General features: G+C 68.5%; 215 protein-coding genes and 2 tRNA genes (2 of these 217 running past the window's edge). 134 read left to right on the top strand and 83 right to left on the bottom strand.

The genetic code is table 11. The features are described 5' to 3' along the window. The 24 genes from pyrF to pyk form a co-directional block, all read left to right on the top strand. Positions 1–755: the 3' portion of an orotidine-5'-phosphate decarboxylase gene (pyrF, locus tag FB464_RS05325; protein WP_246092943.1), read on the top strand. The gene continues 142 nt to the left of window position 1, outside the view; the window shows 755 of its 897 coding nt (coding positions 143–897); its start codon lies off the left edge, out of view; its stop codon occupies positions 753–755. Further along, on the top strand, positions 752–1,693 hold the full coding sequence (gene gmk / locus FB464_RS05330) for a guanylate kinase (protein ID WP_116414788.1): 942 nt from the start codon (positions 752–754) through the stop codon (positions 1,691–1,693). Before pyrF ends, gmk begins: the two co-directional genes overlap by 4 nt. 58 nt (positions 1,694–1,751) lie before the next feature. Continuing rightward, positions 1,752–2,018 (top strand): DNA-directed RNA polymerase subunit omega, encoded by a 267-nt coding sequence (gene rpoZ, locus FB464_RS05335; RefSeq protein WP_104243599.1) that lies wholly within the window; start codon positions 1,752–1,754, stop codon positions 2,016–2,018. Between the two features lie 155 nt (positions 2,019–2,173). Continuing rightward, complete coding sequence (gene coaBC / locus FB464_RS05340) at positions 2,174–3,430, top strand: bifunctional phosphopantothenoylcysteine decarboxylase/phosphopantothenate--cysteine ligase CoaBC (protein WP_116414787.1); 1,257 nt, start codon at positions 2,174–2,176, stop codon at positions 3,428–3,430. After that, positions 3,423–4,634, top strand: coding sequence for a methionine adenosyltransferase (gene metK / locus FB464_RS05345; RefSeq protein WP_116414786.1), 1,212 nt, complete (start codon positions 3,423–3,425; stop codon positions 4,632–4,634). The genes coaBC and metK overlap by 8 nt, the downstream gene beginning before the upstream one ends. A gap of 131 nt (positions 4,635–4,765) precedes the next feature. Beyond that, complete coding sequence (locus tag FB464_RS05350; protein ID WP_116416575.1) at positions 4,766–6,814, top strand: primosomal protein N' family DNA-binding protein; 2,049 nt, start codon at positions 4,766–4,768, stop codon at positions 6,812–6,814. Continuing rightward, on the top strand, positions 6,811–7,746 hold the full coding sequence (fmt, locus tag FB464_RS05355) for a methionyl-tRNA formyltransferase (protein ID WP_116414785.1): 936 nt from the start codon (positions 6,811–6,813) through the stop codon (positions 7,744–7,746). Before FB464_RS05350 ends, fmt begins: the two co-directional genes overlap by 4 nt. Beyond that, a complete protein-coding gene (locus FB464_RS05360) occupies positions 7,743–9,395 on the top strand; it encodes an RsmB/NOP family class I SAM-dependent RNA methyltransferase (RefSeq protein WP_211327367.1) in 1,653 nt (550 codons plus the stop codon). The genes fmt and FB464_RS05360 overlap by 4 nt, the downstream gene beginning before the upstream one ends. Before the next feature lie 175 nt (positions 9,396–9,570). Beyond that, positions 9,571–9,849: a hypothetical protein gene (locus FB464_RS05365; protein ID WP_116414784.1), complete on the top strand. Its 279-nt coding sequence runs from the start codon at positions 9,571–9,573 to the stop codon at positions 9,847–9,849. A 10-nt stretch (positions 9,850–9,859) separates the two neighbouring features. Next, positions 9,860–10,537, top strand: a complete 678-nt coding sequence (rpe, locus tag FB464_RS05370) for a ribulose-phosphate 3-epimerase (RefSeq protein WP_116414783.1) — start codon at positions 9,860–9,862, stop codon at positions 10,535–10,537. Between the two features lie 5 nt (positions 10,538–10,542). Further along, complete coding sequence (locus FB464_RS05375) at positions 10,543–10,806, top strand: phosphoribosyl-ATP diphosphatase (RefSeq protein WP_116283157.1); 264 nt, start codon at positions 10,543–10,545, stop codon at positions 10,804–10,806. 36 nt (positions 10,807–10,842) lie between these two features. Then, complete coding sequence (gene hisG, locus FB464_RS05380; RefSeq protein ID WP_116414782.1) at positions 10,843–11,682, top strand: ATP phosphoribosyltransferase; 840 nt, start codon at positions 10,843–10,845, stop codon at positions 11,680–11,682. A gap of 61 nt (positions 11,683–11,743) precedes the next feature. Continuing rightward, positions 11,744–12,505, top strand: a complete 762-nt coding sequence (gene hisF / locus FB464_RS05385; protein WP_116414781.1) for an imidazole glycerol phosphate synthase subunit HisF — start codon at positions 11,744–11,746, stop codon at positions 12,503–12,505. Positions 12,506–12,519: 14 nt separating this feature from the next. Next, positions 12,520–12,930 (top strand): phosphoribosyl-AMP cyclohydrolase, encoded by a 411-nt coding sequence (gene hisI, locus FB464_RS05390; protein WP_116416572.1) that lies wholly within the window; start codon positions 12,520–12,522, stop codon positions 12,928–12,930. A 5-nt stretch (positions 12,931–12,935) separates the two neighbouring features. Next, the gene (locus tag FB464_RS05395) at positions 12,936–14,549 is read left to right on the top strand and encodes an anthranilate synthase component I (protein WP_116416573.1); all 1,614 of its coding nucleotides are present in this window, start codon (positions 12,936–12,938) and stop codon (positions 14,547–14,549) included. Beyond that, the gene (locus FB464_RS05400; RefSeq protein ID WP_116414780.1) at positions 14,546–15,286 is read left to right on the top strand and encodes a Trp biosynthesis-associated membrane protein; all 741 of its coding nucleotides are present in this window, start codon (positions 14,546–14,548) and stop codon (positions 15,284–15,286) included. The genes FB464_RS05395 and FB464_RS05400 overlap by 4 nt, the downstream gene beginning before the upstream one ends. 117 nt (positions 15,287–15,403) lie before the next feature. Next, entirely contained in the window at positions 15,404–15,634 is a 231-nt protein-coding gene (locus FB464_RS05405; protein ID WP_116414779.1) for a DUF6704 family protein, read from the top strand. Positions 15,635–15,640: 6 nt separating this feature from the next. Next, a complete protein-coding gene (gene trpC / locus FB464_RS05410; RefSeq protein WP_116414778.1) occupies positions 15,641–16,414 on the top strand; it encodes an indole-3-glycerol phosphate synthase TrpC in 774 nt (257 codons plus the stop codon). Further along, positions 16,411–17,748 carry a tryptophan synthase subunit beta gene (trpB, locus tag FB464_RS05415; protein WP_116414777.1) on the top strand — a complete coding sequence of 446 codons (1,338 nt, stop codon included), beginning with the start codon at positions 16,411–16,413 and terminating at the stop codon, positions 17,746–17,748. Before trpC ends, trpB begins: the two co-directional genes overlap by 4 nt. Further along, complete coding sequence (gene trpA, locus FB464_RS05420) at positions 17,745–18,551, top strand: tryptophan synthase subunit alpha (RefSeq protein ID WP_116414776.1); 807 nt, start codon at positions 17,745–17,747, stop codon at positions 18,549–18,551. Before trpB ends, trpA begins: the two co-directional genes overlap by 4 nt. Positions 18,552–18,620: 69 nt before the next feature. Continuing rightward, entirely contained in the window at positions 18,621–19,685 is a 1,065-nt protein-coding gene (gene lgt, locus FB464_RS05425) for a prolipoprotein diacylglyceryl transferase (RefSeq protein ID WP_425472400.1), read from the top strand. Positions 19,686–19,823: 138 nt separating this feature from the next. After that, positions 19,824–24,401 carry a glutamate synthase large subunit gene (gene gltB / locus FB464_RS05430; RefSeq protein ID WP_116414774.1) on the top strand — a complete coding sequence of 1,526 codons (4,578 nt, stop codon included), beginning with the start codon at positions 19,824–19,826 and terminating at the stop codon, positions 24,399–24,401. Further along, positions 24,394–25,851 (top strand): glutamate synthase subunit beta, encoded by a 1,458-nt coding sequence (locus tag FB464_RS05435; protein WP_116414773.1) that lies wholly within the window; start codon positions 24,394–24,396, stop codon positions 25,849–25,851. The genes gltB and FB464_RS05435 overlap by 8 nt, the downstream gene beginning before the upstream one ends. Before the next feature lie 66 nt (positions 25,852–25,917). Next, positions 25,918–27,369, top strand: a complete 1,452-nt coding sequence (pyk, locus tag FB464_RS05440) for a pyruvate kinase (RefSeq protein ID WP_116414772.1) — start codon at positions 25,918–25,920, stop codon at positions 27,367–27,369. Between the two features lie 79 nt (positions 27,370–27,448). Here the strand turns inward: pyk and FB464_RS05445 are convergent. Then, positions 27,449–27,529, bottom strand: a tRNA-Leu gene (locus FB464_RS05445). A gap of 39 nt (positions 27,530–27,568) precedes the next feature. Here FB464_RS05445 and FB464_RS05450 point away from each other — a divergent pair. From FB464_RS05450 to polA, 3 genes are all read left to right on the top strand, one after another. Next, positions 27,569–28,174 carry an ANTAR domain-containing response regulator gene (locus tag FB464_RS05450; protein ID WP_142206616.1) on the top strand — a complete coding sequence of 202 codons (606 nt, stop codon included), beginning with the start codon at positions 27,569–27,571 and terminating at the stop codon, positions 28,172–28,174. Between the two features lie 71 nt (positions 28,175–28,245). Next, entirely contained in the window at positions 28,246–28,590 is a 345-nt protein-coding gene (locus FB464_RS05455) for a PaaI family thioesterase (RefSeq protein WP_116416571.1), read from the top strand. 78 nt (positions 28,591–28,668) lie between these two features. Then, on the top strand, positions 28,669–31,392 hold the full coding sequence (gene polA, locus FB464_RS05460) for a DNA polymerase I (RefSeq protein ID WP_116414770.1): 2,724 nt from the start codon (positions 28,669–28,671) through the stop codon (positions 31,390–31,392). On the opposite strand, the gene FB464_RS05465 is transcribed toward polA, so the two are convergent. The 7 genes from FB464_RS05465 to FB464_RS05485 form a co-directional block, all read right to left on the bottom strand. Then, positions 31,389–31,718: an SHOCT domain-containing protein gene (locus FB464_RS05465; RefSeq protein WP_116414769.1), complete on the bottom strand. Its 330-nt coding sequence runs from the start codon at positions 31,716–31,718 to the stop codon at positions 31,389–31,391. The two genes, polA and FB464_RS05465, sit on opposite strands and share 4 nt — an antisense overlap. Continuing rightward, on the bottom strand, positions 31,715–32,269 hold the full coding sequence (locus FB464_RS05470) for an SHOCT domain-containing protein (protein ID WP_116414768.1): 555 nt from the start codon (positions 32,267–32,269) through the stop codon (positions 31,715–31,717). Before FB464_RS05470 ends, FB464_RS05465 begins: the two co-directional genes overlap by 4 nt. A 4-nt stretch (positions 32,270–32,273) precedes the next feature. Then, positions 32,274–32,624, bottom strand: coding sequence for an SHOCT domain-containing protein (locus tag FB464_RS19715; RefSeq protein WP_116414767.1), 351 nt, complete (start codon positions 32,622–32,624; stop codon positions 32,274–32,276). Between the two features lie 99 nt (positions 32,625–32,723). Further along, a complete protein-coding gene (locus tag FB464_RS05475; protein ID WP_116414766.1) occupies positions 32,724–36,269 on the bottom strand; it encodes an error-prone DNA polymerase in 3,546 nt (1,181 codons plus the stop codon). Beyond that, positions 36,269–36,412 (bottom strand): hypothetical protein, encoded by a 144-nt coding sequence (locus FB464_RS19720; RefSeq protein WP_170151908.1) that lies wholly within the window; start codon positions 36,410–36,412, stop codon positions 36,269–36,271. Before FB464_RS19720 ends, FB464_RS05475 begins: the two co-directional genes overlap by 1 nt. Then, positions 36,405–38,066 (bottom strand): DNA polymerase Y family protein, encoded by a 1,662-nt coding sequence (locus FB464_RS05480; protein ID WP_211327366.1) that lies wholly within the window; start codon positions 38,064–38,066, stop codon positions 36,405–36,407. Before FB464_RS05480 ends, FB464_RS19720 begins: the two co-directional genes overlap by 8 nt. Before the next feature lie 2 nt (positions 38,067–38,068). After that, positions 38,069–38,800, bottom strand: a complete 732-nt coding sequence (locus tag FB464_RS05485; protein WP_246092944.1) for a hypothetical protein — start codon at positions 38,798–38,800, stop codon at positions 38,069–38,071. 70 nt (positions 38,801–38,870) lie between these two features. On the opposite strand from FB464_RS05485, the gene FB464_RS05490 reads away from it, so the two are divergent. From FB464_RS05490 to coaE, 4 genes are all read left to right on the top strand, one after another. After that, complete coding sequence (locus tag FB464_RS05490; protein ID WP_116414765.1) at positions 38,871–39,200, top strand: hypothetical protein; 330 nt, start codon at positions 38,871–38,873, stop codon at positions 39,198–39,200. Positions 39,201–39,297: 97 nt separating this feature from the next. Then, entirely contained in the window at positions 39,298–41,028 is a 1,731-nt protein-coding gene (locus FB464_RS05495) for a DUF885 domain-containing protein (RefSeq protein ID WP_116414764.1), read from the top strand. A gap of 164 nt (positions 41,029–41,192) precedes the next feature. Continuing rightward, entirely contained in the window at positions 41,193–42,653 is a 1,461-nt protein-coding gene (gene rpsA, locus FB464_RS05500; protein WP_116414763.1) for a 30S ribosomal protein S1, read from the top strand. Between the two features lie 111 nt (positions 42,654–42,764). After that, the gene (coaE, locus tag FB464_RS05505) at positions 42,765–43,421 is read left to right on the top strand and encodes a dephospho-CoA kinase (protein ID WP_116414762.1); all 657 of its coding nucleotides are present in this window, start codon (positions 42,765–42,767) and stop codon (positions 43,419–43,421) included. Here coaE and FB464_RS05510 read toward each other — a convergent pair. Continuing rightward, on the bottom strand, positions 43,418–44,443 hold the full coding sequence (locus tag FB464_RS05510; RefSeq protein ID WP_116414761.1) for an ATP-dependent 6-phosphofructokinase: 1,026 nt from the start codon (positions 44,441–44,443) through the stop codon (positions 43,418–43,420). The genes coaE and FB464_RS05510 overlap by 4 nt on opposite strands. A gap of 93 nt (positions 44,444–44,536) precedes the next feature. Between FB464_RS05510 and uvrB the strand changes: the two genes are divergently transcribed. The 12 genes from uvrB (at position 44,537) to FB464_RS05570 (ending at position 58,512) form a co-directional block, all read left to right on the top strand. Next, positions 44,537–46,600 (top strand): excinuclease ABC subunit UvrB, encoded by a 2,064-nt coding sequence (gene uvrB / locus FB464_RS05515; protein WP_116414760.1) that lies wholly within the window; start codon positions 44,537–44,539, stop codon positions 46,598–46,600. 113 nt (positions 46,601–46,713) lie between these two features. Further along, on the top strand, positions 46,714–47,013 hold the full coding sequence (locus tag FB464_RS05520; RefSeq protein WP_116414759.1) for a helix-turn-helix domain-containing protein: 300 nt from the start codon (positions 46,714–46,716) through the stop codon (positions 47,011–47,013). 208 nt (positions 47,014–47,221) lie between these two features. After that, positions 47,222–50,113: an excinuclease ABC subunit UvrA gene (gene uvrA / locus FB464_RS05525; protein WP_116414758.1), complete on the top strand. Its 2,892-nt coding sequence runs from the start codon at positions 47,222–47,224 to the stop codon at positions 50,111–50,113. Then, positions 50,110–51,963 (top strand): excinuclease ABC subunit UvrC, encoded by a 1,854-nt coding sequence (gene uvrC / locus FB464_RS05530; protein WP_116414757.1) that lies wholly within the window; start codon positions 50,110–50,112, stop codon positions 51,961–51,963. Before uvrA ends, uvrC begins: the two co-directional genes overlap by 4 nt. 107 nt (positions 51,964–52,070) lie before the next feature. Beyond that, positions 52,071–52,949, top strand: coding sequence for an RNase adapter RapZ (gene rapZ / locus FB464_RS05535; protein WP_116414756.1), 879 nt, complete (start codon positions 52,071–52,073; stop codon positions 52,947–52,949). Between the two features lie 60 nt (positions 52,950–53,009). After that, entirely contained in the window at positions 53,010–53,987 is a 978-nt protein-coding gene (gene whiA / locus FB464_RS05540; protein ID WP_116414755.1) for a DNA-binding protein WhiA, read from the top strand. Positions 53,988–54,029: 42 nt separating this feature from the next. Further along, positions 54,030–54,653: a superoxide dismutase gene (locus tag FB464_RS05545; protein ID WP_116414754.1), complete on the top strand. Its 624-nt coding sequence runs from the start codon at positions 54,030–54,032 to the stop codon at positions 54,651–54,653. A gap of 109 nt (positions 54,654–54,762) precedes the next feature. After that, entirely contained in the window at positions 54,763–55,770 is a 1,008-nt protein-coding gene (gene gap, locus FB464_RS05550; protein WP_116414753.1) for a type I glyceraldehyde-3-phosphate dehydrogenase, read from the top strand. 13 nt (positions 55,771–55,783) lie between these two features. Then, positions 55,784–57,010, top strand: a complete 1,227-nt coding sequence (locus tag FB464_RS05555) for a phosphoglycerate kinase (protein ID WP_116414752.1) — start codon at positions 55,784–55,786, stop codon at positions 57,008–57,010. Beyond that, positions 57,007–57,789, top strand: coding sequence for a triose-phosphate isomerase (tpiA, locus tag FB464_RS05560; protein ID WP_116416569.1), 783 nt, complete (start codon positions 57,007–57,009; stop codon positions 57,787–57,789). Before FB464_RS05555 ends, tpiA begins: the two co-directional genes overlap by 4 nt. 88 nt (positions 57,790–57,877) lie before the next feature. Then, positions 57,878–58,129, top strand: coding sequence for a preprotein translocase subunit SecG (gene secG, locus FB464_RS05565; RefSeq protein WP_116283117.1), 252 nt, complete (start codon positions 57,878–57,880; stop codon positions 58,127–58,129). Positions 58,130–58,140: 11 nt separating this feature from the next. Then, complete coding sequence (locus FB464_RS05570; protein WP_116414751.1) at positions 58,141–58,512, top strand: RNA polymerase-binding protein RbpA; 372 nt, start codon at positions 58,141–58,143, stop codon at positions 58,510–58,512. 74 nt (positions 58,513–58,586) lie between these two features. Here FB464_RS05570 and pgl read toward each other — a convergent pair whose 3' ends face one another. From pgl to tkt, 6 genes are all read right to left on the bottom strand, one after another. Continuing rightward, entirely contained in the window at positions 58,587–59,357 is a 771-nt protein-coding gene (pgl, locus tag FB464_RS05575; RefSeq protein ID WP_116414750.1) for a 6-phosphogluconolactonase, read from the bottom strand. 22 nt (positions 59,358–59,379) lie between these two features. Next, complete coding sequence (locus FB464_RS05580; protein ID WP_116414749.1) at positions 59,380–60,354, bottom strand: glucose-6-phosphate dehydrogenase assembly protein OpcA; 975 nt, start codon at positions 60,352–60,354, stop codon at positions 59,380–59,382. Beyond that, the gene (zwf, locus tag FB464_RS05585) at positions 60,351–61,892 is read right to left on the bottom strand and encodes a glucose-6-phosphate dehydrogenase (RefSeq protein ID WP_116414748.1); all 1,542 of its coding nucleotides are present in this window, start codon (positions 61,890–61,892) and stop codon (positions 60,351–60,353) included. Before zwf ends, FB464_RS05580 begins: the two co-directional genes overlap by 4 nt. Before the next feature lie 89 nt (positions 61,893–61,981). Further along, on the bottom strand, positions 61,982–63,598 hold the full coding sequence (locus tag FB464_RS05590; protein WP_116414747.1) for a glucose-6-phosphate isomerase: 1,617 nt from the start codon (positions 63,596–63,598) through the stop codon (positions 61,982–61,984). Then, entirely contained in the window at positions 63,595–64,716 is a 1,122-nt protein-coding gene (gene tal / locus FB464_RS05595; protein ID WP_116414746.1) for a transaldolase, read from the bottom strand. The genes FB464_RS05590 and tal overlap by 4 nt, the downstream gene beginning before the upstream one ends. Before the next feature lie 45 nt (positions 64,717–64,761). Then, positions 64,762–66,858 (bottom strand): transketolase, encoded by a 2,097-nt coding sequence (gene tkt, locus FB464_RS05600; RefSeq protein ID WP_116414745.1) that lies wholly within the window; start codon positions 66,856–66,858, stop codon positions 64,762–64,764. A 182-nt stretch (positions 66,859–67,040) separates the two neighbouring features. On the opposite strand from tkt, the gene FB464_RS05605 reads away from it, so the two are divergent. Both FB464_RS05605 and FB464_RS05610 read left to right on the top strand, forming a co-directional pair. Beyond that, positions 67,041–67,976 (top strand): heme o synthase, encoded by a 936-nt coding sequence (locus tag FB464_RS05605; RefSeq protein WP_116414744.1) that lies wholly within the window; start codon positions 67,041–67,043, stop codon positions 67,974–67,976. Positions 67,977–68,008: 32 nt separating this feature from the next. Beyond that, positions 68,009–68,389 (top strand): hypothetical protein, encoded by a 381-nt coding sequence (locus FB464_RS05610; RefSeq protein WP_116414743.1) that lies wholly within the window; start codon positions 68,009–68,011, stop codon positions 68,387–68,389. A 131-nt stretch (positions 68,390–68,520) separates the two neighbouring features. On the opposite strand, the gene FB464_RS05615 is transcribed toward FB464_RS05610, so the two are convergent. Continuing rightward, a complete protein-coding gene (locus tag FB464_RS05615; RefSeq protein ID WP_116414742.1) occupies positions 68,521–68,979 on the bottom strand; it encodes a hypothetical protein in 459 nt (152 codons plus the stop codon). Between the two features lie 34 nt (positions 68,980–69,013). After that, a complete protein-coding gene (locus tag FB464_RS05620; protein WP_246092945.1) occupies positions 69,014–69,967 on the bottom strand; it encodes a COX15/CtaA family protein in 954 nt (317 codons plus the stop codon). A 203-nt stretch (positions 69,968–70,170) separates the two neighbouring features. Between FB464_RS05620 and sufB the strand changes: the two genes are divergently transcribed. The 6 genes from sufB to FB464_RS05650 all read left to right on the top strand — a co-directional run bounded on the left by sufB (position 70,171) and on the right by FB464_RS05650 (position 76,090). Continuing rightward, complete coding sequence (gene sufB, locus FB464_RS05625; protein WP_116414740.1) at positions 70,171–71,589, top strand: Fe-S cluster assembly protein SufB; 1,419 nt, start codon at positions 70,171–70,173, stop codon at positions 71,587–71,589. Continuing rightward, positions 71,589–72,848, top strand: a complete 1,260-nt coding sequence (sufD, locus tag FB464_RS05630; protein WP_425472401.1) for a Fe-S cluster assembly protein SufD — start codon at positions 71,589–71,591, stop codon at positions 72,846–72,848. The genes sufB and sufD overlap by 1 nt, the downstream gene beginning before the upstream one ends. Continuing rightward, entirely contained in the window at positions 72,848–73,177 is a 330-nt protein-coding gene (locus tag FB464_RS05635) for a non-heme iron oxygenase ferredoxin subunit (RefSeq protein WP_116414738.1), read from the top strand. The genes sufD and FB464_RS05635 overlap by 1 nt, the downstream gene beginning before the upstream one ends. A gap of 3 nt (positions 73,178–73,180) precedes the next feature. Further along, positions 73,181–74,017: a Fe-S cluster assembly ATPase SufC gene (gene sufC / locus FB464_RS05640; protein WP_116414737.1), complete on the top strand. Its 837-nt coding sequence runs from the start codon at positions 73,181–73,183 to the stop codon at positions 74,015–74,017. A 19-nt stretch (positions 74,018–74,036) separates the two neighbouring features. Further along, on the top strand, positions 74,037–74,366 hold the full coding sequence (locus FB464_RS05645) for a metal-sulfur cluster assembly factor (protein ID WP_116283002.1): 330 nt from the start codon (positions 74,037–74,039) through the stop codon (positions 74,364–74,366). Between the two features lie 125 nt (positions 74,367–74,491). After that, positions 74,492–76,090 carry an ABC-F family ATP-binding cassette domain-containing protein gene (locus FB464_RS05650; RefSeq protein ID WP_116414736.1) on the top strand — a complete coding sequence of 533 codons (1,599 nt, stop codon included), beginning with the start codon at positions 74,492–74,494 and terminating at the stop codon, positions 76,088–76,090. Here the strand turns inward: FB464_RS05650 and FB464_RS05655 are convergent. From FB464_RS05655 to FB464_RS05670, 4 genes are all read right to left on the bottom strand, one after another. Continuing rightward, a complete protein-coding gene (locus FB464_RS05655; RefSeq protein ID WP_116414735.1) occupies positions 76,087–76,914 on the bottom strand; it encodes a hypothetical protein in 828 nt (275 codons plus the stop codon). The two genes, FB464_RS05650 and FB464_RS05655, sit on opposite strands and share 4 nt — an antisense overlap. A gap of 14 nt (positions 76,915–76,928) precedes the next feature. Continuing rightward, a complete protein-coding gene (locus FB464_RS05660) occupies positions 76,929–77,498 on the bottom strand; it encodes an RNA polymerase sigma factor (RefSeq protein ID WP_116414734.1) in 570 nt (189 codons plus the stop codon). 125 nt (positions 77,499–77,623) lie between these two features. Continuing rightward, a complete protein-coding gene (locus FB464_RS05665; protein ID WP_425472402.1) occupies positions 77,624–77,896 on the bottom strand; it encodes a hypothetical protein in 273 nt (90 codons plus the stop codon). Next, on the bottom strand, positions 77,893–78,210 hold the full coding sequence (locus FB464_RS05670; protein WP_170151907.1) for a DUF3099 domain-containing protein: 318 nt from the start codon (positions 78,208–78,210) through the stop codon (positions 77,893–77,895). The genes FB464_RS05665 and FB464_RS05670 overlap by 4 nt, the downstream gene beginning before the upstream one ends. Positions 78,211–78,323: 113 nt before the next feature. Here FB464_RS05670 and fabG point away from each other — a divergent pair, with 113 nt between their 5' ends. Beyond that, positions 78,324–79,034, top strand: a complete 711-nt coding sequence (gene fabG / locus FB464_RS05675; RefSeq protein ID WP_116414732.1) for a 3-oxoacyl-ACP reductase FabG — start codon at positions 78,324–78,326, stop codon at positions 79,032–79,034. Positions 79,035–79,128: 94 nt separating this feature from the next. On the opposite strand, the gene serB is transcribed toward fabG, so the two are convergent. Together serB and FB464_RS05685 are read right to left on the bottom strand one after the other, a co-directional pair. Continuing rightward, the gene (gene serB, locus FB464_RS05680; protein WP_116414731.1) at positions 79,129–79,875 is read right to left on the bottom strand and encodes a phosphoserine phosphatase SerB; all 747 of its coding nucleotides are present in this window, start codon (positions 79,873–79,875) and stop codon (positions 79,129–79,131) included. Next, on the bottom strand, positions 79,872–81,116 hold the full coding sequence (locus tag FB464_RS05685) for a glucose-1-phosphate adenylyltransferase (RefSeq protein ID WP_116414730.1): 1,245 nt from the start codon (positions 81,114–81,116) through the stop codon (positions 79,872–79,874). Before FB464_RS05685 ends, serB begins: the two co-directional genes overlap by 4 nt. A 74-nt stretch (positions 81,117–81,190) precedes the next feature. On the opposite strand from FB464_RS05685, the gene glgA reads away from it, so the two are divergent. From glgA to FB464_RS05700, 3 genes are all read left to right on the top strand, one after another. Continuing rightward, on the top strand, positions 81,191–82,372 hold the full coding sequence (glgA, locus tag FB464_RS05690; RefSeq protein ID WP_116414729.1) for a glycogen synthase: 1,182 nt from the start codon (positions 81,191–81,193) through the stop codon (positions 82,370–82,372). Positions 82,373–82,410: 38 nt separating this feature from the next. Continuing rightward, a complete protein-coding gene (locus tag FB464_RS05695) occupies positions 82,411–83,196 on the top strand; it encodes an ABC transporter ATP-binding protein (protein WP_116414728.1) in 786 nt (261 codons plus the stop codon). Between the two features lie 106 nt (positions 83,197–83,302). Next, positions 83,303–83,554, top strand: a complete 252-nt coding sequence (locus FB464_RS05700) for a type B 50S ribosomal protein L31 (protein ID WP_116414727.1) — start codon at positions 83,303–83,305, stop codon at positions 83,552–83,554. 148 nt (positions 83,555–83,702) lie between these two features. On the opposite strand, the gene FB464_RS05705 is transcribed toward FB464_RS05700, so the two are convergent. The 3 genes from FB464_RS05705 to treS all read right to left on the bottom strand — a co-directional run bounded on the left by FB464_RS05705 (position 83,703) and on the right by treS (position 86,780). After that, entirely contained in the window at positions 83,703–83,924 is a 222-nt protein-coding gene (locus tag FB464_RS05705; RefSeq protein ID WP_116414726.1) for a hypothetical protein, read from the bottom strand. 181 nt (positions 83,925–84,105) lie between these two features. Next, entirely contained in the window at positions 84,106–84,999 is an 894-nt protein-coding gene (locus FB464_RS05710) for an exonuclease domain-containing protein (RefSeq protein ID WP_342780662.1), read from the bottom strand. A gap of 62 nt (positions 85,000–85,061) precedes the next feature. After that, complete coding sequence (gene treS, locus FB464_RS05715; RefSeq protein WP_116414725.1) at positions 85,062–86,780, bottom strand: maltose alpha-D-glucosyltransferase; 1,719 nt, start codon at positions 86,778–86,780, stop codon at positions 85,062–85,064. A gap of 130 nt (positions 86,781–86,910) precedes the next feature. On the opposite strand from treS, the gene FB464_RS05720 reads away from it, so the two are divergent. Both FB464_RS05720 and FB464_RS05725 read left to right on the top strand, forming a co-directional pair. Then, positions 86,911–87,870, top strand: coding sequence for an alpha/beta fold hydrolase (locus FB464_RS05720; protein ID WP_116414724.1), 960 nt, complete (start codon positions 86,911–86,913; stop codon positions 87,868–87,870). Beyond that, positions 87,867–89,021 (top strand): glycosyltransferase family 4 protein, encoded by a 1,155-nt coding sequence (locus FB464_RS05725; RefSeq protein ID WP_116414723.1) that lies wholly within the window; start codon positions 87,867–87,869, stop codon positions 89,019–89,021. Before FB464_RS05720 ends, FB464_RS05725 begins: the two co-directional genes overlap by 4 nt. Here FB464_RS05725 and FB464_RS05730 read toward each other — a convergent pair. Further along, positions 88,966–89,571 (bottom strand): histidine phosphatase family protein, encoded by a 606-nt coding sequence (locus FB464_RS05730; RefSeq protein ID WP_116414722.1) that lies wholly within the window; start codon positions 89,569–89,571, stop codon positions 88,966–88,968. The genes FB464_RS05725 and FB464_RS05730 overlap by 56 nt on opposite strands. A gap of 34 nt (positions 89,572–89,605) precedes the next feature. Then, positions 89,606–90,475 carry an NAD-dependent protein deacetylase gene (locus FB464_RS05735; protein WP_116414721.1) on the bottom strand — a complete coding sequence of 290 codons (870 nt, stop codon included), beginning with the start codon at positions 90,473–90,475 and terminating at the stop codon, positions 89,606–89,608. Between the two features lie 103 nt (positions 90,476–90,578). On the opposite strand from FB464_RS05735, the gene FB464_RS05740 reads away from it, so the two are divergent. Further along, on the top strand, positions 90,579–91,394 hold the full coding sequence (locus FB464_RS05740; RefSeq protein WP_116414720.1) for a TrmH family RNA methyltransferase: 816 nt from the start codon (positions 90,579–90,581) through the stop codon (positions 91,392–91,394). A gap of 26 nt (positions 91,395–91,420) precedes the next feature. After that, complete coding sequence (locus tag FB464_RS05745; protein ID WP_142206617.1) at positions 91,421–92,935, top strand: putative Ig domain-containing protein; 1,515 nt, start codon at positions 91,421–91,423, stop codon at positions 92,933–92,935. Positions 92,936–92,977: 42 nt separating this feature from the next. Here FB464_RS05745 and FB464_RS05750 read toward each other — a convergent pair whose 3' ends face one another. Next, a complete protein-coding gene (locus FB464_RS05750; RefSeq protein ID WP_116414718.1) occupies positions 92,978–93,769 on the bottom strand; it encodes an SGNH/GDSL hydrolase family protein in 792 nt (263 codons plus the stop codon). 74 nt (positions 93,770–93,843) lie between these two features. Next, positions 93,844–94,752, bottom strand: a complete 909-nt coding sequence (locus FB464_RS05755) for a DNA-3-methyladenine glycosylase family protein (protein ID WP_116414717.1) — start codon at positions 94,750–94,752, stop codon at positions 93,844–93,846. Positions 94,753–95,026: 274 nt separating this feature from the next. Between FB464_RS05755 and FB464_RS05760 the strand changes: the two genes are divergently transcribed. The 3 genes from FB464_RS05760 to FB464_RS05770 all read left to right on the top strand — a co-directional run bounded on the left by FB464_RS05760 (position 95,027) and on the right by FB464_RS05770 (position 99,073). Beyond that, positions 95,027–96,841: a DEAD/DEAH box helicase gene (locus tag FB464_RS05760; protein ID WP_425472442.1), complete on the top strand. Its 1,815-nt coding sequence runs from the start codon at positions 95,027–95,029 to the stop codon at positions 96,839–96,841. Positions 96,842–96,953: 112 nt separating this feature from the next. Beyond that, positions 96,954–97,931, top strand: coding sequence for an aldo/keto reductase (locus FB464_RS05765; protein WP_116414716.1), 978 nt, complete (start codon positions 96,954–96,956; stop codon positions 97,929–97,931). A 77-nt stretch (positions 97,932–98,008) separates the two neighbouring features. Then, positions 98,009–99,073, top strand: coding sequence for an NAD(P)-dependent alcohol dehydrogenase (locus tag FB464_RS05770; protein ID WP_116414715.1), 1,065 nt, complete (start codon positions 98,009–98,011; stop codon positions 99,071–99,073). A 97-nt stretch (positions 99,074–99,170) separates the two neighbouring features. Here the strand turns inward: FB464_RS05770 and FB464_RS05775 are convergent, their stop codons facing one another. The 3 genes from FB464_RS05775 to FB464_RS05785 all read right to left on the bottom strand — a co-directional run bounded on the left by FB464_RS05775 (position 99,171) and on the right by FB464_RS05785 (position 100,271). Continuing rightward, positions 99,171–99,629 carry a nitroreductase family deazaflavin-dependent oxidoreductase gene (locus FB464_RS05775; protein WP_116414714.1) on the bottom strand — a complete coding sequence of 153 codons (459 nt, stop codon included), beginning with the start codon at positions 99,627–99,629 and terminating at the stop codon, positions 99,171–99,173. 94 nt (positions 99,630–99,723) lie between these two features. Continuing rightward, the gene (locus FB464_RS05780) at positions 99,724–99,927 is read right to left on the bottom strand and encodes a cold-shock protein (RefSeq protein WP_116411270.1); all 204 of its coding nucleotides are present in this window, start codon (positions 99,925–99,927) and stop codon (positions 99,724–99,726) included. Between the two features lie 256 nt (positions 99,928–100,183). After that, positions 100,184–100,271: transfer RNA gene (locus tag FB464_RS05785), tRNA-Leu, on the bottom strand. Between the two features lie 109 nt (positions 100,272–100,380). On the opposite strand from FB464_RS05785, the gene FB464_RS05790 reads away from it, so the two are divergent. The 3 genes from FB464_RS05790 to mshC all read left to right on the top strand — a co-directional run bounded on the left by FB464_RS05790 (position 100,381) and on the right by mshC (position 103,947). Then, positions 100,381–101,691, top strand: a complete 1,311-nt coding sequence (locus FB464_RS05790; RefSeq protein ID WP_116414713.1) for a M20/M25/M40 family metallo-hydrolase — start codon at positions 100,381–100,383, stop codon at positions 101,689–101,691. Positions 101,692–101,756: 65 nt separating this feature from the next. Further along, entirely contained in the window at positions 101,757–102,611 is an 855-nt protein-coding gene (locus FB464_RS05795; protein ID WP_116414712.1) for an undecaprenyl-diphosphate phosphatase, read from the top strand. A gap of 55 nt (positions 102,612–102,666) precedes the next feature. Next, on the top strand, positions 102,667–103,947 hold the full coding sequence (gene mshC, locus FB464_RS05800) for a cysteine--1-D-myo-inosityl 2-amino-2-deoxy-alpha-D-glucopyranoside ligase (protein WP_116414711.1): 1,281 nt from the start codon (positions 102,667–102,669) through the stop codon (positions 103,945–103,947). 83 nt (positions 103,948–104,030) lie between these two features. Here mshC and FB464_RS05805 read toward each other — a convergent pair whose 3' ends face one another. Next, positions 104,031–104,900, bottom strand: coding sequence for a proteasome assembly chaperone family protein (locus tag FB464_RS05805; RefSeq protein ID WP_116414710.1), 870 nt, complete (start codon positions 104,898–104,900; stop codon positions 104,031–104,033). Between the two features lie 155 nt (positions 104,901–105,055). On the opposite strand from FB464_RS05805, the gene FB464_RS05810 reads away from it, so the two are divergent. The 10 genes from FB464_RS05810 to lnt all read left to right on the top strand — a co-directional run bounded on the left by FB464_RS05810 (position 105,056) and on the right by lnt (position 115,424). Next, a complete protein-coding gene (locus FB464_RS05810; protein ID WP_246092947.1) occupies positions 105,056–105,730 on the top strand; it encodes an HAD family hydrolase in 675 nt (224 codons plus the stop codon). Further along, on the top strand, positions 105,727–106,788 hold the full coding sequence (locus tag FB464_RS05815) for a tRNA (adenine-N1)-methyltransferase (protein ID WP_116414709.1): 1,062 nt from the start codon (positions 105,727–105,729) through the stop codon (positions 106,786–106,788). The genes FB464_RS05810 and FB464_RS05815 overlap by 4 nt, the downstream gene beginning before the upstream one ends. A gap of 64 nt (positions 106,789–106,852) precedes the next feature. Next, the gene (locus FB464_RS05820) at positions 106,853–107,833 is read left to right on the top strand and encodes an FKBP-type peptidyl-prolyl cis-trans isomerase (RefSeq protein WP_116414708.1); all 981 of its coding nucleotides are present in this window, start codon (positions 106,853–106,855) and stop codon (positions 107,831–107,833) included. A 58-nt stretch (positions 107,834–107,891) separates the two neighbouring features. Next, positions 107,892–108,938, top strand: a complete 1,047-nt coding sequence (locus FB464_RS05825) for a helix-turn-helix transcriptional regulator (RefSeq protein ID WP_116414707.1) — start codon at positions 107,892–107,894, stop codon at positions 108,936–108,938. Then, complete coding sequence (locus FB464_RS05830; RefSeq protein WP_116414706.1) at positions 108,919–109,920, top strand: helix-turn-helix transcriptional regulator; 1,002 nt, start codon at positions 108,919–108,921, stop codon at positions 109,918–109,920. Before FB464_RS05825 ends, FB464_RS05830 begins: the two co-directional genes overlap by 20 nt. Before the next feature lie 9 nt (positions 109,921–109,929). After that, entirely contained in the window at positions 109,930–110,277 is a 348-nt protein-coding gene (locus FB464_RS05835; protein ID WP_116414705.1) for a hypothetical protein, read from the top strand. Further along, positions 110,267–110,566 carry a Sec-independent protein translocase subunit TatA gene (gene tatA / locus FB464_RS05840; protein WP_116414704.1) on the top strand — a complete coding sequence of 100 codons (300 nt, stop codon included), beginning with the start codon at positions 110,267–110,269 and terminating at the stop codon, positions 110,564–110,566. The genes FB464_RS05835 and tatA overlap by 11 nt, the downstream gene beginning before the upstream one ends. Positions 110,567–110,626: 60 nt before the next feature. Beyond that, positions 110,627–111,382 (top strand): twin-arginine translocase subunit TatC, encoded by a 756-nt coding sequence (gene tatC / locus FB464_RS05845; RefSeq protein ID WP_116414703.1) that lies wholly within the window; start codon positions 110,627–110,629, stop codon positions 111,380–111,382. Next, complete coding sequence (locus tag FB464_RS05850; RefSeq protein ID WP_116414702.1) at positions 111,382–113,838, top strand: DEAD/DEAH box helicase; 2,457 nt, start codon at positions 111,382–111,384, stop codon at positions 113,836–113,838. The genes tatC and FB464_RS05850 overlap by 1 nt, the downstream gene beginning before the upstream one ends. Next, positions 113,835–115,424, top strand: a complete 1,590-nt coding sequence (lnt, locus tag FB464_RS05855) for an apolipoprotein N-acyltransferase (protein ID WP_116414701.1) — start codon at positions 113,835–113,837, stop codon at positions 115,422–115,424. Before FB464_RS05850 ends, lnt begins: the two co-directional genes overlap by 4 nt. A gap of 74 nt (positions 115,425–115,498) precedes the next feature. Here lnt and FB464_RS05860 read toward each other — a convergent pair whose 3' ends face one another. The 4 genes from FB464_RS05860 to FB464_RS05875 form a co-directional block, all read right to left on the bottom strand. After that, complete coding sequence (locus FB464_RS05860; protein WP_116414700.1) at positions 115,499–115,864, bottom strand: RNA polymerase-binding protein RbpA; 366 nt, start codon at positions 115,862–115,864, stop codon at positions 115,499–115,501. 133 nt (positions 115,865–115,997) lie between these two features. Next, on the bottom strand, positions 115,998–116,783 hold the full coding sequence (locus FB464_RS05865; protein ID WP_116414699.1) for a glycerophosphodiester phosphodiesterase family protein: 786 nt from the start codon (positions 116,781–116,783) through the stop codon (positions 115,998–116,000). After that, a complete protein-coding gene (locus tag FB464_RS05870; RefSeq protein ID WP_116414698.1) occupies positions 116,776–117,780 on the bottom strand; it encodes an SPFH domain-containing protein in 1,005 nt (334 codons plus the stop codon). Before FB464_RS05870 ends, FB464_RS05865 begins: the two co-directional genes overlap by 8 nt. Beyond that, positions 117,777–118,250, bottom strand: a complete 474-nt coding sequence (locus tag FB464_RS05875; protein ID WP_116414697.1) for an NfeD family protein — start codon at positions 118,248–118,250, stop codon at positions 117,777–117,779. Before FB464_RS05875 ends, FB464_RS05870 begins: the two co-directional genes overlap by 4 nt. Before the next feature lie 154 nt (positions 118,251–118,404). On the opposite strand from FB464_RS05875, the gene FB464_RS05880 reads away from it, so the two are divergent. Together FB464_RS05880 and FB464_RS05885 are read left to right on the top strand one after the other, a co-directional pair. Beyond that, complete coding sequence (locus FB464_RS05880) at positions 118,405–119,178, top strand: SDR family oxidoreductase (protein WP_116414696.1); 774 nt, start codon at positions 118,405–118,407, stop codon at positions 119,176–119,178. Between the two features lie 4 nt (positions 119,179–119,182). Further along, the gene (locus tag FB464_RS05885; RefSeq protein ID WP_116414695.1) at positions 119,183–119,674 is read left to right on the top strand and encodes an NUDIX hydrolase; all 492 of its coding nucleotides are present in this window, start codon (positions 119,183–119,185) and stop codon (positions 119,672–119,674) included. Positions 119,675–119,677: 3 nt separating this feature from the next. On the opposite strand, the gene FB464_RS05890 is transcribed toward FB464_RS05885, so the two are convergent. The 4 genes from FB464_RS05890 to aspS all read right to left on the bottom strand — a co-directional run bounded on the left by FB464_RS05890 (position 119,678) and on the right by aspS (position 124,350). Then, positions 119,678–120,274 carry an HdeD family acid-resistance protein gene (locus tag FB464_RS05890; RefSeq protein ID WP_116414694.1) on the bottom strand — a complete coding sequence of 199 codons (597 nt, stop codon included), beginning with the start codon at positions 120,272–120,274 and terminating at the stop codon, positions 119,678–119,680. Between the two features lie 56 nt (positions 120,275–120,330). Continuing rightward, the gene (locus FB464_RS05895; protein ID WP_246092948.1) at positions 120,331–120,825 is read right to left on the bottom strand and encodes a nucleoside deaminase; all 495 of its coding nucleotides are present in this window, start codon (positions 120,823–120,825) and stop codon (positions 120,331–120,333) included. Beyond that, positions 120,822–122,264 carry a purine-cytosine permease family protein gene (locus FB464_RS05900; RefSeq protein WP_116414693.1) on the bottom strand — a complete coding sequence of 481 codons (1,443 nt, stop codon included), beginning with the start codon at positions 122,262–122,264 and terminating at the stop codon, positions 120,822–120,824. Before FB464_RS05900 ends, FB464_RS05895 begins: the two co-directional genes overlap by 4 nt. Positions 122,265–122,574: 310 nt before the next feature. Continuing rightward, complete coding sequence (aspS, locus tag FB464_RS05905; RefSeq protein WP_116414692.1) at positions 122,575–124,350, bottom strand: aspartate--tRNA ligase; 1,776 nt, start codon at positions 124,348–124,350, stop codon at positions 122,575–122,577. A 138-nt stretch (positions 124,351–124,488) separates the two neighbouring features. Here aspS and FB464_RS05910 point away from each other — a divergent pair, with 138 nt between their 5' ends. From FB464_RS05910 to FB464_RS05920, 3 genes are read left to right on the top strand one after another with little or no spacing between them, the layout of a single operon-like run. Continuing rightward, a complete protein-coding gene (locus FB464_RS05910) occupies positions 124,489–124,731 on the top strand; it encodes a FitA-like ribbon-helix-helix domain-containing protein (protein ID WP_116414691.1) in 243 nt (80 codons plus the stop codon). Then, positions 124,728–125,150, top strand: a complete 423-nt coding sequence (locus FB464_RS05915; RefSeq protein ID WP_116414690.1) for a type II toxin-antitoxin system VapC family toxin — start codon at positions 124,728–124,730, stop codon at positions 125,148–125,150. The genes FB464_RS05910 and FB464_RS05915 overlap by 4 nt, the downstream gene beginning before the upstream one ends. Before the next feature lie 33 nt (positions 125,151–125,183). Beyond that, positions 125,184–125,573: a DUF6855 family protein gene (locus FB464_RS05920; RefSeq protein ID WP_116414689.1), complete on the top strand. Its 390-nt coding sequence runs from the start codon at positions 125,184–125,186 to the stop codon at positions 125,571–125,573. Between the two features lie 51 nt (positions 125,574–125,624). On the opposite strand, the gene FB464_RS05925 is transcribed toward FB464_RS05920, so the two are convergent. Continuing rightward, positions 125,625–127,235 (bottom strand): hypothetical protein, encoded by a 1,611-nt coding sequence (locus FB464_RS05925; RefSeq protein ID WP_116414688.1) that lies wholly within the window; start codon positions 127,233–127,235, stop codon positions 125,625–125,627. Between the two features lie 64 nt (positions 127,236–127,299). Here FB464_RS05925 and FB464_RS05930 point away from each other — a divergent pair, with 64 nt between their 5' ends. Beyond that, entirely contained in the window at positions 127,300–130,179 is a 2,880-nt protein-coding gene (locus FB464_RS05930; protein ID WP_116414687.1) for an ATP-binding protein, read from the top strand. A 70-nt stretch (positions 130,180–130,249) separates the two neighbouring features. On the opposite strand, the gene FB464_RS05935 is transcribed toward FB464_RS05930, so the two are convergent. The 3 genes from FB464_RS05935 to FB464_RS05945 form a co-directional block, all read right to left on the bottom strand. Continuing rightward, positions 130,250–131,017 (bottom strand): ABC transporter permease, encoded by a 768-nt coding sequence (locus FB464_RS05935; RefSeq protein ID WP_116414686.1) that lies wholly within the window; start codon positions 131,015–131,017, stop codon positions 130,250–130,252. Further along, positions 131,017–132,039 (bottom strand): ATP-binding cassette domain-containing protein, encoded by a 1,023-nt coding sequence (locus FB464_RS05940; RefSeq protein ID WP_116414685.1) that lies wholly within the window; start codon positions 132,037–132,039, stop codon positions 131,017–131,019. Before FB464_RS05940 ends, FB464_RS05935 begins: the two co-directional genes overlap by 1 nt. A 138-nt stretch (positions 132,040–132,177) precedes the next feature. Further along, on the bottom strand, positions 132,178–132,903 hold the full coding sequence (locus FB464_RS05945) for a response regulator transcription factor (protein ID WP_116414684.1): 726 nt from the start codon (positions 132,901–132,903) through the stop codon (positions 132,178–132,180). 114 nt (positions 132,904–133,017) lie between these two features. Here FB464_RS05945 and FB464_RS05950 point away from each other — a divergent pair, with 114 nt between their 5' ends. The 3 genes from FB464_RS05950 to FB464_RS05960 all read left to right on the top strand — a co-directional run bounded on the left by FB464_RS05950 (position 133,018) and on the right by FB464_RS05960 (position 138,546). Beyond that, positions 133,018–134,967 carry an AMP-binding protein gene (locus FB464_RS05950; protein WP_116414683.1) on the top strand — a complete coding sequence of 650 codons (1,950 nt, stop codon included), beginning with the start codon at positions 133,018–133,020 and terminating at the stop codon, positions 134,965–134,967. 85 nt (positions 134,968–135,052) lie between these two features. Beyond that, positions 135,053–137,698, top strand: coding sequence for an alpha/beta fold hydrolase (locus FB464_RS05955; protein ID WP_170151906.1), 2,646 nt, complete (start codon positions 135,053–135,055; stop codon positions 137,696–137,698). Beyond that, the gene (locus tag FB464_RS05960) at positions 137,695–138,546 is read left to right on the top strand and encodes an ABC transporter permease (RefSeq protein WP_116414681.1); all 852 of its coding nucleotides are present in this window, start codon (positions 137,695–137,697) and stop codon (positions 138,544–138,546) included. Before FB464_RS05955 ends, FB464_RS05960 begins: the two co-directional genes overlap by 4 nt. A gap of 20 nt (positions 138,547–138,566) precedes the next feature. Here the strand turns inward: FB464_RS05960 and FB464_RS05965 are convergent, their stop codons facing one another. Further along, positions 138,567–139,697 carry a zinc-binding alcohol dehydrogenase family protein gene (locus FB464_RS05965; protein ID WP_116414680.1) on the bottom strand — a complete coding sequence of 377 codons (1,131 nt, stop codon included), beginning with the start codon at positions 139,695–139,697 and terminating at the stop codon, positions 138,567–138,569. A gap of 96 nt (positions 139,698–139,793) precedes the next feature. Here FB464_RS05965 and FB464_RS05970 point away from each other — a divergent pair, with 96 nt between their 5' ends. The 4 genes from FB464_RS05970 to FB464_RS05985 all read left to right on the top strand — a co-directional run bounded on the left by FB464_RS05970 (position 139,794) and on the right by FB464_RS05985 (position 141,696). Continuing rightward, positions 139,794–140,357 (top strand): TetR/AcrR family transcriptional regulator, encoded by a 564-nt coding sequence (locus FB464_RS05970; RefSeq protein ID WP_116414679.1) that lies wholly within the window; start codon positions 139,794–139,796, stop codon positions 140,355–140,357. Positions 140,358–140,501: 144 nt separating this feature from the next. Continuing rightward, a complete protein-coding gene (locus FB464_RS05975) occupies positions 140,502–140,870 on the top strand; it encodes a cupin domain-containing protein (RefSeq protein WP_116414678.1) in 369 nt (122 codons plus the stop codon). A gap of 12 nt (positions 140,871–140,882) precedes the next feature. Then, positions 140,883–141,257 (top strand): pyridoxamine 5'-phosphate oxidase family protein, encoded by a 375-nt coding sequence (locus tag FB464_RS05980; protein ID WP_116414677.1) that lies wholly within the window; start codon positions 140,883–140,885, stop codon positions 141,255–141,257. Between the two features lie 4 nt (positions 141,258–141,261). Then, positions 141,262–141,696, top strand: a complete 435-nt coding sequence (locus FB464_RS05985) for a magnetosome magnetite crystal formation protein family (RefSeq protein WP_116414676.1) — start codon at positions 141,262–141,264, stop codon at positions 141,694–141,696. 58 nt (positions 141,697–141,754) lie between these two features. On the opposite strand, the gene FB464_RS05990 is transcribed toward FB464_RS05985, so the two are convergent. Further along, positions 141,755–142,861 carry a hypothetical protein gene (locus tag FB464_RS05990; RefSeq protein WP_116414675.1) on the bottom strand — a complete coding sequence of 369 codons (1,107 nt, stop codon included), beginning with the start codon at positions 142,859–142,861 and terminating at the stop codon, positions 141,755–141,757. A gap of 196 nt (positions 142,862–143,057) precedes the next feature. On the opposite strand from FB464_RS05990, the gene FB464_RS05995 reads away from it, so the two are divergent. Beyond that, positions 143,058–144,212: a DMT family transporter gene (locus FB464_RS05995; protein ID WP_116414674.1), complete on the top strand. Its 1,155-nt coding sequence runs from the start codon at positions 143,058–143,060 to the stop codon at positions 144,210–144,212. Between the two features lie 42 nt (positions 144,213–144,254). Here FB464_RS05995 and FB464_RS06000 read toward each other — a convergent pair whose 3' ends face one another. Beyond that, a complete protein-coding gene (locus FB464_RS06000) occupies positions 144,255–144,896 on the bottom strand; it encodes a dihydrofolate reductase family protein (protein ID WP_116414673.1) in 642 nt (213 codons plus the stop codon). 398 nt (positions 144,897–145,294) lie between these two features. Between FB464_RS06000 and FB464_RS06010 the strand changes: the two genes are divergently transcribed. Next, positions 145,295–145,816, top strand: a complete 522-nt coding sequence (locus FB464_RS06010; protein ID WP_142206618.1) for a hypothetical protein — start codon at positions 145,295–145,297, stop codon at positions 145,814–145,816. Between the two features lie 39 nt (positions 145,817–145,855). Further along, positions 145,856–146,134 carry a hypothetical protein gene (locus FB464_RS06015; RefSeq protein WP_142206619.1) on the top strand — a complete coding sequence of 93 codons (279 nt, stop codon included), beginning with the start codon at positions 145,856–145,858 and terminating at the stop codon, positions 146,132–146,134. Positions 146,135–146,144: 10 nt separating this feature from the next. On the opposite strand, the gene FB464_RS06020 is transcribed toward FB464_RS06015, so the two are convergent. The 8 genes from FB464_RS06020 to FB464_RS06055 all read right to left on the bottom strand — a co-directional run bounded on the left by FB464_RS06020 (position 146,145) and on the right by FB464_RS06055 (position 153,882). After that, positions 146,145–147,191, bottom strand: coding sequence for a hypothetical protein (locus FB464_RS06020; protein ID WP_116414670.1), 1,047 nt, complete (start codon positions 147,189–147,191; stop codon positions 146,145–146,147). A 25-nt stretch (positions 147,192–147,216) separates the two neighbouring features. Beyond that, positions 147,217–148,371: a hypothetical protein gene (locus tag FB464_RS06025; protein WP_116414669.1), complete on the bottom strand. Its 1,155-nt coding sequence runs from the start codon at positions 148,369–148,371 to the stop codon at positions 147,217–147,219. A 110-nt stretch (positions 148,372–148,481) separates the two neighbouring features. Continuing rightward, the gene (locus FB464_RS06030) at positions 148,482–149,165 is read right to left on the bottom strand and encodes an SDR family oxidoreductase (RefSeq protein WP_116414668.1); all 684 of its coding nucleotides are present in this window, start codon (positions 149,163–149,165) and stop codon (positions 148,482–148,484) included. A gap of 20 nt (positions 149,166–149,185) precedes the next feature. Beyond that, positions 149,186–150,919 (bottom strand): ABC1 kinase family protein, encoded by a 1,734-nt coding sequence (locus FB464_RS06035; protein WP_211327365.1) that lies wholly within the window; start codon positions 150,917–150,919, stop codon positions 149,186–149,188. After that, entirely contained in the window at positions 150,916–151,479 is a 564-nt protein-coding gene (locus FB464_RS06040) for a PadR family transcriptional regulator (protein ID WP_246093167.1), read from the bottom strand. Before FB464_RS06040 ends, FB464_RS06035 begins: the two co-directional genes overlap by 4 nt. 228 nt (positions 151,480–151,707) lie before the next feature. Continuing rightward, the gene (gene msrA / locus FB464_RS06045; RefSeq protein ID WP_116414666.1) at positions 151,708–152,223 is read right to left on the bottom strand and encodes a peptide-methionine (S)-S-oxide reductase MsrA; all 516 of its coding nucleotides are present in this window, start codon (positions 152,221–152,223) and stop codon (positions 151,708–151,710) included. Between the two features lies 1 nt (position 152,224). After that, complete coding sequence (msrB, locus tag FB464_RS06050) at positions 152,225–152,680, bottom strand: peptide-methionine (R)-S-oxide reductase MsrB (RefSeq protein WP_116414665.1); 456 nt, start codon at positions 152,678–152,680, stop codon at positions 152,225–152,227. 125 nt (positions 152,681–152,805) lie between these two features. Next, entirely contained in the window at positions 152,806–153,882 is a 1,077-nt protein-coding gene (locus tag FB464_RS06055; RefSeq protein WP_116414664.1) for an NAD(P)/FAD-dependent oxidoreductase, read from the bottom strand. Positions 153,883–153,990: 108 nt separating this feature from the next. Here FB464_RS06055 and FB464_RS06060 point away from each other — a divergent pair, with 108 nt between their 5' ends. Then, positions 153,991–155,709, top strand: coding sequence for an HNH endonuclease signature motif containing protein (locus FB464_RS06060; protein ID WP_116414663.1), 1,719 nt, complete (start codon positions 153,991–153,993; stop codon positions 155,707–155,709). A 210-nt stretch (positions 155,710–155,919) separates the two neighbouring features. Here FB464_RS06060 and FB464_RS06065 read toward each other — a convergent pair whose 3' ends face one another. Continuing rightward, entirely contained in the window at positions 155,920–156,693 is a 774-nt protein-coding gene (locus FB464_RS06065) for an MBL fold metallo-hydrolase (RefSeq protein ID WP_116414662.1), read from the bottom strand. Positions 156,694–156,746: 53 nt separating this feature from the next. Here FB464_RS06065 and FB464_RS06070 point away from each other — a divergent pair, with 53 nt between their 5' ends. Continuing rightward, the gene (locus FB464_RS06070) at positions 156,747–157,298 is read left to right on the top strand and encodes a TetR/AcrR family transcriptional regulator (protein ID WP_116414661.1); all 552 of its coding nucleotides are present in this window, start codon (positions 156,747–156,749) and stop codon (positions 157,296–157,298) included. Positions 157,299–157,306: 8 nt separating this feature from the next. Here the strand turns inward: FB464_RS06070 and FB464_RS06075 are convergent, their stop codons facing one another. Beyond that, a complete protein-coding gene (locus tag FB464_RS06075; RefSeq protein WP_116414660.1) occupies positions 157,307–158,350 on the bottom strand; it encodes a LacI family DNA-binding transcriptional regulator in 1,044 nt (347 codons plus the stop codon). A 24-nt stretch (positions 158,351–158,374) separates the two neighbouring features. Then, positions 158,375–160,795, bottom strand: a complete 2,421-nt coding sequence (locus FB464_RS20145) for an alpha/beta fold hydrolase (protein WP_142206620.1) — start codon at positions 160,793–160,795, stop codon at positions 158,375–158,377. Positions 160,796–160,871: 76 nt separating this feature from the next. Between FB464_RS20145 and FB464_RS06085 the strand changes: the two genes are divergently transcribed. Beyond that, complete coding sequence (locus FB464_RS06085; RefSeq protein WP_246092949.1) at positions 160,872–161,483, top strand: TetR/AcrR family transcriptional regulator; 612 nt, start codon at positions 160,872–160,874, stop codon at positions 161,481–161,483. A gap of 43 nt (positions 161,484–161,526) precedes the next feature. Then, positions 161,527–162,384 carry a 3-hydroxyacyl-CoA dehydrogenase gene (locus FB464_RS06090; RefSeq protein WP_116414658.1) on the top strand — a complete coding sequence of 286 codons (858 nt, stop codon included), beginning with the start codon at positions 161,527–161,529 and terminating at the stop codon, positions 162,382–162,384. Positions 162,385–162,449: 65 nt separating this feature from the next. Here the strand turns inward: FB464_RS06090 and FB464_RS06095 are convergent, their stop codons facing one another. Next, a complete protein-coding gene (locus tag FB464_RS06095; RefSeq protein ID WP_116414657.1) occupies positions 162,450–162,866 on the bottom strand; it encodes a hypothetical protein in 417 nt (138 codons plus the stop codon). A gap of 195 nt (positions 162,867–163,061) precedes the next feature. Between FB464_RS06095 and FB464_RS06100 the strand changes: the two genes are divergently transcribed. Continuing rightward, entirely contained in the window at positions 163,062–165,026 is a 1,965-nt protein-coding gene (locus FB464_RS06100; RefSeq protein WP_116414656.1) for a DEAD/DEAH box helicase, read from the top strand. A 24-nt stretch (positions 165,027–165,050) separates the two neighbouring features. On the opposite strand, the gene FB464_RS06105 is transcribed toward FB464_RS06100, so the two are convergent. Further along, positions 165,051–166,340: an LCP family protein gene (locus FB464_RS06105; protein ID WP_142206621.1), complete on the bottom strand. Its 1,290-nt coding sequence runs from the start codon at positions 166,338–166,340 to the stop codon at positions 165,051–165,053. A 111-nt stretch (positions 166,341–166,451) separates the two neighbouring features. On the opposite strand from FB464_RS06105, the gene FB464_RS06110 reads away from it, so the two are divergent. Then, the gene (locus FB464_RS06110) at positions 166,452–168,998 is read left to right on the top strand and encodes a carboxypeptidase-like regulatory domain-containing protein (RefSeq protein ID WP_116414654.1); all 2,547 of its coding nucleotides are present in this window, start codon (positions 166,452–166,454) and stop codon (positions 168,996–168,998) included. Positions 168,999–169,059: 61 nt separating this feature from the next. Here the strand turns inward: FB464_RS06110 and FB464_RS06115 are convergent, their stop codons facing one another. Continuing rightward, a complete protein-coding gene (locus FB464_RS06115) occupies positions 169,060–170,127 on the bottom strand; it encodes an NYN domain-containing protein (protein WP_116414653.1) in 1,068 nt (355 codons plus the stop codon). 372 nt (positions 170,128–170,499) lie between these two features. Between FB464_RS06115 and FB464_RS06120 the strand changes: the two genes are divergently transcribed. Further along, a complete protein-coding gene (locus FB464_RS06120) occupies positions 170,500–171,636 on the top strand; it encodes an endonuclease domain-containing protein (protein ID WP_142206622.1) in 1,137 nt (378 codons plus the stop codon). Positions 171,637–171,757: 121 nt separating this feature from the next. Here FB464_RS06120 and FB464_RS06125 read toward each other — a convergent pair whose 3' ends face one another. After that, positions 171,758–173,098, bottom strand: a complete 1,341-nt coding sequence (locus FB464_RS06125) for an LLM class flavin-dependent oxidoreductase (RefSeq protein ID WP_116414651.1) — start codon at positions 173,096–173,098, stop codon at positions 171,758–171,760. Positions 173,099–173,233: 135 nt separating this feature from the next. Here FB464_RS06125 and FB464_RS06130 point away from each other — a divergent pair, with 135 nt between their 5' ends. From FB464_RS06130 to FB464_RS06140, 3 genes are read left to right on the top strand one after another with little or no spacing between them, the layout of a single operon-like run. Further along, the gene (locus FB464_RS06130) at positions 173,234–174,586 is read left to right on the top strand and encodes an O-acetylhomoserine aminocarboxypropyltransferase/cysteine synthase family protein (protein WP_116414650.1); all 1,353 of its coding nucleotides are present in this window, start codon (positions 173,234–173,236) and stop codon (positions 174,584–174,586) included. Positions 174,587–174,598: 12 nt separating this feature from the next. After that, positions 174,599–175,927, top strand: coding sequence for a MalY/PatB family protein (locus tag FB464_RS06135; RefSeq protein WP_116414649.1), 1,329 nt, complete (start codon positions 174,599–174,601; stop codon positions 175,925–175,927). Further along, complete coding sequence (locus FB464_RS06140; RefSeq protein ID WP_116414648.1) at positions 175,924–177,234, top strand: O-acetylhomoserine aminocarboxypropyltransferase/cysteine synthase family protein; 1,311 nt, start codon at positions 175,924–175,926, stop codon at positions 177,232–177,234. The genes FB464_RS06135 and FB464_RS06140 overlap by 4 nt, the downstream gene beginning before the upstream one ends. Before the next feature lie 12 nt (positions 177,235–177,246). Here FB464_RS06140 and FB464_RS06145 read toward each other — a convergent pair whose 3' ends face one another. Beyond that, positions 177,247–178,380, bottom strand: coding sequence for an SURF1 family cytochrome oxidase biogenesis protein (locus FB464_RS06145; RefSeq protein ID WP_116414647.1), 1,134 nt, complete (start codon positions 178,378–178,380; stop codon positions 177,247–177,249). A 95-nt stretch (positions 178,381–178,475) separates the two neighbouring features. On the opposite strand from FB464_RS06145, the gene FB464_RS06150 reads away from it, so the two are divergent. From FB464_RS06150 to FB464_RS06175, 6 genes are all read left to right on the top strand, one after another. After that, complete coding sequence (locus FB464_RS06150) at positions 178,476–179,570, top strand: S-(hydroxymethyl)mycothiol dehydrogenase (protein WP_116414646.1); 1,095 nt, start codon at positions 178,476–178,478, stop codon at positions 179,568–179,570. Further along, complete coding sequence (locus FB464_RS06155) at positions 179,570–180,217, top strand: MBL fold metallo-hydrolase (protein ID WP_116414645.1); 648 nt, start codon at positions 179,570–179,572, stop codon at positions 180,215–180,217. Before FB464_RS06150 ends, FB464_RS06155 begins: the two co-directional genes overlap by 1 nt. Before the next feature lie 100 nt (positions 180,218–180,317). Then, positions 180,318–181,217 carry an SDR family oxidoreductase gene (locus FB464_RS06160; protein WP_116414644.1) on the top strand — a complete coding sequence of 300 codons (900 nt, stop codon included), beginning with the start codon at positions 180,318–180,320 and terminating at the stop codon, positions 181,215–181,217. Beyond that, positions 181,214–182,626: an alpha/beta hydrolase gene (locus tag FB464_RS06165; protein WP_116414643.1), complete on the top strand. Its 1,413-nt coding sequence runs from the start codon at positions 181,214–181,216 to the stop codon at positions 182,624–182,626. Before FB464_RS06160 ends, FB464_RS06165 begins: the two co-directional genes overlap by 4 nt. Further along, positions 182,623–184,164, top strand: coding sequence for a GMC family oxidoreductase (locus FB464_RS06170; protein ID WP_246092950.1), 1,542 nt, complete (start codon positions 182,623–182,625; stop codon positions 184,162–184,164). Before FB464_RS06165 ends, FB464_RS06170 begins: the two co-directional genes overlap by 4 nt. A gap of 212 nt (positions 184,165–184,376) precedes the next feature. Next, a complete protein-coding gene (locus tag FB464_RS06175) occupies positions 184,377–184,943 on the top strand; it encodes a manganese efflux pump MntP (protein WP_116414642.1) in 567 nt (188 codons plus the stop codon). Between the two features lie 21 nt (positions 184,944–184,964). On the opposite strand, the gene FB464_RS06180 is transcribed toward FB464_RS06175, so the two are convergent. After that, a complete protein-coding gene (locus FB464_RS06180; RefSeq protein ID WP_142206623.1) occupies positions 184,965–185,441 on the bottom strand; it encodes a MerR family transcriptional regulator in 477 nt (158 codons plus the stop codon). Between the two features lie 113 nt (positions 185,442–185,554). Between FB464_RS06180 and FB464_RS06185 the strand changes: the two genes are divergently transcribed. The 3 genes from FB464_RS06185 (at position 185,555) to FB464_RS06195 (ending at position 188,416) form a co-directional block, all read left to right on the top strand. Beyond that, positions 185,555–186,043 carry a DUF4188 domain-containing protein gene (locus FB464_RS06185; protein WP_116414640.1) on the top strand — a complete coding sequence of 163 codons (489 nt, stop codon included), beginning with the start codon at positions 185,555–185,557 and terminating at the stop codon, positions 186,041–186,043. 223 nt (positions 186,044–186,266) lie between these two features. Then, the gene (locus FB464_RS06190; RefSeq protein WP_142206624.1) at positions 186,267–186,755 is read left to right on the top strand and encodes a hypothetical protein; all 489 of its coding nucleotides are present in this window, start codon (positions 186,267–186,269) and stop codon (positions 186,753–186,755) included. 188 nt (positions 186,756–186,943) lie between these two features. After that, entirely contained in the window at positions 186,944–188,416 is a 1,473-nt protein-coding gene (locus tag FB464_RS06195; RefSeq protein WP_116414638.1) for an NtaA/DmoA family FMN-dependent monooxygenase, read from the top strand. Between the two features lie 28 nt (positions 188,417–188,444). Here the strand turns inward: FB464_RS06195 and FB464_RS06200 are convergent, their stop codons facing one another. Beyond that, positions 188,445–189,464: an NAD(P)/FAD-dependent oxidoreductase gene (locus FB464_RS06200; protein ID WP_116416560.1), complete on the bottom strand. Its 1,020-nt coding sequence runs from the start codon at positions 189,462–189,464 to the stop codon at positions 188,445–188,447. A gap of 76 nt (positions 189,465–189,540) precedes the next feature. On the opposite strand from FB464_RS06200, the gene FB464_RS06205 reads away from it, so the two are divergent. From FB464_RS06205 to FB464_RS06215, 3 genes are read left to right on the top strand one after another with little or no spacing between them, the layout of a single operon-like run. Beyond that, positions 189,541–190,203, top strand: a complete 663-nt coding sequence (locus FB464_RS06205) for a helix-turn-helix domain-containing protein (protein ID WP_116414637.1) — start codon at positions 189,541–189,543, stop codon at positions 190,201–190,203. 36 nt (positions 190,204–190,239) lie between these two features. Further along, positions 190,240–190,773, top strand: coding sequence for a HEAT repeat domain-containing protein (locus FB464_RS06210; RefSeq protein ID WP_116414636.1), 534 nt, complete (start codon positions 190,240–190,242; stop codon positions 190,771–190,773). 46 nt (positions 190,774–190,819) lie between these two features. Further along, entirely contained in the window at positions 190,820–191,233 is a 414-nt protein-coding gene (locus FB464_RS06215) for a hypothetical protein (protein ID WP_116414635.1), read from the top strand. 18 nt (positions 191,234–191,251) lie between these two features. Here the strand turns inward: FB464_RS06215 and FB464_RS06220 are convergent, their stop codons facing one another. Beyond that, positions 191,252–191,917: an SIMPL domain-containing protein gene (locus FB464_RS06220; protein ID WP_116414634.1), complete on the bottom strand. Its 666-nt coding sequence runs from the start codon at positions 191,915–191,917 to the stop codon at positions 191,252–191,254. A 227-nt stretch (positions 191,918–192,144) separates the two neighbouring features. On the opposite strand from FB464_RS06220, the gene FB464_RS06225 reads away from it, so the two are divergent. Genes FB464_RS06225 through FB464_RS06275 form a run of 11 tightly spaced genes read left to right on the top strand, consistent with a single transcriptional unit; the run spans position 192,145 to position 204,208 of the window. Then, a complete protein-coding gene (locus FB464_RS06225) occupies positions 192,145–192,993 on the top strand; it encodes a DUF1684 domain-containing protein (RefSeq protein WP_116414633.1) in 849 nt (282 codons plus the stop codon). 8 nt (positions 192,994–193,001) lie between these two features. Beyond that, complete coding sequence (locus FB464_RS06230) at positions 193,002–194,183, top strand: LLM class flavin-dependent oxidoreductase (RefSeq protein ID WP_116414632.1); 1,182 nt, start codon at positions 193,002–193,004, stop codon at positions 194,181–194,183. Next, complete coding sequence (locus FB464_RS06235; RefSeq protein ID WP_116414631.1) at positions 194,180–195,793, top strand: ABC transporter substrate-binding protein; 1,614 nt, start codon at positions 194,180–194,182, stop codon at positions 195,791–195,793. The genes FB464_RS06230 and FB464_RS06235 overlap by 4 nt, the downstream gene beginning before the upstream one ends. A gap of 10 nt (positions 195,794–195,803) precedes the next feature. After that, entirely contained in the window at positions 195,804–196,757 is a 954-nt protein-coding gene (locus FB464_RS06240) for an ABC transporter permease (protein WP_116414630.1), read from the top strand. Continuing rightward, positions 196,754–197,635 (top strand): ABC transporter permease, encoded by an 882-nt coding sequence (locus FB464_RS06245; protein WP_116414629.1) that lies wholly within the window; start codon positions 196,754–196,756, stop codon positions 197,633–197,635. Before FB464_RS06240 ends, FB464_RS06245 begins: the two co-directional genes overlap by 4 nt. Beyond that, positions 197,632–199,476 (top strand): dipeptide ABC transporter ATP-binding protein, encoded by a 1,845-nt coding sequence (locus tag FB464_RS06250; RefSeq protein WP_116414628.1) that lies wholly within the window; start codon positions 197,632–197,634, stop codon positions 199,474–199,476. Before FB464_RS06245 ends, FB464_RS06250 begins: the two co-directional genes overlap by 4 nt. Then, positions 199,473–200,693 (top strand): LLM class flavin-dependent oxidoreductase, encoded by a 1,221-nt coding sequence (locus FB464_RS06255; protein ID WP_211327364.1) that lies wholly within the window; start codon positions 199,473–199,475, stop codon positions 200,691–200,693. Before FB464_RS06250 ends, FB464_RS06255 begins: the two co-directional genes overlap by 4 nt. Continuing rightward, positions 200,690–202,093: an NtaA/DmoA family FMN-dependent monooxygenase gene (locus tag FB464_RS06260; RefSeq protein ID WP_116414627.1), complete on the top strand. Its 1,404-nt coding sequence runs from the start codon at positions 200,690–200,692 to the stop codon at positions 202,091–202,093. Before FB464_RS06255 ends, FB464_RS06260 begins: the two co-directional genes overlap by 4 nt. A 9-nt stretch (positions 202,094–202,102) precedes the next feature. Continuing rightward, positions 202,103–202,546 carry a TlpA family protein disulfide reductase gene (locus tag FB464_RS06265; RefSeq protein WP_116414626.1) on the top strand — a complete coding sequence of 148 codons (444 nt, stop codon included), beginning with the start codon at positions 202,103–202,105 and terminating at the stop codon, positions 202,544–202,546. Next, the gene (locus FB464_RS06270) at positions 202,543–203,049 is read left to right on the top strand and encodes a DUF4395 domain-containing protein (RefSeq protein ID WP_116414625.1); all 507 of its coding nucleotides are present in this window, start codon (positions 202,543–202,545) and stop codon (positions 203,047–203,049) included. The genes FB464_RS06265 and FB464_RS06270 overlap by 4 nt, the downstream gene beginning before the upstream one ends. Before the next feature lie 19 nt (positions 203,050–203,068). Further along, positions 203,069–204,208 carry an FAD-dependent oxidoreductase gene (locus FB464_RS06275; RefSeq protein ID WP_281279740.1) on the top strand — a complete coding sequence of 380 codons (1,140 nt, stop codon included), beginning with the start codon at positions 203,069–203,071 and terminating at the stop codon, positions 204,206–204,208. A gap of 225 nt (positions 204,209–204,433) precedes the next feature. Here the strand turns inward: FB464_RS06275 and FB464_RS06280 are convergent, their stop codons facing one another. From FB464_RS06280 to FB464_RS06305, 6 genes are read right to left on the bottom strand one after another with little or no spacing between them, the layout of a single operon-like run. Continuing rightward, on the bottom strand, positions 204,434–206,356 hold the full coding sequence (locus FB464_RS06280) for an FAD/NAD(P)-binding protein (protein ID WP_116414624.1): 1,923 nt from the start codon (positions 206,354–206,356) through the stop codon (positions 204,434–204,436). Beyond that, entirely contained in the window at positions 206,353–206,940 is a 588-nt protein-coding gene (locus FB464_RS06285) for a GNAT family N-acetyltransferase (protein WP_246092951.1), read from the bottom strand. Before FB464_RS06285 ends, FB464_RS06280 begins: the two co-directional genes overlap by 4 nt. Further along, positions 206,933–208,090 carry an LLM class flavin-dependent oxidoreductase gene (locus FB464_RS06290; RefSeq protein ID WP_116414622.1) on the bottom strand — a complete coding sequence of 386 codons (1,158 nt, stop codon included), beginning with the start codon at positions 208,088–208,090 and terminating at the stop codon, positions 206,933–206,935. Before FB464_RS06290 ends, FB464_RS06285 begins: the two co-directional genes overlap by 8 nt. Before the next feature lie 20 nt (positions 208,091–208,110). Continuing rightward, a complete protein-coding gene (locus FB464_RS06295) occupies positions 208,111–209,124 on the bottom strand; it encodes a transporter substrate-binding domain-containing protein (protein WP_116414621.1) in 1,014 nt (337 codons plus the stop codon). Between the two features lie 50 nt (positions 209,125–209,174). Next, positions 209,175–209,933 (bottom strand): amino acid ABC transporter ATP-binding protein, encoded by a 759-nt coding sequence (locus FB464_RS06300; protein WP_116416557.1) that lies wholly within the window; start codon positions 209,931–209,933, stop codon positions 209,175–209,177. Then, the gene (locus tag FB464_RS06305; protein WP_116414620.1) at positions 209,930–210,841 is read right to left on the bottom strand and encodes an amino acid ABC transporter permease; all 912 of its coding nucleotides are present in this window, start codon (positions 210,839–210,841) and stop codon (positions 209,930–209,932) included. Before FB464_RS06305 ends, FB464_RS06300 begins: the two co-directional genes overlap by 4 nt. A gap of 194 nt (positions 210,842–211,035) precedes the next feature. Here FB464_RS06305 and FB464_RS06310 point away from each other — a divergent pair, with 194 nt between their 5' ends. Next, positions 211,036–212,010, top strand: coding sequence for an alpha/beta hydrolase (locus FB464_RS06310; RefSeq protein WP_116414619.1), 975 nt, complete (start codon positions 211,036–211,038; stop codon positions 212,008–212,010). 10 nt (positions 212,011–212,020) lie between these two features. Here the strand turns inward: FB464_RS06310 and FB464_RS06315 are convergent, their stop codons facing one another. After that, entirely contained in the window at positions 212,021–212,812 is a 792-nt protein-coding gene (locus tag FB464_RS06315; protein ID WP_116414618.1) for an SDR family NAD(P)-dependent oxidoreductase, read from the bottom strand. Between the two features lie 107 nt (positions 212,813–212,919). Here FB464_RS06315 and FB464_RS06320 point away from each other — a divergent pair, with 107 nt between their 5' ends. After that, positions 212,920–213,417: a MarR family winged helix-turn-helix transcriptional regulator gene (locus FB464_RS06320; protein ID WP_116414617.1), complete on the top strand. Its 498-nt coding sequence runs from the start codon at positions 212,920–212,922 to the stop codon at positions 213,415–213,417. A 4-nt stretch (positions 213,418–213,421) separates the two neighbouring features. Here the strand turns inward: FB464_RS06320 and FB464_RS06325 are convergent, their stop codons facing one another. After that, positions 213,422–213,829 carry an arsenate-mycothiol transferase ArsC gene (locus tag FB464_RS06325; protein ID WP_116414616.1) on the bottom strand — a complete coding sequence of 136 codons (408 nt, stop codon included), beginning with the start codon at positions 213,827–213,829 and terminating at the stop codon, positions 213,422–213,424. Between the two features lie 181 nt (positions 213,830–214,010). Continuing rightward, a complete protein-coding gene (locus tag FB464_RS06330) occupies positions 214,011–215,504 on the bottom strand; it encodes an HNH endonuclease signature motif containing protein (RefSeq protein ID WP_116414615.1) in 1,494 nt (497 codons plus the stop codon). A 384-nt stretch (positions 215,505–215,888) separates the two neighbouring features. On the opposite strand from FB464_RS06330, the gene FB464_RS06335 reads away from it, so the two are divergent. From FB464_RS06335 to FB464_RS06370, 8 genes are all read left to right on the top strand, one after another. Then, a complete protein-coding gene (locus tag FB464_RS06335; RefSeq protein WP_116414614.1) occupies positions 215,889–217,139 on the top strand; it encodes a sensor histidine kinase in 1,251 nt (416 codons plus the stop codon). Between the two features lie 8 nt (positions 217,140–217,147). Continuing rightward, positions 217,148–217,852, top strand: a complete 705-nt coding sequence (locus tag FB464_RS06340; RefSeq protein WP_116414613.1) for a response regulator — start codon at positions 217,148–217,150, stop codon at positions 217,850–217,852. Between the two features lie 132 nt (positions 217,853–217,984). Next, positions 217,985–218,740 carry an ABC transporter ATP-binding protein gene (locus FB464_RS06345; RefSeq protein WP_116414612.1) on the top strand — a complete coding sequence of 252 codons (756 nt, stop codon included), beginning with the start codon at positions 217,985–217,987 and terminating at the stop codon, positions 218,738–218,740. Further along, the gene (locus FB464_RS06350) at positions 218,737–220,161 is read left to right on the top strand and encodes an ABC transporter permease (protein ID WP_116414611.1); all 1,425 of its coding nucleotides are present in this window, start codon (positions 218,737–218,739) and stop codon (positions 220,159–220,161) included. The genes FB464_RS06345 and FB464_RS06350 overlap by 4 nt, the downstream gene beginning before the upstream one ends. 129 nt (positions 220,162–220,290) lie before the next feature. Then, complete coding sequence (locus FB464_RS06355; RefSeq protein WP_116414610.1) at positions 220,291–220,989, top strand: 3-oxoacid CoA-transferase subunit A; 699 nt, start codon at positions 220,291–220,293, stop codon at positions 220,987–220,989. Beyond that, positions 220,979–221,668 (top strand): 3-oxoacid CoA-transferase subunit B, encoded by a 690-nt coding sequence (locus FB464_RS06360; protein WP_116414609.1) that lies wholly within the window; start codon positions 220,979–220,981, stop codon positions 221,666–221,668. Before FB464_RS06355 ends, FB464_RS06360 begins: the two co-directional genes overlap by 11 nt. Further along, entirely contained in the window at positions 221,665–222,834 is a 1,170-nt protein-coding gene (locus tag FB464_RS06365) for a thiolase family protein (RefSeq protein WP_116414608.1), read from the top strand. Before FB464_RS06360 ends, FB464_RS06365 begins: the two co-directional genes overlap by 4 nt. Before the next feature lie 24 nt (positions 222,835–222,858). Continuing rightward, complete coding sequence (locus FB464_RS06370) at positions 222,859–223,674, top strand: IclR family transcriptional regulator domain-containing protein (RefSeq protein ID WP_116414607.1); 816 nt, start codon at positions 222,859–222,861, stop codon at positions 223,672–223,674. Positions 223,675–223,852: 178 nt separating this feature from the next. Here FB464_RS06370 and FB464_RS06375 read toward each other — a convergent pair whose 3' ends face one another. The 6 genes in view from FB464_RS06375 to FB464_RS06400 are tightly spaced (at most 50 nt apart) and all read right to left on the bottom strand, a layout consistent with a single transcriptional unit that may run on beyond the window. Beyond that, the gene (locus FB464_RS06375) at positions 223,853–225,337 is read right to left on the bottom strand and encodes a M81 family metallopeptidase (RefSeq protein WP_211327363.1); all 1,485 of its coding nucleotides are present in this window, start codon (positions 225,335–225,337) and stop codon (positions 223,853–223,855) included. 2 nt (positions 225,338–225,339) lie between these two features. Then, positions 225,340–226,119: a glucosamine-6-phosphate deaminase gene (gene nagB, locus FB464_RS06380; RefSeq protein ID WP_116414605.1), complete on the bottom strand. Its 780-nt coding sequence runs from the start codon at positions 226,117–226,119 to the stop codon at positions 225,340–225,342. A gap of 3 nt (positions 226,120–226,122) precedes the next feature. Beyond that, complete coding sequence (locus FB464_RS06385) at positions 226,123–227,892, bottom strand: copper homeostasis protein CutC (RefSeq protein ID WP_170151905.1); 1,770 nt, start codon at positions 227,890–227,892, stop codon at positions 226,123–226,125. Positions 227,893–227,932: 40 nt separating this feature from the next. After that, on the bottom strand, positions 227,933–228,859 hold the full coding sequence (locus tag FB464_RS06390) for an amino acid ABC transporter permease (RefSeq protein ID WP_116414603.1): 927 nt from the start codon (positions 228,857–228,859) through the stop codon (positions 227,933–227,935). Next, on the bottom strand, positions 228,856–229,500 hold the full coding sequence (locus FB464_RS06395; protein WP_116414602.1) for an amino acid ABC transporter permease: 645 nt from the start codon (positions 229,498–229,500) through the stop codon (positions 228,856–228,858). The genes FB464_RS06390 and FB464_RS06395 overlap by 4 nt, the downstream gene beginning before the upstream one ends. 50 nt (positions 229,501–229,550) lie before the next feature. Further along, on the bottom strand, positions 229,551–229,708 hold the 3' portion of the coding sequence (locus tag FB464_RS06400) for a glutamate ABC transporter substrate-binding protein (protein WP_116414601.1). It continues 799 nt past the right edge of the window; the window shows 158 of its 957 coding nt (coding positions 800–957); its start codon lies beyond the right edge, outside the window — the gene reads right to left on this strand; it ends in the stop codon at positions 229,551–229,553.

Raw genomic sequence — 229,708 nt, forward strand, 5'->3', positions numbered from 1 at the left:
TCGGGCTGCGGGTCGTGGATGCCGCGGCCGGCCGGGTGGGCATCCTGAAGCCGCAGGCGGCCTTCTTCGAGCTCTACGGAGCAGCCGGGTTCAGCGCCCTCGAAGAGGTGCTCACTGCGGCCCGCGCGGCCGGGCTCCTGGTGATCGCCGACGCCAAGCGCGGAGACATCGGCACCAGCGCCGCCGCGTACGGTCGTGCGTGGCTGGAGCCGGGCTCGGCGCTTGAGTCCGACGCGGTGACGCTCACGGCCTACGCCGGGGTCGGGTCGCTCACGCCGGTCTTCGAGCTGGCCGAGCGGGCCGGCAAGGGCGCATTCGTGCTGAGCGCGACATCCAATCCCGAATCGTTCGTGCTGCAGACCGCGCGGGCCAGCGTCGGGGGAGAGTCCGTCTCGGTCGCAGGTCTCGTCGCCGGCGAAGTCTCCACCTTCAACCGTTCGGCGGCGCACGGGCACGACCGGGCGCCGGCTGCTGTCGGTAACATCGGACTCGTGCTTGGAGCTACGAAGAACCTCACCGATTACGGAATCGACCGCGACGCGCTGGCTGCGTCCCCCTCGACGCCGGTGCTGGCGCCCGGTTTCGGGTTCCAGGGCGCCACGTTCGCCGAGGTGCGCCCGGTCTTCGGTGCTCTGACGCCGTCGACGGTGGTCGCGGTCGCCCGGTCGGTGCTCTCCGCTGGGCCCTCGGGGCTGGCCGCGGGCATCCAGAGCCAGGCCATCGAGCTCGGCGACGCCCTGGCGGCCAGCCGATGAAGCCGCCGGAGGTCGACAGGGTCGCCGCGTCCCGTGCCGCGGTCGCTGCACGGCGTGCGCGCGCTGACGTGAAGAAGAACATCGTCACGGGCGTGCGGAGCGCCGACGACGTGGTGCGGACCGGGCTCCGCGACCCCGCCGGCGCGGAGGGCGGCCTCCGGGTGCGCGACCTGCTGCTCTGCATACCCGGCCTCGGCCCGGTGCGGAGCGACCGGATTCTCGAGAAACTGGCCATCTCCCCCTCGAAACGGGTGGGCGGCCTCGGTCGGCACCAGCAGGAGCGGCTGCTCGAGTTCCTCGGCACTCGCACGGGCGATGCCCGCACCGGTGCTGCGGCCCCGACCCGCGTGGGCGGCAGCCGCGGCGACGGGCCGCAACTGGTCGTGTTGGCCGGCCCGACCGCGGTCGGCAAGGGCACCGTCTCGACGTTCATCCGCGAGAACTATCCCGAGGTGAAGCTGTCGGTGTCGGCGACGACCCGGAGCCCCCGCCCCGGCGAGATCGACGGCGTAAGCTACTACTTCGTGACCGACGCGGAGTTCGACCGGATGATCGCCGAGGGCGAGTTCCTCGAATGGGCCACCGTGCACAACTCCTCGCGCTACGGCACCCCGCGCGGGCCCGTGCAGGAGGCGCTCGACGCCGGCCGGAGTGTGCTGCTGGAAATCGATATCCAGGGCGCACGGCAGGTTCGGGCATCCGCACCGGAGGCCGTTCTGGTGTTCCTGCTCCCGCCGAGCTGGGACGAACTGGTGCGCCGGCTGATCGGCCGCGGCACCGAATCGAGCGAGGAACAGGCGCGCCGGCTCACCACGGCGAAGGTCGAACTGAAGGCGCAGAACGAGTTCGATTTCCGTGTCGTGAACAACAAGGTCGAAGATGCGGCGCGCGAGGTCGTAGACTTGATGAATATTTCCGCTCGGCCCGCCCCGGCCTGATGCACGATCTGAAGGCCGCGTGAAGCGCTGGCCTTCCCCCGATTCAAGGAGTACACCCATGCCAGCCAAGCCCCTCGGCATCATCGACCCGCCCATCGACGAACTGCTCTCGAAGGTCGACTCCAAGTACGCCCTCGTGATCTTCGCGTCGAAGCGCGCCCGCCAGATCAACGACTACTACGCCGACCTGCACGAAGGCAGCCTCTTCGACAACGTCGGCCCGCTGGTCGACTCCGGCATCGACGACAAGCCGCTGTCGATCGCGCTGCACGAGATCAACGAAGACAAGCTGACCGTCAAAGCAAATGCTCCGATCCCTGAATAGGGATCGGACGAGCAATGCTCCGATCCCCGAATAGGGATCGGACGAGCAACGCTCCGATCTTCGAGTAGTCCTCGTCTGAATGAAAGGCTCGCCGTCGTTTCGACTGCGGGCCTTTCGCTTTCCCCCGCCCGCCATCGACCTGCCAGAGTAGAGCCATGAACATCGTCGTCGGAATCACCGGGGGAATCGCGGCCTACAAGGCGGTCGGGGTCGTCCGCGGCTTCGTTCTCGCGGGCCACAGCGTCCAGGTCATCGCCACCGAGCACGCCCTGCGCTTCGTCGGCAAACCGACTCTCGAGGCGATCTCCCGCAACACCGTCCACACCGACCTCTACGAGGGTGTCGCCGAGGTACGGCACGTCGCGCTCGGCCAGGCCGCCGACCTCATCGTCATCGCGCCCACCACCGCCAACACCCTGGCGAAGCTGGCCGCCGGGCTCGCGGACGATCTGCTCGGCAACACCGTGCTCGCCACGACAGCGCCCATCCTCCTCGCTCCCGCGATGCACACGGAGATGTGGCAGAACGCCGCGACGGTGGCGAACACCGCACTGCTGCACTCGCGCGGCTACCGGTTCATCGGTCCGGCCGTCGGGCAGCTGACCGGCACGGACTCCGGGCCGGGGCGGATGAGCGAACCCGACGAGATCGTGGCCGCAGGGCTCGCGCTGCTGGCAGCGCGTGAGCAGGCTCCGGATGCCGCGGCGGCAGCCCGCGGCACGGCAGACCTCGCGGGCCTCCGCATCCTCCTCTCTGCAGGCGGAACGCGCGAGCCGCTCGATCCCGTGCGCTTCCTCGGCAACCGGTCGAGCGGAAAGCAGGGCGTGGCCCTCGCCGAGGCCGCTCTGAGCCGGGGTGCCACCGTGACGCTCGTCACTGCCCACCTCGAGGTGCCGGTACCCGGCGGTGCCGAGATACACCCCGTGGAGACCGCGGAACAGCTGCGCACGGAGATGAATGCACTGCTCGGTGGGGCCGACATCGTGATCATGGCCGCGGCCGTTGCCGACTACCGGCCGCGCGAGGTGGCCGAGGGCAAGATCAAGAAGGATGCCACGGGCGACGTTCTGACGCTCGAACTGGTGAAGAACCCCGACATCCTCGCCGAACTGGCCGCCAACCGTGCACCGGGACAGGTCGTCGTCGGATTCGCCGCGGAGACCGCCGGCAGCCGGGAGGAGCTCCTGGAGCTCGGCAGAACGAAGGCCGCCCGCAAACGCGCGGACTATCTTGTCGTCAACAGGGTGGGCTGGACCGAAGGTTTTGCCACAGACGGCAACACTGTCGTGGTGCTCGATGGGGCCGGGCATATAGTGATCGAGGCCACCGGCTCGAAGTTGTCAGTGGCGCACAGCATTCTGAATGTGCTGGCAGAGGCCGGCCGTTCGAACCACCAGGAGCACAATGACTAACCTTCGCCTGTTCACGTCAGAGTCGGTCACCGAGGGCCACCCCGACAAGATCTGCGACCAGATCTCCGACAGCATCCTCGATGCGCTGCTGACCGTCGACCCGACGAGCCGCGTCGCGGTCGAGACTCTCGTCACCACGGGCCTCGTGCACGTGGCCGGTGAGGTCACCACAGAGGGTTACGTCGACATTCCCACGATCATCCGGGAGCGGGTGAACGCCATCGGCTACACCTCCTCCGACATCGGGTTCGACGGCAACAGCTGCGGCGTCTCGGTGTCGATCGGAGCCCAGTCGCCCGACATCGCGCAGGGCGTCAACAACGCGTGGGAGACCCGCCAGGCTGCGGGTGGCTCAGAGGGTCACGACGACGACCCGCTCGACCGCCAGGGCGCGGGCGACCAGGGCATCATGTTCGGGTTCGCAACCACCGAGACCCCGCAGCTCATGCCGCTGCCGATCTGGCTGGCGCACCGGCTCTCCGAGCGTCTCGCCGAGGTGCGCAAGACGGGGCAGCTCGACTACCTCCGGCCCGATGGCAAGACGCAGGTGACCATCGGTTACGAGGGGCTCATCCCGCGCACCGTCGAGACCGTGGTGCTCTCCACGCAGCACACGCCGAGCGTGTCGAGCGAACAGCTCGCACGCGACGTGGAGGAGCTGGTCATCCGCCCGGTGCTCGCCGATGCGCCGCTCGACTCCTCCGCCACCGCCCTCCTCATCAACCCCACGGGCCGCTTCGAGATCGGCGGGCCGCAGGGCGACGCCGGGGTCACGGGCCGCAAGATCATCGTCGACACCTACGGGGGAGCGAGCCGCCACGGCGGCGGTGCCTTCAGCGGCAAAGACCCGTCGAAGGTCGACCGTTCGGCCGCCTACGCCATGCGCTGGGTCGCGAAGAACGCGGTCGCCGCCGGGTTCGCCGACAAGCTCGAGGTGCAGATCGCCTACGCGATCGGCAAGTCCGCACCGGTCGGGCTCTATGTCGAGACGTTCGGCACCAACCACGTTCCCGACGAGCGCATCATCGACGCCATCCGCCAGGTCTTCGACCTCCGCCCGGCGGCGATCATCCGCGACCTCGACCTGCTCCGACCGATCTATGCGCAGACGGCCACCTACGGGCACTTCGGCCGCGAACTTCCCGACTTCACCTGGGAGCGTCTCGACCGCGTGAGCGATCTGCAGGCCGCAGCGGGCTTGTGAGCCCGGCCGGCGGAGGCCCCGCCGAGGCTGGCGGCGGTGCGGCTGAACCCCCGGCCCCGACCGGCGGCGCCGGGGGCGGCGGGGGCGGCGAGCCTGTCGCGGCGCGCACAGCCACGCGCGTCGCCCGGGTGATGCTCGAGTCGCCGCTGCCGCAGCTCGACCGGCTCTTCGACTACCGCATCCCCGAGAGCCTGCTGGCGGATGCCCGGCCGGGCGTGCGCGTGAAGGTTCCGCTCCGCTCGGCGGGGCGTGTCTCGCGGGCGTACATCATCGAAGTGACCGACCACGCCGACTACGTGGGCACCCTCAGCGACATCGAGGAGATCGTTTCGCCTGTGCCGGTGCTCACGCCCGAGGTGTGGCAGCTCGCCCGGCGTGTGGCCAGCCGCGCTGCCGGGAATGCGAGCGACGTCGTCCGCCTCGCGGTGCCGCCGCGCACGGTGCGCGTCGAGAAGGCGTGGGTGGCGCGGCAGGCGGCGGCCGCGGCAGCCGACGAGCCGGCCGAGACTCCCGTGACAGGCGACGTCGCTGCCGCTTCCGAGCCAGCTGCGGCCCACGGGCCTGCCACTCCATCGCCGGCCGTCACCCCCGCCATCACGGGGTACGGCGACGGCGTCGTCGAGGCCGCCCTTCGGGCGCGGGCGCGCCTCGCGATCACGGCGGTGCCCACCGTGCGGCAGACCACGGGCGGCGAGTGGGTGGGTGCCTGGGCCGAGACGATGGCCGCCATGGCGGCATTCACACTGGGGCTCGGCCGGTCATCCATTCTGGTGGTGCCCGACTACCGTGACCAGGAACAGCTCACCACCGCTCTCCGTGGTGCCGGGGTCGCTCCAGAGCGGGTCTCGCCGCTGGATGCCCACCAGACGAACCCGGAACGCTACGGCCACTTCCTCGAATGCCTGGAGCCCGTACCGCGTGTCATCGTCGGCACCCGCTCAGCGATCTACGCCCCCGCCCACGACCTCGGACTGATCGCCCTCTGGGACGAAGCCGACCCGCTGCACGAGGAGCCGCTCAGCCCCTACGTCTCGTCCCGCGACGCAGCGCTCGTGCGGCAGGAGCTGAGCGGTGCGGCGCTGGCATTCGTGTCACACTCGCGGAGCTCCGAGGTCGAACGGCTGGTCGAGCTCGGCTTCCTCTCCGACCTGCCGCAGAACCCGCGGTTCCTGCCGAATGTCGTCCCCACCTCAGCGCAGTCCTCGAACGACCGGCTCGCGCAGTCCGCCCGCATCCCGTCGAGCGCATGGAACGCCGCCCGCAAGGCCCTCGAGACGGGTCCGGTGCTCGTGCAGGTCGCCCGCCCCGGGTACGCCCCGGTGCTCGCCTGCGCGAGCTGCACGAATCCGGCACACTGCCTCGTCTGCGACGGTCCGCTCCGCCAGGCCTCCCGCTCCTCGCCGCCCTCCTGCGCCTGGTGCGGCGCGATCGCCGCTCAGTGGCAGTGCCGCCACTGCGAGGGCACGACCTTCCGCCTGGTGGGCCAGGGCAGCACCCGCACCGCGGAGGAGCTCGGCCGCGCCTTTCCCGCCACGCGCATCATCGTCTCCGACGGTTCGCGCTCCCTGGGTGACGTGGGGTCGGCACCGGCCCTCGTCATCGCGACCCGCGGCGCCGAACCGGTCGCGGCCGGCGGCTACCATGCCGTGCTGCTGCTCGACGGCGAACGGATGCTCGCGCGCGAGTCGCTCACGGTGGCTGAGGACTGCCTGCGCTGGTGGTCGAACGCCATCGCTCTCGCGGCTCCCCGCGCCCCGGCCGTGATCGTCGGCGTCGGCGGCGAGCTCGCCCGAACCCTCGTCACCTGGCAGCACGCCCGGTTCGCCAGCGCGGAACTCGCCGACCGGAGGCGCCTCCGCTTCCCACCCGCCGTGCGGATCGCGACCGTGCGAGGCACCCCTGACGCGGTCTCGAAGGCTGTGCAGGAGCTGCACGATTCGGTGCAGGGCGAAGACAGCGCGAAGATAGACGTGCTCGGACCGGTTCCCGACGAGGCCGACGACTTCGTGCGCTCCATCGTGCGTTTCGACTACGCGGTGGGCGCGAACGTCGCCTCGACGCTCCGCGCCGCCGTCATCAAGAACGCGACGAGCAGGCGCAAGATCCCGGGCAAACCCGCCAACTACCGACCACCGCCCACCCTCCGGGTGCGCTTCGACGACCTGGAGATCCTCGAGTGAGACTTGTCTTCGCCGGAACCCCTGAGGTTGCGACCCCCACCCTCCGCCGCCTGGCTGCCGACCACGAGGTCGTTGCCGTGATCACCCGGTTGGATGCTCCCCAGGGCCGGAAGCGCGTGCTCACCCCGTCGCCCGTCGCCACCCTGGCCGACGAGCTCGGCCTCCCGGTCATCAAGGCGAACCGGCTCGACGACGAGGTCACCGCGCGGATCGCTGCCCTCGATGCCGACCTGGGCGTGATCGTCGCGTACGGAGGTTTTGTGCGGGAGCCCCTGCTCAGCACGCCCCGGCTCGGCTGGATCAACCTGCACTTCTCGCTGCTGCCGCGCTGGCGTGGGGCGGCCCCGGTGCAGCACGCGGTCATCGCGGGCGACTCCGTGACCGGGGCATCCGTGTTCCAACTCGTCGCAGGAATGGATGCCGGACCGGTGTTCCAGAGCATCCGCACCCCGATCGGTGCCCACCAGAGCGCGGGCAGCCTGCTCGATGCGTTGGCCGTCGACGGCGCGGCACTGGTCGCCGAGGTCGTGGCCGGCCTGGCCGAAGGCACCGCGGTCTCGGCCGAACAGCGGGGCGAACCCACCCTGGCCCCGAAGCTCGGCATCGAGGATGCCCGGCTCGACTGGACTCGAAGCTCGGCCGAGATCTACCAGCGCCTCCGCGGCGTCACACCCGAACCGGGTGCGTTCACGACGATCGCGGGCGAGCGCTTCAAGATACTGGAGGCGGAACCCGCCCGCGACACGCCCCCTCTGCCGCCCGGGCGCATCCGCCTCGACGGCCGGTCGCCGGTGGTCGGCACGGCCGACGCGCCTCTCCGACTCGTTCGTGTGCAACCATCGGGGAAGAAGCCGATGGCGGCAGCGGACTGGTGGCGCGGCGTCGGAAGCGGTGCCGCAGACGATTCGACGATCGAGGTGGTGGCGGAATGAGCGGCACGAATGACGGCGGCAGCGGCGGAACGGGCGGCACCGGCGGCACCGGAAGCGGTGCGGCGAACAGCGGCGCCCCGGGCGAGCGGCCGAAGCACGGCCGCCGGGGTGCCAACCAGGGCCGGAGCTCCAGCCCCGGCCGCGACACGCCCGGCCGAGACACGCCCGGCCGGGACACCGCGAGCCGCGACCGTGGCCGCGGCCACGGGGCAGGGCGCGACCGCTCCGGCACCGCGCCGGGCCCGCGGGAACGCACGCAGAGCGCGACAGCCGTGCAGCCCGCGCGGCGGATCGCGTTTGAGGTGATCCGGGCTGTCCGTGAAGACGACGCCTACGCCAACCTGCTGCTGCCGACGAAACTCGCCCGCGCGAAGCTCAACACGGCCGACGCGGGGCTTGCGACCGAACTCACGTACGGAACGCTCCGGCTCCGCGGTTACTACGACCGGGTCATCGAGCTCGCTGCCAACCGCCCCATCGACGAGATCGACGGCCCGCTCGTCGATGTGCTCGAACTCGCCGCCCACCAACTTCTGTCCCTCCGCGTGGCGAGTCACGCCGCGGTGAACGAGGCCGTCGAACTCGCCCGGGTGGTCGCGTCCCGGTCGTCCACCGGCTTCGTCAACGGTGTGCTCCGCACGATCACCCGCTCGACTCCCGAAGAGTGGCAGGACAGGGTGCTGGGCAGTGCCCAGGGTGACGACGGCCGACTCGAGGTGCTGTACTCGCATCCGTCCTGGATCATCCGCGCGTTCCGTCGCGCGCTCCTCACCGACGGCGCGACCGCCGACGAGGCCGAGGTCGACCTCGTCGCACTGCTCGAAGCCGACAACGAACCCGCGAAGCTCGGCCTGGTCGCCCTGCCCGGGCTCGCAACCCGGGACGAGATCGGGGTGGACGGGCATCCGGCGCCCTATTCACCGTTCGGATTCATCACCGAATCAGGTGACCCGCGCGACATCCCCGAAGTGAAGGCCGGCACTGTGCGCGTGCAGGATGAGGGATCGCAGCTCGCGGCCCTCGCCCTCAGCAGAGCCCAGCCGATCAGGAAGGGCGAACGCTGGCTCGACCTCTGCGCCGGCCCCGGCGGCAAATCGGCCGTTCTCGCCGCGGAGGCACGCGAAGGCGGAGCCGTGCTCACGGCCAATGAGCCCGTTCCGGCCCGCGCCGAACTCGTGCGGAACGCCCTGGCTGCGATACCCGACCCGCCCGTCGTCTGGGAGCTCGACGGCACCACCGTCGGCGAGAGCCACCCCGGCGAGTTCGACCGCATCCTCGTCGACGCCCCCTGCACCGGCCTCGGAGCACTCAGGCGCCGGCCCGAAGCACGCTGGCGCAAGTCCCCGAAAGACGTCGCCGAACTCGTCGTGCTCCAGTCGAAGCTCATCGACTCGGCCATGGCGGCCCTAAAGCCCGGCGGCATCCTCGCCTACCTCACCTGTTCGCCGCACGTCGCCGAGACGCGTGGGCAGGCGACGGATGCCCTGAAGCGCCATGCCGGAACTCTGGAGCCGCTCGCCACCCAGGCCACGCTCCAGGCCCTCGCAGACACGCCCCTCGTGCTCGGCACCGACGAAACCCAGGCGCAGCTCTGGCCGCACGTGCACGGCACCGACGCGATGTTCATCGCCCTGTTCCGAAAGCTCTGAGCGGTTGGATCCTGCGGTAAGGTCGGATCCCATGAACAAGCGACAGAAACTCACTATTGTCGGGCGGGTTGTCTCAGAACGGCTGCCACGGTGAACGACATGCCGGTGTGGCTGGCCGCCCTGACATCCGTCGGTGCGCTCGTCGCGGCGGTGTTCGCCGGCGTCGCAGCGTGGCGTGTCGCCCGAATCGAACAGCAACGCGACCGTCGCGCGCAAGCAGTCGCCGTGTCCGCCTGGGTCGTACTTCGTGCAGCAGAAGAGGTCGTCACCGTACAAGTGGGGGTTCCCCGAGCCTGCATCCGATTCGCTCGTGGCCATCATGAAGAGTGGCACCTGGCGGGTGCACTCGCTCAGCTTCCTCGACCAGGACCACGTGGGGTGGCTGCGTGGCTCGTCCGGCGCACTGTGGGAGGCGCCGTCCCAGCGGCCTGAGCGACCGGTGCCGGTCAACTAGGGTTGGAGCCGTGCCCGTGAGAATCGACCCCAGCATCCTCGCCGCCGACTTCGCCAACCTCCAGGCCGAGATCGACCGCGTCGCCACCGCCGACCTGATCCACGTCGACGTGATGGACAATCACTTCGTGCCGAACCTGACCCTCGGGCTCCCGGTCGTCGAAAGTCTGCAGAAGGTCTCTCCGCTGCCGCTCGACCTGCACCTGATGATCAGCGATGCCGACCGCTGGGCACCCGTCTACGCCGAGACCGGGGCGTTCTCCGTCACCTTCCACGCCGAGGCTGCGGTGGATGCCGTGGCCACCGCGAAGCGTCTCCGTGAGATCGGCGCCCGGGCCGGTCTCGCCGTGAAGCCGGGCACGGACATCGCGCCCTACCTCGACCTGCTGGCCGATTTCGACATGCTGCTCATCATGACCGTCGAGCCCGGTTTCGGTGGCCAGTCGTTCATGGCCGACACGATGCCGAAGCTCACCGCTGCCCGCGAGGCCGTGCAGAGGAGCGGTCTCGACGTGTGGCTGCAGGTCGACGGTGGCATCAGCGAGAAGACGATCGAGATCGCCGCGGCGGCCGGTGCCGACACGTTCGTCGCCGGTTCCAGTGTCTTCGGCGCCGAGAACGCCGCCGCGCAGATCAGCCTGCTGCGGGAGCTCGCCGGGAAGCACAGCCACGGAAGCCCGGTAACCTAGATCCCGTGAAGACCTTCGACTCCCTGTTCGAGGAACTGCAGCAGAAGCAGCAGCTCCGCCCCGAGGGCTCCGGCACGGTGCGCGAACTCGACGCCGGCGTGCATGCCATCGGCAAGAAGATCGTCGAAGAGGCCGCCGAGGTGTGGATGGCCGCCGAATTCCAGAGCCTCGACGAGACGGCGGAGGAGATCTCCCAGCTGCTCTACCATCTGCAGGTGATGATGCTGGCGAAGGGCCTCAGCCCCGCCGACGTGTACAAGCACCTGTAAGAGCACCACACCCCACATCCTCACGAAAGACCACTCATGCTGAAAATCGCGGTACCCAACAAGGGTTCGCTGTCGGAGACCGCTGCCCAGATGCTCGCCGAGGCCGGCTACCACGGCCGCCGCGACCCCCGGGAGCTCGTCACCCAGGACCCGCGGAACAACGTCGAGTTCTTCTACCTCCGCCCGCGTGACATCGCCACCTATGTCGGGTCGGGCGCGCTCGACGTCGGCATCACCGGCCGCGACCTGCTGCTCGACTCCGAGTCGCCGGCCACGGAGGTCGCCGAGCTGAACTTCGGCGAATCGACGTTCCGGTTCGCCGCTCCCGGCGGCCGGTTCGACAGCCTCGACCAGCTGCAGGGTCTCCGCGTCGCCACCAGCTACCCGGGCCTGGTCGGCGCGTTCCTCGCCCAGACGAACGTCACCGCCACGCTCGTCAAGCTCGACGGTGCCGTCGAATCCGCTGTGCGCCTCGGGGTCGCGGATGCTGTCGCCGACGTCGTCTCGACCGGCAGCACGCTCCGGAAGGCCGGGCTCGAGATCTTCGGGCCAGTCATCCTGCAGTCCACCGCCGTGCTGATCTCCTCCGGTGTGCAGAACGCCGGGGCCGACACCCTGCTCCGCCGCCTGCAGGGCGTGCTCGTCGCCCGCCAGTACGTGCTGATGGACTACGACGTGCCCCGCGTGCACCTCGACGCCGCGACCGCCGTCACCCCCGGCATCGAGTCGCCGACGATCTCCCCGCTGGCCGACCCCGAGTGGGTGGCCGTCCGCGCGATGGTCCCGCGAACCGAGATGAACCTCGTCATGGACTCCCTCTGGGAGGTCGGGGCGCGCGCCATCCTGGTCAGCCCGATCCACGCCGCGAGGCTGTGACGATGTCGCTCACACGCCGCGAGGCTTCGGCCATGCAGCTCACACGCCGCGAGGCTTCGGCATGACGCTCGCCGTCCGCGTCATCCCGTGCCTCGACGTGGCCGCTGGCCGTGTCGTCAAGGGTGTCAACTTCGAGAACCTGCGTGACGCGGGCGATCCCGTCGAGCTCGCACGCCTCTACAGCGCGCAGGGAGCGGACGAGATCACCTTCCTCGACGTGACCGCCACCGTCGACGAACGCGACACGACCTACGACATCGTGCGCCGCACGGCCGAGCAGGTCTTCATCCCGCTGACGGTCGGCGGGGGAGTGCGGAGCGCTGAAGACGTCGCCCGGCTGCTTGCGAGCGGGGCCGACAAGGTCGGCGTCAACAGCGCAGCCATCGCCCGCCCCGCGTTGCTCGGCGAGATCGCCGACCGCTTCGGCGCCCAGGTGCTCGTGCTCTCGCTCGACGTCAAACGCTCCTCCAGCACCGACTCCGGCTTCGTCGTCACCACGCACGGTGGCCGCCGCGAGACCGACCTGGATGCCCTGGCCTGGGCCGAACGCGCCATCGAACTCGGCGCGGGCGAACTGCTCGTCAACTCGATCGACGCCGACGGCACGAAGGACGGCTACGACCTCGAGCTGATCCGGCTCATGAAGTCCCTCAGCAGCGTGCCGGTCATTGCTTCAGGCGGCGCCGGCAAGCTCGGCGACTTCCCCGAGGCGGTCGGGGCGGGAGCCGACGCCGTGCTCGCGGCCTCCGTCTTCCACAACCGAGAACTGACCATCGGCGACGTCAAAGAGGCGCTGGCCGAGAGGGGAGTGATTGTCCGGTGAGCGACAACACACCGATGGGCTACACACCGGAGTCGAGCGACATCATCAGGGAGCTTCCCATCGATGTGGAAGCCGTGATCGCCCGCGCGAGCTTCGACGCGAAAGGCCTGCTGCCGGCCGTCATCCAGCAGTTCGACACGCTCGAAGTGCTGATGGTGGGGTGGATGGATGCCGAAGCCCTCCGCCGCACGTACACCACCGGGCGCGTGACCTTCTGGTCGCGCTCCCGCCAGGAGTACTGGCGGAAGGGCGACACCTCCGGCCACGCCCAGTACGTGCACGGCGCGGCGCTCGACTGCGATGGGGATACGCTTCTGGTGACGGTCGACCAGATCGGCGTCGCGTGCCACACCGGCACCCGAACCTGCTTCGACGGCGACCCTCTTGCTCCGGTGCAGGGTGCGCCGGGCGCTACCGAGGGATGATGGTGATGGCAGAGACTCCCACGACTTCGACCAGGCGAGAAGAGTTCGACGCGCTCCTCTCGACGCACCGGGTGCTGCCGGTCATCCGCACTCTCTTCGCCGACGGTGAGACCCCGGTGGGCATCTACCGGAAGCTCAGCGACAACCGGCCGGGCACCTTCCTGCTCGAGTCGGCGGCGCAGGGCGGCGTGTGGTCGCGGTTCTCCTTCATCGGGGTGTCGAGCTACGGCGTGCTGAGCGCAGAGGGCGACCGCGCCGTCTGGATGGGCTCCGGGTTGAGCGCGGCACGCGCCTTCCCACAGGGCATGCCCGCCGGCCCCCTCGAAGCCCTCGCGGAGCTCTACGAGGAGTGGAAGACCCCGGTCATCCCCGGGCACCCGCCCCTCACCGGCGGGCTCGTCGGTTTCATCGGCTGGGAGGCCATCCGCCAGATCGAGCACCTGCCGAACCGGCCCCCCGCCGACTTCAGCATGCCGAGCCAGGCCCTCTCGTTCGTCTCCGACCTGATCGCGGTCGACCACCTGCTCGGCACGGTGACACTCGTTTCGACAGTGCTGGCGGACGGCGCTGGCCTCGGTGGCAGTGGCACCGCCGGCGCGGGCGGGGTCCGTTCCGGTTCCCGCAGGCGCGCCGCGGCAGACGAGGAGAAGCTGAGCGCCGACGAGTTGTGGCGCGACGCCCAGACCCGCCTCGACTCGATGCAGCGCCGGCTGGCGAAGCCCGCGGAGGCGTGGCTCGCCGAGGCCGACTTCGGCCTGTCGGCGGTTCCGGATGCCCGCACCACCCGCGACGAGTTCCTGGCGTCGATCGACGTGGCCAAAGAGCACATCCGCGCCGGCGACATCTTCCAGGTCGTGATCGCCCAGCGTTTCGACCTCGCGTGCACCGCGGAACCGATCGACGTCTACCGGGTGCTCCGCACCCTGAACCCGAGCCCGTACCTCTATCTGCTGAACCTCGAGTCACCGGCCCGCGAGCCCTACGCGATCGTGGGTTCGAGCCCCGAGGCTCTGGTGAAGGTCGCCGCGGGCACCGCCTTCACCCACCCCATCGCCGGCTCCCGGCCGCGCGGCCGCACGGTGGAGGCCGACCTCGACCTCGAGACCGAACTGCTGGCCGACCCGAAGGAGCGAGCGGAGCACCTGATGCTCGTCGACCTCGCTCGGAACGACCTGCTGAAGGTCTGCGAAGCCGGATCCGTCGAGGTGACCGAGTTCATGCGCATCGAGCGGTTCAGTCACATCATGCACATCGTCTCCTCGGTCGAAGGCACCCTCGCCCCCGAGGTGACGGCGATCGACGTGTTCCGGGCGACGTTCCCCGCGGGCACCCTCTCCGGCGCACCGAAGCCGCGTGCCCTGCAGATCATCGACGACCTGGAACCCGCCCAGCGCGGGCTCTACGGGGGAGTGGTGGGCTACTTCGACTTCGCCGGGGACGCCGACCTGGCCATCGCGATCCGCACGGCTGTCATCGCCGACGGAGTGGCGCGCGTGCAGGCCGGCGGCGGGCTCGTCGCCGACTCGGACCCCGATTCCGAGTTCATCGAATCCCAGAACAAGGCGGCGGCACCGCTCCGCGCGGTGGCGATCGCGAACGCGATGACGAGGGTCGGATGACCGGCGGTACGGGAGCGACAGGCACTCCGGGCGCTGCAGAGCCGGTGCTCAGCGAGACGGAGCTCCGAGCATCCAGAGCACGCCGGCTGAAGTCGTACACGATCCTGGCCGTCATCGTCTGGAGTGGGCTCGTCTTCCTCGCCTGGTCGCAGCCGTGGTTCAGCCTGCACGCCCAGGGCCGTGCCGGCGACATCGTCACCGTCACGGTGCAGGGCGCGGTCGCGGCTCCCGCCCTCTCGGCCCTCGCCCTCGCAGGGCTGGCACTGTCGGCCGCCCTCGCCATCGCCGGCCCTGTCATCCGGATCGTGCTCGGCGCCCTCGAGTTCGCGCTCGGACTCTCGATCACCGTCTCGTCCGTGTCAGCCCTGGCCGACCCCGTGCAGGCCGGGCAGTCCGCGATCACGACGGCGACGGGCGTCGCCGGCACGTCGTCGATCGGCCAGATCGCCACCGCTTCGGGCACGGAGCTCTGGCCGTTCCTCGCGATCGCCAGCGGCGCGCTGATGGCGCTGACGGGCATCCTGATCATCGTCTCGGTGCGCCGCTGGCCCGCCTCGGGCCGCAAGTACCAGCCGGTGACCTTCGCCGCATCCGACGGCCGCACATCGGGCAACCCCGCCGATCTGCTGGTCGACGAGCCGGCCCCGAAGGCACCCGCGCGTGACGTCAACACCACGCGTACCGCGGCGGTCGACAACTGGGACAGCCTCACCCGCGGCCAGGACCCGACGGACTGAGCGGCATCCGCCCACACCGACCGCACCACCAGCACCACCGCACTGCACCACCCAGCACACCCGGCGGCACCCGATAGAATGGATGCCGACCCGCGAACACAATTCTCAAGGAGCAAGATGAGCATCGAGTCAGAAGAACCGGGCCACGGCAGTTCGACCGCATCGTGGACCGCCGTCGTCATCATGCTGGTGGCCTTCGCCATCGGCACGACCGCCTTCTTCTTCAGCATCGTGTGGCTTGTCTGGGCGTCCGTTGCCCTCCTGATCGTCGGTCTGCTGGTGGGCTACGGGCTCGCCAAGGCCGGCTACGGCGTCGGCGGCGCCAAGTCTGCCGCCCGGGGGCACTGACCTCCCGTGCTCTCCTCCCTGACCGCCGGGGCTGCTGAAGACGCAGCGGCGCGGCTCGAACTCGTTCCCTTCGACGAGGTCGAGCGCAGGGCGCTGGCCGCCCCGCCCGCGCTCGATGCCCTGGCCTTCCTCGCACCGGCCGAACGTGTCAAGATCATCGCCGAGGTGAAACGCTCGAGTCCTTCGCGCGGTGCCCTCGCCGCCATCAGCGACCCAGCCGCCCTCGCCTCCACCTACCAGTCGGCCGGCGCCAGCACCGTGAGTGTGCTCACCGAGGGCCGCAAGTTCAAAGGCACGCTCGAAGACCTCGAACTCGTGCGTGACGCCGTCTCCATCCCGGTGCTCCGGAAAGACTTCATCACCCTCGACTACCAGGTCTTCGAGGCTCGCGCGGCGGGGGCCGACCTCGTTCTGCTGATCGTCGCCGCGCTCGACCAGGCGCAGCTCGCCCACCTCCAGGAGCTCATCCAGTCCCTCGGCATGACCGCCCTGGTCGAGACGCACTCCGCCGACGAGGTCGAACGGGCACTCGACGTGGGTGCCTCCCTGATCGGGGTCAACGCCCGCAACCTGTCGACGTTCGAGCTCGACCGCGACCTCTTCGGCACTCTCGCCGACCGCATCCCGGCCGGCATCGTCCGTGTCGCCGAGTCCGCCGTGAAGACGGCGGCCGATGTCAGCCACTACCGCTCGAGCGGCGCCGACGTGGTGCTCGTGGGGGAGGCGCTCGTCACGGGCGACCCCGCGCGCACCCTCGAAGAATTCCTGGGAGTCTCATGACCACGCACCTCCGCGACGAGCAGGGGCCGTTCTTCGGCGAGTTCGGCGGGAGGTTCATGCCCGAGTCGCTCATCGCCGCGCTCGACGAGATCTCCGTCGCCTACGGCGAGGCCAAGAACGACCCGGCCTTCGCTGCCGAGCTCACCGAGCTCCACAGGAGCTACACCGGTCGTCCCTCGATCCTCACCGAGGTTCCCCGGTTCGCGAAGCATGCGGGCAACGCCCGCATCATCCTGAAGCGTGAAGACCTGAACCACACCGGCTCGCACAAGATCAACAATGTGCTCGGCCAGGCCCTGCTCGCGAAGCGGCTCGGCAAGACCCGCCTGATCGCCGAGACCGGCGCGGGCCAGCACGGCGTCGCCACGGCGACCGCGGCCGCCCTGATGGGCATGAGCTGCGTCGTCTACATGGGTGAGGTCGACACCGAGCGCCAGGCGCTGAACGTCGCCCGGATGAGGCTGCTGGGCGCCGAGGTCATCCCCGTGACGACGGGAACCCGCACCCTGAAGGACGCCCTCAACGAGGCCTTCCGCGACTGGGTCGCCAACGTCGAAGACACCCACTACGTGCTCGGCACCGTGGCCGGCCCGCATCCGTTCCCCGTCATGGTGCGCGACTTCCACAAGATCATCGGCGAGGAGGCGCGCCAGCAGGTGCTCGACCTCACCGGAGCGCTGCCCGACGCCGTGGTCGCCTGTGTCGGCGGGGGTTCGAACGCCATCGGCATCTTCCACGCCTTCCTCGACGATCCGGATGTCACGCTGATCGGCTACGAGGCAGCCGGCGACGGTGTCGACACCCTCCGCCACGCCGCAACGATCACGATGGGCCGCCCGGGAGTGCTGCACGGCTCCCGCAGCATGATGCTGCAGGACGAAGATGGCCAGACCCTCGACTCGCACTCGATCTCCGCGGGTCTCGACTACCCGGGTGTCGGCCCCGAGCACGCCTGGCTGGCGTCGATCGGCCGGGCCCAGTACGTTCCCGTGACCGACTCCGAGGCGATGGCGGCGTTCCGCCTGCTCTGCCAGACCGAAGGGATCATCCCGGCCATCGAGTCGGCGCACGCCCTGGCCGGTGCCCTGGAGCTCGGCCGCGAGCTCGGTGAGGGTGCGGTCATCCTGCTGAACCTGAGCGGTCGCGGCGACAAAGACGTGGAGACGGCGGCACGCTACTTCGGCGTGCTCGACGAGGTCGCTCTCGTCGCCACCGAACTCGAGGCGAGTTCCCTCGAGCCGGGCGAGCTGGCCAGCGACGCCCTGACCGACGAGCTCCGAGCGGGCTCCGGGGAAGCGGCCGAGCTCGCCTCCGGTCGAGGAGTGCAGCTGTGAGCGGCACCACCACCGTTTCGCCCGTCGGCACCCGCATCGCGGAGGCCAACCGCGACCGGGCCGGAGCCCTGATCGGCTACCTGCCCGTCGGCTTCCCGACTCTCGAACAGAGTGTCGACGCCGCGGTCGCGCTGGTCGAGAACGGCGTCGACGTGCTGGAACTCGGCCTGCCCTACTCCGATCCGGTGATGGACGGCCCGGTCATCCAGAGGGCGACCCAGACCGCCCTCGAGAACGGCTTCCGGCTGCGTGACGCCTTCACGGCGGTCGAGGCGATCCGCTCCCGGGTGGATGCCCCCATCCTGCTCATGACGTACTGGAACCCCGTGGTGCAGTACGGGGTCGACCGGTTCGCCGACGACCTCGTCTCCGCCGGTGGCGCCGGCCTCATCACGCCCGACCTCACCGTCGACTCCGGCCGGGACTGGCTCGCGGCAAGCGACCGCACAGGGCTCGACCGGGTCTTCCTCGCCGCCCCCACCTCCACCGCCGAGCGCCTCGAACTGGCGGTGACGAACAGCCGCGGCTTCGTCTACGTGGTCTCCACAATGGGTGTCACCGGCGCCCGGAGCGACGTCGACGTCTCCGCCCGCACCCTCGTCGACCGCCTCCGGGCGGCCGGTTCCACGAGCGCCTGCGTCGGCATCGGCATCTCGACGGGCGACCAGGTCGCCGAGGTGCTGGAGTACGCCGACGGCGCGATCGTGGGCTCAGCGCTGGTACGCGCGCTCAGCGACGACGGGGTGCAGGGCGTGGCGAAGGTGGCCGCATCCCTCGCCGCCGGCACTGCACGCTCACTCTGAGAGACCGGGCAGACAGCAGCCCCCTGTCACGCGCGCCCTCACGGCGCACCCTAGAATTGGGCTTGCCGATTGCCCTCTTCGCTTTCGGTTCCCGCATGGAAGGTCTACCACCAGGTGTTTCTGCCGCAGAGCATTCCCAGCCCGTCGATCAACTCGCTTGACATCACCGGGTGGATTCGCACGTTGGGCCTCGCCCTGCCCGACAACTGGAACCTGAGCATCCGCATCTACGCCCTGTGCATCCTGCTCGGCATCGTCATCGCCACGATCATGACGTCACGCCGGCTCACCAAGCGGGGCGCGGAGCCGGGCATCGTGCTCGACATCATCCTCTGGGCGGTGCCGCTCGGAATCATCGGATCCCGTGTCTTCCACGTGCTCACCCACCCCGGCGACTACTTCTACCCCGGCGCAGACCTGCTGAAGACGCTCTACATCTGGGAGGGCGGGATCGCCATCTACGGCGGACTGCTCGGGGGCGCCCTCGGCGCGTACATCGGCTGCCGCCTCACCGGCATCCGGCTCTGGACGTTCGGTGACGCCCTCGCGCCCGGCCTCCTGCTCGCGCAGGCCTTCGGCCGGTTCGGCAACTACTTCAACCAGGAACTGTTCGGCTACCCGACCGACGGCTGGTGGGGCCTCGAGATCGCGTCCCCCAACCCGGCCATCCCGATCGGCCTCGCGCCCGGAACCCTCTTCCAGCCGACGTTCGCCTACGAGGTCATCTGGGATGTCATCGGCGTCATCGTGCTGCTGGTTCTGTCGAGCCGACTGAAGCTCCAGTGGGGCAAGGTCTTCGGCGCCTACCTCATCTGGTACGGCGCCGGCCGGAGCGTCTTCGAGACGATCCGCATCGACCCCAGCGAGATCTTCTTCGGCGTGCGCACCAACGTCTGGGCCTCCTGGATCGCCATCCTGCTCGGCCTCATCCTGATCATCGTGCAGACGAAGCGCCACCCCGGTCTCGAGCGCGGACCGTACCGCTCGGGAATTGCGTGGTCACCGGCGAACGCTGAGGTAGACTCGGTGGACAGGTACACAGACGAAGAACTCCGCAGCAACGATGCCTCGGAAGAGTCTGTGGCAGACGCACCTCTCGAACCGAAGGCCACAAGCACAGTCGGAAAGAAGTAGGCAGGCCGAAACAAGCCAGGCACCACCAGCTGCAGTCGCACTCCACTGCACTCATCACCATCGCACTTCTCCACTCGGGCCGCCGGCGTCCCAATTCAGCACAACCCGGTCGTCACAGTTCCGGGGGGATGGATTCCTATGGTTGAGCACAGCATCTCGCCCAGCTTCAGCATGAACCCGAACACGCAGGGCATGTACGACCCTGCGAACGAGAAGGACGCCTGTGGCCTCGCCATGGTCGCCACTCTCCGTGGCACGGCCGGGCACGACATCATCGACACGGCTCTGGATGCCCTGCGGCACCTCGAGCACCGGGGAGCTGTCGGCTCGGATGCCGGTACCGGTGACGGTGCGGGCATCCTGACCCAGATCCCCGACGAGTTCCTGCGCGCTGTCGCAGGCTTCGAGCTGCCCCCGGTCGGCCACTACGCCGTCGGCAACGCCTTCCTGCCCCTCGACCACGATGAGCGCGAGACGGTGATCGCCCGCCTCGCGGAGATCGCCGACGAAGAGGGCCTCACCGTGCTCGGCTGGCGCGACGTGCCCGTGCGGCCCGACGAACTCGGCCGGCTGGCCCGCGAGGCGATGCCCGCGATCCGGCAGCTGTTCGTCACCGCCAAGCACCACGACGCCTCGGGCAACACCCCCGCGGGCATCCAGCTCGACCGGCTCACCTACCGTCTCCGCAAGCGCGTCGAGCACGAGCACGAGGTGTACTTCATGTCGCTCTCGGCCCGCACCCTGACCTACAAGGGCATGGTCACGACGCTGCAGCTCGAGCCGTTCTACCCCGACCTCAGCGACGAGCGCTTCGCCTCGAAGCTGGCGCTGGTGCACTCGCGGTACTCGACCAACACGTTCCCGTCCTGGCCGCTGGCCCAGCCCCTCCGCATGATGGCGCACAACGGCGAGATCAACACGGTGCAGGGCAACCGCAACTGGATGCGCGCCCGGCAGTCCCAGCTGAAGAGCGAGCTGCTCGGTGACATGCAGCCGCTGCTGCCGATCGTCACCCCCGGCGCGAGCGACTCGGCCTCCTTCGACGAGGTGGTCGAACTGCTGACCCTCGCGGGCCGGCCGCTGCCGCACGCCATCATGATGATGGTGCCGGAGGCCTGGGAGAACAACGCCGACTTCGACCCCGAACGGCGATCGTTCTACGAGTTCCACTCCATGCTGATGGAGCCGTGGGACGGTCCCGCCGCCCTCGTCTTCACCGACGGCGATTTGGTGGGCGCGACACTCGACCGCAATGGTCTCCGCCCCGGTCGCTACCTGATCACCGACGACGGCCTCGTCGTGCTCGCCAGCGAGATCGGCGTGCTCGACGTCGACCCGGCCAGAGTCGTTCGGAAGGGCCGGCTCCGCCCCGGCAAGATGTTCCTCGTCGACACCGAGGCCGGCCGCCTCATCGAAGACGACGAGATCAAGTCCGACCTCGCCGCCAGCGAGCCCTGGGCCGAATGGCTCGATCAGGGCCGGATCAACCTCCGCGACCTCCCGGAGCGCGAGCACATCGTGCACACGCCCGCCTCGGTCACGCGCCGCCAGCGCACCTTCGGTTTCACCGAGGAGGAGATCCGCATCCTGCTCACCCCGATGGCGAAGAACGGCGCGGAGCCGCTCGGTGCCATGGGGTCCGACACACCCATCGCGGTGCTCTCGAAGCGCCCCCGGCTGCTGTTCGACTACTTCACCCAGCAGTTCGCCCAGGTGACGAACCCGCCGCTCGACTCGATCCGCGAGGAGGTCGTCACCTCCCTCCGGCTCGGGCTCGGGCCGGAGCGGAACCTGCTCGACGCGACCCCCGGGCACACCGGCCAGGTCATCCTCGACTTCCCGGTGATCGACAACGACGAGCTGGCGAAGATCCAGCACATCGACCCCACCTCCGGCAGTTCGACCACCACGACCATCCGCGGCCTCTACCGGGTCGAGAACGGCCCCTCCGCCATGCAGGAGCGCATCGCCGAAATGTGCGCAGAGGCCGACGAGGCGATCGCGAACGGCGCGCTGTTCATCGTGCTCTCCGACCGCGACTCCAACAAGGAGTATGCGCCGGTTCCCTCGCTCCTGATGCTCGCGGGTGTGCACCACCACCTCATCCGCGAAGAGACCCGGATGAAGGTCGGCATCATCGTCGAGGCAGGCGATGTGCGCGAGGTGCACCACGTCGCGCTGCTCATCGGGTACGGCGCTTCGGCGATCAACCCCTACCTCGCCATGGAGACGTGCGAGAACCTCGTGCGTGGCGGCATGATCACCGGCATCACGCCCGAGAAGGCCGTGAAGAACGTCATCAAGGCGCTCGGCAAGGGTGTGCTGAAGATCATGTCCAAAATGGGCATCTCGACGGTCTCGTCGTACGCCGGCGCGCAGGCCTTCGAGGCAGTCGGTCTCGACAAGGCCTTCGTCGCCCAGTACTTCACGGGAACATCCTCGAAGCTCGGCGGAGTCGGCATCGACGTCATCGCCGCCGAGAGCGGCAGCCGGCACCGGGCGGCATTCCCCGAGGACGGCGCGATCACCGTGCACGAACCGCTCGCCGTGGGCGGTGAGTACCAGTGGCGCCGCGAAGGCCCGCCGCACCTCTTCAACCCGGACACCGTCTTCCGGCTGCAGCACTCCACCCGTGCGCGCCGGTACGACATCTTCCGCGAGTACACGAAGCTCGTCGACGACCAGGCCGCCGAGCTGATGACCCTCCGGGGGTTGTTCAAGCTGAAGACGGATGTCCGCCCCGCTGTGCCGCTCGACGAAGTCGAGTCGGTCGAATCGATCGTCAAGCGCTTCTCCACGGGGGCGATGAGCTATGGCTCGATCTCCGAGGAGGCCCACACCACCCTCGCCATCGCGATGAACCGCCTCGGCGGCAAGTCGAACACCGGTGAGGGCGGAGAGGACACCGAGCGACTCCTCGACCCCGAACGCCGCAGCGCGATCAAGCAGGTCGCCTCGGGCCGGTTCGGCGTGACGAGCATGTACCTCACGCACGCCACCGACATCCAGATCAAGATGGCGCAGGGCGCGAAGCCCGGCGAGGGCGGGCAACTGCCTCCGACCAAGGTGTACCCGTGGATCGCGCGCACCCGCCACGCAACAGCAGGCGTCGGCCTCATCTCGCCGCCCCCGCACCACGACATCTACTCGATCGAAGACCTCAAGCAGCTGATCTTCGACCTCAAGCGCGCGAACCCCGAGGCCCGCGTGCACGTGAAGCTCGTCAGCCAGAACGGCATCGGAGCGGTCGCGGCCGGTGTGACGAAGGCCCTGGCCGACGTCGTGCTCGTATCCGGCCACGACGGCGGAACGGGCGCCAGCCCGCTCAACTCGCTGAAGCACGCCGGAACCCCCTGGGAGCTCGGTCTCGCCGAGACGCAGCAGACACTGATGCTGAACGGCATGCGCGACCGCGTGGTCGTGCAGGTCGACGGCCAGATGAAGACCGGCCGCGACGTCATCGTCGGCGCCCTGCTGGGGGCTGAGGAGTTCGGTTTCGCCACCGCACCCCTCGTCGTCTCCGGCTGCGTCATGATGCGCGTCTGCCACCTCGACACCTGCCCCGTGGGCGTCGCGACGCAGAACCCCGAGCTCCGCGCGCGGTTCACCGGCAAGCCCGAGTTCGTGGTGAACTTCTTCGAGTTCCTGGCCCAGGAGGTTCGCGAGTATCTCGCCGAACTCGGTTTCCGCTCGCTCGAAGAGGCCATCGGTCACCACGAGCTGTTGAACGTCGACCACGCCCTGGAGCACTGGAAGGCCGATGGCCTCGACCTCAGCCCGATCCTCGTCGGCCCCGAGTTCGCCGACGACGAGCCGCGGGTGAACCACCGCCAGCAGAAGCACGACCTCGACAAGCACTTCGACAACCGGCTCATCCGTGACTCGGCCGAAGCGCTCGAGTTCGGCGAGCCCGTCGTGATCAGCCTGCCGATCCGCAACACCGAGCGTGCCGTCGGCACGATGCTCGGCCACGAGGTCACGGTGCGCCACGGCGAAGACGGCCTGCCCGACGACACGATCCAGGTCACCCTGACCGGGTCTGCCGGCCAGTCCCTCGGGGCCTTCATGCCCCGTGGCATCACGCTGCGGCTCGAGGGCGACTCGAACGACTATGTCGGCAAAGGCCTCTCCGGTGGTCGCGTGATCGTGCGCCCCAACCGGGCAGCCACCTTCGCGGCCGAGCAGAACGTCATCGCCGGCAACGTGATCGGCTACGGCGCGACGAGCGGCAGTATGTTCATCCGGGGCATCGTGGGTGAGCGCTTCCTGGTTCGGAACTCCGGCGCGACGGCCGTTGCCGAAGGGGTGGGTGACCACGCCCTCGAGTACATGACCGGCGGGATCGCGCTCATCCTCGGTACGACCGGGCGGAACCTCGGCGCGGGCATGTCGGGCGGAACCGCCTACGTGTACAAGCTCCGTTCCGAACTCGTCAACACCGATTCGCTCGGTTCGGGTGAGCTGCAGCTTCTGCCGCTCGACGCGAACGACGCCGAACTGGTGCGTTCCCTGCTCGTCGAGCACGAAGCCGAGACCGGATCCACGGTCGCGGCCGCTCTGCTCGCCGACTTCCCTGCTGCTCAGGCAGAGTTCGTCAAGGTGCTGCCGCGCGACTACGCGGCCGTGCTTGCAACCCGCCAGTCCGCCGTCGACGAGGGTCTCGACCCCGACGGCGATGTGGTCTGGGAGAGAATCCTGGAGGTTACCGGTGGCTGATCCCAAGGGATTCCTGAAGGTCACGGAGCGCGAGGTCCCCAAGCGCCGTCCCGTTCCGATCCGCCTGATGGACTGGAAAGAGGTCTACGAGGCCGCCGATCCGTCGGAGACCCGCCGCCAGGCCGGTCGCTGCATGGACTGCGGCATCCCGTTCTGCCACCACGGCTGCCCGCTCGGCAACCTGATCCCCGAGTGGAACGACCTGACCTGGCGCGGTGAGGGCCGGCAGGCAATCGAGCGCCTGCACGCCACGAACAACTTCCCCGAGTTCACCGGCCGGCTCTGCCCGGCGCCCTGCGAGAGTTCGTGCGTGCTGGGCATCAACCAGCCCGCGGTGACGATCAAGCAGGTCGAGGTCTCGATCATCGACCAGGCCTTCGCCAACGGCTGGGTCACCCCGCACCCGCCCGAGCGACTCACCGGCAAGACGGTGGCCGTGGTCGGATCCGGCCCTGCGGGCCTCGCGGCGGCACAGCAGCTCACCCGGGCGGGCCACACCGTGGCCGTGTACGAGCGCGACGACCGCATCGGCGGCCTGCTGCGGTACGGCATCCCGGACTTCAAGATGGAGAAGAAGCACCTCGAAGCCAGGCTGACCCAGATGATGGCCGAGGGAACCCGCTTCCGCGCCGGCATCAACATCGGTGTCGACATCACCTGGGCCGACCTCCGGTCGCGCTACGACTCGGTGATCGTCTGCACCGGCGCCACGGTTCCCCGCGACCTGCCGATCCCGGGGCGCGACCTCGAAGGTGTGCACTTCGCGATGGAATACCTCGTACAGGGCAACAAGGTCGGCGCCGGTGACACGGTGCACGACCAGATCACGGCCGAGGGCAAGCACGTCGTGGTTCTCGGCGGCGGCGACACCGGTGCGGACTGCATCGGGACCGCCCACCGCCAGCAGGCGATCTCGGTGACGAACCTCGCCATCGGGCAGCAGCCGCCCTCCGAACGGCCCGAGGAGCAGCCGTGGCCGATGGTCGCGAACCTGTTCGAGGTCTCGAGCGCGCACGAAGAGGGCGGTGAGCGCGTCTACCTCGCCTCTACCGTCGAGTTCCTGTCGAACGAGGCGGGCGAGGTGCGCGCCATCCGCGTGGCCGAGACCGAGTACCTCGACGGGCGCCGGGTGCCGAAGGCGGGCACCGAACGCGAGATCCCGGCCGACCTCGTGCTGCTCGCGCTCGGCTTCACCGGCCCCGAAGACCAGAGCCTCACCCACCAGGTGGGCGCGGCGTTCGACAAGCGCGGCAATGTCGAGCGCGGCGACGACTACGAGACGAGCATCCCGGGCGTCTTCGTTGCCGGCGACGCGGGGCGCGGCCAGTCGCTGATCGTCTGGGCCATCGCCGAGGGTCGCGCTGCGGCCGCCGCCGTCGACAAATACCTCGAAGGCGCCACCGAACTGCCATTCCCCGTTTCCCCGCGCGACCGTGCAATCACCGTATAGAACCAGCAGACTTACCCGTACCCCCTCAATGCGCCAACGCGCAGAAACACGGAGCAACTCCTACACATGAGACGCGCTAAAATCGTCGCCACCCTCGGGCCGGCAACGTCGTCGTACGAAAACATCAGGGCCATCATCGATGCCGGCGTCGATGTCTGCCGCATGAACCTCAGCCACGGCACCTATGACGTGCACGAGGGCATCTACGCCACCGTGCGGAAGGCCGCCGCCGACTCCGGCCGTGCCGTCGCAGTGCTGGTCGACCTCCAGGGCCCGAAGATCCGCCTCGGCAAGTTCGAAGCCGGCCCCTACTACCTCGAGCAGGGCGACATCTTCAAGATCACCACCGAAGACGTTCTCGGCACCCGCGAGCTCTCCGGAACGACCTTCAAAGGCCTGCCGCAGGATGTCGCGCCCGGCGACTTCCTCCTCATCGACGACGGAAAGGTGAAGGTGCGGGTTCTCGAGACCGACGGCGTCGTCGTCACCACCGAGGTCATCGTTGCGGGCAACGTCTCCAACAACAAGGGCATCAACCTGCCCGGTGTCGCCGTGAACGTTCCGGCTCTCTCCGAGAAGGACGAGGCCGACCTCCGCTGGGGCCTGAAACTCGGCGCGGACATGATCGCGCTGTCGTTCGTGCGTGACGCCGCCGACATCTCCCGCGTGCACGAGATCATGGCCGAAGAGGGTCGCCGCATCCCGGTCTGCGCCAAGATCGAGAAGCCCCAGGCCGTCGACAACCTCGAAGAGATCATCGACGCCTTCGACAGCATCATGGTCGCCCGCGGCGACCTCGGCGTCGAACTGCCCCTCGAAGCGGTGCCGATCGTTCAGAAGCGTGCCGTCGAGCTCTCCCGCCGCATGGCGAAGCCCGTCATCGTCGCCACGCAGATGCTCGAATCGATGATCTCCTCCCCGATCCCGACCCGCGCCGAGACCTCGGATGTCGCGAACGCCGTGCTCGACGGAGCCGACGCCGTCATGCTCTCCGGCGAGACCAGCGTGGGGGAGTACCCCGTCATCACGGTTCAGACAATGGCCCGCATCGTCGAGTCGACCGAGGTGCACGGCCTCGAGCGGATCCCCGCCCTCGGCACCAAGCCCCGCACCCAGGCCGGGGCGATCACGCTCGCAGCCTCCGAGGTCGCCGACTTCGTCGGTGCCAAGTACCTCGTCGTCTTCACGGAGTCGGGCGACTCGGTGCGGCGGATGACGCGGCTGCGGTCGAGCATCCCGATCATCGGGCTCACCCCGGAGCCGGGCATCCGCAACCGCATGGCCCTCTCCTGGGGCGTCGAGTCGTACCTCGTCGACCGGGTCAAGCACACCGACCAGCTGATGGTCCAGGCCGACGACGTGCTGCTCGGTGAGAACCTCGCGGCCCTCGGCGACAAGGTCGTGGTGATCTCCGGATCCCCTCCCGGCAAGGCCGGCACCACCAACGACATGCGCGTGCACATCGTCGGTGAGGGTCACAACCCGCAGAAGCCCGACCCTGAAGAGCTCGACCACTAGGTTCGCGTCACGCATGCAGAAAGGCCCGGGAGGATTCTCCCGGGCCTTTCGCAATTTTGCACAGACTTTCAGAACCCTGTACCGGTGGTGGGACTCGAACCCACACGTCTTGCGACAACGCATTTTGAGTGCGCCGCGTCTACCATTCCGCCACACCGGCTCGCATCAACACCGTTCAGAATACCGTAGGGTTGTCTTTGTGACCGACCAACCTGCCTCCACCACCGCACCCCGACGTGTGGTCGTCGCTGAAGACGAATCCCTGATCCGGCTCGACATCGTCGAGATCCTCCGCGACGCCGGATTCGAGGTGGTCGGCGAGGCCGGCGACGGCGAGACCGCTGTCGCCCTGGCCACGGAGCTCCGGCCCGACCTGGTCATCATGGATGTCAAGATGCCCCTCCTCGACGGCATCTCCGCGGCCGAGCGGCTCAGCAAGGGCCACATCGCCCCGGTCGTGCTGCTGACCGCCTTCAGCCAGAAGGAGCTCGTCGAACGGGCCACCGAAGCCGGTGCCCTCGCCTACGTCGTCAAACCGTTCACGCCGAACGACCTGCTGCCCGCGATCGAGATCGCCCTCTCGCGCTACGCCCAGATCATCACCCTCGAGGCCGAGGTCGCCGACCTCGTCGAGCGGTTCGAGACGCGCAAGCTGGTCGACCGCGCCAAGGGACTCCTCAACGAGAAGATGGGTCTCACCGAGCCCGAGGCCTTCCGCTGGATCCAGAAGGCCTCGATGGACCGTCGGCTGACGATGCACGACGTCGCCCAGGCGATCATCGAGCAGCTGAGCGTCAAGAAGTAGAACTTCGCGTGTCAGACGCAGCTGATGTGAGCAAGGTGTTCCCGCTCGGAGTGGGCGATCTTGCGGCCCGCATGGGCATCGAGTTCGTCGAGATCACCGCTGAACGAGCCGTGGCGACCATGCCCGTCGAGGGCAACACTCAACCCTACGGAGTGGTGCACGGCGGGGCCTACGTTGTTCTGGCGGAGAGCCTCGGATCGTCGGCGGCAGCGGTTTTCGCCGGTCCCGGCCGCATCGCGATGGGCATCGAGGTCAATGCGAGCCACACCGGTTCGGTGAGATCGGGAACCGTGACCGGGGTGTGCACGGCCATCAAACTGGGGCGCACGCTGACCGTGCACGAGATCGCCATCACCGACGAGGCCGGCCAGCGCCTGTCGACGGTTCGCATCACCAATCTCCTCCGCGACGCGTAGAACGGGCACCCGTCGTTCCGCCCGAGAGCGCTTCGGGGCAGCCCGGCCGGTGTCGGTGGCATTGAGTAGGCTTGCGGTGTGTCCGACAACGAACAGCCCACCCTCCTTCTCATCGACGGCCACTCGCTGGCCTTCCGGGCGTTCTACGCGCTGCCGGTCGACAGTTTCCAGACCCGCGACGGGCAGCACACGAACGCCATCCACGGCTTCCTGTCGATGCTGCTCAACCTGCTGAAGAACGAGAAGCCCAGCCACCTGGCCGTTGCGTTCGACATCTCGCGGCACTCGTTCAGAACCAACGAATATCCCGAATACAAGGGCACCCGCGGCGAGACTCCGCCCGAGTTCATGGGCCAGGTCCCGCTGCTCAAAGACGCCCTGCACGCCATGAACATCATCACCCTCGAGAAAGAGAACTACGAGGCTGACGACATCCTCGCGACCCTGTCGGTGCAGGGCGCCGAGCAGGGTTTCCGGGTGCTTGTGGTGTCGGGCGACCGCGACACCATCCAGCTCGTCAACGACAACGTCACGCTGCTCTACCCGTCACGGCAGGGCGTCACCGACCTCACGCGGTACGACCGCGACAAGGTCTTCGAGCGCTACGGCATCGAACCGCACCAGTACCCCGAGATCGCAGCGCTTGTGGGGGAGACGAGCGACAATCTCCCGGGCATCCCGAAGGTCGGCGAGAAGACCGCGGTGAAATGGCTGAACCAGTTCGGCAGCCTGGAGGAGATCCTCCGGCGCTCCGACGAGATCGGCGGCAAGGTGGGGGAGAGCCTCCGCGAGTTCCAGGAGAACGCGGTGCGCAACCGCCGCCTCAACCGGCTTCTCACCGATGTCGAGCTCGAGAACGGTCCGGCCGACTTCACCCGCCGGCCGGTCGACGAGCAGGGCGTTCGTGACCTTTTCGAGCGGCTCGAGTTCCGCACTCTGCTGGAGCGGGTCTTCAAGCTCGACGGGCTCGACGCCGCATCGGGCGGCAACGGCGGTGCGGGTGGTTCCGGTTCATCCGGCGGCTCCGGCGGCTCCGGATCGGGTGAGGGCGGGGTCGACCCCAAGGCCGTCGTGGCGCCGGTGCCGAGCACCCTGCTCGACGAGGAACTCGCCGCCTGGCTGGCACGGGTCACCGCCGCCGAGCCGTTCGGGCTCGCCCTCTCGACGGAGTTGCTCGACGGCCGACCGATCGGGTTCGGCCTGGCCGCCTCCGATTCGGCGATATTCCTGCCGTGGATCCCCGACAGCCGCGACTACCTGCCGTTCGAGAACTGGCTGGCGTCGGATGCCCCGAAGATCCTGCACGGAGCGAAACACCAGCTCAAGGCCCTGCTCACCGCGGGGCTGACCGTCTCCGGTGTGACCTTCGACACCTCCATCGCGGCCTGGCTGCTGAAATCCGACGGTACGCCGCCTTCGCTGGCCGACCTGGTCGACCGGATGCTCGGCGAGACCCTGCCGTCCCCCGACCCCAACCAGCTGGTACCCGACGACGATTCGGTCATCGGCCCGGCCGTACAGGCCTGGTTCATCGGGCGGGTCGCCCGCGTCCTGGACGGGAGGCTCGACGCCGGCTCGCGCTCGGTGCTCGAGACCATCGAAATGCCCGTTCTCGCGGTGCTCGCCCGAATGGAGCTCGACGGCATCGCCGTGAGCCACCCGCAACTCGCCGAGCTGTCGGCCGAACTCACCGCGCGGTCGACCGACCTCGCCACCCAGGCTTTCGCGATCATCGAGCGGGAGATCAACCTCGGCTCGCCGAAGCAGATCCAGGAGGTGCTCTTCGACCAGCTCGGCATGCCGAAGACACGCGCAACCAAGACCGGCTATTCCACCGACGCGGTCTCCCTGGCCGACCTGCAGGCGAGCTCGCCGCATCCGTTCCTCGACCTCCTCCTGTCTCACCGTGACGCCACGAAGCTCAACCAGATCGTCGAGACCCTCGACAAGTCGATAGCCCCCGACCGCCGCATCCACACCACGTATGTGCAGACCGGTTCGTCGACGGGTCGCATCTCGTCGACCGACCCCAACCTGCAGAACATCCCCGTTCGCACCGAGGAAGGTCGACGCATCCGCAAGGCCTTCATGGTCGGCGAGTCGTACGAAACCCTCCTCACCACGGACTACTCGCAGATCGAGATGCGCATCATGGCGCACCTCTCCGAAGACGCCGGGCTCATCGCGGCCTTCCAGTCGGGCGAAGACCTGCACCGTTTCGTGGGCGCGCGCATCTTCGGCGTCGAGCCCGCCGATGTCACTCCCGCAATGCGGTCGAAGGTGAAGGCGATGTCGTACGGGCTCGCCTACGGGCTCTCTGCTTTCGGGCTCTCGAAGCAGCTCCGAATCCCCACGGCCGAGGCGAAGCAACTGATGAGCGACTACTTCGAACGGTTCGGTGCCGTGCGCGACTACCTCCGGAACGTGGTCGTGCAGGCGCGAGAAGACGGTTACACCGAGACCATCTTCGGCCGCCGGCGCATGTTCCCCGACCTCAACAGCGGCAACCGGGTGCTGCGCGACAATGCGGAACGGGCTGCGCTGAACGCGCCGATCCAGGGCACGGCGGCCGACATCCTGAAGATCGCGATGGTGAACATCGCCGCCGACCTCGCCGCGCAGGGGCTGCAGTCACGCATGCTGCTGCAGGTGCACGACGAACTGGTCTTCGATGTCTACCCGGGGGAGTGGGATTCCCTGGCGGCCGTCGTCACGGAACGGATGTCGACCGCGGCCACCCTCAAGGTACCGCTCGACGTGCAGCTGGGCCGCGGCCAGAACTGGAACGAGGCCGCCCACTAGAGGCCGGAGAGTATCCGTCTCTTTGCCTCGATGAATTCCTCTTCGCTGAGAAGGTTCTGCTCCCTCAGCGAAGACAGCCTCTCCAGGCGTTCGACGGTGGATTCGTTCGGCGGCGTCATCGCCGGGGAGGAACGTGCAAGCGGCACGGCCTTGACGTTCGCGCCGAATGCGTTCCCCGGAAAGACTGTGCGGTTTCGGGCGTTTCGGCGTGTTCTCCAGCGGAGGTAGAGAGGCAGACCTGTCGTGATCAGGATCACCGGACCGACGATGAGTAGAACTTCGAGGAACAGCTCGAAACTGATGGGCCCGCTACCGTAGTGACTCACCGGCTCTGCCCGACGATCCGCGCACGCTCAGCCACGTACTCGTCTTCGTTCAGCACTCCGTTCGCCCGCAGGGCTGCGAGACGCTCCAGCTGCGATGCGAGATCGGCAGGAGGAAAGGCAGTGTTCCTTCTGTTCATCTGCTCGGCCACGAACTGGGCCAGATTCTCGGCAGTGGACGCGCTGGTGGGAACCTCGTTCCAGAGCACGGCGAAACGCTTCGGATTCTTCACGTCGATCACAATCGGAAGCTCAGCACCGGGCATCGGCCACAACGCACTGCTGACGAGCCGGCGATATTTGACCGCGGTGGGCGGGAGTCCGGGTGCCTGTACGACCAGGTTCATGTAGCAGATGCTGTAGCTGGAGTTGCCGGTGCGCCCTGAGACCGAGATCACCTGGCCCGTTCCACGGACACCATTCTTCGGTCGACGCCATCCACCCATCAGTGCGAGGGGAAGTCCGACACCCAGACCGACGAAGAGCACGGTGGTGACCAGTGTGTGGACTACGGGGTCCGCGTTGAAGGCGTTCCATACGTCGGAGAGGTCCACGACGTCATCCGTGATCGAAGAGCTGGCGTTTGCGTTCCTGGAATTCCGCCGGAGAAATCGTTTCGCTGTCTCTCAGAGCTCCGAGTCTCTCGAGCTCAGCGATCAGGTCGGGAGCCGTGCCCTGGGCAGGGAGGACGATCACCGATCCGGACTGTCCCAGGCCGGAAGGTGGGAACGGTGTACCGCTTGGAGCGGCTCCCGGTCGGTTCGGGGGCGCCACCTTGAACAGTCTTCGTGTGCGCCAACGCAGGACGAGTGGCGTCACGACTGCTGCCACGACAAAGGGGATGGCTATGACGGCGACATCACCGAGGTCGTCGAATCCGTATCCGGTTCCGTTGCCGTAGTGATGCATCTGTGGCTCCTTGACTTGCCCGCTGCTGATGTTGTCGAGATTATCTCATCTGGTGATCAGCGTCGGGAGTCTCTGCACATTCTCAGCAAGCGAAGGGGGTCAGCGGAAGTCGCAGGAACGGGTCGGCGCGCCGAGCGGCAGCAGCTCGATGCGGTCGGCGACAAGGTTGATGATGCCGTCGTCGGTGCGCTCGAGGATGCCCCGGACCACCATCGCCGGCGCCTCCCGGGCGACACGGCGGTAGCGGCTCCACACCCCCACGCTGCAGATCACGTTCAGGATGCCCGTCTCGTCTTCGAGGTTCACGAAGGTGATGCCGCTGGCGGTCGCCGGACGCTGCCGGTGCGTCACCACCCCGCCGACCTCGATGCGGCGCCCGTTCTCGCACGTCTGCAGCTTCTCGATCGAGAGGGCACCCCGGTCATCCAACCAGTCCCGGGAGTGCGCGACCGGATGGTCATCCGGGGAGATACCGGTGCTCCACAGGTCGTAGACCACCTGCTCGGTGGGGCTCAGCATCGGCAGCAGCGGCGGTTGCACACTCACGTGGGTGCCCTGCAGGAACTCGGGGCGGTCCTGGGCGGCGTTGCCGGCCTCCCACAGTGCCTCCCGCCGGGTCAGATGGAGGCTCGTGAAGGCTCCGGCCGAGGCCAGGGCCTCCATCTCGGCGGTGTTGAGGTCGTTGCGCCGGGCCACATCGGCCATGTCGCGGTACGCGCCGCCGCGGCCCCGTTCCGTGACGATGCGTTCGGCGAGCTTCGCACCGATCGAGGTGATCTCGGCGAGCCCCAGCCGCACGTCGAGATTGCCGTCGCGACGGTGCTGCCGGTAGTCGGCCGGAACCGACCGGTCGAACACCTCGCTCGGCAGGTGGTCGGCGGTGTGCAGGCACGCGTCCATCCCGGTCGCGGCGGTCAGCCCACCGCCGACCTCGGTGCCACGGCCCGCGTCGCGCCCGGCCGCGCCACCTCCCGCGGCACCCGCACGCGCCGCGCTCGGCTCGAGCCCCGCCATCACCCCCGAGCGCTGGATGTCGGGGCGGTGCACCACGACACCGTGCCGCCGGGCATCCGCCACCAGCGTCTGCGGCGAGTAGAAGCCCATCGGCTGGGCGCGCAACAGCGACGCGAGGAACGCCGCCGGGTAGTGCAGCTTGAACCACGAACTGGCGTACACGAGCAACGCGAAGCTGTTCGAGTGGCTCTCGGCGAACCCGAAACTCGCGAAGGCCTCGATCTTCTGGTAGATCTGCTCGGCGACATCGGGAGCGATGCCGTTCGACGCCATCCCCTCGAACAGTTTCGACTTCAGCGACGAGATCTTCTCGATGCCGCGCTTGGACCCCATCGCCCGCCGGAGCAGGTCGGCGTCTTCGGGTGAGCAGTTGCCGACCGCCTGCGCCACCTGCATAAGCTGCTCCTGGAAGAGCGGAACCCCGAGCGTGCGTTCGAGAGGTTCTTCGAGCAGCGGGTGCAGGTATGTCACGGGTTCCTGCTTGAGCTTGCGCCGGATGTACGGATGTACGGCACCGCCCTGGATCGGCCCGGGCCGGATGAGCGCGATCTCCACCACCAGGTCGTAGAACTGGCGCGGCTGCAGCCGGGGGAGTGTGCCCATCTGCGCCCGGCTCTCGACCTGGAACACCCCGATCGAGTCGGCGCGGCAGAGCATGTCGTACACCCCCTGCTCCTCCTTGGGGATGCTCTTCAGACTCCACTCCTCGCCCAGGTGCTCGCGGGCGAGATCGAGCGAGTGCTGCAACGCCGACAGCATGCCGAGCCCGAGCAGGTCGAACTTGACGAGGCCCATCCACGCACAGTCGTCCTTGTCCCACTGCAGAACGGTTCGACCATCCATTCGTCCGTTCTCGATCGGGCAGACCTCACCGACGGGACGGTCAGTGAGCACCATCCCTCCCGAATGGATGCCCATGTGCCGCGGGAACTTCAGCACCTGCTCCGCCAGGTCGATCACGTCGGCCGGAATGTCGTGGTCTTCGCTCGCCACCGTCGACCCCCACCGCTCGATCTGTTTCGACCAGGCGTCCTGCTGGCCGGGGCTGTGCCCGAGCGCCTTGGCCATGTCGCGCACCGCGAACTTGGGCCGGTAGGTGATCACGTTCGCGACCTGGGCGGCGTTTCGGCGACCGTACTTGCGATACACGTACTGGATGACCTCCTCCCGTCTGTCGGAGTCGAAATCCACATCGATGTCCGGTTCTTCATCGCGCATGCTCGACAGGAACCGTTCGAACGGCAGCTTGTAGAAGATCGAGTCGACCGCCGTGATGTCGAGGATGAAGCAGACCGCCGAGTTCGCCGCCGACCCGCGCCCCTGGCAGAGGATGCCGAGCCGCCGCGCCTCGTGCACGATGTCGCGCACGATCAGGAAGTAGCCCGGGAAGTCCTTCTGTTCGATGACCGCGAGTTCGCTCTGGATGCGCTTCCGGTCGTCATCGGTCGCATGGGGGTAGTGCGTGGGCATCGCTTCGTCGACCAGCTGGCGCAGCCAGCTCATGGGCGTGTGGCCTTCTGGAACCTCCTGCCGGGGCAGTTTCGGTTTCGCCGTGCGGAGCTGGAACGAGAGGTCGTCGGCAACCTCGACCGTGCGTTCGACAGCACCCGGGTACCGCGCGAAACGTGCGGCCATCTCGGCACCCGAGCGCAGGTGCGAGCCCGCGGATGCCGGCAGCCAGCCTTCGAGGTCGTCGAGGCTCCGGCGTGCCCGGACGGCAGCCAGCGCCTGCCCGAGCGGGAACTGTTTCGGCGTGGCGTAGTGCACGTTGCCGGTCGCGACCGTGTCGACGCGATGCTTCTGCGCCAGTTCGAACAGGGCGTCGTTCGCGTCGCTGTCGAGCGGGTTGCCGTGGTCGAAGAGTTCGACCAGCACGTTGTCGCGGCCGAACAACGCAACGAGCCTGTCGAGCTCACGGGAGGCCCCGGGCAGCCCGTCGGAGGCGAGCGCCTGCCGCACCGCTCCCTTGCGGCAGCCGGTCAGCACCATCCATGCGGAGTCGCCCGAACCACCCGGCCCACCCCTCGCCTCGCTGCCGTCGGCTCCGCTGCCCCCGCGTGCCTGGTCGGCCAGCTGCTCGAGGTCGTAGAGCGGCCTTCCCTTCTCGGCGTCGACGGCGAGCTGCCCCGTCGTGATCGCGCCGGAGAGCCGGTGGTACCCCTCCTGCTTGCGCGCAAGGATCACGAGGTGGGTCCCCTCGGGATCGGCCATGCCGTTCTGCGGCTTGCTCAGCCCGAGAGAGAGTTCCGCACCGAAGACCGTCGCGACACTCGGGTAGGCCTCGGCAGCCTCCGCCAGGTGCACCACCCCGTAGAAGCCGTCGTGGTCGGTGAGGGCCAGCCCGTGCATCCGGAGCCTGGCGGCTTCTTCGAGAAGTTCTTCGGGGGACGACGCGCCGTCGAGGAAGCTGAAGTTCGAATGGGCATGCAGCTCGGCATAGCCCACGAAGGGACCGTCGTCGAGTTCGAGCTCGGGTTTCGGCGGAAGAGTCGGCGGAACATACGGCATGCGCTTGCGCGAGAACGCTGGCCCGTCGCCACCGTCCTTGCTCTCATCCGCCCCGGGTCGCCGAACGTCGGAGAGCCGCCGCTCGAGTTCCGACCACGGAATCGGAGGGTTGTTGAATCCCATCAGCGACCACCTCCCGCAGGGGCGACGGGCGCGGTGCAGGTGGGAGCAAGCCCCGCAAGCCCCGCAAGCCCCGCAAGCCCCGCGCACGCCGCGCGCGCCGCGCGCGCCGCGCCGCCGGCGGTCGTCGCAGTCTGCTCAGTCATAGCGCGCCTCCGCCCACCAGCCATGGTCGTGCAGGGCCAGCAGCCAGGCCGTTCCCTCGGAGTCGACCACTTGGAAGCGGTGGAAAGACCGGGCGACCGCCTGGTCCCACCATCGTTCGTGAACGGGCCACGGACCGGTCCACGCGCTGAGTGGCTGCGGTCGGGGCACAGTGGACAACCCGGCACCGCCGCCGCCGGCTCTACCTCCGCCGCCTCCGCCGCCGGCTCCACCACTACCGCCACCGCCGACACTCGCGCCCGCGCCCCCGCCCGGCGGCGGCGTGTCGAGCACCGCGAACAGCGCCGGCACGCCGACCAGCGCCCCGCGCTCGCTCACCTCGACCGGCCCGCCGTCGTGCGCCAGCACCGTCACGCGCCGGGGCTTCTCGAACACCGTCGACGGAGCCGGCAGCGGAATGCTGCCCGGCCACGGCTTGGAGTCGTCACCACCCGCACGCGGGTCGCCCCACGGCACCATGACCTGACGCTCGGAGACACCACGCCCCCCAGCGATGACCGCCGTCGTCACGGCACCGTGCCCCAGCAGGCTCTGCACCCGGGACAGTCCGTGGTGGATGCGGTCGTCGGGCGCACTGCCCCACAGCCCCGTCTCGTAGTTGCCGATCGAGTCGAGGCCCTCCGGCAGCACGCGCACCTTCGTGATCGCCGAGGTGAGCGCCCCTGCGCCCGCACCCGTTCGCCCCTGCACCTGCCAGCGGATACGGTCGAGCACATCGTTGGCGCTGAACCAGCGCGGATGCCCCCACCCGCGGTCGTGTACCACTCCGTTGTCGGTGTGCAGCTCGACCCGGATGCTCGTGCAGACCAGCAGCGCACGGGTGAGTTCGTCGACGAACCGCTCGGCGGCCGTGCGCACCGCGAAGGTGATCTGGTCGACCCGGTCGAGGGGTGGCTCGAACGCGACCTCGATGTCGCGCAGCTGAGGGGGGAGCCGGGGCACGACCCGCCGGGAATCCCTGCCACTCGCCATGGTGTGCGCGTGCACCCCGGCCTCGCCGAACCGGGCCCGCACATCGCGGAAGTCGAGGGCCGCGAAGGCACCCAGTGTCGTGAGCCCCAGGCGCCGCAGCAGGGTCGCCAGCTGCAGGTCGCCGATGGCCTCGATCGGATGCTCGGCCAGGAACTCGGGCGAGCCGCCGGGTTCGACGATACGGATGGCCTGCTCACCGGGCATGCGGGCAAGCTGCTCGGCAGCGAACCTGCCGTCGGCGATGGTGATGCGGGCGTCTTCGGCTCCCAGCCCCACCAAAGTGGTGAGCAGAACCCCGGCAGCACCCCTCTCGCCGCCGTAGTACCGGCTCGGGCCCTTGGCCACCAGCGCACACATGCCGGGCCGGAGCACCTGCACCCCCGGCATCAGCTCCTCGACGGCGGCTACCACCAGCTCGAAGCTGCGGTGGTCGAGGGCGGGGTCGTAGTCGAACGTCATCAGATCGACGCAGGCAGCCTGCGCCTCGCGTACCCGTTGGCCGCGCCGCACACCGTCGGCCCGGGCCCGCGGCGAGCACGCGAACACGAGACCGTGGTCGATCAGCGCGATCGGTTCGTCGAGCGAGAGCTCCTCCGACTGGGCCAGGGCGCGCACCGGCCAGTCGGGACACCACACCACGATGGTGCGCACAGCCATCGTCATGATCAGCTCGCCAGTTCCCGGGTGCCTGCGAAAGCCGGCCATGCCGCCCGGCCCGCGTCGGCACCCCGCCCCGCGTCCCGCACCTGCTCCGAGGCATCCGGCAGCCACAGCCGGGCCGTGCGCTTCTGGCCCATGAACCCCTTGCCCCGCGCGCTCACCGTCACCTGGCGGCTCGCGAGGTGACCGAAGCCCTGGCCGATGCCCTGCCAGCTGCTCTCGGTGATGCGCAGGGTGGCCTCGCTCTGTGGCCAGTCGCCCAGCACGATCATCGTGGCCTCACGCTGCCTGATGCGTGCCGCCAGCCGGGCCGCCAGCGCATCACCGAGTCGCGGGGGAGCGACGGTGACGACCACCGTGACCACGTCGATCACAGCCGACACCACGGCCAGCCACTGCTCACCGGGATGCGGCACGAAGACCAGCCTGTCGAGGTCGATACCGGAGCGACTGGCGGCCTCGGCCCCGAAGTCGGGCAGCCCGACGACACCGCACCAGGCGCCGGCCGCAGACGGCCCCGCCATCATCGCCATGGCGAGGGAGTGCGACCCCTCGACCGAGTACGCGGCTCCGGCCTTCAGCGCCCCACCGGGGAGCAGGGACGCCAGCGCTGGAGTCGTCTGCAGGTTGCGGGTCTCGAGTTTCGTGGCCTGCATCTGGCGGATGCGCTCCTGCAGTTCGCGCACCGAGGGAGCCGCGGGGGCGGCTTCGGCGAGAAGAACAGCAGGGTCTGGCATGCCCCAATATTCGAACATATGTTCGAATAAGTCAACCCCGGGACCCTGCTCAGAACTGTAGTGTCAGGAGATGACATTCGAGAACGAAGACCGCAGAACCCGCCACGCCGAGAAGGATGCCGCGAAGCACCACTCCGACCATGGGATCTCCGAGCGCGACCAAGCAGCTCTCGACCGGGTGAGCACCGCGCAGAGCGAAGAAGACACCGAAGTACTGCAGAACGAGCCCATCGCCGACAGCGACGGGGTCGACGGCGACACCGATCTCGCTGACATCAACGTGCTGCCGGGCACCGGCGGCCCCGACGACGACGGGGACATCGAGGTCGACCCCGCAGAGCTGAACCTCAGCGGCGACTCGATCCCCGGGCATCCAAAGCCCGCGTCGCACCCGCACTGAACGAGTTCCTCTCCTCCACAGACGCATCGGCTGACGTGTTCTCCACAGATGCGGGCCCCGTCAGTGTGCCCTCTGGTGCGAGGCATAGTCTGAAGAGATGACCGACAGCACCCCAGCCGCAGCATCCGAACCCCGCACCCCCACCGCCATCGACGCCATCGCCGAACGCTGGGTCGACACACTGGTACAGCTCGAACCGGCCGTCGGCACATACATCGGCCGGAACGAGGCCAACGACCGTTATGGCGACTACTCGCCGGAGGGTCATGAGCGCTACATCGCCGAGGTTCGCCGAACGCTCGCCGAGCTCGAAGCCGCACGGCCGGCCGACGACGTCGACGAGGTGACCCTCACCGACCTCGGCAGCGAACTGCGTCTCACGCTCGAGAGCTCGGCGGCGAAGCTGCAGCTGCGCGACCTCAACGTGATCGAATCACCGTCGCAGCAGATCCGCGAGGTCTACGACCTCATGCCCACCGAAACCGTCGACGACTGGGAGGTCGTCAGCCACCGGATGTCCGGCGTGGGAGCAGCGATCGACGGCTACATCGAGACCCTGCGGCAGGGCATCCGCGAAGGCGTCGTGCCGGCCCGCCGGCAGGTGCGCGAAGTGCTGTTGCAGGTGAACAAGAATGTGGGGGAGAGCGGATTCTTCTTCGACCTGGCGCGTTCGGCGTCGAATCCCGACCTGGCCGTCCCTGAGCTCGGCCGCCCGCAGGCTCCGGATGCCCTCCCCGACTCGCTCGCCCGGCAGCTCCGGCACGGCGCCGGTGTCGCCTCCGCCGCCTACGGTCGGCTGGGGGAGTTCCTGAGCGCAGAACTCGTGCCCGCGGCATCCGACACCGACGCCGTGGGCCGCGAGATCTACGCTCTCGAATCGCGCAAGTTCCTCGGTGCCACCGTCGACCTCGACGAGACCTACGAATGGGGTGTCGCCGAACTTGCACGCATGGTGAGCGAGCAGGAGTCGATCGCGAACGAGATCCTCCCCGGCGCGTCCATCCACGAAGCGATCGCGCACCTCGACGCCGACCCCTCGCACAAGCTCTTCGGCACGGCCGCCCTCCAGCAGTGGATGCAGGAGACGAGCAACAGGGCGATCGCCGACCTCGCGGGGACCCAGTTCGACATCCCCGCCGAGATCGCCACCATCGAGTGCATGATCGCGCCCACCAATGAGGGCGGGATCTACTACACCGGTCCGACCGACGACTTCTCACGCCCCGGCCGCATGTGGTGGTCGGTGCCCGAGGGCGTCACCGAGTTCGACACCTGGCGGGAGCTGACCACCGTGTACCACGAGGGTGTTCCCGGCCACCACCTGCAGATCGGCCAGGCCGTGTACAACAGGTCGAAGCTGAACACCTGGCGGCGGCAGCTCGCCGGAACGTCCGGCCATGCCGAAGGCTGGGCGCTCTACGCCGAACGGTTGATGCAGGAACTCGGCTACCTCGACCAGCCCGCCGACCGGCTCGGGATGCTCGACGGCCAGCGGATGCGCGCGGCCCGCGTCGTCCTCGACATCGGCGTGCACCTCGGCAAGCCCCGCCTCGACGGCCACGGCGTGTGGGACGCGGAGTACGCGCTCGAGTTCATGCGGGAGAACGTGAACATGAACGACGGATTCATCCGCTTCGAGGTCAACCGCTACCTCGGCTGGCCCGGCCAGGCACCCTCCTACAAGGTCGGGCAGCGCATCTGGGAGCAGTTGCGCGACGACTATCGGGCCCGGCAGGGATCCGCGTTCGACATCCGCGAGTTCCACCGCCGCGCCCTCGACCTCGGCGGCGTTCGCCTCGACACGCTCGTGTCGGCAATGGGGCGCTGAAATGGCGGCACGGCTCAGGTTGCTCCGCCCTCTTTCGCGGGGCTAAGATTACATGGCGCAATTTGCGTCGATCACTCATCTGCCGTGCAGCAGACACCCACTCGGATCCGAGCGTGTTCACTGCCGCCCGGCCCGATACATGTCCATACTGGAGCAACTACTACATGACAATCGTAACGACCGACAGGGCACCCAAGCAGGTCGCCGTCAACGACATCGGATCTGCTGAAGACTTTCTTGCCGCGGTCGAGAAGACACTGAAGTTCTTCAACGACGGAGACCTCATCGAAGGCACCGTTGTAAAGATTGACCGCGACGAGGTCCTCCTCGATGTCGGTTACAAGACCGAGGGCGTCATTCCCTCGCGCGAACTTTCCATCAAGCACGACGTTGATCCCACCGAGGTCGTCCAGGTCGGCGACCTGGTCGAGGCCCTCGTCCTCCAGAAGGAAGACAAAGAAGGCCGTCTGATCCTCTCCAAGAAGCGCGCACAGTACGAGCGTGCCTGGGGAGACGTCGAGAAGATCAAGGACGCCGACGGTGTTGTCACCGGTTCGGTCATCGAGGTCGTCAAGGGTGGCCTCATCGTCGACATCGGCCTCCGCGGCTTCCTGCCGGCATCGCTCATCGAGCTCCGCCGCGTTCGCGACCTCACGCCGTACCTCGGCCAGGAGATCGAAGCGAAGATCCTCGAGCTCGACAAGAACCGTAACAACGTCGTCCTGTCGCGCCGCGCCCTGCTCGAGCAGACGCAGAGCGAGAGCCGCACCACGTTCCTGAACAACCTCCAGAAGGGACAGGTCCGCAAGGGCGTCGTCTCGTCGATCGTCAACTTCGGTGCGTTCGTCGACCTGGGCGGCGTCGACGGTCTGGTCCACGTCTCCGAGCTCAGCTGGAAGCACATCGAGCACGCCTCAGAGGTCGTCGAGGTTGGCCAGGAGGTCACCGTCGAGATCCTCGAGGTCGACCTCGAGCGCGAGCGTGTCTCCCTGTCGCTCAAGGCGACGCAGGAAGACCCGTGGCAGGTCTTCGCCCGCACCCACGCCATCGGGCAGGTTGCTCCGGGCAAGGTCACGAAGCTGGTTCCCTTCGGCGCGTTCGTCCGCGTCGCAGAGGGTATCGAAGGCCTCGTGCACATCTCCGAGCTCTCGGGCAAGCACGTCGAACTCGCCGAGCAGGTTGTCTCGGTCGGTGACGACGTGTTCGTCAAGGTCATCGACATCGACCTCGAGCGTCGCCGCATCTCGCTGAGCCTCAAGCAGGCCAACGAGGGTGTCGACCCCGAGGGTACCGAGTTCGACCCGGCACTCTACGGAATGCTCACCGAGTACGACGACCAGGGCAACTACAAGTACCCCGAAGGCTTCGACCCGGAGACCAACGAGTGGCGCGAAGGCTTCGAGACCCAGCGCGAGAAGTGGGAGCAGGACTACGCTGCAGCCCAGGCTCGCTGGGAAGCCCACAAGAAGCAGGTTGCGACCTCCAACGAGGAGACCCCGCTCGACGCCGTCAGCGGCACCTCGGCAGGTTCGTCGTTCTCCAGCGAGTCAACCGGAGCCGGCACCCTCGCCGACGACGAGACCCTCGCGGCGCTTCGCGAGAAGCTGTCCTCCAGCAACTCCTAGGCACCACAGCAGCACACGAGAGGCCGTTCTCCTTCGGGAGGGCGGCCTTTCGCCGTTCCCGGCAGATGCAGGGTTCCGGATGCCCGGCGGCGCACTCGCTAACATGAAACCGTGCACCTCGTAGCCCTCACCGGCGGCATCGCCTCCGGAAAGTCCACCGTCGCCGCCCGTCTCGCCGAACACGGGGCGGTCATCGTCGACGCCGACAAACTCGCCCGCGAGGTCGTCGAACCGGGAACGGAAGCGCTGCGGCAGCTCAGCGACACCTTCGGCGCCGACCTCATCCGGCCCGATGGCTCCCTCGACCGCCCTGCCCTCGGCAAGCGTGTCTTCGGCCAGCCCGCGCAGCTGCAGAAGTTGAACGACATCACACACCCGGCGGTGCACCGCCTGGGCCTCGAGCGCATCACCGCCGCCGGGGCGGCCGATCCGGAAGCCATCGTCGTCTACGACGTACCGCTTCTGCTCGAGGCGACCAGGCGGCCCTACGATTTCGAATTCGTCATCGTCGTGAGCGCCGAAGAGGAGACGCGCGTGCGGCGGCTCATCGAACTCCGCGGCATGTCCGAGGTGGATGCCCGCAGCCGGATCGGCTCGCAGGCCACCGAAGCCGAACGCCTGGCCGTCGCCGACACCGTCATCGATTCGAACGGCACTCTCGGCGAGACGCGCGCGCAGGTGGACGCTCTCTGGGAGACGCTGAAGGCTCTCCCCGGGACCGGCGCGCGGAGCGCGGCGGCATCCGGGACCCGGCCGGACCGGGCCTAGCCGAAGAGCTGCGCGGCCTCGTCGTACCGCGCCTGCGGAACCGTCTTCAGCTTGCCGAGGGCCTCTTCGAAGCCGACGTTCTCGATCTCCGTTCCGCGGAGCGCCACCATCTGGCCCCAGTTGCCGGCCTGCACAGAATCGCTGGCGGCCATGCCGAGCCGGGTCGCGAGCACCCGGTCGAATGCACTCGGCACCCCGCCGCGCTGGATGTGGCCGAGGGTGGTCGCCCGGGTCTCGATGCCCGTCATCTCCTCGATCATCGGGGCGAGACGTTCGCCGATGCCACCGAGGCGTGGGCGGCCGAAGGCGTCGAGCCCGCGCTCGGAGTGGGCGTCGTCGGCCGACCCGGGGATGAAACCCTCGGCGACGACGACGAGCGGTGAACGCCCGCGGGCGTTGGCGCTCTCGACCCAGCCGCGGACCTCGTCCATCGTGGTCTTCTGCTCAGGAATGAGGATCGCGTGCGCGCCCGCGGCCATGCCGGAGTGCAGGGCGATCCAGCCGACGTGCCGGCCCATCACCTCGGCGACCATGCAGCGGCTGTGGGAGTCGCCGGTGGTGCGGAGCCTGTCCATGGCGTCGGTGGCGATCTGAACGGCGGTGTCGAAGCCGAATGTGTAGTCGGTGGCGTCGAGGTCGTTGTCGATGGTCTTCGGCACTCCGACGATCTTCAGTCCGGCATCCGTGAGCCGTTTGGCAGCCGCCAGGGTGCCCTCGCCGCCGATGGCGATGATGGCGTCGATGCCTTCGCGCTCCATGTTCGCCTGGATGCGCTCGGGGCCGCCCTCGCCCTCGAACGGGTTGGTGCGCGAGGTGCCGAGGATGGTGCCGCCCTCTTTGGCGATACCGCGCACATTCGCGCGACCGAGCTCGATCAGGTCGGACTTGACGACTCCGCGCCACCCGCCGCGGAAGCCGACGAACTCCTGGTCGTTGATCTCCGTGCCTTTCAGCACAATGCCGCGGATGACCGCGTTCAGGCCCGGGCAGTCTCCACCGCTGGTCAGAATTCCAATTCGCATGGCTATACCCTATGGCTTTCCCGCACAGCGTAATCGACGGCCGATCCTGCCGCGAAGGCAGCCGGTGTCAGTGGCCCTTCGTAAACTTGGAGCATGGAACCCACTCGCTCTGTTCGCCCCTTCGAAGTCATCAGTGACTACACACCGAGCGGTGACCAGCCGGCGGCGATCGCCGAGCTCACGGCCCGCATCAACGCCGGCGAGACAGACGTCGTGCTGCTCGGTGCGACCGGTACGGGCAAGTCGGCGACGACCGCGTGGCTCATCGAGGCGGTGCAGCGGCCGACGCTTGTGCTCGCCCACAACAAGACCCTTGCCGCGCAACTCGCGAACGAGTTCCGCGAGCTGATGCCGAACAACGCGGTCGAGTACTTCGTGTCGTACTACGACTACTACCAGCCCGAAGCGTACGTGCCGCAGACCGACACCTTCATCGAGAAGGACAGCTCGATCAACTCGGAGGTCGAGCGGCTGCGGCACTCCACGACGAACTCGCTGCTCAGCCGCCGCGACGTGATCGTGGTGTCGACGGTCTCCTGCATCTACGGCCTCGGCACGCCCCAGCAGTACATGAACGCGATGATGGCACTGCAGGTGGGCATGAAGGTCGACCGCGACTGGCTGATCCGCAAGTTCATCTCCATGCAGTACCAGCGGAACGACATCGACTTCTCCCGCGGCAACTTCCGGGTACGCGGCGACACCATCGAGATCATTCCGATGTACGAAGAACTCGCGATCCGGGTCGAGATGTTCGGCGACGAGGTCGAGGCGCTCTACACGCTGCACCCCCTGACCGGCGACGTGATCCGAAAGATGGACTCGGTCTCGATCTTCCCGGGCTCCCACTACGTTGCCGACACAGACGTCATGCATCGCGCCATCGGCACGATCCAGGAGGAGCTCGGCGACCGGCTGAAGCAGCTCGAACGGGAGGGCAAGCTGCTCGAAGCCCAACGGCTCCGGATGCGCACCACCTTCGACCTCGAGATGATGCAGCAGATCGGCTTCACCTCCGGCATCGAGAACTACTCCAGGCACATCGACGGGCGGAACCCCGGCGAGGCGCCGCACTGCCTGCTCGACTACTTCCCCGACGACTTCCTGGTCGTCATCGACGAGTCGCACGTCACTGTTCCGCAGATCGGGGCGATGTACGAGGGCGACTCCTCCCGCAAGCGCACGCTCGTCGAGCACGGTTTCCGGCTGCCGAGTGCGCTCGACAACCGTCCGCTCCGCTGGAACGAGTTCAACGACCGCGTCGGCCAGAAGGTCTACCTCTCGGCGACACCCGGCAAGTATGAAATGGGTATCGCCGACGGGGTGGTCGAGCAGATCATCCGGCCGACCGGCCTGATCGACCCCGAGATCATCGTGAAGCCCTCCAAGGGGCAGATCGACGACCTGCTGGAGGAGATCCGCATCCGCGTCGCGAAAGACGAACGCATTCTCGTCACCACCCTCACGAAGAAGATGGCCGAGGAACTCACCGACTTCATGGGGGAGCACGGCGTGCGGGTGCGCTACCTGCACTCCGACGTCGACACGCTGCGCCGGGTCGAACTGCTCACCGAACTGCGTGCCGGCGTCTACGACGTGCTGGTCGGCATCAACCTCCTGCGGGAGGGGCTCGACCTGCCCGAAGTGTCGCTGGTGGCGATCCTGGATGCCGACAAGGAGGGGTTCCTGCGCTCGTCGACGTCGCTCATCCAGACGATCGGTCGTGCGGCGCGGAACGTCTCCGGCCAGGTGCACATGTACGCCGATGTCATGACGGATTCGATGGCCCGCGCCATCGAGGAGACGACGCGACGGCGCGAGAAGCAGGTCGCGTACAACCTCGAACGCGGGGTCGACCCGCAGCCGCTCCGCAAGAAGATCAACGATATCACCGAAATGCTTGCGCGGGAGGGAGCCGACACGGCCGAGCTGCTCGCCGGTCGCGGCGGCAAGAAGAAGAGCCCGACCCCGAACCTGCGGCGCGAGGGCATCGCGGCCGCGGGTGCGAACGAGCTCGAGGGCCTCATCGGCGACCTCAACGACCAGATGATGACGGCCGCCGCCGAACTGAAGTTCGAGCTGGCCGCGCGACTCCGGGACGAGCTCGGCGACCTGAAGCGCGAGCTCCGCCAGATGGAGAAGGCGGGCCACATCTGAGGTATGCTCGACAACGGTGGCGACCCGTGGCCGGGGTCAAACATGAGCAAGGTTTCAAAGCATCGGGCCTCTGCGCTCTGGTAGCGAATCACTCAGGTGAGTACTCATGAGGTATGCCTGAACTGCATTCTGAAGCCGCCCGCATCTTCGGCGAACGCGTGAGGTCGTCCCGCCTCCAACTCGGGGTGAGCCAGGAGCATGTCGCCGAGCTGGCGGAAATGCACGTCACGAACGTCGGCAAGATCGAGCGGGGCCAGACGAACCCGAGCCTCTCGACGATCGTTGCGCTGGCGGGTGCGCTGAGTGCGGATCCGGGATCGTGGCTCACGGGCATCCGCCCGGAGATGGTGCCCGGGCGCTCGCACACCCTGACGGCGGCCGAATTCATCCGGGAGCGCACCCAGCGCGCCTAGCTCGAGCAGCGCAGTCGCGCCCTCCGCGCCCTCCGCGCCCCCAGAACGGTTCCGCTGCAGTTCGTCGCATGCGCGGGTGCGCGCGCAGGCGCGGAAGCGACAAACGTGCGCGGAACAGCGTGCGAGGGCGCCTCCGCTCTCAGCGTAGAACGGCGACCGCAGCGACCCCACGGGAGGGAGTGTCAGTGGCAGACCATAGACTTCTAGGGTGTCAATTACCAAGGTGGATTCCGCCGGAAAACTGAGCGTACGCGGTGCCCGCGTGCACAACCTTCGAGACGTCGACCTCGACATTCCGCGCGACTCGCTCGTCGTCTTCACGGGTCTCTCCGGGTCCGGCAAGTCGAGCCTCGCGTTCGACACGATCTTCGCCGAAGGTCAGCGCCGCTACGTCGAGTCGCTCTCCGCGTACGCCCGGCAGTTCCTCGGGCAGGTCGACCGGCCCGACGTCGACTTCATCGAGGGCCTGAGCCCGGCGGTGAGCATCGACCAGAAGTCGACGAACCGCAACCCGCGCTCGACGGTCGGCACCATCACCGAGATCTACGACTACATGCGGCTCCTCTGGGCACGTATCGGTATCGCGCACTGCCCTGTCTGCGGAGAGGTCATCTCCGCCCAGACGGTGCAGCAGATCGCCGACCAGCTGATGGAGCTCGAGACGGGCATCCGGTACCAGGTCGTCAGCCCGGTCGTCTCGCAGAAGAAGGGCGAGTTCGTCGACCTCTTCAAGGAGCTCGCAGCCGGCGGATACTCCCGCGCCGTGGTCGACGGCGACACCATCCAGCTGAACGAACCGCCGAAGCTGAAGAAGCAGTTCAAACACGACATCTCGGTCGTCGTCGACCGCCTGGTCGCCGGCCCCGACATCCTCGGCCGCCTCACCGACTCGCTCGAGACCGCGCTGCGGCTCACCGATGGAATCGTGCAGGTCAACTACGTCGACGCCGACGGCCCGGATGCCTGGCAGACGTTCAGCGAGAAGCTGAGCTGCCCGAACCAGCACCCGATCCATCTCACCGAGATCGAGCCGCGCACCTTCTCGTTCAACGCCCCGTTCGGCGCCTGCCCCGAGTGCTCGGGTCTCGGCACACGCATGTCGGTCGACGCCGACCTGCTGCTCGGCGACCCCGAGCTGAGCATCAACGAGGGTGTGCTCATCCCGTGGTCGACCCAGGGCAAGGGGCTCTACAACTATTACGACAAGCTGCTGCAGGGCCTGGCCCGCGACCTGAAGTTCGACCTCAGCACCCCATGGAACGAGCTCAGCAAGACCGTCCAGGAGGCGGTTCTCCGCGGCGACAACTTCGAGGTGCGGGTGAAGTGGAAGAACCGCTTCGGTCGCGAGATGAGTTACACCTCCGGCTTCGAGGGTGTGGTTCCCTACATCGAACGGCAGTACCTGCAGGCCGAGACCGACAACCAGCGCGCGCGCTGGGCCGAGTACCTCCGTGAGGTCGCCTGCCCCGTCTGCAACGGCAAGCGGTTGAAGCCCGAGGTGCTCGCGGTGCTGGTCAACGGCCACAGCATCGCCGACGTGACCGACATCAGCCTCTCCGACGCGCAGGCCTTCATGGACGACCTGACCCTCACCGAGCGCGAGGCCCACATCGCCGCGCAGGTGCTCCGGGAGATCCGCCTGCGGCTCGACTTCCTGATCCAGGTCGGGCTCAACTACCTGAACCTGGCCCGCGCGGCCGCCTCGCTGAGCGGCGGTGAGGCCCAGCGCATCCGTCTCGCGACGCAGATCGGATCGGGTCTCACGGGAGTGCTCTACGTGCTCGACGAACCGAGCATCGGCCTTCACCAGCGCGACAACCGGCGACTCATCGAAACGCTCGTCAAGCTGAAGAACCTCGGCAACACGCTGATCGTCGTCGAGCACGACGAAGACACGATCCGCACGGCCGACTGGGTCGTCGACATCGGCCCCGGCGCCGGCGTGAACGGCGGGAAGGTCGTGCACTCGGGATCGTACGAGGGCCTGCTCGCGAACACCGAGAGCCTCACGGGCGACTACCTGTCCGGCCGCAAGTCGATCGACATCCCCGACCGCCGGCGTCCACTCGACCCCGACCGGGAGATCGTCGTCGTCGGCGCCGAGGCCAACAACCTCAAGAACGTCACCGTCAGTTTCCCGCTCGGCACCTTCATCGCCGTCACCGGCGTGAGCGGCTCCGGCAAGTCGTCGTTGGTGAACGACATCCTCTACCGCGTGCTCGCCAACAAGCTGAACGGTGCCCGCAAGCTGCCGGGCAAGCACAAGCGCGTCACCGGCCTCGAGAACCTCGACAAGGTGGTGCACGTCGACCAGAACCCGATCGGCCGCACCCCGCGCTCGAACCCGGCGACCTACACCGGGGTCTTCGACCGCATCCGAACCCTCTTCTCGGAGACGATCGAGGCGAAGACGCGCGGCTACCAGCCCGGCCGGTTCAGCTTCAACGTCAAGGGCGGTCGCTGCGAGGCGTGCTCGGGCGATGGCACGATCAAGATCGAGATGAACTTCCTGCCCGATGTGTATGTTGCCTGCGAGGTCTGTGGGGGAGCGCGGTACAACCGTGACACCCTCCTGGTGCACTACAAGGGCAAGAACATCGCCGAGGTGCTCGAGATGCCGATCGCCGAAGCGGCCGAGTTCTTCGAGCCGATCGGCGCGATCCACCGGTTCCTGAAGACACTCGTCGAGGTCGGACTCGGCTACGTACGCCTGGGCCAGAGCGCGACGACGCTCAGCGGCGGCGAGGCGCAGCGGGTCAAGCTCGCCACCGAACTGCAGAAGCGCTCCAACGGGCGCTCGGTCTACGTTCTCGACGAACCGACCACCGGCCTGCACTTCGAAGACGTGCGAAAGCTCCTCCTGGTGCTGAACGGACTCGTCGACAAGGGCAACACCGTCATCGTCATCGAGCACAACCTCGACGTGATCAAGAGCGCCGACTGGCTGATCGACCTGGGTCCCGAAGGCGGATCCGGTGGCGGCAAGGTGTTGGCGACCGGTACTCCCGAGCAGCTGGCCCGCGTCAAGAAGAGCTTCACCGGGTTCTTCCTCAAAGAGATCCTGGATGCGGAGGAAGGCACGCGGCGTAAGGCGTCATGACCGACACTGTCAGCTATCGCCCGAAGGCGGGGGAGATCCCCACCCAGCCGGGCGTCTACCGCTTCCGTGACTCCACCGGCCGGGTGCTCTACGTCGGCAAGGCGCAGAACCTCCGTGCCCGCCTGAGCAACTATTTCGCCCCTCTCAGGAGCCTGCACGAGCGCACCCGCCGCATGGTCACCACGGCGTCGAGCGTCGAGTGGACCGTCGTCGGCACCGACGTCGAGGCCCTGCAGCTCGAGTACACCTGGATCAAGGAGTTCGACCCGCCGTTCAACGTCAAGTTCCGTGACGACAAGAGCTACCCGTTCATGGCGATCACGCTCGGCGACGAGGCCCCGCGCGTCATGGTCACCCGCAACCAGCGAATCAAGGGTGCCAAGTACTTCGGTCCCTACCCGAAGATCTGGGCCGTGCACGACACCATCGACCTGATGATCAAGGCGTTCCCGATCAGGACCTGCTCCGATTCGAGCTACAAGAAGGCGATGCAGAGCGGCCGGCCGTGCTTCCCCGGCCAGATCGGCCGCTGTGGCGGGCCCTGCTCGGGCAAGGTCACCATCGAAGAGCACCGCGAGCTCGTGAACGACTTCATCGCGTTCATGAACGGCCACGACAAACGGTTCGTCACCGAGACGACGAAGCGGATGCGCGAAGCCTCCGAGGCCCAGGAGTACGAGAAGGCGGCCCGCTTCCGCGACCAGTTGCACGCGCTCGACGCCGTGCTCGAGAAGAGCACCGTGGTGCTGGCCGACAGCGTCGACACCGACCTCTTCGGAATCGAACACGACGAGCTGGCTGCGGCCGTGCAGCAGTTCATCGTGCGCGGCGGCCGCATCCGCGGTGTGCGCGCCTGGATGGTCGACAAGGAGCTCGACCTCACCACCGCCGAACTCGTCGACTCGATCCTGCAGACCGCCTACGAGGGACAGATCCCGCCGCGCGAGATCATCGTGCCCGACCTCCCGGACGACGCTGCCGAACTGGAGCAGTGGCTCTCCGAGCGCCGCGGAACATCCAAAGTCGCCCTGAAGACCGCGCAGCGCGGCGAGAAGGCCGCGCTGATGCAGACGGCCACCCTCAATGCGAAGAACGCCCTGATGCTCTACAAGATGCGCCGCAGCACCGACTTCGTGGCGCGCACCGAGGCCCTCACGGACATCCAGAACGGTCTCGGGATGCCCGACGCACCGCTTCGCATGGAGTGCTTCGACGTCTCGCACCTCGGCGGCACGAACGTGGTCGCCTCGATGGTGGTCTTCGAAGACGGGCTCGCCCGCAAAGACCAGTACCGACGTTTCACGATCCCCGAGACCACCGACGACACGGACTCGATCTACCAGGTGATCACGCGGCGACTCGCATACCTCGAGGAGGGCTCCGAGCGGAGCGAGTCCGACAGCGTCACCAAGAAGTTCTCGTACCCGCCGAACCTGCTGATCGTCGACGGTGGCCAGCCGCAGGTACAGGCAGCGGCCCGGGCCCTCCGGGAGTCGGGCGTGCAGGGCATCTTCCTCGCCGGCCTTGCGAAGCGGCTCGAAGAGATCTGGCTGCCCGACGACGACTTCCCGGTCATCCTGCCGCGCGGCAGCGAGGCGCTCTTCCTGCTGCAGCGCATCCGTGACGAGGCCCACCGCTTCGCCATCACCCACCAACGGGCCCGCCGCAAGCGCGACATCACGAGCGTGCTCTCCGAGATCCCAGGGCTCGGACCGGCGCGGGTCAAGACCCTCCTGAAGGAGTTCGGCTCGGTCTCGAAGCTCAAGCAGGCGACGCCCGAACAGATCGCCGAGGTCAAGGGCGTCGGCGAGCTGCTGGCCACGACCATCCACCGGCAGCTTCGCAGCTGAGCGAACGGATGCCGCGGGCCCGTGTCGGCCCGGCCCGGTAGGGTTGAAGGTGACGACAGATCAAGCACCGAAGATCAGGCACCGACGAGGCGAGAGTTCGACAGACGATGACACCCGAGACTGCGCGGCAGCAGGAAGTGCTCATCGTGACGGGCATGTCGGGTGCGGGGCGTTCAACCGTGGCGAACGCGCTCGAAGACCTCGGCTGGTACGTCGTCGACAATCTGCCCCCGCAGATGCTCCGGCCGATGGTCGACCTCGCCGAGCACGCCGGGTCGACGCTTCCGCGCCTGGCCGCCGTGGTCGATGTGCGCGGGCGCGACTTCTTCACCGATCTGCAGGAGATCATCCAGGCGCTCCGGAGCGGCATCCAGCTGCGGGTCGTCTTCCTCGAAGCGACGGATGCGACACTCGTGCGCCGGTTCGAGCAGGTGCGGCGTCCGCATCCCCTGCAGGGCAACGGCACGCTGCTCGACGGTATCGGCGCCGAGCGGGCACGGATGACGGCGATCCGCGAGTCGAGTGACATCATCATCGACACGTCCGACCTGAACGTCCACCAGCTGGCGAACGCCGTGCAGGAGCGCTTCTCGGCCGTCGACACGGCCGGCGTGCAGGTCACGATCATGAGCTTCGGTTTCAAGTACGGCGCACCGGCCGATGCCGACGCGATGGCCGACTGCCGCTTCATCCCGAACCCGTTCTGGATCCCCGAGCTGAAGGACAAGACCGGCCTCGACCCGGAGGTGAGCGCGTATGTGCTCTCCCAGGAGGGGGCGCAGGACTTCATCGCGAACTACGCGAAGGCGCTGGCTCCCGTGTTCGCCGGCTACCAGCGCGAGAACAAACGACACGCCACAATTGCCATAGGCTGCACGGGCGGCAAACACCGCTCGGTCGCCGTGGCGCGCAGCCTGGCAGACCTGATCAGCACCAACCCCGGAGTCGTGGTGAGTGTCAAGCATCGCGACCTGGGTCGCGAATAACTGCAGCGACACCGCGCCTCACGAGGGCGTCGGTGGAGCTGACGAAGGAGATGGAAGAGATTGGCTCTCACCGCCGATGTCAAGAACGAACTGACCGAAGTCGTGGTCAGCAGAACCTCTGCCCGCGCCGCTGAACTCGCGACGATCCTGCGTTTCGCCGGAGGACTGCACCTGATCTCGGGCCGCATCGCCATCGAATCGGAGCTCGACACCCCCGAACTCGTCAAGCGCGTCCGCAAGGACCTCGCCGAGCTCTACGGGGTGCGCGGGGAGGTGCAGCTCGTCTCCGCTTCGGGTGTGCGCCGGGGCAGCTACTACCTCGTACGAGTGCTCGAAGGCGGCGAGACGCTCGCTCGCCAGACGGGGCTTCTGGATGCCCGCCGCCGCCCCATCCGCGGCCTGCCGAACCGGCTCACCACCGGCTCCATCGACGAACTCGGGGCCGTCTGGCGCGGCGCCTTCCTCGCCCAGGGCTCCCTCACCGACCCCGGACGATCCGCCGCGCTCGAGATCGTGTGCCCCGGCAACGAGGCGGCCATGGCCCTCGTCGGTGCTGCCGCCCGGTTGCACGTCGCCGCCAAGGCGCGCGAAGTGCGCGGAGTGCACCGGGTCGTCATCAGGGACGGCGAGGCCATCGCGTCGATGCTCGGCCTGATGGGCGCGAAGAAGTCCGTGGCCCGCTGGGAGGAGATGCGCCAGCGCCGCGAGGTGCGTGCGACCGCCAACCGTCTCGTGAACTTCGACGACGCGAACCTCCGCCGCTCGGCCCAGGCCGCCGTGGCGGCGTGCTCCCGGGTGGAGCGCGCACTGGAGATCATCGGCGACGAGGTGCCCGAGCACCTGCGTTACGCAGGTGAACTCCGGCTGAACTTTCGGGACGCGAGCCTCGACGAACTGGGTCACCACGCCGATCCGCCCATGACGAAAGACGCGATCGCCGGGCGCATCCGTCGCCTGCTCGCCATGGCCGACAAGAAGGCGCTCGACCTCGGGATCCCCGGCACGGATGCGAACCTGCCACCCGATCTCGACGACTGAACCATTCAATAGACTGGAACAAACGAGTACAAGGAGAAAATGATGGCTGAATACACCCTTCCAGACCTTCCCTACGACTACGCAGCGCTCGAGCCGCACATCAGTGCGACGATCATGCAGCTGCACCACGACAAGCACCACGCGACCTACGTCGCCGGTGCGAACACGGCCAACAGCGCCCTCGCAGACGCGCGCGACAAGGGCGACCTCGGCGCCGTCAACAAGCTCGAGAAAGACCTGGCGTTCAACCTCGGCGGCCACGTCAACCACTCCATCTTCTGGACCAACCTGACCCCCGACACCTCGGAGCCCACCGGTGCACTCGCCGAGGCCATCGGTTCCGACTTCGGTGACCTCGAGAAGTTCAAGGCGCACTTCACCGCCACCGCGCTCGGCGTGCAGGGTTCGGGCTGGTCGGTTCTCGCCTACGACGTGCTCGGTGCGAAACTCAGCATCTTCCAGCTGTTCGACCAGCAGGGCAACGTGCCCTTCGGCCTCGTGCCGCTGCTCATGCTCGACGTCTGGGAGCACGCCTACTACATCGACTACAAGAACGTGCGCGCCGACTACATCAAGGCGTTCTGGAACATCGTGAACTGGGAGAACGTGGCCGCGCGCTACGCTGCCGCGACCGAGAAGACGAACGGCCTGCTGGTACTGTCATAGCGACGCTGTGGCGGGCCCTCCACGGGGGGCCCGCCACCCTTTCTCCACCGGTAACACCTGTACGAATATTTCATCCAGCCCCGCGGGGCCACACTCACAGGAGCACTACGTGTCCGTAAAGATCGGCATCAACGGCTTCGGCCGCATTGGCCGTAACTACTTCCGAGCAGCCCTCGCCAAGGGCAGCGACATCGAGATCGTCGCCGTCAACGACCTGACCGACAACAAGGCCCTCGCCCACCTCCTCAAGTACGACACGATCAACGGTCGCCTGAACGCCACCGTCGAGCTCGAGGGTGACAACATCATCGTCAACGGCAAGCCGATCCTCGTGCTGGCCGAGCGCGATCCCGCCAACCTCCCGTGGGGCGAGCTGGGTGTCGACATCGTCATCGAGTCCACCGGCCGCTTCACCAAGGCAGAGGATGCCCGCAAGCACATCCAGGGCGGCGCCAAGAAGGTCATCGTCTCCGCTCCCGCCACCGGCGACGGCGTCGCCACGCTGGTTCTCGGCGTCAACGAGGGCACGTACGACCCCGCCATCCACGACGTCATTTCGAACGCGTCGTGCACCACGAACTGCCTCGCGCCGCTGGCCAAGGTCTTCATGGACAACTTCGGCATCGAGCGTGGCCTGATGACCACCGTGCACGCCTACACCGCCGACCAGAACCTGCAGGACGGGCCGCACAGCGACCTCCGCCGTGCACGCGCTGCGGCCGCGAACATCATCCCGACCTCGACCGGTGCCGCCAAGGCGCTCGGCCTCGTCATCCCCGAGCTCGTCGGCAAGCTCGACGGCTACGCGCTCCGCGTTCCGGTGCCGACCGGCTCGATCACCGACCTCACCGTCGAAGCGACCAAGCCCGTCACCGTGGCCGAGGTCAACGCCGCATACAAGGCTGCTGCCGAGGGACCACTGAAGGGCATCCTGAAGTACACCGAAGACGAGATCGTCTCCAGCGACATCGTGGGCGACCCGCACTCCTCGATCTTCGACGCCGGCCTGACCAAGGTCATCGGCAACCAGGTCAAGGTGGCTTCGTGGTACGACAACGAGTGGGGCTACTCCAACCGTCTCGTCGACATCACCGAGTACGTCGCCGACAAGCTGTAGAGAAAAACGAGAAGTGACGATACGTACGCTTGAGTCCCTCGGGTCGCTCGATGGCAAGACTGTCATCATCCGCTGCGACCTGAATGTGCCGTTGAAAGACGGCACCATCACCGACGACGGTCGTATCCGTGCGTCACTTCCCACGCTTCAGGCTCTGGCCTCTCAGGGCGCCAAGGTGGTCATCGTGAGCCACCTCGGGCGCCCTGAGGGCACGCCCGAAGCAAAGTACAGCCTGGCGCCGGTCGCCTCGCGACTCTCCGAGCTGCTGGAGCAGCCTGTCGCCTTCGCGGACGACACCGTCGGCGCGAGCGCATCGAAGGCCGCAGGCGACCTCGAGAACGGCGGCTTCGCGCTGCTCGAGAACCTCCGGTTCAACCCGGGGGAGACGAGCAAGGACGACGCCGAACGCCGCGAGTTCGCTGAGCGCCTTGTAGCCACCGTTTTCGCGGACGCCTTCGTCTCCGACGGTTTCGGCGTCGTGCACCGCAAGCAGGCGAGCGTCTTCGAGCTCGCCGAACTGCTGCCGAGCGCTGCCGGCCTGCTGATCGAGACAGAGCTCGACGTACTCGAGAAGCTCACTGAGAAGCCCACGCGCCCGTACGCCGTCGTACTCGGCGGCTCGAAGGTCTCCGACAAGCTCGGGGTCATCGGCCACCTGCTGCCGAAGGTCGACTCGCTGCTGATCGGCGGCGGAATGCTCTTCACCTTCCTCGCCGCCCAGGGTCACCAGGTCGGCGCGAGCCTGCTCGAGAAGGACCAGATCGACACCGTCAAGGGTTACCTCGACACAGCGGCCGAACTCGGCGTGAAGATCGTTCTGCCGACAGATGTCGTCGTGGCATCGAAGTTCGGCGCAGATGCCGAGCACACCGTCACCAGCGCCGAGACCATCGAGGAGACACCGTTCGGTGAGAGCGGCCTCGGCCTCGACATCGGCCCGGAGACCGCAGCCACCTTCGCAAGCATCATCGAGAGCGCACACACCGTGTTCTGGAACGGCCCGATGGGCGTCTTCGAACTCGCTCCCTTCGCCGAGGGAACCCGATCCATCGCCGCCGCACTGACGAAGGTCGACGGCCTCGGCGTCGTCGGCGGCGGGGACTCCGCAGCCGCCGTCCGTGCGCTCGGTTTCACTGACGACCAATTCGGTCACATCTCCACCGGCGGCGGTGCGAGCCTCGAATTCCTCGAAGGCAAGCGCCTGCCCGGCCTCGACGTTCTCGGATGGACAGCATCATGACCCGCACACCCCTCATCGCCGGCAACTGGAAGATGAACCTCGACCACCTGCAGTCGATCGCCTTCGTGCAGAAGCTCGCCTGGAGCCTCAAAGACGCCTCGCACAGCTTCGACGACGTCGAGGTCGCGATCTTCCCGCCGTTCACCGACCTGCGCTCGGTGCAGACCCTGGTCTCGGCCGACAAGCTCGAACTCGCCTACGGCGCTCAGGATGTCTCTGCCCACGACTCGGGTGCCTACACCGGTGAGATCTCCGGCCAGTTCCTCGCGAAGCTGGAATGCGCCTACGTGATCATCGGGCACTCAGAGCGCCGTACGCTGCACAACGAGACCGACGAGGAGATCGGCGCCAAGGTCGCCGCCGCGCTCAAGCACGGCCTCGTACCCGTTCTCTGTGTCGGTGAGACCGCCGAGGACCTCGAGAAGTTCGGCCCGAGCGCCGTACCGGTCGCGCAACTGAAGGCCGCCCTCGCCGGTGTCGCCTCCGACGCGAACCTCGTCGTCGCCTACGAGCCCGTCTGGGCGATCGGCTCCGGCCAGGCAGCGACGCCCGAGCAGGCCGAGCAGGTCTGCGCAGCCCTCCGTGCGGAGCTCGCCACCACGCTCAGCTCCGAAACCGCTGCCGCCACCCGCATCCTCTACGGCGGTTCGGTGAAGTCGGGCAACATCGCCGGTTTCATGCGCGAACCGAACGTCGACGGCGCCCTCGTCGGAGGCGCGAGCCTCGATCTCGACGAGTTCAGTGCCATCGTGCGCTACAAGAAGCACGTGGGCGTGTAGCAAATCTCCAAGTCGGCGAGACCAAGGTATACTTACCCTTGGTCTTGCGGGGGGCTGGTCGTCTCCCGTCGTGTGTGAAAGGTAACCCTTGCAAATCCTCCAGGTCGTCTTGCAGGTTCTGCTCGGCATAACCAGTCTGCTTCTGACACTCCTGATCCTGCTCCACCGCGGTCGCGGTGGCGGGCTCTCAGACATGTTCGGCGGTGGCGTCACCTCGAACCTCGGTGCATCCGGTGTCGCAGAGCGAAACCTCAACCGCATCACCGTCATTCTCGGCGTCATCTGGGTCGCGAGCATCATTGTTCTCGGCCTCATCACCAAATTCGATTCCGGAAACTAGGGGGGCATTCCATGGCATCAGGCGGCAGCGCCATCAGAGGTTCGCGCGTCGGCGCTGGACCCATGGGCGAACAGGATCGGGGCTACCACGCCGATCGCATCAAGGTCTCCTACTGGGACGCGCTCGGCAACGAGACCGTGCGGTACTTCGCAGCGAACCTCCCGGTCGACGAGATCCCCGAGACCATCGACTCTCCCCAGTCGGGTCTGCCGGCCGGTCGCGACCAGCTGAACCCCCCGTCGGTGGCGAAGCTCGAGCCGTACAAGACCCACCTGGCCTACGTGAAAGAGCGCCGCACCGAAGAAGAGGCAGCACAGCTCCTCGAAGACGCGCTGGCCCAGCTCCGCGCCCGGCGCGGCACGGCGGCTCCCACCACGAAGTAGTACCCGCGCGAAGCGTACAAAGAAGAAGGGCCGGAGATCCACTCTCCGGCCCTTCTTCTTGTGCGGCGCGCGTGTCAGTAGGAGGGGGCGATGAGGTTCTCGGGAACCTCTGCCGCGGCATCCTGGTCGACGAAGAAGACGGTGCGCTTGCGTCCCTCGGCACCGGCGGCCGGCACCTCTTCGATCGAGGCGCCCGCCAGGGCCAGACCAAGCGGCGACGCCTTGTCGGAGCCGGCCATGACGAGCCAGATGCGGTCGGCCGAGCGGATGACCGGGAGGGTGAGGCTGAGGCGGAGGGGCGGCGGCTTGGGGGAGTTCAGCACGGGGATGACGGTCTTCTCGGTCTCCGTGATTCCTGACAGCCCGGGGAACAGGGAGGCGATGTGCCCGTCGGGACCGACCCCGAGGAACATGATGTCGAAGCGCGGGTACCGCTGGCCATCCGGAGCCGCGGCCTCGAGCTCTGCCGCGTACGAAGCGGCGGCCTCGTCGATGTCGGGTATCTCGTCCGATGAGGCGAAGGCGTGCACCTTCGCCTCATCGAGCGGAATGTGGTCGAGGAGCGCCTCGCGCGCCTGCCCATCGTTCCGGTCGGAGCTTCCCGCTTCGACGAACCGCTCGTCACCCCACCAGAAGCTGATCCGCTTCCAGTCCACATTGTTCTGCGCAGGGGAGTTGCGGATGGCAGCCAGGACGGCCGTGTTCACGCTGCCGCCGCTCAGTACCACGTGCGCTTCATCGTTCTCATCGAGGATGTCGATGATCTTCGTGATGAACCGGGCTGCGACCGCCCCAGCCAAAGAGTCTTTGTCGGGGTGGACCAGAACGCGGCGATCGGTTGTCATAGATTTCAGCCCTAGTAGGTACTTATGAACGGCCGGTCAGGCCGACATCTGTCGATTCGAACAACTCGGCAAGACCCACCGAGATCACTTCACCATACAGGTCGTCGGGATCGAGCCTGCGCAGCTCCTCGGCGAGGCAGTCCCGGAGGTTCCGGCGCGGCAGGGCGAGGTCGTGGGTGGGCTGATTCGGCTGGATCAGGGTCGCGACGTTCGGGATCTCGCGCACGAGTTCGATCACCCCGGATTCGCGCACCAGCTTCACACTGTGGATGCCGCTGGACCCGTTGGCGCGCTTCGTGAGCCCGTAGGTCACCGGCGCTTCGAGCTGGTGACCGAGCCACGCGGCCAGAAGCAGTGTGGAGGGCGAATCGGATGCCCCCTGCACCTCCACCGCGACGACGGGCTCGAAGGGCGGCTGGTCGAGCACCGCGGCGAGCTGGGCCCGCCAGAGCGTGAGGCGCGTCCACGCGAAGTCCGTGTCACCGGGCGCGTACGTCTCGGAGAGCCGGATCAGGGACTCGACCGGGTTCGGGTGGTTCGAGGCATCCGTGATGCGTCGCTGGGCGATGCGACCGAGGCTCGACGTCGACGCCTTGTCGGGCGACTCACCGGGCCACCACACGACGACGGGTGCGTCGGGCAGGAGCAGCCCCGTCACGAGACCCTCCTCGTCGGACGCTGCGGCGCCATACGCCTTCAGCAGCACCACTTCACTCGCCCCGGCGTCGCCGCCCACGCGGATCTGCGCGTCGAGCCGAGCGCCGCGACCGCTCCGTGCGGCATCGATGTCGGTGTCGGTCGAGACCACGATGACGCGCATCGGATGCTCGCGCGAGGCGTCGTTGGCCGCCTCGATGGCCTCTTCCTCATGCCCGAGGCTCGTGCGGATCACCAGCGTGAGAACACGCCCGAGGGCGACAGCGCCGCCCTCCTCGCGGATCTTGACGAGCGCCTTCGAGATCTTGCTGGTATTGGTGTCGGGAAAGTCGACGATCACGGGCGTCTCCAGGTTCTTCCGTCGCGGGCTAAGAGTTCATCGGCCGAGTCCGGCCCCCAGGTTCCGGGGCGGTACTGGTCGGGCTGGCCCTGTGTGGCCCAGTACTCCTCGATCGGGTCGAGGATCTTCCACGACAGCTCCACTTCCTGGTGGCGCGGGAAGAGGGGTGGGTCACCGAGCAGCACATCGAGGATGAGTCGTTCGTAGGCCTCGGGGGAGGCCTCGGTGAAGGCGTGGCCGTAGCCGAAGTCCATCGTCACATCGCGCACCTGCACGCCGGCGCCGGGCACCTTCGACCCGAACCGGATCGTCACACCCTCGTCGGGCTGCACGCGGATCACGAGCGCGTTCGCGCCGAGTTCCGACGTCTGGCTCTCGGCGAAGAGATGCTGGGGGGCCCGCTTGAACACGACGGCGATCTCGGTCACCCGACGGCCGAGGCGCTTGCCTGCCCGCAGGTAGAACGGCACGCCGTCCCAGCGCCGGGTTCCGATGTCTATGCGCACGGCGGCATAGGTCTCGGTGGTCGATTCCGGATTCATACCGTCTTCTTCGAGGAAGCCGGGAACGTATTCGCCGCCCTGCCAGCCGCTCGAGTACTGGCCGCGAGCGGTCGAGTGCGAGAGATCCTTGGGAAGCTTGACGGCGGCGAGCACCTTCTCCTTCTCGGCCCGCAGGTCTGCGGCGTTGAACGAGATCGGCTCCTCCATGGCGGTGAGCGCCATCAGCTGCAGCAGGTGGTTCTGGATGACGTCGCGTGCCGCGCCGATGCCGTCGTAGTAACCGGCGCGGCCGCCCACCCCGATGTCCTCGGCCATGGTGATCTGCACGTGGTCGACGTAGTTGCCGTTCCAGATGGGTTCGTAGAGCTGGTTGGCGAAACGGAGCGCGAGGATGTTCTGCACCGTCTCCTTGCCGAGGTAGTGGTCGATGCGGAAGACGTCGTCGGGGGCGAACACGGATTCGACGACATCGTTCAGCTCACGGGCCGTCTTCAGGTCGCTGCCGAACGGCTTCTCGATGACGACGCGGCGCCACTGGCCGGGCTCCGGACGGGCCAGGCCCGAACGGCGGAGCTGCTCCGTGACCAGGGGGAAGGCCTTCGGCGGGATCGACAGGTAGAACGCATGGTTGCCCATGGTGCCCCGGGTGGAGTCCAGCTCGTCGATGACCTCCTTCAGGTGCTCGAACGCCGAGTCGTCGTCGAACTCACCCGACACGAACCGGATGCCCTCGGAGAGCTGGCGCCACACATCTTCGTCGAAGGGAGTGCGGGCGTACTCCTTGACCGAGTCGTGGACGACCCGTTCGAAGTCCTGATCTTCCCAGTCGCGTCGGGCGAAGCCGACGAGCGAGAAGCCCGGGGGGAGGAGTCCGCGGCTGGCGAGGTCGTAGACCGCCGGCATCAGCTTCTTACGCGACAGGTCGCCCGTCACACCGAAGATCACGAGGGCGCTGGGCCCGGCGATCCGGTTCAGGCGGCGGTCCGTCGAAAGCCTCAGCGGATTGAAATCCGGAGTGATCTCTACCGGTGGCATCGTGCTCCTTGCGTGTGCTCTGGTGTGTGTGGGGTGAAGAGCCCGACGCGCCGTGCGTGCGCGCCGGGCGGGGTGCCTGGCTCGGAGGTCTACCCGACGGCGTCGAACAGAACGGAGGCACCCGCGGCAGGATCGGTCAGGTTCAGTCGGAGAACGGGGCGGCCGAGCTGCTCGAGAACACTGGCGTCACCTGCCGCCTGGGCCTGGATGAGCTGGCCGAACGTGAACGGCCGATCCGGTACACCCAGATCGCTGCTCGCGTTCTCGGTGATCTGCAGGAAGACTCCGGTCGCAGGGCCTCCCTTGTGGTACTGGCCGGTCGAGTGCAGGAACCGCGGTCCCCAGCCGAAGGTGACCGGGCGGTCGATCTTCGCTGCGACCGCGTCCCGGAGCTCGGCGAGCTGGGGGAGTGCCAGCCGGTCCACATAGGCCTGGATGGCCACGTAACCGTCTGCCGGAGTCCCGGCGAGCAGCGCAGCGATCGCGGCGGCGACGGTGTGGACACCCTCGACGACCGAAGCGGTTCCGCGCACCTCGATGCCCGCATCGACGAAGGCGGCGGCCTCAGGGGTCGGCTGGGCATCCAGCAACCCCCGTGTCGCGACCTTGGCCGACTCGACGTCGGGCTGGTCGAACGGGTTGATGCCGAGCAGGCGACCTGCGACGGCGACCGCGTACTCCCAGGTCAGCAGCAGGCCGCCGAGCGACCCGCTGACGAGGATCTCACCGTCGTGACGGTGACCTCTGGTCGGGATGAGGTGGAACTGGTCGGCGTCCTTCACCAGGCGGACGATCTGGAGATCATCCAGGCCCTCCTTCAGTTCTGGCGCGCCCGTGTCGAGAACCACGGGGAGAAGGCCGCGGCCGATCTTGCCCGTCGACTCGGCGATGAGCTGCTCGGCCCAGTCCGCGAAACCGACGATGTGGGTGCCGTCGGAGACGATGCCCAGTTTGTCCTTCAGAGGCGAGGTGCCGGCGATCGCAGCGCCCAGGATCAGGCCCGGGTTGTCGACGTCGTCGGTGGCGAGGTAGAGCTCGATCGCTTCCGCCTCGTCGAGGAGTTCGCTGATGTCGGCACCCGCCAGGCCCGACGGCACGAGCCCGAAGGCGGTGAGGGCCGAGTAGCGGCCACCGACATTCGGGTCGGCCGTGAACACCCGGTAGCCGGCCTCGCGCGCCGACGACTCGAGCGGCGAGCCCGGGTCGGTCACTACGACGATGCGCTCCGCCGGGTCGATACCGGCGTCGCGGAACGCCTTCTCGTAGACACGGCGCTGGCTGTCGGTCTCCACTGTCGACCCCGACTTCGACGAGACCACGAGAACGGTCGCCGAGAGGCTGTCGTTCACCGCGGCCTCGACCTGGGTCGGGGCCGTCGAGTCGAGCACGGTGAGCGAGACACCGGCGGTACCGGCGATGACCTCGGGAGCGAGGGAGGATCCACCCATGCCGGCCAGCACGACGTGATCCACACCCTTCGCGAGGAGCTCGCTCCTCAGCGCCTCGATCTCGGCGACCAGCGGGCGGGAGACCGAGACGGCCTCCACCCAGCCGAGCCGCACTGCCGCGTCGGCCTCGGCCTCGGGGCCCCAGAGCGCGGGGTCTGACGCCGTGATGCTCGAGGCCACGAGGTCGTCGACCAGCTGCGGGAGATGGGTGTCGACCGCTACGGCCGCCGGTCCACTGACGTGGATCCGTACGCTCACTTGGCGGCGTCCAGCGCCGTCTGGACGGTCTCGAGCAGTTCGTTCCACGACACGATGAACTTCTCGACACCCTCCTTCTCGAGCAGCTCGGTGACCTCGGCGTACGAGATCCCCTGGGCGGCGATGGCGTCGAGCACCTTGTTCGCGGCGGCGTAGCTGCCGGCGATCGTGTTGCCGGCGACGACACCGTGGTCGAAGGTCGCGTCGAGCGTCTTCTCGGGCATCGTGTTGACGACCTCGGGCGCTGCCAACTCGACCACGTAGGTCGTGTCGAGCACGTCGGGGTCCTTCACACCGGTGGATGCCCAGAGCGGCCGCTGCTTGTTGGCACCGGCTTCGAGCAGGACTTTCGCACGCTCGGTCGAGAAGGCCTGCTCGTAGACCTCGTAGGCGAGCTGGGCGTTCGCGACGCCGGCCTTGCTCTTCAGCGCGAGGGCGTCGTCGGTGCCGATGGCGACGAGACGCTTGTCGATCTCGGTGTCGACGCGCGACACGAAGAACGAGGCGACCGAGTGGATCTTCGTCAGGTCTTCGCCAGCGGCCTGCGCCTGCTCGAGACCGGCCAGGTAGGCGTTGATGACGTCGCGGTAGCGCTCGAGGCTGAAGATCAGGGTCACGTTGACACTGATTCCGGCCGCGATCGTGGCGGTGATGGCTTCGAGACCCTCGATCGTCGCGGGGATCTTGATGAGCACGTTCTCTTTGTCGACCTTGTCGAACAGTTCCTTGGCCTGCTTGATCGTTGCCGCAGCATCGTTCGCGAAGCCGGGCTCGACCTCGATCGACACGCGACCGTCGAAGCCGTTGGTCGAATCGTATATCGGGCGGAAGATGTCGCAGCCCTGTGCGACGTCGCTCGTCGTGATCTCGAACACGGCGTCGGTGACGTTCGTGCCCTTCGCAGCGAGTTCCCGAACCTGCTCGTCGTACGCCTCGCCCTTGGCCAGGGCGGAAGCGAAGATCGACGGGTTGGTCGTGACGCCGACGACGTTCTTCTCAGCGATGAGCTTCTGCAGGTTGTCGGTCTTCAGTCGCTCCCGCGAGAGGTCGTCGAGCCAGATGCTGACGCCGACGGCTGAGAGCTGCGCGGTGGGAGTGGATGTCTGTGTATCAGTCATGCGTGTTGTCTCCTTGAAACGGGTGTGGGTGAAGGAAGCGTGGAGTTACTTGAGGCCCGCAAGCGAGACTTTGGCGGCCTCGATCGCGGCGCCGGTGGTCATCCCGAACTCGCGGAACAGCGTCTTGTAGTCGGCGGATGCGCCGAAGTGCTCGATCGACACGCTCTTGCCGGCGTCACCGACGTAACCCCGCCAGGTCAGCGCGAGGCCGGCCTCGATCGACACGCGCGCCTTCACGGCAGCGGGGAGCACCGATTCGCGGTACTCGGCGCTCTGCTCCTCGAACCACTCCAAGCACGGAGCGGACACGACGCGGGCGTTGATGCCGTCGGCCTTCAGCAGCTCGCGCGCCTCGACGGCGATCTGCACCTCGGAACCGGTCGCGATGAAGATCACGTCGGGCGTGCCGTTCGGAGCCTCGGCCAGAACGTAGGCGCCCTGCGCGGTGTACTTCGCCGAGGCGAACGTCTCACCGCTCGCCTCGCCCTCGCCACGCTCGTAGACGGGGATGTTCTGGCGCGTCAACGCGAGACCGGCCGGTCCCTGGCGACGTTCGAGGATCGTCTTCCACGCATAGGAGACCTCGTTCGCATCCCCGGGGCGGACGACATCCAGACCCGGGATCGCACGCAGCGTCGACAGCTGCTCGATCGGCTGGTGGGTCGGGCCGTCTTCGCCGAGCGCCACGGAGTCGTGGGTCCAGACGTAGATCGCCGGGGACTTCATGAGCGCCGCGAGACGCACAGCCGGGCGCATGTAGTCGGAGAAGATCAGGAATGTGCCGCCGAAGGGGCGGGTGTTGCCGTGCAGGACGATGCCGTTCAGGATCGAACCCATGGCGTGCTCGCGGATGCCGAAGTGCAGCACGCGGCCGTAGGGGTTGCCCGTCCACTCGTGGGTGGAGTGCTCAGCGGGCACGAACGACGCCGCCGACTCGATGGTCGTGTTGTTCGACTCCGCGAGGTCGGCCGAGCCGCCCCAGAACTCGGGCATGATCTCGGCGATCGCGTTGATGACCTTGCCGGAGGAGGCGCGGGTCGAGACCTCTTTGCCCGCCTCGAAAACGGGGAGAGCGGCTTCGAGGCCGTCGGGCACGTCGCCCGACAGAACACGATCGAGCAGCACCTTCTTCTCGGGGTTGGCTTCGGCCCAGGCGGTGAAGCCGACCTGCCACTCCTCGTGGGCTGCGGTTCCACGGGTCAGGGCCTCACGGGTGTGGGAGATGACCTCGTCCGAGACGGCGAAGGTCTCGTCGGGGTTGAAGCCGAGCACCTCCTTGAGACCCTTCAGCTCCTCGGCACCGAGAGCCGACCCGTGGATCTTGCCGGTGTTCTGCTTCTTCGGGCTCGGGAAGCCGATGATGGTCTTCAGGATGATCAGGCTGGGCTTGGAGGTCTCGGCCTTGGCGGCGTCGATGGCCTCGCTCAGGGCCTGGACGTCTTCGACGTAGACTCCGGTCTTCTTCCAGTCCACGACCTGCACGTGCCAGTGCAGGGCCTCGAAGCGCGCGTGCACGTCTTCGGTGAACGCGATGTTCGTGTCGTCCTCGATCGAGATCTGGTTCGAGTCGTAGAACGCGATCAGGTTGCCGAGCTGCTGGTGACCGGCGAGCGAGGAAGCCTCGTTGGTGACGCCCTCCTCCATGTCGCCATCACCGGCGATGGTGTAGACGAAGTGGTCGAACGGGCTCGTGCCGGGTGCGGCATCCGGGTCGAAGAGTCCGCGCTCGAAGCGCGAGGCGTAGGCGAAACCGACGGCCGAGGCGAGACCCTGGCCGAGCGGGCCGGTGGTGATCTCGACTCCGTCGGTGTGGCCGTACTCGGGGTGGCCGGGCGTCAGCGAACCCCACGTGCGGAGCTTCTTCAGGTCGTCGAGTTCGAGGCCGTAGCCGCCGAGGTACAGCTGGATGTACAGGGTGAGTGAGCTGTGGCCCACAGAGAGGATGAAACGGTCGCGGCCGATCCACTCGTTGTCGCTGGGGTCGCGGCGCATCTCCTTCTGGAACAAAAGGTAGGCGAGCGGCGCAAGGCTGATGGCGGTACCCGGATGACCGTTCCCGACCTTCTCGACGGCGTCAGCAGCGAGAACCTTCGCTGTGCTAACGGCCTTGTCGTCAATTGAATCCCACTGCAGTGATGCCACGAGGTTTAGAGCCCTTCTTCGGTTGCCGACGCGGTGAGACCCCGGACACCATTGAGCCGCAGGTGATTCCCACCTCGGCTCCCAGTATAGAGATTCCGGGGGTGCCGCCGCCCGCCCGTGCCGACTTCTACGCGCCGTAAACTATGCTGGGATCCGGTATGTCGAACGCAGTTAGAGGAGCAATGGACGTTGCTGTAGAAGGCCGAGTCGAGCATCCGCGGATTTCCGTGGGTCAGAAGGCCAGGGCATACGTCGCGCTGACGAAGCCACGCGTCATGGAGCTGCTGCTCGTGACCACGGTTCCGGTGATGATCCTCGCCCAGGGCGGGATCCCCAATCTGTGGCTCGTCGTCGCCACCCTCATCGGCGGTGCTCTGAGCGCCGGCGGGGCTGGGGCATTCAACTGCTACGTCGATCGCGACATCGACCGCGTGATGAACCGTACGCAGGGGCGCCCCCTGGTGACGGGGGAGCTGACCGACCGGCAGGCGCTTGTGTTCGCGTGGGTGCTGGCGATCGTCTCGACGCTCTGGTTCGGGTTGCTGGTCAACTGGTTCAGCGCACTGCTCTCGGTCATCGCGATCTTCCTCTACGCGGTCGTCTACACGATCATCCTGAAGCGCCACACGTCGCAGAACATCATCTGGGGCGGAACGGCGGGCTGCATGCCCGTGCTGATCGGCTGGGCTGCTGTCGACAACTCGCTCGACTGGCCGGCCTGGATCCTGTTCGGCGTGATCTTCCTCTGGACGCCGCCGCACTACTGGCCGCTCTCGATGCGGTACCGCGATGACTACAAGTCGGTCGGCGTGCCGATGCTCGCCGTGATCCGCGGGCAGTCCGTCGTCGGGTTGCAGACGATCCTCTACGCCTGGGCCACCGTCGCGTGCTCCCTGCTGCTCGTGCCCGTCGCCTCGATGGGAATCGTCTACACGGTTGCCGCCCTGGCTTCCGGTGGATGGTTCGTCTACGAGACCCACCGCCTCTACAGCAGCGCCATCCGCCACGGTTCGGTCAAGCCGATGCGCGTCTTCCACGCCTCGATCACCTACCTGACGATCCTCTTCCTGGCGATCGCGATCGACCCCCTGGTGCGCATCTTCCCCTTCACCTTCTAGCACTCTGAGGGTTTCTCAGTTACGCTGGATGCGTGACGAATGAGACCCAGCCGCGGCGCCGCACGACGTCGATCTCCATCGTGATCGTTGGACTGTCCGGGCTGGCCATCGTTCTCGCGATACCGACAGAGGTGGTATCGATCTCCTCCTTCGCCCATTCCGCGCCAGGCGGAGCAGGAATCGGATGGTCGCCGACCGACTGGCTGGTCTACCTGCATCCCATCTCGACCAGCATCGCCTGTCTGGTGGGCACGATCTCGGTGCTTCTCGCCCTCCAACGAAGACTCATGGCGCCGGATGAAAAGTCGACAGTGACATTGGGGCTCGCCGCCGTCGGTCTCGTCTGCGCGTTGGCCTCGGCGGCCTACGCCGCAGTTCCCGCTCTGCCTGCAGCGAGCGTTTCGCTCTTCTGAACCAGGCCCGACGGGTGGCCGGACGAAGCGGGGGCCGGGGCGGGGCGGCGCTCCGCCAGGAGTGTCGCGGTCATGGCTGCGACGAGGCTGGCGGCGAGCACCAACTGCACCATCCGTACCCGCCCACCGGGTCAGGGGGCGGCGGTGCGGGTGAAGAGGTGCGCGACGGTTGTTACGGCGGCGACGTATTCGGCACGGTCGAAGATGAACGGGGGGAGCGCGGAGTAGTCACGTTCACGGCGGAACGGCTGTTCGAAGCTCTGCCAGGTCACGGTGTCGGGGGTGGTGACGATCGTCACGCCGAACGGCCAGCAGCCGAGTTCGCCGCATTCGCAACCCAGAACCCACACCCGTCCGCCGGTCGAGCCGAATCCCGTGAGGCCCACCCCGAGCCAGTATTCGATGGCCGTGCCGAGACGGAAGACACCGGGGAAGAGGCCACCATAACCGCCGGCCGGATCCCATCCCCGGCTCGCTTCGAACTCCATGACGATCTCCGAGAACGGTCTGCCATCGACCACAGCCAGAACCTCGACGGCATTCATGTCGCTGGAAGGATCTGTGCGGAAGGTCATCGTAGCTGGGGCCATCACCCCACTATATGAGCAAAGCTCTAAACAGCGTTCATGCAGAGGCAGACGCCGAGGCCGAGGTGCGCGTGGGGCGACTGGCACCTGCCGGGGCGGGGCGGCGCTCCGCCAGGAGTGTCGCGGTCATGGCCGCGACGAGGCTGGCGGCGAGCACCATGTGCAGGACGACGAGGGCGGGCGGCAGGCCGAGGCGCGACTGGGTGAGGCCGACCGCGATCTGCGCCAGCTCGATCACGAGCAGCGTCACGACCCAGCGGCGGGGGAGCCCACGCACCAGTGCGACCACCACGAGCAGCAGCGTCAGGGCGAAGAGCACGTACGCGGGATAGCTGTGCAGGTGCTCCATCACGTCGGTGTTCAGGCCGTTGCGCGGCGTCGCGGCGTCTCCGGCGTGCGGGCCCGATCCGGTGGTCAGGATGCCCAGGGCCACCGCCAGCCCGACGAACACGGCCGCGAGGCGGGAGACCGCGAGGTACCACGCCGGTACAGCGAGCGTCAGGCCGACCGCCGCGCCGCGCCGCCCGGTGTACACCCGGTAGACGAGCATGGTCGTCACGACGACCAACCCGATCGACACCACGAAGTGCAGTCCGACGATGTAGGGGTTCAGGCCGGTCAGCACCGTGATTCCACCGATGACAGCTTGCAGCGGGATCGAGAGCCCCTGCAGCAGCGTGAGCACGAACAGGTCGCGGCGTTCCTTTCGGATCCGCAGCACCGCGACGAAGACAGCGATCGAGACCAGGACGACGACGAAAGTCAGCAGGCGGTTCGTGAACTCGATGATGCCGTGCACGCCCATCTCGGGAGTCGACACGAACGACCCCTCCGTGCACTGGGGCCAGGTGGGGCATCCGAGGCCCGAACCCGTCAGGCGCACAGCCCCTCCCGTACCGATGAGGATGATCTGCACCACCAGCGAAGCCCAGGCGAGCACCCGCACCCGGGTGTCGACAGAAGCGGGGAGCCACGCATACAGGCGTTTCACAGAGCAGGTTCCTTCATGGTGCGGGGGCCGATAGAGTAAGAGGGTCAAGAATCCGCGCCGCAGGCGCAACGGGCTATTCACACGAGGCGGCACTGAAGCCGAAGACACTCGCTTCATTCTAAGTACAGAGCCTCGATGTTCTACGCTTCGTGGAATTCCTTCTGACCTTGACATGTTGTACACGAAAAGGAAGGGAGAAAGTCATGACAGACGTACTCATCGACCGCCCAGAACTTCAGAACCTGGGGGTGTACGAGTTCGGGTGGTCCGACTCCGACGCCGCCGGCGCGATCGCGAAGCGCGGCATCTCGCCCGACGTCGTGAAGGGCATCTCCACGCTCAAGAACGAGCCCGAATGGATGCTCAAGAACCGCCTCAAGGCTCTTGCTCTCTTCGAGAAGAAGCCCATGCCGACGTGGGGTGCAGACCTCTCGGGCATCGACTTCGACAACATCAAGTACTTCGTGCGGTCGACCGAGAAGCAGGCCACCACGTGGGACGACCTGCCCGACGACATCAAGAACACCTACGAGAAGCTCGGCATCCCCGAGGCGGAGCGCCAGCGCCTCGTCTCCGGCGTCGCAGCACAGTACGAGTCCGAGGTGGTCTACCACACCATCCGTGAAGACCTCGAGGCCCAGGGCGTCATCTTCATGGACACCGACACCGCGCTGCGTGAGCACCCGGAGTTCTTCGACGAGTACTTCGGCACGGTCATCCCGTCGGGCGACAACAAGTTCGCCGCATTGAACTCGGCCGTCTGGTCGGGCGGCTCCTTCGTCTACGTGCCGAAGAACGTGCACGTCGAGATTCCGCTGCAGGCCTACTTCCGCATCAACACCGAGAACATGGGCCAGTTCGAGCGCACGCTCATCATCGCCGACGAGGGCTCGTACGTTCACTACATCGAGGGCTGCACCGCTCCGATCTACAAGAGCGACTCGCTGCACTCCGCGGTCGTCGAGATCATCGTGAAGAAGCACGCCCGCGTTCGCTACACCACGATCCAGAACTGGTCGAACAACGTCTACAACCTGGTCACCAAGCGGGCCATCGCCCACGAGGGCGCGACGATGGAGTGGATCGACGGCAACATCGGTTCCAAGGTCACCATGAAGTACCCATCGATCTACCTGGTCGGCGAGCACGCCAAGGGTGAGACTCTCTCCGTCGCGTTCGCGGGGCCCGGCCAGCACCAGGACGCCGGCGCGAAGATGATCCACATGGCGCCGTACACGCAGTCGTCGATCGTCTCGAAGTCGATCGCCCGTGGCGGTGGCCGCGCTGGCTACCGCGGTGAGGTGCGAGTCGCCGAGAACGCCCACCACTCCGCGAACACGGTCCGCTGCGACGCCCTCCTGGTCGATACGCAGTCCCGCAGCGACACGTACCCCGCGATCGACATCCGGGTGGATGATGTACAGCTCGGCCACGAGGCGACCGTCTCACGGGTCAGCGAGGAACAGCTCTTCTACCTGATGAGCCGAGGGCTCCCCGAAGACGAGGCCATGGCGATGATCGTGCGCGGGTTCATCGAACCCATCGCCCGCGAGCTCCCCATGGAGTACGCGCTCGAACTCAACAAGCTCATCGAGATGGGCATGGAAGGGTCAGTAGGTTAATGACCTCTGTTTCACCTGCTTCTACAACCGCGCCCGAAAGCGCGACGGCCCCGGAGGCCACCACGGCGGCCCCGGTCTCCGGCGGCCACCGCGGCGCCCCCATGGGCTCGAAGTCGCACACCGACGGGGCCTGGTCCGAGCGACCGGTGCAGACCCGTTCGGAACGGTACTCCTCGGCGAACGTCGGCGACTTCGACAAGCCGACCGGGCGCGAAGTCGACTGGAAGCTCACCCCGATCAAGCTGATCGACGACCTGATCAACGGTGAGCTCGACGGTTCGCCGTTCAAGGGCAACCTCGCGGTCGCGCAGCCCGTCGACGGATTCTCGCTCGCGTGGATCGACCGTACCGACAAGCGAATCGGATCGGCCGGCCTCCCCGAAGACCGGGCGAGCGCCAACGCGTGGTCGCACTTCGACCAGGCCCTCGCGATCGACATAACTGGCGAAGCGCCGACGGGCGAGTTCATCGTCTCCCGGTCGGGGCTCGGGACGGTTGCGCGCGCTGCGCACACCGTGATCACGGCGGCACCGAACAGCCGCGGCATCCTCGTGCTCGAGAATGCCGGCGACGCCCGGCTCGCCGAGAACGTCGAGATCGTCATTGGTGAGGGTGCCCACATCACCGTGGTGAGCGTGCAGGAGTGGAACGACTCCGCCGCGCACCTCGCAAGCCACTTCGCGCAGGTCGGTCGCGACGCGACCCTCCGCCACATCGTGGTCTCGCTCGGCGGCGGCGTCGTGCGGGTGAATCCGAGCATCCACCTCTCGGCGCCCGGCAGCAACACGGAGGCCTACGGGCTCTACTTCGCGGATGCCGGACAGCACCTCGAGCAGCAGGTCTACATCGACCATGCGGCCGAGAACTCGCGCAGCCGGGTGAAGTACAAGGGCGCGCTCCAGGGCGAGGGCGCACACTCGGTCTGGATCGGCGACGTGCTCATCCGCCAGACGGCGGACGGCACCGACAGCTACGAGGAGAACCGCAACCTGGTTCTCTCCGAGGGCACCCGCGCCGACTCCATCCCGAACCTCGAAATCGAGACCGGCAACATCCTCGGGGCTGGCCACGCGTCATCCACCGGCCGATTCGACGACGAGCAGCTCTTCTACCTGCAGTCCCGCGGCATCAGCGAGGAGGAGGCCAGGCGTCTCGTCGTGCGCGGATTCCTGGCGGAGATCATCCAGCAGATCGGTGCTCCCGCCGTCGAAGAGCGTCTGACCCTCGCGGTCGAGGCCGAACTGACGGTGACCGTCTGATGGCCGCCATCCGAATCTGCGCCGTCGATGAGCTCAACGAGAACGAGGCGGTGCGCGTCGAGATCGACGGCGTCGCCATCGCCCTCGTGAAGGATTCGTCGGGGGAGTGCTTCGCCATCGGCGACACCTGCACCCACGGCGACATCTCGCTCGCCGAGGGGTTCGTCGAGGATGACACGCTCGAGTGCTGGGCCCACGGCTCCAAGTTCTCGCTGCTCACCGGCAAACCCCTGACCCTCCCGGCCTACGAGCCGGTTCCCGTCTACGAGCTCAGCATCGTCGACGGCGACGTCTACATCGACCCAACTACGACAAAAGAAATCGACTAAGCCATGTCTGTACTCGAAATCCGCGACCTGCACGTCAGCGTCGACACCGAGCAGGGTGCCAAGCAGATCCTGCGCGGCGTGAACCTCACCATCAAGCAGGGCGAGACCCACGCGATCATGGGGCCGAACGGCTCAGGCAAGTCCACGCTCGCCTATGCGATCGCCGGTCACCCGAAGTACCACGTCACCAGCGGTTCCATCGTTCTGGATGGCGAAGACCTCACCCAGGCCACCGTTGATGCACGCGCTCGCGCCGGTCTGTTCCTGGCCATGCAGTACCCGGTCGAGATCCCCGGCGTCACGGTGACCAACTTCCTCCGCACGGCGAAGACCGCCATCGACGGCTCCGCGCCTCCCATCCGCACCTGGGTGAAGGACGTGCGCACGTCGATGGAGAACCTCCGCATGGACAAGGCGTTCGCCGAGCGGAACGTCAACGAGGGCTTCTCGGGCGGCGAGAAGAAGCGCAACGAGATCCTTCAGCTCGAACTGCTGAAGCCCCAGTTCGCCGTGCTCGACGAGACCGACTCCGGCCTCGATGTCGACGCGCTCAAGATCGTGTCCGAGGGCGTGAACCGCGCGAAGGAGAACACCGGCCTCGGCGTGCTGCTCATCACGCACTACAACCGCATCCTCCGCTACATCACGCCCGACTTCGTTCACGTGTTCGTGGCCGGCCAGGTCGTCGAATCCGGCGGACCCGAGCTCGCGGTGCAGCTCGAGAACGACGGATACGACACCTACGTGGCCGCCAGCGCTGCGGCAGCAGAGGCGATTGCCTCAGCCGAAGCCGCGGATGCCGCGGCCGGCGTCGTGGCTTCACCGGCCGTCAACGCCTAGAGCGACGTAGGATTAGGTCATGGTCACCACACTCGAGCCCGCCAAATTCGACCAGGTCGAAGAGGCGCTCAAAGACGTCATGGACCCGGAACTCGGCATCAACGTCGTCGACCTCGGGCTCATCTACGACCTCGGCTGGGACACCGACAACGACGCGCTCATCATCTCGATGACGCTGACGAGCGCCGGATGCCCGCTGACCGACGTTCTCGAAGAACAGACCGCCGAGGCTCTCGACGGTGTGGTCGACGCGTTCCGCATCAACTGGGTGTGGATGCCGCCGTGGGGCCCCGACAAGATCACCGACGACGGCCGCGATATGATGCGGGCGCTCGGCTTCAGCATTTAGCCTTCGGAAGCAAAGACGCCCCGACCGGATCCGACCGGTCGGGGCTTTTTCCGTTCACGATTTATACTTGACTTTCATCCCCCACCTCCGCCGTCCCGGCGAAACATCAGAATTGGACTTCCCCCGTGCTCAGTGTGCATGACCTTGAGCTGCGTGTCGGCGCCCGCGTTCTGATGTCGGACGTGAGTTTCCGCGTCTCCGCCGGCGACAAAGTCGGCCTGGTGGGCCGCAACGGCGCCGGCAAGACGACGCTCACCAAGACGCTTGCCGGCGAGCTGAAGCCCGACGGCGGGCGCATCGACGTCTCCGGCCAGATCGGCTACCTCCCGCAGGATCCGCGCTCAGGGAATCCGGAAGACCTGGCGCGCACGCGCATCCTCGACGCCCGCGACCTCGGCCAGATCGTGCTCCAGATGCAGCAGGCGCAGCTCGACATGGCGTCGGGCGACCCTGCGGTCGTCGATAAGGCGATGAAGAAGTACGGCAACCTGGATGACCGTTTCAACGCTCTCGGTGGGTACTCAGCCGAGGCGGAGGCCGCCTCGATCGCATCGAACCTCAGCCTGCCCGACCACATCCTCGACCAGCCGCTCTCGACGCTCTCGGGTGGCCAGCGGCGCCGCATCGAGCTCGCGCGCATCCTCTTCTCCGGTGCGGACACGATGCTGCTCGACGAGCCCACGAACCACCTCGACGCCGACTCCGTCGTCTGGCTCCGCGAGTTCCTGAAGAACTTCCAGGGCGGCCTGATCGTGATCAGCCACGATGTCGCCCTCGTCGAAGAGACGGTCAACCGCGTCTTCTACCTCGACGGGAACCGCCAGGTCATCGACACGTACAACATGAACTGGAAGAACTACCTCCGCCAGCGGGCATCCGATGAGGAGCGCCGCAAGAAGGAACGCGTCAACGTCGAAAAGAAGGCCGGAGTGCTGCAGATGCAGGCCGCCCGGTTCGGCGCCAAGGCGTCGAAGGCGGCCGCCGCGCACCAGATGGTTCGGCGTGCGGAGAAGATGCTCTCGGGCCTTGACGAGGTGCGCGAAGTGGAGCGTGTGGCGAAGCTGCGGTTCCCGGATCCCGTCGCGTGCGGCCGGACTCCGCTCATGGCGAGCGACCTCTCGAAGAGCTACGGCTCGCTCGAGATCTTCACCGCCGTCGACCTCGCCATCGACCGCGGCTCCAAGGTCGTCATCCTCGGCTTCAACGGTGCTGGCAAGACCACGCTGCTGCGTATCCTCGCTGGCGTCGACAAGCCTGACACCGGCCAGATCGAGCCCGGCCACGGCCTGCGGATCGGGTACTACGCCCAGGAGCACGAGACCATCGACGTGAAACGTTCGGTGCTCTCGAACATGGTCTCGTCGTCTCCGAACCTGACCGAGATGGAGGCCAGGCGCGTGCTCGGCTCCTTCCTCTTCACGGGTGACGACGGTCACAAGCTGGCCGGCGTGCTCTCGGGCGGTGAGAAGACGCGTCTCGCCCTCGCGATGATCGTCGTCTCCGGCGCGAACGTGCTGCTGCTCGACGAGCCCACGAACAACCTCGACCCTGCCTCCCGCGAGGAGATCCTGGATGCCCTCGCCAACTACGCCGGCGCCGTGGTGCTGGTCTCCCACGACGAGGGCGCGGTCATGGCCCTCAATCCCGAGCGGGTACTGATCCTGCCCGACGGCGTCGAAGACCACTGGAACAAGGACTACCAGGACCTCATCGAGCTCGCCTAGCCGAGCGGCGGTGCCGTGTGCACGGCGCCGTCTCCTGTAGCGAAGGTCGTTGAGGTGGGGAAGTCAGGTTGGCTCGACACAGCGTCGAGTGTGGTCGGCCACCAAGCCGCCCAGTGTCCATTGTCCACGGTAGCGTCGACCATCCGCCCGTCGCCCAGCGTCAGCTTCACTGATTCCACGTCATTCCCGGCGCGCCCGGACATCGAAGTGATGATGCCGAATTCCGGTGATGGACTGTCCATTCGCCCGAGGTCGGTGGTGATCTGGTCGGCAACCGGAGCGGGTTCGAGCTGGAGGTCCTCGGCCGGGGCTGTGCTGAGGTATTCGGCGTTGGATATCCACAGGGCATCGTCGTCGGCTATGACGCAGAACGCCGTCTGGCCACCTCCGTCGGCGAACAGCATCGCCCGAAACCCACCGCGTTGTTCGCTGGTCAGAACCGCTTCCTCGGAAGTGTTTCCGTGCTCGCTCGACGCCGTACCGCAAGCGTTGCGGTCTGCGGCGCTCGGGAGAACAGCCACCGGCGTGGCAGTGTAACTGCCGAGCACCCCCGTGGCCGAGAGTGCGAAGTTCGACACGGGCGCGGGGGCCGGCGCGCCGAGCGAGAACATCAGGACCGCAGCGACGGCGGCGACCGAGAGGATGCCGGTCGTGCCGAACACAAGCCGGCGGCGGCGATGCAGTCGCGGGACGGCGTCATCGAGCACCGTCACGCGGAGGAGGAGCTGCTCGCTGAGTCGCTGGTCGTCTGCGCTCAGTGCTGCCTCAGGAGCCGGGTCGAGCGTCTTCAGCTCGGTCGCGAGCGTCGGAGTGGTGGGGTTCATGAGGGAGTTCCTGTTCATCGGGTCGTCAGTACGAAGGGGGCGTCGGCGGGCTCGGGCGTCTCCCGGAGGAGGGCGGCCAGGCGCCGGCGGGCGCGGGTGAGGCGCATCGCATAAGTGGCGCGCGAGCATCCGAGGGTCTGGGCGGCCGACTTCGCATCGAGGTCTTCCCACGCGTCGAGCGTGAGCACCTCCTGATCGACGGCGCTGAGCGTCGTGAATGCGGCAGCGAGGTCGATGCGGCGCTCGATGTCCGCGACGTCGCCGGACGCCTCGGAAGCACCCACACCGGACCCGATACCGGCAGAGTCGTACGTCTCGGCGAAGCCGGCGAGGCGCACGCCGACCGACTTCTGGCGTTCACCCGCACGAGCGGCGTTCAGCATCACGTTGCGGGCCGTGTTGTAGAGCCAGGGCAGCGGTTCGCGCGGGAGCGCGTCGCGCTTCGCCCACGCGATAGTGAACGTCTCACTGACGATGTCGTCTACGGCGAGCGGATGCGCCCTGCGCCGCACGAACCGCAGGACCTCGGCGTAGGTCTGCCGATACATGGCTGAGAAGGACGCCAGACTCGTCTGGGTTGTCATGGGATCTCGATTCCTCGGCTCCGGATGGGCCTCAAACAGTTAATGTCCGGCGAATCCCATTCTGCAACACAGAGTCGAGAATTTGTCGTAAATAGCTGTGGGCTGGTGCCCGCGCTGTTCGGCGCCTACGCCCCGGCGACCGTCAGGGACGCGGCATCCGGAACCGAACCGAAGGGAGTCACCGCGAGCGGGAAGTCACGCGCCGCCAGGAACTCGCGGAGGAAGTCGACGTGCTCGTCGCAGGCCACCCAGACCTTCACCCGGTCCTCCGTGTGGATCTTCGGGTTGCGCCAGCCGATCGCCCACGCCGCTGCGGCACGACATCCGGCACGAGAGCACTCCTCGTCACCGGGCACGGCGCCGAGACCGGAGCCGCCCAGCGCATCGAGCAGGCTCACTCGGGACGGCCGCCGGTCTCGCGGCCACCAGTGTAGAGCGGCACCTGGCCGAGCGGCACTATCTGGCCGCCGGGCGCCTGCATCGTTCCGGGCGTGTTGCGACCCGTGTTCGCGATCACGACGGCGAACCAGGGGAGCACCACCGCCGCGACACCGAGCACGAGCAGCCACCAGCCCTGCACAAAGAGGAGACCGGCCAGGCAGAGCAGACGGATGCCCATCGCCAGCGAGTAGCGGATCATGCGCGCATGCCGCTCCTCAGCCGGGTTCTGCGGAAGACTCGTGACTGAGAACTGCTGCGAGTCATGCTTCATCGTGCGCCGCCTGTCGGAAAGGGAATCATCTAAGCCTACGCTTCCCAGGGCTCTCGTATGCTGGTACGCGGCCATCAGAAGATCTGCTTGACAGAACACCAAAAGGACTCATCATGACGACACCCAGAACCGTGCTCATCACCGGCGGAAACCGCGGCATCGGCTACTCCCTCGCGGAAGAGTTCGTGGCGCAGGGGCACCGGGTCGCCGTGACGGCACGAACAGGCGAGGGGCCTGCCGGTTCGCTCACGGTGCGGGCGGACGTGACGGATGCCGCGACCATCGACGCCGCGTTCACAGAGGTCGAAGCGGCCCTCGGCCCCATTGAGGTGGTTGTCGCGAATGCCGGCATGACGCGCGACACGCTCCTGCTCCGAATGAGCGAGGAGGACTTCACCGACGTCATCGACACGAACCTCACGGGAGCGTTCCGTGTGGTGAAGCGTGCGTCGAAGGGGATGCTCAAGGCACGGTTCGGGCGGATCATCCTGATCTCGAGCGTGGTGGGCCTCTACGGCTCGGCCGGGCAGGTGAACTACTCGGCGTCGAAGGCGGGCCTCGTCGGCCTCGCCCGCTCGGTCACCCGGGAGCTCGGCTCGCGCGGCATCACGGCGAACGTGGTCGCGCCCGGGTTCATCGAGACGGAGATGACAGCCGAGTTGCCGGATGCACTGCAGGCCGAGTACAAGAAGTCGATCCCGGCGGGCCGTTTCGCGACGGCCACCGAGGTCGCCCGCGTGGTGGCGTGGCTCGCCTCCGACGACGCCGCCTACATCTCGGGCGCGGTCATCCCCGTCGACGGCGGCCTCGGCATGGGCCACTAGCCCCTCCCTGACCCGCGCCTCGCCGCGGTCAGCCAAATCCAGCGCGGGCGCGGGGGGAGGGGGCAGGGGGGAGCGGGCGGGCGCGGGCGCAACGCTAACCGCGGAGGCCGAGCAGGGGGAGGAGCTGCGAGAGGTCGCGGGTGTCAATCGCGAGGTGCGCAGCATCGCGAACCACCTGGCGCGCGTTGAACGCCACCGAGAGACCTGCCGTGTGCATCATGTGCAGGTCGTTCGCACCGTCACCGACCGCCACCGTGCGGGCGAGCGGGATGCCCGAGGCCTCCGCCCACTCGACCAGCGCCTGGGCCTTTGCCTCGGCGTCTACGACCGGGCCGACCACGTTGCCGGTCAGCAGCCCGTCGACGACGTCGAGCCGGTTGGCGCGCCAGTGGTCGAGCCCGAGGGAGACGGCGACCTCGTCGACGAGTTCGTGGAACCCGCCGGAGACCACACCGACGAACCCACCGGCCGCGTGAAGCCCGGCCACGAGTTCGGGCACACCCTGGGTCACCCGGATGTCCGCCGCGACGTCGGCGAAACACGACACCGGGAGCCCCGCGAGGGTCGACACGCGCGACCGGAGGCTCTGCTGGAAGTCGAGTTCACCTGACATGGCCCGCTCGGTGATGTGCGCGACTTCGGTGAGGCTGCCGGCGCACTCGGCGAGCATCTCGATGACCTCGTTCTCGATCAGGGTCGAGTCGACGTCGAGTACGACGAGAAAGGATGGCGAGGGCGCAGAAACCGCATCACGAGCGAGCGGCGAACCTGCCCCCTCGTCTGACGAGATCAGCTGCTGACGGTGGGTGCGGGCATCCGGAGTCAGCAACTGGTTCGTCATGGCTCTACGCGCACTCCCTTGCCGACGACGGTGATACCCGTGTCGGTCACCGTGAAACCACGTTCGCGATCGCGAGCGTGGTCGATTCCGATCATGGCCCCTGCAGCGACAACCACGTTCTTGTCCAGAATAGCGCGGCGGATGACGGCGTCGGGTTCGATGTGCACGCGATCGAAGAGCACGCTGTCTTGAACGAGGGCGCTCGATCCGATGGTCACCCACGGCCCGAGCACACTGCGTTCGATCCGCGCCCCGGAGATCAGGCAGCCGAGCGAGACGATCGACTCGACCGTCGTGCCGCTGTTGCCCTTCGCGTCGCGCACGAACTTCGCGGGCGGCGAGTTCAGCTGCTGCGTGTAGATCGGCCACTCGCTGTTGTACAGGTTGAAGATCGGCAGGGCCGAGATCAGGTCCTGGTGGGCGTCGTAGAACGACTCGATCGTTCCCACGTCGCGCCAGTAGTAGCGGTCGCGGTCGGTGGCACCGGGCACCTCGTTGTGGGACAGGTCGTAGACGCCGGCCTGCCCGCGAGAGACGAAGTCGGGGATGATGTCGCCGCCCATGTCGTGGTTCGAGTCGGTCATCTCGCCGTCGCGGATGACCGCGTCGATGAGGGCGTCGGTGTTGAACACGTAATTGCCCATCGAGGCCAGGACCTCGTGCGGGGCATCCGCAAGGCCTGTGGCCGTCTTGGGCTTCTCGAGGAACTCGGTGATCTTCGCGGGGTTCGACGGGTCGGTCTGAATGATGCCGAACTGGTCGCTGAGCTCGATCGGCTGGCGGATGGCGGCCACCGTCGCCGGAAGCCCCGAGGCGATGTGCGCCTGGATCATCTGCGCGAAGTCCATGCGGTAGACGTGGTCGGCGCCGACGACGACCACGATGTCCGGCATCTCGTCGCGGATCAGGTTGAGGCTCTGCAGGATGGCGTCGGCCGAGCCGCTGAACCAGCGCTTGCCGAGCCGCTGCTGGGCGGGCACCGAGGCGACGTAGGAATCGAGGAGGCCCGACAGCCGCCAGGTCTGCGAGATGTGGCGGTCGAGGCTGTGCGACTTGTACTGGGTCAGCACGACGATCTTCGTCAACCCCGAGTTGATGAGGTTCGAGAGAGCGAAGTCGATGAGACGGTACCCGCCCCCGAAGGGGACACCGGGCTTCGCACGGTCAGCGGTGAGAGGCATGAGCCTCTTACCCTCTCCACCGGCTAGAACGATGCCGAAGATCTTCTTTGATGCAGCCATACCCCGACTATAGGGCAGCACACCGACACCGACCTGGCCTCGATTCACAACCGGTTCCGTAGTACGTTCTGCTTGTGCGCGTCGATGTGATTTCCCGAGAGTATCCACCCGAGGTCTACGGCGGGGCAGGTGTCCACGTAGCCGAGCTCGTGAAGGCCCTCCGCGAGAACATCGAGGTCGTGGTGAGGGCCTTCGGGCAGCCTCGCAGCGAGCCCGGCGTCTTCTCCTACCTCCCGCCCGCCGAGCTGCTGGGGGCGAATCCGACGCTGACCACGCTCGGCGTGGACCTGCAGATCGCGAACGATGTGGCAGGTGCGGATGTCGTGCACTCGCACACCTGGTACGCGAACGCTGCCGGGCAGCTGGCATCCATGCTGCACGGCATTCCGCATGTCGTCACGGCGCACTCCCTGGAGCCGCTCCGCCCGTGGAAGGCCGAGCAGCTGGGCGGCGGCTACCGTCTCTCCAGCTGGATCGAGAAGAACGCGTTCGAGAGCGCCGATTCGGTCATTGCCGTATCGAACGGCATGCGGAACGACATCCTCCGCTCCTACCCGTCGATCTCCGAAGACCGGGTGAGCGTCGTCTACAACGGCATCGACCTCGAGAAGTGGAAGCCGGTGCAGGATGCAGCGGTGCTGGAGCACTGGGGTATCGACACGTCCCGGCCCTCTGTCGTCTTCGTCGGCCGCATCACCCGCCAGAAGGGTCTGCCCTATCTGCTGCGGGCGGCCCGCCAGCTGGCTCCGGATGTCCAGCTGATCCTCTGCGCAGGAGCCCCCGACACGCCCGAGATCATGGCGGAGGTGACGTCGCTGGTGCAGACGCTGCAGCAGGAGCGCACCGGGGTGATCTGGATCCCGGAGCTGCTCAGCCAGCACGACCTGTCCGCGGTGCTGACCAGCGGCACCGTGTTCGTCTGCCCGTCGGTGTACGAGCCGCTCGGCATCGTCAACCTCGAAGCGATGGCCTGCGGACTACCGGTCGTCGGAACGGCGACCGGCGGCATCCCGGAGGTCGTCGACGACGGAGTCACCGGCCGCCTCGTGCCGATCGACCAGGTCAGCGACGGAACCGGCACACCCACCGACCCCGAACGCTTCGTACGCGACCTCGCCGGTACGCTCACCGAGGTACTGGCCGACCCCGACCGGGCGCGCCTGATGGGTGCGAACGGTCGCCTGCGGGCCGAGAGCACGTTCAGTTGGAAGCAGATCGCCGAAGACACCGAACGGATCTACCGCAGCCTGATCTAGTCGATTTGCCGCCCGGCATTGCCCGATAGAGTTGGGGTATGCCCACAGTTCTTGACCTCGAAGACGTGTCGGTCGTTCGCAACGGAAACCGCATCCTGAGCGACATCAACTGGAAGGTCGAGGCCGATCAGCGCTGGGTCATCCTCGGCCCGAACGGCGCCGGCAAGACCACTCTGCTGAACCTCGCGTCGGCCATGGTGCACCCGTCGTCGGGCACGGTGCAGATCCTGGATGCGCAGATGGGCCGCGTCGACGTCTTCGAGCTGCGGCCGCGGGTCGGCTTCGCCTCGTCGGCCATGGCGAAGCGGTTCCCCGCTGACGAGACCGTTCTGAACGTCGTGCTGACCGCGGCGTACTCGGTGACCGGGCGCTGGAACGAGCAGTACGACGAGATCGACCTTCGCCGCGCCCAGCGTGTGCTCGCCGAGTGGCGGCTCGACCACCTCGAGGATCGGAAGTTCGGCTCTCTCAGCGACGGCGAGCAGAAGCGCGTGCAGATCGCCCGCTCGGTGATGACCGACCCCGAACTGCTGCTGCTCGACGAGCCCGCTGCCTCGCTCGATCTCGGCGCGCGCGAAGAACTGCTGCAGCTGCTCGGCGGGTACGCCTCGGCCCCCTCCGCGCCCGCGATCGTCATGGTGACGCACCACGTGGAGGAGATCCCGCGAGGATTCACGCACGTGCTCCTGGTGTCCAAGGCTTCGATCGTGGCTGCCGGACCGCTGTCCGAGTCGCTCACGGCTGCGAACCTCGAGGCGACGTTCGGCCTGCCGATCGTGCTGACCGAGACCGACGGACGGTACGCGGCGCGCGCTGCAGGATGATCGGGCGATTGTCCCGCCCGTCTGGTAGACTCTCTAGCTGGCCCTTGTGCCACGATCTTTTCTCTCAATCCATCTCTCCCGCTGACACAGCACCAAGGAATCACTCATGAAGACCGAGACCCACCCCGACTACCTGCCCATCGTGTTCCGCGACCTGGCTTCGGGCGCAACGTTCCTCACCCGTTCGACGGTGACGAGCCAGAAGACGATCGAATGGGAAGACGGCAACACGTACCCCGTCATCGACGTCGAGATCTCGAGCGAGTCGCACCCGTTCTACACGGGCAAGCAGCGCATCATGGACTCCGCCGGTCGCGTCGAGAAGTTCAACAGCCGTTACAAGGGTTTCGGCAAGTAACCCTGCGTTCCTGAAAAGGGCGGGTGGCCTTCGGCCCCCGCCCTTTTTCGTGTACCCGCAGAATGCTATCGAAACCCTGAGAGTTGTCGCTCTGAGACTCGGATAGCGGCAACTTTCGGGGTTTCAATCGCCCGTACCGTGGGGCGGGTCAGGACGAGGGGGCGGTGGTCGCCTTCGTGGTGGGGGCCGGGGTCGGCTCGCCGGAAGCCGGGGTCGGAGGGGGCGTGGTCGCGGGGAACGTCGTCGGGGGACTGGTGGGCACGATCGTGACCCCGCCCGTCGACGGTGTCGGCGACCCGGCACCCGACCCGCACGCCGTCAGCGCGGCAAGCAGGGCCGCGGCGGTCAGGATGATCGCGGTGCGCTTCATGCGGGCGAGTCTACGCTCGCCCCCCGCCGCCCCCCCCGGACCCCCAGTCCGCGCCCAGATCGACACCGCCCGCCGTCAATCGCGCAATCGGCGGCCCTGCCGTCATCCGAGCCCCATAGTGCGGCGGTTTCGCCGTGCGCCGTCCGTTGCACCGGCGGACATGCGAGCGGAGGCCCGCAGGCTAGCCCAGCGGCCAGGCCGTGCGGGCCGTGAAGTCGGGGTCTTTGGTGCGGCGCATGTAGTCCTGGAAGCTGGTGGCCTGGTCGGCGAACCAGCCGGCCTGGGAGAGGTGCAGCTGGTGTTGCGTCATTTCGAGCTCGACGGCGTAGCGGCTGGCGAGCGACTGGGCGACGCGGCCGGCGGCGATGGCGTCGGCGCCGGCGTCGTGGGCGTCGAGCAGTTCGACCTCGTAGTGGAGTGCCGTCACCTCGAGGGTGCGCTTGCCCTTGCGGTAGCGGTCGAGGGCTTTGTCGATCACGAGGGGATCGACGATGGGCAGCGGCTCCCGGAGCGGCGTGATGCCGTGGCGGCGGGCCTCGCGGTCGAGCAGTGTCAGGTCGTAGGGAGCGTTGTAGATCACGATGGAGAGGCCCTGGTCGAGGGCGTCGGTGAGGGCATCCACGATCTCGGCGACGACATCGGCGGCGGGGCGACCCTCGGCGACGGCGCGCTCCGTGCTCACACCGTGGATGGCCGCCGCACCCTCGGGGATGGGGACGCCGGGGTTCGCCATCCAGTCGACACGGGACTCCACCCGGCCGGTGTGGTCGATGATGCTGACGTTCGCGGTGACGACGCGGCTCGTCTCGACGTCGATACCGGTGGTCTCGAGATCGAAGACGGCGAGCCGGTGCGCCCAGGCCGGCCAGTCGGGCAGGGGCGGCGCGAGCAGCGCTGTCGCCGAACGCTGGGCCGTGGGCGCGGCGGCCCCCCGGGCATCCGGAGCCGAAGGCAGCGAAGAACGCACCAGCGGCACGGCCGGCCGGTCGTTCAGCACATGCCTGCCGTGCGGCAACACCTCGGCCGGTTCGAGATCAAACAGGGCGAGGGGCACGGACTGCGGAAAAGAGTTCACGGTGTGAGCGTAGGGCGAACCGCCGACACTGCCCGGGAGGGGGCCCGCGTGCCGCCGAGGAATCAGAACACCTCCACGCCGGCCTGGCCGATACGCAGCCAGTAGAAGCTCTGCGTGGCGAGGGTCAGGGTGAGGGATCCGTCGTCGCCGATGGTCGGGAACTCAGCCCCGCCGAAGAGGTCGTTGAGCCGCCGGCCCGCGAACTCGGGCAACTGCAGGGTCACCGAGATGGGGTTGTGGGCGAAGCTGAAGACGCAGAGGATCCGCTCGGGTGCATCGCCCCACTGCGTGTCGGATCCGGCGTACGACCTGACGAACGAGAGCACTGAATCGTGGTTGGTCGGCACGATGGCCAGCGAACCGAGGCCGAAGGCGGGGTGGGCCTTCCGCACGTGGATCACGTTCCGCACCCAGTGCAGCATCGACCGGGACTGCGCCAGCTGCGACTCGACGTTCACGAGCGTGTAGTTGTAGACGAGGGACTGTACGACGGGCAAGTAGAGCTTGCCCGGGTCGGCTGTGGAGAAGCCCGCGTTCCGGTCGGGCGTCCACTGCATCGGCGTGCGCGACGAGTCGCGGTCGTTCAGCCAGATGTTGTCGCCCATGCCGATCTCGTCACCGTAGTAGAGGAAGGGCGAGCCCGACAGCGAGAACAGCAGCGCGTGCGCCAGTTCCATCTCGGCGCGTGAGTTGTCGAGCAGGGGAGCGAGGCGCCGCCGGATGCCGATGTTGGCGCGCATGCGCGGGTCGTAGGCGTACCAGCCGTACATCGCCTGCCGGTACTCCTCGGAGACCATCTCGAGGGTGAGCTCGTCGTGGTTGCGGAGAAAGACGCCCCACCCCGCCCCGGCAGGGATCTCGGTGACCTCGGAGAGCACCCGGATGAGCTCCGTCGCCGTCTGCGACCGCAGCGAGTAGAAGATCCGGGGCATCACCGGGAAGTCGAACGCCATGTGGCATTCCGGCTCCTCCTCGGTGCCGAAGAACGCGGCCACCTCGCGTGGCCACTGGTTGGCCTCGGCGATCATGATGCGCCCGGGGTACTCCCGATCCACCATCTTGCGGAGTTTCGCGACGAACTCGTGCGTCTTCGGCTCGCCCTCGCCGTTGCCCTCCTCACTCACGTAGAGGTAGGGGATGGCGTCGAGCCGGAAACCGTCGACACCGAGGTCGAGCCAGAACCGCACGATCTCGAACATCGCCTCGTGCACGGCCGGGTTCTCGAAGTTGAGGTCGGGCTGGTGGGAGAAGAACCGGTGCCAGAAGAACTGCCGGCGCACGGGATCGAAGCTCCAGTTCGACTCCTCGGTGTCGACGAAGATGATGCGCACGTTCTCGTACTTCGTGTCGGTGTCGCTCCACACGTAGAAGTCGCCGTAGGGGCCGTCGGGGTCGCTTCGGCTCTGCTGGAACCAGTCGTGCTGGTCGGATGTGTGGTTCAGCGGCAGGTCGATGACGACCCGCATGTTGCGCTCGTGCGCCTTCGTCACCAGGTCCCTGAACTCGTCGATCGAGCCGAACTCGGGAAGGATCGCGCGGTAGTCGGAGATGTCGTACCCGCCGTCGCGGAGCGGCGAGTCGAAGAACGGCGGCAGCCAGAGTCCGTCGATGCCGAGCCACTGCAGGTAGTCGAGCTTCGACACAAGGCCGGCGAGATCACCGGATCCGTCGCCGTTGCCGTCGACGAACGAACGGATCATCACCTCGTAGAAGACCGACCTCCTGTACCACTGCGGATCGAGCGTGAGACCTGGCAGTTGGATCGGTGCGGTGAAGCTCACAGAGGGCCTTCCCTGAAACGAGAACGAGCGGGGTGCAGCCAACGCTAGTGCAGTCCGTCTGGGAATCCGAAGCGCGCGTCCGGGCGTGCTTGCCAGCGGGTTCCGGATGCCCAGCCCTAGACTTGCGGGGATGATTCCGCCCTCTCCCTACGCCCGCCAGCTCGACGCCATCCCTGTCACCCGGGAGAGCGTCGACATCCTCGGTGGCACCACCGAACTCTGGAGCTACGGGCCGCCCGATGCCGGCACCACGATCGTGATGGTGCATGGTTTCCGGGGCGACCACCATGGCCTCGAACCTCTCGTCGCGCAGTTCCCGGATTACCGCTCGGTGCTGGCCGACCTGCCGGGGTTCGGCATCTCCACCCCGCTCGATGTCGACGGGGCGCTGGGGGTGCGTCACGACATCCACGGCTACAGCGCGTGGCTCCGGGAGCTGGTGGGGCAGCTCGGAGTCGACCGTGGGACCACGCGCCTCGTCGTGCTGGGGCACTCGTTCGGTTCGATCATCGTCTCTGCGGCGCTCTCCGAAGGGCTCCGGGCCGACGATGTCGTGTTGGTGAACCCGATCGCCGCCCCGGCGCTGAGCGGGCCCCGCGGCATCCTGACGCGCCTCGCGGTCTTCTACTACAAGGTGGGCGCGTGGCTGCCCGAGCGGCCCGGTTTTGCCTGGCTGCGACTCCGGCTGGTGACCCGTTTCATCAGCATCACGATGGCGAAGACGCGGGATGCGGGGCTCCGCCGCTGGATCCACGACCAGCACGACCGGTTCTTCGGCGCGTTCACCAACCGGCGCGTGGTGCTCGACGCCTTCGAGGCCTCGGTGAGCAACGACGTCTCCGAGTACGCCTCGCGCATCACGCCGCCGACGCTGCTGGTCGCCTCCGACCGCGACGACATCACGCCGGTCTCGGCCCAGGAGCGCCTGGTGGCGGCGATCCCGGATGCCCGGCTCGTCGTGCTCGAAGGGGTCGGCCACCTCGTGCACTACGAGAAGCCGCGGGAGGCCGCCGCCGCGATCGAGGCGTTCCTCGCCGAGCGCCGGCCCGGGCATCCACGACCGGAGCAGGCCGCGGGAGAAGTCTCGTGAAGATCGTCTTCGACTGCCGCTACACCCGGATCGGCCGGCACGACGGCATCAGCCGGTACACCGCGGGGCTCGTCACGGCGCTGGCGGAGATCCATCCGGTGACCATGCTGATCAGCGACAGACGACAGCTCGAGATGCTGCCCGACCTGCCGTATGCCCTGGCGAGTTCGCCGACGAGCCCCCGGGAGCTCTTCGTCGCGCGGCAGGTCAACAGGCTCGAGCCGGACGTCGTGTTCACCCCGATGCAGACCATGGGCACGATGGGCCGGAAGTACCCGTTAGCACTGACCGTGCACGACCTGATCTACTACTCGAACCCGACGCCCCCGCGGGAGTTCGCCTGGCCGCTCCGCCTGCTCTGGCGGCTCTACCACACTGCGTGGTGGCCGCAGCGCCTGCTGCTGAACCGAGCCGATGCGGTCGTCACGGTGTCGCACACGACCCGCGCGCTCGTCGAGCAGCACCACCTCACGTCGAAACCGATCGTCGTGGTGAGCAACGCGGCCGACGTGCTCACGGCGGGTAGCGCAACGACGGCCGCGGCCGCCGCGGACGCCGCCGCGGCACCCGGCGCACCCGCACCTGCACCACCGACCGACTCCGGCCCGGCCGCCCGCGCGGCCGCCCGCTCGCTGCTCTACATGGGCTCGTTCATGCCCTACAAGAACGTCGAGACCCTCGTGGCGGCCATGCCGCACCTCCCCGGCTACACCCTCCACCTGCTGAGCAAAGTCCGCCGGGCCGACCGCGAGCGGCTGCAGGCGTTGGCTCCGGATGCCCGGCTCGAGTTCCACGACGGCGTCTCCGACGCCGAGTACCTCGCGCTGATCGACAGCGCCACCGCGCTCGTCACCGCCTCGCTCGAGGAGGGGTTCGGCATCCCGCTCGTGGAGTCGATGGGACGCAGCACGCCGGTCGTGGTCAGCGACATCCCCGTGTTCCGGGAGATCGGGGGAGACGCAGCGCTCTACTTCGACGCGCGCGATCCGGTCGCCTTCGCCGACGCCGTGAAGCGGCTCGAAGACCCGAAGGAGTGGTTCCGACGCTCGCTGGCGTCCGCCGAGCAGGCGGAGACGTTCAGCTGGGCGTCGTCGGCTACGGAACTTCTGGCGCTGCTTGAAGGGCTAGCTGGTTCACGGGCTCCCCGTTGAACTCGTCGAGGCGAAGCTCACCGCCCGTGTAACTGAAGTAGTGCACGGAACCGTTCGCGATCCGCTCGTCGGCCCGCGGGCGGTGGCCGCCGGTCGCATGGCGGACGAGCGAGGAGATGACGCCGCCGTGGCAGACCACGATAAGGGACTGACCCGGATGCCGCTCCGCGATGGCGATGAGGGCAGCATGCACGCGCAGCTGCACCTCGCGGTGCGTCTCCCGACCGGGAACGACGATCCCGGCGGGGAAGCGTTCGTGCAGCTCCTGGTAGTCCATCCCCTCCGCGTCCCCGTAACGACGCTCCACGAGGTCGGGTTCAGCCACAGGTTCCGGCAGGTCGAGGGCGGCCGCGATGATCTCGGCCGTCTCACGGGCCCGCGAGAGCGGACTGGTCAGCACGGCGTCCCACCGCACACCCGCGAGTCGCTCGGCTGTCTCCCGCGCCTCGGCACGGCCCGTGTCGTTCAGCGGGATGTCGGTGTTGCCCTGGATGCGCCGGGCGAGGTTCCAGTCGGTCTGGCCGTGGCGGACGAGGGCGAGATGCGTCATGACAGCAGGGTACCAACCGTGCCGCCCGGCGTCGTCAGGGAATCAGGCGCGCAGCGAGGGCGGTCAGCGTCTCGGAGGTGCCGGCATCCACCTTCACCGTCGCCCGGCTGTCGCCCTTGGTGACCCCGCGGTTGATGATCACGATCGGGATGCGCCGCCGTCGGGCCTGCTCCAGCAACCGGATGCCCGAATTCACGACGAGCGACGACCCGGCGATCACCAGGGCATCGGATGCCCGGAGCAGGTCGCTCGCCTCGGTGAACCTCTCCTTGGGGATGAACTCGCCGAAGAACACCACATCGGGCTTCAGCACGCCTCCGCAGACGGTGCAGACGGGCACCTCGAAGTCGGCCCAGTTGCTGACCTCGGCGTCGCCGTCAGGATTGATCGTCACGGCGTCGGGTTTCGTGATCCACGGGTTCGCGGCATCGATCGTGTCGGCGATGCTCACCCGGGCGAACATCTGCCCGCAGTTCAGGCAGCGCACCCTGTCCATCGAGCCGTGCAGGTCGACCACACGGTTCGAGCCGGCGCGCACGTGCAGCCCATCGACGTTCTGCGTGATGATGCCCGAGACGACGCCGGCACCCTCCATCGTGGCGAGCACCGCATGCCCGGTGTTCGGCCGGGCCGCGTCGAAGAGCTTCCAGCCGAGGTGGCTGCCGGCCCAGTAGCGCTTCCGGAAGTCGGCATTGCCGAGGAACTGGTCGAAGGTCATCGGGTTGCGCTTCGGCGCACCCTCGCCGCGGTAGTCGGGGATGCCCGAATCGGTGCTGACTCCGGCACCGGTCAGCACGACGAGTCGTCGGCCGGCCAGCACGTCGACGACCTCGTCGAGCGCTTCGGCGGCGCCGGGGGTGCCGGGGGTGCCCGGCCGACCCTGCTCGGATTCCGTCAGAGCCATGGTCGCACCTCCTCCGCGCGAGACACTGGTTCGGTCCGCACTCCTTGAGTCTAGGAGTTCTTGTTTTCGTAAATGTTTCCGGCGACTGGCAGAGTGGTCTTCCGTGCCCCTGATTCCGCTCGAAGACCTCACCGACCCGGGGCTCGCCGACTACCGCGGCCTCACCGATGTGGCGCTCCGGCGGGTGAGCGAGCCGGCCGGTGGGCTGTACATCGCCGAATCTGCCAAAGTGATCGAGCGCGCACTGGCGGCTGGGCATGTGCCGCGATCGGTGCTCTGTGAGGAGAAGTGGGCGGCGGGCATCCAGAGCCTGGTCGCCGACGACGTGCCGATCTATGTAGGCCCGTCGGCGCTGCTCGAGAGCCTCACCGGGTTCAACCTGCACCGCGGCGCGCTGGCGTCGATGCACCGTCCACCTCTGCCGTCGGTCGAATCGCTGCTGCAGGATGCCCGGCGGGTCGTCATCCTCGAGGACATCGTCGACCACACCAATGTGGGCGCGATCTTCCGATCGGTGGCGGGGCTCGGGGCGGATGCCGTGCTCGTCACTCCGCGCTCGGCCGACCCGCTCTACCGCCGGAGCGTGCGGGTGTCGATGGGCACGGTGCTGCAGGTGCCGTGGACCCGGCTGCCGGAGTGGGATGTCGCGGGGCCGCTGCTGCGTGCGGCAGGGTTCCACGTCGCGGCACTGGCTCTCAGCGACGACGCGGTGACGCTCGACGAGTTCGCGGTGTCGCCGCCCGCCCGGGTCGCCATCCTGCTCGGCACCGAGGGGGACGGGCTCTCGCGCGCGGCGCTCTCGGCTGCGGACACCGTGGTGACCATCCCGATGCTGCACGGCGTGGACTCGCTGAACGTGGCGTCGGCCAGCGCGGTGGCGCTCTGGGCGCTCCGCGTACCCGCAAGCGTGAGAAAATGAGCCATTCTTATCTATAGTATTGAGGTATGAGACAAACTCGATACGCCTGGATCAGGCCGAAAGCTCTTCTTGTGCTCGGGATCGTTGCGGGGGTTGCCGGATTTGCGCCTCTGAACGTCGCCACGTCAGCCAGCGCGCTTGCCCATTCCGTTCCCGTCGGCGACTTCCCGTCGACGGTGGCCGTGGACAGTCGTCTGGGAATCGCTGTCACCGCAAATGCGAACAGCAACTCCATCACCGTCGTGAGCGACATCGCAGGCATCCCCAGAACGAAGACTGTCGCAGTCGGAGCCCGACCTTACGGCGTCGCCATCGATTCGGCGACCCACAGGATCTTCGTGAGCAACACGAACGACGGTGCGGTTCGGATCATCGACGGTGACAACCTCGACGCGCCGCAGAGGATCATCACGGTGGGAACGAAACCCATGGGCATCGCAGTCGACCCACAGAACCACGCTGTCTACGTTGCGAACAACGGCGACGGAAGCGTGTCTGCATTCGACGGAACGCCCGGAGCGACAATCACCGTGTACACCGAGACAGTCGGCAAAGAACCCGTCGGAGTCGCCATCGACTCGGGACAAGAGATATCGGCAAGCCACGTGTACGTCGCCAACAGCGGCGACGACACTGTCTCATACTTCAATCGGGGTATCGGGATGTCGCACACTGTGGTGGCGCTGAAGGTGGGCAAGCACCCCGTTCGGCTCGCAGCCGACCAGGAAAATCACACGGTCTATGTGACCGACAACTTCGACGACACTGTCGCCTTCTTCGACGGGTCGCTGACGAAGCCTTCCGTTAGCTTCAAGAAGGTCGGCAAGAACCCCGTGGATGTCGCGGTCGACTCTGAGACACACGCCGTCTATGTCACGAACCTGGCCGACAACACGGTCACAGAGTTCGGCGGAACGAGCTCGACAGAGACGTTCGGAGTAGGTCTGAATCCGACCGGAATCGGACTGGATCCCGCCAGCCATACTGTCTTCGTTGCCAACAGCCTTGAGAACACACTGACGTGGTTCCCGGCGATCTCGTTTCCGACCATCGCCGCTGCCGCCCTCCCGGACGCCATTCAGGGCTCGGACTACAGCTTCCAGCTCCAAGCTGAAGGAACACCCTCACCCGTCTTCGCCGTCATAGCCAGCAAGACATCCGTTGCGCCAGCGGGCTTGAGCGCCAACGCTTCCACGGGTCTCCTGACGGGGCCGGTGACCGGGTCGCCGGGCACCTACAGGTTCCTCGTGAACGCCGACAACGGCGCGACCACATCGGCCTCAGTCGAGTTCACCCTGGTCGTGAAGGCCGCGGCGAGCACCCCGACACCCACCCCCGTGCCGACGACGTCGAGCACCACCGCTCCGACAGCAACGATCGGGGGGAGTGGTGGGCGAGGCGAATCGGGAACTGGCACCCAGCTGGCGAGCACCGGGAGCGACGTCCTTGCTTCCCTTCCCCTTGCGGTGTGCCTCCTCCTGATCGGCGCCGCGGCCCTGGTGCGTGTTCGCCGGATCACGAAGCGTGCACGGCAGAACTGAAACACTCATCAGAGGAATAGGGAACCGCTGCGAGTCGCTTGGTCAGTCGGCGCGGTGCGTGAGCACCGGGCCGGCGGCGGGGCGCTTCGGGGCGAGGCCGTCGCCCGAGGACTGGTGCCGCACGCGGCGGAGCACCCACGGCACGAAGTATTCGCGCGCCCACACCAGGTCTTCGGCGCGGGCCTGGCGCCAGCGCACGGTCGGCAGCGGCGCGGGGGAGTCGGGCTGAAGGTCGTTCGGTACGTTGAGGGCGGCCAGCACCGTCCGGGCGATCTCGTGGTGGCCGTAGGCGTTCAGGTGCAGCCGGTCGGGCGCCCACATGCGGGCGTTCTGGATCGCGCCGAGCCCCCACTGGTCCGCCACGATCAGATCGTACTTCGCCGCGATGGCGCGGATGTTCTCGTTGTAGATCGCCACTTTGCCCCGGATGCTGCGGAACACCGGTGAGAAAGCGACATCCGTTCCCGTGAACACCACAATCGTTGCGCCGCTCTGCTTGAGACGGCCGATGCCGCCTTCGAACTGGCCGGCGATGAGATCCGGATCCGTACCGGGCCGGATGATGTCGTTGCCGCCTGCCGAGATCGTGATGAGGTCGGGTTTCAACGCGAGGGCCGGCTCGACCTGCTCGTCGAGGATCTGGCGGATGAGTCGCCCCCGGATTGCGAGGTTGGCGTACGAGAAGTCCCCCTCGACCTGGGCACTCAGCACTTCGGCGACCCGGTCGGCCCAGCCCCGGTGTCCGCCCTGGCTGGCGGGCTCGGGGTCGCCGATCCCCTCCGTGAAGGAGTCGCCGAGGGCGACGTAGCGGCGCCAGGGATGCGGTTCGGTCATGATGGTTCTCCTGCGACAAGTTCTTCACTCCAGCCTACGACTCGTGAGACTCCTGCGGAGAGGTGAGACGCCGATCAGCCCGCTATCGTGGCCACGGCGTCCCGCCAGAGGTGCATGCCGAAGTAGCTCCGCCACGGCGCGACGCGCGCGGCGAAACGCACGAGTTCCCGGCGCTCCGACGGCAGCCCGAGGGCGGCGGCGCCCGCACGCAGCGCGAGGTCGCCGTCGAGCAGGATGTCCGGGGCGCCCAGCACGCGCATCGACACGTACCCGGCCGTCCACGGACCGATGCCCGGCATCGCCTCGAGGCTCTCCGTCAGTTCGGCGACGCTGAGGCTCCGGTCGACGACCAGCCTCCCGTCGGCCAGCGCCTCAGCCACAGCCAGGATGGTGCGCACCCGCTGCACCGGCCCGCGCACGACGCCCGTGCCTCCGTCGGCGATCTGCGGTGCGGTCGGGAACAGCCGCCCGAGACCCGCTGGAGCCACCTCCGCCAGCATCCCGTCGAGCGGATCGCCGAGCGCTGCGGCGAGATTCCCCTGCACCGTACGGGCGGCCTTCACCGAGACCTGCTGGCCGATGAGGGTGCGGAAGAGGGTCTCGTGCGGATCGGTCGTGCCGGGCATCCGGATGCCCGGGGCCGCCGCCAGCGATGCAGCCAGCTCGGGCACCCGCGCCAGTGCCGCGTCGATCTCCGGTGCATCGGCGTCGAGGTCGTACAGCCGCCCGACCGCGGCGGCCACGTCCTCGACGGCCCCGGCCCCGCCGGCGCCCGCGCCCGCGACCCAAACCCGCGCCGACAGGCCCGCGGGGTCTGCCCGCACCGCCAGCACAGCCTGGCCACCCGGCAGCGCCAGCGTGCGCCAGTACTCGTCGTCGACCACCGCCTCCACCCCCACGATGGCGTGCGCCGCCAGGAAGCGTGTGACGCCGGCGTGGTCGAACGGCTGGCGCGCGGGGAGGGTGAAGGCGGCAGGGAGCACGCCTCATTGTCGCCCCATGTCGCCTCCCGCTCCACCAGCACCGCGCGCCACCCGCCACATCGACCCGGCACTCACGCGAATCGATTCGATGGGACGCCAGATGCTCCCATCCGGCCCCGAAGGAACACTTCGGGGCCCATCGAATCGATTCGCTGCAGGCCGCGCCCCGCCCGCTGTCGGCACCCGCCAGGACCGCGGCGGGCGCCCGCCTCACCCCCGCCCGCCCCGGTTGGGCGAGCCGCCCCACGAGCGGGTAGTGTGTCGGAAAGTGACTATTTCGCCTGCCCCCGCCGGACGCCCCGTCGGAACCTCCGCGGCCGAACACCTCTCCCCGAGCTTCCCCGAGCGTGCTGCCTGGGGAACCGTCGGCAAGCTGCGCGCGTGGCAGTCCGAGGCCCTCACCGCGTACTTCGAGCATGAGCCCCGCGACTTCCTCGCCGCCGCCACGCCGGGCGCCGGCAAGACCACCTTCGCGCTCCGCCTCGCCGCCGAACTCCTCGCCCGGAAGACCGTCGACCGCATCACCGTCGTCGCCCCCACCGAGCACCTGAAGAAACAGTGGGCTGACGCAGCGCACCGGGCGGGCATCCGGCTCGACCCGACCTTCAAGAACGCGCACGGCCGGCACGCCAGCCATTACCACGGGGTCGTCGTGACCTACGCGCAGGTAGCGACCAGGGCCGAGCTCCACCGCGACCTCACCCTCAGCGGGCGCACGCTCGTGATCCTCGACGAGGTGCACCACGGCGGCGACGCGCTGAGCTGGGGCGACGCCATCCGTGAGGCGTTCGAGCCGGCCGCGCGGCGCCTCAGCCTGACCGGAACCCCCTTCCGGAGCGACACCGCTCCGATCCCCTTCGTCTCCTACCTGCCCGACGAGCACGGCATCCGCACCTCCCTCACCGACTACAACTACGGGTACGGTCGCGCCCTGAAGGACGGCGTCGTCCGCCCGGTGCTGTTCATGGTCTACGCGGGCCACATGCGCTGGCGCGACGGGGTCGGCGAGGAGATGGAGGCGCGCCTCGGCGAGGGCAACACCAAGGACATCACCTCGCAGGCCTGGCGCACCGCGCTCGACCCGAAGGGCGACTGGATCCCGCAGGTTCTGAAGGCTGCCGACCGCCGGCTCAGCGAGGTGCGGCAGTCGGTTCCGGATGCCGGTGGCCTCGTCATTGCGACCGACCACTACACCGCCCGCGCCTACGCCGAAGTGCTCGAGACCATCAGCGGCCAGCCCGTGACCGTCGTCCTCAGCGACGAGAAGGAGGCCAGCGACCGCATCGAGGAGTTCTCGAACTCGACACGGCGCTGGATGGTCGCCGTCCGCATGGTGTCGGAGGGTGTCGACATCCCGCGCCTCTCCGTGGGTGTGTACGCGACGAGCGCCGCGACCCCGCTCTACTTCGCCCAGGCCATCGGCCGGTTCGTGCGGGCCCGGCGCCGGGGGGAGATCGCGTCGATCTTCCTGCCGAACGTTCCGAGCCTGATGGCTCTGGCGAACACGATGGAACTCGAACGCGACCACGCCCTCGACAGGCGGGAGACCGGCGACCCGGCCATCGACCTCTTCGCGCCCGAAGAGGACATGATGGATGCGGCGAACCGGCAGGAGAAGGCGTCCGACGCCCTCCAGCAGGAGTTCAGCTTCGAACCTCTCTCCTCGCACGCCACCTTCGACATGGTGGTCTACGAGGGAGACGAGTTCGGCGCCGAGGCCATCGGAGGCAGCGATGAAGAGCTCGACTTCATCGGTTTCCCCGGCCTCCTCGAACCCGAGCAGGTGCGTGAACTGCTGCAGCACCGGCAGGCCAAACAGGCCAGGCGGAAGCACGAGCCCGGGTACCGCGCGCCGGTCGTCGAGTCTCCGGATGCAGCCCCCGCCGCGCCCCTCTACCGCACCCTGAAGGAGCAACGGTCGCTGCTGAACAGCGTCGTGGGCATCTGGGCGAAGACGTCGGGGGAGCCGCACGGCCTGATCCACGCCGAACTCCGGCGGGTGTGCGGCGGTCCGGCCGTCGCCCAGGCGAGTGTCACGCAGCTGCAGACACGCATCTCCACGGTGCGCAAGTGGATCGGAACGCACTGACGGTCCGCGCCCCGACCTCCCTTAGCACGGGCAGCGAGGCACTCGCAGGGCCTCCCTCCGTGCCACATTCTGAAGCAGACTGGATCCGGTCACCCGTTATGAAGGAGTCACGATGAAATACCTGAAACTCGGCGCAAGCGGCCTCGAGGTCTCAGCGATCACCCTCGGCTGCATGAGCTACGGCACGGCAGACCGCGGCAACCACGACTGGACCCTCGACGAGGAGACCAGCCGCCCGTTCATCCAGCAGGCCCTCGAGGCCGGCATCACCACCTTCGACACGGCGAACGCGTACTCCGACGGCACCAGCGAGGAATTCGTCGGCCGCGCCCTGGCCGACTTCGCGAGCCGCGAGGAGATCGTCATCGCGACCAAGGTGTTCATGCCCATGCGCAGCACCCCGAACGGCGGCGGCCTCAGCCGCGTGCACATCATGAACCAGATCGACGCCTCGCTCCGGCGCCTCGGCACCGACTATGTCGACCTCTACCAGATCCACCGCTGGGACGACTCTGTGCCGATCGAGGAGACGATGGAGGCGCTGCACGACGTGGTCAAGGCCGGCAAGGCGCGGTACATCGGTGCGTCATCCATGTTCGCCTGGCAGTTCGCGAAGGCGCAGTACACGGCCGACCTCGGCGGCTGGACCCGGTTCGTCTCGATGCAGGACCACTACAACCTCATCCAGCGCGAGGAGGAGCGGGAGATGCATCCGTTCTGCCTCGACCAGGGGGTCGGCGTGCTGCCGTGGAGTCCGCTCGCGCGGGGCCGCCTCACCCGGCCCTGGGGCGAGCAGACCGCCCGCGACGCCTCCGACAACGTGAGCGCGAAGGTCTATGCCGGCACGGAGGACGGCGACCGCCGGGTCTCGGATGCCGTCGCCACCGTCGCTTCGAACCGGGGTGTCTCCCGGGCGCAGGTCGCCCTCGCCTGGGTGCGGCAGCAGCCCGCCGTCACCTCGCCGATCGTCGGGGCCACCAAGCCGCACCACCTCGAGGACGCGGTCGCCTCCGTCGACCTCGACCTCACCCCCGAGGAGCTCGAGACCCTCGAGGCTCCGTACCAGCCACACGTGCCGACCGGCTTCTGACTTCCTTCCCTCCCGTTCACCCGTCTCACCCGTCTCACCCGTCTCACCCGTCTCACCCGTCTCACCCTAGGAGAACCATGTCCACCACTGTCAACGCCATCGCCGCGCCCTCGGCCACCGAGCCCCTCATCACCACGACCATCGAACGCCGTGATGTCGGCGCCAAGGATGTGCTGATCGAGATCGCCTACTCGGGCATCTGCCACTCCGACATCCACACAGTGCGGGGGGAGTGGGGCCAGATCCAGTACCCGCAGGTCGTCGGCCACGAGATCGTGGGCGTCGTCACGGAGGTCGGCTCCGAGGTCACGCTGCACCAGGTCGGCGACCGCGTCGGCGTCGGCTGCATGGTCAATTCGTGCCGGGAGTGCGAGAACTGCCTCGCCGGCATGGAGAACTACTGCCTGAAGGGCAACACCGGTACCTACACCGCCGTCGACACCGACGGCTCGATCACGCAGGGCGGCTACTCGACCCACATCGTGGTCGTCGAGGACTTCGTGCTGAAGGTTCCCGAGTCGATCCCCTACGAGTCGGCTGCGCCGCTGCTCTGCGCCGGCATCACCACGTACTCCCCGCTCGCGCACTGGAACGCCGGACCCGGCAAGAAGGTCGCCGTCGTCGGGCTCGGCGGGCTCGGCCACATGGCCGTCAAGATCGCCCACGCCATGGGTGCTGAGGTCACGGTGCTCTCGCAGACCCTGTCGAAGAAGGATGACGGTCTGCGTCTCGGCGCCGACCACTACTACGCCACCAGCGATGAGGCGACGTTCAAGGATCTCCGCAACAGCTTCGACCTGGTCATCAACACGGTGAGCGCGAAGATCGACCTGAACGCCTACCTCAGGCTGCTGCGCCTCGACGGCACCTTCGTGAGCGTCGGCGCGCCGCCCGAGCCGCTCGACGTGCAGGTGTTCACGCTGTTCGGCAACCGCCGCTCGTTCGCCGGCTCCAGCATCGGCAGCATCGCTGAGACCCAGGAGATGCTCGACTTCTGCGCCGAGCACGGCATCGCGCCGGAGACCGAGCTCATCGAGGCGACCGCCGACGCCGTCAACGCGGCGTACGAGCGGGTACTGAAGTCCGACGTGCGCTACCGCTTCGTGATGGACATCAAGACGCTGGCTGACGCCGCCGCCTGATCCCACCCCGTACAACCGAATCGGCGGCCCCCGTCACATCCTCGCGCTATAGCGCGATGGATGGGCGGAGGGCCGCCGATGGCGTTTTCGGGCGGAGTCAGACCTGCGGGTCGACGATCACGATCGGGATCTCGCGGTCCGTCTTCTCCTGGTAGTCGGCGTAGTCGGGGTAGAGAGCGACCATCTTCTGCCACAGCGCCGGCTTCTCCTCCGGCGTCGCCGTGCGGGCGGTGCCCCGGATGATCGCACCCTTGTTCTGCACGACGACCTCGGGGTTCGCCTCGAGGTTCAGGTACCAGACCGGATGCTTCGGCGCGCCGCCGAGAGATGCGACGAGGATCTGGCGGCCGTCGTCTTCGGCGCCGATGAGGCAGGTGCGGCGCCATTCGCCGCTCTTCCGGCCCTGCGTCGTCAGCAGCACGAGGGGAGCACCACCCTTGAACGTCGGCTTCTCCCCGTCGGTCGCCAGGTATTCGGCGATCTGCGCCGCCACCCACTCCGTGTCATTGTCGATCGGATTCTCGGGAGATGATCCCGGCGTGTTCTCGATAGTCATACATCGAGCTTAAACAAGGATGCCCCGGCTTTCGCCGGGGCATCCCCACAATATTTATTCGCGAAGAGAAGCGCGTGCGCTTCTCTTGCAATATTTACAGGCTGCGGATGTTCTCAGCCTGCGGGCCCTTCGGGCCCTGGGTCACATCGAACTCGACGCGCTGGTTCTCATCGAGCGACTTGTAGCCGTTCGACGAGATGGCCGAGTAGTGAGCGAAAACGTCGGGGCTGCCATCTTCGGGAGCGATGAATCCGAAGCCTTTTTCAGCGTTAAACCATTTGACGGTACCAATTGCCATGTTAAAACTCCTCCAGGAGCGTTCTATATGAATCCGACTGCCGGATTCTGATAGCGCGGTGCCTGTCATCCATCTTTCAAGCGCAATGGGCAACGGGGCTTGGCCGCGAGCATTCAGAACTGCGAGGCACAGCAACTTCGTGTTAAACACTACCCCAGTTGTGGGGAAAAGAAGAACGGGATTGCGACGTGTGTCGCAATCCCGTTCTTTTTGAAGTTTTATTCGCGCATGTCGCGAATAAAACCATCGATACAGCTGGTGTCCGAAAGGGGACTTGAACCCCTACGCCCATAACAGGCACTAGCACCTCAAGCTAGCGCGTCTACCATTTCCGCCACCCGGACAGGTGTTGTGGTTACTCCCTTGCAGGAGAACAACAAGGTAAGACGATAGCACGTCTGGAAGCACCCCAGAACGCACCCCCGCATCCGGCCGTGCCGGTAGCGTGTTGGCATGACCCCGACGAGCGACAGAGCCCTCGACCGCACCGCCCACCTCACCCGCGACCTGATCCGGTTCGACACCAGCAACTACGGCGACGGCAAGTCCAATGGCGAGACGGAGGCCGCGCATTACGTCGAGGCGGAGCTGCAGGCGCTGGGGCTGAAGCCGCAGCTGTTCGATGCCGCCCCGACGCGCACGAGCGTCGTCGCGCGGGTGGAGGGCGCGAATCCGGATGCTCCCGCCCTCGTCGTGCACGGTCACCTCGACGTGGTTCCGGCCATCGCCGACGACTGGAGCGTCGACCCGTTCGGCGGCGAGATCAGGGACGGCATGATCTGGGGCCGCGGCGCGGTCGACATGAAGAACATGGACGCCATGATCCTGAGTTCGCTCGGCGAGATCCTGGGCTCGGGCCGCCAGCCGGCGCGCGACCTCATCATCGCGTTCTTCGCCGACGAGGAGGCCGGCGGAGTTCTGGGTTCGCACTTCATGGTCGACGAGCATCCGGAGGTCTTCGAGGGCGCGACCGAGGCGATCTCCGAGGTCGGCGGCTATTCGATCGACCTCCAGGGCCAGCGTGCCTACCTCGTGCAGACCGGGGAGAAGGCCCTGATCTGGATCAAGCTCATCGCCCGCGGGCGCGCCGGCCACGGTTCGCAGATCAACTCCGAGAACGCGATCACGCGCCTGGCCGGCGCCGTGGCGCGGATCGGCAGCCAGGAGTGGCCGGTGAAGCTCACGATGACCACCCGCCAATTGCTCGACCGGGTGGCCGGCATCCTCGGGCAGGACCCGAAGCGGGTCAGTGCCGAAGAGCTCGCGATCGCCACAGGCACGGCGAGCCGGTTCATCTCCGCCACGCTCCGGGCCACGACGAACCCGACGATGCTCGACGCCGGCTACAAAGTGAACGTCATCCCCGACCTCGCCGAGGCGCGGATGGATGTGCGGGTGCTGCCCGGTGACGAGGTCGAGGTGATGGCGCGCATCCGTGAACTGGCAGGCCCGGATGTCGAGGTCGTCGTCATGCACCAGGACATCGGGCTCGAGACCGCCTTCGACGGCCCGCTGGTCGACCAGATGATCGCGAGCCTCGGCCGGTTCGATCCGGGTGCCGAAGTGCTGCCCTACCTGCTCTCTGCGGGCACCGACAACAAGGCCCTCAGCATGCTCGGCATCAAGGGCTACGGCTTCGCTCCGCTGCAACTGCCGGCCGATCTCGACTTCCCGGCGCTCTTCCACGGCGTTGACGAACGCGTGCCGCTCGACGCACTAGTGTTTGGCACAGATGTTCTGACCGACCTGCTCCTGCGCTACTGAAAACCCTGCCGGACCCTGCTGGCTCCTACGCCGCTGAAGCGTCTCTCGTAATCGAAAGTGTGTGAATGGAATTCCTCCAAGCGATCATCCTCGGCCTCGTCCAGGGCCTGACGGAGTTCCTGCCGATCTCCTCCAGCGCCCACATCAAGATCGTGGGAGAGCTGATCGGCGCGGGCGGTGACCCCGGAGCGGCATTCACGGCGATCATCCAACTCGGCACAGAGGCCGCCGTGCTGGTCTTCTTCTGGCGTGACGTGGTGCGGATCGTCTCGAAGTGGGCGAAGTCGCTGGTCGGGCGCGTTCCGCGGAACGACCCGGATGCCCGGATGGGCTGGCTCATCATCATCGGCAGCCTGCCGATCGTCATCCTCGGGCTCATCTTCCAGAACCAGATCGAGACCTCGCTGCGGTCGCTCTGGCTGGTGGCCGGCACCCTCATCGTGTTCGGCATCCTGCTGGGCGTGGCCGACGCTGTCGGGTCGAAGAAGCGCCGGCTGAAGGAGATCACCTACCCCCAGGGCATCGTCTACGGTCTCGCCCAGTCGCTTGCGCTCATCCCGGGTGTCTCCCGCTCGGGCGGAACGATCACGGCGGGCCTCCTGATGGGCTTCGAACGGAAGGCCGCTGCACGCTACTCCTTCCTGCTCGCCATGCCGGCTGTCTTCGGCAGCGGCCTCTACCAGCTCTACAAGAGCATCAAGGAGCCGTGTGTGAGCGCGGCGGCCGGCTGTACTCCCGAGATCTTCAACGGCGTCGAGACCGGGGTCGCGACCGTCGTCGCCTTCGTGGTGGGCCTTGTGGTGATCGCGTTCTTCATGAACTACATCTCCCGCCGGAGCTTCCTGCCGTTCGTGATCTACCGCATCGCGCTCGGCATCGTGCTGATCGTGCTGCTGGCCACGAACACCATCGCCGCCTGAGCCCCGGCACGGCCAGCTGGTCAGCGGACGCCGCGCCAGAAGTTAGAGTTCAGTAGTGCATTCCTGGACCTCACCCGACGTTCCCACGCTGGCATCCACGGGGCCCGTTCCCCGCCTGTTCAACCAGCAGAGCGGTGAGATCGAGGAGGCACCGGGCACCGACGGCGTCGCCGGGCTCTACGTCTGCGGCATCACGCCCTACGACGCCACCCACCTCGGCCATGCCTCGACCTACCTGGCGTTCGACACGCTGAACCGCCTCTGGCGGTCCGCGGGCCTGGCCGTCGACTACACCCAGAACGTCACCGACGTCGACGACCCCCTGCTGGAACGGGCAACAGCGACCGGCGTCGACTGGCGGGAGCTCGCGGCGGAACAGACCGATCTCTTCCGCGGCGACATGGAGGCGCTCCGGGTGATCCCGCCGGCGAACTACATCGCTGTCACCGAGGTCGTCGATGAGATCGGGCAGGCCGTGGCCGAGCTGGTCGAGACGGGGTTCGCCTACGGCGTTCCGACACCGGACGCCCTGCACGGCGACGCCCGCGACATCTACTTCGACTCCGCTCGCGCCGCGGAGGCGACGACGTGGTTCCTCGGCCTCGAGAGCCGTTACGACAGCGCCACGATGCTCGACCTGTTCGCCCAGCGCGGGGGAGACCCGGGCCGCGCGGGCAAGCGCGACCCGCTCGACCCGCTGCTCTGGCGGGTCGCCCGCGCAGGCGAGCCGGAATGGCCCTCAGCGGTCGGCTCCGGCCGCCCCGGCTGGCACATCGAGTGCGCGGTGATCGCGCTGAAGTACATCGGCCGCGACTTCGCCGTGCAGGGTGGCGGCTCCGACCTGATCTTCCCGCACCACGAGTTCAGCGCCGCGCACGCGACCGCACTCACCGGGGAGCCGTTCGCGTCGATCCACGCCCACACCGGCATGGTGGCCTACCAGGGCGAGAAGATGTCGAAGTCGCTCGGCAACCTGGTGCTGGTGTCGAAGCTCCGCGCCGCGGGAGTGGATGCCCGCGCCATCCGCCTCGCCCTGCTGGCGCACCACTACCGGAGCGACTGGGAGTTCACCGACGCCGACCTCGAGCACGCCTCGGCCCGGCTCGACCGGTGGACGGGTGCGGCGGGTCGGCGAGTCGACGAGCGGGGCGCGTCCCCTGCGGCCGCACCGGATGCCGTGACCCTCGTCGGCCGCCTGCAGGACGTTCTCGCCGACGACCTCGACACGCCCGCGGCACTCGAGCTGCTCGACGGGTGGTTCGGGTCGGCCACGGCCGTTCCCGCGACGGTGCTCGACGCGGTGGACGCCCTGCTGGGCATCCGTATCGCCGCCTGAGCCGACGCCCCCGGGCCTGAGCCGATGCCCTCAGGCTTGAACTGACGCCCCGGGCCTGGACCCGCACGCCGGCGGGCCCCCGCCTACGGCCGCCAGGGCTCCGTGGAACCCGCAGCCGGGCCGTCCCCGCGCTTCCGCAGGTAGCGTTCGAACTCCTGGGCGATGGCCTCGCCGCTCGCCTCGGGCGAGTCGACCGTGTCGCGGGCCTGTTCGAGCTGCTGGATGTAGGAGGCCATCTCCTCGTCTTCACCCGCCAGCGCGTCGATGCCCGACTCCCATGCCGCGGCCTCCTCGAGCAGGTCGCCGCGCGGGATGACCACGTGGATCAGTTCTTCGAGCCGGTCGATCAGCGCCAGGGTGGCCTTCGGCGAAGGGGCGTTGTGCACGTAGTGCGGCACGCTCGCCCAGAGGCTCACCGTCGGGATGCCGAGCTGCTCGGCGGCGTCGGAGAGGATGCTGAGGATGCCCACCGGGCCCTCGTAGGTGCTCCGCTCGAGCTCCAGCTCCGTTCGCACGCCGTCGTTCTCGCTGGTGGAGTAGATGCTGATCGGGCGGGTGTGCGGCACGTCCGCGAGCATGGCGCCGAGCAGGACGATACCGGAGACGCCGGCGTCGACGGCGACGTTCAGCACTTCGCTGGTGAACCGCTTCCAGTTGCGGGAGGGCTCGGTGCCGAGCAGGAGGAAGACCGTCGAGTCCGCGTCGGCGGACGGCCCGTAGATCGTCGCGTTCGGCCAGACCAGGATGCGCTGTCCCTCGTCGTCGAACTCGCTGGTCGGCCGGTTGAACTGGTAGTCGAAGAAGTCCTCCGAGTCGATCTCCACGATCTCGGCCAGGTCGAGTTGCTCCTTCAGGCTCCGCACCGCAGCGGATGCCGCCTCGCCGGCGTCGTTCCAGCCCTCGAAGGCGACGACCATCAGTCGGCCGGTCAGGAAATCTTTGCTCTCAGCCACTTCGGGGAAGTCCTCGTGTTTCTCTGGTCGTTGCGGTGGGTCTCTGCGGTGGGTGTTGCGGTGGGTCGTTGCGGGCGACCCGCGCGGAAGCGTTCCTCAAGGATAGGCCGTCGTGCCCGGGCGGTCGCCCCGGGCAGACGGTAGGCTTCGATCCCGTGACCGAACAGATTCCTGCCGCCGTTCTCTGGGACATGGACGGCACGCTCGTCGATACCGAGCCGTACTGGATGACCGCCCAGACCACTCTCATCGAGGCCTACGGCGGCACCTGGACGCATGAGGAAGCCCTCGATCTCGTCGGTTCCGGCCTCTGGCGCACCGCCCGCACGATGCAGGCCAAGGGTGTCGACATGGGAGAGGACGCGATCGTCGACCTGCTGAGCGACCGGGTCATGGAGCAGATCTCCGTGGCCGTGCCGTGGCGCCCGGGTGCGAAGGAACTGCTGCTCGATCTCCGTCGGGCCGGCATCCCGACGGCCCTGGTCACCATGTCGATCGGTCGGATGGCCGAGCATGTCCGGTCGTTCATCCCGTTCGACGCGTTCGACCTCGTGGTCTCGGGCGACGACGTCACGCATCCGAAGCCCCACCCCGAGGCGTACCTCACCGCGGCCGCGCACTTCGGTGCAGCCCCAGCCGACTGCGTCGCCATCGAAGACAGCCTCGCGGGCACCGCGTCTGCCGTCGCCGCCGGCGTCGTCACCATCGGCGTACCCCATTACCTCTCCCTCGAGGACAGCGGAGCGCACGTGCTCTGGCCGACCCTCGACGGCCGCCAGGCGGCCGACGTGGTTCGAGTTCTCTCAGATTCAAGGACACCCCACAGATGACCACTTCCCCGCAGCCGATCGTCCCCTCGGTGCCCACCCCCTCGGTGCCCACCCCCCAGTACAGCGGACCGTTCCGGGCCGGCGACCGGGTGCAGCTCACCGGGCCGAAGGGCCGGATGAACAGCATCAGCCTCGAGGTCGGCGCCACGTTCCACACCCACAAGGGCTGGATCGAGCACGACAACCTGATCGGCCTGCCCGACGGCTCGGTCGTCGAGAACTCGATCGGTATCGAGTACCTGGCCCTCCGGCCGCTGCTCACCGACTTCGTGATGGCCATGCCCCGGGGCGCCGCGATCATCTACCCGAAGGACGCCGCGCAGATCCTCGCCCAGGCCGACATCTTCCCCGGCGCGACCGTCGTGGAGGCGGGCGTCGGCTCCGGCGCGCTCTCGCTCTGGCTGCTGCGTGCACTCGGGTCCGGCGGACAGCTCTCCTCCTTCGAACGGCGCGAGGAGTTCGCGGATGTGGCCCGGGCCAACGTCGCCGCGTTCACCGGCGCCGCACCGCAGAACTGGACCGTCACTGTCGGCGACCTGACGGAGGCCCTCCCGACCGTGCACGCCGACGGGACCGTCGACCGCGTCATCCTCGACATGCTCGCCCCGTGGGAGTGCATCGAGGCGTTCGCCGCCGCGCTGAAGCCCGGGGGAGTCGTGCTCTGCTACGTCGCCACCGTCACCCAGCTCTCCCGCGTGACCGAGACGATCCGGAGTTCCGGCCTCTTCACGAACCCCGATCCGAGCGAGACGATGGTGCGCACCTGGCACGTCGAGGGACTCGCCGTCAGGCCGGACCACCGGATGATCGGACACACCGGGTTCCTCGTCACCGCGCGCCGCCTCGCGCCCGGTTCGGTGCTGCCGGAGCTCAAGCGCCGGGCCTCCAAGTCGGAGTACTCCGACGACGACGTCGAGGCGTGGACCCCCGGGGCTCTCGGCGAACGCGGGATCAGCCCCAAGAGCCTCCGCAAACGGGTTCGCCAGGCCAGCGCCAGTGCGAACGCTGCCCTCGCGCGCGAAGCTGAAAACCCGCTCGAAACCGACCCGTTAGACTAGGGCGGCTCGCGGTTGTGAACCGCCGTAGTCACCGAAATCCGTTGTATACCTGAAATGAGGATCCGTGCGTAAGTCCGTCGCGCTCATCGTGGCCGCAGGCCTGCTCGTCGCCCTCGCAGGGTGCAGCTCGTCGGGTGGCAGTTCGGCCGCCGGATGCACGCCGATGGCCTCCTCGGGAGCCGCCTCCGACCTCGTCACGGCCACCGGCGACCTCGGCACGGCGCCGAAGATCACGTTCGGCACACCTCTGAACGCCGGCAGCGACACCGAGGTGAGCGTGCTCATCACGGGCAGCGGCGCGACACTCCCCGCCAACGGCATCGTCTCGGGCGACTACACGCTGCTCGATGCCACCACCGGCGCGACGGTCACGGCCACCGCCTACGACGGCAAGACCGCCTCGACCTTCCCCATCTCGACAGCGGGCATCCCGGGCATCCAGAAGGGCCTCGCCTGCGCCACGGTGGGTTCGCGCGTCGCCATCACGATGCCCCCCGCCGACGGTTTCGGCACGGAGGGCAACAGCCAGGCGGGTGTCGGCGCCAGCGACTCGCTCGTCATGGTCTTCGACATCACGAACGCGTTCGGAACCTCGGCCGACGGGGCCATCCAGCCCGCCGAGGCCGGATTCCCGAGCGTCGCCCTCGCGCCCGACGGCCGCCCCGGCATCACGATCCCCTCCGGCAGCGTGCCGACCGACCTGCGGGTCGCCGACCTGAAGAAGGGCAGCGGCGTCGCCGTGGCCGACGGCGACAACGTGATCGTCCAGTACACCGCCGTCGTGTGGGCCGACAAGTCCATCGCTGGCTCGACCTGGGCCGACGGCACGCCGAAGCTCGTGCAGGCCTCCTCGAGTGACCCGCTGGCGACGACCATCGTGCCGTCGCTGGTCGGCCAGACGGTCGGGTCGCAGTACATCGCAGTCGTTCCGCCCGCCTCCGGCTACGGGGACACGGCCTCGACCGACGGGAAGATCCCGGCGAACTCGACGCTCGTGTACGTCGTCGACGTGCTCGGCATCCTCCCCGCCGCGCCCGCGCAATAAATCTGCACGCCCACCACGCGCCGGAAACGTGCCGGTGCACCCGTAAAATGGTGTCCTGATGACTGAGACCAGGGGGCCCGCGCCCGTACCCGTCGAAGAGCGGCTGTTCAGCCTGGTGCTTGCACTGCTCGCGACCGAGGCGGGTCTCACGAAGAACGAGATCCTCTCGACGGTGCAGGGCTACCGCCAGCGCTATGTCTTCGGTGGCGACAACGCGACCCTCGAGCGCCAGTTCGAACGCGACAAGGACGACATCCGCGAACTCGGGGTGCCGCTCGAGACCAGCGAGCCGCTCGATGAGTCGGGCAGCAACCACAACCTCCGCTACCGGATCCCGAAGGGCTCCTACGACCTGCCGGCTGACATCTCGTTCTCGCCGGAGGAGATCGCCCTGCTGAACCTCGCGGCAATGGCCTGGCGGGAGGGCTCGCTCTCCCGGGAGTCGCGGCACGCCCTGCTGAAGCTGCGCTCGCTCGGGGTCGACCCGGTCGAGCCCGTGCTCGGCTACGCCCCGCGCATCCGCACCCGCGATGCGGCGTTCGACCCGCTCACCGACGCCCTCACGCGGAGGGTGCTGGTGCGCTTCCCGTACCTCAAGCCCGGGGACCTCTCGCCGCGCGAACGCACGGTCGCCCCGCTCGCGCTCGTGCAGCACGAAGGCCGGTGGCACATCACGGGCATCGACCAGCACGCGGGAGAACCGCGCACCTTCCTGCTCTCCCGGATCGTCGGCCCGGTGAATCGCACCCGCACGCCGTTCGTGAGCGACTCCGTCGGCTCCGCCGAGACCGCCCTCCGCCAGCTCGACGAGATCTGGGCCGCGAACACCGCGGTGGTGCGGGCCCGGCAGGGCTCCGATGCGGAGACCCGGCTGGTGAACCGGCGGGGGAGCATCCGGAACCCCGACGACAGCCTCACCCTGCACTTCACCGACCTGCACCTGCTGGCCGACGAACTCGCCGGATTCGGGCCAGAGGTGTTCGTGGATTCGCCGGCCGAACTGCGGGTGGCCGTGCGCCGCCGCCTCGAACTGACCGTCGCCACCCACCAGCCGCTCGACCGCCCGGCCCCCGACGGAGGTGACGATGCCGAAGAGACCGCCTGAGAGGTCGAATTTCGTGCACGCGCAGGACAAGCTCGCGTTCCTGCTCGCGCTGGTGCCCTACCTCCTCGACCGCGACCGGGTCTCCGTGACGGATGCCGCGACCCACTTCCAGGTCAGTGAGGAGCAGGTGCGGGAGGCCGTGCGCCTGATCGCGGTGTCGGGTGTTCCCGGCGAGACCAGCCAGTACCAGCACGGCGACCTCTTCGACATCGCCTGGGACGACTTCGAGCAGAGCGACGAGATCCAGATCACGCACCGTGTGGCTCTCGACGACTCACCGCGGTTCTCCGCCCGGGAGGCGGCCGCGCTGATCGCCGGCCTGCAGTACCTCCAGGCACTTCCCGAGACGCTCGACAGCGCGGTGCACTCGTCGCTGATGGCGAAGCTGGCCCGCGGGGCCTCCGAGGTGCCGAGCCAGGTCGCCGTGGCACGCTCCGAGGCGAACGACTCCCTGGTGATCATCCGTTCGGCCGTCGCCGCTGGAGTGCAGATCGAGTTCGACTACGTGGGCTCGCGCGGGGCCCGTGAGCACCGGGTGGTGGATCCGCTCCGGATCGACTCCAACAACGAGGACTGGTACCTGCGCGGCTGGTGCCACACCAGGCAGGGCATCCGCACGTTCCGGCTGGACCGGATGGCCGACCTGACCGTCACGGCGAACCCGAATCTCTACAGCCCGGGCGACCTCGCCCTCAGCGACAACCTCTTCGATGGCTCAGGTGAGACCCTCGGGGTGGTGCTGGAGGTGCATCCGGCGGCGGTGAGCCTGCTGGGGGAGTACCTGGCGGAGGGCGCGCCGCAGCTGGAGCGCGGGGCCCTCGTGCAGACGACGGTGCGGGTGGCGCACATCCACGGGCTGAAGAGGCTCGTCGCGAGCCTTCCGGGCGTGGTGCGGGTCATCGATCCTCCGGAGGCGCGGCGTGCGGTCGAGGAGTGGGCGGCCGAGGCCCTCGCGGCCTACGACGCCGAACCGACTGATTAGACTCGCTTCATGAGTTGGTGGAGCTGGATCGTGATCTGGGCCGTTCTGGTGCTCGCGATGCTCGGCATGTACGCCCTCCTCGGCTGGCGGCTGTTCAGAAAGGCCAGCGTCGTGCTCGGCGAACTGAGCCAGCTCGGCGCTCAGGTGGGCAGCGTCCAGGACAACGTCGAGCAGCTCACCCCTGAGCCGAGCGACAACGCGATCCTGCTCGGCTACGCCGAGATGTACCGCCGCCGCGACATCCAGAGGCAACGCCGTGCAGACGAAAAGGAGCTTCGCAGGGAGAAACGGCTGGAACGGGGTAAACTCCTCACAACATCCGATTACAGACAAAGGACGTGGCCCCATGCTCGGTAACCTTCAGGGTTGGCATCTCATTGTCATCCTCGCCATCGTGCTCCTTCTCTTCGGTGCTCCCAAACTCCCCGGTCTCGCCCGGAGCGTCGGCCAGTCGATGCGTATCTTCAAGAGCGAAGTCAAGACGATGAAGTCCGACGACCCGAGCGGCGCAGAGGCCAAGCCGGCCTCCGCCGAGACCGCCTCGAACATCGCCGAGCCGACGACGCTGAACAAGCCGGCCGACGTGAACGTGGCGAACGTCACCCCCACGGACCTCGGTTCGGACCACAACACCGCCTCCAGGTAAGTGGCCGTTCGCTCCAAGGCGGCCGCTCGCCCCAAGAAGAGTGCGAACCGCGACGGGCGAATGTCGCTCGGTGAGCACCTCGTCGAGTTTCGCAAGCGCATGTTCCGCGCACTCCTCGGAGTTGCGATCGGGGCAGTGGTGGGCTGGCTGATCTCCGACCAGATCCTCCTCGCGCTGAGTGCACCCGTCAGTGCCATCACGAGCTCCCAGGGGCGAGCCGCCTCCCTGAACTTCACGGATGTCTCGCAGGCCTTCGACCTGCGCCTGCAGATCGCCATCACCGTCGGCATCGTACTGGCCTCCCCGATCTGGCTCTACCAGATGTGGGCCTTCCTCGTCCCGGGGCTGACCCGCCGCGAGAAGCAGTACGCCGTAGGCTTCGTGCTCACCGCGGTGCCCCTGTTCCTCGCCGGCTGTGCCGCCGGCTGGTACGTGCTGCCCCACATGGTGTCGATCCTCACGGGCTTCGCCCCCCAGGACACGACGAACATCATCAGTGCCGGAACCTACTACTCGTTCGTGCTCAAACTCGTGGTGGCCATCGGTATCGCCTTCGTGCTGCCCGTCCTGCTCGTGCTGCTGAACTTCGCGGGCATCCTGAGCTCGAAGTCCATCCTGAAGTCCTGGCGGATCGCCATCCTGGTGATCGTGCTGTTCTGCGCCATCGCCACGCCGTCGGCGGACGTGTTCTCGATGTTCCTGCTCGCCATCCCGATGGTCGTCCTGTTCTACACAGCGGCGCTCATCTCGTGGATCCACGATCGCCGCAAGGCCCGAGCGCAGGAGAAGTTCGACGCCGAACTGGTTGTGCCGTAATGACGCAGGCGCTGTCCCCGGCCGAGCGGTACGCCCTCAGCCGCACCAGGGCGACGAACCCTGTCGTCGATGACTTCCGCCAGGGTCTGAAGTTCGACCTCGACCCGTTCCAGATCGCGGCCTGCCAGCTCCTCGAAGCCGGCAACAGTGTGCTCGTCGCAGCCCCCACCGGAGCGGGCAAGACGATCGTCGCGGAGTTCGCGGTCTTCATGGCGATGCAGTCGACGTCGTCGAAGGTCTTCTACACCGCGCCGATCAAGGCCCTCAGCAACCAGAAGTTCCAGGAGTTCGTCGCCGAGTACGGCGCGGCCCAGGTCGGGCTCCTCACCGGCGACACGAACATCAACCCCACCGCCCGCATCGTGGTCATGACCACCGAGGTACTGCGGAACATGCTCTACGCGGGCTCCGACCTGCTCGCGAACCTGGCCTTCGTCGTGATGGACGAGGTGCACTACCTGGCCGACCGGTTCCGGGGTGCGGTGTGGGAAGAGGTGATCATCCACCTTCCGACCTCCGTGCGACTGGTCTCCCTGAGTGCGACCGTGTCGAACGCCGAAGAGTTCGGCGACTGGCTGCAGGCCGTGCGCGGCGACACCGAGGTCATCGTGTCGGAGGAACGGCCCGTCCCACTCGACCAGCACATGCTCGTGCGTCACAAGCTGCTCGACCTCTTCGACGGCACGGGGCAGGCCACGACGAGCCGGGTCAATCCGGAGCTGATGCGCATCGCGCGGTCGACGGGCGCTCCCCAGTCGCGGAACGGCAACCGCTCGGGCGGCAACGATCGCCGGGGCCGCAACTCGTCGAAGTACCGGCCGAACCACACGCAGGCTCCGCGGATGGACCGTGCGGAACTGACCGACCTGCTCGACGAGCACAACCTCCTTCCCGCCATCTTCTTCATCTTCAGCCGGGTCGGCTGCGACCAGGCCGTGAAGCAGGTGCTGCGTGCTGGCGTCCGCCTGACGACGACCGAGGAGCGCGAAGAGATCCGGCGCATTGTGGATGAGCGCTGCCGCACCCTGCTCGACGAAGACCTCGCCGTGCTGGGCTACTGGGAGTGGCTGGAAGGCCTAGAACGGGGCGTCGCCGCTCACCACGCGGGCCTGCTGCCCGCCTTCAAGGAGGTCGTGGAGGAACTCTTCCAGAAGAAGCTCGTGCGCGTCGTCTTCGCGACCGAGACCCTCGCACTCGGCATCAACATGCCCGCGCGCACCGTGGTGCTCGAGAGCCTCGAGAAGTTCAACGGCGAAGCCCGCGTTCCGATCACGCCGGGGGAGTACACCCAGCTCACCGGGCGGGCGGGGCGACGCGGTATCGACGTGGAAGGTCATTCGGTCATCCAGTGGCGTGACGGCATCGACCCGCAGGCCGTCGCCTCGCTGGCCTCCCGTCGGAGCTATCCCCTCAACTCGAGCTTCCGGCCGACCTACAACATGGCGGTCAACCTCATCGACCAGTTCGGTAGGGCCCGCACCCGCGACTCGCTCGAACTGTCGTTCGCCCAGTTCCAGGCCGACCGCGCCGTCGTCGACCTCGCCCGGAAGGTGCGGTCGCAGGAGGAGACGCTGGAGGGCTACCAGAAGGCGATGAGCTGCCACCTCGGGGACTTCTCGGAGTATGCGGCGCTCCGGCGTGAACTCAGCGACGTCGAACGCTCCGGTGCCGGCCGGGCCGACACCCAGACCCGGGCCGAACGCGACAGTCGGCAGAAGAAGATCACCGACCTGCGTCGACGCATGAAGGCGCACCCGGTGCACGTCTGCCCTGAGCGCGAGCACCACGCCAGGTGGGCCGAACGCTGGTTCCGCCTCCGCCGGGAGACCGACCAGCTCGTGCAGCAGATCAACACCCGTACCGGCGCGATCGCGAAGGTCTTCGACCGGATCACCGAGGTGCTGATGCAGCTCGACTACCTGAAGGCCGACCCGGCGGGGGAGCTGACGCTCACCGACTCCGGAAAGACCCTGAAGCGGATCTACGGGGAGCGCGACCTGCTGGTGGCGGAGTGCATCCGCCACGGCGCGTGGGCGAACCTCGATCCGGCCGGGCTCGCCGCGATGGCCTGTTCGCTGGTCTACGAACCGCGGCGCGACGAGAACGACCTGCCGGAGCGGTTCCTGCCGCGCGGCGCCTTCCGCGGGGCGTTGGAAGCGACGCAGAAGATCTGGGAAGACCTGCAGCAGCTCGAGACGCGGCACCGCCTGCCGGGCTCCTCACCGATCTCGGTCGGGCTCGCCAAACCGATGAACGAATGGGCGCGTGGAGCGAGCCTCGACACCGTGCTCTACGACGCCGACCTCGCCGCCGGGGACTTCGTACGGTGGACCAAGCAGACGATCGATCTGCTCGACCAGTTGCAGAACCAGTACGACCCGAAGGTGGCAACGACCGCCCGCCTGGCCCTCGACCTCGTCAAACGCGGGATCGTCGCCTACTCCTCGGTGGCATGATGACGGCTGTTCTGTCTCGCATCGCCACCAGGCCGCCCGCACCGGGGGCCCTCCCCGTGGCTGCGGAGGTCGCGGGACCCCTGCTCCCGTTCTGGCTCGCCTGCCTCGCCGCGCTCGGTGGTGGCCTCAGCCTGATGACCGGATTTCCCGGCGCCGACATCTGGCCGCTGACCCTGGTCGGCGTGGCCGGCATCCTCGTGAGCCTCATCGGCCAGCGCTGGAACCGGGCCCTGCTGATCGGCCTGATCGGCGGCCTCGCGTTCTGGTGCGCCCACATCTCCTGGCTCACGCTCTACCTCGGGCCGGTACCCTGGCTCGCTCTGGCCGTGGTCGAGGCCGCCTTCTTCGCCATCGGTGCCGTCACCATCGCGATCGTGTACCGGTTCGCGCCACGGGTCTGGCCGACGCGGCTCGGCCGGCTGGGCATCCTGCCGATCGTGGTCGCCGGCCTGTGGACGGCGCGCGAAGCCTTCACCGCTGTCGCCCCGGAGGGTGGTTTCTCCTGGGGGCGCGTGGCGTTCTCGCAGTCGATGAGCCCGTTCGCCTCGCTCGTCGCCTTCGTCGGCATCTCCGGGCTCAGCTTCCTGCTGGTCTGGCTCGTGGCGTTCGTCATCCAGCTCTGCCGCGAGGTGGGCGTCTCCGTTCTCTCCCGCGTCACCCTGGCCGTGGGCGCTGTCGCGCTCCTGCTGGTCGTGCCGGCCTGGCCCGCGCCGACCACGGGCACCACGCGGATCGCGGCTGTGCAGGGCAACACCAAATCCGGACTGCTGGATCGGGTCGAGGCGGGCGACAACCTCAACGCGCACATCACCGAGACGCTGAAACTCGAAGGCGACAACGTCGACATGGTGGTCTGGCCCGAGAACGCGTCGGACGTCGACCCCGAAGCATCCAGAGCCGCCGCTGCCGACCTCGACTTCATCAGCGGCATCATGAAGGCGCCACTCGTTGTCGGTACGATCGCCGAGCGTGACGGCAAGTTCTACAACACCTCGCTGCTCTGGGAGAACGGAACCGTAGCGGACTTCTACGACAAGCGGCACCCCGTTCCGTTCGCGGAGTACATGCCGGCCCGGCCGTTCTTCCGCGCGCTGGTTCCCGACCTCGTCGACCTCGTGACGCGCGACTACCAGGTCGGCACGACCGATACCGTGATGAACGTCGACGGCGTGGTGGCCGGCATCTCCATCTGCTTCGACATCACCGACGACAGCGCGGTGCAGGCGATGGTGGATGACGGGGCCCAGGTGATCCTCGCGCAGACCAACAATGCGGACTTCGGCCAGACCGACGAGAACCTTCAGCAGCTGGCGATCGCACGCCTCCGGGCCATCGAGACCGGCCGGAGCGTGGTGAACATCTCGACCGTCGGCCACAGCGCGATCATCGCCCCCGACGGCTCAACCCTCGATGCGATCGCGCCCTACACCCCCGGAGCGATGGTCGACGACGTGCCGCTGTCGACCACGATCACCCCCGCCAGCCTCGTCGGTCGCGGCATCGAGTGGCTGGTCTCCGGCCTCGGCCTAGCGGGCCTCGCCCTGTCCCTCGTCGCGGCAGCCCGCACCCGCCGCCGCCCCCGTTAACGGCCGAAACCCCGAAATTTGCCGGTAATCGGGGTGGATTACGGCAACTTTCGGGGTTTGGATGAGGCGGCGAGCTACGCGCCGATTTTGTGCTGGCCGCGTCGGGCCCGCAGGTAGTCGAGCCGCTCCTGGAGGAGTTCTTCGAGCTCGGGCCGGGTGCGGCGCTCGAGCAGCATGTCCCAGTGGCTGCGAGGCACTTTGGCCTCGGCACGGTCGAGCACCATCGGTTCGGAACCGATCATGAGAACCGCCTCGTTGCTGCAGAACTTGCACTCCCAGGTCTCGGGCGCTTCTGCTTCGGCTGAGAAGACCATCTCGGTCTCCTTGCCGCACGTGCTGCACAGGTATGTGTGTGTCATGCGCGGAGAGAAAACGACTCCCTCTTCACTCTGGAGGCTTTGGCCCCCGAGTCTCATTCCGCGCAAGCTGCGATCTGCCATTGTGTGGTCTCCTCCCGCTTTGCTTACCTAGGTATAAACCCGTTGCCCGTCCCGATCATTCGGAGCGATGTCTATTCCCAGAACACTCCCAGATATTCGGATCGTGCGTCTGCCCTTGACTTCGTGTTCGTAGTCACCCGCCTTTCCGTTTGGTCTGGGAGACAAGATCGAGGGCCAGATCGATGCGGTCGGTGATGATCCCGTCGACGCCTGCGGCCAGCAGTTCGGCCATCTTCCGGGGATCGTTGATGGTCCAGATGTGCATCTCGACACCGGCCGAATGGATGATACGGAGCATCCGTCTCGTCGGGAATCGGAGCCCCAGGGCCGTCTCGGGAACCTGCACGGCGTCGACGTTCCGGAGCAGCAGGCGCACCACAGGCGCGAGGCCGAGCGTGCCGGCCAGCAGGGTGAACAGGATGGTGTGCGCGGAGGCGGACGTCGCCGGGCGGAGGGCGCCGGGAACCGCGTCCAGGGCGCTCCGTCTGCGGCGATCCGAGAAGGAGGTCAGCAGCACCCGATGCGCAGCCTCTGCGTCGGCGATGGCGCGCGCTGCGGGGACGGCGGCGGCCGCGGACTTCACGTCGATGTTGAATCTGGTTTCGGGGAACTCCCGCAGGGCATCCAGCAACGTACAGAAGCCGTGACCGCCACCCAGGTCGAGCGCGGCCAGCTCGGTAGCCGTCAAGGTCTCGATCGTGCCCTCGACCCCGAGCAGGCGGCTGAGGTCAGGATCGTGCGCCACGACGGCAACACCGTCCCGGGAGGCGTGCACGTCGCACTCCACGTAGAGTGCTCCCCGGTCGACCGCAGCGCGGAAGGCGAGGAGTGTGTTCTCGACGTGCTCCGTGCTGAACCCGCGGTGCGCGAGCAGCCGGGGGAGCGCGGGAGTGAAGTAGCCGGGAGCGGGTCTACGCACCCGGGGTGGTCTCGATGGTCGGCTTCGCGAGCGTGGCCGGCGCGGCCGGGCCCCCGGTCGCTGCACCGGTTCCGGAGCCGGACCCTGCTGCGGCGGCCGCAGCGGCTCCCCGGTCGCCGAACGCCTGCCCGATACCCTTCAGCGCCTCGGTGAGCTCGCTCGGGATGACCCAGAGCTTGTTCGCGCTGCCCTCCGCGAGCTTCGGCAGCGTCTGGAGGTACTGGTAGGCGAGCAGCATCTGGTCGGGCTTGCCGCGGTGGATCGCCTCGAACACCGTCGTGATGGCCTGCGCCTCACCCTCGGCCCGGAGCACGGCCGCCTTCGCGTCACCCTCGGCGGAGAGGATGGCCGACTGGCGGTGACCCTCCGCAGAGAGGATGGCCGACTGCTTCGTTCCCTCGGCGGTCAGGATGACGGCGCGGCGCTCACGCTCGGCGCGCATCTGCTTCTCCATCGAGTCTTGGATGGACAGGGGCGGATCGATTGCCTTGAGCTCGACCCGGCCCACCCGGATGCCCCACTTGCCGGTGGCTTCGTCGAGCACGATGCGGAGCTTGCTGTTGATCTCGTCGCGTGAGGTCAGCGCCTCTTCGAGGTTCAGCCCGCCGACGACGTTCCGGAGGGTCGTTGTCGCCAGCTGTTCGACGGCGCCGAGGTAGTTCGCGATCTCGTAGGTCGCGGCGCGGGCATCCGTCACCTGGAAGAAGACGACGGTGTCGATGGAGACCACCAGGTTGTCTTCGGTGATCACCGGCTGCGGCGGGAACGACACGACCTGCTCGCGGAGGTCGATCAGGGGGCGGAGCCGGTCGATGAACGGGACCAGCAGGTTCAGCCCGGGCATGAGTGTCTTGTGGTACTTGCCGAGTCGCTCGACAACGCCGGCGCTGGCCTGCGGGATGATGCGGATGGCTTTGGCCAGCGTGACGATCACGAAGATGACGACGATCACCACCACGATGACGGCGATCACGGAGCCTACGGAGAAGTCGTTCACAGGAGTGCTTTCTCTTCGGGAGCGACCAGTGCGGTCGCCCCATCGATTGCCTTGACGAAGACGAGCTGGCCCGGCAGGAGCTGTTGGTCGATCGCGGTGGGGAAGACCCTGGCAGTCCAGGTGTCGCCGTTGCTGAGCTTGACACTGCCGGTGGTGTCGGTGACGGCCTGGAGCACCTGGCCCTCGAGGCCGAGCATGGCTGCGATGCCGGTCGGCGTCTCGTCACTGCCGCGGTGCAGCCGCCGGAGGAGCGGTGGCCTCAGCGTGAAGATGAGGAGCAGCGCGAGCACGGCGGCGATAACCGCCTGCAGCAGGAACGGTGCCCCGGCGAAGTGCGAGACCAACCCGCCGACGCTGCCGACCGCGAGCATCACGAACAGGAGGTCGAGAGTGAGCGTCTCGATCACGAGGAAGATGAGGATCAACGCAAGCCAGATCACCCACGCGTACGAGGCCAGGAATTCTGCCATGAGCTGCTCCTTCGCTGTCGTTGCTTCATATGAAACTACCAGTCGAGCCTCGGTGGATACGAAGTTCACAGGTCATGCCTTGGTAGTCTCATCTGCGGAAACGCAAGCACCCTTCCCCGCGGCCAGAGCCGCGCCCCGACGACAGGAGCACGACGTGTCAAACCCCCTCACTCCCGGATCTCTCGCCGGCAAGCGGGTTCTCGTGACCGGGTCGAGCCGCGGTGTCGGCGCCGACACCGTGACCTACTTCGCCGAGGCGGGCGCGAGCGTCGTCATCAACTACCGCAACAAGGAGGCGCGGGCGAACAAGCTCGCCGACAAGCTGCGTGCCGAGGGGGCGACGGCCATCACCGTGGGCGCCGACCTCACCGACGCGGCATCCGTCGCCAGCATGTTCGAAACGGTGCAGGAGGAGCTCGGGGGCCTCGACATCCTCGTGCTGAACGCCTCGGGCGGCATGGAGAGCGGCATGGCGGCCGACTACGCACTCACCCTGAACCGAGACGCGCAGGTCGACCTGCTGACCAGCGCTCTGCCGCTGCTCCAGCCGGGATCCCGCGTGGTGTTCGTCACGAGCCACCAGGCGCACTTCATCCGCACCACCGAGACGATGCCCGAGTACGAACCTGTCGCTCTCAGCAAGCGCGCCGGCGAGGACGCGCTCCGCTCGCTCATCCCGCGCCTCGACGAAGCGGGCATCACCTTCGTCGTCGTCTCGGGCGACATGATCGAGGGCACCATCACCGCGACACTGCTCGAGCGGGCGAACCCGGGCGCGATCAGCGCGCGCAAGGAGTCGGCCGGCCGGCTCTACAACGTCGCAGAGTTCGCCGCGGAGGTTGCCGCTGCCGCCGTCGAGCCGATCCCCGAGAAGCACACCCGATACGTCGGCGACGTGTCGGGTTTCGCGCCCGAGCTGACGGACTGACCGGATGCCCGCCGCCCACCAGCCGGCCTCCGAGCACCCGGGTTTCGACTTCAGCAAATCGCGCGTGCTGCTGTTCGACAGCGACGACCGGGTGCTGCTCTTCCTGACGAAGGCCAACGTGCCGACGAACCCGACGCGCTGGGTCACGCCGGGCGGGCACGTGGAGCCGGGGGAGTCGCACCCGGAGGCCGCGGCACGGGAACTCTTCGAGGAGACCGGGCTGGCGGTGGAGGCGAAGGCGCTCGGTGCACCTATCCGCACGCGGGAGTTCAGCGACGAACGGGCGCCCGGCGTCTTCAAGACCAACTACGAGGAGTGGTTCGTCTTCCGCACGGTGCAGTTCGAACCCGTCAGCGCGAACTGGACGCCGGAGGAGCACGTCGACATGGAGGCGAGCCGTTGGTGGGCCCTCGGCGACCTCGAGACCACGACCGAGAGCATCGAACCGGATGACCTCACCACGGTCATCCGGAACGAGCTCGCGAAGCGCGCCTGACCGCTACTTCGCGACGCGGGCCTTCGGCGTGCGGCCGAGGGTGATCGCCGACGCGGCCTGGAAGATGCCGAGCACGATGAAGGTCCACGCGGCGAACACGGTCAGCACGGCGAGCGACGGGATCGGTGAGAGCAGGAACACGATGCCCGCGACGATCGAGAGCACACCGAGGAGCGTGCCGTACCACTTCGACGAATCGTTGACCGTCTGGGTGAGGGCGAGCACACCCTCGAAGACCCACGAGAAACCGATGACGAGGCCCAGCACCGTGAGCGAGGCAAAGGGGTTCCGAAGCGCGATGACGCCCGCGACGAGCAGCAGCACGCCGAGGATGACGCTCAGCACCCGGGTGCCCGGGGAGAGCGTGCCGTTGATGATGCCGACGAAGATACGCATCAGCCCGACGACGAAGAAGTAGAGACCGAAGAGGAACGCGACCAGTTCGAGTGTGGAACCCGGCCAGACCAGCACGAGCACGCCGACGAGCACCGAGAGCACCGCGCCGATCCAGAGAGCGATCTTGAAGTGTCGCAGCACCACCGGTGCCGGGTCTTCGGTGTACAGCGAGAACCGCAGTTGGTTCGTGGGTGGTGTCGACATTGTTACCCCTCAGTGTGTTGTGTCCAGGTTCAGAGAACGCCCAGGTGCCGGTGACATCAGACTGCGCCGATGTCCTCGTTCCAGAGTTCGGAGGACTCTGCTATGAATGCTCCCATCATCTGGATCAGCCCCGCATCATTTACCACCGTGAGTTCGGCTCCGTGCTCCTGGGCCCAGTGCTGGCCGCCGAGGAAGTTCACGTCGTCCCCGACGACGACCCGGCCGATCCCGAACTGGCGGATGAGCCCTGAGCAGTACCAGCACGGCGAGAGCGTCGTCACCATCACCGTGTCGCGGTAGCTCCGCTGCCGGCCGGCGTTCCGGAAGGCGCTCGTCTCACCGTGCATCGACGCATCGTCGTCCTGCACGCGCCGGTTGTGTCCGCTCCCGAGCAGTACCCCGTCACGGGTGAACAGGGCGGCGCCGATCGGGATGCCGCCCTCCGCGGCGCTCCGGGCGGCTTCGGCTTTCGCGACGGACAGCATCGCGTCATCCGTCGGATAGATCGCGCCGACGACGATCGCGACCGCCGCGGTCTCGGTGCCGCTCACGCGACGTCGTCCGCAGCGTCGACGCCGGTCACGTCGGACGGCGTCGTGCCGAGCGGGCCGCCGAGTCTCGGCCGGAAGGCCCGGAACAGCAGGGCGTAGAGCACTGCTCCGAGAACGAACCCGACGATCGCCGTCAGGTCGCCGACTTCGGGTGCCGCGGCCGGCACGATACCGACGAAGAAGGTCTGGTTGGAGAACAGCCAGATCGAGACGACGAGACTCACGACGAAGGCGATCACGCCCGCCGCGTTCCGGTACTTCACGTGCTCGGGGACGATCGAGGCGATCTCGGTGCCGCGCCGGAGGAACCGGTCGACGAGGATCACTCCGAGCCACGGAGCGATCCAGTAGGCGATGACGAGCAGGAAGTTCTCGTACGTGGATCCCGCGTCGGGGATCGCGCTCCAGGCGAGGAAGAAGCCGATCACGCCGAACCCGAGCGCGATCAGTGCGCGGCGGAGGGCGAACGGGATCCTGATGCCCGCCGCGAGGAACGACATCGCCCCCGAGTAGACGTTCAGGGCGTTCGCCGCGATGGCACCCACGGTGATCGCGATGAGGGTGAGATCCCGGATGACCGGGGGCATCGACATCGTGAACGAACCGGTCGGGTCGCCCGGGTCGAACCCGGCGATCGTGGCCGCCGCGGCACCAGCCGCCATCAGCACGGCGCAGGAGACGAAGTTGCCGAGCCCCGCGGCCCAGCCCACCGAGGCCTTCCGCACCGAGGCCGGCAGGTACCTGCTGTAGTCGGCAGCGTAGGGGTTCCAGCCGGCCGCGTAGCCGAAGGCCGCACCCGCCGCCAGGGTGAAGCCGCCGAAGCTGAACGAACTGCCGTCGACCACGACGCCGAGGTCGGCATGCACGAAGATCGTCACCGTGGCGACGAGGAAGATCGCTCCGAGCACGAAGCTCGCGTAGCGCTCGAAGACCTGCACGAGGTCGTGCCCGATGAAGGCGACCGCCACTTCCACCACCACCACGATGAGCAGGGCGAGCACGGGGGACATGCCGGTGAGGGTCGAGAGGGCAAATGCGCCGCTCACCGAATTGACGGTGAACCAGCCGAGGCCCGCCATCACCGTGTTGATGGCGGCGGGCAGGATGTTGCCGCGGTAGCCGAAGGCTGTACGGCTGAGGACCATCTGGGCGAGGCCCTCCCGCGGGCCCCAGGTGGAGAGGATGCCCTGCGTGAGGGCACCGGCCGCGCTGCCGAGCACGAGGGCGGCCATGGCCTGCCAGAAGCCGAGCCCGAAGAAGGCGACGGCGATCACCCCGACGAAGACCGTGGCGAACTCGAGGTTCGGCGCCGTCCAGGTGGAGACGAGCTGCCAGGGCGAACCGTGCCGCCGGTCGGCGGGGATGGCCTCGATGCCACCCGGTTCGATGCGGGATGGGGCCGGAGCCGGGGATGCCTTCGTGAGGGTGCTGTCGCTCATGGAGCGATCCTACGAGCGGGCACCCGGCGAGCATCCGGGTGCCCGGCATTTGTCACACACTGTTTACACGGTTGTCCAGAGACCCGAACGGGGGCTGCCGGGGCCCGGGTGCGTCATCTAGCGTCGAAGACTTGGGCCGAGAGGCATTCTCACGAAACGGACGCTGTGAACACGACGGGTAGGCACCTCCACAGTGCAGAGCGCGACGTGCGGCGGAGACTCCGGCTGGTGGAGCCGCTGCCCGCCGAGAGTCAGTCGTGGTACGTGCCGGAGATCCGCGAGCAGGGCGAGGAATCGAACGACGAACTGTTCACGACGCTGCGACCGGTGAGTCCACTCCGGCCTCGCGACGCTGCTGGGGAGTGATCGGGGCGGGCGCCTCGGTCAGCGCATCGACGCCACCACCCGACTTCGGGAAGGCGATCACCTCGCGGATCGACGACGCCCCTGAGAGCAGGGCGCAGATCCGGTCCCAGCCGAACGCCATTCCGCCGTGCGGCGGGGCGCCGAACTCGAATGCGTCGAGCAGGAAGCCGAACTTCGCCTCCGCATCCTCGGGGCTCAGCCCCATGACGGCGAAGACGCGTTCCTGGATGTCGCGGCGGTGGATGCGGATCGAACCCCCACCGATCTCGTTGCCGTTGCAGACCAGGTCGTAGGCGTAGGCCAGCGCCTCGCCCGGATCGGTGTCGAACGTGTCGATCGATTCGGGCTTGGGGGAGGTGAAGGCGTGGTGCACTGCCGTCCAGGCTCCGGAACCGACCGCGACGTCCCCGGCCGCAACAGCGTCTCCAGCGGGTTCGAAGAGCGGAGCATCCACCACCCAGAGGAACGACCAGGCCGACTCGTCGATGAGACCTGTGCGGTGGCCGATCTCGAGGCGCGTCGCACCCAGCAGGCTCTGGGCCGCGGTGCGCGTGCCGGCGGCGAAGAAGATCGCGTCGCCGGGTTCTGCGCCGACGGCCGCCTGCAGGCCCGCGCGCTCTGACTCTGAGAGGTTCTTGACGACCGGGCCGCCGAGTTCGCCGTCTTCCCCGACGAGAACGTAGGCGAGGCCCTTGTGGCCGCGCTGCTTCGCGAACTCCTGCCACTCGTCGAGGGTGCGGCGCGACTGCGCGGCACCTCCGGGCATGACGACGGCGCCGACATAGGGGGCCTGGAAGACCCGGAACGCGGTGCCCGCGAAGTAGTCCGTGAGTTCGGTGAGCGGGCTGTCGAACCGCAGGTCGGGCTTGTCGGAGCCGTACCGGTCCATCGCCTCGCGGTAGGTGATCCTGAGGAACGGGGCGGATGTCTCGTGCCCGACCAGGGCCCAGATGCTGTGTGCGAGCTCCTCCGCGAGTTCGATCACATCGTCCTGGTCGACGAAGCTCATCTCGAGGTCGAGCTGGGTGAACTCCGGCTGCCGGTCGGCGCGGAAGTCCTCGTCGCGGTAGCAGCGCGCGATCTGGAAGTACTTCTCCATACCCGCCACCATCAGCAGCTGCTTGAACAGCTGCGGACTCTGCGGCAGCGCGTACCAGCTGCCCGGCCGGAGCCTGGCCGGCACCAGGAAGTCGCGGGCACCCTCCGGAGTGGACCGGGTGAGGGTCGGAGTCTCGATCTCGACGAAACCGCGGTCGCCGAGCACGGTGCGGGCGACCCGGTTGACGTCGGAGCGGAGGCGGAGCGCCGCAGCCGGCGCCGGACGGCGGAGGTCGAGGTAGCGGTACTTGAGGCGGGTCTCCTCGCCCACGCTCACCCGGTCGTCGATCGGGAACGGCAGCGGAGCCGACGTGTTCAGGATCTCGATGCCGGCCACCGACACCTCCACCTCACCGGTCGGCAGGTCGGGGTTCGCGTTGCCCGCGGGGCGCACCTGCACCACGCCGTCGATGCGGATGCAGTACTCGTCGCGCAAATCGTGAGCGCCCGAAGCATCCAGGACCTCGTCGCGCACGACGACCTGCACGATGCCCGACGCGTCACGGAGGTCGAGGAAAGCGACGCCGCCGTGGTCCCGCCGGCGCGCCACCCACCCGGCGAGGGCGACGGTCTGGCCGGCGTGTTCGGCGCGCAGGGTGCCGGCTTCGTGGGTGCGGATCACAGGGAACGTCCTTCGGGTCGGAGATCTGGGGCCCTCCCATCGTAGAGGCGGGCGCACCGCCCCGGCTCTGGATGTCGCCCCCACCCCATTCTCAGAGCATGCTGTCATTCTGCTAGCATTTGAGGAGGAGGTGCCCTGATGGCAACAGTGACGGTACGCAACCTCGACGCGGGCGTGACGGACAGGTTGAAGGCTCTCGGCCAGTCGCACGGACGGTCGATGGAGGCAGAGGTTCGCGCGATTCTCACCTCGGCCGTGGCGGAGGTCTCCACGCCGACCGGCCTCGGTTCGCGGATTCGCGACACCTTCGCGCGATTCGACATCGGCGACGAGTTCGAGATGAAGCGGGAAGCAACACAGCCTGTAGTATTTGACGAATGATCATTTTGGACACGAACGTGGTCTCCGAGGCGATGCGCCGCCGCGGAGACCCAGCTGTCGCCGCCTGGCTCGATCGGCAGCACGGCAGGGTGATGTGCATCACCGCTGTGACGGCTGCCGAACTGCTGCGGGGGGTGGCGCTCCTTCCCGAGGGGAAGCGGAAGGCCGACCTGGCGGGCGCCGTCGCCCTGCTGCTCGAGACGGAGTTCGAAGGGCGCATCCTGCCGTTCGACGAGCAGGCGGCCGTCAACTATGCCGATCTCTCAGCTCGTCGCCAGCGCCGTGGCCTGTCGACGAGCGTCGCCGACACGATGATCGCGGCCATAACCGAGGTGTCGGGCGCGGAGGTGCTGGCCACGCGGAACGTCGGTGACTTCGACGGAATCCGGGTGGAAGTTCTGAACCCCTGGGTCGACTGACTCGCTAGAGTCGGGAGTGCGGAAGGACACGCGATGACCGAAGGCACAGCCGAGGAACCGTGGCAGCTGACAACAGCGCCCGGGTCGTCGAACTACACGATGCACATCGAGGGCGATGAACTCGTCTGCCAGGTCGGCTCGACGAAGCTGACGTACCGGTCCCGGGCCATCGAGGACCTGCACGGCTGGCTGATCGAGCAGGGCGACTGGGTGCCGCTCGGCGCCGCCGATGAATCGAAGATCGCTGCCGCGGGCAGCATCGAGGAGTGGGGGCGGTCTGAGGCCAACCCCGTCGGCGGGTGGTACGGGTTGCGGAAGGGCTACCGCGGACGGTTCGGGATGTACCTGCCCCCGTTGCTCGAGAAGCTCGGCCTCGTCGAACTGACCCATACCCCGCGGAACAACTCGGCCCGCGCGCTCTGACCGGCGGCCTCAGGCTGGCGGCTTCAGACCGGCGCCCTCACGCCGGAGGCCTCACACCGGCGGCCGGAAGGCCGTCTTCGGCGCGCTCGAACCGAGCCCCTGGGACTCGAACTCGGCGAGCACCGCGCCAGAGCCGTCGAACTGCCAGCCGAGCACGCGCCAGCCCTGCACGCTCCCGGTGATCTCCACCCCTTCCACCCGGGCACTGCCCGGAATGTCGAGCGGGCCTTCGAAGAACCAGAACTCGGCCGCCGCGAGCTCCTCGGGGGTCTCGATGATGCGGCGATCCGTGGTGGTGTAGACGAAGGAGTCTGCAGGGTGGTCGTCGAAGACGGCGAGCTTGTCGCCCGACAGAAGGTCGCGGTACGGCGCGAGTGCGTCGACCTCCGCCTGCTGCGACGCCGCGACGCGCGTCTCGGCCGCCGGGAAGAGCGCTGCCGTGCGGGCACGCAACTCGGCCAGACCGATGGGCTCACCGGACAGGAGCACCGCGTGCACGCCCGGGACTCCCGAAACCGCCGCCGCGAGCTCCTCACACCCCGCGCGCTCCCGCCCGACGGCCTCGGCCGCGAGCACCTGGCCGAAGTCGTACGGCGGGGGAGCAGCCAACTCCGACTCCCACGTCACGAGCAGGCGTTCAGCGCGGTCGACGAAGGCCTGGAGCGCTGCCGCGGTCTTGTCGTCGAGCCTCGCCTTGTCGTCGAGCGTCGCCTCACCGTCCGACGCCTGCAGCTCGTGCCGCAACGCGTAGACCTCGTCGAGGGTCGTCGTCGCGGCTGCCGTCACCGGGTCGCCGTACGGGTCGCCTCCCGGGGCCCCGCCCACCCCACCGGCGCGCTCGACCACGATCACCGCCCCGCACGCCGCATCGGGTTCCACGGCTACCGGGGCCATGATCCGCCCGCGCACCACCTCAAACGAAACCTCGCCGACGGGCGACGGCCCGTCCACCAGGGCCACCCGGTACCGCCCGTCGTTCTGGTCGAGGAGTTGCCAGTCGCCGCCCCACCCGGATTCCGAGAGGTTGTTCCAGCCACGGATGCTGTCGAACGCGAAGCCCACCTCCTGGCCGAGAACCCGACCGTCGTTCGCGGTGAACGTGTGGACACTCTCGACCGACGACGCCCCGGCCAACCGCACTCCGTCGCGGAAGCAGTGCGCCTCGAGTCGCCACACGTCGGGCTCGCCCGCCACGAACACCCGGCCGGTGAGGCGAGGGGCGTCGGGCTCGTCGACTGTGTCGAGACCGAGGAGGGAACGCGGCAGCATCCACTCGGTGGCGACCGCGTAGCAGTGTTCTCCGGGCAGCTTCATCACGAGCATCCGGCCGTCGTGCAGAAGCTCGTCGACCCCGGGAACGACATCCGGCTCGGAGACGAGACGCAGGGTGAACGGAACCGCACCCGCCTCGTCGAGGTCGAGTGCGTCGTGCCAGAGCTCCAGGTCGACGGTGGCGATCTGCCGATCATCCAGAACCGGAGCCGGCACGCGGTGCTCGAACCACGGAGCCCCGTCAGGCCGGGTGACCGCCCACACCACCTGGCATGCAGCAGCACTCGGGCCCAACAGCGTGACGCTCAGCTTCGGGTGCCAGCCCTCGGGGTGGTAGCTTCCGAAGGCGCCGGCAGAGGCGCGCAGTTCGTGTTTGATCACAGCCGTCATTGAGCAATCATCAGCTATTCCGCAGCGCACCGCAAGGCGTCCACGCCCGCATTAGAGTTGCGGAGTGAGAATCGCGCTGCTCGGCGGCCTGCGGGTCGAACACGAAGGTCGGCCCATCGCGGTGTCGGGCACGATGCAGCTCGCGGTGCTGTTCCGTCTCACGGTCGACGCGGGCACCGCCGTCAGCTACCGGGCGATCGCCGAAGACGTGTGGGGGTTGGATGCTCCCCAGAACACCAGGGCGGCCCTGCAGTCCATCGTGTCGAGGCTCCGCTCCCAGCTGCCCGACGGTTCGATCGAGTCGACGACCGGCGGATACCGGCTGAACCTCCGCCGCGAAGACGTCGATGCCCTCGTCTTCACCGATCTGGTCGACCGGGCCGCGGGTGGGGGCGCGGATGCTGGACCGAACGCACTCCGGGCCCTCGAGCTCTGGGCGGGGGAGCCGTGGATCCCCTCGCCGAACTTCGACTGGTTCCTCCGCGACCTCAGCCGCGACCACGCCCTCGCCGTGCAGGTGCGCGGTGCGGACGTCGCCGTCCGGCAGGACTCCGCCATCCCCGCTCCGCTCACCAGCCTGGTCGGCCGCGAGGCGGAGCTCCACGCGATCGCCGAGCAGCTGACGGGCAACCGCCTGGTCACGATCATCGGCACCGGGGGAGCGGGCAAGACCCGGCTCGCGATCGAGACCGCCGCGCACCGCGGCAACGCGCTGCTCGTCGAGCTCGCACCCGTCGGGCCGAGCGAGGTCCTGGGCGCGGTGCTGACCGCGACGGGCCGCGAGCTCCGTACGGCGGAGACCACCGGCGAGTCCAGCCGCACGCGCATCCTGGAGGCCCTGGCCGGTCGCGACGTGCTGCTCGTGCTCGACAACTGCGAACACGTGATCGATGCGGCGGCCGCACTGTCGGAGGACCTGTTGGCGTCCCTGCCGCGCCTGCGCATCCTCGCCACCAGCCGGGAACCGCTGGGCGTTCCGGGCGAGGCGTTCGTCGGTCTCGGCTCGCTGCCGCACCCGGAAGACGAACGGATCGGATCGGCGACCTCCGCAGACCTCGCCGCCTTCCCCGCCGTGGAGCTCTTCTGCCAGCGGGCTCAGTCGGCGCGCGGCCGCCCACTGGAGAGCGACGAGGTCGTGCTGGCCGCCCGAATCTGCACCCGCCTCGACGGGCTCCCGCTCGCCATCGAGCTGGCCGCCGCCAAGCTCCGCACGATGGAGCCGGGCGAGATCCTGAGCGGCCTCGACGACCGGTTCACCCTGTTGGCCGGCGGCTATCGCACGGGGATCCCGCACCACCAGACACTGAAGGCGATGATCGACTGGAGCTGGAGCCTGCTCGATGAGGTTGAGCGCCGCGCCCTGCTCGCCCTGTCGGTGTTCCCGGCCGGAGTGGGCGTGGTCGAGGCCCGATCCCTGGCCACGGCGCTCGGGCTGCCGGATGCCGCGGTCTTCGACTCGCTGGTCGACAGGTCGCTGCTGCAGCGCACGCGCGGCCGTTTCCGCGAACTCGAGACCATCCGTGAGTACGGCATCGAGCGGGCCCTCGAAGCCGGCACCCTGGCCGAGGCGAGGGCCGCGCAGGCCGGCTACATGATGGAGCGCGCCGCCGACTTCGACCGGATGCTCCGCGGGCCGCGCCTCCTGGAGGGGGTCGCCTGGTTCGACGACGAGGAGGACAACCTGGCCAGCGCCCTCCGCCATGCGGCCGGCCTGCCGCTGCCGGAGGTGCTGGTACGCCTGACGGTCTCGAGCCTCTGGTACTGGGTGCTCCGCGACCGCAACGAGGACGCGGTGAACTGGCTCCGCTCCGCGGCCGCCGCAGCCACCGAGGTCGAAGGCGACGAAGCGAAGATCCTCTCCCTGGTGCTGCCGCTGCTCGAGAACTTCTCGGGCAACGACACCGACCACTTCGACGCGGCCGTGCTCGGCGGGCACCTGCACGACCTGCTCGAGCCTCTCCGCTCGATCGAGTTGGGGCCCGGCAGCCACGAGCTCCTCCAACTGCTCGGGCCGAGTCTGCTGGCCTTCGCCGAGGTCGCGACCGACGCGGATTGGTTCGCCGCCGTGCGGCTCCCGCGCGGGGAGGAGCTGGGGCTCGACACCTGGCCGACCGCCGTTCTGCATGTGATGCGGGCCGGAGCGGCGCAGAACCGCGGCGCCGTCGACGAGCTCGGCGCGGAGTCCGAGATCGCCCTCGACATGCTGGCAGAGGTGGGCGACCGGTGGGGCAGCGCCTTCGCCCAGCGGATGCGGGCGGAGTGGCTCACGCTCCAGGGCCGGCTCGAGGAGGCCCTCGAACTCGCCGACGCCTCGACCGGCGCCATGCGAGCCATCGCGTCGGCCACCGACTTCGCCCGCGAACAGGGGCTGAGCATCCACCTGCTGTGGCGGCTCGGACGGTCCGACGAGGCGCGCGCCCGCGTCGAGCGAATCGTCGCCGAGACCGATTCGGGCGGCGATCCGCGGGCTGTCATCCAGGTTCTGGTCAACGCCCTGCTTCTGGACGTCGCGGTTCGGGATGTCGCGGCGGCGGGCATCCGTGTCGGAAAGATCGACGAGCTGGTCGCCCATTCGACGCTGCCCCTGCAGACCGTTGCGGTGCTGGAGACGGCGAAGGCCGCGTTGGCCCGCGAACTCGGGGACTTCGACGGCGCAGAGCAGCACCTCCGGACGGCGGCGGAGAGTTCCCTGCAGAGCCGCGACCAGCCCATCATCGGCAGTGTCGCCATCGGCGCCGGGATGCTGGCCCTCGCCCGGGGCGACGTGGAGACGGCCGTGCGCGCTGCCGATTTCGCGTCGGCCGTCATCGGCGCGTACGACGCGACGCACCCGGACCTCATGGCGATCAGCGCGGCGGCCGACAGCGCCGGAATCGGGCGCCCTGCCACCGGAGTGACCGCGCGCCCGGAATCCGTCGGCGTGCTCAGGGACCTGCTCGGCTAGATGCTGCCGGCCGGATCCAGCACAGCCGAATCCAGCTCGACCGGATCCAGCTCGCCCGGATCCAGCTCGGCTAGATCTTGCGCCGGTACGCCCAGGTCGCCAGCGGGAAGAAGACTCCGACCAGCACGATGCAGGAGGCGATCACCCAGAGCACCTGTCCCGTCGTCGTGTCGCCGGCCACACCGGTCGTTCCGGTGAGGAGCCCCCGCATCGACTCGATCACGTGGGTGACGGGGTTCACCGCCACCCAGCCCTGCAGCCAGGTCGGCAGGGTCGAGGCCGGCACGAACGTCGACGAACCGAACGTGAGCGGGAAGACGATCAGGAACGACAGGCCCTGCACGGCGCCCGCGCTCCGCGCGAGCATCCCGATCAGCACGGAGACCCAGCAGAGGCTGACGGCGAACGCGATGATCAGCAGGATCGCAGCGGCGACATGCCACCACGGCGTGTTGAACTGGAAGCCGATGATGGCGCCGAACACCAGGGTCACGGTGATGGCGATCGAGTGCCGCACGATGTCACCGAGCACAGCGCCGAACAGGGGAGCGGAGCGCGCGATCGGCAGGGAGCGGAACCTGTCGAAGATGCCCTTCTGGATGTCGGTGTTCAGGTTCACGCCGATGGTGAGTGAGGTGAACATGATGGTCTGCACGATGATGCCGGGGAGGGCGAACTCGACGTAGGCCCCTGTCGACCCGGCGATCGCACCGCCGAAGATGAAGACGAACACGACGGTGAGGATGATCGGCTGCAGGGTGACGTCGATGAACTGTTCGGGATTCCGTGTCATCTTGACGACGGAACGTTTGGCGAGGATGAGGGAGTCGCGGATCATCAGGAGGCCGCTCCTTTCGTGCTGGTGGAGACGGCGGGGCTGGTGGAGACGGCGGGGCTGGCGGCGTCGGCGGAGCTGGCGGCGTCGTCGTTCTTCGTCTGGCCGGTGAGCGAGTAGAAGACTTCATCGAGGCTCGGCAGCCGGAGCGACAGCTCCGACACCGAGATGCTCTCGGCGGCGAGGGCGGCGACCACCTGGGTCAGCGCCCCCTCTCCGGCAACCGGCACCGACAGCAGGTCGGGGGCCGGCTGTTCGGGTTCGCGCGTGCCGAACCGCACCAGCAGTTCCCGCACCCGGGGGAGGGAGGCGACATCCGACGGTCGTACTTCGAGCGTCTGGCCGCCCACCTGCCGCTTCAGGCCCTGAGGGGTGTCATGGGCGATGATCGTGCCGTGGTCGATGACGGTGATCTCGTTGGCGAGCGCATCGGCCTCCTCGAGGTACTGCGTCGTCAGCAGGATGGTCGTGCCCTGCTGCACCAGCACGCGGATCATGTCCCAGACGTCGTCGCGCTTGGCCGGGTCGAGCCCCGTCGTCGGCTCGTCGAGGAACACCACGGCGGGCCGTCCGATGAGCGAGGCCGAGAGGTCGAGCCGCCGGCGCATTCCGCCCGAGTAGGTCTTCGCGAGCCGTCCGCCGGCCTCCGTCAGATCGAACTCCTCGAGGAGTTCGGATGCCCGGATCTTCGCCTGCCGTGTTGTGAGGTCGAGCAGCTGCCCGATCATCACGAGGTTCTGCATGCCGGTGAGGTCCTCGTCGATGCTGGCGAACTGGCCGGTCAGGCCGATCTTCCGCCGCACGGCGGTGGCCTGGTGCACAACGTCGAGGCCCGAGACCGTGGCGGTGCCGCCGTCCGGTCGGAGCAGGGTGGCCAGGATGCGGACCGCTGTGGTCTTGCCGGCCCCGTTCGGGCCGAGCACGCCGAGCACCCGCCCCTCCTCGACGGTCAGGTCGATGCCGTTCAGGGCTGTCGTCCTGCCGAATCGTTTGACGAGGCCGTGGGCCTCGATGGCTGCTGTCATGCGAAAACTCCTCTGCAGAAGCGCGTCAGAATGCGCGTCTGAGAAGAGTGTGCGGTGCGGGTGCTGTCGGGCCGCTGTCAGGCCCTGTCAGCTGTTGTCAGCTACAGTCCGGCCGGGGCGCGGGGAGTGGAGGACGAGCTAGGCGATGAGCCCGAAACGGCGGGCGTTCAGCACCGCGCCGTAACGGTTCGTGGCGTTCAGCTTCGCCATCGCCGTCGCCAGGTAGCCCTTCACGGTCACCTCCCGGAGCCCGAGGGCTGTTCCCGCCTCCGCATTCGAGCGGCCGAGACCCGCCTGCACCAGCACATCTCTCTCCCGCGGGGAAAGCCGGATGTTCGAACTCTCCATCGGCGACTCCGGTGTTCCCGTCAGCATGGCGAGGCGGCGTTCGAGGTGATCGACCCGGCGAGCGGCGTCGGCACGGGTGGTGAGCTCCCGCGACAGGGAGGAGACGAGTTCGACGACAGGGTGGGTGAAACCCGACCCGGGGAAGGTGTCGGCGTGGGACGCCGAGTAGATGACTCCCCGCGCGGCACCCTCGACCGTGATGGGAACGGCGAACAGCCCGACGACTCCCTCCCCGACGACGGCACCGTCGTAGTCGTGGGTGATGAACCGCGACCCGGCGTAGTCGCTGACGATGCGGGCCCTGTTCTCCGCCATCGCCTGGCCGCCGAGGCCCCGGGCCGGCTGCACGACGAGGCCGCTGAGATTGCGGGTGCGGGTTCCGACGAAGGAGGTCACCCGCAGCGAACCACCCACCGTGTAGCCGCCGAACGCGAACCCGGTGCCCGAGGCCTTCGCCACACTCGCGACGGCTCGGTCGAGCATTGACTGCTCGACGTGTCCGAACGGGGGCTCCATCGCCACTACCTACTTTCGGGGGTAATCCGCCTGCCCTAGCCGAATTAGCGTGAACTTTACCACCCAGCCGGTATCCGGCGCCGGTCGGGTTCGCCACATTTCAAGGGAGAAGTGATGCAGCTGCCATCCGTTTCGTCAGGTTCGACACCGTACAGCGAGGTCGATGCGTTCAGCAGGACCGACCGGTCCGGTTTCTGGCTGGAGGCAGCGAAGGCCGTCGACTGGATCCGCCCTCCGACCGTCGCGATCGAACAGCGGTCGCCCCGGGAGTGGGGCTGGTTCCCCGACGGGGAACTGAACCTGAGCGCCAACGCGCTCGACCGCCACGTCGACGCCGGCCGCGGCGACCTGACCGCCCTGCTGTACGACTCCGCGATGACCGGCACCAAGGCCGCCTTCAGTTACCGGGAACTCCGTGACCTGGTCGCCGACTTCGCCGGGGTGCTGAGAAGCCAGGGTGTCGGCGTCGGTGACCGGGTTCTGGTCTACCTGCCCATGACACCGGATGCCGTGGTCGCCATGCTCGCCTGCGCGCGGCTCGGCGCCATCCACTCGGTCGTCTTCGGGGGCTTCGCCGCGACAGAACTCGCCGTGCGGATCGACGATGCGACACCGAAGGTCATCGTCACCGCATCGGGAGGACTCGAGCCCGGCCGGGCCGTCGAGTACCTGCACCTCGTGCGGAAGGCGATCGACCTCGCCGCCCACCGGGTGCAGTCCGTGATCGTGCGCGACCGGGCCGCGGTGCCCGGCAGCGCAGCCGACTACCAGGGCGACACCGAGGTCGCGTGGCTCGACTGGGAGGAGCTGCTGGTGGATGCCGTACCGGCCGCGCCCGTCAGCATGCCCTCTGAGGCACCCCTGTACATCCTCTACACCTCGGGCACCACAGGGAGTCCGAAAGGGATCGTCCGCGACACCGGCGGTTATGCCGTGGCGCTCGCCTGGGCGATGAAGAACATCTACGGCATCGTGCCGGGGCAGACGATCTTCACCGCGTCCGACGTCGGCTGGGTCGTGGGCCACTCGTTCATCGTCTACGGACCCCTGATCGCCGGCGGCACGACAGTGCTCTACGAGGGCAAGCCGGTGGGCACCCCCGACGCCGGAGCCTTCTGGCGGATCGTCGAGGAGTACCGCGTGAACGCGCTGTACACCGCGCCGACCGCCCTCCGCGCCATCCGCCGTGTCGACGTCGGTCTCGCCGAGCTCGAGCGCTACGACATCTCCAGCCTGAAGGCCCTGTATCTCGCGGGGGAACGTCTCGACCCGGAGACCTGGCACTGGGCGAACGACGGTCTCGGCGTGCCGATCGTCGACCACTGGTGGCAGACGGAGACGGGGTGGTCGATCTGCGCCAACCCGCTCTACATCGAAGCCCTGCCCGCCAAGGCCGGGTCGACGACGGTCCCGATGCCGGGCTTCGACGTGAGAATCGTGGATGCCTCGGGATCGACCATCGACGAGCCCGGAGTCGAGGGCAACATCGCCATCGCCCTCCCGCTGCCGCCCGGCGCCCTGATCGGCATCTGGGGGAGCCCCGAGCGCTATGCCGAGGCCTACCTCAGCGCCTTCCCGGGCTTCTATGCCACGGGCGACGCCGGGCATTTAGACGAGGACGGGTACCTCTTCGTCATGGGACGCACCGACGACGTCATCAACGTCGCGGGCCACCGCCTCTCGACGGGTTCCCTCGAAGAGGTGCTGACGCTTCATCCGGCCGTCGCCGAGTGCGCCGTGATCGGCGTGCACGACGACCTGAAGGGCCAGCGGGCCGCGGGATTCGTGACCCTCAAGATCGGCGTCGACCACCACCCCGACACGCTCGTCGCCGAGCTGGTCGCCCTGGTGCGCGAGCACATCGGACCGGTCGCCGCCTTCCGGGATGTGACCGTACTCGACCGCCTGCCGAAGACCCGGTCGGGAAAGATCCTCCGGAAGACCATGCGGCAGATCGTCGACGGGGTGCCGTACACGGTTCCGGCGACGATCGAAGACGTGTCGGTGCTGGATCCTCTGCTCGCGCTGTTCCGCACCGCGGAGGTGGGGGCGGGCAGCTCGTAGCCGCTCGCCGCCGACGCTTGCAGGGCCGTCGAGCACGGGACCGAGGCGCGCGTAGCATGGTGTGTCTGGGCGAATGAGGTCACGCATGAGGCACACGGGTCGGCTGGCGGATGCTCGCGCGGGTCGCCGCCGGACGCGGATCGTCATCGCCACCGTCGCCGCGGCGCTCGTGGTACCGCTTCTGGCGCTGCCAGCGGGGACGGCGTCGGCAGCGGGGCCGGCTTCGACCACCACGACTTCCGCCACCGCCTCCACAACCGCCGGCCCCGCGGTGCGCTCCTCCTTCGTGCCGGTACCCGAAGCGCCGGGCAGCAGCACGAGCATCCAGATCGACACCGACCTCTACACGCCCGCTACGACCCCGGCCCCTGCGGTGCTGCTCGCGCACGGCTTCGGGCAGACCAAAGCCGACCTCGCTCCCGAGGCGGAGGAGTTGCAGGCCGCAGGGTTCGTGGTCCTTGCCTACACCGCCCGCGGTTTCGGCCAGTCCGGCGGGTCGATCGGGCTCGATTCGCTCGACGGTGAGGTTCCGGATGCCCGGGCCCTCGTCGACGTGCTGGCCGCCGACCCGGCGGTCGAGAAGGTCGGGGACGACCCGGTCGTGGGCGCGGTCGGCGGTTCGTACGGGGGAGCCCTCGCCCTGATGCTCGGGGCGACCGACCCGCGGATCGACACCGTGGTCGCTGCCATCACCTGGAACGAGCTCTCCGAAGCCCTGGTTCCGGGGTCGGCGGGCAGCGTCGACGGATCCGGTTCGGCGACCGCCCGGCTCCGGGACTTCAAGTCCGGGTGGACGACACGGCTGTTCGGCGCGGGCATCACCCCCGGTGCCCCCTGCGGACGCTTCACCCCGGAGTTCTGTGCGCTCTACGCCAACCTCGTCGCCGGCGGCCAGCCGAGCGCGGCCGACCTGGCCCTGCTGGAACGATCCTCACCCGCCACGGTGCTGTCGGGGATGCGCGCACCCACGCTCCTGCTGCAGGGCCTCCAGGACAACCTGTTCGGGCTCGACCAGGCCGACGCGAACGCCCGGCAGCTGGCGGCGGCCGGCGCGCCGGTCGAGGTGCAGTGGTTCAACGGCGGGCACGACGGCGGGGGTATCGGCGGCACCGATACGGTCATCCGGTCGTGGCTCACCGACCATCTGAAGGCGAACGCGCCGGTGCCCGGAACCTTCAGCTATGCGGTTCCACCGAGCGCGACCGCGTTCGGCCGGATCGTCACGGCGGCCGAGTACCCGGGGCTCGGCGGATCGGGTGACGCGCTGCAGCTCGCCCTCGACGGCGCCCCGAAGACGATCGTGAACCCGCCGGGCGGCCAGCCGGCCGCCGTCACCGGGCTCCCGGGGCTCGACACCAGCACCGCGGCCGGCCGCACGGCGGTGGGGCTGCTGGGCGCCGCGAACTCCCCGGCCGAACAGGCGCAGTTCTCCTCCGCGCCGCTCACCGACCCGGTCGTTCTGGCCGGGTCCGCCACGGTCCGTCTGAGGGTGGGGGTCACCGACGGCGGTGCGGCAGCCGCCGGTGCGGCGACATCCGGTGCCGCGTCTACGGATGAAGCGCTGTTGTACGCACAGCTCTCCGTCGCCACGGGGGACGCCGTGCGGGTTCTGCCCGGCGGGGTCGCGCCGATCCGGGTGCCGCTGGCCGGCGACAGCACGGGCACCCTCGTCACCGTGACCCTCCCGGCCACCGCCTGGAGCTTCACCCCCGGCGACCGGCTGCAGCTGACCATCCGCACCACCGACTCGCAGTTCCAGGGCCAGGCAGCGCCGGCGGCGTACACCGTCGCCCTCGACGGGCCGATCAGCCTGCCGACCGTCAGCCCGATCGCCACAGACCAGAGCGAGGGACAGCCCTCGGTGGGCGTGCTGGTCGGCATCGCGGCGACACTGCTGGCGGGCATCCTGCTCGTCGGGTTCGCCGTGCTCCGCAGCCGACGGGCCGCGAGAAGACCTGCCCCCACCAGCCCTTCTGCCCCCGACCGCCCCGGAACCCCTGTCGACGAAGCAGCCCCGCTCAGCATCCACGGCCTGACAAAACGCTTCCGTTCCGGCTTCCTCGCGGTCGACGACGTCTCGTTCACCGTGGAGCGCGGGCAGGTGCTCGGCCTGCTCGGCGAGAACGGTGCCGGCAAGACCACAACCCTCCGCATGGTGGCCGGCCTCATCCGCCCCGACGCCGGAACCGCCACCTCGTTCGGTGTGGAGATCGCACCCGGCTCGCCGGTGCTCGCCCGGGTCGGCTGCTTCATCGAGGGCCCCGGCTTTCTGCCGCACCTCTCGGGCAGACGCAACCTCGACCTGTTCTGGGCGGCAACCGGCAGGCCGCGGGCCGAGGCCCGGTTCGACGAGGCACTCGCTGTCGCCGACCTCGGGGGAGCCCTCGCCAAACCGGTGCGCGGCTACAGTCAGGGCATGCGCCAGCGCCTCGCGATCGCCCAGGCCATGCTCGGGATGCCCGACCTGCTCATTCTCGACGAACCCACCAACGGGCTCGACCCGCCGCAGATCACGGCCCTCCGCGGGGTGCTGAGGCGCTACGCCGAAGGAGGCCGAACGGTGATCGTGTCGTCCCACCTGCTCGGCGAGGTCGAGCTGACCTGCTCACACATCGTCGTCATGTCGCACGGGAGGGTCGTCGCCACCGGGCCCGTGGGAGATGTCGCGGGCGGCCGGAACCTCGAGGAAGCGTTCCTCTCGCTCATCGGTCCGACGGAGCCGTCAGCATGAGCGGGGTCAGCACGCGCATCCACGGCACCATGCCGTTCCGGGTCGAGCTCGCGCGCCAGCTGAGCCAGTGGCGGGTGCGCATCGTGCTGCTCATCCTGGTGCTGTTGCCGGTCATCGTGAGACTCGCGTTGCTCATCGGGGGAGCGCCGACATCCAGCGGCAGCAGCACCAACCAGGCGACAACCCTCGTCGCCCTCGCGCAGGCGAGCGGCGGCACGTTCACCGCATTCGTGCTGCAGCTCACGCAGGGCTTCCTCGTGACGCTGATCGCCGCCCTGCTCTACGGCGACATGATCGCGGGGGAGGCGTCGCGTTCGACGCTGAAGTACCTGCTCACGATCCCGGTGCCGCGGCTGCGGCTGCTGGGAGTCAAGGTGGCCGTCGCCACAACACTCCTGCTGGCCGGGCTCGTGGCGTTGACCGTCGTGGCGCTCGTGGTCGGGCTGGTCTCGTACGGACCGGGCGGGATCCAGGTTCCGGGTGGTCCGCAGCTGTCGCTCGGAGATTCTCTCGGGCGGCTGGGCCTCGCCACGGCCACCGGTGCCGCCGGCCTGCTGTGGGCGGCCGGCCTCGGGACGCTCCTGACGGTGTTGTCGAACAGCCCGCTGGCGGCCGCCGGGGGAGTCGTGCTCGCCTCGATCCTGTCACGGCTGCTCGACTCGATCCCGACGCTCGGCGACCTGCGGATCATCCTGCCGACGCACTACTCGACCGCCTTCGCCGAGTTCCTGACCGTGCCGACCGACCTCGGACCGGTGGCGGACTCGGTGCTGTCGGGGCTCGTCTGGGCCCTCGTGCTCGGGACGGTGGCGGCATGGTGGTTCGGACGCAAGGATGTCTCGGGCTGAGCGGCCCCCGTCCCGCTGCCCTACGAGAGGGAGACCACGAGCTTCGCAGCCGACACGCCGGCTCGCTGCAGGTCCATCGCCTTCTGGAAATCGTCGACGCTGTGTCCGACGACGGTCGTCTTCGGCGTCGCGACGTAAGAACCGTCAGCGAGGGCCGCAGGCAGAAAGTCGCGGAAGATCGCCCGGCAGATGTCGGTGTTCTTGACATCGGAGCCGAAGATGTACTTCAGGCCGACGCCGTGCGGGCGCGCCGAGAACTGCAGGGCGATGTTCGCGGCGACGAGCCGGGCGGTGACCCGGGCGCGCTCGAACCTCCCGCGCGACGGGTCGGCGAGCGGTGCGAAATCGACCGGGGGAGTAGCGATGGCGACGAACTTCCTGCCTGTCGTCCGGGCGAGGATCTTCACACAGGCGGGAGCGCCGGTCGTGCCGAACGAGACAGCGCCGGCCACCGTGCGGCCCCTCAGCGCCGTGATGATGTCGGCGACCACGGTCGGGCTGGTGTAGTCGAACACCTCCGAGGCCCCGAGCGAGGTGACGTAGCCGAAGTTCTTCGGAGAGGCCGTGGTGATGACGTCGTAGCCGGCCGCGACGGCGAGCTGGATGGCGTTGCTTCCCACGCTCGTCGAACCGCCCCACACCAGCACGGTCTCCCCTTTTCGCACCGCGTTCGACGACGGGAGCTGCAGGCCCAGTTGGTTCTTCTGGAAGAGGGCGGATGCTGCGGTCGCGACGGCGAGCGGAAGCACGGCGGCCTCTTCGAACGAGACACCCTCGGGAATCGGGGAGGCGAGTCGTTCTTCGACGACGGTGTACGTCTGGAAGGCACCCTCGGCGCCGGTGTTGGTGTCTCTGTCGGTGCCGACCGCCAGGGCGAACAGCCGGTCGCCGGGGGAGAACCGCGTGACTCCGTCGCCGACCTCGACGACCTCGCCCGAGACATCCGTCCCCAGCACAGCCGGGTAGTTCAGCCAACCGTAGAGGAGGGTGCCCTCGGCCTGGATGATCCAGTCGAGGGGGTTGATCGCGACGGCGCGGTTCTTCACGACGAGCTGGCCGGCGGCCGGACGCGTGTACGGAGCCGGCCCGACGACGAGTTGTGCGTGCCTCCGCTCGATTCGTGCGGCGAGATTGCGGGGTGAATCTGTCATGGTGAAGGCCCTCTGGTTCCATTCGATTGCACACTGTGCAGTCACTACTGTCGCACATGAGTGCACCGAGTGCAATCAGCGTGTACAGTCGGTTCCATGAGCCGCTGGGAACCCAACACGCTGGAAAGACTGCAGGACGCAGCCATGACGCTCTTCCAGGAGCGCGGGTACGCGAACGTCCCCATCGCCGACATCACCGAGCGCGCCGGACTCACGAAGCGGAGCTTCTTCAATCATTTTCCCGACAAGCGCGAGGTGCTCTTCGCCGGGGCAGCCGAACTCGAGGCGACCGTGACGCGCTACCTGGCGGATGCCGACGACGAACGGGAACCCCTCGACGTGGCCATCGCTGCGCTGGTGATGGCCGGTCGGAGCCTGGCGAAGTACAGCGACTTCGCCCGCCTCCGGGCCCAGGTGATCGCGTCATCATCGGAGCTGCAGGAACGCAGCCTCATCAAGACCGAATCGCTGGCCGGCGCCATGGCGGCAGCCCTGCAGTCCCGGCAGGTCTCCCCGCGCACAGCACAGCTCATCGCCCGCACTGCCGTCACCGTCTTCACCACCGCATATGGGGAATGGTCCGAACGTCCGACTGCCGACTTCGACACGCTCATGCGCGACGTCCTGGCGGAGCTCACCGAAGCGCTGCGTCCCACCTGAACCGTGCGCTGATAATGCACATTATGTCAACAAGTTGATTAGTAGGCGGCTCTTTTAGTTCTGGAACCAGGCTGGTGGTTCCACGGCGCCCCCACCGAATTGCCGCTCATCCCTGGGCGCACAGAAGGCTGGCAGAATCAGCGCATGACCGAATCAGTGGTGAGAGTCACGCTTCTCGAACAGTCGCTACCCGACACAGCCGTCGGAACCGTGCAGGTGCGACGGATCACGTTGCAACCGGATGTGGCGGGTGGGCCTCACCATCACAACGGGCCCGTCTTCGGATCCATCGAGTCCGGGTCGGTCTTCTTCCAGGTCGACGGGGGGTCTCCGACAATTCTTCGCGCAGGCGATGTGTTCTACGAACCGGCAGATACTCTGATCGACCGGTTCGACGCCACTTCTGAAGGTGTGACGTTCCTGGGCTACTTCCTGGTCGGTCCCGACCAAGCCCCTGAGCTGACCCCCGGTCCCCCGGTTGTCGAACTCCTGCCACACACGGAAGGCCCGTGAGCGGGGCCCGCCGTGCGGACTCAACCCTCGCTCACCGGCATCCCACCGGCTCTCGATCCGGGCAACCTCCCGGATGACCCGACCGAACTGTTCCTGTCCTGGATCCGCGACGCCGCGAACGCCGGGGTTGCCGAACCGCACGCCGCAACACTCGCCACGGTCGACGAAGAAGGTGCGCCCGACGCGCGCACCCTGATCCTGAAGGACGCGGATGGGCGGGGGTCGCGTTCGCGAGCCAGCGCTCTTCGCGGAAGTTGCCGGCCAGTGGACGCACTCCGTGTCGACCGACTGATGCGCCACCGTCCCTTGGGCCACCAGTCGCAACCTGCCCGCCGGACGCTGCGGGTCGGGATGCTCGGCCTGCGACACCGTCATCGGTACGCTTGATCGGATGAGCGATCCAGCCACACCACAACCCGATTCCGTCAGCTACCCGCCCGTGTCTGCCCCGGCCGCACCGACAGGTGCCCTCGCTTGGGGGCTGAACCTTCTCGGCATCGGAGTCCTGCCCTTCCTGAACCTCTTCCTCTCCGGGATCGTGGTCACGATCGTCGGGATCACTCAGAGCAAACGAGGAGGGCTCGCCCGGGTCAACGGGCGCCGGGCCGCCAACTGGGGTCTCACGGTGCTCCTGATCACGCTCCCTTGCGCAGCGGTCTACGTCACGGCGATTGTGATCAAGGCGGAGGGCTTCTTCCCGTGGGGCATCGCCATCATCATCTGGGGACTGCTCGGCGTCGTGAACGTGATCGCGGGCATCATCGGTCTCGTACAGGCCCGAGCCGGACGTGAAGTGAGATTCCCCGCAATCCCGTTCCTCCGCTGAAGTAATCCGAACCGTCCGCACGGCACGCTCGCCGCACAATGCCGCAACCGGCGGGCATCTACGCGTGTGTCTGCGCCGCAGCGACGAACAGCACCGCCGGGCCGCCGAGGAGAACGAGAAGACCGGCGGTCTGCGTGATCCGGCGCCACACGGTGGCACGGGTCTGGATGCGCCGGGCCTGCTCCCCGGCGCTGCCACCGGCGGTGTACCGCGATGCCGACCGGGTGACCTTCTGCCCGACCGTGTTCATGACGTCGGCGACCGCCTGCCACCAGCTCGGGTCGATGAGCACGTCGAAGTAGCCACGGGTGTAGAGGTAGAGCCGATCATCCACGATCTCGACGTCGAATCGGGACGCATTGTCGATCAGGAGCGCCATCACGTCAGGAGTCAGAACGTAGAGCGCTTCCTGTTGGGCTCCCTCCCGGGCGTAGGTGTCGAAGTATTCATCGAAGTCGCCTTCCAGCCGCACCCGTTCGCCGCCGGCCACGGAGAACGGCATAGCGGCCTCGCCGCGCAGCGAGTGCAGCCAGATGTTCGGCATCGACCGTGGGAGTGGGATCTCGGCGAAGACCCAGTCCTGCGTTCGGGCGCGTTCGGAGAAGTGGTAGTACTGCACGTGCCCGACACGCAACCTCGGAGTGTCCGACACCAGGAGCGGTGCGACCACGACAGCCCTGCCGCCGGGCGGGGAGAACATCGTGCCGGGGAACCCGGGCACCGAGTTCCCTGCCGCTCGCACGCTCGCGACCGAGGCCTCCCACTCGAGCTTCACGCGCATCCGGTTGTCGCGTGCAAAACGGCGCAGCAGGAAAAGCCCGATGAGCTGGTAGTCGAGCCGCCGGTACGGCAGGAGATTCACGATGGGTGCGACAACGAGCGCGACACCGGCGAACAGGATGAACACCACGACGAAGCGGGAGGTGGATGTCGGCAGCAGGGAATCGGCATGGAAGACCCTCAGCCCCAGGAGCAGAAGCGTGTTCAGGGCCAACCCCACCACCAGCGTGGCCAACGCGAGGAACGAGACGCTGGTCCTCAGACGCTTCTGCCAGAGCGTCGGGTTGTCCGCCGCCCAGTACTGCTCGATCTCCCGGCGCGGCGGGAGACGCTCGAATGCCGTCGTGTCGAACATGGTGAGGTCGGGGACCGCTGCGGAAGCCATCCTCCCAGCCTAAACACACCCAACCCACCGCCTTTCCGGTGCAGCGGGCGAGGACCTGCCCGTCTTCTTCGTCAGGAAGTCGCCAAGCGTCAGTCTGGCAGAATCAGCGTATGGATGCCGCTCTCACCGACTCCCCCGGGCATCACCGGATCGCAGCATCCGAAGCGTCGGCGTCCGCAGACCCGACCGCAGGCCGATGATCCGCGCCCTCCGCAACACCGGCGTCCAGGCCGCCCTGATCTCCGCGGTGCTGTTCGGCGCGGGCACGCCGCTGGCGAAGATCCTGCTCGACGGCGACATCAGCCCGTGGCTACTGGCTGGTCTGCTCTACTGCGGCTCGGGTATCGGGCTCGGGCTCTACCGGCTCATCCGGCGTGCACCACGTGTTCGGCTCGCGCGGAACGAGGTCCTGCCGCTGGCCGGCGCGATCCTGTTCGGCGGCATCGCCGGCCCCGTGCTGCTGATGCTCGGGCTCTCGAACATGCCGGCATCCGGAGCCTCGCTGCTGCTCAACGCGGAGGGGGTCTTCACCGCCGCTCTCGCCTGGTTCGTATTCACGGAGAACTTCGATCGGCGGATCGCCCTCGGAATGCTGGCGATCGTCGCCGGCGCGATCATCCTGAGCATCCCCTCGGGTGCGAACTTCGGCAACCCCTGGCCGTCGCTCGCCATCCTCGGCGCCTGCCTCAGCTGGGGACTCGACAACAACCTCACCCGCAAGATCGCCCTCACCGACGCTACGTGGCTCGCCGCAGTCAAGGGCGGTGTCGCCGGGCCGGTGAACCTCGTTCTGGCCTTCGCACTCGGAGCCCACCTGCCCGGCGCGCTGAACATCGCCGCCGCGATGGTCGTCGGGCTCTTCGCCTACGGCATCAGCCTCGTGCTCTTCATCGTCGCCATGCGCCACGTCGGTACCGCGCGCGCTGGCGCCTACTACTCGGTCGCGCCGTTCTTCGGCGCCCTGCTCGCGGTCTCGCTCGGCGACCCGGTCAGTTGGCCGGTGGTCGTCGCGGGAGCCCTCATGGCCGTCGGCGTCTGGCTGCACCTGACCGAGCGGCACGAACACGAACACACCCACGAGGTGTTGACGCACGAGCACTGGCACACCCACGACGAACACCACCAGCATTACCACGAACCCGGCCAGGAGGCCACGCGAGGCGGATGGCACCGGCACGTGCACACCCACGAACCGCTGACCCACAGCCACGAGCACTACCCCGACAGCCACCACCGGCACGGCCATGCGCGCAGCGCACACCGGCGCGGCACCCACCAGCACGGCACCCACCAGCACGGCACCCCTCAGCACGGCACCCATCAGCACGGCACCCATCAACACGAAGGCTGAGCGGCGGCCACCAGTCTGCGTCGGCGGTCGGCAGGGAGCGGATCAGCGCGCGAACGTGACGTGGATGACGCCGCTCTCGGCGACCTCCGACGTCACGACGTAGTCGCTGCCGAGGTTCCGCAGGCCATCCCACAGCCGGAGGCCCTGGCCGAGCACAACCGGCGCCAGCGCGACATGGAGGCGGTCGACCAGGCCCGCAGCGAGGAAGTCGCGCACGGTGCCCGCTCCCCCACCGATCCGGATGTCGCCGCCACCGGCCACCGCCTCCGCCCTCGCGAGGGCTTCCGCAGGGCTCGCGCTGAGAAACTCGAAACGCGTGCCGTTGGCGAAGTCGATCGGCGCGCGCTCACGACTGGTCAGGACGAGCACGGTGCTGTGGAACGGCGGCTCGTCCTCCCACCAGCCCCGCCACTCGGGATCGTCGGGGAAGGTGTGGAATCCGAACATCCCGGCACCCATGATCTCGGCACCGATGCCCTCGAAGTACGCCGCCGCGTAGCGGTCGTCGACCCCCGTGGTCCCCTCCCCCGCCGTCTCGTGCATCACCCGTTCGCGAAACGTCTTCGTGGCGGCGTAGTGCTCGACGATCCGCCCCCAGTCCGCGCCCATCGGGTTCTCGGGGGTCTGGTCGGTCGGCATCACGATGCCGTCGAGCGAGAGATTGAGGTCGATGCGAACCGTCATGAGATCCTTCCGTGTCGTGGGGCCTGCGCCGACCTCACGCTGCGTCAGTCAGGCGCCGAACGTTGGGATGGTCGGTCTCACGCTCCCTGGCAAGATCGTAGTTCACCTGCATCGCCAGCCATGCCCGGGCGCTGCTGACTCCCGCCTCATCGAGACGCATTCCACCTGTGATGCCACCCCCTCTGACTTGATTAAGTCTCATATTAGGCGTAGACCGGGTGTGATTCATCGACAGCACGCAAGAAACGGAGCACACTATGTCCACTCGATCACAGGCGATCGCTGCAACGGTTTGCGGCGCAGGAATCATCCTCGGCGTAGCCAGTGCGCCACCCGCCTTCGCGGATGATTCAGCGTCTCGCTCATCCTCGTTCGTCTCCCAGAGTTGCATCTCCCAGGTGGAGGCAATATCCCGGCAGAAGGGCATCAGGGCCGACACTGCCACGTCACTCTGCACGGGGACGATCACAACGACTGAAACCGAGCCTCGAGTCGCAACCTCCGCTGAAATGGGAGCGTACGCCGAGGAGAACAACCTGAGCGACGCCGCCACGGATGAACTGTTGCTGGCCGCCCTTCAGGGCGAGATCACCTACCGCGATTGGACGCATTCCTACTGGGGCGGATCTCTGCTGGAGAAGCACGCTGGGCGCACCTTCTGGGACGGTTCGAATGCGTGGATCGCCACCTACCGCGGGCTGACGGGCGCGAATGTGTGCCACTCGGAGGGTGGAATCGCAGTCGGCTGGGCCGTCACTCCACTCGAGTGCTCTTCCCCCGGTGCTGGCACAAACGCCGACGCTTACTACAGATTCGACGCAAGCGTGGCGTTCGAAGGAAGCCCTGTGACGCTTGACATTGGGCTGCACTACTCAACGAATGCGACCGGCGATGTATCAACGTGGCAGGTCGGCGGTTGACGTATGAACGAGACAACCACGCACGAGAGGGTTTCGGCCGTGCCAGCCCATAACCAGCAGCTGTTCCCGGTCGTCGACCGCTGGTTCCTGGCATTCATCGCGCTCGAGGTGGTCACCTTCCCACTCATTCCTCTCCTGCCGTTGGTCGTGGCGGCAGCAGGCATCGCGACACCGCTTCGCAGGTCGCGATGGCGCCTCTCCGTCCTCTTCAGCGTCGGCCTCGTCTTGAGCCTCATCGTAGCGGCACCAGTGATACTGGGGCTGCTCGACATCCAGCTCGTTCAGAACGGGCCCGCGCACACGATCCCCGATGGGTGAACGGGGGCGCTCAGCGCGGGGTCGGGGAGGCGGTGGCGGGTCGCAGGATGAGCGTGCCGGGGTCGATGCTGGCGTCGGCCGGAAGGCCGAGGTCGCGGTCGAAGACGCGGCGCACCGAGTTGCCGGCGAGGTCTTCGAGGCGGGTGTCGACACGGAGGGCCGCGGGCAGGGAGCCCGGCGCCGGCGTGAAGGTCCACTCCGTCGCCGACGATGCAAGCGACGCAGTACCCGGCACCGGATGCCCGCCCTCCCCCACCGCGACGAGACACCGCCGCACGAGGGCCCGATCGAGCGGGCGGTCGAAGCGCACGACGAGCGGAGCGCCAGTGGCACTCGGCCATCGCACGTTCCAGAGCGCGGGGTCGACCCGCGACCTCACCGGTGGGCCGATGCGGTAGGTGCGCGAGGCGCCAGCCGCCAGGGCTGCTCCCGACGCGTCGCGCAGCCGGGCATCCACCGCCAGCGTGACGGAGCTGCGCTCCACGAGCGGCGGCCCGGCCTGCACGTTCGGCTGCAGCCCGCGTTTGATCCGCCCGGGTTCGAGGATCACGGTCAGCCGGCGACCCTCGCGGTCCCAGAGCTCCGGGGGCATGCCGAGGAGGGAACCCGGAAGCTCGGCACCGCTCTCGTCGAGGAGGGCGACGCACCCGGATGCCGAACCCTCCTCCATCGGAGCCGAGAAGGTCAGCGCGAAACGCAGCAGGTTGGCCGGCACCTCGTCGCACGCGGGATCGAACCGTTCGACGACGGTACTCCGCACAAGGCGCACGGCAGGCACGTCGACCCGCGCGAATTCGAGCCAGGCCTGCCGATCATCCGCTCGCCTGACAACCGCGTAGGCCGTGCCGGCGACCGCAGGAAACCGCGGGGTGAAGTGCCCCACTCCCCCACTCCGCCGCCAGCTCCCGGCCATCGGCACGAGGTCTGAACCCAACCCGAGCCCGAGCGCGCCCACCGGCACGACCGCCAGTTGCGCAGGGAGGGACGGCCCGCTGACCCTGAAGCCGCCCTGCTCCCAGGCCGCCTCAACGTCACTCAGGTCGCTCGGATCGCTCACGCCCGCACCGCACCGCGCAGACGGCTCAGAGCTCGTCCGCCCCGAGCGTCCGCAGGTGGATGTCGCCGCCCTCCTCCTGCACGACGACCACGTTCGCCCGGTCTAGGCTCGCCATCCAGGTCACGCCCGGGTGGTCGAGGTTCTCGCGGGGAACGCCCAGCGACGAACCGTCGTCGGAGAGCCCGAGGTGAAGCGGCTCCTGCCCGGCGATCGACGACACGGGGATCTTCAACAGCGGGTGGCGCGTGTTCGAGACGAGGAGAAACTCTTCGCCGTCGCGGTCGTACGAGACGAGGCTGAACGGCTGGTTCATCGGGCCGAGCTCGGCGACGGTGCGGCCGCGCACCAGCCCCTCCCCGCGCAGCTGGTCGAGCGTGAAGTGCACAACCGGCGTGCAGGTGTAGGTGGCGAGGATGCCCCGGCCGCCGTCGAACGGCGTGAGAGCCCTGATCGGCGACCCGGTCTCGTACTTGCCGTGGTCGACGTGGAAGATCTCGACGGAGGTGCCGGTCGCCGTTCCGTCGAACGGGTACGGAATCTGTCGGAGCCGGGAGCTGAATTCCTCGTTGCTGAGGCCGGCCACGAAGAGCGACCCGTCGATCCACGCGAGGTCGGTGATGCTCGACCGGGCTGACGGCACCTGCGCGATGTCGAGGGTCACCCCGTGGATCTCGCGCGGCGCGGACCCCGGGTCGATGCCGTCGAGCCAGACGTCCTTCCGTTCGTCGTCCTCCGCGGGGGCGTCGTCGAGGTCGAAGGATGTCGCGGGCAGCTCGTCCACGTCGACGACGCTGAGCTGGCCGTCCGCCCCGGCCCGCACCAGCGCGGGGCCGGCGTCGGCGCCGCGCCCCCGGGCGATCGAGAGGTACACCTCGCGCGAAACCGGGTGCACGGCGATCCCCCGGATCACCGCGTCGCCGGGTGCGACACCGAGCAGGGAGGCCAGTTTCGTGCCCAGTTGGTCGACGCGCACGGCGGGGGCCGCGACATCCAGAGGCTCGGCCGTCTGCTGCTCTGCCGTCTGCTCACCGGCCGTCTGCTCGGCGGGCAGCTCGAACGCCACCACGCGCGCCCGCGTCACATCGGCGGCGAACAGCACGGCACCACCCTCGAGCGTCGGCGCGGGCGCGAAGAGCAGCGGACCGGCCGACTGCAGGGTGGAGGTGAGAGTGGACGACATCGAAGGCTCCTGTCCGGCGGCGGCACTCGCAGCCGTCTTCCACCCTACGCTTCCGTGAACCGTGCCAGCCCCCCCGCCGACTGACGCACGGCAGGGGCCGTGAACTGTTTTCAGGTGCGGCCGGTGGGGCGGATCGAGAGGGTCTCGATCGTTCCGCCCGGCGGCAGGTCGACGACCGTGCGGACGGCCGCCGCGACCGACTCGGGGGCGAGGTACAGGCGGGTGTCGTATTCGGCACCCTCTCGCGCGACCTTGGCCTGCTGCATGGCGGTGTCGGTGCGACCCGGATGCACGCTCGAGACCCGCACGCCGTTCGGCCGCTCCTCCTCGCGGAGAGCATCCGAGAGGGCACGGAGGGCGAACTTCGAGGCCGAGTACACCGCGCCTCCCGGGGCGGCAGTGAAGCCCGCTCCGCTGTTGATTGTGACGACCAGGCCTTCCGCTCTGCGGAGGGCGGGCAGCGCGAGGCGGGTCAGTTCGGCCACGGCGAAGACGTTCGCGGCGAATACCGCCTGCCAGGTGGCGAGCTCGGTGAGCTCGACCGTCGAGCCGTCTTCGACACCGGCCGAATGCACCAGCACGTCGAGACTGGCGGGCAACTCCGGGAAAGGGCCGACTGCCAGGTCTCCCACGAACGGCTCGGCCGACGGCAGCGCGGCGACGAGCGCGTCGACCCGTCCGCGGTCGCGCCCGCCGACGAGCACGTGGTGCGTGCGCCCCAGGTCGATCGCCACGGCGCGACCGATGCCGCTCGTGGCACCGGTGACGAGAGCGATCGGCCTGGCAGCATCCATGGCGTCCACGCTAGCGCGGCTCAGCCGCGAGGGCCGAACCGGCCGGCGAGCAACGCGTGCAGCAGGGGGATCACCGACACGATCATCAGCACCGTGCCGAAGGCCGCGTCGCTCCCGTGAAGCACGGCACCCGCGATGAGCAGGGCGCCGAAGAGCACGGCCGAGACGACGCGCCGGGCCATGCGCTCGAGCCGGCCGATCCGCCGTTCGATCGCCGGGCTCGTCACCGCGAGGGTGCCGTTCTCGAAGCGGGTCGTGAGGTTGTCGAGGCGTTTCGGCAGGCGCGCGGTGATCGCGGCGGTCTCGAGGGCCTGCTTCGCGACATCCTGCACCACGTTGCCGCGCTCATCGCGGATGAGCTGCTGCGCGTACGGCTCGACCGAGTCCCAGAGGTTGAAGCTCGGGTCGAGGGCGCTGCAGACGCCGGAGGTCAGCGACATGGCGCGGATGATCAGCAGGAAGTTCTCGGGAAGCTGGAACGGCAGCGTGCGCACGACCTCGCTGAACTGGTTGCCGAAGTCCCGGAACTCGCGGGGGTCGACGTCGCGCAGTTCAGCGAACCCCATCCCGCCGAAGCGAGCGAACAGCTGGGTCATCGCCTGCTCGAGTTCGGTGGTCTCGGCGTTCGGCAGCAGCACGCCCACGTCGCGAACGGCGTCGACGAGGCCCTTGCCGTCGCGGGACGCCGCGGCGATCAGCATCTTGCGAAGACCGCTCCGGGTGTTGGCCGGAACGTGGCCCATCATGCCGAAGTCGATGAACGTCAGCTTCCACGGACGCGCGTCGGAGCCTTCGGGCACGGCGACGGGCGTGACGAAGATGTTGCCGGGATGCGGATCGGCGTGGAAGAAGCCGTTCGTGAACAACTGGTCGAACATGACGGCCGCGAAGACCGGTGCGACCTCGGCCGGATCGATCCCTGCGGCCCTGAGCGCCACGTCGTCGGTGATCTTGATCGCGGTCACGTCTTCGAGCGTGAGCACGCGGCGGGTGGTGCGCTCCCAGACGACAGCGGGAACACTGACCCGGGCGTCGCCGGCGAAGTCTGCAGCGAATCGTTCTGAGCTGTGCGCCTCGTGCAGGTAGTCGATCTCCTCGAGGCTGGTCGCCGCGAACTCCTCGACGAGCGCCGGCATGTCGACGCGGTCGGAGACGAGGTGCACGTGGCTCAGCCAGCCCCCGACGCGGCGGAGTGCAGCCAGGTCGACGTCGATGATGGCGTCGATGCCCGGTCGCTGCACCTTCAGCACGACGGCGTCGAGACCGGTGTCTTCGGCAGCGAGCGGAGCGAGCCTGGCCCGATGGGCCTGGCCGAGGGATGCTGCGGCCACCGGCCGCTCATCCACGCTCTCGAAGACCCGACTAAGGGATACGCCCAGCTCACGCTCGGCGAGCTCGCGGATGGCCGGGAAGGGCACCGGGGGGACTTCGTCCTGCAGGCCCTCGAGCTCCTTGGTGATCTCGGGCGGCAGCACGTCGAGGCGCGACGACATGAACTGCCCCACCTTGATCATGAGTCCGCCGAGGTCGACGGCGAGTACGTGGAACTTCTGTGCGAAGCGCCGCATCCGCCTCGACCGGGTGCGGTCGGCGATACGCCGGAGCCCGATCCGGGGAAGGAAGAGCTCGAACCACCAGGTGACGGCCAGGTTCCAGCCCGCGAACCGCAAAATGCGGCGGTACCGGGCGCGGGTGTCCCCCGCAGCCGGCACCGCCTTCTTCAGGCCTGTGCGTTCAGGCGGTAGTGCTGTCAATCCTGGGCGAGGATCGAGTAGATCCGGCGACGTGCCTCTTCGAGCACGGTCACCGCTTCTTTCACCTGCTCGGGCGTTCCGGAGCGACCGACCTGCGAGGCCGCCTGGGCCAAGTCGATACCGGCCTTCGGCAGGGCGCCGAAGCGGCCGTGCTCGCTCTTGGCACCCTCGGGCTTGCTGCTGTCGGAGCCCCCGGAGGTGCTCCACGGGTTCGACGGGTTGGCCGCGACACTCACGTGACCGGCCTCGGTGAGCGAGTAGGTCTTGCGACCGTTCGACTCCTCGGAGCTGATCAGGCCCTCGTCGGCGAGCAACTGCAGGGTCGGGTAGACCGAACCGGCGCTCGGCTTCCAGGTGCCGCCGCTCCGCTCCTCGATCTCGCGGATGATCTGGTAGCCGTGCATCGGCTGCTCGGCGAGGAGGGCCAGAACGGCAACGCGCACGTCGCCCTTGCCCACCCGGGTGCCCTCACGCTTCTCGAAGCCTCTCTCGGCACCCTTCTCGAAGCGCGCACGGATCTGGTCGACGGCCTGCCATAGGCCCTCGCCGTTGGCACCCATGTTGCCGAGGTTCAGGTTACCGAGGTTGCCGAGCCCCAGATTGCTGAGATTGAAGCCGCCGGCGCCGAATCCGCCGTTGCCGGACCCGCCCGTGCCGAACCCGCCTGTGGGGAATGAACCGCTCATGATGACCTCCTGTAGGAAACGCTAACGATACTCAACGATATACAGCGACACACGTGAACGACACCCACGGGCATCCATGCTCAGCAGATCGTCAGCACACGGTCAGGCGGGCTGCTCCTCGCGGTGCGGGAGCTTCCAACCCGGGCGCACGTAGTGGCAGGTGTACCCGGCCGGGTACTTCTCGAGGTAGTCCTGGTGCTCGTCCTCGGCCTCCCAGAACGCGCCGGCGGGCTCGACCTCGGTGACGACCTTGCCCGGCCAGAGACCGGAAGCGTCGACGTCGGCGATGGTGTCGAGCGCGATAGCCTTCTGCTCGTCTGTCGTGTAGTAGATCGCCGAGCGGTAGCTGCGGCCGACATCGTTGCCCTGGCGGTTCTTGGTCGACGGGTCGTGGATCTGGAAGAAGAACTCCAGCAGATCGCGGTACGAGATGATCGACGGGTCGAAGACGATCTCGACGGCCTCAGCGTGGTCGCCGTGGTTGCGGTACGTGGCGTTCGGTGTGTCGCCACCCGAGTAACCCACCCGCGTCGAGATGACTCCCGGACGGCGGCGGATCAGCTGCTGCGCTCCCCAGAAACATCCGCCGGCGAGGTTTGCGGTCTCAGTCGTTGCCATGTCAGGCCTCCTTCGTGTCGAACAGGCTGCGGTAGTCACCGTAGCCCTTGGCCTCGAGCTCGTCCAAGGGGATGAACCTGAGTGCCGCGGAATTGATGCAGTAGCGCAGACCACCCTCTGCGACGGGGCCGTCGTCGAACAGGTGGCCCAGGTGGCTGTCGCCATTCGCCGAACGAACTTCGGTGCGAACCATCCCGTAGGTCTTGTCGTCGTGGCGCACGACGTTGGCCGGATCGATCGGCCGGGTGAAGCTCGGCCAGCCGGACCGGGAGTCGTACTTGTCGGTGGAGGCGAACAGCGGCTCGCCGGAGACGATGTCGACGTAGATGCCGTCATCGTGGGTGTCCCAGAACTCACCCGAGAACGCGCGCTCCGTGGCGTTCTGCTGGGTCACAGCGAACTGCTCGGGGGTCAGCGTTTCAAGGGTGGTGGGGTCTTTGCGGTACACAGTGGTCATAGATGTCGCTCCTTGCGTTTCGCGTGGTGCTTCGTGTTTTGTGCTTTGGGGACCGCTGGCTGCGGCCCTCGATGACTACAACACCGCACCCCGGTGAGAAGTTCCCGTATGCGTGCGATTGTCGGTCAGAACGTGCGGGCGAGGGCGCGGCCGAGCGCGGTGCCCGACGACCACGCTGTGGAGACCGCCGAGCGGGCGCCCCATGCGTCGCCGCAGACCGCGATACGCCCGCGCAGGAGGAACGGTTCGGGGTGCTGTTCGGCCGGGTTCGAGAACGTCCAGCGGTGAACGAGGGTGGAGGTCGGCGGCACGGTGATGCCAAGCAGCCCTGTGACGGCGTCGGCGACGGCACCGGCGGCTGACTCCGGATGCTCGAGGTGCTCCCGCGCGAACTCCGCGGTGGTGTGCGCGACCAGCACCGGCGCACCGTCGCCCCGGCGGTCCCCATCGTCGGCCACGAAGGCCAGCACCGGCGATCCGTTGACGAACGCGCCGTGGAAGTCGGCGGGCCAGTGCCGCTCAGGCCACGACAGCACGACGCTCAGGGTCGGCTGCCACGCGTCGGCCCCGAGCAGCTCCGAGGATGCGGGTGAGCCCGGTTCGAGCATCCGTGCCGCCTGGGGATCGGGCATGGCCAGCACAACGGTGTCGTACCGGATGCCCGCCACCTCGCCGCTCTCGGGCACCCCCGCGACGACCGTCTCCTGCTCGACGACGACCCCGTCTTCACGCAGTCGGTCGGCGAGATCGGTTGCAAGGGAACGCAGACCTGCGGTTGCGGCGTACCGCAGCGGACCTTGCTTGCGTTCGCTCGTTCCGTCGGCGGAGAAGCTTTCGAACGTGTCGGTCCAGGGGCGCACCAGCCCGCGGGCGATCCAGTCGTCGACGACGGGCCGGAAGTCGGGGACGGTCTGCTGGGTGGGGTCGGGTTGGGGTGCGGGTGCGGCTGCGGGTTCAGGGGCGGGGTCAGGGGCGGCTGCAGGGACGGTTTCTGCGGCGGCTTCGGGCACGGTGAAGTACCGGGCGCCGATGTCGACGGGGCGATCATCCACCCGCTTCGTCGCCAGGCGGCCGCCGACGACCCTCCCCCGGTCGACGACCCTGACAGTCGCACCGCCGTCGTGCAGGGCGCGGGCGCAGGCGAGGCCGGAGATGCCGGAGCCGATGACGAGAACGGACGGGGACGGTGCGGTGGAGGCCATGACTCCATCCTCCCGCGCGCAGGGAACGCGGGAGACCCCCTTGTGGCGATTCATCGGCGCCATCAGCATAAATGAGGCAATGTCAGTGGTTGGTGTTTGACTGTAGACATGAACCAGCCAGCCGCTCCCGCACCCGACTTCTTGTCTGTGGTGCAGTGGGTTCTGGATGCCCGGCAGCGCTTCGACGCGTTGCTGGCGTCGGGCGGCGGTGGGGCTGCCGCGCCCTGCGGGCTTGCCGACGACGCCCTGGTGGCGGCTGTGGTGCAGGTCGAGTCGTTGGGCCGGATCATAGATGGGTTGCGGGTGCAGGTGGCTGGGGAGGTGGCGGCTCGTTCTGCTGCGGAGTTCGGAGCGGAGGGTCTTGCCCGGTCGCACAACGTGCGGTCGGTCCCGAAGTTCCTGGCGGCGATCACCGGTGCTCGGGCGGAGACGATCATGTCCAGGATGAAGCTCGCCTCGCAGGTGCACACCACAATGTCTCTCGTGGGTCTGCCGAACCTGCCGAGGTTCCCGCAGGTTGCGGAGGCTCTGGCCCGGGGCGAACTGGGGGTGGATGCGGCAACGTCGATTACGCGGCGTCTCTCTGAGGCGGCGGCGAAGATCGGGTTCACGGAAGAGGTCTCGGAGGCGGAGGGTGACCTCGTCGCGTTGGCGCAGCAGACGTCGGGCGGTTTCGGGTATTCCGCGAACCAGGTGGATGATCTGGCGATCCGGTGCCGGGAACACCTCGACCCCGACGGTGCGGAGCCTCGCGAGGCGGATCTGCACGAGAAGCGGTACCTCGAGCTCAAGGCGCACCGTTCGGGGATGACGTCGATCCGGGGCCTGCTGTCGCCGTCGATGGCGGCGATCGTCGCGTCGGCGTTGGAGCCGCATACGTCACCCCGTATCGTCGCGTTCCCACCTGACCTATCCGACGCAGCCGACCCGTCGGCGCCCGGCGATGCCCCGGTCGACGGCTTGACCGCGGATACCCGCACCACGGGTCAGAAGCGCGTCGACGCGCTCGTGAACCTCCTCCAAGTCGCGGCGGGACGGCCGGAGATGCCGCGCCTGAACGGTGCCGCACCGACCGTGAACCTCCACGCCACCCTCGACGACGTCGTGTCAGGCCGCGGGATCGGCTGGATCGACGGCCTCACCGCCCCCGTCCCGTACTCAACCGTCGAAACGCTCCTCTGCCACGCGGATGTCATCACGACCCTGTTCGGTGAACACGGGCAGGTCCTTCAGCACGGGAAGACCCGCCGCCTGTTCACCCCCGCCCAGAACCGCGCCCTCGCGGCGCGGGATGGTGGGTGTGTGTGGCCGGGCTGCGACGCACCCCCGTCCTGGTGCGAAAGTCACCATGTCGACGGGTGGCTCTCCGACACGAACCCCGGCGGCCTCACGGACATCGACAATGGGGCGCTGCTCTGCCACTTCCACCATTCGAACGTGCACAAAACACACTGGAAACTCACCATCCGAAACGGAACCCCGCACCTGATCCCACCGGACTGGCTCGACTGGACCCAGACCCCAAGGCCCTGCCAACAGAACCGGGCCAGACAGAAGACCGGCCACCACCCGCCCGGCCCGCACAACCCTGCCCGGCACCGCCCACCCCCGACCCCACCACCCACCCGGCAACCGAGCAACCCTCCAGCCAGCGACCCTCCCCACAGCGAACCTCCGCACAGCAGCCCCCGACCCGGCCAGCCTCAATCCGGCGAGCTCCGAAACGGCCAGCCTCAATCCGGTGAGCCTCGACCCGGCCAGCCTCGACCGAGCGACCGGCCACCGACCGAATGGTGGCTCGAACACCGCCAGAGCGACACCGGGTAGAACGACGCCGGTGCACGAAGCAATGATCCCAGCCACTTTGGCCGACCATCCACGGATCATGCGCCGCATGCCGGCCGCACCACCGATCCGGCCACGCGCATCCAGAACCACACCTGCCGACGGCAAGCCCGCAGGGCGCGACAGCAGCGCGCAACGCCAGCACAGCAGCAGCGCGCAACGCCAGCGCAGCATCAGCGCGCAAAGTCAGCGTCAGTTCGCGGCGCGTTGCACGGCGGCGACCGCAGCCGCCACTCCCCCGCTCCAGGGTGCGCCGTGGCCGGGGAGCACCCACTTGGCGCCGGTCGGCAGGAGCGCATCGAGAGACGCAAGAGCGTCGGCCGGCTCGTCCGTGAAGGGTGCCGGCTGCGGGCCGGTGCTTCCGGTGAGCACACTCCGCGTCGTGAGGGCGTCGCCCACGAAGACGGCACCGACGGCGGGAACGCTGATCGCTATGCTGCCGGGCGAGTGGCCGGGCATCCCGATGATCCCGGGCGATCCGGGCAGCGCGAGCGTCTGGCCGTCGTGCACTTCGATCACCTCCGTCAGGTGGGTGGTGCGGAGGCCGCCCTTCCGGATCATGTGCCCGAAGAACCCCAGCGTCGCACCGAGCTTCATCTTCTGCGAGGCGTTCTTCGGCTTCGGTCCGCCTTTCGCCCGCGCGGCGTCGGCCTCGTGCACGTAGACGGGCACTCCATGGTCGCGGCGCAAGCGTTCGGCGAAGCCGATGTGGTCGGAGTCTCCGTGCGTGAGGATGACCCCCCTGACATCCGCGAGGGGGCGTCCCAGCGCGCGCAGTTCGGCCAGGAAGTCCGACCACTGGCCGGGGATACCCGCGTCGATGACGGTTATCCCTTCAGGTGTCACGACGAGGTAGAGCGCGACGAGGTCGTCGCCGACGCGGTGGAGCGAAGACGAGGCGGAGCCCGCGGACGAAGCGGAGACCGGGGACGACGCGGAGCTCGGGGACGAGGAGGAGAGTTTCATGATGGCTACGCTACATAGCCATCATGGCTACTGTCAATAGCTATACTGGGTCCGTGCCCACTCCTGACAGAACTTCCCTCGACGCCATCGTGATGGCAGCCCGCGACCTTCTCGAGCAGGACGGCCTGCCCGGACTCACGATGCAGGCCGTCGCCGAACGTGTGGGCGTGCGGGCCCCCTCGCTCTACAAGCGGGTACGCAACCGCGACGATCTCATTCGTCTGGTGGCCGAGGCGACGCTGGTGGAGCTGGCCGCCGAGCTCGATGCCGCGAACGGGGCACGAAAGCTGCTCGGCTCGTTCCGCGCGTTCGGACTCGGCCGGCCGGCAGCCTTCCGGCTGATCATGACCCCGGGCGATACGCCGTCCGCCGCCGCCGTGAGCGAGGCTCTCGCCGAGACGGTGAGCGCGGGCATCCTGCGCACGGCGCGCGAGCTCGCGGGCGAACAGGATGCGCTCTTCGCGGCCCGGACACTGACGGCCTGGGCCGCGGGCTTCGTCAGCATGGAACTGAACGGCGGTTTCAACCTCGGCGGCGACCCGGAGGACGCGTGGGAGTACGGCCTCGAGCGGATCGTCGCGGCGATCAGCGCGAAGCAGACGTAACATACCCGTCAGCCGCCCGACGACTCCCGCACCACCAGCTCCGGCTGGAACACGACCTGCCGCGGCTCGAACCCCGGCGCGCCCTCCGTCTCCTCGAGCAGCAGGCCGACGGCGGTGCGGCCGATGGCCTCACTCGGCTGGCGCACCGACGTGAGCGGCACCACCGTGGCCGAGGCGAAGGCGATGTCGTCGTATCCGACTAGCGCGACGTGCCGCGGCACATGCGATTCGCCCGTCATGTTCATCGCCTGCAGCACCCCCACCGCGAGCAGGTCGTTCGCCGCGAAGATGGCCTCAGGCCACTCCCGGGGGGACCGCGCCGTGACAGCGAGACCGGCCGCACGGCCTTCGATCACGGAGAGCGCCGGTGTCTCGATCACCTCGAGCCGGGCATCCGGATGCACGGCCACCGCCTGCCTCGCACCCTGGAGCCGGTCGCTGACCTGCCCGATGCCGAGCGGGCCACCGACGAACGCGACGCGCCGGTGACCGAGCGCGAGGAGATGGGCGACGGCCGCGAAACCGCCGGCCACGTCGTCGACCGAGACCGAGGAGAACCGGGTGTCCTCGAGCCGGCGGTCGACGATCACGGCGGGGATCCCACGCGAGCGGAGGGCGACGAGGCGGGTGCTGTCGCTCGAGACCGGCGAGATCAGCACCCCACGGGTGCGCTGGGACTCGAAGAGATCGAGGTAAGTCGCCTCCCGTTCGAGGCTCTCCGAGCTGTTGGCGAGCAGCATCGAGTAGCCGTGCTCGGCAGCCTCATCCTCGGCGCCCCGGGCCACGTCGGTGAAGAACGGGTTCGACGCATCGAGCACGATGAGCCCGAACGAACTGCTGTGACCGAGACGCAGGCGACGCGCCGCGTCGTTCCGCACGAAACCGAGCTCGGCGATCGCAGCCTGCACACGTTCTGCGACCGGCACAGACACTTTGCCCGGACGGTTCAGAACGTTTGAGACGGTTCCGACCGAAACCCCGGCGCGGAGGGCCACGTCGCGGATGCTGACCGAGCCCGGCTCCGCTCGCACGATCGGGGGCCTGTCAGTCATCGCACCAGTCTGCTCTATTCGGTTCTATTCGGTGGCTGCCGCAACCGCTGAGGGTTCGACCTCCTGCACCGAGACGCGCGCCCCGCCGGCCCCCTGCAGGAACTCCTCCACCACCGACGCGAACTCGTCGGGCCGCTCGATCTGCGGCATGTGGCCGGTTCGGGTGAAGACGTGCGACTCTGCACCCGGCAGCGCGTCCACGGCCGCCCGCAGGTGGCTGAACGGCAGGATGTGGTCGTGGTCGCCCCACACGACGAGGATGGGGATGTGGAGTGACCGGATGCGCCCGAGCAGTGTCGCGCGCCACTCCGGCCGCACCCCGCGGAACGTCCCGAGATCCCGAGCCACCTCGAGCATCGTGCGGGAGTGGCTGGAGCGCTGGGAGAGAGCGTAGGAGTGCCCGATCCGCTCCGGGGTCGCCAACGCCCGGTCGTAGAAGACGGCCTGGACGGTGCGCTCGGAGTTCCGCGGGTTCGGTCGCATCAGCGCCGCCCCGAGCGGCCGGAAGGCCAGCAGCCGCAGCACGAGGGTCACTTCGCTGCCGAAGCCGGCGCTGTCGGCCAGCACGAGGGCGGAGACCCGATCGGGATGCGAGGCGGCGAACGTCATCGCCACGGCACCGCCGAGCGAGTTGCCGATCACCGGCACGGCTCCGGTCACGCCGACGGTGTCGAGGTAGGCGGGCAGGATGCTCGCCAGCGCCCCGAGCGTCGCCGTTCCCCGCACGCGGTTCGAGTAGGCGAACCCGGGGAGGTCGAGGCTGAGCACCCGGTGGGTCGCTGAGAGCCGGTCGTGCTGTTCCGTCCAGTCCTCGAGGCTCTGGCCGATGCCGTGCAACAACAGTACGGGGTCGCCCGAGCCGGTGTCACGGTGCCGGAGTCGCACCCCGTCGACGGTCACGAACCCGGTGCCGGGCAGGGCGAGGGGTTTCTCCGCGAGCGTGGGAGTTGCACCCCTCCGGCCGAACCGTACGTCGTCGGTGATGCGGCCCGCCCGGAACAGACGGAAATCGCGCAAGTAGTTCTGGTGGAGCCGCCACGGCGAACGCTCCCCCTGTTTCGGCAGCGCGTCGACGCTCCGCAGTACATAGCCGGCCTGCAGATCGATCAGCGGCACGAGGTCTCCCGCGGCAACGTCGGCGGGAGCATCCGGAGTCACCGTCTGGTAGCCGTGCCGCTTCATGTACTTCAGGAGACGCACCACATAGTTCGCGACGAGGTCGGCCTTGAGGGTCCATGACGCGTTCGTGTAGCCGATAGTGAGCGAGAAGTTCGGCACTCCCGCGAGCATCATGCCCTTGTAGCTGAGCGTCTTCGGCACGTCGACGGGGCGTCCGTCGACGCTCAGCGTCATCCCGCCGATCACCAGCAGGTTGAGCCCGGTCGCCGTCACGATGATGTCGGCGTCGAGGCTCTGGCCCGAGGCGAGCCGGATGCCCGTGGGAGTGATCTCGTCGATACGGTCGGTCACGATGTCGGCGTTCCCCCGGCTGATGGCACGGTAGAGGTCACCGTCGGGAATGGCGCAGAGGCGCTGATCCCACGGCTCGTACGTCGGAGCAAGATGGGTGTCGACGGCGAAGCCGGCCGGCAGTTTCGCCACGGCGGATCGCCGGAGGATGTCCTTCATCTTCTCGGGCCGACGACGGCTCAGCTGGTAGGTGAACATCGAGTAGCCGATGTTCTTCAGCCGAACCACGTCGTATGCCAGCTGGGCGGGCAGCTTTCCGCGCAGACGGTCGGCGAGGTGGTCGCGCGACGGCACCGGCGCGATGTACGTGGGTGAACGCTGAAGCATCGTCACCTGCTCGGCGGTCTTCGCCAGCGACGGCACCAGGGTGACCGCTGTGGCCCCGCTGCCCACCACGACGACCCGCTTGCCGGCGTGGTCGAGGTCGGCGGGCCAGTGCTGCGGATGCACGATCCGACCCTCGAACGTGTCGGCCCCCGGGATCGCGGGCGTGAAGCCCTCGTCGTAGCGGTAGTAGCCCGAGCACACCGAGAGGAACGAGCAGGTGAACGTGACGGTCTGGGCGGCCGGGGCTTCCGCGTCGCCCGCATGGTATTCAGCGGCGGATGTTCGGAGGGCGGTCACCGTCCAGAGGGCCGTCTCACTCGAGAACGAGGCATCCAGTACCCGGTGGTTCAGCCGGATGCTCGGCTCCAGCCCCTCGTCCTGGATGGTGGCGTGGATGTAGTCCCGGATGGAGCTGCCGTCGGCGATCGCCTTCGCGTCGGTCCACGGACGGAAATCGTAGCCGAGCGTGTACATGTCCGAGTCGGAGCGGATGCCCGGGTAGCGGAAGAGATCCCACGTGCCCCCGACGGAGCTCCGCGACTCGAGGACGGCGAAGGTCGTGCCGGGGAGGGCCCGCTTGAGGTGACTCGCGGCGCCTATCCCACTGAGGCCGGCGCCGACGATCAGCACATCGATGTGTTCTGTCATGCACTCATGATAGACACGGTGTCGACTTAATCAACACCCTGTTGACTGAGCGCCCGGAATGGCTAGGGTGGGTCGCATGGCCCAACGAGGACGCAGAACGACACGCCTGAGCGGCGACGAGCGGCAGGAGGCGATCCTCATCACCGCCGAGACGCTGCTGGCCGAGCGCAGCCTCGACGAGATCTCCATCGAAGACCTCGCGACAGGCGCCGGAATCTCCCGGCCGAGCTTCTACTTCTACTTCTCCTCGAAGGACGAGGTGCTGCTCGCGCTGCTCGACCGCGTGATCGGTGAAGTGCAGCAGCGCGTGGTGACGCTCCCCCGCGACTTCGACACCGACCCCGCGGCGGCGTGGCGACGCGCCATCGGCGTGTTCGTCGACGTCTTCGCGGCGCACCGGTCGGTGTCGGCGGCCGCCATCGGGGCGCGGCTCCGCAACCCCGAGGTGAATGCGCTCTGGTCGTCGGCGATGCAGACCTGGGTGGGCTACGCGACCGATGTGATCGTCGCCGAGCGGGCCCGCGGTGCGGCTCCGGCGGGAACGGATGCCCGGCAGCTCGCCATCGCCCTGAACCTGATGAACGAACGTGTGCTCTCGGCGGCGTTCAGCGGGGAGACCCCCGCCGTCGACCAGTCGGTCGCGCTCGACGTGCTGGCGGGCATCTGGATCCGCAGCATCTACAACTGAGACTGCTTCTCCGCCGTCAGCAACACAACAGAAAGGCAAGAACATGCAGAAGATAACGAAAGTCACCGTGCTCGGAACCGGCGTCCTGGGTTCGCAGATCGCGTTCCAGGCTGCCTGGTTCGGTTACGACGTCACGGCCTACGACCTCTCCGACGAGCTTGTGGCTGCCGCGCGGGAGCGGTTCGCGAAACTCGCCGGCGTCTACACCGCCGACAAGGTGGGCGGCGGGGGCGAGGGTCGAGGCGAGCGGGTGCTGGCGGGCATCCGCGTCACCAGCGACCTCGGGGCGGCCGTGGCCGACGCCGACCTCGTGATCGAGGCGGTGCCCGAGAATCTCGACGTGAAACGCGACACCTACACGAAGCTCGCCTCCCTCGCTCCGGAGAAGACGATTTTCGCGACGAACTCGTCCACGCTATTGCCGAGCGATCTGAAGGAGTACACCGGCCGGCCCGACCGCTTCCTCGCCCTGCACTATGCGAACAACGTCTGGCGGCAGAACACGGCCGAGGTGATGGGCACTGCCGACACCGATCCGGCCGTGTTCCAGGCCGTCGTGGAGTTCGCGACCGGCAGCGGCCTCGTTCCGATCGAGCTCAAGAAGGAGAAGGCCGGTTACGTTCTGAACTCGCTGCTCGTGCCGTTCCTGAACGCGGCGGCCGGGCTGCTGGTCGGCGGGTTCGCCGACGTCGAGACGATCGACAAGACCTGGCGGATCGCGACCGGCGCACCGGTCGGTCCGTTCCAGATCTACGACGTGATCGGGCTCACGACGCCGTACAACATCGCGTCGGCCAACCCTGACGCCGGGTCCCAGGCCTTCGCGGCATTCCTGAAGGAGCAGTACATCGACAAGGGCAAGCTCGGCGTCGCCACCGGCGAGGGCTTCTACCGGTACTGAGAGGCTGCGCTACTGAATCGCAGCGGAGCTGAGTTGTTCCAGCCTGTGGCTGCGGGCCGGCGCTGCTAGCGGGCCGGCCCCAGCAGGATCGCGAGCAGTGCCACCGCGCCGCCGACGATGAACAGCATCGTACCGAGCTGCATCGTGAGCGTCTTGTTGCGGTCGGCCGTCGGAACATCGACCTCGAGAATCGGGCACCCCGACCATCCGATGAGCCCGACGCTCAGCGCAACCAGGAAGGACGCGGCCCAGAACAGCACCGCGAGACCGCCGGTGAGGAGCGCCGGGCGCCAGCCCGATGCCGCGAGAACACTGACCACGAGGGCCACGGAACCGACCGCAGCGACGAACCAGACCTTGCCGGTCTGCATGATCCGCGTGACGTTCTCCTCGGGACCCATCAGGTGGTGAACGGGCGGCGGCGCCTGCTGCTCCAGGTTGCGTGCGAAGGAGGAGGCGAAATCAGGAGTCGTGTCGGCCACGGATCTTCCTTTCAGGAGTGCGGATCTGCCTGAGGCAGACGGTACCACCGGCGGTACCGAAACTGTAACCTCGCTGCCGGTCTGCTGATTCCCTTGACACGAAAAATCTTTCACATCCGCAAACTTTCGTCTCTGCAGAGTTCTTCACACCCCCCACCAGCCGCGGCCCGGCCCGGAACCGACTACCGTTTGACTATGACCACCGACACGAACGCCGACCCGAGCGCCGCCACGAGCGCCGACCTCGAGGCGTCGCCCGCCGCTCCCGCCGAGGCCACCCTCACCTTCGCCGACCTCGGACTGAGCGACGCCGTCCTGAAGGCCGTGCGCGAGATCGGCTACGAGACCCCCTCCGCCATCCAGGCCGCGACCATTCCGCCGCTCCTCGCCGGGCGCGATGTGGTGGGTCTCGCCCAGACCGGAACCGGCAAGACGGCAGCGTTCGCGCTGCCCATCCTGAGCCGTCTCGATGTGAGCGCGAAGAAGCCGCAGGCGCTCGTGCTCTCCCCCACCCGCGAACTCGCCCTGCAGGTCTGCGAGGCGTTCGAGCAGTACGCATCCCAGATGCGCGGTGTGCACGTGCTGCCGGTCTACGGCGGCCAGGCCTACGGCGTGCAGCTCTCGGCCCTCCGCCGCGGTGTGCACGTGGTCGTCGGCACCCCCGGCCGCATCATGGACCACCTCGCCAAGGGCACCCTCGACCTCTCCGAGCTGAAGTACCTGGTGCTCGACGAGGCCGACGAGATGCTGAAGATGGGCTTCGCCGAAGACGTCGAGACGATCCTCGCCGACACCCCCGACGACAAGCAGGTGGCCCTCTTCTCGGCCACGATGCCGGCCGCCATCCGCCGCATCTCGAAGCAGTACCTCAACGACGCCGAAGAGATCACGGTCAAGAACAAGACGACCACGTCGGCGAACACCACGCAGCGCTACCTCATGGTCTCGTACCCGCAGAAGGTGGATGCCCTGACCCGCATCCTCGAAGTCGAGAACTTCGAGGGCATGATCGTGTTCGTGCGCACCAAGAGCGAGACCGAGGCCCTCGCCGAGAAGCTCCGGGCCCGCGGGTACTCGGCCGCCGCCATCTCGGGCGACGTCGTGCAGGCGCAGCGCGAGCGCACGGTGAACCAGCTGAAGTCGGGCAAGCTCGACATTCTGGTCGCAACGGATGTCGCTGCCCGCGGTCTCGACGTCGACCGGATCAGCCACGTCGTGAACTACGACATCCCGATCGACACCGAATCATACGTGCACCGCATCGGCCGCACCGGTCGTGCCGGCCGGAGCGGAGCCGCGATCAGCTTCGTCACCCCGCGCGAACGCCGGCTGCTCGGTGCGATCGAGAAGGCGACCCGCCAGCCGCTGACCGAGATGAAGCTGCCGACCGCCGACGACGTGAACGTCACCCGGCTCGCGCGCTTCGACGATGCCATCACCGCTGCGCTCGAACAGCAGGAACGCATCGCCGCCTTCCGTGACATCGTCGGCCACTACGTCGCGCACCACGACGTTCTTGAAGCGGATGTCGCCGCCGCCCTCGCGGTCGTGGCGCAGGGTGACACGCCCCTGCTGCTCGAGGAAGACGCCCGCGGCCAGCGCTTCACCCGCGACGACCGGCCCGGGCGCGACGAACGTTCGGGCTCCGGATCGGGCTGGGGCTCAGGCGGCAGCTCGGGCGCTCGCCCGGAGCGCGAGGGCCGCGTCACCCACGACGGCCGCGGCGGCTCGGATGATCGGAGCGAGCGTCCCGAACGGCGCCCCCGCAGCACCAAGCCCATGAAGGCCTACCGCATCGAGGTCGGAAAGCGCCACAAGGTCGAACCACGCCAGATCGTCGGCGCGCTCGCCAACGAGGGCGGGCTCAGCCGCGACGACTTCGGGCACATCGACATCCGCCCGGACTTCTCGCTCGTCGAGCTCCCCGTGGACATGGCCTCCGACGTGCTCGACCGGCTCCGCGACACCCGCATCAGCGGCAAGCTGATCGAGATCGCGCCCGACAAGCGCGGCGGGGCCGTGCGTTCGGAGGGCTTCCGGCGCGACGCGCCGCCGCGCGGCGACTCGCGCCCCAGCTACGGCGACCGCGCTGAGCGCCCGGAGCGCGCTGACCGTGCTGACCGTGCTGACCGGCCCGAGCGGAAGCCGCGCCACAAGTAGCGTCCCGCCCGCCGTGCGGCCTTGTCAGCCCAGCGCTGCTGCGACCATCCCTCGCACGGCGGCGTAGTCGGGGTTCTGCGGGTCCACCGCGGGTGGTGTGAGCTCCAGGGTCGTGACGGGCTGGTCGCGGGCCGCGGAGGCAAGCGCGAGCAGTCGTCCGAGCGCGCCTTCGGTGAGGTCCGTCCCCACCACACCGGGATCGCGTTCGGTCACCCGCGCGAAGGCCAGCCCGAGACTGAGCGGGCTCTTCTGCTCGAGCAGAGCCTGCTCGAGCTCGCGCTGGCGGGACATCCGGTCGAAGTCCGAGGTGCTCTGGCGTGAGCGGGCATACCAGAGCGCGGTCGTGCCATTCATCCTCTGGGTGCCCGGCTCGATGTACCCGGCAACACCGACACCGTTCTCGTCACCGTCGATCGGGAGCCGTTCGCTGACGTCGAGTTCGACTCCGCCCACCTCGTCGATGAGCGCGGAGAAGCCGAGCATGTCGACCTGCAGGTAGTAGGGGATGACCATCCCGAGCGCTCCCTCGGCGGCGTCGCGTACCGCCTCGACGCCGGGGCTGCTGTGCTGGGCCAGGGCGTCGGGGAACTCCTCAGGCGTGAACTGCTCGGTGCGCTGGAACAGGAATCCCAGCTGGCAATCGTTCCCGCAGTCGTACACGCCCGACGGGTAGTCGGCCCGCAACGGCGAGTCTTCCGGCAGCGGCACCTGCTGCAGTTCGCGCGGCAGACCGACGAGCACCACCCGGCCGGTGGCCGCATCGACGCTGACCACGGAGATGCTGTCGGTGCGCCTGCCCTCCCGGTCGGGGCCGGCGTCCGTTCCGAGCAGCAGGATGTTCAGCCGCCCGTCGCTCAGGGTGACATCGGGCGACCCGACGAAGAGGCGCGTCTCGGTCTGGGCCACGGTGTGAAGCGCTCCGGCCGCAGCAAGAGGTATGCCCCCCGAGACGAGGGTCGCGACCACGGTGGCCGCCACCACGGCGATCCGGCGCCCGAGGGCCGCCCCGGTCATCCTGCGCCGACGCACCAACAGCTGCACCGTGAACCCACCGAGAACGAACCAGAGTGCCGCGAGAACGAGTGCCACAGCGCTCGCGACGGAGAGCCAGGACGAGTTCGCCGCAAGGCCGAACCCGGTGGCCGGGGAGGCGACGAACACCACCACGATCACCAGCAGCGCGAGCCACAGAAGTAGCCAAACTGCCACGGCGATGCCGCCGATCAGGCGCCGACCGGCGCGCAGTTGGGCGCTGCCGGGCACGAGGAAAGCGAGCACCGCTTCGCCGGCCGGGCTGATTCGTCGGGCTGTCACGAAGTTCTCTCACTCCCGTCTGAGGATTCTGGTAGTTTTCTCGCGGGGTCGCCCGCTGTGGGGCGAGAGGAACGGGTCTGCACCGCGTGCAGCCCGGTAGCGGGGGATGTCATGACGGCCATTGTTCTGCGGGGCGCACCGAAACGATTCACTGTTGCGACCTTCATCACCATACTGGCCCTCCTCGCCCTTGTCTTCGTCGCCCCGCAGGCGGCGCAGGCGGCCACGGGCATCGGTGGCGTGCAGGTTCTCGATGCCGCGAGCAAACCCGTGGTCGGGGCGCGTGTCTCGCTGACGAGCACGACCCAGTCGTACACCTTCGACTTCGCCACCGACTCCGCGGGGGTGGCAACCTTCACGAAGAACCCCGTGTTCTCGTCGATGTTGTTCACCGTCTACGTCGCGCCGAAGGCCGGCTCGGGACTGCTCCCCGGCTACTGGGACGGCAAGCCGAGCGGCCAGACCGCGCCGCAGACCATCACCCCCGGCGGCGCGAAACTGAAGTATGTCGCGAAGGCCGGCACCGCAGCATCCATCGCCGGCACCGTGACAGGATCGGGCACCCCGGCCGTCGCCCTGGCAGGGGTGAAGGTCACGGCGCTGACCGCGACAGGGCTCGAAGCAGGTTCGGCCACCACGTCGAGCACGGGCGGCTACAAGGTCTCCGGCCTCTCCGTCGATTCCTACACCCTGAGGTTCGACAACACGAACGCGGCCTACGCTTCGACCACCTGGTGGAAGAACAAGCCGGCCCAACAGTCCGCGGACGTCTTCCCGGTCGCCGCTGGCCAGTCCCTCACCGGCCAGAACATCGTGCTCGACAAGGTCACCACGATCAGCGGCACCGTGAAGGGGTCTGCGGCGACGCCGGTCGCGCTGGCGAACGTCTACGTCACCGCGTACGCCGACACGGGGTTCACCGCCGGCTCGACCTCGACGAGCGCGACGGGCAAGTATGTGCTCGTGCTGCCCGCCGGAGGCACCTACAAGCTTCTGTTCAACAACTACCAGAACGACGACTTCCTCTCCTCCACCTGGTGGCGGAACAAGCAGACCCAGGAGACCGCCGACACGATCACCGTCGCCTCGGGCAAGCAGTCCACGGGCAACAACATCGTGCTCGACAAGGTGGCCTCGATCTCCGGAACGGTGACGGGCGCTGGCACTCCCGCTGTTCCGCTCATGACGTCGGTCACCGCCTACACGACAGCCGGAAGCTACGCCGGCTACGGCTACGCCGATTCCACCGGCGCGTACACCGTGTCGGGGCTCCCGGCCGGCTCGTACAAGCTCTTCTTCAACAACTCCTCCAACAGCACCTTCGTCTCGAGTGCGTGGTGGAAGAACAAACCGACGATGGCGCTGGCGGACGTCATCACCGTGACGAGCGGGCAGGTGGTCACCGGCAAGAACCTCACGCTCCCGAAGGGCACTTCGATCTCGGGCAGTGTGAAGGGTTCCGGTTCACCGACGACGCCCCTGGCGGGGATCAACGTCGTGGCCTACCCGGGCGACGACAACACCTACGCGGCCTCGGCGTACACGGACTCCGCCGGGAACTACACGCTGCCGGGCCTGCTTGCGGGCTCCTACAAGCTGAAGTTCTACAACAACGCGAGCACCTCGTTCGTCTCGTCCGGCTGGTACAACAACCAGCCCACGCGGGAGAAGGCCACCGTCGTCACGCTGACCGCGGGCACACCGGTCACGGGCAGGAGCTTCGTGCTCGCCAAGTCGGCGTCGATCTCCGGCACGGTCACGGGCGCGGGCACACCGGCCACGCCCCTGCCGAACGTCAATGTGACGGCCTACACGCGAGCCGGGGACTATGTCGGCAGCGGATTCACGGATGCCTCGGGCCAGTACGTCATCTCGGGACTCGCCGCTGACACGTACAGGCTCCAGTTCCGGAACAACTATTCGAACCAGGCGTTCGAGTCGCAGACGTGGTGGAAGAACAAGCCGACCGCCGACCTGGCCGACCCCATCACCCTCGCAGCAGGCGCCACCCGCGCGGGCACCGACATCACACTCGCGAAGGCCGTGGTGATCAGCGGAACGGTGACCGACGCGTCAGGCAGCGGTGTCTCGGGTGTCACCGTGCCGGTATGGCGTCTCGTGAACGGCAGCTACCTGAGACTGACCGACTTCTACAACCCGGGCACCGACTCGTCGGGCCGCTACACGCTCCCCGGCCTGTCGCCCGGAAGCTACAAGGTCGGGTTCACCGACTACTCCACCGGCAACAGCCTCGACGGCACCGGCGGCGTCAAGTACCAGGACGAGTTCTGGAACGACAAGGCGACCCTCACCGCGGCCACGCCGATCCCGCTGACAGCGGGGCAGACCGCCACCTCGAACGCCTCCCTCTCGAACAAGCTGCTCACCTTCACGAAGACGGCGGTGCCGACCGTCACCGGCACGACCCAGGTGGGCAAGAGGCTCACGGCGACACCCGGCACGTGGACCCCGGCTCCCGAGACGTTCACCTACCAATGGAAGTCGGGCGGCGTCGCGATTTCGGGGGCGCGATCCAGTTCGTACGTCGCGACGAGCGCCGACGTGGGGAAGACGCTGACCGTGAGCGTGACCGGGTCGAAGACGGGGTACAAGCCGGTGACGACGACCAGCCTCGCGACGGGGAAGATCGTTCCCTAGCTCGCGGGGGTATCGGGGCTCAGGCGTCGGGGCTCAGGTATCGGGGCTCAGGTATCAGGGCTCAGGCGTCGGCGCTCGGGCGCAACCGGATGAGGCGCTGCGGCCCCTCCTCGCTGAGCTCGGCCACGTCGTCCCGCGACGAGAGGAAGTCGGTGAACGAGCGGTAGCCGAGCGGCTTCTCGTTGAACGACGGATCCATCCGGCGCATCTGGTTCTTCACCGTGCCCGTGTTCAGCCACTCCTCGGCGTCGCCCTTGGCGTGTCCGATCTGCAGCGCGCGGAGCAGCAGTTCGGTCGCGAAGGTCTGCGGATCCACGTCGTCGGCCTGGTCGGGCTCGTCGAACGCGACATCTTCGGTGTGCGAGAACATCGGGATCGTCGACACCCGGCGCGGCGCAGGGGCCGTGGCGGCGGGCTCGGATTCCGCCGGTTCGGTCGACCCCGCAGCATCCGGAGCCCCCGATCGGCGGCGCCGCGACGACCGCGAACCCGAGGCCGCTGCGCCTGTATCCCCGTCGGCCGTATCGCCTGAGGGCGGCACGACCGTCACCTTCTGGATGCCCGGGAGCGAGTCGTAGTCCTCGAACTCGTCGCACGCCGCGGCCAGCGACGTGCTCGTCGAACCCGCGACGCCGATACCCACGACGAACCGGCCGAGACGCTTCGACTTCTGGGCGAGGGCGATGTAGTCGGAGTCGCCGGCGACGATGATCACGTGGGTCAGGTCGGGCAGGCGGAACAGGTCTTCGACCACATCGACGGCGAGCCGGATGTCTGCACCGTTCTTGGTGCCGCGGGTGGTCGTGGTGAAGAGCTGGGTGAGGTCGACGGCGCGCGACATGAGCTGGCGCTGGTAGCTCGCGTTGACGGGCACCGACCAGTCGGCGTAGGCCCGGTTCACGACCATGGTGCCGAACGAGGCGGCGAAGTCGATGATGGCGTCGAAGTCGACGGTGGCCGCGGCGAGGCGTGCGGCGACCTCAGGATCGGCGCCCTGCTTCGAGCGGTCGAAGTCGCGGATCCCGTCACGCTGGAAGGCCTGCCGCCCGTGCAACTGCTGGTAGCGCGAGATGACGATGTTGTCGAAGTCGATGTAGAGGCCGACGCGTGAATCACTCGGTTCGGTCATGGTGAGCTCCTCAGCCGCTGTCTCACGGCCCGGATCGGCCGCCCCTCCAGTCTGGCCTACTTGCCCGCGCCCCGCCTCCCGCGCCCCTCGCCCCCCTCGCCCGCGCCCCTCCTCACGCGCCCCTCTCCCCTCTCCCGCGCCCCTCGCCCGCTCGCCCCCCTCTCTCCCAGCCACCCTGCGTCGAATCGATTCGATAGGACGCCAAGTGCTCCCATCGCGCCACATTCGAGCAGTTCGGGCCCCATCGAATCGATTCGACGCGGCGGCGCGAGCGCGGGGCAGGGAGGAAGGGCGGAGGGAGCGAGGGAGGAGGGGAGGTGGGGGTGTGGATAAGTCGGGCGAGGGACGGCGGGTGCGGGGCAAGATGTGCGGATGCGAGAAGCCACCTCACTCCCCCAGCCCCTCCCGCGTCATTCGTTCCTCGTGTCGAAGGCCCGCGCTGCGGGGGTGGGCGCCGGACGTCTCCGCGGGTCCGACCTCGAAGCTCCGTTCCGGGGCGTCCGCCGGATCCGCACCGTCCAGGCTGTACCGCCCTCCGAGGCCCCGATGCCCGGCCAATGGCACCCGCGCACGGGCCGACCCCAGGCCGCCGACGCAGCGGAGCGCGCCGGGCGCGCCGAACGTGAGCGGCGCGAGCGGTTCCTCGCCGACTGCGGGGCTCTGGCGCTGCTCCTCCGCCCGGGAGAGGTTTTCTGCGGTGTGACCGCTGCCGAACTGTGGAACGCACCCCTGGCAGCTCGTTACCGCGACCGGGTTCTGCACGTCGCGGTGTGCCGTCCGGGTCGGGCGCGGCGGGCATCCGGAACCGCAGGGCACACCATCGCGCAGGGCGCCGACGTGCGGGCCCTGCGCCACGGGCTTCCGGTTTCGGATGCCGCGTCGACCTGGCTCGCGTTGGCGGGTCTTCTACCCCTGAATGAGCTCGTGGCCGTCGGTGATCATCTCCTCCACAGGCCGGTCTTCCCAGATCGGTCGGATCCGCTTCGCCCACACGTCACGCTCGAAGAACTCGAATCCCGGACCCGAGAGTTCGTCGGGCCAGGTGCGGCCGTGGCCCGCGCGGCGATCAAGCTGGTCGTGACGGGTGCCGAGTCGAGGCCGGAGTCCCTGCTGCGGCTCCTCCTGAACGATGCCAAGCTGCCTTCGCCCGAGGTGAACCCGACGATCGACGACGAGCGGGGGCGCATCGGCAGGTTCGATCTCGTCTACCGGGAGTGGAAGGTGATCGTGGAGTACGACGGTGACCAGCACCGCACGGATGACGAGCAGTACGAGCTCGACATGACCAGGGTGGAGCGTGTGACGCAGGCAGGGTGGTCGGTCATCCGCGTTCGGAAGCGCGGACTCTTCCGCGAGCCGCGCGACACGGTGCGCCGCGTCACCGTCGCCCTCCAGCGGGCCGGCTGGCGCCGTCCCGCCCGCCGACCGCGCCCTGTGCCTGCGGCACGCATGTCGAATCGATTCGATGGGACCCGAACTGCTGGAAAAGAGCGGGATGGGAGCAGTTAGCGACCGATCGAATCGATTCGACGCGGAAGGCGGTGAGAGGTGGGGGCGCGGGAGGGGGGCGGGGAGGGGAGGGAGCGGGGAGGGGAGGGAGCGGGGAGGGGAAAGGGAGGGAGGAGGGGGGTCAGAAGTCGCGGAGGTTGGCGCGGAGGCCGCCGCCGCCGAAGGAGGTGCGGAGGATGCCGCGGCGGCGGAGCTCGGGCACGGTCTCGTCGAGCATCCGGTGCAGGGTGACGGGGTGGAGGTCGCCGTTGATGATGAAACCGTCGTTGTCGGCCGACTCCCCGAGCTCTTCGACGAAGTCCGCGAACTGCACCGCGGTGCCGACGAAGCCCGAGCCGTCGGCGAGGCGTCCCTTCCGGGCCTTGCGGGTCGCGATCTGGCGCACGGTGTCCGACGTGAGCGAACCGCCGCGGCCCACGAGGTTGTTGATCGTGCCCTCCGACACGTGCTGCCCGAAGACGCCGGCGGGCAGGGGCCGGTCGAGGTCGTGCCCGGTGAGGTCGGTCTCGAGGTCGCTCGACTGCGCCGCGAGAACCGAGAGCAGCACCTCGTCGGTCGGATGCTCGGACTCCCGCACGACCCGATCCACCTCCTCCTGGCTGCCCAGGATCTCGGGCTTGATCACGAAGAGCACCGCGATGTCGGACGGTGCACGACCCTCTGCGATCGCCGCGGAGTGGATGCGCGCGCGGTACTCCCGCACGCTCGACGCGTCGAGCGGGGCGAGCGCGAGCTGCACGTCGGACTGGTGCCCGGCGAAGGCGAGGCCGCGACCCGATCCGCCCGGTGACACGATCACGGGATCCCCCGCGCCATCACCATCACCAGCGCTGTCGAACGGCAGCGCGTTCAACGGCCCGTCGAGCGAGAAGTACTCGCCGCGATGCTCGAAGGCGTCCAGCCGGGAGGCATCCGCGAACCGGCCCGATGCGACATCCCCCAGATATGCACCCTCCCCCCAGCTGTGCCACAGCCGCCGCACCACCGCCAACCACTCCTCGGCACGGTCGTAGGCGGCGTCGTGAGCGAGTTCGGGCAGGCCGAAGTGCCGGGCGCTCTTCACATCCGTGACCACATTCACCCCGAACCGGTTGCTGCTGAGGTGCTGCAGGGTCGCGAACTGGCGGGCGGCGAGGTACGGCGGGTAGGCGCCGGCGTTGACGGTCGGCGCGACGCCGAGGTGCGTGGTCGCGCCGAAGAGGTAGGGGGCGAGCATCAGCGGGTCGTGCTTGGGTCCGCCGTACGCCGAATCGACGCGGAGCGGGAGCGTCGCGGGCGAGCCGAGCGAGAGCGCATCCTCGACGATCAGCAGGTCGAAGCCGGCCTGCTCGAGTTCGCGCGCCGACTGCTGGTAGAGGTCGGGGCGCTGCCAGGCGTAGTTCCACCGGTAGTCCGGCCGGCCCCAGCCCTGCGGGCCGAATCCCCGGCCGAAGAACCATCCGAAGTGCTGGAGCTGTGACATGCCTCCAGTCTGGGCGAGACGCCCGGAACGAGGCCCAATGTTTCGTCATGTGAAGGGAGGCCGACGCTCCCGGGGCCCGAACCCGTAGCGTGGCGGAATCGAGAACGAGCAGAGGCACGAACACAGGTAGGGCAGATGACAACCACCCAGCAGGCATACGGCGAGGACAATTTCGGCTTCAGCACCGAGCAGGTGCACGCCGGCGAGGTCGTCGACGCCGAGTTCGGCGCCCGCATCACCCCGATCTACCTGACAGCCGGCTTTCTCTTCGACTCCTTCGACCACGCGGAGGCGCGCTTCGCGGGGCAGGATGGCGGGCTGGTCTACACGCGCTATGCCAACCCGACCCATACCGCCGTCGAGGCCAAGCTGACCGCCATGGAGCGCGGAGTCGACTCCCTGCTCGTCGCGAGCGGTCAGGCCGCGATCACCGTCGCCCTGCTCGGCATCCTGCGCTCAGGCGATCATTTCCTCAGCACGCCGAGCCTCTACGAGGGCTCGAAGACGCTCTTCCGCGAGAACTTCGAGCGCCTCGGCATCGAGGTCGAGTTCGTGGATGATCCGCACGACCTCAGCGAATGGAAGCGCCGCGTGCGCCCGAACACCCGCGCGATCTACGGCGAGACGATCCCGAATCCGAAGAACGACCTCATCGACATCGACCTGATCGCCGGCTTCGCCCGCGAGGAGGGCCTGCCGTTCGTGATCGACAGCACGGCATCCACTCCCTACCTGATCCGGCCGATCGAGCACGGCGCGAACATCGTGGTGCACTCGGCCAGCAAGTTCCTGAGCGGCCACGGCGCCTCGCTCGCCGGTGTCGTCGTCGACGGCGGCAACTTCGACTGGGCGCGCTACCCGGAGAAGTACCCGCAGTTCAACACGCCGATCGGCAGGGCGGGCAGCCCCACCCTCGTGCAGAAGTTCGGCCGCAAGGCCTACCTCGAGTACACCCGTTCGGTGATCGCCGGCCGGTTCGGCCCGGTGCTCTCGCCAATCAACGCCTTCCTGTTGCAGCAGGGCCTCGAGACGCTGTCGCTCCGCGTCGAACGGCACTGCCGCAACGCCCTGGCCGTCGCGACCTGGCTCGAACAGCAGCCGGAGGTGCTCTCCGTCGACTACCCCGGGCTCGCTTCGAACCCCTCCCACGCGATCGCACTCAAGCACTACCCGCGCGGCACGGGCTCGGTCTTCGGCTTCACCCTCGCCGGGGGGAAGGATGCCGCACGCACCGTCATCGATGCGGTCGAGTTGTTCAGCCGGATGTCGCACATGGGCGACGTGCGTTCCCTCATCCTGCACCCGGCCTCTACGTCGCACGCGCACCTCACGGATGACCAGCGGAACGCCCTCGGCATCCCCCAGGGCCTCGTGCGCCTCTCCGTCGGCATCGAGGACGACCATGACCTGCTCGCCGACCTCGAGCGCGCGTTCGCGGCGCTCCGCGCTTCGCAGCCCGTAGAGACGGTGGAACTCGCCCATGTGTAGCTGTCAGCCCGCATGACGGCTTCATCCTCCGCCGCGTCGCGCGACCACGCGGCGCCGCCCGACCACGCAGCGTCGCCCGACCACGCAGCGCCGCACCGCTTCGACCTGATCGGCCGGGCCGATCTCGAGACGCCCAGCAGCCGCAAGTGGAGCCTGTTCCCCGGCACAGTCGGGGCCTGGGTCGCCGAGATGGACTTCGGCACCGCCCCGGAGATCACCGCCGCCCTGCACGACGCCGTGGATCGCGGCCATCTCGGCTACCTCTCCCCCGCGACGAGTATGACGATGGCCGAAGCATGCTCGCGGTGGCAGCTGTCGCAGTACGGCTGGAGGGTACCGGCCGCCAACATCCACGCGGTCTCCGACGTCATGGCCGCGTTCGAGGTAGCGGTGACGAAGTTCTCACCCGCTGGGTCGGGTGTCATCATTCCCACGCCGGCATATATGCCGTTCCTGAGTTTCACGCCCACCCTGGGCCGGGAGGTCATCGAGGTTCCGGGGGTCACCGAGGCGTCTCCAGGCTCCGATGCGAGCACCGCTGCAGCCGGGCACTGGAGGCACGACCTCGCCGGTATCGACGAAGCGTTCCGGCGCGGCGCCCGCACGCTCGTGCTCTGCAACCCGCAGAACCCCACGGGCACGGCGCTCAGCCGCGACGAACTCCTGGCGATCGCTGCCATCGTCGACCGCCACAACGGGCGGGTGTTCGCCGACGAGATCCACGCGCCGCTCCGCTACAACGGGGTGCCGCACATCCCCTACGCATCGCTGTCGACGGTCACCGCGCGGCACACCATCACCGCGACCAGCGCCTCGAAAGCGTGGAACCTGCCGGGCCTCAAGGCAGCCCAGCTCATCACGTCCAACGACGCCGACGAGGAGCTCTACCAGCTGTTCGGCTTCGCCGTGCTGCATGGAGCGTCGACCCCCGGCGTGATCGCCTCAGCGGTGGCGTACGACGAAGGCGCGGAGTGGTTGGCCGACGTGGTCGACTATCTCGAAGGGTCGCGGCTCGCGCTTGCCTCGTTGCTCGATGTTCACCTGCCCGGCGTGCGCTACCGCGTGCCCGAGGCCACCTACATCGCGTGGCTCGACTGCGCGGGTCTCGACCTGCCGCTCCGGCCCGGCGAGAGCCTGGCCGACTTCTTCCGCGAGGAGGCCGGCGTGACGCTCACGGATGGCCGGCTGTGCGGCCACGGGTACGAGCAGTATGTGCGGCTGATCTTCGCCACCCCGGGGCCGATCCTCGAGCAGGCGGTGCGACAGATGGGCGAGGCGGTCAGGCGCCGCCGGGCATCCGGAACCGCCGCAGCACCCACACCGAAAGGCTCCCTCCGATGACGGACGACCGGAACACCCCCGAGTACGACTGGGAGGGGTACGCCTTCGCCACCCGCCAGGTGCACGCCGGCGAGGTCGACGACCCGGCCAACGGTGCCAGGGTGCAGCCGATCGCGATGACGGCCGGGTACCGGTTCGACTCGTTCGACGACGCCGTCGGGCGGTTCGCTGGCGAGGCTGACGGGCTGATCTACTCCCGCCAGCGGAACCCCTCCGGCGCGGTCGCCGAACGCCGCATCGCCTCACTCGAAGGCGGCACGGAGGCCATCGTCGTCGCCAGCGGCCAGGCCGCGATCACCGCCGCTCTCTTCGCCCTCGCCCAGCACGGCGAACGGATCGTGTCGACCGCGTCGATCTACAGCGGAACGCGTGTGCTCTTCGGCCGGAGCTTCGCCCGCATGGGTGTCGCGGTCGACTACGTCTGGAACGAGCTCGACGACGACGAGTGGGACCGGATGATCACCCCCACCACCAAGGCGATCTTCACCGAGACCATTCCGAACCCGAAGAACGACATCGTCGACCTCGCACACGTTGCCCGGGTCGCGGCGCGGCACGGCATCCCGCTCGTCGTCGACAACACCATCGCCACCCCCTACCTGATCCGGCCGATCGAGTTCGGCGCGGCGGTCGTCGTGCACTCGTCGACGAAGTTCCTCAGCGGCCATGGCGCCGCGCTCTCCGGCACCATCGTCGATGGCGGCACCTTCGACTGGGCAGCGTCAGCGCGGCACTATCCCCTGATCGTGGAGCCTCCCGCAAAGGGCGGCCCGTCCTTTCTCACGCGGTACGGCAGCACCGCCTACGCCCGGGCGGCCCGGGAGGCTGTCGTCAACGACATCGGCCCGGCGCTCTCGCCGTTCAACGCGTTCCTGCTGCACCAGGGGATCGAGACGCTCTCGCTCCGCATGGAGCAGCACCTCACGAGCGCGGCGACCATCGCGCACTGGCTGGCGGAGCAGCCGCAGGTCGAGAGCGTCGATTTCGCGGGGCTTACGGGCTCGGGACGCACCGCCCTCGCCGCGGAACTCTACGGCGGACGCACCGGCTCGATCTTCGCGGTGACCGTCCGCGGCGGCCAGGAGGGTGCCCGGCGGTTCCTCAACCGCCTGCGGATCTTCAGCCACATGACGAACATCGGCGACACCCGCTCGATGGCGCTGCATCCGTCGACGACCACGCACGCATCCTTCACGACAGAACTGAAGGAGCAGCTCGGCATCATGCCCGGCCTCGTGCGGCTCTCCATCGGCATCGAAGACGCCGGCGACCTGATCGGTGATCTGGAGCAGGCGCTCTGTCCCTGAGCGGCAGTGGGCTCAGCGGTCGTCCGGTTCGGCATCCGGGACGGATTGCGGGGCCGCCTCGATGACGTAGACGTCCGGCGGAGCCGTCGGCGGGGTCGCAGGAGGGTCAGCCTGCTTCCCGGGAAGCGCGGTGCGTGGTGTGGTCGCCGACACCGCGCCCCCGGCGATCCCCCAGCGGGTCAGTGGGAGGAAGCCGTCGATCTCCTCGTCTTCGAGTTCCTCGTCGGTGAAGGGCTTCTTCGCGGCCTTCCGCTGCCGCGAGGCCGCGCGTTCCCGCTCCTCGGGGTCGTCGGAGTTGAGCTTCCGGAACTCCGACCGGATGCCGAGGCCGAGCGCGACGAACCCGAGCACCCCGAAGAACAGCCACTGCAGCGTGTACGAGTAGTGGGTGCCGACGTCCTCGGTCGGCATCGTGGTCTGGATGGGCGCGAGCCCCGCCGCGGCGGCCGGGTTCTGGCCGGTCAGCACCCCGTACGCCCCGGTGTACACCTCACCACCGATCACCTGCTGCACCCGTGGAAGGGTGATCGACGTGATCTGGTTGCCGTCGGGAACCGCTGCGCCGAGGGGCGCCTCGCTCGGCCGGAGCTGCACCGCGACATCCACCCGGCCTGTCGCCGGTGCGGGGATCGTGCCGGGAGCGAGGGCATCGTCGGACGCCGGCGCCACCCAGCCACGATCGACCAGGAAGACGGAACCGTCGCCCAGCTGCAGGGGGGTGAGCACCTCGAAGCCGTTCGCACCCGCGTTCGAGCGGTTGCGCACCACCAGTTCGTCGGCCTGCTGGTAGACGCCGGTGACGCTCACCCGCTGCCAGCTCTGGCCCGGGTCGTACGACACGAGCGTCGGCAGTGCCTGCTCGATCGGCACGGGATCGGCGCTGAAGTTGGCGGCGACGATAGCGTTGTCGGCCGTGGCCTGCTGGCCGCGGTCGAACTGCCAGTTGGCGAGGAAGCCGCAGGCGATGGCGAAGACAAAAGCCGAGGCGATCAGCGCGAACCACCGTCTCGTACGGAGGAACTGCCGGCCGGTCATGCCCTCGGTGACCGTGTCGTAAACCGCGACCGGGCCCGGGCGACGGGCGGCGGGCCGGGCGAGCTCTGCGGCCCTCCGCGGCTCGACCTCGGCTCGGCGTTCAGTGTCCATCGTGTACAGAGTTTACGACCAGAGTCTGTCCAACCCCGGGCCGGTAGGGTGAATCCGGAAAGCAGCCCCACGCGCACCGCCCGAAGGAGTTCCCCATTTCCACCACAGTGACCGGCGTCATCGTCCGTTCGGCGGGCGCCCCCGTCGAACTCGTCAACATCGTGATACCCGATCCGGGGCCCGGCGAAGCCGTCGTCGACATCGAGACCTGCGGCGTCTGCCACACCGACTACCACTACCGGGAGGGCGGGATCAGCGACGACTTCCCCTTCCTGCTGGGGCACGAGGCCGCCGGCCGGGTCAGCGCCATCGGCGAGGGCGTCACGAACGTGGAGGTCGGCGACTTCGTCGTGCTGAACTGGCGGGCCGTCTGCGGCGAGTGCCGCGCCTGTGTGCGCGCCGAGCCCTGGTACTGCTTCAACACGTTCAACGCGGCGCAGAAGATGACCCTCGAGGATGGCACCGAGCTGAGCCCGGCGCTCGGCATCGGCGCCTTCGCCGAGAAGACCCTGGTGCACGCGAAGCAGTGCACGAAGGTGAACCCGGAGGCCGATCCTGCCGCCGTCGGCCTGCTGGGCTGCGGCATCATGGCCGGCCTCGGTGCCGCGATGAACACCGGGAACGTGGGCCGCGGTGACTCGGTCGCCGTGATCGGCTGCGGCGGCGTCGGCACAGCTGCCGTCGTCGGGGCGAAGCTGGCCGGGGCGAGCACCATCATCGCCATCGACCGCGACGCGAAGAAGCTGGTGACCGCCGAGCGGCTGGGCGCCACGCACGTGATCGACTCCAGCGGTCTCGACGAGGCCGGCGTCGTCGCCGCCGTGCAGGCGCTGACGAACACGTTCGGCGCCGACGTCGTGATCGACGCGGTCGGCCGGCCCGAGACCTGGCGCCAGGCGTTCTACGCCCGCGACCTCGCCGGAACGGTCGTGCTCGTCGGTGTTCCGACGCCCGACATGATGCTCGAGATCCCCCTGCTCGACGTGTTCGGCCGGGGCGGCTCGCTGAAGTCGAGCTGGTACGGCGACTGCCTGCCCGAACGTGACTTCCCGATGCTCACCGACCTCTTCCTGCAGGGCCGGCTGCCGCTGGACGAGTTCGTGACCGAACGGATCGGCATCCGGGACATCGAGCAGGCCTTCGACAGCATGGCCGGCGGGAACGTGCTGCGTTCGGTGGTGGTGTTCTGATGGCCACCAGCACCCCGAATGCCGCCCGCATCGAGAACATCGTCACCAGCGGATCGTTCAGTCTCGACGGCGAGAGCTGGGACGTCGACAACAACGTCTGGATCGTCGGCGACGACACCGAGTGCGTCGTGATCGACGCGGCACACGACGCCGAGGCGATCCTGGCAGCGGTCGGTGAGCGCACGCTCACGGCGATCCTGCTCACGCACGCCCATGACGACCACATCGACGCCGTCGCCGAGGTGCGCGCGGCAACCGGCGCGCCCGTGCTGCTGCACGAGGGCGACCGGATGCTCTGGGACCGGGTCTACCCTGACACGGCGCCGAGCGCCGCCCTCGTCGATGGCCAGGTCATCCACGTCGCCGGCGTCGACCTCGAAGTGCGGCACACGCCCGGGCACTCCCCCGGGGCCGTCTGCTTCGTCGCGCCCGCGCTCGGCACCGTCTTCAGCGGCGACACGCTCTTCAACGGCGGGCCGGGCGCCACGGGTCGATCGTTCAGCGACTTCCCGACGATCATCGGGTCGATCACCTCGAAACTGCTGACCCTGCCCGCCGACACGGTCGTGCGCACCGGCCACGGCGACTCGACCACGATCGGCGCCGAAGCCCCTCAGCTCGACGAATGGATCGCGCGCGGCCATTGAGCATAAAGCCGCTGAGCGTGTGCCCACTGGGCGCGCTACCAGAAATCGGCAGCGGTGCAAGGCCCCGGGCCGTAACACCGCTCCGTCATAGTGTGGAGGCATGACGTCGAGCGACCAGTACACCTTCGGTAACCCTGTCGAACGCTACGGACGGGTGGAGCCTCCCGTGCAGCACCAGCCGGTCCCCGGGGTGCAGGCCGAGATGACGCCCGTTCCCGACCTCGGCGAGAAGACCTACCGCGGCACCGGGCGACTCACGGGCAGGAAGGCCCTCATCACGGGCGGTGACTCCGGGATCGGCGGCGCTGTCGCGATCGCCTTCGCCCGGGAGGGTGCGGATGTCGTCATCGTGCACCTGCCCGCCGAACAGGAGGATGCCGACCGCATCCTCGGCCTGATCGCTGAAGCCGGCAGGAAGGGCCACTCGATCGCCGCCGACATCACCGACCCCGCACGGTGCCGCGCGCTCGTCGACGAGGCCGCAGCAGAGCTCGGCGGGCTCGACATCCTCGTCAACAACGCCGGCAAGCAGGTGGCCGTCGAGAACATCGAAGACCTCTCCGACGAGCAGTTCGAGCTGACGTTCCGCACGAACGTCTTCGCGAACTTCTGGATCACCAAGGCCGCTCTCGCCCACCTCCCGGCCGGTGCGAGCATCATCAACACGGCCTCGCTCGAGGCGTACAAGCCTGCTCCCGACCGTCTGGACTACGCGGCGACCAAGGCGGCGATCAACAACCTGTCGAAGGGTCTCGCGCAGCAGCTCGTGCCCCGCGGCATCCGCGTCAATGTGGTCGCGCCCGGTCCCGTGTGGACGGCGCTCCAGGTCTCGGGTGGTGTCTCCGACGAGCAGATGAAAGCCTTCGACGACGAGAGCACCTACCAGCGCTCCGGGCAGCCGGCCGAGTTGGCACCCGCCTACGTCTTCCTCGCCAGCGCCGAGTCGAGCTACGTCTCGGGGGCGACGCTGAACGTCAACGGAGGCATGGTCACCCCGTGACCGCCCCGGGCAGCACCGTCGGCACCCTGTTCTTCCTTCCCGGCCTCGGCTTCAGCGCCGCGCTGGCCGCGCCCCTCAGAGCGGCTCTCGGCGACCGTTTCCGCGTCGTCGGCATCGACCTCCCGGGTCAGGCCGGGGCTCCGGATGCCCGGGACGGCTCCCTCGCTGCGATGGCGGATGCCGCACTCTCGGTCATCGAAGCCGAGGCCGACGGTGGCCCGTGGATGATCGTGGCCCACAGCATGGGCGGCAAGGTCGCAGCCGTGCTGGCTGAGCGCGTGCTGGGCGGCCGGGCGAGTGTCTTCGGCCTCGCCGGTGCCGTGCTCCTCGCACCCTCCCCGCCCACCCCGGAGCCGATGGACGACGACAAGCGCGCCCAGATGCTCTCCTGGGCCGAGAACGGACCGCTCACGGAGACCGCAGCGCGCGAGTTCGTCGCACAGAACGTCGCCGCACCGCTCGCCGACGCCCGGGAGACGGATGCCGTCGACCAGGCCCGGCGCACGTCGCCCCTCTCCTGGCGGCGGTGGCTCGACGAAGGCAGTCGTGAAGACGTGTCGGCGACCGTCGGCGTGATCGACCTCCCCGTCGTCGTGCTGGCGGGCGAGGACGACGCAGACCTCGGTGCCGCCGCCCAGCCGGAGCTCCTCCGCGGGGTCTACCCGCGGGCGCGCTTCGTGCCCCTCCCCGCGACCGGCCACCTGCTCCCCTACGAGCGCGTACCCGAGATCGCAGCCGAAGTCGTCCGCCTGTGGGAGGCGACGGTCGAGGCATCCCCCGCCCTGCCCGCGGAGTGGGGCCGGCTCATCGCGTCCCCCCGCACTCCCGTCGAGACACGGGCGCTGTTGGCCCAGCGGGCCGTCGCCGACGACCCGGACTACACTCCCCAGGCGCTCTCCCCCGGGCAGCTCACGACTCTGCGTGCCCTGGCCGACCGGCTCGTTCCGCAGGCGGGTGACCGCCGGATCGATCTCGCCGCCCGTGTCGACGCCGACCTCGCGGCGGGCGGCGGGGACGGTTGGCGTCCCGCGGGGCTGCCGGTCGACGCCGCCGCCTACCGGTTGGGGCTCGACGCCGTCGCTGCCGCCTGGCCCGACGCCCCGGACGACCAGCACGAACTCATCCGCCGCATCGTCGAGGGCGAACCGATCGGCGACACAGCGGCGCACGGGACCGCCTGGGACAGCGACACCCTGCAGAGCTGGTTCGAAGACCTGCGCACCGATCTGGCGAAGACGTGGACCTCGCATCCTGCAACCCTGGCGCGCATCGGATTCGACGGCTTCGCGACGAGCGGCACGGATGCCGATGCAGATGCCCAGCCGGGCTACCAGAACCTCGCCGCCGGCTCGCGCGATCCCTGGGAGCCCGCCGAGCTCGGCCAGACAACAGAGGAGCCCACCCCGTGAACCTCACCGGCATGCGCACCCACGACCACGACGAGATCGTCGACGTCGTCGTTGTCGGCACCGGAGCGGGCGGCGCCCCGCTGCTCGCCCGGCTCGCCGAACGCGGCCTCCGCGTCGTCGCGCTCGAGGCCGGCCCCGACTTCGATCCCGGCGACTTCAGCAACGACGAGGTCGAGGCGCCCCGCATCAACTGGATGTCCGACCGGCTGAGCGGCGGAGAGACGCCCACGGCGTTCGGCCCGAACAACAGCGGATTCGGTGTCGGCGGCAGCACCCTGCACTGGGGCGCGTTCACGCCCCGCCCCGACATCCGGGACCTGCACCTCGAGAGCGAGTCCGGTGCCGGCGCGGACTGGCCGATCGATCACGCCGAACTCATCCGCTACATCGTGGAGGTCGAGAAGACGATCGGTGTCTCCGGCCCGACCCCCTACCCATGGGACCCGGAGCGCCGCTACCTCGAACCGCCCGTCGACCGCAACGCTCCCGCCGACCTGATGGCTCTCGGATGCTCGCGCCTGGGCATCCGCGCCACCGACGCCCCTGCGGCCATCCTGAGCCGCGAGCGCGAGCAGCCGCACCACGGTCGCCGTCTCGGCAGCCAGAACCTCGGCACCATCCACCAGGGTGAGCGCTACGGCACCAAGGCGACCACGGCGAACACGTACCTGCCCGCTGCGGTCGCTGCCGGGGCCGAGATCCGCGCGGACTCGATGGTGCACGGCATCGAACGCGACGCCCTCGGCCGCGTCACGGCCGTCGTCTACCGCCGGGGAGGTGAGGAGTTCCGGCAGCGTTGCGCCGCGCTCGTGCTCGCCGGCGGCGGCATCGAGACTCCGCGCCTGCTGCTGAACACCGGCCTCGCGAATTCGAGCGGGATGGTGGGCCGGAACTTCCTCGCCCACGGCGGAGTGCAGGTCTGGGGCCGGTTCGACGAGCAGGTCCGCGGCTACCGTGGCTATCCGTCCGCCCTGATCAGCGAGGACTTCGTGCGGCCTGCCGACGCGGACTTCGTCGGCGGCTACCTCCTGCAGAGCCTCGGCGTCATGCCGCTCACCTACACCACGTCGCTGGTGCGGGGCGCGGGCCTCTGGGGCGACGACCTCATCGAGGCGCTCGACGCCTGGCGGTACTCCGCCGGGATCGGCATCAACGGTGAGTGCCTGCCCGCGGAGAACAACCGCCTCGAGCTCTCCGACGAGAAAGACGAGTGGGGCATCCCGCGCGCCGTCGTCACCTTCACGCAGGGCCCTAACGAGAAGGCGATCAACGAGCATGCCGTGGGAACGATGACCCGCATCCTGGAGGCGGCCGGCGCACGCGACACCCGGGTGCTGGCCCGCACCGCGCACACCCTCGGTACCTGCCGGATGAGCACCGACCCCGGCGCAGGAGTCGTCGACGGCGACGGCCGGAGCCACGACATCCCGAACCTCTGGATCTCGGACAACTCGACGTTCCCGAGCTCCCTGACCGCGAACCCGGGCCTCACCCAGCTCGCGCTGTCACTCCGCACGGCAGACCGGATGCTCGCCTGACCGACGCTCGCTGACCGATACGCGCTGACCGATACGCGCTGACCGGCGGGTCGAACACATTTGTTCGTCGCGCCGAGCACGCAGATACGTTCCGACGTATCCATGCAGATGAATGAAAACCGGCCTCTGGCTGTGTCAGGCTGGAGGAGTCAACGGGGACGCCACCCCCCCTCAGTACAGGCGTTCGGCCTTGACGAAAGGCCCTTCCCACCATGACCTTCGGTGCGCTCCTGCTCATCGCCGTCGGCGTCTCGGCCGATGCCTTCGCCGTCGCGCTCACCAAGGGCGTGCACATGCGCCGGTTCAACGCGCGGCATGCCCTCATCATCGCCCTGACCTTCGGTGTCTTCCAGGCGGTCATGCCCCTCATCGGCTGGGTGCTGGCCAGCCAGTTCTCCCGGTACATCACCGGCGTAGACCACTGGATCGCCTTCGGGCTGCTTTTCCTGATCGGCGCGAAGATGATCTGGGAGGCGGTCACCGGCGGCGGCGACAGCGAAGCGGACTTCGACCAGCTGAAGGTGCGCGCCCTGCTCCTCCTCGCGCTGGCGACGAGCATCGACGCGCTGGCCGTCGGCATCACCTTCGCCTTCATCGACGTCTCGATCCTCCCCGCCGTCGCCCTCATCGGACTCACCACCGCCGTCTTCGCGTTCGCCGGGGTCGTTGTCGGACGACGGGTCGGTGCGCGCCTCGGCCGCCCCGCCGAGATCATCGGCGGCCTCGTGCTGATCGGCATCGGCACCCGCATCCTCTTCGACCACCTCGGCGTCTGGTGACCTGCTGATCCACCGCTCCGGTCAGCAGTCCGGGCCGCGGTAGTCGAAACGGCGAACCGAAGCATCCTGTTGTGCGAGCCGGCGGAGGGCGAGCAGGAGTGGTTCGACGAGCACCGTGCCGAGCACCACGTAACGCACGGCCGCATCGACGGACTCTGTCGGTATCCTGGCCACCTCCTCGGTCGCGATCGCGGCCATGTGGGCGGCGTAGTGGTCGAGAACACCGTCCGGCAGTTCGAAGCCAGCCGCTTCGAGCCCGTCGAGAGCGTGCTCGAGAGCTCCCAGGGAAGCAGTGTCACCGGGGTCGATGCCCCACCCCCAGCGGGTGACCAGCCTCAGAACGCGGTCGAGCTCGATCCCACTCGCGACATCCGGAGTCACGGATGACTGCGCGATGCCCAGCACTTCGGCGACGTGCGCATGGGGGGTCTGGAGCTGTTCGATGACCGCGCGGGCTTTCGCGACCGTGAGGCCGCCACTGTCGAGGAGCGCGCGCACCAACCGAAGCCGTTGGACGTGCTCCTCGTCCTAGCGCGCCTGCGTGGCAATCGTCAGAATATTGGATATCGGTGCTCTCCAATTGGATGCCGACCCTTTCCCCAGGAGACCTCATGCCTCGTGTCCTTCCCGGCCGGATGACCCACCGTCACGACGGCGAACTCGTCGTGTTCCTCATCGGGATGCGCGTGAACCAGTGGTGGCGGCCCGACCAGTGGCTGCCTGTGTTCCGCGCCATGGGCCCGATGCTGACAGAACTCAGCCGGGACACGGAGTCGGGGCTCGCCGGGTTCCGCCTGACGATCGGCGCCGACGGCCCCGTGCTCGTGCAGTACTGGACGAGCCTCGAAAAGCTCTATGCCTACGCCAGTGCGCCGTCCTCCACGCATCGACCGGCGTGGAGCTCCTTCAACGCGCGCGCCCGGAAGGCGCCCCGCGCCGTCGGCATCTGGCACGAGACATTCGTGGTCGAACGCGCCGAGAGCATGTACGTCGGCATGCCGGAGCGAGGGCTTGCAGCGGCCACCGAGTCGGTTGTCGTCGATCGATCCAGCCACACCGCGCGGGCGCGCGCCGCCGCTGGCCGGACCCGTTCCTCCTGATCGCGCAGACAACAGCTTGAACATTTGTCATATTGGAGATAGAGTGATGGTAGCAACGCGGGTAGCCCACCGAACTCAGTTCGGCCGGTGAGGCGTCATGCCCCAGATGTCATGTGACTCCCTGGGGCTGCTTTCATTCGGGGGCTACAGGAGCGACAGTCTCAATGACGTTCGTTCCCGCCTCCTCCGCCACGGCGCCGGCAGACCATTTCACGCCGGGCCCATGAACGCGGCGGGCCTGACTGCCGAACTGCAGAGTGCGATAGCCCTCGTCTCACATGAGCAGGACGGCCAGGACATCGTCGTCTGCGCCCCCGTTGACGATCGGGACCGACGTGCCGATGGAGCTCGCGCGGCTGCCCTCGGCTATGTCGCCTGTAAATTGCAGAACGACTTCGGCACAGTGAAGTTCGTGATCGAACGACGGCAGTTGGCGGACGAAGACGAACGTGATCGACGCACCATCAACGATCTGCGTCGGGCGGGACGACTCGTTCGTGAAACGCAAGTCATCCACTCGCGACCGTCCAACGAACTGCTTCTGGGAATGCCTGACGTGCTTGCCTGGTCGTTCCGCCAGGAATACCAGAGGAAGAACCCGTTCTGGTTCGCGCCATTCAAGGCGGGAACGCACGTCACGCAACTTCCGAGAGCTTCACCCGATGCGACCATCCGATCCACTGCGTCACGGGAGGCGCGACCCCGGGCGTAACATTCCGAGCGCTATGCGGGGGGCGTTGCTAACGTCGTCAGCGGAAGAGCCGGGCACACCGTCCGGTTCGGAGCGACAGCCGAGCCCGGCACTCGCCCCACCGTGAAACTTTCGGAGGGTTCCGGCGTGGTCTCTGTGTCATTCGAGCTGCACCCGGCGCAGAGGAACACGGCTGAGGCGGAGCGCCGATGACCGGCCAGACCCGCACAGAGCCGGACGGGTTCTTCACCCGGTCGGGCCACGTCGTGCTCGGCAGCATGGTGCGGACGCTCGGCGCGTTCCCGTCGGGCTGGCGGATGCCCGGGGCCCACGCTGACCCGGCGGCCGACCCTCGGGCACTGAAGCGCCTGGCGGTCGCCGCCGAGCGGGCGCACCTCGACTTCCTGTACTTCGGCGACTGGCTGTCGACGTCGGCCGAGCTGGAGCTCACGGACCCGCACCTGCTGGTGCGCACCGATCCGCTCAGCACGGTCGCCTGGCTCGCGGCCCTCACCCGACGCATCGGGCTGGTGGGCACGGCGAGTGTGCCGCACAGTGATCCGTACCAGGTGGCGCGGAGCGCAGCATCCATCGACCGGCTGAGCGCAGGGCGTTTCGGCCTCAACCTGACGCTCGGCACGGAGCCGCGCGCGGCCGCCAACTTCGGGCGCACAGGGGCCGGCGCGGAGGGTTCTGCCGAGGCCAACGCGTTCCTGCAGGGCGACGAGTACCTGTACGTCGTGCGGGCGCTCTGGGCGAGTGTCGATGCGCGCGGTGTGGCTCCGGATGCCCGCACGGGCCGCCTCACCGACGGCACCGTCTTCGCCCCCGTCGACCACCACGGCCCGCACTACAGCGTCGCCGGGCCGTTGAACGCTCTGCCGCCCGTGGCCGGCACTGTGCCCATCGTGCAGTCGGGCGCCTCCGAACGGTCGCGGGAGTTCGCGGCACGCCACGCGGACCTCTACCTCGCCGGCCCTGGCGGCCTCGGTGAGTCGATCAAGTTCTACCGGGACACGAAGCAGCTCGTGGAGGCGTACGGCCGACCCCGCACGGCGCTCCGCATCGTCGCTCCGCTGCTGCCCGTCGTGGCGTCGACGCGCGAGGAGGCGTTCGACCTGTACGACCGGCTCGCCGACGCCGTGCTGCTGGGCGAGTCGCCGGGCGAGGGGCAACCCGGGCAGTCCGAGCATCCGGAGCGCACGGTGCGACGACTGCTGCAGCTCGTCGGCCTGCCGCTCGCCAGCCGCGAACCGGGCGACCCCGTGACCCTCGCCGACGCCGAGCGGTTCAACGCGCTCGGACACCGCCTGCTCGAGCTCGTCGCCGAACGGTCGGGCCGGGAACCGGGTGGGGTGCGCTCCGTGACCTACCGGCACCTGCTGGTGGCGCACCTCACCCCGCTTCCCCTCGTCGTGGGTTCGGCCTGCGATGTCGCCGACCACATCGAGACGTGGTACCGCGCCAGCGCGGTGGACGGCTTCACCCTGATGGCGGCCTACCTGCCGCACCAGTTCGACGCGTTCCTCGACCTCGTGGTGCCGGAACTGGTGCGGCGAGGTCTCTTCCGCGGTGCGTACGAGGGCAGGACGCTCGCCGAGCACCTGGGGCTGGGAGACACGGCCCCGCGGGCGGCTGCAGCCGAGCATCCGGCCGACGTCCCCTGGGCCCCCTGCACCTGAGCCCACCCGCCCTCAGGCCCCCAATCCCTCAGGCCCGTCGGGCGGCGACCGCGGCCGCGGTGTCCTCCATCAGCAGGTCGGCGTTCACGGCGGCCCCCGCCATCACCCCGGAGGCCGCGGCCGTGATCACCTGCGCCATCGGGTTGGCGAGGTTGCCGGCCACCCAGACCCCGTCGGCGGCCCGGCCGAACTCGTCCGCGACGGCGAACGTGCCGGCGCCGCTCGGATGCTCGGCCACCGCCGCGCCGAGGGGTACCAGCATCGCGTCGCTCACGACGATGCGCGTGGCGACGGCGATCGCCGCCAGGGGCACGACGTGGCCGCCGGCCAGTTCAGCGCCCGTCAGGGATCCGGAGCCCGAGTCGCTCAGCACCCGCACCACCCGCCCCGTGACGACCTCGATGCCGCGCGCGGCGAGCTGCTCCCGTTCCTCGGGCGTCGGCTCGGGGGCGTCGTGCAGCAGCAGGGTGATGCGGTCGCTCCACTGCCGGAACAGCAGTGCCTGGAACACGGCGCGGGGACCGGTGCCGAGCACGCCGATCCGCTGGTCGCGCACCTCCCAGCCGTGGCAGTACGGGCAGTGGATGATCCCCCTCCCCCACTGCGCGCGGAGCCCCGGCACGTCGGGCAGCTCGTCGACCGCGCCGGTGCTGAACACCAGCCGCCGGGCCAGTACCTCGGTGCCGTCGCCGAGCGTCACGGCGAACCGCGCCGCCGGGCCGAGGGGCTCCCCGGGCAGGCGCCGCACGGACACCACCGTCCCCGGGCGCACCACACCGCCGTACTTCTGGACGTCGAGGCGGCCGAGCCGCGCCAGCTCGGCGGGCGGCGTGCCGTCCCGCGTGAGGAAGACGTGCACGCCTTCGGCCGGAGCGTTCCGCGGCTGCCCGGCGTCGATCACCAGCACGCTCCGCCGGGCGCGGCCGAGGGAGAGCGCCGCGCTGAGCCCCGCGGCCCCGCCGCCCACCACGACGGCGTCCCACACTGTTTCGGAGCCGTCACGGCCTGGCGTCTCCCGGGCCTCGTCTGCTGCTGGTCTGTTCGTCATCATGACCTCCACGGACATCCTCGGTCGCGGTTCGCCGTTTCGACAAGCTCCGTTGCCGTACTGGCAAGATGGTGGGATGGTAGCCCCCGCGACATCCAGAACCCGCACCGGCCCGGCCGACCCGGCCACTGGCCCGACAGCCGACACGACAGCGGACAAGACGGCCGACGTGCTCGCCGGGGTGGGTGCGCGGCTCCGCGCCCTCCGCACGGCGCGGAGCATCACCCTGGCCGAGCTCTCGGCAGAGACAGGGGTGTCGGTGAGCACGCTGTCGCGGCTGGAGTCCGGTCAGCGCCGCCCCGTGCTCGAACTGCTGCTGCCGCTGGCCCGGGCCTACGGCGTGCCGCTCGACGACCTGGTCGGGGCGCCGCCGACGGGTGACCCGCGCATCCACCTCACGCCGATCCGCCACGGCAGCCAGACGATCATCCCGCTCTCCCGCGGCGCGACCGGACTGCAGGCCTTCAAGCACGTGATCGCGGGCAGCGCGCCGGCCGCGCAGCAGGCTCCAGATCCGAAGACCCACGAAGGCTTCGAGTGGATCTACGTGCTGCGCGGCAACCTCCGCCTCGTGCTCGGCGAACACGACTTCGTGCTGGCCGCGGGCGAGGCAGCAGAGTTCGACACCCACACTCCGCACTGGTTCGGGCCCGCCGACACGCGCGCCGTCGAGTTCCTCAGCCTGTTCGGCCGGCAGGGCGAACGGATGCACGTGCGGGCCACCCCCGCGCGGCGATGATGTGCCAGCCCGTCCCCGATGTGCCAGTCTGGGGGGATGAGCACTGAGCCGACGCCCGACCTGAACGATCCGATCGAAGCGCGCCTCGACGAGGCTGTTGCGCGGGAGGGCGCCGAGCGCGTCGCGCGACGGGCGACCTCGCTGCTCGCCGGGCGGTACGAGGGTGAGGAGTTCCTGCTCGTCGTCGGTGGCACCCACGCCGAGGGCATCGTGAACGGAGCCCCGGCGCTCTACTGGCCCGAGGTGTGGGGTGCCCGCGCGCTGCTGTACGTGTGGGATGACGCGGCGACGCCGACCGTGATCGGGGCGCTGACGAACCAGTCCTGGCGTGTGCGCGAGATGGCCGCCCGGGTGTGCGCCGCGCACGGCGTGGGTACGGCGAGGGATCTCGTGAAGCTGACGACCGACCAGAACCCGCGGGTGCGGGCGGCGGCGGCGCGGGCGATCGCTGCGGTGGGCGAGGCTCCGAGCATCCAGAGCCTGGAGGCGATGCTCCGTGACCGGGACAAGGACGTGCGGCGGGCCGCACAGCAGTCGATCGTCACGCTCAAAGGCCGGCTCGGCGAGTAGTTGTGTTCTGTCAAACAGTTCGGTGATTCCGTCATAGCATAGAGATATGAGCCGCACCGATCTTCTCGTCAGTCCGTCCCGGCAGGCGGCCGAGCACTCGGCCGGCCAGGCCAAGGGCTGCCGGTTCGCGTCGAACTGCAACTGCGTGTTCGCGCCGGCCGAGTCCGCTGCCGCTGCTCCCGCCATTACTGCCGTTTCTGCCGCTGCCGCGGCCGCTGCCACTGCCACTGCCGCTCCGCGCGACACGGTCACCGAGATCGAGGCCGAAGTCGCCGTGCTGCTGCAGCGCGGCTGGAAGGTCACGTCGGCCGACGCCCACACCGTCGTGCTCACCCGCCGGCGCAACATGCCGTTCTGCGTGAACGTCGGGCTGCTGCTCGTGACCGGCTTCCTGTGGTCGATCTACATGGTGGCCAGGGTGCGGCACCCGAAGATCGAGACGACGACGCTCACCTACTGACGCAGAGGTTCGTGGGGCTCAGGATGCCGCGAACCGCGCGTGCACGCGTGCGCTGACCGTGATGTCGTCCGGCTTCAGGTCGAGCCCCCCACCGTTCGTCGCGGAACCCGCGACGCGCGACATCATCGCCGTCTCGTGCGTGGCACCGCGTTTCGAACCGTCGCCGAGCATCCCCGGGTCTGCGACGGCCAGCGGATGCACCGAGGAGAGCCCGAGGCTCTTCGCATACGCCGTCGCACGCCCCACCGCATCCTGAACCGCCCGGCGCTGGGCCTCGGCCGTGATGCGGGCCCGCGTCACCTCGGTGAGCGCCCAGTCGATGCCCGACACGGCCACACCCTCCTCGCCTGCCACGGATTCGACCCACTCCGCCAGAGCCGCCAGATCGGCGAACTTCACCTGCAGCTCGACCGCCGCATGGTGAACGAGTGGGAGCACCGCGCCGTCCTGGCTCCACGGCCGGTCGCTCCAGACGCGCATCCGGTCGGCTGACCACCACGTCACCGCGCCGCCCGAACGGAGCTTCTCGGCCTGGCCCGCGAGCACGCTGTGCACGGCCGTGGTGCGCGCAAGGACGGGCGCCTTCTCCGGCCCTTCGAATCCCGCGGTCAGCCGAGCGGTGCCCCGCTCGGCGGGGTGGTGGTAGTCGAAGCGTCCCTCGACGGTGATGATCGTGTCGGCCATGCCCCGCACTCTACCCGCCCCGCCCGACACCGCGCAGAACCTCTCACGGGCGGCGGCCGGGCGCAACATTTGTTGCGGCCTGTTGCAGGATGACCGAGTGTGACGGTCGCGGTGCGACCTCTCACGGGCGGCGGCCGGGCGCAACATTTGTTGCGGCCTGTTGCAGGATGACCGAGTGTGACGGTCGCGGTGCGCTGACGGCTCGGGACGTTTCGTAGTGTGCACGCATGAGCATCACAGGGATCAACACCGACCGCGACCACGTGTCGTTCGCCTCCGACTGGCAGGACTGGCATGACACCCACGAGGCGAATCGCGCCGACGGCCACGGCTTCCTCGCGATCTCCAGCCTGACCTTCCTGACGACCGAGCCGCTCCGCCTCACGGACGCGCCGGGCGAATGGTCGACGAGCGCTCGGGGCCCGGTCGTCGAGCTGGCGGAGGGCGAGAGCGTCGTCATCGACGGCGTCGAGGTCACGGGCCGCCACGCGTTCGGCCCGCTGGCCGAGCGCACCGGCGTCGACGTCATCGCGGGCGAGACCGTCGTCGAGCTGGCGCGACGGGGCGGCAACGACATCGTGCGGCCGCGGCATCCGGAGACCCCCCTCCGCACCGCCTACCGGGGCACGCCCACATTCGCGGCCGACCCGTCGTGGGTTCTGGATGCCACGTTCCATCCCTTCGACGAACCCCGACCGGTCACGGTCGGCTCTGTGGTCGAGGGGCTCGAGCACGTCTATGACGCGCCGGGCGAGCTGCGCTTCCGCCACGGCGGCCAGGAATTCGCGCTCACCGCTTTCACCGGCCACCGCCCGGGCACGCTCACCGTGCTCTTCACCGATGCGACCTCGGGTGTGACGACGTATGCCGCCAACCGCTCGCTGAGCGTCGACCTGCCGGACGCCGCGGCCCCCGGCGACGGCACCGGCACCACCACCACCTTCCTCGACTTCAACCGCGCCGTGAACCTGCCGTGCGCGTACACCGACTTCGCCACCTGCCCGCTCCCTCCCCGGGAGAACCGCCTGCCCTTCGCGGTCGAGGCCGGCGAGCAGACCCCATTCGAACGGGCGTGAGCTGAGCCGTGAAGTTCCAGATCCTCGACATCGTCCCGTACATCTCGAACCCGGTCACCGGCCGGCTCGTCTCGCCCGCCGACCGTTTCGCGCAGACCGTGCAGGTCGCCCGCCGGGCCGAGGAGCTCGGTTTCGACGCCTACGCCGTCGGCGAGCGGCACGCCGGTCACTTCCTGTCGACCTCGCCGACGGTGCTGCTCGGGGCGATCGCGGCAACGACAACGCGCATCCGGCTGCAGACCGGTGTGACGGTGCTCTCGCTGCTCGACCCGGTGCGCGTCGCCGAGGACTACGCGACGATCGACCAGCTCTCCCGCGGCCGGCTCGAACCGACGATCGGCAAGGGCAACGAGGTCAAGCACTACCCGCTGTTCGGGCTCGACATCGCCCGCCAGTGGGACCTGCTCGAGGAGAAGTACGAGTTGCTCCGCCGACTGTGGCGCGAGCAGAGCGTCAGCTGGCAGGGCGAGTTCCGGGCGCCACTGGATGGTGTGACCACCCTTCCCCGCCCGTTCGCCGGCCCGCCGCGCATCTGGCACGGGTCGGCGACGACGCTCCGCTCGGCGGCCCTCGCTGCGAAGTGGGGCGATCCGCTCTTCACCGCGAACGCCATCCAACCGCGCGAGAACTACGCCGTGCTGATCGACCACTACCGCGCCGAGTACGCCCGGCACGGGCACGATCCGGCTCACGCGTATGTGGGCTCCGGATCGGGTTTCACGTTCGTCGCCGACACGACCCGTGAGGCCAAGGAGCAGTACGGCCCCGTCTACGAGGCCATCGTCGCGGCGACGAACGTGCCGGGGAACAACACACCGTTCCGGGACATCGACCACGCCGTCGCCGAAGGGCCCGCCCTGGTCGGCAGCCCGCAACAGATCATCGACAAGATCCTCTCGTACCACGACCTCTTCGGGCACGACCTGCAGTCGCTCAGCCTGCCGACGACCGTTCCGTTCGAGCAGCAGCTCGACATGGTCGAGCGGTTCGCGGCCGAGATCATCCCCACCGTCAGGCGGGAGGCGCCCACCACGCTCTGGGAGGAGGCCGACCCGTTCGCGGGGCGACCCGCCTTCGCCAGGCCCCTCTTCGCCGCGCCCCCCTTCGCGACGCCCCCCTTCGCCGCGCCCCCCACAGCTCAGCCACAACTCGCACACACCATCAACCTCACAGCACCAGGAGAATCATGACCACCCGCACCCTTCGACGAGCGGCCCCCGCCGTCGCCCTGCTCGGAGCCGCCGCGCTGCTGCTCACCGCCTGCGCCGGAAGCACTGACACCGGCGCAGCCCCGTCCGCGACATCCACCCCCACCGCCGGAGGCAACCTGACGTTCGCCATCTCGGTCGACAGCCATTGCATCGACCCGCAGCAGGTCGGCAACAACGACGCGATCGCGATCGCCCGCCAGACGGTGGCGTCGCTGACGATCCAGGATCCCGCCACGGGCGAGATCAAGCCCTGGCTCGCGAAGTCGTTCGAGGCGAACGCCGACGCCACGAGCTTCACGTTCGTGCTGAACGACGGCCAGACCTACGCCGACGGAACACCGATCGACGCGGCATCCGTGAAGACCAACTTCGAGGCCATCCAGGCGCTCGGTGCGAAGGCGATCCTCGGCAGCACCTATCTCGCAGGCCTGTCGGGCATCGAGGTGATCGACCCCACGACCGTGAAGGTCGACTTCTCCAAGCCCAGCGCCCAGTTCCTGCAGGCCACCTCGACGTTCAGCCTCGGGCTGCTCTCGACCTCGTCGGCCGCGCTCTCCATCGAGGATCGCTGCGCCGGAAAGTTCGTCGGCAGCGGCCCCTTCTCTGTGCAGAGCTACACGCCCGACCAGAAAGCCGTGCTCGCCAAGCGCACCGGCTACACCTGGGGGCCGTCGACGAACAGCCACACCGGCGAGGCCTACCTCGACACGGTGACGTTCACGGTCATCCCCGAGGCCGGAAACCGCACGGGCAGCCTCCAGTCGGGCCAGATCGACTCGACGGCCGGCATCTCGGCGACCGACCTGCCGCTGTTCGACGGAAACGGCTTCACCGAAGTGAACCGGGCGAACCCGGGCGTCGTCTACAACCTCTACCCGAACGAGTCGACGCCGAAGCTGGCCGACGAGAAGGTGCGCCAGGCGATCTCGAAGGCCATCGACCGGGATGAGATCACGGCGACGCTGCTGACCTCGAACGACGTCGACGCCGTCTCGACCCTGTCGAGCACCACGCCCTACTTCTCCGACCTCAGCTCCGACCTGGCGTTCGATCTCGCCGGGGCACAGAAGCTGCTCGACGATGACGGCTGGGTGGCCGGCAGCGACGGAATCCGCGAGAAGGCCGGTGAGAAGCTCAGCTTCCTGGTCACCTACTGGCAGGCGCCGAAGGAGATCCTGGAGCTCGTGCAGCAGCAGCTGAAGAAGGCCGGCATCGACCTGCAGCTGAAGTTCGCGAGCATCGCCGACGTGACCGCCGCGAACGCCGCGGGCACAGCCGACTTCACCTACGGCAACCTCACCCGCTCCGACCCCGACGTGCTCCGCACGATCTTCTCGGTGAAGGGCCAGAACGTGAACCACCGCGCAGCTTCGAGCGTCGACGATGTTCTCGACGCGCAGGCGGCGACGACCGATACGGATGCCCGGCAGAAGCTCGTGACAGAAGCCGCCACACAGCTGATCGATGAAGCCCACTCGATCCCGATCTACCAGCTGTCGACCACGATCGCGTCTGCCGACACGGTGCACGATGTGAAGTTCGAGGCCTCCAGCCGGCTCGACTTCTACGACGCCTGGGTCACGAAGTGAGTCGCAGGTCATGATCAGGTTCGTCGTCCGCCGGGTGCTCCAGGGCGTGTTCGTGCTCTGGGCGGCCTACACACTCTCCTTCCTGATCCTGTTCCTGCTGCCGGGCGATGCGGCAGCAGTGCAGGCGGGTGGGGCGGACCAGGGCCAGCCCGACCCTGCGCTCCTCGCGAAGCTCCGTGAGGAGTACGGTCTCGACCGGCCGCTCTACGAGCAGTACGCGATCGCGCTGGTGAAGGCTCTCCGGCTGGACTTCGGCACCTCCGCGCAGAGCGGCGGGCCTGCTCTCTCGGCCGTCACCGATGTGCTGCCGCAGACACTCCAGCTCACCGCGACAGCGCTGCCGCTCGCGATCCTGTTCGGTGTGCTGCTCGCCGTCGCGAGCACCTTCGTGCGGGCGCGGTGGCTCCGCCAGCTCCTCTCGGCGCTGCCGCCGCTCGGCGTCGCCGTGCCGGTGTTCTCGGTGGGGCTCCTGCTGCTGCAGGCGTTCTCGTTCCGCCTGCGGGTGTTCCCGTCGATGGGCAACGAGGGGTTCGCGAGCCTCGTGCTCCCGGCGGTCACGCTGGCCATCCCGGTCGGGGCCTACCTCGCGCAGCTGCTCTCCCGCAACCTCCGGAGCACCCTGGCCCTGCCCTACATCGAGCTGGTCAGGGCCCGCGGCGCGGGCGACGCGCGGGTGCACTTCGGCCACGCGCTCCGGAACGCGATCATCCCGAGCGTCACGATCCTCGGCATCCTGGTCGGCAGCCTGCTCTCGGCGTCGGTCGTGACCGAGACCGTCTACTCGCGCACGGGCATCGGCCGGCTGACCGTCACGGCGGTGAACAACCGCGACATCCCGGTCGTGCAGGCGATCGTGGTGCTGGTGGCTCTGATCTTCGTGCTCACCAGCCTGCTCGTCGACCTGCTCTACCCCGTGATCGATCGGCGCATCACGTTCTCGCGGTCTGCCCTGGTGCTCGCATGACGGCGACGCTGGTGGCCGGCCCCGGCCCGCGCACCTCCTCCCGGCCACGCCACCCGGCCGTCCGCATCGCCCGGCACCTCCTGCATCGCCCGAGCCTGCTGCTCGCCGTGGTCGTCATCGTCGTCGCCCTGCTCTGGGCCATCGCGCCCTGGCTCTTCACCGGGTACGACCCGATCGACGGCGTGCCGCGTGAGAAGCTGCAGGCTCCGACTCTGGCGCATCCATTCGGCACCGACAGTCTCGGCCGGGACCTCTACGCCCGGGTCGTGTACGGCGCCGCGGTCTCGCTGGCCGCCACCGCCGTGGCCGTGCTGGTCGGCCTGGTCGTCGGGTCGCTGTTCGGGCTCGTAGCCGGGTTCCTCCGCGGAATCGTCGACGACGCGATCATGCGGCTGATGGATGTGCTGCTCGCCATCCCCGCTCTTCTGCTGTCGCTGGCGCTGATCACCGCGCTCGGTTTCGGAACCATCAACATCGCTGTCGCTGTCGGGCTCGCGAGCGTCGCCAGCTTCGCCCGGGTGATGCGAGCCGAGGTGCTCACGGTGGCGACGGCCACGTATGTCGAAGCAGCGCGTTCCTCGGGGGTGCGCTGGCCGAGCATCCTGCGGCGGCACGTGCTGCCGAACTCGGTGGGTTCGGTGCTCGCGCTTTCGTCGCTCGAGTTCGGGGCGGCGGTGCTGGCCATCTCTGCGCTCAGCTTCCTCGGCTTCGGCGCTCCTCCGCCCTCGCCCGAGTGGGGTTCGCTCGTCGCGGGCGGACGGGACTATCTCGCCGTGGCGTGGTGGTTGACGACCATGCCCGGCCTCGTCATCGTCGCTGTGGTGCTCTCGGCAAACCGTATCGCCCGTGCTTTCGAGAAAGAGGAGGTGCGCGCATGACCGCCGTGCAGACATCCACCCGTCCGAGTGTCATTCCGCTGCCGCAGGCTCCGCTCCTGGAGGTCGACGACCTCCGCGTGACCTACACCGTCGACGGCGAACGCCTGCCCGCGGTCGACGGTGTCAGTTTCACGGTGAGCCGCGGCGAGACCGTGGCGATCGTCGGGGAATCCGGATCGGGCAAGAGCACCACGGCCCACGCGATCCTCCACCTGCTCGCCGGCAACGCCCGCGTCAGCTCCGGCGCCATCCGCTTCGGCGGGCGCGATCTCACCGGGCTCAGCCGCCGCGAGTGGCGGGCCGTGCGGGGAGCCCAGATCGGCCTCATCCCGCAGGACCCGGCCACCTCCCTCGACCCGCTCGCCAGGGTCGGCGCCCAGGTGGCGGAGGTGCTGCGCATCCATCACCTCGCCTCTCGGGCCGCCGCAGCCTCGTCGGCGATCGACCTGCTCGCTCTCGCGGGGATTCCGGATGCCGCTTCGCGGGCCAGGCAGTACCCGCACCAGTTCTCGGGCGGTATGAAGCAGCGCGCCCTGATCGCGGCCGCCCTCGCCGCAGATCCCCACCTCGTGATCGCGGATGAACCCACCAGCGCACTCGACGTGACCGTGCAGCGGCAGGTGCTCGACCACCTCGACCGGCTCGTCCACGAGCGGGACACCGCCCTGCTCTTCATCACGCACGACCTCGGTGTGGCGGCCGACCGCGCCGACCGCATCATCGTGATGCAGCACGGCCGCATCGTGGAATCGGGGCCGACCGCCCAGATCCTCGGGGCGCCGTCGCACCCCTACACCCGCGCCCTGATCGCGGCGGCACCGAGTCTCTCGAGCGCTCGCCTCCGCCCCACCCTCGCTGCCCCCGCCCTCGCTGCCCCCACCCTCGCTGCCCCCGCCCTCGCGCTGCCGACTCCTCCGGCGAACCGCGCCCTTCCGTCGCTTCCGCGCCTGCGCGCCGACGCGCGGATGCGACAAACGAGCGCGGAACCGGCAGCCGCGACGGTTCCGGCGCGCGACGCGCCGCTGCTCGTCGCGCGCGGGCTCCGCAAGGAGTTCCCGCTGCCGAGGGCCGCTCGCGGCGCGGCCGACGCCGGCGCGACCCCGCGAACCCTGGTCGCCGTCGACGACGTCTCGTTCGAGATCGCCCGCGGCGAGACGTTCGCTCTGGTCGGCGAGTCCGGCTCGGGCAAGAGCACGACCGCGCGGCTCGCCCTGCGGCTCGAGACCCCGACCGCGGGCGAGCTGCTCTTCGACGGCGCTGACATCTCGGCCGCCCGGGGTGAGGCACTCCGCCAGCACCGGCGCCGGTTCCAGCTCGTCTATCAGAGCCCGTACGCGTCACTGGACCCGCGGTTCACCGTGGCCGACATCATCGATGAACCGCTCCGCGCGTACGGCGTCGGCACCCCGGCGGAGCGCCGGCAGCGGGTGCTCGACCTGCTCGAACAGGTCGCCCTGCCCGCGTCGTACGCCACCCGGAAGCCCGCCGAGCTGAGCGGCGGCCAGCGGCAGCGGGTCGCGATCGCCCGCGCCCTCGCCCTCCGCCCCGACCTCGTGGTGCTCGACGAGGCGGTCTCAGCGCTCGACGTCTCCGTGCAGGCACAGGTCCTGCAGCTGCTGACCGATCTGCAGGCCGAGACCGGGGTCAGCTACCTCTTCATCTCGCACGACCTCGCCGTCGTGCGGCAGCTCTCCGACCGGGTCGGCGTGATGAGCAGGGGAAAGCTCGTCGAGGTCGGCGACACCCGCACCATTCTGGAGAGCCCCCAGGATCCGTACACCCGCCAACTCATCGACGCCATCCCCGGCACCCTCAGACGAAAGACGGAGGCACCCTCGTGACCACCCCGCTGTACCTCGGAATCGCCCTCGACGGCGCCGGCTGGCATCCCGCCGCCTGGCGGGAGGAGGATGCCCGCCCGCACGACCTCTTCGACGTCACGTACTACGCCGACCTCGTGCGCACCGCGAAACAGGCCGGCGCTGACCTGGTCACGTTCGAGGATGCCGTCGGCCTCCAGTCGAGCGGCTTCGGACCCGTCGATGAACGCCGTGACGAGGTGCGCGGCCGCCTCGATGCCCTGGTACTCGCGAACGCTATCGCACCGGTGGTCGGCGGCATCGGGCTGGTGCCGACGATCACCACGACGCACATCGAGCCGTTCCACACGGCCACGGGCATCCAGACCCTCGACTACACCAGTGAGGGCTGGGCAGGCTGGCGTGTGCAGGTCTCGGGGCGGGCGCACGAGGCCGCCCACTTCGGCCGGCGCGACCTCGCGAGATTCGATCCGGCCACCCTGCAGGCGGGCGGCCCGGCGGCCGACGCGCAGCTGCGCGAACTCTTCGACGAGGCCCGCGACTCCGTGGAGGTCGCCCGCCGCCTCTGGGACAGCTGGGAGGACGGAGCGATCATCCGCGACGTGCCGACCGGCCGGTTCATCGACCGCGAAAAGCTGCACTACATCGACTTCGAGGGTGCGCAGTTCACGGTGAGGGGTCCGTCGATCGTGCCGCGCTCGCCGCAGGGCCAACCGCTGGTCTACGTGCTCGCGCACCAGACGGTGCCGTACGAACTGGCCGTCGCCGAGGCCGACATCGTGGGTGTCACCCCCCGGAACGACGACGAGCTGTCGAGCATCCTGAACCAGCTGCACACGGCGGGTGAACGGGTCGAGCGGCGAACGGATGACGCGCTCCGGGTCTGGGCCGAGGCCGTCGTCCTCATCGAAGACACGGCGGCGGAGGCATCCTCGGCCCTCGACCGGCTCGACGTCTCGCACGGCAGCGCCTACACCTCGGATGCACTGCTCATCGTCGGCTCGCCGGCCGACGTGGCCGACCAGCTGGCGCACTGGCACGAACGCGGGCTCGACGGGGTGCGCCTCCGCCCGGCGAGGCTCCCGTACGACCTCGACCGCTTCGCCTCGGACGTCGCCCCGCTCCTCGCTGCCGGGGGGCTGCTCGAGCGTCCGCCGGGAGCGCAGAGCCTCCGGGAACGCCTCGGCTCCACCCGCCCCGCCAACCGGTACGCCCGCACAGAAAGCGATGCACGATGAGCACCAAGCAGGTCCACCTCGCCGCGCACTTCCCGGGCGTCAACCACACGACCGTCTGGAGCGACGGCAACCAGGCCAGCCAGGTGGCGTTCTCATCCTTCCGGCACTTCGCCCAGAACGCTGAACGGGGCAGGTTCGACTTCCTGTTCCTCGCCGAAGGGCTCCGCGTGCGGGAACAGAAGGGGCGCATCCACGACCTCGATGTCGTCGGTCGACCCAACACTCTCGCTGTGCTGGCTGCCCTCGCGGCCGTGACCCAGCACATCGGGCTCGTCGGCACGCTGAGCGCGACCTTCAACGAGCCGTACGAACTGGCCCGCGCCCTGTCGAGCCTCGACTTCGTGAGCGACGGCCGGGCCGGCTGGAACGTCGTCACCACCTCCGACGCCTTCCACGGCGAGAACTTCCGGCGCGGCGCCTACCTCGACCGGAACGACCGCTACTCCCGCGCCGAGGAGTTCATCCAGACCGCCCGGCAGCTCTGGGACAGCTGGGCTCCGGATGCCGTACTCGCCGACCGCGTGACGGGAGAGTTCCTCCGCGAGGGTGCTCTCACGGAAGTCGATCACCATGGTCCGCAGTTCGACGTGACCGGTTTCGCCACTCTGCCCCGGAGCCCGCAGCGCCACCCGGTGATCGTGCAGGCCGGCGACTCCCCCGACGGCCGCGACTTCGCCGCGCGCACGGCAGAGGTGATCTTCTCCCGGCACGCCGGCTACGACGACGGCCGCGCCTTCTACGCGGATGTGAAGGGCCGGCTCGCAGGGCTCGGTCGCGACCGCGATTCGCTGAAGATCCTGCCAGCGGCGACCTTCGTGCTCGGCGCGACCGAGGAGGAGGCTCGCGAGCGCTCCCGCGAGATCGGTCGGCTGCAGATCACCCCGCAGACGGCCCTCGCTTTCGTGGAGCAGGTCTGGGGCACCGACCTGTCGGCGTACGACGCCGAGGGTCCGCTGCCCGCCATCGACCCTGTGCTGCCCGACGGCGGAATCGTCAAGGGTCGCGTGCCGCTCTTCCCCGACCCCCTGAAGACCGCGGCCGAGTGGCGGGGGCTTGCCGATTCGAAGGGCTGGAGCATCCGCGATCTCGTCGTGTCGTTCGCCGCCGCCCACACGTTCGTCGGCACACCGCAGACGGTCGCCGAGACGATCAACCGGCACGTTCAGGATGATGCCTCCGACGGCTTCGTGATCGTGGGCCACACCAACCCCACCGGCCTCGACGAGTTCGTCGACCTCGTGATCCCGGAACTCCAGGAGCGCGGCGTCTACCGCACCGACTACGAGCCGGGCGCGACACTCCGCCAGACACTCGGGCTGCCGGAGCCTCGCGATGTCAATCCGGCCGGCGGCGATGTCACAGTGCGACACAACCTCCCGTCGGTGTCGGCGCGGAGTTAGCCTGTCGTCATGGATCCCCTCGTCGTCGTCATCCTGTTGGCCTCGCTCGTCGTGGTCGCGACGGGACTCGGCCTGCTGCACCGGCACCTCCGCGGCCGCGCCCGGCCGGCCCGGGGCGAGGAGATCGTTGACTTCGACGGTCTGACCCTCGGCGAGAACGCAACCCTCCTCCAGTTCTCCTCCGAGGTCTGCGCACCGTGCGTCGCAACCCACCGGGTGCTCGAGGCGGTCGCCCGCGATCATCCGGGAACCCGCCACGTCGACATCGACATCACCGACCGGCCCGAGCTCGCAGAACGGTTCAACCTGCTCCAGACGCCGACGACCCTGGTTCTGGATGCCCGGGGGGCCCTCCGCGCTCGCATCGGCGGTTCGGTGCGGCGCGATGTACTGCTCGAACAGCTCGCCCGCGTGCTGAACCCCTCCACCACGTCACAGATCGGCCCCGCATGACCAACGCCAGCCCCCGCACCCCGATCGACCCCCGCGGTCCCCGATTCGGAGCCGCCATTACGGCCGTGCTGCTGCTCGTGGCCGTCGGGCTCGCCCTCATCGGCGGGACCCCGGCGGCCCTCACCGAGCGACTCGTGCAGCCCGCGTTCCTGCTCTTCGCCTTCATCGTGCTCGTCTTCGCGTGGGGCGCTTTCGCCGGTGTGGGGCGTCATCCGTACGGCTGGCTCTACCGCCGGCTCGTGCGCCCACGGCTCGGCGCACCGGCGGAGCTCGAGAACCCGGTACCACCCACCTTCGCCCAGGGCATCGGTCTCGTGGTGACCGCCGTCGGCCTGCTGCTCTTTCTCGTGGGAGTGCCCTACGCCCTGGTCGTGACCGGGTCGCTGGCCTTCATCGCCGCCTTCCTGAACTCGGTGTTCGACTACTGCGTCGGCTGCCAGATCTACCTGCTGCTGGTTCGCACGGGCGTGCTCGGCCGACGGACCACCCCTGTCGCCCCGTAAGGAGTCCACGACCGACGTCGTGGTCGTCGGCGGCGGAGCGATGGGTTCGGCCGCCGCCTGGCACCTCGCCCGCCGCGGCCGCAACGTGGTGCTGCTCGAGCGGTTCGCCCCCGGGCACACGAACGGTGCCTCCCACGGAGCCTCCCGCAACTTCAACCTCAGCTACGCCGACCCCACGTACGTCTCGCTCCTCTCCGAGGCCCTGCCTCTCTGGCGGGAGCTGGAAGCCGAGACGGGTCAGTCGCTGCTCGAGCAGGTCGGGATCGTGAACCACGGCGAGAATCCCGCGTTCGACGACGTCGCCCGCGCGCTCGGTGGGGCGGGTTTCGACGCAGAGTTCCTGGGCCCCGCCGAGGCGGGCAGGCGCTGGCCGGGCATCCGGTTCGACCGGCGTGTGCTCTTCACCCCCCAGGCCGGCCGGCTGAACGCCGACAGGTCGGTGTCGGCGCTTCAGGCCGCGGCCGCGGGGCACGGGGCCGAGATCCGTCACCGAACCAGGGTCACGGGCATCCGGGAGCTGCGGGACGGCCGGGTGCACGTCGAACTGCAGGCCCAGGATGCCGCGGGCGAGACTGTCGGCGAACCGGAGGTGATCGTCGCCCGGCACGCCGTCGTCACCGTGGGCGCCTGGACGGGCAAGCTCCTCGGCACAGCGTTTCTCGGCACAGCCCTCCCCCTTCCGCGGCTGGTCGTCACCCAGGAGCAGCCCGCCCACTTCGCCGCGCGGGACGACACCCTCCGCTGGCCCGGCTTCAACCACACGCGTGCGGTCGGCGACCCCGACTACGACTACTGGCTCTCGTCCGTGTACGGCATGTTCACCCCCGGCCAGGGCGTGAAGGCGGGCTGGCACGGGGTCGGGCCGGTCACCGATCCGGATGCGCGCACCTTCCGCTCGGATCCCGCCCAGCTCGAAGCGCTTCAGCGCTACGCGCGCGAGTGGCTGCCGGGCGTCGACGCCGACTCGTTCACGGAGATCAGCTGCACGTACACGACCACGCCGGATGAGAACTTCGTGCTCGACCGCCGGGGCGCGATCACCGTCGGCGCCGGCTTCTCCGGCCACGGCTTCAAGTTCACCCCCGCCATAGGCCGCATCCTGGCCGACCTGGCCGACGGCCGCCCCGCCCCCCGTCTCTTCGCCCTCCCCCGCCCCTGACCCCCCTCACCTCCCCTCCCTCCCCCTTCCCCCCCTCCAGAACCATCGAGTGGGCGATTTGGGCCCTAAAACACAAGTTTTGGGGCCCAAACTGCCCACTCGATAAATTCTGGGGCGGGGGGTCAGGGAGCGGACAGAACCAGTCGAGTGGGCGATTTGGGCCCTTCAGCGCGAATTTTGGGGCCCAAACTGCCCACTCGATTGATTCTGGGACGGGGGGCGGGGTCAGGGGGTGGGGAGGAGGGCGGGGGCCGCGGCGGGGCGGAGGGCGGCGAGCCGGGCGAGCATCGCCCGCGCGACCCGGTCGTTCTCGCGGAACGAGATCGCGTTGGTGTTCGGCCGCGAGAACGCGCCCACGAACGGCGAGCTCGTGTACGGCCCGACGGCGTAGCGGCGCGAGTGCGCCTCGCCGCCCGCCGACTCCACGCGCGTGTCGCCGCGCCGCACCGCGAGCTGGCCCAGGTCTTCCCGCCCGAGGCCCGACGCGATGAGCGAACGCAGCACCTCGTTCTCGCTCGACGTCACGTTCGAGGACGGCAGCCGGGCATCCACCAGGGCGCTCGCCCGCACCACCCGCGCGACGTTCGGGCTCGTTGCGACGAACTGCCCCGACTCGGCGTCGGCCACGACCTCCAGCTCGCCACCCAGGAACTCGATGACGCCCGCCTCCGACAGCGCGACGATCTCCTCCAGCCGGTGCGCGGGCGGCCCGCTCGCGATGTAGCTGAAGTAGCCGAGCCACCAGCCGTGCACGTCGCGCACGCGGGAGAGGGCGCTCCACGAGGGCGAGTCTGCAATGGTCGAGAACGTGAACAGGCTGGTCAACAGCCCCATGAACAGTCCGAGGGTCGCGCTGTGCTCCGGCGAGGTGCGGAGCTTCAGGTCTTCGGCGATGTACGTCCGCAGGGCCGACTGCAGCTCCTCGGGCGACGCGAACGTGCGTCCGCGGAGCGGCCGGTCGAACTCGGGCAGGAGCAACCGGTCGAGCGGATCCGGCACCGACCGTTCGACGAGCGACCGGAGCGGAGCATCCACCCCCACGATCGCGGCAGGGTCGATCGCCGCGAACTCGTCACCGAACTCCTGCCACGAGACGCGCACGCGCGACGGATGACCGGTGAAGAGTTCGCGGTAGTACCACCAGAGCATCTCCTTCGCGATCAGCGGCCAGACGTCGGCGTTGAAGTCGAGGTGGTCGGTGCCTGCTTCGAGCCGGGCCGCGATCTCGGGGGTGAAGAAGCGCGGCGTCGGCGTCTCGCCCACGAGGGTCGAGCTGATCTTGGAGTGGTATGGCACACCGCGCCGCGAGCCGAGCAGCAGGTGCGGTTCCCGGCCCGACGGCTGGTAGACGAGCGTTCCGGCGTCCGTGCGGTCGAACCGGCCGCCGCGCCCGAGGGTCAGCAGCACGATGAGGTCGACGGCGGCCAGGCCGAGGCCGCGCACGATGACCGGCTGTCCGGCCGCGAGGGCGCGGGTGTCGGCATCCGTCGTGAAGGCGGGAGGCAGGTAGTACAGCTCGTGACGCGCAGCGAAGTCGATGAGCTCGGAGTGTTCCCGCTCGGGCGTCGACCCGTTGTGGCCGAGCGAGTACAGCACGACGTCCACCTCGAGTTCGACGCCCGTGTCGAGCACCACACGCTGGGCTCCCGAGTCGAGGTCGTCGACGCGCACGGCCCGCGCGGCGTGTGGATGCACGCGGTAGCCGTCCGGCAGGCTCGCAAGCGTCCGGCGGTGGAACCATTCCAGGTAGAGGCTCTGCAGCCGCCTCGTCGGGAAGCTCGCCGGCCCCAGGTGCGTCAGCTCCGACCGCAGCTGCGGGTCGTCGATGGCGACCCGGATCGCACCCTGCCGCACCTGCTCCGCCCACTCGCTGAGCGACGGTCCCGGGATGACCGGACCGTCGATCGTCGAACTCGCATCGGTGAACATGGTGACGTCGGCCGCCATCGAGTTGAGCTTCAGGAGCGGGGACTGGTCGTAGCGCCAGATGCGCCCCGGGCCGGCGGGATACGGGTCGATGAGGTGCACGACGACCTGCTGCCCGTCGTGATGGAACTCGGCCGCGTTCGCCACCAGCCGCTCGAGCACGCCGACGCTCCGCGGGCCGGCGCCGATGATCGCGATGGACTGCGCCCGAGCATCCGTCATGCGGCGCCTCCCACCGGGATCGCCGGGTGCGCCGCCAGGAACTCCGCGAGCGACTCCTCGTGTGCGCGGATCACTCCCGAGAGGTCGTCGCCCGCCGGCGTGAGCCCTTTCGCGAAACCGTGGATGACCACCTGCTCCGGCTCGAGCGACACGTCGAACAGGGGGGTGTACCCGGTGCGGAAGTAGAGACTCTTCGCCTCGGGCTGGCGCGGTCCCGTGGTCAGGTAGGCCCGCGCGTACCCCTGCCGGCGCGCCTCGTCCTCGAGCTCGACGACGACCCGCCGCGCGAGGCCCTGGCGGCGGTGTGCGGCGGATGCCCAGATGCGCTTCAGCTCGACGGTGCTCTCGTCGAAGCGCATGAACGCACCCCCGGCGATCGCCACCCCCTCACGCAGCAGCAGCACGAACGCCCCGCCCTCGGCCCGGCTGAACCGGTCGGCGGGGTAGCGGGCGAGTTCGACGGCCGGGTCCTCCCCGAAGAAGTCGCCGTACCGCGTGCTGTACTCGTGGGCGAGCTCCGCGAACAGCGGAGCCGCGAGCGGATCCGTCGCCGCGACGAAGACGAACGTGTCCGGCTCAGCCACGGGCGAACTCCCGTTCGGGCAGGGCCGACGCCGCCGGCGCCGCCGACGCTGCCGCAGCCGCATCCCGTCGCGCGACCTCCTCGCGCACGATCGGGATCACGTACCGACCGAAGTCGATCGTGTCGTTCACGAAGTCGTAACCGCGCGCCGAGATGATGTCGACACCGAGGTCGATGTAGTCGAGCAGCGCGGCGGCGACCGTCTCCGGGGTGCCGACGAGCGCATTCGAGTTGCCGCGCCCGCCCGAGGCCGCGGCGGGCTTCGTCCAGAGCGCACGGTCGTACCGGTCGCCCTGGTCGGCGATCTCGAGCAGCCGCTTCGACCCGGCGTTCTCCGGCGTGCGGAGCGCGGCGACCGCTGCCGGCGAGCTGGCAGCCGTGAAGGCCACACGCTGCTCGATGGAGCCGAGGATATCGTGCGCCTTCCTCCAGGCCAACTCCTCGGTGGCAGCGATGATGGGCCGGAACGCGACCTGGATCCTCGGCCTCGTGGCCCGACCGGCGGCACGCGCGCCCTCCGTGATCGTCTGGATCTGCTCGGCGGTGTTCACCAGCGGCTCCCCCCAGAGCGCGTAGATGTCGGCCTCGGCGGCACCGATGGCGTAGGCGGCATCGGATGATCCCCCGAACGACACCCCGGGCCGGGGCTGCTGCACGGGCCAGATGTCGCTCACGAAGTTCTCGAAACGGTAGTGCTCGCCGGTGAAGCTGAACGGCGAACGGTTGGTCCAGGCCTCCTTCACAATACGGATGTACTCCCCCGTTCGCGCGTACCGATCATCCTTCGACAGGAAGTCGCCCTCCGCCGCCTGGTCGGCCGTCGACCCGCCGGTGATGAAGTGCACATTCACCCGGCCGTCGCTGATCTGGTCGAGGGTCGCGAAGACCTTCGCCGCGTACGTCGGGTACGACAGGTTCGGCCGGTGCGCGAGCAGGATGTTGATCCGGTCGAGCTTCGACGCGATGAAGGCGGCGGCGGTCGCCGGATCCGGTGCGCCCGAATGGTAGGCGAACAGGATGCGGTCCCAGCCGTTGTCTTCGTGGGCGCGGGCGAACCGGAGGGTGTACTCCTTGTCGAAGCTCGACCCCGAGCGGGCGCGGGTCTCGCCGCCGTCGTTGGTTCCGGCTATTCCGAGAAATTCGATGGGCATGGTGTGACTCCTTGGAACGACTACTGGTTGGTGATGGGCAGGCCGGCGGGGTTCACTTCAGACGTCGTCACGGCTTCGTTGGTGAGATTGTAGGCCGCCAACCACTGGGCGTACTGACCGTTCTCGATCAGGTAGTTGATCGCGGCGGCGAGCGGCTCGGCGAGGCCGGAGTCCTTCTTGGTGGTGGCGGCGATCAGACCCTGGAGCGTCGAACCGGCACCCGAGTAGACCCCGGCGGTGCGGGTCGGGTTCGCGGCGGACGCGGTCTGCGAGTTCTGGTACGCGATGCCCGGGTTCGGCCCGAAATAGGTGTCGATCTGCTTCGAGTTCAGTGCCAGGTAGACCGAGTTGGTGTCCGGGAAGTACTTGATGTCGAAGTTCTTGCCCTCGGCCTGGAGCTGCGACTGCCACTCGAGGATCAGCTTCTCCTGGTTCGTGCCCGCACTGACCGAGACCGTCTTGCCGGCGAGGTCGTCGGCCTTGCCGGTGAAGGTCCAGTCGCTGGTGGCGAGCGTGGTGAAGGCGAGGTTGTCCTGGCGGTAGGAGGCGAAGTCGTACTTCTCCTTGCGCTGTTCGGTGTCGGTGATGTTCGAGAAGCCGACGTCGGTCTTCGCGGTGTCGATGCCGACGAACAGGTTGTCCCAGGTCGAGTTGTCGACGACCGGCTTCAGCCCGAAGACGGCGGCGACGAGGCGGCCGAGGTCGGGCTCGGACCCGGTCAACGTCTCCTGGTCGTCACCCGTGAAGGCGAGGGGCGGGAACCCGGCGGGCAGGGCGCCGACGCCGATCGTCAGTTCGCCGCTGTCGAGCACGCTCTTCGGCAGGGTGTTGCGGATCTCGTCGACCTGGCCGACGGTGATGGTCGTCTCTGTGCCGGCGCCGTTGGCGTGGGCCCCGACGGTGACGGTTCCGGCCGCACTGTCACCGGTGCTCGCCGAAGCGTCGCCGGAGCAGGCCGCGAGCGTTCCGATGAGGGCTGCTGCGGTGAGGACGGCGCCGAAGGTGGTCGCCAGGCGTTTCTTACGATGTGACACGGTGTTTCTCCTTGGTGTTGGTGCGCTGTGGATGGGAGTGGTGCGGGTGTTCAGAGCACTCTGCTCAGGAAGTCCTGGGTGCGCGGGTGCGCGGGGTGGTTGATCAGCTGGTCGGCAGTGCCCTCCTCGACGATGACTCCCTCGTCGACGAACACCACCCGGTCGGCGACCTCGCGGGCGAAGCCGATCTCGTGCGTCACGACGATCAGGGTGCGTCCGCTGCCGGCGAGGGTGCGGATGACCTGCAGCACCTCCCCGACGAGCTCCGGGTCAAGGGCCGACGTGGGCTCGTCGAAGAGAATCAGTTCGGGATCCAGCGCCAGTGCCCGCGCAATCGCCACGCGCTGCTGCTGTCCGCCCGAGAGCTGCACGGGGTAGTCGGCCTCCTTGCCGGCGAGCCCCACGGCGGCCAACTGCGCGCGGCCCCGCTCCCGGGCATCCTTCGCCGGCACACCCGCCGAGAGCGGCGCTTCGACGACGTTCTCGAGCGCCGTGAGATGCGGGAAGAGATTGAAGTTCTGGAAGACGAAGCCGATGCGCGAGCGTTGCGCGAGGATCTGGCGTTCGGGCAGTTCCTTCAGCCGGTCGCCTTTCACCCGCACGCCGATCAGCTCGCCGCCGACGGAGACGTACCCCTCGTCGAGCTTCTCGAGGTGGTTGATGGCGCGGAGCAGCGTCGACTTGCCCGAACCCGACGGGCCCAGGATGACCGTGACGGTGCCCGCGGCGACCGTGAGGTCGATCCCCCGGAGCACCCGGCGGTCGCCGTACGACTTGGTCGCGTTGTGGATCTCGACGACGGCGCTCATCGCACCCATCCCTTCGAGTAGTACCGTTCGATGAAGTACTGGATCCCGGAGATCACGCTCGTGAAGACCAGGTACCAGATCGTCGCGACGACGAGCAGCGGGATCACATCGGTCGGATACGTACTGCCGAGGTTCTGCACCACCCCGAACAGGTCGAGGAGGGACACGTAGAACAGCAGCGAGCTCGACTTCAGCAGCCCCACGATCTGGTTGACGTAGGCGGGCACGATCGAGCGGAGTGCCTGCGGCAGCACGATCCGGGTGAACTGGCGACGCGGGCTGATGCCGAGCGCCTTCGCGGCCTCGTGCTGGCCCTGGCCGACGGCGAGCAGCCCCGAGCGCACGACCTCGGCCGAGTAGGCGATCTCGCTGAGGCTCAGCCCGATCACGCCGAGCGCGAGGGTGCTCAACAGGTCGACCGTCGGTACGGAGAGCTGCGGCCCGAATGGCACTCCGATGCCGATCGTCGGGTACAGGTTGCCGAGGTTGAACAGGAAGATGAGCACCAGGATGAGCGGCACCGACCGGAACACCCAGATGTAGAGCCAGCTCAGCGTCGACAGCACCGGGTTCTTCGACAGCCGGCCCAGCGCCAGAACGATGCCGCCGACGAAACTGACCACCGCGGCGAGCCCCGTCGCCACCAGCGTCAGCTGGATGCCCTTCAGGATGGCCGGGTGGAAGAGCCACTTGCCGACCTTGTCCCACTCCCACGACGGATTCGTGAAGAGCGTCTGCGCGAAGTTCAGCAGCAGCACGAGCACGAGCGCGGTCGCGATCCAGCGGAGCGGGTGCCGGAGCGGCACCACCGGCCGCTCGGCGAGCCGTTTCAGGTCGACGCCGTCGGGCAGCGCCGGTCGCGGCGGCGACGCGCTGGCGGCGACCTCCCGGTCGGTCGTTGTGCTCATGGTTCTCGCCTCTTCTGTTCGTCAGGTCTGCTGGATGTGAGCTTCTGGGTGTGGACTTCTGGATGTGAACAGTAGGACGGCGATGCTCCGCTGGTCGCACCCGGCGCTACACGCGGCGTAACACACGACACACGGCGCAACATCGTTGACAACCGCGTGCTTTCCTGGCGTGCCGCACCCGGCAGACTTGGTCCATGGACACAGCACAGGTGACACGGTTCGACACGGTCGGGTTCTGGGCGGCTCGCATCGTCGCCACTCTGGGCGCGCTGGCCGTGGTCTGGGCGGCGGTGGCCACCGGCGCGATGCTCGTGCACGGGCATCCGGCCTACCTCGTGCTGCTCGTGGGGTCGTTCGTGACCTGCGCCGTGGTCGCCACCCGGGCCTGGCTGGCGCGAACGGTGCGACGGCGTCGCTTCAAGGTCGGACGCGGCATCCTGCTCGTCGTCGGGGTCGGCATCGTCGCCGGCACGGTCTGGCTGGTGCCGTCGTCTGCGGTTGAGCCTGCCCTTGCGGCGATGGACTCCAACGCCGCCGTCACGGTGAGCGAGACCCCGACCGAGATCGTCTTCACCCCGACCGGCAGCACTGCGGGCCCGACCAGCTCGACGGGCGTGTTCTTTCAGCCGGGAGCGCGAGTGGATGCCCGGGCCTACGCCGCGCTGCTCCGACCCCTCGCGGAGGCCGGCCACATCGTCGTCATCACCAAGCAGCCGCTCGGTATCGCGTTCCTCGCGACCGGAGCGTTCGCCGCAGACCGCGACGCCTTCGCCTCCGTCACGCACTGGATCGTCGGCGGGCACTCGCTCGGCGGCACCGTGGCCGCTCTGGATGCCGCGGCCCACGACACCGACACCACGGAACCGGTCGCGGGGTTGCTGCTCTATGCCTCCTATCCGGCGGGCGACAGCTCGGACCTCGTGGCGCAGGTGCTCTCGGTGTCAGGATCGCTCGACGGACTCGCGACGCCCGAGAAGATCCGGGCATCCAGAGCCGACCTGCCGACCGGAGCCACGTTTGTCGAGATCTCGGGCGGCGTGCACGCGTTCTTCGGTGACTACGGCCCGCAGGCCGGCGACGGGCAGCCGGCGATCTCGCACGATGACGCTCGCGCAGAGATCGTCGCTGCCACACTCTCGTTCGTCGATTCGGTCTCTGCGACGCCCTGAGTGTGCGATCTCACGTCGTGCTGGTGAGCACACCGCCGTCCGCCCGCAGCGCGGCACCGTTCGTCGCAGACGACCGGGGGCTCGCGAGGTAGAGCACGAGGTCGGCGATCTCGGCCGGTTCGATGAACCGCTGCAGGAGCGACGTTCGGTTGCCCGCGCTGATGGCGGCCTTCAGCTGCCCTGCGGGCATCCCCTGCGCCTCGGCGAGCCGCTCGACGACACGGCTGACCCCGTCGGAGTAGGTCGGCCCGCCCAGCACCGTGTTCACCGTCACGGCGGTGCCTGCGGTGAGCTTCGCCAGCCCGTTGCTGAGGGCGAGCTGGGCGGCCTTCGTCACGCCGTAGTGCAGCATGTCCGCCGGGACGTTCACCGCCGACTCTGTGCCGATGAAGATGATGCGGCCCGAGTTCCGGGTGAGCATCCCGCCCAGCACCTGCCGGGACAACCGCACGCCGCTCATCAGGTTGACCTCGATGTAGCGGTACCAGTCCTCATCGGAGATGCTGTCGAACGGCGCGACATCGAACAGGCCGACATTGTTCACGAGCACATCGATGTCGCCGAGGGACGCGAGGAGTCGTTCCACGTCGCCCGGGCGTTCGAGGTCGGCGGCGATCCCGGCGACCGAGGTGCCGGGGAACTCTGTGGCCAGTTCCTCCACGGTCGCCTGCACGGTGCTCTCCGTGCGCCCGTTGACGATCACCGACGCCCCCTCGCCGAGCAGGGCCCTCGCGACAGCGCGTCCGATCCCCTGCGTCGAACCGCTCACGAAGCAGCGTCTGCCGGCCAGCTGCAGATCCATTGTTCTCCCGTCATTCGCTCAGTCAAGTGCGTTTTCACTTGCTCAGTCACATGAAAGCTACCCTCTCTTACTTGCTCAGTCAAGTCAACCTCCCCTACACTCGAGGCATGGCCGACGACACAAACTCCGGATCTCTCAGCGGCGACGAATTGGAGACCTGGGCCTCCCTGGCGACCGTGCTGGAGTGGCTGCCTGCAGCCCTCGACGCGCAACTGCTGCGTGAGGCGGGGATCACGCACTTCGAGTACGGGATCCTCTTCGCGCTCGGGAACGCCCCCGACGATACCCTGCGGATGAGCGTGCTCGCGAGCTACGCGAACAGCACCCTCTCCCGGCTGTCCCGCGCCGTGCTCCGCCTGGAGGGTCGCGGCTGGGTGACGCGCCGGCCCGACCCGGCCGACGGTCGCTTCACTCTCGCGACGCTGACGGCGGATGGCCGGCGGAAGTGTCGCGAGGCGACCCCCGGCCACGTCGACACGGTCAACCGCTTGGTTCTGGACGCCCTCACAGCGACACAGCAGAAGCAGCTCCGCGCGATCAATCGCAGCATCCTCCGCGCCATCCGCGCCGACGAAGGATGGCAGCCGCCCCGGGGCGACCGCTGACCCCTCAGAGGCGGAGTCTGAGCTCCTCCACACGGGCGCGGATGTCGTCGCGCACCAGGCGCATCCGTTCCATGCCGGCGATGCCGCGTTCGGAGGGCTCGTCGGTGATCCACCGCTCGAAGCGCGTGCCGGGAACAGGCTCGACCTGCGCCTCCGCACCGAGCACAACGACGACATCGGCCCACCCCAGCATTGCGTCCGTGAGGGCTTTCGGATGCTCGTCTCCGACCCCGACGCCGACCTCCGTCAGGGACTCGACCGACTGGACGTTCAACGCCGGTCCCGGATGGGTTCCGGCCGACAGAACTTCAACGGCGTCGCCCGCCAGGTCGCGCATCAGGGCGGCGGCGAGCTGCGACTTGCCCGCATTCTTCTGGCAGACGAACACGACCCGCGGACTGCTGACGGACATCGAAGGGACCCTCTCTCGTTCTCGTTCGCAGGGGCGATGCAATATCGACCCGAGCGCAAAACTAGCAGGAGCCGAGGCCAGCGGTCACGACCAACCTTCGATGTGGTCTGGCGTTTCTTGGCGCGCTCATTCCGGTGTTTCCGTCTGGCGCGCTCAGTCTGGGGTGGCCAGTCTGGGGCGGTCAGAAGGGTGCGGGTGTGCCGAGTCCGTTGTCGAATCGGACTTCGGGTGGGGCGAGGGGTGTGGGGTCGACGGTGTATTGGTGGCCGGCGGGTGAGGTCCAGGTGATGGTGCCGTCGGGGGTTTGTTGGATGTTCCATTCGGTGTGGTGTTTGACTTTGTGGTGGCTGCTGCAGAGGGGGCTGAGGTTGCGAAGGTCTGTGGTGCCTTGGTTGTTCCAGGGGATGGTGTGGTCGAGGTCCGCGGTCGCTGATGTTTCGGGGCAGTGGGGGAAGGTGCAGTGGGTGTGGGTGAGGCGGATGAGTTCGTCGAGGTCAGCGGGGGGTTTGTATTTCTGTCGTCCGTAGCCGAGGGCGCAGCCGGTGGCGGGGTCGGTGAGCACGCGGGTGAAGCTGGGTGCGTTGCGGGTGAGGTGGAGGGCGGTGAGCTGGTCGATGGGTCCGTAGCCTTCGAGGTTCGCCCACCCGTGCCCGCCGGTCAGGTCGCCGGGGGTATCGGTGCTGGTGGGGTCAATGCCGGTGGGGTCAGTGCTGGTGGCCCGACTGCCGGCCTTGGTGCTGGTGCTGGTGCTGGTGCTGCTGGGGCTGGTGGTGCTGCTCGCCCGGGGGCTGGTGTGGGTGTCGGTGGGTGGGTTGTGGTGGAGGAGGGTGAGGGCGGGGACGGTGACGTGGATGCGGGCGCGGATGCCGGGGGTGGTGCCGGGGGTGGTGGGTTCGGCGTTGAGGAGGAGGTCGGTGAGGGTGTCGACGCGGAGGTGGGTGAGGGATCTCGGGTCGCCGGATTGTTTGGTGGAGCGGGCGAGGTCGGTGGCGCGGTTGTGGATCGCGACGGCTTCGACGGCGGGGATGTAGAGGGTGAGGTAGGCCATGCCGTCGGTGGCGGGGTCAAGGTCCAGGCGTCGCCGGTTGGCGGCGTCGAGGTGGCGTTGCACGGCGGTCGTGGGTTGCGCGGTTTCGGTGGCGGCCCTTGCGAGCGTGTCGAGGCGTTGCACGGTGACTGTCCGGGCGTGCGGGAGCAGGGCGTGTTCGTACGCCGGGAACGAGGCGACAGGCAACGTGTGGCTGTGGTGCACGATCTTCTCGGCGTGCCGGTACGAGATCGCACCGGACTGGAGGGCTGCCCGGGTGGCGGTGAACGGGCCGGCCAACCCTTCGCTGGTGTGCAGGAGGCGTCGGGTGTCGTTCTCTGACAGGTGCAGGGCGACGGCGAGTTCGGTGATGATCTGCCGTTCCACGACCATCTCGGAGGACCATTGCGGGCCGCCGGTGAACGAATCGACCGTATGCAGCGCGGTCCCCGCTTGGCGGGCCTCCTCGATCAGGTCGGCGAGGTGGGCGTGGGCGGCAGCGACGGCTTTGTGCTGCGCGATGACAGCGGACACCGCGGCCGCGAAACGTTCACGCTTCGACGGAACCGGTACCACCAACGAGGCGGGCGCGGTCGGCGTTGGTGCCGCCGCTTCCGGCCGATCGATGGTGAGGGATTCTCGCGTCATGGGTCAAGCCAACCACGATCCACCGACGACCGCAGCCGAAAACCAGAACTGGTGGAGAACTCGCGAAACACGCCACCTGTGGAGGAGAAGATGCCGCGGCCGAGATGGTGCGGCGGCGGCGCGGGGAGGTGGCAGGTGGCGGCGAGGGCGGCTTGCGGCAGCGAAGGCGGCATGCGGCAGCGAAGGCGGCATGCGGCAGCGAAGGCGGCATGCGGCAGCGAAGGCGGCATGCGGCAGCGAAGGCGGCATGCGGCAGCGAAGGCGGCATCGGTAGCGAAGGCGGCGGGCGGCGAGAGGCGGCGCACGCCAGGCAGGCCACCGCGCCGCACCGCCCAGCAGGAACCCTGCACGACCGCACCCCGCGCCGGCGTTAGAGTTGCGCCTGTGTGGACCTGGTTCGAGACGCGCCCCCGGCTGGCGGATGCAGCGATCGCCGCCGCGGCGTTCGTGCTGCTTGGCGCGGCCGATTTCGTGCGGGACGGAGCGGGCGGCACACTCATCGACATCGTGTTGGCGCTCTCGCTCGCTTTCTGGCGGCGACTACCCGGCCTCGGCCTTGCGATCGCCTGGGTCGGAGCCCTCGTGCAGGTCGCCACGGTCGACGGGCTGCTCGTCGGTGACATCCTGATCCTCGCCGCGGTGTTCGCGACAGGGCTCGCAGAGAGCCGCGCCGTGCGCTGGGCGGGGCTCGCCTCGAGCGTGGTGGGCGGCGGCATCGCCGGCGCCCGCCTCATCCTGTTCGCGCCGGCGACCGGGGACGGCGCGCTGGTACCCGTCGATCCGTTCTACCGTGGCGTCTACTTCGGGGTGGTCAGCGGAGTGGTCGCCGCTGCTCTGTCCCTGTTCTGGGCGCTCGGCGTGCTGGTGCGGAACCGCCGGGCCGCGGTCATCCTGCGGAGCGAACGCGACCGGGACCGCATCGTGGCCGAGGCCCGCCTCACGCAGGAACGCGAGCGGGCGCTGCTCAGCCGCGAGATGCACGACCTCGTCGGGCATGCGCTGGCTGTGGTCATCGCGCAGTCCGACGGGGCACGCTACGCGAAGGCGACCGACCCCGCCGCCGAGACGACCGCCCTCGAGACGATCAACCGCACGGCCCGCTCCGCGCTCGACGATGTGCGCGAACTGCTGAGCGTACTGCGGGAGCCGGGCGACGGCAGCGCCAGCGGCAGCGGCAGCACAGTCGACCTCGACCTCCTCGTGCGCTCGGTGCGCGAGGCGGGCCTCGACGTGGTCGTCTCCGAGACGGGCATCCGGATGCCGCTGACCGCCGCCCACGACCTGGCGATGTTCCGCGTGCTGCAGGAATCGCTGACCAACGCCATCCGCCACGGCGGACGAGGCACCTCGGCAATCGTCAGCGTCGACTGGGGCACCGACGACGTGCGCTTCGGGGTCACGACGGTCGAAACCGGCGACCGGGTTCAGGATGCCCGGGTTCCGGACGTCCGAGTACAGGATGTCTGGGTACCGGATGCCCGGGCGGGAGCCGCACCCGGCCAGGGGCTGATCGGCATGCGGGAGCGGATGCGGCTGCTGAACGGCAGCGTCGAGACAGGCCCGCGCACCGACGGCTCCTCCGGCTTCCGGGTCGCGGCGCGTCTCCCGTACCGGGCACCGGAGGTGCAACGATGAGCGCAGGAATGAGCGCAGGAACAGGCGCAGGAACGAACGCGGAAGCGAGCCGGAGGATCCGTGTCGGGCTCGCCGACGACCAGCCGCTCTTCCGGTCGGGCATCGCCATGATCGTGAACTCGCAGCCCGACCTCTGTGTCGAATGGGAGGCCGCCGACGGCCTCGAAGCGGTCGACCTGATCGCGAGCCATCCGGTCGACGTCGTACTGATGGACCTCGAGATGCCGAGGCTCGGCGGCATCGAGGCGATCAGCCGCGCAATCGGCAGCGCGAACAGCAGCACAGCACCGCCCCGGTTCATCGTGCTGACGACGTTTGACCTCGACGACAAGACGTTCCGGGCGATCGAGGCCGGTGCCAGCGGGTTCCTGCTGAAGTCGACGGATCCCGAGTTCCTGCTCGCCGCGATCCGCACGGTGAACGCGGGGAACGCCGTCATCGCCCCGAGCGCGACCGCCGGCCTGATCCGGCGTTTCGCGGCCCCCCGCGACGAGAGCTCCCGAAGCTCCCTCGACGCCCTGACCCCCCGGGAGCACGACCTCTTCGATCTGGTGGCCACAGGTCTCAGCAACGCGGAGATCGCCCGGAAGCTGCAGCTCAGCGATGCGACCGTCAAGACGCACGTCAGCCGGATCCTCACGAAGCTCGAGCTCCGCGACCGAGTGCAGCTGGTGATCTTCGCCTACCGGAACGGCCTCATCGACCGCGAGTGAGTGAAGTGGAGACATCCAGACGCCCGACTCGCTCGTCATCACAGCGATGTAGTCGAAGATCGCCAGCTGTGCTGACGCGCATCCAGAGCCGTGTTCCTAGCGTGGGGAGTACCCACGAACAGGAGCCTCCCGATGAGCGAACCCACCCCGACGGTCGCGGCCCGCGCCACAGGCGTCAGCAAGGTCTACGGCTCCGGCGACAGCGCCACCACCGCCCTCGATGCGATCGACCTCGAGATCGCCGCCGGCTCCCTCACCGCGATCATGGGCCCGAGCGGATCGGGTAAGTCGACGCTGATGCACGTCTTCGCGGGGCTCGACTCCGCCACCCGGGGCCGCGTCACGATCGGCGAGACCGACATCACCCACCTCGATGACACCGCACTCACACTGCTCCGCCGCCGGAGCCTCGGCTTCGTGTTCCAGGCGTTCAATCTCGTGCCGACCCTCTCCGTGCTCGGCAACGTCACCCTCCCGTTCGAACTCGACGGCCGGCGGCCCGATGCCGCGGAGCTGGCCTGGATCCGGGAGTTGCTCGGCCGGCTCGGAATCGGGATGCTCGAGACCCGCCGACCCCACGAGCTCTCCGGCGGGCAGCAGCAGCGCGTCGCGATCGCGCGGGCCATCGCGATGCGCCCCCAGCTGGTCTTCGCCGACGAACCGACCGGAAACCTCGACTCCCGTTCCAGCCGCGAGGTGCTCGGGCTGCTGCGGGACCTGACCCGCGAGTACCGGCAGACCGTGGTGCTGGTGACGCACGATCCGGTCGCTGCGTCGCACGCCGACCGCGTGGTCTTCATCGCCGACGGCCGGGTCGCCCGCGACGTGGGAGCGAGTTCGCCGAAGGAGCTCTCCGACATCATCCTGAGCCTCGAGGTGGCCGCGTGATCGCCCTCGCCGTCCGGGAGCTCCGGCACGGCGGCCGCCAGCACACCTCCAGCCTGCTCGTCGCGATCATCACCGCCGTCTTCGCGACGATGATGATCGAGATCGACCAGGTGCTCCGCGTGCAGTCGATCGGCGGGCAGTTCATCAAGCACGGCTACGTCGTCGCGCTGCTCGACGTGCTCGACCTGCTCTTCTTCTTCATCGCGGTGTTCGTCGCGTGCATCGTCACCGCCAACACGTTCGGCATCATCATGGCCGGGCGGGCGAAGCACATCGCGCTGCTGCGCCTGCTCGGCGCTTCGGCCAGGACCCTCCGCGGCGCCATCGCGATCGAGGGCGCCGTCGTCGGCCTGGTCGGCGGGGTCGTCGGTCTCGTCATCGGTCTCGTGGTCACGCAGCTCGCCTACGGGGCGCTCGTCTCCTCGGGCACATTCGTGGACGTTCCGATCGACACCCTCACCCCGCTGCTCGTCGCGCCCGTGCTCGTCGGTCTGCTGAGTACGACGGGCGCTGCGTGGTACGGATCCCGCCGCATCCTGACCGTCTCGCCTATTGAGGCGACGGGCACCAGCCAGGAGCCACCCGCCCAGAGCGTCTCGGAGATGCCGAGGCGAGTCCGCACCCTGGTCATCGTGCTGTTCGCCGGCGGGATCGTGATGCTCGTCGGTGGGGTGGCGATCGGCCTGAAGTCGCCGCTCGGCCTCCTGCTCGCCGCTCCCGGCGGGGCTGTGAGCTTTGCGGGCTTCGTGCTCGGCTCCGGCTTCTTCATCCCCGCCCTGCTGAAGGCGGCCGGACGCCTGACGGGCCGGTCGACGCCGAGTGTCCTCGCGAGCGCCAATGCGCTGCGGTACCCGGCCCGGTCGTCCCGCTCGACCATCGGCCTCGTGATCGGCGTCACCCTGGTGACGATGTTCACCGTCGCCGGACAGTCGTTCCTCGCCCTGTCGGCACCGATCGCCGCGAATGCGGAAGCTGCCGACGCAGAAGGCGACCAGGCGTTCCTCCGGCTCACCATGGGCATCCTCGCGGTGCTGATCGGCTTCTCGCTGGTGATCGCGGCGATCGGGCTCGTGAACTCGCTCTCGCTCAGCGTGATCCAGCGCCGCCGCGAGATCGGCCTGCTGCGCGCCCTCGGATTCACAAAACGGCAGGTTCGCACGATGATCCTCCTGGAGAGCATCCAGCTCACCGTGGTGGGCGGAGCCACGGGGCTCGTGCTCGGCATCTTCTACGGCTGGGCCGGGGTGCTCAGCGCCATCGCGAGCGACCACCACATCGGCGGATTCTTCGCGCCGACGATCCCGCCGTGGATCGTCATCAGCATCGTCACCGGGGCGGTCGTGCTCGCGATCGTCTCGTCTGCGGTGCCGGCACGCTCCGCCGTGCGTGTCTCCCCGGTCCGGGCGCTGGCGATCGACTGAACGGCGCGGCAGCGCCCTCGACTGAACGGCGCGGCAGCGCCCTCTGGCCTTCGAAGCAGACCACGGATAGTATCGATATACGAACTTCTGTTCGACAGTCGAACACATCTGATCCGCCAAGGGAGTGCGATGATCTCGAAGACCCGCAGCAGCGCCGCTGACGCGTTGGCCGACATCCCCGATGGGGCGACGATCATGATCGGCGGGTTCGGGCTGGCCGGTCAACCCGTGCAGTTGATCGACGCCCTCCTCGACCAGGGCGCCACCGACCTCACGATCGTGAGCAACAATGCCGGCAACGGTGAGACCGGCCTTGCCGCGCTGCTGGGCGCAGGGAGGGTGAAGAAGATCGTCTGCTCCTTTCCCCGGCAGGTCGACTCGCAGATCTTCGATGCGCTCTACCGTGCCGGCCAGATCGAACTCGAGCTGGTCCCCCAGGGCAACCTGGCCGAGCGGATCCGCGCCGCCGGTGCCGGGATCGGCGCGTTCTTCACCCCGACCGGGTTCGGCACCACCCTGGCCGAAGGTAAGGAGACACGCACGATCGGCGGCCGCGACTACGTGCTCGAGTTCCCGATCGTCGCCGACTACGCCCTGATCAGCGCCTACCGCGCCGACCGCCTCGGCAACCTCACCTACCGCAAGACCTCCCGCAACTTCGGGCCGATCATGGCCAGCGCCGCGACGGTCACGGTGGCGCAGGTCGACCGGATCGTGCCGCTCGGCGACCTCGACCCCGAGTCCGTCGTGACGCCCGGCATCTTCGTCGACGCCGTCGTGGAGACCGGCGACCGCTTCGAGAGAGAGGAATGGGCCGATGTCCGATAGTCCAGAGCAGCAGGGCGACTCCTGGACCCGGGCCCAGATCGCCGAACGGCTCGCCGCCGACATCCCCGACGGGGCCTACATGAACCTCGGCATCGGGCTCCCCACGCTGGTGTCGAACTATCTGCCGAGAGACCGGGAGATCATCCTGCACACCGAGAACGGGATGCTCGGCATGGGCCCCGAGGCTGTGGCCGGCCAGATCGACCCCGACCTCATCAATGCGGGGAAGATCCCGGTGACCGAACTGCCCGGCGCCTCGTACTTCCACCACGGCGACTCGTTCGGCATGATGCGCGGCGGGCACCTCGACCTCTGCGTGCTCGGTGCGTTCCAGGTCTCGGCGAACGGTGACCTCGCCAATTGGAGCACCGGTGCGCCCGACGCGATCCCGGCGGTCGGCGGAGCGATGGACCTCGCCATCGGCGCGAAGAGCGTCTACGTGATGATGGAGCTCGCGTCGAAGAAGGGCGTCTCCAAGCTCGTCGAGGCCTGCACCTACCCCGTCACCGGCATCGGCTGCGTCGACCGCCTCTACACCGACCGGGCCATCTTCGAGCTCGGCCCGGAAGGGGCGACCGTGATCGAGCTGGTCGGGAGCACCACGATCGACGAACTCCGCGAACTGACGGGTCTCACCCTGGGCTTGAGGCTGGACACACTGGAAGAGAGCATCGCATGACGAGCAGCTTCATCTACGACGGCATCCGCACGCCCATCGGCCGGTTCGGCAAGTCCCTCGCCGGTGTGCGACCGGATGATCTGGCCGCCCATGTCGTCAAGACCCTCGTCGCGCGGCAGAGCGACCTCGACCCCGCGCGCATCGACGACGTCATCTTCGGCGACGCGAACGCCGCGGGCGAGGACAACCGCGACGTGGCGCGCATGGCGAGCCTGCTCGCGGGGCTCCCCACCTCCGTTCCCGGTGTCACCGTGAACCGGCTCTGCGGATCGGGACTCGAGTCGGCCATCCAGGCCTCCCGCGCCGTCGAGGCCGGCGACGCCGACCTGGTGCTCGCGGGCGGCGTCGAGTCGATGAGCCGTGCACCGTGGGTGCTGCTGAAGCCCGACCGCGCCTACCCGGCCGGATCCGAGACGCTCCACTCGACCACGCTCGGCTGGCGGATGGTCAACCCGAACATGCCCGCAGAGTGGACGGTGCCCCTCGGGGAGACCGCCGAGATCCTCGCCGACCGCTACAGCATCAGCCGCGAGCAGCAGGACGCGTTCGCTGTGCGGAGCCACCAGCGTGCGGCCGCTGCGTGGGACGCCGGGGTGTACGACGACGAGGTGGTCGGGGTACCGGGCACCACGCTCAGCCGCGACGAGAGCATCCGCGCCGACTCCTCGCTGGAGTCGCTGGCGGGCCTGAAGCCGGCGTTCCGCAGCGCGGGCACGGTCACGGCGGGCAACTCCTCTCCCCTGAACGACGGGGCGGCGGCGATGTTCATCGGCGCCGAAGGTGTGCTCGACCGCGAGCCGCTCGCGCGCATCGTGTCCCGCGCGGTGGCCGGCAACGATCCGAACATCTTCGGCATCGCCCCCGTCGAAGCGGCGAACCGGGCCCTCGCCCGCGCCGGCAAGACGTGGGCCGACGTGGATGTGGTCGAGCTGAACGAGGCGTTCGCCGCCCAGTCGCTGGCCTGCCTCGCGCTCTGGCCCGAGCTCGACCCCGAGATCGTCAACGTCGACGGGGGTGCGATCGCGATCGGGCATCCGCTCGGTGCCTCCGGGGCGCGCATCCTGCTGCACCTGGCGCGCGCGCTCGAACGGCGCGGCGGCGGGGTCGGGGTCGCGGCGATCTGCATCGGGGTCGGCCAGGGCCTCGCCGTGGTGCTCGAACGCTGAGCGGCACGCCAATACCATGAACACATGACGCCCGAGCAGCGCCCTGTGCCTTCAGAACACCCCGGGCATCCGGAGCCCAGCGACCAGTATGTGCAGTCGCTGGTGCGCGGGCTGAGCGTGATCCGGGTCTTCGACGCCGAGCATCCGCAGCTCACGCTCAGCGAGATCGCCGCGCTCACCGCCCTGACACGGGCGACGGCGCGCCGGTTCCTGCTGACGCTGGTCGAGGTCGGCTACGTGCAGACCGACGGGCGCCTCTTCTCCCTCACACCCCGCGTTCTCGACCTGGGTTTCAGCTACCTCTCCGCCCTGGGGCTGCCCGACATCGCGCAGCCCCAGCTCGAAGACCTCTCCCGCACCACCGGCGAGTCGAGCTCAGCCTCCGTGCTCGACGGCACCGAGATCGTCTACGTCGCCCGTGCGGCCGTGCGGCGCATCATGAGCGTCTCGATCAGCGTCGGCACCCGCTTCCCCGCCCACACCACCTCGATGGGACGGGTGCTGCTTGCTGCGCTGGCCCCGGATGACCTGGCCGCCCGCCTCGACCGTGCCGTGTTCGACGCCCGCACCCCGCGCACCCTGCACACCCGCGCCGACATCGAGGCGGAACTCGGTCGCGTCAGAACCCAGGGCTTCGCCCTCGTCGACCAGGAACTCGAGCTCGGCCTCCGCTCGATCGCCGTGCCTGTCATCGCCCGCGGCGACACCGTGGCTGCCGTCAACGTCTCCGTCTCGGCGGGAACCTTCACGGTGCCCGACATGATCGACGGACTCCTGCCGCCGCTCCAGCGCGCGGCCGCCCTCATCGCGGCCAACGTCGCCGCGAGCCGCACCCGCTGACGCGCTCGCCACGCGCCGCTGCCTCCCGCCGCCGCGCGACGGCCATCGAGACACCGAAAGTTGTCGGTATCCCGCCGTTTTACCGACAAGTTTCGGGGTTTCGATCGCGGAGCCGGGGCCGGGGCCGGGCGGCGGGCGGGGGGGCGAGGGCTGGGGGCGGGGGGGGGCGGGGGACGGGTCAGGGCTCGAAGAGGCGCGCTCCGAGGTCGGGGTCCGGCATGTCGGGGTCGAAGGGGTGCAGCGGGCGTTCGATGCGGCGGTGGCCGAGCCGCAGGATGTCCTGGTCGACTCCGCCCGGCGTCAGCGCGAGCATCCAGCCGCGGGCCAGGTCGAACAGCTCCGGTTCGAGGTAGCCGATCTTCACGATCACGATGTCGGCTGCCCGCGGATCGAGCCCCAGGTCGGTGAAGTCGTGCTCGTGGTGGTACGGCTTCCGATGTTCGGTGACGATCGCGAAGACACTTCCGGTGCGGATCACCACCTCCACCAGCGCATCGCTGTCACCGTGGTGGATGCTGTACACCACCCCGCTCAGAGTGACAGGCCCGGCGTGCCGGTCGTCGACCTCCGCGCCCACCGTCACCGTCACCGGGGCACCGACGCCGGCCGCGACCGCCGCCGCGACCCCGGAGGCGGACGGGACCGACGCGTAGATCACCACCGGCCCGTCCTCCGCCCGGAACTCCGGCCGCGCAAGCAACTCCCGGAGCCCCCAGGTCACGTCGCCCGCGCCTCCCGCCGTGGGGTTGTCGCCGGAGTCGCTGATGAAGAAGGGCCGGTCAGGGCTCAGCAACGCAGCATCCAGCGCCTCGGAGTAGCTGCCGGTCGGGGCGACGAAGTCGAACGCGGCGCGGGCGGTCCAGAAAGCGCAGGCGAGGTGTTCGGCGGCCAAAGCGACGGCCTCGCGGTCGTGGCCCGTGACGACCACCGCAGCACGGTTCCGCGGTTCGTCGGCCCACGCGTAGCCGACCCAGAGGGCGGCGTCGAGGATGCCCGGCAGAACCTCGGCTGCGGCCACCTGCTCGTAGAGCCCCTTCGCGGGCTCCAGCCGGGTGGAGGTCTTCTCGCCGGGCAGCAGCACAGGAATGGGGATCCACGCCTTCACCGGCTTCGGCCCGCCGCCCACGAGCAGCTCGACGAGGTTCCGCACGGCCCGCTCCTTCGTGAGGGCTGTGTCCTCGTGCGGCGCGGTGCGGTCGGTGGTGATCAGGTCGGTCAGCTCGACGAGCCGGGCGGAGACGTTGCCGTGCAGGTCCATCGAGGTCGAGACCGCGGCGTCGGTGCCGATGACCTCGCGGATGCGCCCCAACAGCACGGCCTCGGGATCGTCGACGCCCTCGACGCTCATCGCCCCGTGGATGTCGAAGTAGAGCCCGTCGAGCGCCGGCATCGCCCGCAGCCGGTCGATGATCTCGTCGGCCAGTTCGGCGAAGGTGGCCGCGGTCAGGATGCCGCCCGGCAACGCCTTGCCGGTCAGCGCCGGGAGCCAGTCGGCGGCCTCCCGGAGCGGCTCCCCCGGGGCCAGGAACGGGTAGCCGCCGAACACCTCGGCGCCTCGCCGCGGATGGAAGGCCGCGGCATCCGTTCGGGCCGGCGAGAACGCGCTCGACTCGATGGCGAGGCCGGCGATGGCGATGGTCGGGTACGGTTTCGGGCTCGTCACGCTCAGATCCCCTGCCAGTCCGGCTTGTTCGTGTACACGTAGTCGTAGAAGGCCCGGTCGGCGAGGTGCGCGGCGGCCACTTCATCCACGATCACCGTACAGTGCGGGTGCAGATGGATGGCCGTGGCCGGCACCCTCGCCGTGAGGGGGCCTTCGAGGGCCAGCGCCACAGCCTCGGCCTTGGCCTCGCCGAACGCGAGCAGAACGAGGTGCCGCGCCTCGAGGATCGTGCCGAGCCCCTGGGTGAGGGCGTGCAGCGGCACATCGTCGACCGAGGGGAAGAAGCGCGCGTTGTCCTGTCGGGTCTGCGGGGTGAGCGTCTTCACTCGGGTGCGGGAGGCGAACGACGAACCGGGCTCGTTGAAGCCGATGTGACCGTCGCTGCCGATTCCGAGCAGTTGCAGGTCGATGCCGCCGGAGGCCCGGATGGCCGCGTCGTAGTCGAGGGCCGCCCGTTCGAGATCGTCGGCCTGGCCGTCGGGCACCTGCACGAGGTCAGGGTCGAGCCCGAGAGGCACGGTCACCTGGTGGTGGATGATGCTGTGGTAACTCTCGGCATGATCACGGTCGATGCCGACGTACTCGTCGAGCGCGAAGGCCCGCACCCGCGACACGTCGACCCCGGCGAGACGGTGCTGGAGGTCGTCGTAGACGGGCAGGGGGGTCGAACCGGTCGCGACCCCGAGCACGGCGTCGGGGCGGCGTGCGATCAGGTCTGCGATGGCCGCACCTGCCAGGCGTCCGGCGTCGGCGGGAGTCGGAACGACGATGATCTCTGCCATGGGTCAGGCCTCCAGAGCGGGTTCGGCGGCGGGCGCGGGCAGAGCGGATGCCCGGGGGTCGGCTGGATCCGCGAGCAGGTCATCGAGCATCCACCCGTCGGAGGCATGCGGCCGCCCGGCGATGCGGAAGGCGAGCACGGAGGCGCCGATCCTGCTCCCGGAGGTGCCGAGCACCGAGGTCTCGACGGGCGGTGCAGTACGCCAGGTGAGGGAGGCGGCGAGCTGTTCGCGCACCGGGCCGAGCAGGGTGTCGCCGGCGCGCGAGACACCGCCGGTCAGCACGATGACGGCGGGGTCGAGCAGCATCGTCACCGTCGCGAGGCCCAGGGTGAGCGCTTCGACCCCGTCGTTCCAGACGGCTGCGGCCACCGGGTCGGTCGCGAGACGGGCGACGATGTCGGCGGCGGAGAGCGGCTCCGTGCCGCCCTCGGCGACATAGCGCCTGGCGAGTCCCGCGCCCGACATGTAGACCTCCAGGCACCCCCGCTGGCCGCAGGTGCAGCTCTCGCCGTGCGGCAGGGCCGGGATGTGGCCGAGCTCCCCCGCAGAGGTCAGGTGGCCGGTGACCTCGGTGTCGGAGCTGAGGATCGCCGCGGCGACACCCGTTCCGATGGCGACCAGCACCGAGTTCGAGACGCCGGCGGCCGCGCCGAAGAGCGCCTCCGCGAGACCGGCGGCGCGCACATCGTGCCCGATGGCCACCGGAACCCCGAGGTCGCCCGCAAGGAGGGCGCCGAGCGGCACGTCGGTCCAGCCGAGGGTGGAGGCGTAGCGCACCACTCCGGTCGCCGGCTCGATGATGCCGGGGGTGACCACACCGGCGCCGATGATGTTCCAGCCGTCGTCTGCGGCGTGACTGTTCAGCAGTCGGAGCAGGTGGCGCACACGCTCGAGCGACTCGGCGCCGTTGCTGCCGGTGCCGTCTGTTCCGGCGTCGACGGACTCGGCAAGAACCACGCGGCCGCGGCCGTCGACGACGGCGCCCTTGAGAGTTGTGCCGCCGATGTCGAGAGCGAGCACGGCGTCGCGCGGCGCGGCTGGGTCGCTCGACGTGGCTGGGTCGACCGTCGGACGTTCGGCGACGGCCTCGAGCATCCGCTGGATGACGGCAGGGTCGGTGCGGAGCGTTCCGTCGCCGCGGGGCGAGGGGGTCTGCGCCCTCAGGTGCACCTCGGTCGCGCCCGTCGCGGAGAGCAGCGCCCCGACGTTGCCGGGACGCACACCGCCGCCCACGAGCATCCGGGGCCCGGGGGAAGCGAGCGAGCGAGCCACCAGCCCGGCGAGAGCGGCCGAACCCCGCTCGGCGGTCACTTCGCCGCCGGAGCTCAGGATGCCCGCCACACCGAGCCCGGCCAGCAGTTCATAGCTCGCTGCCAGGTCGGGTGTCGCGTCGAACGCCTTGTGGAAGGTGACAGGGAGGTCGCCGGCCGCCTCGATGAGGCGCTGGAGGGCTGCGACATCCACCGTGCCCTCAGCGGTGAGGGCGCCGAGCACGACGCCGACACGTCCCTCCGCTCCGTCGGCGACCGCGCGGATCTCGGCCAGGTCGCGGCCCATCACGTGGAACTCGGCCTCGGAGTAGACGAAGTCACCGCCGCGCGGCCGCACCATCACCTGCACGCCGATGCGTGTGGTCGCCTCGACCACGGAACGCAGCAGACCGATGCTCGGCGTGGTCCCGCCCTCGAGCAGGTCGGCGCAGAGCTCGACGCGCTGGGCGCCCGCCCGTTCGGCCACCACTGCGCCGTCGAGATCGTCGATGCAGATCTCCACGACGACCGCGGGGGCGCTGTCAGTTGGGTGAATGATGGTGCTACTCCTTGGGGTTGCCGGCGGGGGTGTTGCCGACTGGGGTGTTGTCGGCACGCGTGTCGGTCACGGGCACGCCGACGATCGGCGCGGCTCCGTTCGACGGCTCGGCAAGGCTGCGCTTGCCGGGTCGGCGGCGCAACTGCGAGGCGAGCGTCGAGAGGGCGCCGTTGAAGACGAGGTAGATGAGCGTCACGACGACGAACGTCGGGATGAGGAAGTGGTTGTACGCCGCCAGCACCTGCCCGCGGTAGAGCAGCTCGGTGAAGGCGACGATGTAGCCGAGCGAGGTGTCCTTCACGAGGCTGACGAGCTGCGTCACGAGCGACGGGGTCACGAACCGCAGCGCCTGCGGCAGCACGACGAGCCGCATGGCCTGTCCGCGGGAGAGCCCGAGGCTCACCGCCGCCTCCGACTGGCCGGCGGGCAGCCCCAGGATGCCCGCCCGGATGATCTCGGCGAAGGCCGCCGCATTGGCGATGGTCAGGGGGATGACCAGCTTCCAGAGCAGCGGGAAGTTCAGGCCGAGCTGCGGCAGCCCGAACAGCATCAGGTAGATGAGCAGCAGCACCGGGATCGTGCGGGCGATCTCGATGTAGGCCACCGACACCCCGTGGATGACCGGATTCCGGCTCAGCCGGCCGAGCGCCAGCAGAAGGCCGAACGCCCCTCCCAGCACGGCGACGAGGGCGGCGGCCTGGATCGTGCCCCAGAGCCCGACCAGGAGGTACTGCCAGATGCCGGCGCTGAGGAACGGCGTCCAGCGGTCAGCGTCGAGCTGGCCCTTCGAGGCGAACTGGAGGAGGGCGAGCACGATGACGGCGACGACCACCACGACAGCGACGACCGACCACAGCCGGATCGCCCGCCGGGTGCGGGGGCCGGGCTCGTCGTAGAGGGAGACGGGAGCTTCGTGCGTGGAGGTGCTCATCGCTTGATCGCCACTCTCTTCTCGATTCGACCGGCTGCGAGCCCGATGACCAGCGCCAGAGCCATGTAGATCAGGCCGGCCACGGTGAAGATCAGGATCGGCTGCGCCTCGACGAGGTTCAGCTTGTTCGCCTCCGAGGTCAGTTCGACCACCCCGACCGCTGCGGCCAGTGCCGTGTTCATGGTCAGCGCGATCATCACATTGCCGATCGGCTGCACCGCCGCCCGCAGCGCCTGGGGCACCACGACCAGCCGGAGCGACTGCACCAGGGTGAAGCCGAGTGCCCTGCTGGCCTCGATCTGGCCGGTGCCGACGGTGTTCACACCGCTCCGGATCGCCTCGGCCACGTACGCGGCCTCGTAGAGCGCCAGCACGATGATCGCCGTGGGGGTGAGCGGCAGCAGCAGGCCCGCGTCGGGCAGGGCGAAGACCGCCAGGATGAGCAGCACCAGCAGAGGAACGTTGACGAAGAACTGCACGTACGCGAAGGCGAGCCCGCGGAGCACTGGGATGGGGCTGATGCGCGCCGCCGTCACGACCGTTCCGAGAACGATCGCGGCGACACCGGCGATCACCGCCATCATCACGGTGGTGCCGAGCGCTTCGAGCAACGGCCCGGCGCTGTCGGCGAAGATGTTCATCGTGTTCCTCTGCTGGTGGAGCTCATGCGGTGGTCAGGCGGTCACGCCGCTCAGGAGCCGGGAACCGACCCGATGGCGGGCGGCGTGGGCGTCGACGACTCGACGGCCGAGCCGAGCGTCGCGTCCCAGACCTTCGCCCAGTCGCCGTTCGCCTCGATCTTCGTGAGCCAGTCGTTGATGAACGACTTGAACGCGGCGTCCCCGTCCT

It is taken from the genome of Subtercola boreus (assembly GCF_006716115.1).
GTDB lineage: Bacteria > Actinomycetota > Actinomycetes > Actinomycetales > Microbacteriaceae > Subtercola > Subtercola boreus.

Bases quoted from the DNA above. Each gene is read 5' to 3' on its own strand.
- FB464_RS05920 (WP_116414689.1), top strand. From the start codon at position 125,184: ATGACCGAAGGCACAGCCGAGGAACCGTGGCAGCTGACAACAGCGCCC.
- trpB (WP_116414777.1), top strand. From the start codon at position 16,411: ATGACCACGCACCTCCGCGACGAGCAGGGGCCGTTCTTCGGCGAGTTC.
- FB464_RS05795 (WP_116414712.1), top strand. From the start codon at position 101,757: ATGGAATTCCTCCAAGCGATCATCCTCGGCCTCGTCCAGGGCCTGACG.
- tal (WP_116414746.1), bottom strand. From the start codon at position 64,716: ATGACTGATACACAGACATCCACTCCCACCGCGCAGCTCTCAGCCGTC.
- FB464_RS06325 (WP_116414616.1), bottom strand. From the start codon at position 213,829: ATGTCCGTCAGCAGTCCGCGGGTCGTGTTCGTCTGCCAGAAGAATGCG.
- rapZ (WP_116414756.1), top strand. From the start codon at position 52,071: ATGACACCCGAGACTGCGCGGCAGCAGGAAGTGCTCATCGTGACGGGC.
- FB464_RS06220 (WP_116414634.1), bottom strand. From the start codon at position 191,917: ATGGCCGACACGATCATCACCGTCGAGGGACGCTTCGACTACCACCAC.
- lnt (WP_116414701.1), top strand. From the start codon at position 113,835: ATGATGACGGCTGTTCTGTCTCGCATCGCCACCAGGCCGCCCGCACCG.
- FB464_RS05850 (WP_116414702.1), top strand. From the start codon at position 111,382: ATGACGCAGGCGCTGTCCCCGGCCGAGCGGTACGCCCTCAGCCGCACC.
- FB464_RS05490 (WP_116414765.1), top strand. From the start codon at position 38,871: ATGACATTCGAGAACGAAGACCGCAGAACCCGCCACGCCGAGAAGGAT.
- FB464_RS06320 (WP_116414617.1), top strand. From the start codon at position 212,920: ATGGCCGACGACACAAACTCCGGATCTCTCAGCGGCGACGAATTGGAG.
- FB464_RS05545 (WP_116414754.1), top strand. From the start codon at position 54,030: ATGGCTGAATACACCCTTCCAGACCTTCCCTACGACTACGCAGCGCTC.
- msrB (WP_116414665.1), bottom strand. From the start codon at position 152,680: ATGACCACTGTGTACCGCAAAGACCCCACCACCCTTGAAACGCTGACC.
- FB464_RS05615 (WP_116414742.1), bottom strand. From the start codon at position 68,979: ATGGCCCCAGCTACGATGACCTTCCGCACAGATCCTTCCAGCGACATG.
- nagB (WP_116414605.1), bottom strand. From the start codon at position 226,119: ATGGCAGAGATCATCGTCGTTCCGACTCCCGCCGACGCCGGACGCCTG.
- FB464_RS05995 (WP_116414674.1), top strand. From the start codon at position 143,058: ATGATCCGCGCCCTCCGCAACACCGGCGTCCAGGCCGCCCTGATCTCC.
- FB464_RS06300 (WP_116416557.1), bottom strand. From the start codon at position 209,933: ATGAGCGCCGTCGTCGAGATCCACAACGCGACCAAGTCGTACGGCGAC.
- FB464_RS05730 (WP_116414722.1), bottom strand. From the start codon at position 89,571: ATGACGCATCTCGCCCTCGTCCGCCACGGCCAGACCGACTGGAACCTC.
- FB464_RS06370 (WP_116414607.1), top strand. From the start codon at position 222,859: ATGACGCCCGAGCAGCGCCCTGTGCCTTCAGAACACCCCGGGCATCCG.
- FB464_RS05750 (WP_116414718.1), bottom strand. From the start codon at position 93,769: ATGACCGAACCGCATCCCTGGCGCCGCTACGTCGCCCTCGGCGACTCC.
- FB464_RS06185 (WP_116414640.1), top strand. From the start codon at position 185,555: ATGCCTCGTGTCCTTCCCGGCCGGATGACCCACCGTCACGACGGCGAA.
- FB464_RS05660 (WP_116414734.1), bottom strand. From the start codon at position 77,498: ATGACAACCCAGACGAGTCTGGCGTCCTTCTCAGCCATGTATCGGCAG.
- FB464_RS05495 (WP_116414764.1), top strand. From the start codon at position 39,298: ATGACCGACAGCACCCCAGCCGCAGCATCCGAACCCCGCACCCCCACC.
- FB464_RS19720 (WP_170151908.1), bottom strand. From the start codon at position 36,412: ATGACTGAGCAGACTGCGACGACCGCCGGCGGCGCGGCGCGCGCGGCG.
- FB464_RS06310 (WP_116414619.1), top strand. From the start codon at position 211,036: ATGGACACAGCACAGGTGACACGGTTCGACACGGTCGGGTTCTGGGCG.
- FB464_RS06200 (WP_116416560.1), bottom strand. From the start codon at position 189,464: ATGACGAACAGACCAGCAGCAGACGAGGCCCGGGAGACGCCAGGCCGT.
- hisF (WP_116414781.1), top strand. From the start codon at position 11,744: ATGACGCTCGCCGTCCGCGTCATCCCGTGCCTCGACGTGGCCGCTGGC.
- FB464_RS06340 (WP_116414613.1), top strand. From the start codon at position 217,148: ATGAGCGCAGGAACAGGCGCAGGAACGAACGCGGAAGCGAGCCGGAGG.
- FB464_RS05520 (WP_116414759.1), top strand. From the start codon at position 46,714: ATGCCTGAACTGCATTCTGAAGCCGCCCGCATCTTCGGCGAACGCGTG.
- FB464_RS06345 (WP_116414612.1), top strand. From the start codon at position 217,985: ATGAGCGAACCCACCCCGACGGTCGCGGCCCGCGCCACAGGCGTCAGC.
- tatC (WP_116414703.1), top strand. From the start codon at position 110,627: ATGTCGCTCGGTGAGCACCTCGTCGAGTTTCGCAAGCGCATGTTCCGC.
- FB464_RS06305 (WP_116414620.1), bottom strand. From the start codon at position 210,841: ATGAGCACAACGACCGACCGGGAGGTCGCCGCCAGCGCGTCGCCGCCG.
- coaBC (WP_116414787.1), top strand. From the start codon at position 2,174: ATGAACATCGTCGTCGGAATCACCGGGGGAATCGCGGCCTACAAGGCG.
- FB464_RS06365 (WP_116414608.1), top strand. From the start codon at position 221,665: ATGACGAGCAGCTTCATCTACGACGGCATCCGCACGCCCATCGGCCGG.
- FB464_RS05655 (WP_116414735.1), bottom strand. From the start codon at position 76,914: ATGAACCCCACCACTCCGACGCTCGCGACCGAGCTGAAGACGCTCGAC.
- FB464_RS05985 (WP_116414676.1), top strand. From the start codon at position 141,262: ATGAGCGATCCAGCCACACCACAACCCGATTCCGTCAGCTACCCGCCC.
- zwf (WP_116414748.1), bottom strand. From the start codon at position 61,892: ATGCCACCGGTAGAGATCACTCCGGATTTCAATCCGCTGAGGCTTTCG.
- FB464_RS05915 (WP_116414690.1), top strand. From the start codon at position 124,728: ATGATCATTTTGGACACGAACGTGGTCTCCGAGGCGATGCGCCGCCGC.
- FB464_RS05770 (WP_116414715.1), top strand. From the start codon at position 98,009: ATGTCCACCACTGTCAACGCCATCGCCGCGCCCTCGGCCACCGAGCCC.
- FB464_RS05860 (WP_116414700.1), bottom strand. From the start codon at position 115,864: ATGGCAGATCGCAGCTTGCGCGGAATGAGACTCGGGGGCCAAAGCCTC.
- FB464_RS06355 (WP_116414610.1), top strand. From the start codon at position 220,291: ATGATCTCGAAGACCCGCAGCAGCGCCGCTGACGCGTTGGCCGACATC.
- metK (WP_116414786.1), top strand. From the start codon at position 3,423: ATGACTAACCTTCGCCTGTTCACGTCAGAGTCGGTCACCGAGGGCCAC.
- FB464_RS05950 (WP_116414683.1), top strand. From the start codon at position 133,018: ATGCAGCTGCCATCCGTTTCGTCAGGTTCGACACCGTACAGCGAGGTC.
- FB464_RS05835 (WP_116414705.1), top strand. From the start codon at position 109,930: ATGAGTTGGTGGAGCTGGATCGTGATCTGGGCCGTTCTGGTGCTCGCG.
- FB464_RS05990 (WP_116414675.1), bottom strand. From the start codon at position 142,861: ATGGCTTCCGCAGCGGTCCCCGACCTCACCATGTTCGACACGACGGCA.
- FB464_RS05775 (WP_116414714.1), bottom strand. From the start codon at position 99,629: ATGACTATCGAGAACACGCCGGGATCATCTCCCGAGAATCCGATCGAC.
- fabG (WP_116414732.1), top strand. From the start codon at position 78,324: ATGACGACACCCAGAACCGTGCTCATCACCGGCGGAAACCGCGGCATC.
- FB464_RS06210 (WP_116414636.1), top strand. From the start codon at position 190,240: ATGAGCACTGAGCCGACGCCCGACCTGAACGATCCGATCGAAGCGCGC.
- FB464_RS05700 (WP_116414727.1), top strand. From the start codon at position 83,303: ATGAAGACCGAGACCCACCCCGACTACCTGCCCATCGTGTTCCGCGAC.
- FB464_RS06130 (WP_116414650.1), top strand. From the start codon at position 173,234: ATGACAACCACCCAGCAGGCATACGGCGAGGACAATTTCGGCTTCAGC.
- FB464_RS05945 (WP_116414684.1), bottom strand. From the start codon at position 132,903: ATGGAGCCCCCGTTCGGACACGTCGAGCAGTCAATGCTCGACCGAGCC.
- FB464_RS05955 (WP_170151906.1), top strand. From the start codon at position 135,053: ATGAGGCACACGGGTCGGCTGGCGGATGCTCGCGCGGGTCGCCGCCGG.
- FB464_RS05570 (WP_116414751.1), top strand. From the start codon at position 58,141: ATGGCATCAGGCGGCAGCGCCATCAGAGGTTCGCGCGTCGGCGCTGGA.
- uvrB (WP_116414760.1), top strand. From the start codon at position 44,537: ATGGAACCCACTCGCTCTGTTCGCCCCTTCGAAGTCATCAGTGACTAC.
- FB464_RS06120 (WP_142206622.1), top strand. From the start codon at position 170,500: ATGCGAGAAGCCACCTCACTCCCCCAGCCCCTCCCGCGTCATTCGTTC.
- FB464_RS06245 (WP_116414629.1), top strand. From the start codon at position 196,754: ATGACGGCGACGCTGGTGGCCGGCCCCGGCCCGCGCACCTCCTCCCGG.
- FB464_RS05940 (WP_116414685.1), bottom strand. From the start codon at position 132,039: ATGACAGCAGCCATCGAGGCCCACGGCCTCGTCAAACGATTCGGCAGG.
- FB464_RS06330 (WP_116414615.1), bottom strand. From the start codon at position 215,504: ATGACGCGAGAATCCCTCACCATCGATCGGCCGGAAGCGGCGGCACCA.
- serB (WP_116414731.1), bottom strand. From the start codon at position 79,875: ATGACGAACCAGTTGCTGACTCCGGATGCCCGCACCCACCGTCAGCAG.
- FB464_RS05830 (WP_116414706.1), top strand. From the start codon at position 108,919: ATGCCGAAGAGACCGCCTGAGAGGTCGAATTTCGTGCACGCGCAGGAC.
- gmk (WP_116414788.1), top strand. From the start codon at position 752: ATGAAGCCGCCGGAGGTCGACAGGGTCGCCGCGTCCCGTGCCGCGGTC.
- FB464_RS06250 (WP_116414628.1), top strand. From the start codon at position 197,632: ATGACCGCCGTGCAGACATCCACCCGTCCGAGTGTCATTCCGCTGCCG.
- FB464_RS05960 (WP_116414681.1), top strand. From the start codon at position 137,695: ATGAGCGGGGTCAGCACGCGCATCCACGGCACCATGCCGTTCCGGGTC.
- FB464_RS06205 (WP_116414637.1), top strand. From the start codon at position 189,541: ATGGTAGCCCCCGCGACATCCAGAACCCGCACCGGCCCGGCCGACCCG.
- FB464_RS05925 (WP_116414688.1), bottom strand. From the start codon at position 127,235: ATGACGGCTGTGATCAAACACGAACTGCGCGCCTCTGCCGGCGCCTTC.
- FB464_RS05635 (WP_116414738.1), top strand. From the start codon at position 72,848: ATGGCCGCCATCCGAATCTGCGCCGTCGATGAGCTCAACGAGAACGAG.
- FB464_RS05360 (WP_211327367.1), top strand. From the start codon at position 7,743: ATGAGCGGCACGAATGACGGCGGCAGCGGCGGAACGGGCGGCACCGGC.
- gltB (WP_116414774.1), top strand. From the start codon at position 19,824: ATGGTTGAGCACAGCATCTCGCCCAGCTTCAGCATGAACCCGAACACG.
- FB464_RS05480 (WP_211327366.1), bottom strand. From the start codon at position 38,066: ATGACGATGGCTGTGCGCACCATCGTGGTGTGGTGTCCCGACTGGCCG.
- FB464_RS06060 (WP_116414663.1), top strand. From the start codon at position 153,991: ATGAACCAGCCAGCCGCTCCCGCACCCGACTTCTTGTCTGTGGTGCAG.
- FB464_RS06265 (WP_116414626.1), top strand. From the start codon at position 202,103: ATGGATCCCCTCGTCGTCGTCATCCTGTTGGCCTCGCTCGTCGTGGTC.
- FB464_RS05900 (WP_116414693.1), bottom strand. From the start codon at position 122,264: ATGAGCGACAGCACCCTCACGAAGGCATCCCCGGCTCCGGCCCCATCC.
- FB464_RS06190 (WP_142206624.1), top strand. From the start codon at position 186,267: ATGAACGCGGCGGGCCTGACTGCCGAACTGCAGAGTGCGATAGCCCTC.
- FB464_RS06290 (WP_116414622.1), bottom strand. From the start codon at position 208,090: ATGCCCATCGAATTTCTCGGAATAGCCGGAACCAACGACGGCGGCGAG.
- FB464_RS05780 (WP_116411270.1), bottom strand. From the start codon at position 99,927: ATGGCAATTGGTACCGTCAAATGGTTTAACGCTGAAAAAGGCTTCGGA.
- FB464_RS06160 (WP_116414644.1), top strand. From the start codon at position 180,318: ATGACGTCGAGCGACCAGTACACCTTCGGTAACCCTGTCGAACGCTAC.
- msrA (WP_116414666.1), bottom strand. From the start codon at position 152,223: ATGGCAACGACTGAGACCGCAAACCTCGCCGGCGGATGTTTCTGGGGA.
- FB464_RS05965 (WP_116414680.1), bottom strand. From the start codon at position 139,697: ATGACAGATTCACCCCGCAATCTCGCCGCACGAATCGAGCGGAGGCAC.
- FB464_RS05890 (WP_116414694.1), bottom strand. From the start codon at position 120,274: ATGTCGACACCACCCACGAACCAACTGCGGTTCTCGCTGTACACCGAA.
- FB464_RS06260 (WP_116414627.1), top strand. From the start codon at position 200,690: ATGAGCACCAAGCAGGTCCACCTCGCCGCGCACTTCCCGGGCGTCAAC.
- FB464_RS05475 (WP_116414766.1), bottom strand. From the start codon at position 36,269: ATGGGATTCAACAACCCTCCGATTCCGTGGTCGGAACTCGAGCGGCGG.
- FB464_RS05825 (WP_116414707.1), top strand. From the start codon at position 107,892: ATGACTGAGACCAGGGGGCCCGCGCCCGTACCCGTCGAAGAGCGGCTG.
- FB464_RS05815 (WP_116414709.1), top strand. From the start codon at position 105,727: ATGACCACTTCCCCGCAGCCGATCGTCCCCTCGGTGCCCACCCCCTCG.
- FB464_RS06140 (WP_116414648.1), top strand. From the start codon at position 175,924: ATGACGGACGACCGGAACACCCCCGAGTACGACTGGGAGGGGTACGCC.
- FB464_RS20145 (WP_142206620.1), bottom strand. From the start codon at position 160,795: ATGACAGAACACATCGATGTGCTGATCGTCGGCGCCGGCCTCAGTGGG.
- FB464_RS06075 (WP_116414660.1), bottom strand. From the start codon at position 158,350: ATGACTGACAGGCCCCCGATCGTGCGAGCGGAGCCGGGCTCGGTCAGC.
- FB464_RS06115 (WP_116414653.1), bottom strand. From the start codon at position 170,127: ATGACCGAACCGAGTGATTCACGCGTCGGCCTCTACATCGACTTCGAC.
- FB464_RS06025 (WP_116414669.1), bottom strand. From the start codon at position 148,371: ATGTCGTCCACTCTCACCTCCACCCTGCAGTCGGCCGGTCCGCTGCTC.
- pyk (WP_116414772.1), top strand. From the start codon at position 25,918: ATGAGACGCGCTAAAATCGTCGCCACCCTCGGGCCGGCAACGTCGTCG.
- FB464_RS05705 (WP_116414726.1), bottom strand. From the start codon at position 83,924: ATGAAGCGCACCGCGATCATCCTGACCGCCGCGGCCCTGCTTGCCGCG.
- FB464_RS06110 (WP_116414654.1), top strand. From the start codon at position 166,452: ATGACGGCCATTGTTCTGCGGGGCGCACCGAAACGATTCACTGTTGCG.
- FB464_RS05400 (WP_116414780.1), top strand. From the start codon at position 14,546: ATGACCGGCGGTACGGGAGCGACAGGCACTCCGGGCGCTGCAGAGCCG.
- FB464_RS06100 (WP_116414656.1), top strand. From the start codon at position 163,062: ATGACCACCGACACGAACGCCGACCCGAGCGCCGCCACGAGCGCCGAC.
- FB464_RS05695 (WP_116414728.1), top strand. From the start codon at position 82,411: ATGCCCACAGTTCTTGACCTCGAAGACGTGTCGGTCGTTCGCAACGGA.
- FB464_RS06125 (WP_116414651.1), bottom strand. From the start codon at position 173,098: ATGTCACAGCTCCAGCACTTCGGATGGTTCTTCGGCCGGGGATTCGGC.
- pgl (WP_116414750.1), bottom strand. From the start codon at position 59,357: ATGACAACCGATCGCCGCGTTCTGGTCCACCCCGACAAAGACTCTTTG.
- rpsA (WP_116414763.1), top strand. From the start codon at position 41,193: ATGACAATCGTAACGACCGACAGGGCACCCAAGCAGGTCGCCGTCAAC.
- FB464_RS05510 (WP_116414761.1), bottom strand. From the start codon at position 44,443: ATGCGAATTGGAATTCTGACCAGCGGTGGAGACTGCCCGGGCCTGAAC.
- FB464_RS19715 (WP_116414767.1), bottom strand. From the start codon at position 32,624: ATGCATCACTACGGCAACGGAACCGGATACGGATTCGACGACCTCGGT.
- FB464_RS05670 (WP_170151907.1), bottom strand. From the start codon at position 78,210: ATGAAGCATGACTCGCAGCAGTTCTCAGTCACGAGTCTTCCGCAGAAC.
- hisG (WP_116414782.1), top strand. From the start codon at position 10,843: ATGCTGAAAATCGCGGTACCCAACAAGGGTTCGCTGTCGGAGACCGCT.
- FB464_RS06240 (WP_116414630.1), top strand. From the start codon at position 195,804: ATGATCAGGTTCGTCGTCCGCCGGGTGCTCCAGGGCGTGTTCGTGCTC.
- FB464_RS05685 (WP_116414730.1), bottom strand. From the start codon at position 81,116: ATGGCTGCATCAAAGAAGATCTTCGGCATCGTTCTAGCCGGTGGAGAG.
- sufB (WP_116414740.1), top strand. From the start codon at position 70,171: ATGACAGACGTACTCATCGACCGCCCAGAACTTCAGAACCTGGGGGTG.
- FB464_RS06235 (WP_116414631.1), top strand. From the start codon at position 194,180: ATGACCACCCGCACCCTTCGACGAGCGGCCCCCGCCGTCGCCCTGCTC.
- FB464_RS05935 (WP_116414686.1), bottom strand. From the start codon at position 131,017: ATGATCCGCGACTCCCTCATCCTCGCCAAACGTTCCGTCGTCAAGATG.
- FB464_RS06225 (WP_116414633.1), top strand. From the start codon at position 192,145: ATGAGCATCACAGGGATCAACACCGACCGCGACCACGTGTCGTTCGCC.
- FB464_RS05765 (WP_116414716.1), top strand. From the start codon at position 96,954: ATGAAATACCTGAAACTCGGCGCAAGCGGCCTCGAGGTCTCAGCGATC.
- FB464_RS06280 (WP_116414624.1), bottom strand. From the start codon at position 206,356: ATGACGGATGCTCGGGCGCAGTCCATCGCGATCATCGGCGCCGGCCCG.
- FB464_RS05875 (WP_116414697.1), bottom strand. From the start codon at position 118,250: ATGGCAGAATTCCTGGCCTCGTACGCGTGGGTGATCTGGCTTGCGTTG.
- FB464_RS05485 (WP_246092944.1), bottom strand. From the start codon at position 38,800: ATGCCAGACCCTGCTGTTCTTCTCGCCGAAGCCGCCCCCGCGGCTCCC.
- FB464_RS05910 (WP_116414691.1), top strand. From the start codon at position 124,489: ATGGCAACAGTGACGGTACGCAACCTCGACGCGGGCGTGACGGACAGG.
- FB464_RS06360 (WP_116414609.1), top strand. From the start codon at position 220,979: ATGTCCGATAGTCCAGAGCAGCAGGGCGACTCCTGGACCCGGGCCCAG.
- tpiA (WP_116416569.1), top strand. From the start codon at position 57,007: ATGACCCGCACACCCCTCATCGCCGGCAACTGGAAGATGAACCTCGAC.
- rpoZ (WP_104243599.1), top strand. From the start codon at position 1,752: ATGCCAGCCAAGCCCCTCGGCATCATCGACCCGCCCATCGACGAACTG.
- FB464_RS05745 (WP_142206617.1), top strand. From the start codon at position 91,421: ATGAGACAAACTCGATACGCCTGGATCAGGCCGAAAGCTCTTCTTGTG.
- FB464_RS06395 (WP_116414602.1), bottom strand. From the start codon at position 229,500: ATGAACATCTTCGCCGACAGCGCCGGGCCGTTGCTCGAAGCGCTCGGC.
- FB464_RS05455 (WP_116416571.1), top strand. From the start codon at position 28,246: ATGGGCATCGAGTTCGTCGAGATCACCGCTGAACGAGCCGTGGCGACC.
- FB464_RS06085 (WP_246092949.1), top strand. From the start codon at position 160,872: ATGGCCCAACGAGGACGCAGAACGACACGCCTGAGCGGCGACGAGCGG.
- FB464_RS05350 (WP_116416575.1), top strand. From the start codon at position 4,766: ATGCTCGAGTCGCCGCTGCCGCAGCTCGACCGGCTCTTCGACTACCGC.
- FB464_RS05885 (WP_116414695.1), top strand. From the start codon at position 119,183: ATGCCCGCCGCCCACCAGCCGGCCTCCGAGCACCCGGGTTTCGACTTC.
- uvrC (WP_116414757.1), top strand. From the start codon at position 50,110: ATGACCGACACTGTCAGCTATCGCCCGAAGGCGGGGGAGATCCCCACC.
- FB464_RS05720 (WP_116414724.1), top strand. From the start codon at position 86,911: ATGATTCCGCCCTCTCCCTACGCCCGCCAGCTCGACGCCATCCCTGTC.
- FB464_RS06145 (WP_116414647.1), bottom strand. From the start codon at position 178,380: ATGGACACTGAACGCCGAGCCGAGGTCGAGCCGCGGAGGGCCGCAGAG.
- FB464_RS06065 (WP_116414662.1), bottom strand. From the start codon at position 156,693: ATGAAACTCTCCTCCTCGTCCCCGAGCTCCGCGTCGTCCCCGGTCTCC.
- FB464_RS06090 (WP_116414658.1), top strand. From the start codon at position 161,527: ATGCAGAAGATAACGAAAGTCACCGTGCTCGGAACCGGCGTCCTGGGT.
- FB464_RS05405 (WP_116414779.1), top strand. From the start codon at position 15,404: ATGAGCATCGAGTCAGAAGAACCGGGCCACGGCAGTTCGACCGCATCG.
- FB464_RS05645 (WP_116283002.1), top strand. From the start codon at position 74,037: ATGGTCACCACACTCGAGCCCGCCAAATTCGACCAGGTCGAAGAGGCG.
- FB464_RS06195 (WP_116414638.1), top strand. From the start codon at position 186,944: ATGACCGGCCAGACCCGCACAGAGCCGGACGGGTTCTTCACCCGGTCG.
- FB464_RS05735 (WP_116414721.1), bottom strand. From the start codon at position 90,475: ATGGCTCTGACGGAATCCGAGCAGGGTCGGCCGGGCACCCCCGGCACC.
- FB464_RS06000 (WP_116414673.1), bottom strand. From the start codon at position 144,896: ATGACGGTTCGCATCGACCTCAATCTCTCGCTCGACGGCATCGTGATG.
- FB464_RS05790 (WP_116414713.1), top strand. From the start codon at position 100,381: ATGACCCCGACGAGCGACAGAGCCCTCGACCGCACCGCCCACCTCACC.
- FB464_RS05970 (WP_116414679.1), top strand. From the start codon at position 139,794: ATGAGCCGCTGGGAACCCAACACGCTGGAAAGACTGCAGGACGCAGCC.
- FB464_RS06040 (WP_246093167.1), bottom strand. From the start codon at position 151,479: ATGGGTGCCAACGGCGAGGGCCTATGGCAGGCCGTCGACCAGATCCGT.
- FB464_RS06055 (WP_116414664.1), bottom strand. From the start codon at position 153,882: ATGGCCTCCACCGCACCGTCCCCGTCCGTTCTCGTCATCGGCTCCGGC.
- FB464_RS05605 (WP_116414744.1), top strand. From the start codon at position 67,041: ATGGACGTTGCTGTAGAAGGCCGAGTCGAGCATCCGCGGATTTCCGTG.
- tatA (WP_116414704.1), top strand. From the start codon at position 110,267: ATGCTCGGTAACCTTCAGGGTTGGCATCTCATTGTCATCCTCGCCATC.
- FB464_RS06175 (WP_116414642.1), top strand. From the start codon at position 184,377: ATGACCTTCGGTGCGCTCCTGCTCATCGCCGTCGGCGTCTCGGCCGAT.
- sufD (WP_425472401.1), top strand. From the start codon at position 71,589: ATGACCTCTGTTTCACCTGCTTCTACAACCGCGCCCGAAAGCGCGACG.
- FB464_RS06270 (WP_116414625.1), top strand. From the start codon at position 202,543: ATGACCAACGCCAGCCCCCGCACCCCGATCGACCCCCGCGGTCCCCGA.
- FB464_RS06315 (WP_116414618.1), bottom strand. From the start codon at position 212,812: ATGGATCTGCAGCTGGCCGGCAGACGCTGCTTCGTGAGCGGTTCGACG.
- FB464_RS06215 (WP_116414635.1), top strand. From the start codon at position 190,820: ATGAGCCGCACCGATCTTCTCGTCAGTCCGTCCCGGCAGGCGGCCGAG.
- FB464_RS06390 (WP_116414603.1), bottom strand. From the start codon at position 228,859: ATGAGCACCTCCACGCACGAAGCTCCCGTCTCCCTCTACGACGAGCCC.
- FB464_RS06030 (WP_116414668.1), bottom strand. From the start codon at position 149,165: ATGGATGCTGCCAGGCCGATCGCTCTCGTCACCGGTGCCACGAGCGGC.
- hisI (WP_116416572.1), top strand. From the start codon at position 12,520: ATGGGCTACACACCGGAGTCGAGCGACATCATCAGGGAGCTTCCCATC.
- FB464_RS05975 (WP_116414678.1), top strand. From the start codon at position 140,502: ATGACCGAATCAGTGGTGAGAGTCACGCTTCTCGAACAGTCGCTACCC.
- FB464_RS06135 (WP_116414649.1), top strand. From the start codon at position 174,599: ATGACGGCTTCATCCTCCGCCGCGTCGCGCGACCACGCGGCGCCGCCC.
- FB464_RS06155 (WP_116414645.1), top strand. From the start codon at position 179,570: ATGGCCACCAGCACCCCGAATGCCGCCCGCATCGAGAACATCGTCACC.
- sufC (WP_116414737.1), top strand. From the start codon at position 73,181: ATGTCTGTACTCGAAATCCGCGACCTGCACGTCAGCGTCGACACCGAG.
- FB464_RS05395 (WP_116416573.1), top strand. From the start codon at position 12,936: ATGGCAGAGACTCCCACGACTTCGACCAGGCGAGAAGAGTTCGACGCG.